The organism is Denitratisoma sp., assembly GCA_032027165.1.
Classification (GTDB): Bacteria; Pseudomonadota; Gammaproteobacteria; order Burkholderiales; family Rhodocyclaceae; genus Desulfobacillus.
This window is the reverse complement of record JAVSMO010000001.1, coordinates 624,859-849,494: the sequence shown is the minus strand read 5'-3', so window position 1 is coordinate 849,494 and position 224,636 is coordinate 624,859. Positions and strand designations below refer to the sequence as shown.

Sequence of the window (224,636 nt, the reverse complement as noted above, 5' to 3'; positions counted from 1 at the left end):
TTGGCGGACAACGGCACCAGCGTGCTGTGCGCGTTGCGCACCGCCGGTTCCTTGCGCCAGGTGTCCTTGGCGGTCGGGTTCATGGGGAAATGCATGAAGCCGTCCTCGCCCTTCTTGACGCTGGCCTGGCGCGAGGTGGCCGGCCGGTTCAGGCGCACCGTGGTGCCGAGCGTGCCGCCCGGCACTTCCAGGCCGCCGACGAGGCAGGCGATCAGGGTGCGCGCCCAGCAGCATTCGTAGCCGCCCCAGCCGTTGGTGACGGTCTTGCCCAGCGCGATGGCCACCGGCCGGAAGGGCAGCGTGACGCCCTCGATCTCGATGGTCTCGCCGATGCGGGCATGGTCGAGGTATTCGTTGGCGATGCGGCGCACCGTGCCGGGGCGGATGTCGCAAAGCTTGTCGGCCCACTCCGGCGTATAGGGCTTCATGTGGGCGACCAGCATGCCGAAGCCGGTCTCGGCGGCGATGCCCCGGTGCTGCCATTCCTCGCCGTCGGCGCCGACTTCCAGCGCATCCAGCGTGAAGCTGCCTTCCAGCGCCGGATCGGTGTCGGGCGTGTCGAAGGGCACGGCGGCGTTGCGCCTGGCGTCCCACAGCAGCGGCTTCTTCGTGGCGGGATCGCGCAGGTAGAAACCGTGCGGCCCGACCAGGTAGGGCGAGCCGGTGTGGTGCTTGAGGAAATCGACGTCGAGGCGCGTGCGCGGCTGCTCGTGCAGCATGACGTGGATGAGGCCGTAGAGGAAGGCCGGGTCGGTCTTCGGCTTGATCGGCACCCATTCCGCCGAGGCGGCGCCGGTGACGGAAATGTGCGGCTCGAGCTGCACGCGCTTCATGCCGCGGGCGCGCGCCTCGCCGTGGCGCCAGGTGCCGGCGACGCCGGCCGAGGCTTCCGAGTTGGCGCCGAAGGACAGCATGTATTCGCAGCTCGGCGTGTCGGCCGAGACGGTGAAGGCGCGGTGCCACAGCTCGCCGTAGAGGTGCTCGGAGTGATAGCACTTGACGCCCTGGCCGCTGCCGAAGCTGAAGTCCACCGGGCCCCAGGCCGAGAGAAAGGCCGGGAAGGTGCCCATGTAGTAGGTCGGCGTGCCGCCGCCGCCGAAGCTGGCCGCCACGCGCGGGTAGCCGACCTCGTCGATAAGCCCCTTGGCGCGGACCTCGTTGAGTTTGCCGGCGACGAGTTCGAAGGCTTCGTCCCAGGAGATCGGCACGAAGCCGGGTTCCTCGTGGCGCCCCTTCTTCGGGTTGGTGCGCTTCATCGGCTGCAGCACCCGGTTCGGGTTGTAGGTCTTCTGGATGATGCCGTAGGCCTTGACGCAGCACTTGCCGGCGCCGGGATGCACGTCGCAGGCGGAGAAGTTCGGCTCGACCTCGGTGGCGACACCGTCCTCGACCTTGACGGTGAGGAGATCGGGGCCCGCCACGCACTGGTAGCAGTACTGCGGCACCTTCCTGACGTTCTTGGCGGCGGCCATGGTCAGGCGGCCCGTCCGGGCATCGTGATACGCCATGTCATGGCCACGGCGTGAAGAATGCTTTTCATCGACTCCTCCTTGGCGCGGCCGCCGCCTCAATGCCGGTCGCCGCGGGATGCTCTTTTTGATGATTCATATTATGGATCATTTTTAATTTTTTTTGTATCGTTTTTGAAGACGAGCCAGTCCTTCGGTTGACGTGGATCAAACCCCCGCCCGAATGGCCGCGAAGCCCCGGCGGCCTGGGGTAAACTGTTGAAAATGGGAAACAAAGAAGCACCGCAGGAAACCTGGGAGGCGATCGAGGCGGCCAGCCGCGGGGAACTCGCCGCCCTGCAACTGGAACGCCTGAAGTGGTCTCTGGCGCACGCCTGGCGGAACGTGGCGCCCCTCCGCCGCAAGTTCGAGCGCGCCGGGGCGCATCCGGACGACCTGAAATCCCTGTCCGACCTGGCGAAATTCCCGTTCGCCACCAAGCAGGACCTGCGCGAGGCCTATCCCTTCGGCCTGTTCGCCGTGCCGCGCGAGCGGATCGCCCGCCTGCACGCCTCGAGCGGCACCACCGGCAGGCCGACGGTCGTCGGGTATACCCGGGCCGACCTCGACCTGTGGGCGAACGTCATGGCGCGCTCGATCTTCGCCGCCGGCGGCCGGCCGGGCGACCTGCTGCACAACACCTACGGCTACGGCCTGTTCACCGGCGGGCTGGGCTTCCATTACGGCGCCGAGCGCCTCGGCTGCACCGTCATCCCGATGTCGGGCGGCCAGACCGAGAAGCAGGTGCAGTTGATCGCCGACTTCAAGCCGAGGATCGTCTGCTGCACGCCCTCCTACCTGCTGACCCTGGCCGACGGCTTCGCCGAGCAGGGCATCGACCCCGCCGCGACCAGCCTGAAGCTGGCGCTGGCCGGCGGCGAGCCGTGCACGCGCGAGATGCGCACCGCCATCGAGGCGCGCCTGAACCTGGACGTCGTCGAGTGCTACGGCCTGTCGGAGATCATCGGCCCGGGCGTGGCGATGGAGTGCCTGGAGACGAAGGACGGCCTGACGATCTGGGAGGACCACTTCTACCCCGAGATCATCGACCCGGCGACGGGCGAGGTGCTGCCCGATGGTGAATTCGGCGAGCTGGTCATCACCTCGCTCACCAAGGAAGCGCTGCCGATGATCCGCTACCGCACGCGCGACCTGACCCGGCTCCTGCCCGGCACGGCGCGGACGATGCGGCGGCTGGACAAGCTGGCCGGCCGCTCGGACGACATGCTGATCATCCGCGGCGTAAACGTCTTCCCGAGCCAGATCGAGGAACTGATCCTGAAGAGCCCCGCCCTCGCCCCGCACTACGTCATCGAGGTGACGCGGCCGCAGCACCTGGACGAGATCGAGGTGCAGGTGGAAATGCAGGCCGAGGCGGCGGGCGAGGACGCCCGGCGGCAGGCCGCCGCCGGGCTGCAGCACCACATCAAGTCCTACATCGGGATTTCCGCCCGCGTACGCGTGGTGCCGGCCGCGAGCATCGAGCGCTCGGTCGGCAAGGCGCGGCGGGTGGTGGACAAGCGGCCGAAGTAGGCCGCCCGCCCCTGGCGCCTCAGGCGCCGGCGGCCTTCGCCTGCTTGGCCTTCAGGCGCTGCGCAGTCTTCTCCAGGCCGACGACGAAGCGGCTGTGCTTGCCGCGCGCCACCTCTTCCACCGCGTCGCGCGCGGAAAACTCGAAGGTGACGGCCGGGCCGTTCACTTCCGTCAGCGTGACGGTGATCTCCACCCACATGCCGAGCAGCGTGGCGCCGACGTGGTCGAACTCGACGCGGGTGCCGACGGAGTCCTTGCCCTCGCCGACGTGCGGCAGGATCAGCTCGCGGCAGGCCACCTCGACGTCGTAGAGCAGGCTCGGCGTGGAATACACGCGCAGGTCCTCGCCCATGAAGCCGATGGTGCGGGGCGTGTCGACGGTGATGCGGACGGTGGCGGTGAGTCCGGGTTTCAGCGTTTCGCTCATATGGATTTCCTCGGTTAAAAGTCAGTCCCGCCGGGACGGCGGCGTTGCAGTGATTCGGCGTTGAGGCGCGCTTCGACATAGCGCACCAGCGCCCTGGTGCCGCGGGCGCAGTTGCGGAAGACGCAGACGCCGCGGTCCATCAGGCCGGCCGTCATGGCGTCGTAGAGCTTGCCGCCGTCGACGATGCCGATCACCGGCTTGTCGTTGCGCTCGACCAGCGCCGGCATCAGGTTGACGGTGCTCTTCGGGCTGGCGATGTCGTGGCCGGGGCGCAGCTTGCTTTCCTCCAGGGCGCACACCGCCGGCGCGGTCGGGTCGAGGCCGACCACCACCGCGTCGATGTTCGGGTCCTGCAGGAATGCCTCGCTGATCTGCAGGTGCGCCTCGTCGTCGGCGCCCGGGTTGATGTCGAGCGGGTTCCTCACCTCGACCAGCTGGTCGAGCTTCTTGGCGACGAGGATCTCCTCGATCTTCTTCACCGTGGCGTCCTCCAGCGCGCCCATCTCCAGGGCGAAGCTGTCGGACTCGATGCTGTCGGCCATGCCGACCGCCTCGAAGCCGGCACCGCTGATGGCACCGATGCGGCGGCCGCCGATCTTCTTGTGCTGCAGCGCGCCGGCGATGTAGAAGAGGTCGTCGAAGGTGTTGAAGTCCTCGGCGACGATGGCGCCGGCGTGGCGCACCACCGATTCGAACAGCGTCAGCCCGCCGGCGATGGACGCGGTGTGGCCCATCACGCCGCCCTGTCCCGGCGCCGTCTTGCCGGACTTGTAGACGACGATCTGCTTGCCGTTGAGCACGGCCTTCCTCACCGCTTTCGCGAACTGCAGGCCGTCGAGGTCCTTGAAGCCCTCGATGTAGATGCCAAGGGTTTCGATGCCGGGCAGTTCGGCGAAATAGCCGAGCATGTCGCCGTGGGTGAGGTCGGTCTGGTTGCCCAGCGCCAGCATGTAGGCCGGGTCCAGCCAGGGATTCTGCGACAGGCGCGTGATCATGAAGGCGCCGCTCTGCGAGAGCATCACCGAGTCGCGCACCGGCTTTTTCTTCGGCTTCGGCAGGCGTTCGAGCGGGATGAACCAGGAGTCGTAGGCGCCGGGATGCGAGACCACGCCGAGGCAGTTGGCGCCAAGGAAGATCGGGCCGCCGCCGGGCTTGCCGTGGGCGGCATTGATGCGCGCCGCCAGGGCGGCGGCCGGCTCGCGGCTCTTCCTGGTTTCGCCCAGGCTGCCGGGGATGAGCATCACCGCCTCCACCGCATCCGACTCGATGATCTCGTCGACCAGCTCGTACACCGCGCTGGCGGCCACCGCGACGATGAGCAGGTCCAGCTTGCCGTCCAGCGCCTTGAGGCCCTCGACGCATTTCACGCCGTCGATCTCGGCCTCGCCCGGCTTGAGGACCAGCAGTTGCTCCTTCGGATAGCCGCTGCCCATCAGGTTGCGCAGGATGATGCGGCCGAAGTTCATGCTGGTGCCGGAGACGCCGATGACGCCGATGCGCTTCGGATGGATCAGCTTGTCGATCTTCTCGACCGGGCGCGGCAGGCGGCCGGGCTGCGGCGCGCCGAAGGCGCATTCCGCGGCGCGCGCGACGATGCCGGCGGCGACCTGGAGCGGATTCAGTTCGAGCGATTGCAGCACGAAGGGCGCATCGGGATTGCCCGGCGCGAAGGCCTTCGCCAGCGCCAGCAGCTGCGCGAAGCAGGCCTTCAGCGCCGCGTCCGGCGCGGCGGCGCCGGCACGGCGCGCGACGGCGGCGAGTTTCTGGTACGCCAGGGTGCGCCGGAACAGGTCGAGGAAGTCCTCGGCGTCGGTCAGCGCCGCGGCGGCATACACGGAGGCGCGGTCGCGGCGGAAATTGCCCTCGTCGAGCTCGGCCTCCAGCCCGCCCAGGCCGGCGCTGAGGACCATGCCGAACTCGCGCGTGTTGTTCAGGCTGATGCGGATATCGACCGCACCGGCCGGCGCGGCGGCATCGAGGGCCAGGCCGAGGCTGCCGAGGAGCGTCTTCACTTCGGCGGCGTCCAGGTTGCCGCGGCCCTGCGCCGCGGCCTTGCGGAACAGCTCCGCCGCAATGGATGTTGATGGGTTGCTCACGTTACCGTCCCCTTAGGTGAATCACGACAAGGACGCGGCAGTGGTGGTTTTTCTATGGGCCGCGACCGGACGGACCACTATATCAGATACAGATTTGATAGAAAATTGTTTAGAGCTGTATCAGTTGATCTCCATCAAGAGAGACCGGTTCCGCCATCCAGCGCATCCGGTCCGATCTGCGCCGCCCGCTCCACGCCGAGCAGCGTCATCGTCACCTCCAGCTCGCGCTTGAGCAGGGCCAGCACCTCGGCGACCCCCTGCTCCCCTTTCGCGGCGAGACCATAGGCCCAGGGCCGGCCGAGCATGACCGCCTTCGCACCCAGCGCAAGCGCCTTGGCGACGTCCTGGCCGCTGCGGATGCCGCCGTCCATCAGGACCTCCAGCCGGTCGCCGACGGCGTCGACCACGCGCGGCAGCACCGAAATGGCGGAGGGCGCGCCGTCGAGCTGGCGGCCGCCATGGTTGGAGACCACCACGCCGCTGGCGCCGATGTCGGCGGCGGCGCGCGCATCGTCGACGTCGAGCACGCCCTTGATGACGATGTTCCCCGGCCACTGCTCGCGCAGCCAGCCGAGGTCATGCCACGTGATGGCGGGATCGAACTGGGCGTCGACCCAGACTTTCATCGCCTCGAGGCTGCGCGCCGAGGGCACGGCCTTGGCCAGGTTGCCGAAGGTGAGCGGCTTGCCGCCGATGGGCACGTCGAGCAGCCAGCCGGCGTGGCGCGCGATCTCCCAGGCCTTCGCCAGCCGGTCGGCAAATCCCGAGCCGCCGGTCATGCCGTTCCTCACGTCGCGGTAGCGCGTGGCGAACACCGGCAGGTCGACGGTGAACACCAGCGTGGTGCAGCCGGCGGCCCGGGCGCGCGCGAGCAGCTCGGCGGCGTAGCCGCGGTCGCGGATGACATAGAGCTGGAACCAGAACGGCGCCGTGCCGGCGGCACTGACTTCCTCGATGGAGCAGATGGAGACGGTGCTGAGGCAGAACGGCACGCCGGCGGCCTTCGCCGCGCGCGCCGCCTGCACCTCGCCGCGTCGGGCGTAGAGGCCGGCGAGGCCGACCGGGCCGAGGATCACCGGCTGGGCGAGCTTCTGGCCGAGGACTGTGGCCGAGGTATCGATCTGGCTCGCGCCGCGCAGGACGCGCTGGTGCAGCCTGAGCGCGTCGAGGTCGCTGCGGTTGGCGGCCAGCGTCAGCTCGTTGTAGGCGCCGCCGTCGATGTAGTCGAAGAAGGGCCGCGGCAGGCGCCGCTGCGCCAGCAGGCGGTAGTCGGAAACGGATGCGGGAACCGTCATGGGAGGCCTCGCGCGGTGAAGACCGCCCGATTATCCCATGGCGGGCGGTCTCAGGCCGGCGTGGCGGTCAGCCTGAGGAACTTCTCGTGCAGCTGCTCCTTGCTCTCGGCATGCTTCGGGTCGGCGACGATGCTGTCGACCGGGCAGACGGCGACGCATTGCGACTCGTCGTAGTGGCCGACGCATTCGGTGCACTTCGCCGCGTCGATGACGTAGATCTCCTCGCCCTGCGAAATGGCGCCGTTGGGGCACTCCGGCTCGCACACGTCGCAGTTGATGCATTCGTCGGTGATCATCAAGGCCATTTTTCTGACTCTCCTTAAGCGATGGTCCAGGTGTCGCCGCTGTTGAACAGCGCGGCGAGGTCGCCCTGCCCGCGGCGGGCGCGGGCGTCGGCATGCAGTTGTTCGTTCAGCTCCTCGTAGCTCGGCTGGCTCACGGCGCGGAAGACGCCGAGCGGCACGGGAAACGCCGGCGTGTCGAACTGCGACAGGAAGAAGGCCAGACCGCTGTGTTCGGCCGCCTCGTCGTGCACGACCAGTTCGGCCTCGGTGACGCCGTTCTCGCCGACGGTGACGACTTCCGGCTCGAGGCCGCGCAGGCGCACGCCCTTGTCCTTGTTCTTGCCGAAGACCAGCGGCTTGCCGTGCTCGAGCAGCAGGCGGGCATCGTCGCGCACGCTCTTGTCGGTGATGGCCTCGTAGGCGCCGTCGTTGAAGACGATGCAGTTCTGGAAGATCTCGACGAAGGCGGTGCCCTTGTGCTCGGCGGCGCGCTTGAGCACCTGCGCCATGTGCGCCTGGTCGGCGTCCACGGTGCGGGCAACGAAGGTGGCGCCGGCGCCCAGTGCCAGAGCCACCGGGCTGAACGGCCGGTCGATGTTGCCGAGCGGCGTGGTCTTGGTCTTCTTGCCCATCTCCGAGGTCGGCGAATACTGGCCCTTGGTCAGGCCGTAGATGCGGTTGTTGAGCAGGATGATCTTCAGGTCGATGTTGCGGCGCATGGCGTGGATGAAGTGGTTGCCGCCGATGGCGAGCGCGTCGCCGTCGCCGGTCACCACCCACACCGAGAGCTCCGGCCGCGCCAGCTTGAGGCCACTGGCGATGGCCGGCGCGCGACCGTGGATGCTGTGCATGCCGTAGGTTTCCATGTAGTAGGGAAACCGGCTGGAGCAGCCGATGCCGGAGATGAAGGCGAAGTTCTCGCGCGGAATGCCGAGCTGCGGCATCAGCTTCTGGATCTGCGCCAGCACGGCGTAGTCGCCGCAGCCGGGGCACCAGCGCACGTCCTGGTTGGATTCGAAGTCCTTCTTGGTCAGGGTTGCCATGTCGTTCATTTCGCCCCCTTCTTGCACAGTTCGACGATGCGGTCGTGGATCTCGGACACCTTGAACGGCTTGCCCTGCACCTTGTTGAGCTGCTCGACGCCGATCAGGTAGCGCTCGCGCAGGATGCGGGCGAGCTGGCCGAGGTTCATCTCCGGCACCAGCACCGTCTTGTAGCGCTTGAGGATGTCGCCGAGGTCTGGCGGCAGCGGATTCAGGTGGCGCAGGTGCACGTGGGCAACCGACAGTCCCTGCGCGGCGGCCTGCTCGCGCGCCTGCACGATGGAGCCGTAGGTGCTGCCCCAGCCGACGATGAGCAGGTCGCCGCCGTCCGGGCCCTCCACCGTGAGCGGCGGAATGTCCTTCGCGATGCCCTCGACCTTGGCGGCGCGCACCTCGACCATGCGCTGGTGGTTCACCGGATCGTGGGAGATGTCGCCGGTGAGGAAGTCCTTCTCCAGGCCGCCGACGCGGTGCTCGAGGCCGGGCGTGCCGGGGCGCACCCAGGCGCGGGCGAGATTGCCGTCGCGGGCGTAGGCCTGGAAGCCCTCGGGGGCGCTGCGGAACTTCACCTCGAGCTTCGGCAGCGAGGCCGGATCGGGGATGCGCCAGGGCTCGGCGGCGTTGCCGATGCCGCCGTCGGAGAGGAAGATCACCGGCGTCATGTACTTCACGGCGAGGCGGAAAGCCTCGATGGCGCAGTCGAAGCAGTCGGCCGGAGAATGGGCGGCGATCACCGGGATCGGGCATTCACCGTTGCGGCCGTACACCGCCTGCAGCAGATCGGATTGCTCGATCTTGGTCGGCAGGCCGGTCGACGGGCCGCCGCGCTGCACGTTCACGATCACCAGCGGCAGCTCGAGCATCACGGCCAGGCCGAGCGCCTCGGTCTTCAGCGCCATGCCGGGGCCCGAGGTGGTGGTCATGCCGAGCACGCCGCCGTAGGCCGCGCCGATCGCCGAGCAGATGCCGGCGATCTCGTCCTCGGCCTGGAAGGTGGCGACGTTGAAGTGCTTCAGCGCCGACAACTCGTGCAGGATGTCGGTGGCCGGGGTGATCGGGTAGGAGCCGAGGAACAGCGGCACGCCGGCAAGCTCAGAGGCGGCGACGAAGCCGAGGGCCGCGGCATGATTGCCGGTCAGGCTGCGGTAGGTGCCCGGTGCGATGTCGGCCGTGCGCACCTTGTAGTTGGTGATGAACATCTCGGTGGCGTCGGCATAGGCGTAGCCGGCGCGCAGCGCCAGCACGTTGGCCTCGGCGATCTCGGGCTTCTTGGCGAACTTGCGCCGGATGTCTTCCTCCTCCTTCTCCAGCGGGCGGCTGTAAAGGGAGAGCATCAGGCCCAGCGCGTAGTAGTTCTTGCAGCGGCCGATCTCTTTCTTCGAGAGCCCGGACGCCTTCAGGGCGTGGGCGGTCAGCTCCGAAATGTCGATCTTGTAGAGACGGTAGTCGCCCAGGCTGCCGTCGTCGAGGGGATTGCTCTTGTAGCCGGCCTTGGCGAGATTGTTGTCGGTGAAGGCGCCGCTGTTGGCGATGATGATGCCGCCGCGCTTGACGTCGGACAGGTTGGTCTTCAGTGCCGCCGGGTTCATGGCCACCAGCACGTCGGGCGCGTCGCCGGAGGTGAACACCTGGCGCGAGGCGAACTGGATCTGGTAGCCGGAGACGCCGAACAGGGTGCCGGTCGGAGCGCGGATCTCGGAGGGATAGTCCGGGTGGGTGGCGAAATCGTGGCCCGCCTTGGCGATGGCCCGCGAGAACTCGTTGCCGGTCAGCTGCATGCCGTCGCCGGAATCCCCGACGAAACGGATGACGACGCTGTCCAGCTCCTCCACCGGGCGGGCTGGCGCGCCCCGCTTTTCCGCTGCTTCTGCCGATGCTGCCGCTGCTGACATGACTCCTCCCGCGACTCGAATGACCGAACTTTACCGCACTTCCCGGCAACATTATAATTTGGCTGCAAACAATTTGTCATCCACCGTTTTTTGACCTGGATCAAATATGTCGCGGATTGCCGGTACTAGACTGTCCGGCATCAAAGGCTAGGAGGCTTTCATGGGCATTCGCGACCTGGTGGGCCGGCTCTGCGGCCGGCTCCACGACACCCCCCAGTACCCGACCCAGGGCGCCACCCTGTTCGTGGACCTGGAACGCCGGGAAACCCGCCGCAAGTACTTGCCGGCCGAGGTGCTGACGCACTTCCTCGGCGGCCGCGGCGCCAACATGTGGCTGCTCTACAACCTGCTGCAGGAGGAGAAGGATGCCCTCGACCCGGAAGTGCCGCTGGTCTTCGGCGCCGGCGTGCTGACCAGCGTGATGCCCTCGGCCACGCGCGGCAACTTCACCAGCAAGTCGCCCGACTCCTACGCCATTCTCGACGCCAACGGCGGCGACTACTTCCCGGCCTTCCTCAAGCGGCACGGTTACGATCATCTGGTCCTGTACGGCAAGGCGGCGCAACTCACGCTGCTGCGCATCGCCCACGAGGAAGCCACCTTCCACGACGCCACGCCCTATGCAGGGCTGAACAACCTCGACACGGCAGCCGCCGTCGAGCGCGACTTCGCCTGCAAGGAGCGCAAGGACATGGCACTCGCCCGCATCACCAGCGCCGGCGAGAACCTGGTGCGCTGCTCCGGCATCATGGGCGGCATCAAGTCGATCTGGGCGCGCGGCGGCGGCGGCGCCAAGATGGGCGCACTCGGCCTCAAGGCCATCATGGTGCACGGCAAGCCGCCCGAGGCGCCCCTGCCGGCCGACGTCAAGGCGCAGAACAAGGCCATCGGCAAGAAGATCACCGGCACCTCTGTGATCAAGAACGCGCTGAAGATGGTCGGCACGCCCTTCCTCTACAAGCCGAGCCGGGTGCTCGGCGCGATGGGCACCAAGAACAACCAGGAGACCACCTGGTACGAGACGCTCGACGCCGACAACTTCGACGTCTACCGCCCCGGCATGGACGGCTGCTTCAAGTGCCCGGTGCACTGCCGCAACCTGAACGACATGACGCCCGAGGGCAAGGGCGGCTGGGGCGCCCACGCCCTGAAGGGCCTGAAGGGCAACGCCAGCTACGACAAGGCGCAGGCCGACGTCGAGCACGAGCGGCAGAAGACCTACAACGGCATCCATGGCGACGGCAAGTTCGACCGCTACGACAAGGGCGACGGCCCGGAGTACGTCACGGTCGGCAAGTTCGGCCCGAACATCGGCATCAGGGAGCCGGAGCACGTCCTGCGCCTGAACAACATCCTCAACGACCTCGGTCTGGACTCGGCCAGCACCGGCAGCGCCATCGCCTGGGCCATGGAGCTCTGGCAGCGCGGCATCATCACCGCCAAGGACACCGGCGGGCTGGACCTCTCCTGGGGCAGCTACGAGACGGTCGAGAAACTCCTGTTCATGACGGCTGCCCGCGAGGGTTTCGGCAACGTCATCGCCGACTCGGCGCGCGCCGTGGACCTCGGCCACTACCCGCGGGAAGCGCTCAAGTACCGCATGGCGGTGAAGGGCCTGTTCCAGTCCGACCCGCACGATTCGCGCATCCTCAAGGCCTTCGCCCTCGGCCTCTCGGTGGCGACGCGCGGCATGGACCACCTGAGGAATCGCGTCACCCTTGAGATCAACGCCCGCATCAACGACGATCCGGCCTTCAAGACCGCCCTCTACGGCGGCGTGGTGGCGGCGCAGCCGAACGCCTACGAGGGCAAGGAATTCGCCGTGAGGAAATGCGAGAACACCTTCGCGGTGGGCGACTCGGTCGGCATGTGCCGCTTCGACACCAAGCTGTTCAACTCCCCCACCCTGCCCGACACGCAGGACTTCGCCGAGCAGGTGAACGCGCTCACCGGCACGAAGCTGGACGACGCGGCCATGGACGAGATCGGCCGCAACGTCACCGGACTCGAGCGCCTGCTCAACTTCCGCCTCGGCCTGCGCGGCAAGGACGACACCCTGCCGCCGCGCTGGTTCGAGGAAGGCAACACCTACGGCCCGTTCAAGGGCGAAAAGGTCGACCGGGAGAAGTTCGAGGCGATGAAGGGCCGCTTCTACGCCCTCACCGGCCTCAACGCCGAGGGCGTGCCGCAGCTCGAGTGGCACGAGAAGCTGGCGCAGGTGACGACCGGCTTTGCCGTGCGCGTGGAACTGCCGAACGACCTGCCCGGCGCGCCGGAGCATGCCATCGTGGTGGACGAGCCGGTGTCGAACGTGGTGGAGTTGCGCCAGACCCTGCGCCGCCGGCTGCCGGAGGCGGCCGACAAGCTCGGCGACCGCAACCTCAACGTGGCCGTGAACGGCGAGATGGTGCTGTCGGGAGAAAAGAGCGTCCCGCTCAGGAACGGCGACCGCGTGACGGTGTTCCCGATGATCGCCGGCGGTTGATGTGCCGCCGTACTGCGGGGACTGACTTTCCCCGCAGTGCCTTTAGAGGATGAACGCCGGCTTCATCTTCACTGGCAGCAGGCAGCCCTTGCGCGCACGGTGCAGGCGGTACTTCCCGACGTCCTTGCCGGCCACCTTGCACGGCACCGTCCTGCCGCCGCGGCCGATGCCCTCGACGACCACTCCGCTGCCGTCGTTCACCGCCACGCCGACCAGTTCCTCCTTGTCTTCGAGGCCCATGACCAGCACGCCGCGTCCGGCGGACTGACTTTTCATCTCGCTCGCGTCGAACATCAGCAGGCGGCCGTTTTCGGACACGGCGGCGATGGTGTTGCCGGCCGCCCTGGCCGGATGCAGCACGCGCTCGCCCGGCTCCAGGCTCATGAAGGACTTGCCGGCCTTCTGCCGCGAAACGAGGTCGCCGACCTTGGCGATGAAGCCGTAGCCGCCGGAATTGGCGAAGAGGTATTGCGCCTCGGGTTCGTCCGAAACCGCCGCGCTGACGCGGCCGCCGGCCTGCAGGTCGATCATGGTGGCGATCGGCACACCGTCGCCGCGCCCGCCGGGAAGATCGGAGACGCGCAGCGAATAGGCGCGGCCGTTCGAGTCGACGACGACCAGCGGCCAGGTGGTGCGCGTCTCGGCGAAAAAGAAGGGATAGTCGCCGGCCTTGTAGGCGATCGCAGTGCGGTCGAGACCGTGGCCGTCGCGGCGGCGCACCCAGCCGTTCTTCGACAGGATCACCGTCACCGGCTCGTCGGGCACCTGAATCTCGGCTGGCACCACCGGCGCCACCGCTTCGATCAGCGTGCGGCGGTCGTCGCCGTACTGCTTGGCGTCCTGCTCGATCTCCTTGAGCAGGAGCCTGGTCATCTCCTTGCGCTCGGAAAGCAGGAGTTTCAGCTTGCCCTGCTCCTCCTTCAGCTCGGCCAGTTCCTTCTCGATCTTGATGCCCTCCAGCCTCGCCAGCTGGCGCAGGCGGATCTCGAGGATGTCCTCGGCCTGGATCTCCGACAGGCCGAACTTCGCCATCAGGTCCGGCTTCGGCTCGTCGGAATTGCGGATGACCTTGATCACCTTGTCGATGCTGAGGAAGGCGATCATGCGGCCGTCGAGGATGTGGAGTCGGCGCTCCACCTCGCCCAGGCGGTGGCGCGAACGCCGTTCGACGGTGTCGTAACGGAAGGCGATCCACTCGGAAACAATCTGGACGAGGTTCTTCTGCTGCGGGCGGCCGTCGCGGCCGAGCATGGTGAAGTTGAGCGATACGTTGGTCTCCAGGCTGGTGTTGGCGAGCAGGATGTTCATCATCTCCTGCACGTCCTGGTTCTTCGACTTCGGCTCGAGGATCAGGCGCACCGGCTCCTTGTCGGTGGACTCGTCGCGCATCGTGTCGAGCACCGAGAGCAGCAACTGCTTGAGGTTCTTCTGCTCCTGCGAGACGTCCTTGCGCCCCTGCTTCGGCTGCGGGTTGGTGAGCGATTCGATCTCGGCGGCGATCTGAGCCGCGGAAACGCCGTGCGGCAGTTCCTGCACAACGATGCGCCACTGGCCGCGAGCGAGATCCTCGATGCGCCAGCGCGCGCGCATGCGCAGGCTGCCGCGCCCGCCGGTGTAGGCGTCCTCGATGTCCTTCGGCTGCGAGATGATCTGGCCGCCGCCGGGAAAGTCCGGCCCCTGCACATGGCCGAGCAGCTCGGCCACCGTCGCCTTCGGGTTGCGGATCAGGTGCACCGCTGCCGACGCCACCTCGCGCAGGTTGTGCGGCGGAATCTCCGTGGCCATGCCGACGGCGATGCCCGAGGCGCCGTTGAGCAGCACCATCGGCAGGCGCGCCGGCAGCAGCACCGGCTCGCGGAAGGCGCCGTCGTAGTTCGGCGCGAAGTCGACGGTGCCGCGGTCGAGCTCGCCGAGCAGCAGCTCGGCGATCGGCGTCAGACGCGCCTCGGTGTAGCGCATCGCCGCGGCGGCGTCGCCGTCACGCGAGCCGAAGTTGCCCTGGCCGTCGATGAGCGGGTAGCGCAGCGAGAAATCCTGCGCCACGCGCACCATGGCGTCGTACACGCTCTGGTCGCCGTGCGGATGGAACTTGCCGATGACGTCGCCGACGACGCGGGCGCTCTTCACCGGCTTGGCGCCAGCGCGCAGCCCCATCTCGTGCATGGCGTAGAGGATGCGCCGCTGCACCGGCTTCTGGCCGTCCTCGACGTGCGGCAGGGCACGGCCGGTGACCACGCTCATGGCATAAGTGAGGTAGGCGCGCTCGGCATAGAGGTCGAGCGGCAGGGCGTCGTCGTGCGGCCCAATCGCTGCCGGTGGCGGCGTAGAAGGTGGCAGATGCGCCGTGCCGCCGGGACTGACTTTCCCCGTTTCAAACAAATCCAGCGTTTCGTCGCCCATCAGACATCCGCCTCCACTTCGTTGCCCTTCTCTTCCATCCAGCCGCGGCGGCCGGCGGACTCGCCCTTGGCCATCAGCAGGGTGAACATCTTTCTCGTCTCCTCCTCGGCGCCCTCGCGCAGCACCACCGGCAGCACGCGCCGCGTGGCCGGGTCCATGGTGGTTTCGCGCAGCTGCTCGGGGTTCATCTCGCCGAGGCCCTTGAAGCGGCCGATTTCGACGGCGTCGGGATTGACGCCCTCCTTCTTCAGGCGGTCGCGGATCGCCTCCAGTTCGCCCTCGTCGAGCGCGTAGAGGCGCTTTGCGGGGCGCTTCTTGCCCGAGGCCGGCACGTCGACGCGGTAGAGCGGCGGCATGGCGATGTAGACGTGGCCGCGCGCGATCAGCCGAGGGAAATGCCGGTAGAACAGCGTCAGCAGCAGGGTCTGGATGTGGGCGCCGTCGACGTCGGCGTCGGACATGATGATGGCCTTGCCGTAGCGCAGGCGGTCGAGCACGGCATCCGGCGCGTCGGCGGGATGCGGATCGACGCCGAGCGCCACGGCGATGTCGTGGATCTCGGCGTTGGCGAAGAGGCGGTCGGCGTCGACCTCGAAGGCATTGAGCACCTTGCCGCGCAGCGGCAGGATGGCCTGGGTCTCCTTGTTGCGCGCCATCTTCGCCGAGCCGCCGGCGGAGTCACCCTCGACGAGGAACAGCTCGTTCTCGGCGATGGTCTCGCTCTCGCAGTCGGAGAGCTTGCCCGGCAGCACGGCGACGCCGGAGGACTTCTTCTTCTCCACCTTCTGCGCCGTGCGCAGGCGCGCCTCGGCCTGCTTGATGGCCAGCTGGGCGATGGCCTTGCCGGCATCGACGTGGTTGTTGAGCCAGATCTCGAGCGGGTCGCGGATCATCGCCGAGACCAGCTTGACCGCCTCGCGCGAGTTGAGCTTCTCCTTCACCTGCCCCTGGAACTGCGGGTCGAGGATGCGCGCGGAGAGGATGAAGCTCATGCGGCCGCAGACGTCCTCCTGCTGCAGCTTGATGCCGCGCGGCAGCAGGGCGTGGTGCTCGATGAAGGACTTCACCGCCTCGAAGGTGCCGGCGCGCAGGCCGGATTCGTGCGTGCCGCCCAGCGCCGTCGGAATCAGGTTGACGTAGGACTCGGCGCAGACCGGCTCGGCGAACCAGCCCAGCGCCCAGGCCGCACCCTCGCCCTCGGCGAAGGATTCGTCGTCGGCGGCCGCATATTTCTCGCCGGTATAGACCGGACACACCGCCTCGACGTCGGCGCCGGCCTCTTCGAGGTAGCCCTGCAGGCCGAGCGGATAGCGCCAGGTCTTGGCGCCCCCGCCCTGCTCGTTCTCCAGCGTCACGGACAACCCTGGCAACAGCACCGCCTTCGAGCGCAGCAGGCGCTCCAGCTCGGCCACCGGCAGCTTGGCCGACTCGAAGTATTTCGCGTCCGGCCAGGCGCGCACGCGCGTGCCGGTCTGGCGGCCGCAGGACTCGCCGACCGTCAGCTCGGAAACCTTCTCGCCGTTCTCTGAAAAGACGACATGGTGCGCCTTGCCGTCTCGCCGCACCTCGACCTCGACACGCGTCGACAGGGCATTGGTGACGGCCACGCCGACGCCGTGCAGGCCGCCGGAGAAGGCATAGGCCGACTGGCCCGACTTCTTGTCGAACTTGCCGCCGGCGTGCAGGCGCGTGAAGGCCAGCACCACCACCGGCACCTGCTCCTCCGGATGCGGTCCGACCGGGATGCCGCGACCGTCGTCGGCCACCGTTACGGAGCCGTCGGTGTGCAGCGTGACGTGAATGTTCTTCGCGAAGCCGGCAAGCGCTTCGTCGGCGGCGTTGTCGATGACCTCCTGGACGATGTGCATCGGCGAGTCGGTTCGGGTGTACATCCCCGGACGCTCGCGCACCGGCTCGAGGCCTTTCAGCACGCGGAAGGAGGATTCGTCGTAGGCGGCGTTATTCTTGCTCATCTCTGCGGTTCGGTTGTTCGAAGCGCGGCATCATGCCGCACAGCCTGGCTCAGGGGATGAGCCAAGCAGGCATTGTATAGGGAGGGAATGGGGTGGACGACGGGACTCGAACCCGCGACAACTGGAATCACAATCCAGGACTCTACCAACTGAGCTACGTCCACCACTGGGAAAGCCAGCGCGCCTTAAACTACGGTATGGCGCGCCCGGCGAGACTCGAACTCACAACCCCCGGCTTAGAAGGCCGGTGCTCTATCCGGTTGAGCTACGGGCGCCTGTCCCGCAGGGATCTCCTGCGGTCATCGATTCACGCCACTGCTGGTCGGGGTGAGAGGATTCGAACCTCCGACATCCTGGTCCCAAACCAGGCGCGCTACCGGGCTGCGCTACACCCCGAAGACGCGGCATTCTACTCGGGCACCCCCCATAGGTCAATCGAATCAAAGTGCTCGGAAGTTTTACTTGCGACCCCCCCGCATTTCTGATATTAAAGCGGCTTTTCCCGCAAATCCGGGTACGGAAAAATGGCTGAAGACATCCTCCACAAGCAGTTCCCGCCCTATGTCGCCAAAAAGGGCGAGGAGTACATGAACAACAAGCAGCTCAAGCACTTCCGCGTCATTCTGGAGTCGCTGAAGGACGAACTGCTGCAGGATATCGAGCGCACGGTGCACACCATGCAGGACGAGGCCACCGTCTTTGCCGACCCCAATGACCGCGCCAGCCAGGAATCCGACATCGCCCTGGAATTGCGCAACCGCGATCGCGAGCGCAAGCTGATCAAGAAGATCGACGAGGCCCTCGGCCGCATCGAGAACGGCGAGTACGGCTACTGCGACTCCTGCGGCGTGGAGATCGGGCTGAAGCGCCTGGAAGCCCGCCCCACCGCCACCCTCTGCATCGACTGCAAGACCCTCGAGGAACTGAGGGAGAAGCAAGTGGCCAAATAAAAGACGGCCGCGGGAAAACAAAAAAGGACGCCGAGGCGTCCTTTTTTGTTGCCCGCGACGCGCTTACTGCTGGGCAGACGCCTCTTCTGCGGCGGCCTTCATGGACAAACGCACACGGCCCTTCTCGTCGGCTTCCAGCACCTTGACACGAACCGCCTGGCCTTCCTTGAGATAGTCGGAGACCTGATTGACGCGCTCGTTGGCGATCTGCGAAATGTGCAGCAGACCGTCCTTGCCCGGCAGGATCTGCACAATGGCGCCGAAGTCGAGCAGGCGCAGCACGGTGCCGTCGTAGACCTTGCCGACTTCCACCTCGGCGGTGATGTCCTCGATGCGCTTCTTCGCCAGGGCACCGGCTTCGGCGCTGACGGAGGCGATGGTCACGGTACCGTCGTCGTTGATGTCGATGACGGTGCCAGTCTCTTCTGTGAGGGCGCGGATCACCGCGCCGCCCTTGCCGATCACGTCGCGGATCTTCTCCGGATTGATTTTCATGGTGATCAGGCGCGGCGCATAGGTGGAGATCTCGCTCGGCGCGTTCATCGACTGCTTCATCAGTCCGAGGATGTGCATGCGGGCCTCGTTGGCCTGCGTCAGGGCGACGTGCATGATTTCCTTGGTGATGCCCTGGATCTTGATGTCCATCTGCAGGGCGGTGACGCCGTTGTCGGTGCCGGCCACCTTGAAGTCCATGTCGCCAAGGTGGTCCTCGTCGCCGAGGATGTCGGTCAGCACGGCGAAGCGGTTGCCTTCCTTGATCAGGCCCATGGCGATGCCGGCCACATGGGCTTTCAAGGGCACGCCGGCATCCATCAGCGCCAGCGAGCCGCCGCAGACGGAGGCCATGGAACTGGAGCCGTTCGACTCGGTGATTTCCGAGACGACGCGCATGGTGTAGCTGAACTCCTCGGGGGACGGCAGCACCGCCAGCAGGGCGCGCTTGGCCAGGCGGCCGTGGCCGATCTCGCGGCGCTTCGGGCTGCCCACGCGGCCCGTCTCTCCGGTGGCGAACGGGGGCATGTTGTAATGGAGCATGAAGCGATCCCTCGATTCGCCCTGCAGGGCATCGATGATCTGCTCGTCGCGGCCGGTGCCCAGCGTGGCCACCACCAGCGCCTGCGTCTCGCCGCGCGTGAACAGGGAGGACCCATGGGTGCGCGGCAGCACGCCGTGGCGGATGGTGATCGGGCGCACGGTGCGTGTGTCGCGGCCGTCGATGCGCGGCTCGCCGTCGAGGATCTGGTTGCGGACGATCTTGGCTTCGAGTTCGAAGATCAGGTTGCCGACCGTCGTCGCGTCGGGCGCGCCCTCGCCGGTGCATAGGGCCTCGATGGTCTTCTTGGTCACTTCGCGGCACTTCACGGTACGCGCCTGCTTGCTGGTGATGCGATAGGCCTCGCGCAGCTCGGCCTCGGCCAGCTGGGAAACCCTGGCGATGAGCGCCTCGTCCTTGGCCGGCGGCTGCCAGTCCCACTCGGGCTTGCCGGCGACTTCCACCAGCTCGTTGATGGCGTTGATGGCGGCCTGCATCTGCTCGTGTCCATACACCACGGCACCAAGCATGACGTCCTCGGAGAGCTCCTGCGCCTCGGATTCGACCATCAGCACGGCAGACGCGGTGCCGGCGACGACGAGGTTGAGCTGACTGTCCTTCAACTGCGAGAGGCTCGGGCACAACACGTACTGGCCATTGATGTAGCCGACGCGTGCGGCGCCGATCGGGCCGTTGAAGGGAATGCCGGAGATGGCCAAGGCAGCGGAAACGCCGATCATGGCGGGAATGTCGGGATCGATCTCGGGGTTGCTCGACAGCACGGTGGCCACCACCTGCACGTCGTTGTAGAGGCCGTCCGGGAAGAGCGGACGGATCGGACGGTCGATCAGACGGGAGGTAAGGATTTCCTTTTCCGAGGGACGACCCTCGCGCTTGAAGAAGCCGCCGGGAATGCGCCCTGCGGCATAGACCTTCTCCATGTAATCGACGGTCAGCGGAAAGAAATCCTGGCCGGGCTTCGGCTCCTTGGCAGCGACGACGGTGGCGAGCACGACGGTCTCGTCCATATTGACCAACACGGCGCCGTGCGCCTGACGCGCGATCTCGCCGGTCTCCAGCGTGACGGTGTGCGCGCCGTAGGGAAAGCTTTTCTTGGTAGCAGTAAGCAAGGGATTATCCTTTCAATCAGCAAGGGGCGGACGCAACCGCCCCAGAAACGACGAAGCCGGCGCGCCCATCCTGGGCGTCGCCGGCGTATCGGGTCATGCCCGCGACAGCGTGGGGCACGTGCAACTCGCCGCGTTACTTGCGCAGGCCGAGGCGCTCGATCAGCGCACGATAGCTGTCGGCATTCGTGCGCTTCAGGTAATCGAGCAGTTTGCGACGCTGGCTCACCATGCGCAGCAGGCCGCGGCGCGAATGGTGATCCTTGACGTGTTCCTTGAAGTGACCGGTCAGGTCGTTGATGCGGTTGGTCAGCAGCGCGATCTGCACCTCGGGCGAGCCGGTGTCGCCTTGCGCACGCTGGAATTCGGCCACGACTTTGGCCTTGTCGGCGGTGGTAAATGCCATTTCGGTTTATCTCTCAAACGCAGTTGAAATCAGGTGCCGCCCCGGTTTGATAGAGCACTGCACCCCATATGGGCTTCATCCAAGCTTCGAATGAAGCCGCGCATTATACCCGCGCTCCTCTTCCGCGGCAATAAAAATCCCCTATTTTTCAAAGACGGATGCCACCAGCCGGGCCGGTGCAACCTGCCCATCCGGCACTGCCCGGCCGAGCCCGAGGAAGTGACCTTCAGCAGCATAGACCCGGCACTGTCCGGCGGGGTAATCCTGCCCCGCCCGCACCACCTGACCGTGGCTGAAGCGCAGGGCTGCGGCTTCATCCAGGTCCAGCCGGGGTAACGCCGCCAGAAGGGCATCCGCCGGTTGCAGAAGGCGTTTGCGGGACTCCGGCGGCAATGCCTCCAATGCCTCTAACGTGATCGCATCCTCCAGCTGCAGGTTGCCGATGCGGGTGCGCCGCAGGGAAACGAGGTGGCCGCCGCAACCGAGCGCATCGCCGATGTCCTGCGCAAGGGTACGCACATAGGTTCCTTTGCTGCAATCCACCTCGAAGTCAACTCGATCTGCATCGAAAGCACACAGATCTAACGCATGAATTGAGACGGCGCGCGGTGCGCGCTCGAGTTCGATTCCTTTGCGCGCATACTCGTAGAGGGGCCGCCCATCGCGCTTGAGGGCGGAATGCATGGGCGGAACCTGCTGGATGTCACCGCGGAAACGGGCCAGGACGGCCTCCACCTGCTCGCGCGTTACGGCCACCGGATGAGTTTCCAGCGCCAAGCCTTCGGCGTCAGCCGTGTCGGTGCGGATGCCGAGCCGGACTGTCGCGGCGTAACGCTTGTCGGCACCGAGCAGTTCTCCGGCGAACTTGGTTGCCTCGCCGAAGCAAATCGGCAGCAGGCCGGTAGCCATCGGATCAAGCGTACCGGTATGACCGGCCTTGGCGGCATTGAGCAGCCATTTGGCCTTCTGCAAGGCGGCGTTTGAAGTCATGCCGGCCGGCTTGTCGAGCAGCAGAACGCCGTCGATCCGATGACGCGGCGGTTTGCGGGGCTGGTTCATGGCGGGAGTGCCTTACCCCTGCGGGATCAGTCTTCGTGCTTGCGGTCGGAGGCGACGGCCTCGTCGATGAGGCGGGACAGGCGGTCTCCCCGCTCTACCGATTCGTCGAAGACGAAATGCAGTTCCGGCAAAGTGTGGATGCGGATGCGGCGGCCCAGTTCCCGCCGCAGGAAGCCGCTGGCGCGGCGCAGGCCGGCATCGATGCCCTGCCGCGCGGACGGATCGGCCAGTGTGGTATAGAAGACCTTGGCGTGGGCGTAATCCGGGGTCAGTTCGACGCCGGTGATGGTCACCAGGCCGACACGGGGGTCCTTAAGCTCCAGCCGGATCAGTTCAGCCAGTTCGCGCTGGACCTGCTCGGCGACACGGCTGCTGCGGGAGAACTCCTTCGGCATGGCCGGTGCTCCTTACAACGTCCGCGCCACTTCCTCGATCTCGAAGACCTCGAGCTGGTCGCCTTCCTGGATGTCGTTATAGTTCTTCAGGGAGAGACCGCACTCGAAGCCGGCCTTGACCTCGCGCACGTCGTCCTTGAAGCGCTTGAGCGAGTCCAATTCTCCGGTCCAGATCACCACGTTGTCGCGCAGGAGGCGCACTTGTGAGCCGCGACGCACCAGGCCATCCAGCACGTAGCACCCGGCAACCGAGCCGACCTTGGAGATGCGGAACACCTGGCGGATCTCCACCAGGCCGATGGCGTTTTCCTTGCGTTCCGGCGAGAGCATGCCGGACATCGCCGCCTTCACCTCGTCCACGGCGTCGTAGATGATGTTGTAGTAGCGGATGTCCACGCCAAGGCTTTCGGCCAGCTTGCGAGACTGGGTGTCGGCGCGGGTGTTGAAGCCGATGATGACTGCCTTCGATGCCGAGGCGAGGTTGACGTCGGATTCGCTGATGCCGCCCACCGCGGCATGAATGATGTTGACCTTGACCTCGTCGGTCGACAGCTTCTGCAGGGCGTGGGCCAGCGCTTCCTGCGAGCCCTGCACGTCGGCCTTGACGATGAGCGGCAGGGTCTTCACCTCGCCCTCGCCCATCTGCTCGAACATGTTCTCAAGCTTGGCCGCCTGCTGCCTGGCCAGCTTGACGTCGCGGAACTTGCCCTGGCGGAACAGAGCGATCTCGCGCGCCTTGCGCTCGTCCGCCAGTGCCATGGCCTCGTCGCCGGCCATCGGCACGTCGGACAAGCCCTGGATTTCCACCGGGATGGACGGCCCAGCCGCATCGATCGGACTGCCGTTTTCGTCGAGCATGGCGCGGACGCGGCCGTACACGGCGCCGGCCAGCACGATATCGCCTCGCTTGAGCGTGCCCGACTGCACCAGGATCGTCGCTACCGGCCCCTTGCCCTTGTCGAGGCGGGATTCGATGATGAGGCCCTTGGCGAGGGCGTCCTTCGGCGCCTTCAGTTCCAGCACCTCGGCCTGCAGCAGCACGTGCTCGAGCAAGTCGTCGATGCCCTCGCCGGTCTTTGCCGACACCGGCACGAAAGGCGAATCGCCGCCGTACTCCTCAGGCACCACGCTCTCGGCAACCAGTTCCTGCTTGACGCGCTCGGGATTGGCTTCAGGTTTGTCGATCTTGTTCACGGCCACCACCAGCGGCACGTTGGCGGCCTTGGCGTGGTGGATGGCTTCCTTGGTCTGCGGCATGACGCCGTCGTCGGCCGCCACCACCAGGATGACCAGGTCGGTGGCCTTGGCGCCGCGGGCACGCATGGCGGTAAACGCCTCGTGGCCCGGCGTATCGAGGAAGGTGACCATGCCGCGGGGCGTCTCGACGTGATAGGCGCCGATGTGCTGCGTGATGCCACCGGCCTCGCCGTGGGCGACGCGCGTCTTGCGGATGTAGTCGAGCAGCGAAGTCTTGCCGTGGTCAACGTGGCCCATGACGGTGACCACGGGCGCGCGCGGCTCCAGTGCGACATCCTTGTGTTCCTGCTGCGCCTCGGCAAGCAGGGCGTCCGGGTCGTCGAGCTTGGCGGCCTTGGCGACATGGCCCATCTCTTCGACGACGATCATTGCCGTCTCCTGGTCGAGCACCTGATTGATGGTCACCATGGAGCCAAGCTTCATCAGAACCTTGATCACCTCGGCGGCCTTGACCGCCATCTTGTGCGCCAGGTCCGCCACGGTGATGGTTTCCGGCACCAGCACCTCACGCACGATCGGCTCGGCCGGCATCTGCGCCTGGGCATGCTCCTCGTGATGCTGGTGGCGGTGGCGACCGCCACCCTTGGCGCCGCGCCAGCCCGAAGCGCCGCCGGTATCGCCGCGGGTCTTGATGGCGCGCTTCTTGGCGGCCTCTTCCTTCCAGGCCGTCGTTGCCTTCTTCTGCTTCTCGTCCTTCTTGTCCGGCTTGCCCGCCGGCTTGTGCAGCGTGCCGGTGGTGCTGGGCGCAGCCGCTTCCTGCGCCTTTGCCTTCTCCGCCTCGGCCGCCGCCTGCTGGGCGGCCTGGCGCTCCTCCGCCTCCTGGCGCGCCTTGACCTCGCGTTCCTGCTTTTCCTTGAGTTCCGCCGCCTGCCGTGCCATCAGCTCCGACTGCTTCTGCGACTCCATTTCGCGCAGCTTGGCCTGCTCGGCATCGACTACCGGTTGCGGCGCAGCGACTTGTGCCGGTGCGGCAGCCTCGGCCGGCTGCGTCTCGTCGCGCTTGACGAAGACACGCTTCTTGCGCACCTCGACCTGAATGGTGCGCGCCTTGCCGGACGCGTCTGATTTCTTGATTTCGGTTGTCTGCTTGCGCGTCAGGGTGATCTTCGATTTGCTCTCCGTCGCACCGTGCGACTTGCGCAGGTAATCGAGCAGTTTCGTCTTGTCGGCGTCCGAGAGCAGATCGGTCTCGCCCTTCTTGCCCACGCCTGCCTTGGCAAGCTGTTCAAGCAGCGAGGCAGCGGGCATTTTCAGCTCGCTGGCAAATTGGCTTACGCTCGTCTGTGCCATGTCGGCTCCTTACTCGAACCAGTGCGCGCGCGCCGTGGTAATCAGATTCCTGGCTCGCTCGTCATCGATGCCTGACAGTTCCACCAGCTCATCGACCGCCAGGTCGGCCAGGTCGTCGCGAGAGCGGACGTTGGCCCGCGCCAGCTTGGCCGCCAGCGGCTTGTCCATGCCCTCCAGGCTGAGCAGGTCGTCGGCAACATTCTCCAGCTGCTCTTCGTCCACGATGGCCTCGGTCAGCAGCACATTGCGGGCACGGTTGCGCAACTCGTTGACGGTGTCCTCGTCAAAGGCTTCGATCTCCAGCATCTCGTTGAGCGGAACGTAGGCGATTTCCTCGATGGTGGAGAAACCCTCCTCGATCAGGATGTTGGCCACCTCTTCGTCCACGTCCAGCTTTTCCATGAAAAGTGCGCGGATCGTGCCGTGCTCCTCCTCGGCCTTCTTCTGCGATTCCTCGACGGTCATCAGGTTGATGGCCCAGCCGGTCAATTCCGAGGCCAGGCGTACGTTCTGACCGCTGCGGCCGATGGCAATGGCAAGGTTGTCCTCGTCCACCACCACGTCCATGCTGTGCTTCTCCTCGTCGACGACGATGCTGCTCACCTCGGCCGGTGCCAGGGCGCCGATGACGAATTGGGCCGGGTCGGCCGACCAGAGGACGATATCCACTCGCTCGCCGGCCAGTTCATTGGTCACTGCCGTGACGCGCGAGCCGCGCATGCCGACGCAGGTGCCGATCGGGTCGACGCGCGGATCGTTCGACTTCACGGCGATTTTGGCGCGAACGCCGGGATCGCGGGCCGCCGACTTGATCTCGAGCAGGCCGTCTTCCATCTCCGGCACTTCCAGCTCGAACAGCTTGATGATGAACTCCGGTGCGGTGCGCGAGAGGATCAGCTGCGGGCCGCGCGCGGCGCGGTCGATCTTCAGCAGAAACGCGCGGACGCGGTCACCGACGCGCAGGTTTTCCTTCGGGATCATCTGGTCGCGAGGCAACACCGCCTCGATGCGGCCGGCCTCTATGATGGCGTTGCCGCGTTCGATGCGCTTCACCGTGCCGGTGACAAGGTGTTCCTTGCGCTCGAGGAAGTCGTTCAGCACCTGTTCGCGCTCAGCGTCGCGGATCTTCTGCAGGATGACTTGTTTTGCGGCCTGGGCGCCGATGCGGCCGAAGTCGATCGGCTCGAGTTGCTCCTCGATGAACTCGTCGAGCTGGATGTCGGGCATCTCCTGCTGCGCTTCCGAGAGGGCAATCTGTGCGTCGGGGTTTTCCACGGCCTCGTCCGGCACGACCTGCCAGCGGCGGAAAGACTCGAACTCACCGCTTTCCTGGTCGATGGCGACGCGCACATCGGCCTCCTCATTGATCCGCTTCTTGGTGGCGGAGGCGAGTGCCGATTCCAGGGCCGCGAAGACGATATCCTTGGCGACGTTCTTCTCTCGTGCCAGGGCATCCACCAGCAGCAGCATCTCTTTGCTCATACCTTCCTCCTGCCAATCCTCTGTCAGAACTTGAATTTCGGCACCAGGCGGGCCTTGTCCACCTGGTCCAGTTCGAATACATGCGTCGTGCCGCCGGACTCCAGCCGCAACCGGCCTTCCTCGACCCCCGCCAGCATGCCGGTGAAGTTGCGCTGGCCGTTGACCGCCAGTCGCAGGCGTATCTGCGCCTCCTGTCCGGTAAAGCGGACGAAGTCAGCCGCCTTCTTCAGTGGCCTGTCGAGGCCCGGCGAGGACACCTCAAGCCGGTCGTAGTCGATGTTCTCGACCGCGAACAGGCGGGTCAGGTGGTTGCTGACCTTGGTGCAATCCTCGATCGCGATCCCCTTCGGCCCGTCGATAAAGACGCGCAACAGCCGGGCACGCGGACTGGTTTCGAAATCCACCAGCTCATAGCCCAAGCCCTCTACCGCCTGCTCGATGACCTTCAGCAATTCCATGCGCGGCGCACAAATAAAAAATGGGCGAAACGCCCATCCCAGCCGTCCCCAAGCCCTTCCGACAGCGACGGAACAGGCCCGGAACCAGAAAACTTGCGAATTATAGCAGAGGAGACCGGCAAGAATCAAATACTTGCCGGTGATACCTCATTTCGGGAGGGTCTTGAGCAGGGTCCGAACTTCTTCTTCGGGCAGTTCGTACGACATGCCGCGCTTCAGGCGCGGCGACAGGGAAACCGGACCGAAGCGCACCCGGATCAGGCGGCTCACCTGCACGCCAATGGCCTCGAACATGCGCCGGACCTCCCGATTGCGGCCTTCGTTGAGGGTGACGTGGTACCAGCGGTTGGTCCCCTCCCCGCCGCGGGACATCAGGGTGTTGAAGTGCGCCTCGCCGTCCTCCAGCTCGATGCCGTCGAGCAACGCCTGCTCCTGTTCGGGCTGCAGTTCGCCGATGACACGTACGGCATATTCTCGCTCGAGTTCATAGCGCGGATGCATAAGACGGTTGGCCAGCTCGCCGCTGCTGGTGAAGATCAGCAGCCCCTCGGTGTTGAAGTCCAGCCGGCCGACGTTCACCCAGCGGCCGCCGCCGATGCGCGGCAGCTTGTCGAAGACGCTGGGGCGGCCTTCCGGGTCATCGCGGGAGACGATCTCCCCTTCCTGTTTGTGGTAGATGAGGACGCGCGGTGTGCGCGGGGCGAACTTCAGGTTCACCGGCCTGCCGTTGACCTTCACGCGATCCTGCGGACCGATGCGCTGGCCAACATGGGCCGGCTTGCCATTGACGCTCACCCGCCCGGCGATGATCCACTCCTCCAGCTCACGCCGCGAACCGAGCCCGGCCTGGGCCAGCATCTTGTGCAGCTTCTGCGGCTCGGCCTCGACGACGTGGCGCATGGGCTGTCCGCGGCGCCCGCCGGAGCGCGTCTTGCCACCATGGGAAATGCGGTTGCCATCGACCTCCTTGTGCTCTCCGTGCGAACGCCTGCCGGACGGCGGTGCCTCGCCCCCACGGGCCGGCTCGGGCCGGCGCAGCGGGCTACGCTTGCGCGGCATCGGCAAGATCCATCACCCGTTCGATTTCGGTGAGCGGCGGCAGCTCGGCGAGGCTGCGCAGGCGCAGGTCGTCGAGGAAGCGCTTGGTCGTAGCGTAGAGCGCCGGACGGCCCGGCGTATCGCGGTGGCCGACGGTGTCGATCCAGCCGCGTCCCTCCAGTATCTTCAGCACGTTGGGCGAGACGGCCACGCCGCGGATGTCTTCGATGTCGCCGCGCGTCACCGGCTGCCGATAGGCGATGATGGCCAGCGTCTCCAGTACGGCACGGGAGTAGCGAGGCGGCTTCTCGTTTTTCAGCCGGTCGAGATAGGGCTGGTATTCCGGCCTGGTCTGGAAGCGCCAGCCGCTGGCCAGCTGCACCAGTTCGATGCCGCGCCCCGACCACTCGGTGCGCAGATCGTTCAGCAGCACGCGCCAGGTATCGTCATCGAATTCATCATCGAACAGCTTCTTCAGGTCGGACAGCGGCAGCGGATCCGACGCGGCCAGCAGCGCGGTTTCCAGGATGCGCTTGTATTCTTCAGGCGTGTACGGTTGGGACGTCGACATCGTTCGGTCCTGTTTCTGATTGGGCCAATTTTACATAGATCGGCGCGAACACCTCGCGCTGGGTGACCTCGACCAGGCGCTCGCGCGTGAGCTCCAGCACGGCTAGAAAGTTGACCACCAGCCCGGCCACGCCGAGCGTCAGGTCGAACAGCTCGGCGAACTCGAGATAGGCGCCGCCCTGCAGTTTGCGCAGGACGATGCTCATGTGCTCGCGCACCGACAGTTCCTCGCGCCGCACCTTGTGGTGCTGCATCACCTTGGCGTGCTTCATCAGCGACAGCCAGGCTACCTGCAGGTCGTGCAGGTTGACGTCGGGCAGGCGCTCGGCGGCCGCGTCGGTGATCCAGATCGACACCCACTGGTAGTCGCGCATCGCCTGCGGCAACGCGTCGATCTTGGCGGCGGCGGCTTTCATCTGCTCGTATTCCAGCAGGCGGCGCACCAGTTCGGCGCGCGGGTCGATCGTCTCCTCTTCCTCGACCTTCTTTGGCCGCGGCAGCAACATGCGCGACTTGATTTCCAGCAGCATGGCCGCCATCAGCAGGTACTCGGCGGCCAGCTCCAGGTTGCGTGTGCGCATTGCCTCAACGTAGACCAGATACTGTGCCGTCAGCGGCGCCATCGGTATGTCGAGGATGTTGATGTTGGCCTTGCGGATCAGGTACAGCAGCAGGTCGAGTGGGCCCTCGAAGGACTCCAGGTACACCTCCAGCGCATCGGGCGGGATGTAGAGGTCCTTCGGCATCTCCGGAAGCGGTTCGCCGTAGAGCTTGGCGACGTGAGCCGGTTCGGGCGTCGGCTGCGCAGTGTCGGACGTGATCGGTTCCATGCGATTCTCAAGCCACGGTATAGGCGCCGGTGCCGATGGCAATCAGGTCGCCGGCATCGTTGTGCAGCTCCATGCGCGTCACCGCCACCTTGTTGCCGGTGCGCAGGATGTAGCCCTTCGCCTCGAACCACTGGCCAAGGCCGGGGCGCAGGTAGTCGACGCGCATGTCGATGGTGCCGATGCGGCCAAAGCGCTGCAGGCGCTCCTCGATCGGCTCATCTCGCAGCTTCTTCTGCAGGCCGAGGAAAGCCGTCAGACCGCCGCAGACGTCGATCACCGATGAGATGACGCCGCCGTGCAGGTTGCCGCGCATGAAGTTGCCGACCAGTTCGGGCCGCATGGCGAAGCGCAGCACCGGGGTTTCGCCGGCGAGCGACACCACGTCCAGGCCGAGCACCTTGTTGAAGGGGATCTTCTCGGCGAAGACCTCGTGGATCGAGGCCAGCAGTTTCGCTTCGGCGTCCTTGGCGTGATGCGGCATGTTCGACCTCAGGTGTAGTTCAGGCCCATGGCCTCGCGCACGTCGCGCATGGTTTCCGCGGCCAGCTTGCGCGCACGCTCGCAGCCGTCGGCGATGATGCTGCGCACCAGGGACGGGTCGTCGATATAGGCCTGGGCACGCTCGTGCATCGGCTCCTGCTCCTTCAGCACGGCATCGATCACCGGGTGCTTGCATTCGATGCAGCCGATGCCGGCGCTGCGGCAGCCCTGCTGTACCCACTGCTTGGTGCCCTCGTCGGAGTACACCAGGTGGAATTGCCAGACCGGGCAGCGCTCCGGTTCGCCGGGATCGGTGCGGCGCACCCTTGCCGGATCGGTCTGCATGGTGCGGATCTTCTTCGTCACCGAGTCGGCGCTCTCGCGCAGGGAAATGGTGTTGTTGTAGGACTTCGACATCTTGTGCCCGTCAAGGCCTGGCATCTTCGCCGCTTCGGTGAGCAGCGCGCCGGGTTCGACGAGGATCATCTTGCTGCTGCCTTCGAGGTAGCCAAACAGCCGCTCGCGGTCGTCCGTCGACAGGTTCTGCGCCTCTTCGAGCAGGGCGCGGCCGCGTTCTCGCGCCTGGTGGTCGCCCTCCTGCTGGAAGCGCGTGCGCAGCTCTTCATACTCCCTGGCGCGCTTGGCGCCGAGCAGCTTCACGGCGGCGCTCGCCTTGACCTCGAAATCCGGCTCGCGGCCGTAGAGGTGGTTGAAGCGGCGCGCAATCTCACGGGAAAACTCGATGTGCGGCACCTGATCTTCGCCCACCGGCACGCGGTTGGCGCGGTAGATCAGGATGTCGGCAGCCTGCAGCAGCGGGTAGCCGAGAAAGCCGTAGGTGGAGAGATCCTTGTGCTCCAGTTTCTCCTGCTGGTCCTTGTAGGTCGGCACGCGCTCGAGCCAGCCAAGCGGCGTCATCATCGACAGCAGGAGGTGGAACTCCGCATGCTCCGGCACGCGCGACTGGATGAACAGCGTGGCCCGGGAGGGATCGACGCCGGCGGCCAGCCAGTCGATGACCATCTCGCGGGTGTTCTCCTCGATGGTGCCCGGCTCGTCGTACGTGGTGGTCAGCGCATGCCAGTCCGCGACGAAGAACAGGCAGGGGTATTCATCCTGCAGCTTGACCCAGTTTTTCAGGACGCCGTGGTAGTGGCCGAGGTGGAGGCGCCCGGTGGGGCGCATGCCGGAAAGGACTCTTTCTGCGTACATTTTGCGTATTGGCTAAAAAATGAAAATCGAATCGAGCAGCCGGAAGAAGAGGCCCAGCAACGGCCCGAGAATCCTGCCGAGTATATCGGTGAACAGCAGCACCAGCAGGATTGCCAAGCCGTACGGCTCCAGCCGGGAGAATTGCCAGGCCAAGCGGTGCGGCAACAGGCTGACGGCGATGCGGCCTCCGTCCAGCGGCGGGATCGGCAGCAGATTGAGAAGCATCAGCACCGCATTGATTTCGATGCCGGCACGCGCATTGCCTGCGAGAAACGCGCCGAGCAATCCCGGCTCCATGGTTGCGGTCGTCTTGAGCAGCGCCGCCCAGCCCACGGCCATCAGCAGGTTGGTGCCCGGTCCCGCCGCCGCCACCCACAGCATGTCCTTTTTCGGATTGCGCAGGCGTGCAAAGTCCACCGGGACCGGCCTGGCCCAGCCGAACAGCATGGCGCTGCCACCGATCAGCTTGCTCGCCACCAGGATCGCACCGGGCACCAGGATCGTGCCGACCGGATCGATATGACGCAGCGGATTCAGGCTGATGCGCCCCGCCAGATAGGCGGTCGGATCTCCGAAATACCGCGCCACGTAGCCATGGGCGGCTTCGTGCAGGGTAATGGCGAGGAGGACCGGAATGGCGTAAATCGCCAGGGTCTGGATGAGGGCGTCCATGTCAAGCCGGCAATTCTACCAGAGGGGCTAGCCCAGCCCGAGGGGTTCCAATGGCCCTCGTCCCGCCCTCACCAGCTCCGCTGCCGCCCCGGTGAGATCGACCACCGTCGTCATTTCCAGTCCGCAGGCGCCCGCCTCGATGATCAGGTCGATGCGTTTCTCCAGGCGGTCGCGGATTTCCTCCGCGTCGTTGAGCGGCGCCTCGTCGCCGGGCAGCATCAGGGTCGACGTCAGCATCGGCTCGTTCAGTTCCTCCAGCAGCGCCAGCGGCACGGCATGATCCGGCACGCGCAGGCCGATGGTCTTGCGTTTGGGATGCAGGAGGCGACGCGGCAATTCCTTGGTGCCCTCAAGGATGAAGGTGTAGCTGCCAGGCGTCGTTGCCTTGAGCAGGCGGAACTGGGCGTTGTCGACCCGCGCGTAGACGGCGATCTCCGACAAGTCGCGACACATCAGGGTGAAATGGTGCCGTTCGTCGACCTCTCGGATGGCGCGGATGCGCGCCACCGCACCGGCGTCGCCGATACGGCAGCCCAGGGAATACGCTGCATCCGTCGGAAACGCCGCGATGCCGCCGGCACGCAGGATCTCGGCGGCCTGACGTATCAGCCTCGGCTGCGGCTGCTCGGGATGGACGGAAAAAAACTGGGCCACGAACGGGTCAGATCAAGTCGCGCCAGATCGGCACGAGGTCGTCCGGCAGCGGCGGCGTCATGCCGAGGTCGGCATAGCTCTCGCCCGGGCCGTGGAAGTCCGAAGCGACCGAGGCCTTGAGGCCGAAGTGGCGTGCCAGGCGGGCGCACTCTTTCACCTCCTCCGGCGTGTGCGCGCCGCAAGCCACCTCGATGCCCTGGCCCCCGCGCTCCTTGAATTCGCCGAGGAAGACACGCAGTTCCTCGCGGCTGACGCGGTAGCGCAGCGGATGCGCCAGCACCGCCACGCCGCCGGCTTCGGTGATCCAGCGCAGCGCATCCTCCAACGAGGCCCACTCGTGCGGCACGTAGCCGGGCTTGCCCTTGGCGAGGTAATGATCGAAGACGCTTTTCACGTCGGGGGAGATCTTCTTCTCGACGAGGAAGCGGGCGAAGTGGGCGCGGCTGATGATGGAGGCTTTCTCGGCGAAGCGCGCCGCACCCTCGTAGGCGCCATGGATGCCGATCCTCTCCAGTTCGGCGGCGATGCGATGGGCGCGTCCGTCGCGTCCATCGCGGATTCCCTTCAGACCTGAGACCAGTTCGGGATGCGCGGGGTTGATGCCCAGTCCGACAACATGGAAGCTGGCATCGTCACGCCAGGACACCGAGATCTCGCTGCCGTCGAGAAAGCGCAGCCCGCGCACCTCGGCGGCGGCGCGCGCCTCGCGCAACCCGGCTATGTCGTCATGGTCGGTCAGCGCCAAAAGCTCGACGCCCCGGTCGGCGGCGCGATACGCCACCTCGGCCGGTGGCAGCAGGCCGTCGGAGACGTTGGAGTGGCAGTGCAGGTCGGCTTTCATGTTCCGATCTTACCCGAGGAAATCCTCCAGAAGCGTCGCCAGTTTCTGCGGCTGGTCATGGTGCAGCATGTGGCCGCTGTCGTCGAGCACCACTTCGCGCAACTCGCGGAAGCTGGCCAGGCGCGCGGCATAGTCCTCGGTCCGGCCGGCGAACTCCTTGTAGAGACCCGAATCGCGCGCCACCACCCACAGCACCGGCGCCGTCACGGCGCGCCAGCAGGCCCTTGCCTCCTCGAAGCGGTAGAGCACCGGGTTGGTCACGCGGTGCCAGGGATCGGCGGCGTAGCCGTAACGCCCATCCGGACGCAGCTGCGAAAAATTCGCGGCCAGGAAATCCGCCTTTGCCTGCGTGAGGCGCGGATTGTCGCGCCTCAGCCTCGCCGCAAACTCGCCGAGGTCGGCATAGTCGCGCAAGGTCGCGCCGGCCTTGTCCTGGTCCAGCCACTTGGCGTAGCGGCCCGGCGCCTGCGCAGGATCGGTCGGATGCAGGCCGAAGCCCTCGAGGATCACCAGCTTTGCCACCCGCGCTGGGCGCACGCCGGCATACAGGCCGACGACGTTGCCACCCATGCTGTGGCCGACCAGGCGCACCGGTTCATCCGGAGAGTAATGGTCGAGCAGCCGCTCGAGGTCCGCGAGGTAGTCGGGAAACCAGTAAGGCTCGTTCAGCCATTGCGACTGGCCGAAGCCGCGCCAGTCGGGCGCGACGACCCGCCACTCGCGCCTCAGTGCATCGACGAGGAACTGAAACGAGGCCGAGCAATCCATCCAGCCGTGCAGCAAAAACAGCTTCGGCGCAGCGGCCGGCCCCCACAGTCGCACATGGCTTTTCAGGCCGCGGATCGTCCGGAATTCGGAAGTGCTTGATTTCATAAGTCGCGAATCATAACCGATGAATCCTTCTTGATTCCGCTGTGGCCGCGGGCTATAGTCGCTGCGCTCGCGCGGGAGAGCGTGGCAAGGCAACAAGGCCACCGCCGAAGGCGCAACACCCGGAACCGCTCAGGCAAAAGGGCTGCGCGAGAGCACGAACACTCTGGAGAGCGATGGGGCAATATGCTACCCATCCACCGAAGGGGCACGCTGCAGACAGCGCAGCAATCTCTCAGGTACAAGGGACAGAGGGGTGAAGCGATATCGCTTCGCCCCTTTTTCATTGCGCGAAAGAACTCGAATAACGCAACCCAAGTACCTGACATGGCCAAACAAACTCCGCTTTACGCAACCCACGTCCGCCTCGGCGGCAAGATGGTCGATTTCGCCGGCTGGGACATGCCGCTGCATTACGGCTCGCAGGTCGAGGAACACCACTTCGTCCGCCGCGATGCCGGCATGTTCGACGTATCGCACATGCTCGCCCTCGACCTCGAGGGCGCCGGCGCCCACGACCTGCTGCACAAGCTGATCGCCAACAACGTCGACAAGCTGACCGTGCCCGGCCGCGCGCTGTATTCCTGCATGCTCAACCCGCAGGGCGGCGTCATCGACGACCTCATCGTCTATTTCTTCCGGCCGGATTTCTACCGCGTCGTGGTCAACGCCGGCACCGCCGACAAGGACCTCGCCTGGATCAGCCAGCATGCCGGCAGCGTCTCGGTGAAGCCGCGCCGCGACCTCGCCATGATCGCCGTGCAGGGGCCGAACGCGCGCACCAAGGCCTGGGCCGCCCTGCCCGGCTCGGAAGCCGCCAGCAGCGGGCTGAAGCCCTTTCACGCCGCCTGGTTCGACGACATCCTGATCGCCCGCACCGGCTACACCGGCGAGGACGGTTTCGAACTGATGATTCCCGTCGAGCGCGCCGCGGCAACCTGGGACGCCCTGCTCGACGCCGGCGTGAAGCCCGCCGGGCTCGGCGCGCGCGACACCCTGCGCCTCGAAGCCGGCATGGCCCTCTACGGCCAGGACATGGATGAGCAGGTCTCGCCGCTCGAGGCGGGGCTGGCGTGGACGGTCGATCTCGACGCACCGCGCAACTTCATCGGAAAGTCAGTCCTGGCGGGACGGCGTCCCGACAAGCAGACCCTTGGCCTGCTGCTCGTCGACAAGGGCGTGCTGCGCGCTCATCAGAAGGTGATCGCGGCGCAGGGCGAGGGCGAGATCACCAGCGGCACCTTCTCGCCGACCATGAACCGCTCCATCGCCCTGGCGCGCCTGCCTGCGGCCGTCGCCGTCGGCGACACGGTCGAGGTGGAGATCCGCGACAAACGCCTGAAGGCGACGGTGGTCAAGCCGCCCTTCGTGCGCAACGGAAAAGTTTTGATTCAAGGCAATTAAACAGGAGAAGAACATGAACGTACCCGCCGACCTGAAATACGCCAAGTCCCACGAATGGGCGCGCCTCGCCGACGACGGCCTCGTCACCGTCGGCATCACCGACCACGCCCAGGAGGCGCTCGGCGACATCGTCTTCCTCGAGCTGCCCGCAGTCGGCCGCAAGGTCGCAGCCGGCGAGGAATGCGCCGTGGTGGAATCGGTGAAAGCCGCCTCCGACATCTACGCGCCGATCGCCGGCGAGGTCGTCGCCGTCAACCAGGCCGCTGCCGACGCGCCGGAATCGGTGAACCAGGATGCCTACGCCGCCTGGCTGTTCAAGCTGAAGCCGGACAACGTCGCCGACCTCGACGGCCTGCTCGACGCCGCCGCCTACGCCAAGGTCGCCGCCGAAGGCTGAGATGGCAACCCGCACTCCGCTTTCCGCGCTCGAGCAGCGCGACGAATTCATCGCCCGCCACATCGGTCCCGATGCCAGCGAGACCGCTACCATGCTGGCCGCCGTCGGCGCCGCCAGTCTCGACGAACTGATCGGCCAGACCGTGCCCGACTCGATCCGCCTCGCCGGGCCGCTCGCCCTGCCCGGCCCGCTGCGCGAGCACGAGGCGCTGGCGAAACTGAAGGCCATCGCCGCCAGGAACATCGTCGGGAAGTCGCTCATCGGCATGGGCTACCACGACACCCTGACGCCCAAGGTGATCCTGAGGAACCTGCTGGAGAATCCCGGCTGGTACACCGCCTACACGCCCTACCAGGCGGAGATCGCCCAGGGCCGCCTGGAGGCGCTGCTCAACTACCAGCAGATGGTGATCGACCTCACCGGCATGGCGCTCGCCAACGCCTCGCTGCTCGACGAGGCCACTGCCGCGGCGGAAGCCATGACCATGGCGCGGCGCGCCTCCAAGTCGAAGTCCAACGCCTTCTTCGTCGACGCCGCCTGCTTCCCGCAGACGCTCGACGTGGTGAGGACGCGCGCCGGCTTCTTCGGCTATGAGCTGATCGTCGGTCCGGCGGCGGACGCCGCCAAGCACGACGTCTTCGGCGCCCTGCTGCAGTACCCGAACGACGCCGGCGAGTGCGTCGACCTCACGGACGTCATCGCCAAACTGAAAGTCAGCGGCTGCGTGACGGCGGTGGCGACAGACCTGATGGCGCTGGTGCTGCTCAAGTCGCCCGGCGCCATGGGCGCCGACATCGCGCTCGGCTCCTCGCAGCGCTTCGGCGTGCCGATGGGCTACGGCGGCCCGCACGCCGCCTTCTTCGCCTGCCGCGACGAGCACAAGCGCGCCGTGCCGGGCCGCATCATCGGGGTCTCGGTGGATGCGCGCGGCAAGCGGGCCCTGCGCATGGCGCTGCAGACGCGCGAGCAGCACATCCGCCGCGAGAAGGCCAACTCCAACATCTGCACCTCGCAGGTGCTGCTCGCCAACATCGCCGGCATGTACGCCGTCTACCACGGCCCGCAGGGCCTGAAGACCATCGCGGGCCGCATCCACCGCCTTACCGGCATCCTCGCCGCCGGGCTGAAGGCGGCGGGGGTGAAGGTGCGGACGCAGCGCTGGTTCGACACGCTGCAGGTCGAGACCAAGGCGGACGTGCCGGGCTTCAACCTGCGCATCGTCTCCGACGGCGTGCGCGGCATTTCACTCAACGAGAAGACCACGCGCGAAGACGTCGCCGCCCTGCTGAAGGCCATCACAGGCAGGGACGCTGACATTGACGCACTCGACGCCCAGGCGGCCGCCGACGATCCGCTCGAAGGCCTCTTGCGCGAGGATGCCATCCTCTCCCACCCGGTGTTCAGCGCGCACCACACCGAGCACGAGATGCTGCGCTACCTGAGGCGCCTGCAGAACAAGGACCTCGCCCTCGACCACTCGATGATCTCGCTCGGCTCCTGCACCATGAAGCTCAACGCCGCCAGCGAGATGATCCCGGTGACCTGGCCGGAGTTCGGCGACCTGCATCCCTTCGCGCCGGCCGATCAGGCCGCCGGCTACGCCGAGATGATCGGGCTGCTCGCCGACTGGCTGAAGGCCGTCACCGGCTTCGACGCCATCTGCATCCAGCCCAACTCCGGCGCACAGGGCGAATATGCCGGCCTCGTCGCCATCCGCCGCTACCAGGCGGCGCAGGGGGAAAGCCACCGAAACATCTGCCTGATCCCGAAATCGGCGCACGGCACGAACCCGGCGACGGCGCAGATGTGCGGCCTGCAGGTGGTGGTGGTGGATTGCGACGAGAATGGCAACGTTGACGTCGCCGACCTGAAGGCGAAGGCCGGGAGCCACGCGGCCAACCTCTCCTGCCTGATGATCACCTACCCGTCCACCCACGGCGTCTTCGAGGAGGCGGTGAAGGAGGTCTGCGCGATCGTGCATCGGCACGGCGGCCAGGTGTACATGGACGGCGCCAACCTCAACGCCCAGGTCGGACTCACCTCGCCTGCCAGCATCGGTGCCGACGTCAGCCACATGAACCTGCACAAGACCTTCGCCATTCCGCACGGCGGCGGCGGGCCGGGCATGGGGCCGATCGGCCTCAAGGCCCACCTCGCGCCCCACGCCCCCGGCCACCTGCTGGCGGCGGACCGCGTGGGCGCGCAAGGGGCCGTCAGTGCGGCACCCTTCGGCTCGGCCTCCATCCTGCCGATCTCCTGGATGTACATCGCCATGCTCGGCGGCCCCGGTCTCAAGTGCGCCACCGAGTACGCCATCCTCAACGCCAACTACGTCGCCGCGTGCCTGAAGGACCACTACCCGGTGCTGTACACGGGAAAGAACGGCCGCGTCGCCCACGAGTGCATCCTCGACATCCGCGCCATCAAGGCGGCGACGGGCATCGCGGAAATCGACATCGCCAAGCGCCTGATGGACTACGGCTTCCACGCGCCGACGGTGAGCTTCCCGGTGGCCGGCACCATCATGGTCGAACCGACCGAGTCGGAATCGAAGGGCGAACTCGACCGCTTCATCGCCGCGCTCATCTCCATCCGCGAGGAAATCCGCAAGGTCGAGAACGGCGCCTGGCCGGCCGACGACAATCCGCTCAAGCGCGCGCCGCACACCCAGGCCGACCTCGCCGACGCCGAATGGAGTCGTCCGTATACGCGCCACGAAGCCGCCTTCCCGCTGCCCTGGGTGGTGGAGAACAAGTTCTGGCCCTCTGTGAACCGCATCGACGACGTGTACGGCGACCGCAACCTGTTCTGCGCCTGCCCGCCCCTGGAGGAATACGACAATGTCCGCTGACACCTTCCTCGTCCTCACCGTCATCGGCGACGACCGGCCCGGCCTGGTCGGCGAGCTCTCCGCCGCCATCGCCGCCCACCAGGGCAACTGGCTGGAGTCCTCGATGTCCCACCTTGCCGGCAAGTTCGCCGGCATCCTCAGGGTGGCCGTGCCCGCCGCGCAGGCGGAAGCGCTGAAGGCCGCGCTCGGCCGCCTCGCCGCCCTCAAGGTGATGACCGAAGCTGCCGCGGAAAAGTCAGCCCCCGCAGGACGGCGCCTGAAGCTTGCCCTGATCGGTCACGACCGCATCGGCATCGTCCGCGAAGTCTCGCAAGTTCTGGCCAAACATGCCGTCAACGTCGAGAAGCTGGAGACGCACACCGCCAGCGCGCCGATGTCGGCGGAGACCCTGTTCCACGCCCAGGCCGAGCTCTTCGCCGGTACCGGCCTCGACGCGCGGATACTGAAAGCCGAACTGGAACGGCTCTCGGACGACCTGATGGTCGACATCACGCTGGACGAAACCATTTAAGGAGGACGCATGGCCCTTTACGCACTGGGCGAGCGCCGGCCCGAACTGCGCGGCGACTGCTGGGTGGCGGAGAACGCCAGCGTGATCGGCTCGGTCGTGATCGAGGACGGCGCCAGCGTCTGGTTCAATGTCGTCGTCCGTGGCGACAACGACCTGATCACCATCGGCGCAGGCAGCAACGTGCAGGACGGCGCCGTGCTGCACACCGACGCCGGCATCCGGCTGACGCTCGGCTCGAGCGTGCTGGTCGGCCACCAGGCCATGCTGCACGGCTGCACGATCGGCGAAGGCACGCTCGTCGGCATCCAGGCCATCATCCTCAACAACGCCGTGATCGGCAAGGAATGCCTGATCGGCGCCGGCGCCCTCATCCCGGAGGGCAAGGTCATCCCCGACCGCTCGCTGGTGATGGGTTCCCCCGGCAAGGTGGTGCGCCAGCTCGACGACCAGGAGGCGGCCATGATCCGCCTTGGTTGCGTTCAATACACCGAGCGCGCCCGCCGCTACAAGCGGGAGTTGCAGCGGCTGCCCGAGTAAGCCAAACTGCGCCCATGACGCCGGCAAGCCGAACCGCATATCTTCTCCTGATGGCAATCCCGGCGGCCTGTCCTGCCGCCCCCGTAGGCGCCCAGGCTCCCAATGCGATACCCGCTTCCGGTAGCGAATCCCGCCAGCCTTCGCGCCTCACCGCTTACCTCAACGGCAAGGACCAGATCGGCGAGATGTACGCCATCGGCCGCCAGTGGGACAAGAAGCTCGGCCTGCAGCAGAACTGCAAGGAGCCCTACAACATCCAGCCGCTCAGCATCTTCCTGCTCAAGCCGATCGACTTTCCCGAAGGCAGGCCGCATCCCGTCAGCGGCAGTTGGCAGCAGCGCTACGTTTTCGAGCGCTGCGGCAAGCGCATGACCTACAACGCCGTCTTCGTCGCCCGCAACGGCGACAAGCCCGAGGCCAGGCCGCACTACCCCGGCACCAGCAACGCCTCGATGCAGCAGATTGGCGACGCCCTGAAGTCCGCCGCCCCCGCCGCCCTGGCGCGACTGGCCAAGCGAAGCAAGGGCTGCAAGGAAGCCGACCTCATCGACACCAAGCTCACCCACGCGCCGCACGAGGTCGGCAAGACCGGTCGCTGGGAGGAGACCTGGACCTTCCGCGGCTGCGGCCACGACGTGGACATCCCCATCTCCTTCACCCCCGACGGCAAGGGCGGCATGCATTACGCCACCAGGGGCACGCCATAGCCACCCGACTGCGCCACCACGCCGGAAAATGCGATTTCAGGGATTCTTCTGCGGCACCTGGACGAAGACCTCGTCCGGCTTGATGTAGCCGAGCTCGTAGCGGGCGCGCTCCTCGATGGCCTCGTAGCCGCTCTTCAGGTCGCGCACCTCGGCGTCGAGGCCGGCATTGCGGGTTTCCAGCTTCTGGTTGGTCTCGCGCTGGGCGGCGAGCTGCCGATCGACCTCCCACACCCTGAGCCAGCCGCCCTTGCCCAGCCACAGCGGATACTGCAGCAGGAGGATGAGGGCGACCAGCACCAGCGTGGGCCAGCGCATTTACGTTGCGATTACTTCCGCAGGTTGTAGAAAGCGTTGCGGCCGGGGTAGCTCACGGTATCGCCGAGATCCTCCTCGATGCGCAGGAGCTGGTTGTATTTGGCGATGCGGTCGGAGCGCGAGAGCGAGCCGGTCTTGATCTGCAGCGCATTGAGGCCCACCGCGATGTCGGCAATGGTGGAATCCTCCGTCTCGCCCGAACGATGCGAGATGACCGAGGTGTAGCCGGAGCGCTTGGCCAGCTCGACGGCGGCGAAGGTCTCGGTGAGCGTGCCGATCTGGTTGATCTTGATGAGGATCGAGTTGGCGATGCCCTGGGCGATACCCTCGCGCAGGATCTTGGTGTTGGTGACGAAGAGGTCGTCGCCGACGATCTGGATCTTGCGGCCCAGACGGTCGGTGAGCAGTTTCCAGCCCTCCCAGTCGCTCTCCGCCATGCCGTCCTCGATGCTGACGATGGGGAACTTGTCGGCCAGCGTCGCCAGGTAATCGACGAACTGGCCGGCGCCCAGCGTGAGCTTTTCGCCGGCGAGCTCGTACTTGCCGTCCTTGTAGAACTCGGAGGCGGCGCAGTCGAGCGCCAGCAGCACGTCCTGCCCGGGCTCGTAGCCGGCGTTGGATACGGCCTCCAGGATCAGGTTGAGGGCCTCCTCGGTGCCGGAAACGTTGGGGGCGAAGCCGCCCTCGTCGCCGACCGAGGTCGGGAAGCCGCGCTTGTCGATGAGCTTCTTCAGGGCATGAAAGACTTCCGCGCCGCAGCGCAGCGCCTCGCGGAAGCTCTGCGCGCCGACCGGCATGATCATGCATTCCTGGATGTCCAGGCTGTTGTTGGCGTGGGCGCCGCCGTTGATGACGTTCATCATCGGCACCGGCATCTGCATCGGGCCCATGCCGCCGAAGTAGCGATAGAGCGGCAGGCCGGCCTCCTCCGCCGCTGCCTTGGCCACCGCCATGGAGACGGCCAGCATGGCGTTGGCGCCGAGGCGAGACTTGTTGTCGGTGCCGTCGAGCTCGATCAGGGTCTTGTCGATGAAGGCCTGCTCCTCGGCGTCGAGGCCGATGATGGCTTCCGATATCTCGGTGTTAACGTTCTCGACGGCCTGCAACACGCCCTTGCCGAGGTAGCGGCCGGCGTCGCCGTCGCGCAGTTCTATCGCCTCGCGCGAGCCGGTGGAGGCGCCCGAGGGCACGGCGGCGCGGCCCATGATGCCCGATTCCAGCAGGACGTCGGCCTCGACGGTGGGGTTGCCGCGCGAGTCCAGTATCTCGCGGGCGACGACATCAACGATTGCACTCATTTTTCTTGCTCCCTCTAAAGACCTTCGACAACAAGCATGTTCATCTGTGCCGCGTCCTGGCGCTGTTCGCGCGCGGCGCGGTATTCCGGCGAATCGTAGAAGCGCTTCGCCTGCTCGACGGATTCGAACTCGAGGATCACCAGGCGCGGCGGTGCCCAGTCGCCCTCGAGGAGATGCGTGGCGCCGCCGCGCACAACGTATTTGCCGCCGTATTGCGACACGGCGGCGCCGGCGAGCGCCTTGTAGCCCTCGTACTGCTCGGGATTCGTCACGGTCGCCTGGGCGATGATGTAGGCCTTGCTCATAGTCCGCTCTCCATGAAGCCGCGCTGCTTCACCAGCGCGTCGATGTCGCGCAGCGTGGCGAGCAGGTCCTGCATCTTCGCCAGCGGCCAGGAATTCGGCCCGTCGGAGAGCGCCTTTTCCGGGTGCGGATGGGTTTCCATGAACAGGCCGGCGACGCCGACGGCCACCGCCGCGCGCGCCAGCACCGGCACGAACTCGCGCTGTCCTCCCGAGGAGGCGCCCTGCCCGCCCGGCAGCTGCACGGAGTGGGTAGCGTCGTAGACCACCGGGCAGCCGGTCTCGCGCAGGATGGCGAGGCTGCGCATGTCGGAAACGAGGTTGTTGTAGCCGAAGGAGGCGCCGCGCTCGCAGACAAGAATCGTATCTGTATTTGCTTCGGCGCCGCCCGCTTTTTCCCTTATTGCCTCTTTCGCCTTGGCGACGACGTGCTGCATGTCGTGCGGGGCGAGGAACTGGCCCTTCTTGATGTTGGCCGGTTTGCCCGAGGCGGCAACGGCCTGGATGAAATCGGTCTGGCGGCAGAGGAAGGCCGGCGTCTGCAGCACGTCAACCACGGCGGCGACGGCGGCGATCTCGGACTGGTCATGCACGTCCGTCAGCACCGGCACGCCGACGGTCTTCTTCACGTCGGCGAGAATCTCCAGGCCCTTCTCCATGCCCAGGCCGCGATAGGACCTGCCCGAGCTGCGGTTGGCCTTGTCGTAGGAGGACTTGAAGATGAAGGGGATGCCCAGCGCGGCGCAGACTTCCTTGAGCCGGCCGGCAACTTCAACGGCCAGTTCGCGCGACTCGATGACGCAGGGGCCGGCGATCAGGAACAGCGGGTGCTGGAGGCCGGCATCGAATCCACAGAGCTTCACGACGCGGCCTGCCGGATCGGCGTCACCGGCGCGCCCTTGCCGCTTTCCTGGTGAGCCAAGGCGGCGCGCACGAAGGCGGTGAACAGCGGGTGCCCGGCGCGCGGCGAAGACGTGAATTCGGGATGGAACTGGCAGCCGATGAACCAGGGGTGGTCGGGCAACTCGACCATCTCGCACAGGCGGCCGTCCTCGGACTTGCCGCTCACCTTGAGGCCGGCCTGCTGCAGGCGGTTCAGGTAGATGTTGTTCACCTCGTAGCGGTGGCGGTGCCGCTCGACGATGGTGTCGGCGCCGTACACCTTGCGCGCCAGCGAATCGGCCGCCAGCGCGCAAGCCTGACCGCCCAGGCGCATGGTGCCGCCAAGGTCGGCGTCGGCGTCGCGCTTCTCCACCCGGCCCTCGCGGTCAAGCCACTCGGTGATGAGGGCGATGACCGGGTGCGGCGTGTCGGGATCGAATTCGGTGCTGTGGGCGCCCTCCATGCCGGCCACATCGCGGGCGAACTCGATGACGGCGAGCTGCATGCCGAGGCAGATGCCCAGATACGGCACCTTGTTCTCGCGGGCGTAGCGGATGGCGGCGATCTTGCCCTCGACGCCGCGCTTGCCGAAGCCGCCCGGCACGAGGATGGCGTCCATGCCGGCCAGCGCATCCGTGCCGTCGCGCTCGATGGCCTCCGAATCGAGGTAGTGGATGGCGATCTTGCTGCGCGTATGGATGCCGGCGTGAATGAGAGCCTCCGACAGCGACTTGTAGGACTCGGTGAGGTCGACGTACTTGCCGACGAAGGCGATGTTCACGCTGCGCTCGGGGTGCTCCAGGGCGTCGATCAGTTTGTTCCACACCGAGAGGTCGGCGGCGCGCGCCAGGATGTTCAGCTTGTGGCAGACGATCTCGTCGAGCATCTGGTCGTGCAGCATGGCCGGGATCTTGTAGATGCTGTCGGAGTCCACCACCGAGATCACCGCCTCGTGCGCGACGTTGGTGAACAGGGCGATCTTGCGCCGCTCGTCGTCTGGCACCGGGCGGTCGGCGCGGCACAGCAGCACGTCGGGCTGGATGCCGATCTCGCGCAGCTCCTTGACGGAGTGCTGCGTCGGCTTGGTTTTCAGCTCGCCGGCGGTGGCGATGTAGGGCAGCAGCGTGAGGTGGATGAAGCAGGTGTTCTGGCGGCCCTCCTCGATGCCCATCTGGCGGATCGCYTCSAGGAAGGGMAGCGACTCRATGTCGCCSACMGTRCCGCCSACCTCGACGATGGCGACGTCGGCGCCCTGGGCGCCGTTCTTGATGTGCAGCTTGATCTCGTCGGTGATGTGCGGGATGACCTGCACGGTGCGGCCGAGGTAGTCGCCGCGGCGCTCCTTCTTGATCACCGACTCGTAGATCTGGCCGGTGGTGAAGTTGTTGCGCTTGCCCATCTTGGCGCGCGTGAAGCGCTCGTAGTGGCCCAGGTCGAGGTCGGTCTCCGCCCCGTCCTCGGTGACGAACACCTCGCCGTGCTGGAACGGGCTCATCGTTCCCGGATCGACGTTGATGTACGGGTCGAGCTTGAGGTGGGTGACCTTGATGCCGCGGGATTCGAGGATGGCGCCGAGCGAGGCGGCGGCGATGCCCTTGCCCAGAGAGGACACGACACCGCCTGTAACGAAGACGTACTTGGTCATTTGCAGGGCATCTGCAGGAAAGCCAAATGATAGCCGAAACTTTCCCGCCGCTCAACGGAAACGGGCGGGATCGCGGAAAAAAACAACTTGAGAAACTACTTGAGGAATTCCCGGCTGATCTCGCGGAATTCGTCGGTCCCGGCCTGCTTCAGCCACTCGAAAGCGACCATCTCGCGGGAGACGATGTGGATGCCGTGGCTGCGCATGCGCGCCAGGGCCAGCTCCTTGTCGGATGGCTTGCGCGAACCGACGGCATCGGCGACGACGAAGACCTCGCGCCCCCGCCCGCGCAGGTCGAGCACGGTCTGCAGCACGCAGACGTGGGACTCGGTGCCGGCCACCACCACCTGGGGCCGGTCGGCGCCCGGCAGGCGCTCCAGGCACTTCGCCGCGACGCAGGAGAAATGCAGCTTCTCGGCGACGCTCCCGGGAGAAGTCAGTCCCCGCAGGACGGCGACGGTGGGGCCGATGCCCTTCGGGTACTGCTCCGAGACCATCACCGGCACGCCGAGGCGCTGCGCCACCTTCACCAGCCAGACGGCGTTGTCGAGCACCGCCTGCCCCTCGTGAATGTGCGGCAGCAGGCGCTCCTGGATGTCCACCACCAGCAGGGCGGACTGGTCGCGCTCGATCAGCATGCCAGCTCCGGGCGGTTGCGGAACCAGTCGAGCGCCTCGGGGTTGGCGAGGGCCTCGATGTTCTTCACCGGCTCGCCATGCACGATGTTGCGCACGGCCAGTTCGACGATCTTGTTGCTCTTGGTGCGCGGGATATCGCCGACCTGGAGGATCTTCGCCGGCACGTGGCGCGGCGTGGTGTTCTCGCGGATGACGTCCTTGATGCGTTTTGCCAGCGCGTCGTCGAGCGTCAGCCCCTCGCGCAGCTTGACGAAGAGCACGACGCGGGTGTCCTTCTCCCAGTCCTGGCCGATGACGAGGGACTCGAGCACCTCCTGCAGTTTCTCGACCTGGCGGTAGATCTCGGCGGTGCCGATGCGCACGCCGCCGGGGTTGAGGGTGGCATCCGAGCGGCCGTAGATGACGAAGCCGCCGTGGGCGGTCTCCTCGATGAAGTCGCCGTGGCACCAGAGGTTGGGATATTTCTCGAAGTAGGCGGCGCGGTATTTCTTGCCGTGCACGTCGTTCCAGAAGCCGATCGGCATCGAGGGGAAGGGCTTGAGGCAGACCAGTTCGCCCTTGGTCCTCCGCACGGGACGGCCTTCCTCGTCGAGGACCTCGACCGCCATGCCGAGGCCACGGCACTGGATCTCGCCGCGCCACACCGGGCCGATCGGGTTGCCAAGGACGAAGCAGGAGATGATGTCGGTGCCGCCGGAAATCGAGGCGAGTTGCACATCGCGCTTGATGCTGGCGTACACGTAGTCGAAGGCCTCCGCCACCAGCGGGCTGCCGGTGGAGAAGATGGCGCGCAGCTTGTCGAGATTGTGCGTCTTCACCGGCGCCAGGTTGATCTTGGCGATGGCATCGATGAACTTGGCCGAAGTGCCGAAGTGCGTCATGCCTTCCGCCTCGGCGTAGTCGAAGAGGATGTTGCCGCGACCGACGAAGGGCGAGCCGTCGTAGAGCAGCAGCGTCGCGCCCGAGGCGAGGCCGGAAATGAGCCAGTTCCACATCATCCAGCCGCAGGTGGTGAAGTAGAAGACGCGGTCGCCCGGCTTCACGTCGCCGTGCAGCTTATGCTCCTTGAGGTGCTGCAGCAGGGTGCCGCCTGCGCTGTGCACGATGCACTTCGGCACGCCGGTGGTGCCGGAGGAATACATGATGTAGAGCGGATGGTCGAAGGGCAGGCGCTCGAAGCGGATATCCTTCGTGGCGGCATGCGGCGCGAGGAACTCCGCCAGCGTCACGCCATGCTTCACGGCGGCGACATCGCCGCTGCCGCCGGCATAGGGCACGACGACGACGCGTTCCAGCGTCGTCAAGCGCCCGGCAATCTCGGCCACCTTGCCGAGACAATCGAGCACCTTGCCGTTGTAATAATAACCGTCGCAGGCGAACAGCACCTTGGGCGCAATCTGGCCGAAGCGGTCGAGCACGCCCTGCACGCCGAAGTCGGGCGAAGCGGAAGAGAAGATGGCGCCGATCGAGGCCGTGGCCAGCATCGTCACCACGGTGGCCGGGATGTTGGGCAGGTAGGCGGCGACGCGGTCGCCCTTGCGCACGCCCATGGCGCGCAGGGCGGCGGCCGTCTGCGCCACGGCGCGGTACAGCTCGGCGTGGCTGGCGCGGCCCTTGACCTTGTCTTCGCCCCAGAAGACGAGCGCGTCGCCGGAATCGTGGCTGCGCAGCAGGTTCTCGGCAAAGTTCAGGCGGGCGTCGGGAAACCATTTCGCGCCCGGCATCTTGTTGGCATCGACCAGGACGCGTTCGCCGCGCTTCTCCGCCACCACGCCGGCGAAATCCCACAGGGTGGTCCAAAATTGCCCGGGATGCGTCACCGACCAGCGGTGCAGCGCCTCGTAGCCTGCGAATTCGGCGCCCCAGCGCCGCGTGGCGGAGCGCATGAAGGCAGTCAGGTTGGCGGCGGCGATGCGCTGCCGCGAGGGCTTCCAGAGGGGCGTTCTCTCGGTCATGTCGTCACGCTTCGGCAAGTCGATTCATCTTTTCGGGCAGCGGGATGGAGCGTCCGCTGGCGGGATTGATCCAGACCATCTTGGCATCGCCGTGGGCATACAGCTTGTCCTCGCCCGCGGGTCGCAGTTCGTAATGCGTCGGCAGGCTGCTGCGTCCCGGCTGGCCGATGAACATGCGCACCTCGACCTGGCCGGGGTAGGTCAGCGGCACCAGGAAAGTGCAACTGGCGTTGACGATCACCGGCCCCTCCTCGGTGTGCTGGCCGGTGGCGTAGCCGAGCGACTCCAGCCATTCGATGCGCGCCTGTTCCATGTAGCGGAAATAGACGGTGTTGTTGACATGGTTCATGGCGTCCATGTCGCCCCAGCGGATGGGCAGGGTCGTGGTGTATATCAGCGTGCGCTTGTGTTCCATCGTTTTCGGGAAATGAGCGGATCAAATCGAATTATAATGGCGCCCGGTCTTCATGGCCTGCACAAGAACAACGATCCCGTCAGAGGCCACGCAATAAAGGAAACAGCATGCAACGCGAATCCATGGAATTCGATGTCGTCCTCGTCGGCGGCGGCCCGGCCGGGCTGGCCGCGGCGATCCGTCTGAAGCAGCTCAACACCGACATCAACGTCTGCCTGATCGAGAAAGGTGCCGAGGTCGGCGCGCACATCCTCTCCGGCGCGGTGATGGACCCGCGCGCACTTGACGAGCTGATCCCCGACTGGAAAGACAAGGGCGCTCCGCTCGACACGCCAGTGTCAGAGGACCGTTTCCTCATTCTTTCCGAGACGGGCGGCTTCAGGGTGCCGAACGCCCTGCTCCCGGGCTGCTTCCTCAATCACGGCAACTACATCGTCAGCCTGGGCAACGTCTGCCGCTGGCTGGCCCAGCAGGCCGAGGCGCTCGGCGTGGAGATCTATCCGGGCTTCGCCGGGGCCGAGGTGCTCTACCATGAGGACGGCTCGGTGAGAGGCGTCGCCACCGGCGACATGGGCGTCGGCCGCGATGGCCAGCCGACGGACGCCTACCAGCCCGGCATGGAACTGCTCGGTAAGTACACCCTCTTTGCCGAGGGCTGCCGCGGCCACCTCGGCAAGCAGCTCGAGGCGAAGTTCGACCTGCGCAAGGGCGCCGACCCGCAGGTCTACGGCATCGGCATCAAGGAGCTGTGGGAGATCCGCCCCGAGAAGCACGTCAAGGGCCTGGTCATGCACACCGGCGGCTGGCCGATGCAGCCGGACACCTATGGCGGCGGCTTCGTCTACCACCTCGAGGGCAACCTGGTCTCGATCGGCTACGTGGTGGGGCTGGCCTACAGCAATCCCTTCCTGTCGCCGTTCGAGGAGTTCCAGCGCTACAAGCTGCACCCCCAGGTAAAGCCCTTCCTCGATGGCGGCAAGCGCATCGCCTACGGCGCGCGCGCCCTCACCGCCGGCGGCCTGCAGGCGCTGCCGAAGCTGATCTTCCCGGGTGGCGCGCTGATCGGCGACGATGCCGGCTTCCTCAACGCCGCGCGCATCAAGGGCTCGCACGCCGCGCTGAAGACCGGCATGCTGGCCGCGGAGGCCCTCGCCGAGGCGCTCGCCGCCGGCCGCAGCGGCGACGAACTGACCGCCTATCCGGAGAAGTTCCGCGAGTCCTGGCTGTTCGAGGAACTGCACCGCACGCGCAACTTCAAGCCGTGGATGAGCAAGGGGCTGTGGCTGGGCTCGCTGATGTTCGGCATCGACCAGCAGGTGTTCCGCGGCAAGGCACCGTGGACGCTGCGCCTCACGGCCGACCACCTGAAGCTGAAGAAGGCGGACGACTGCGCACCGATCGCCTATCCGAAGCCGGACGGCGTCATCACCTTCGACCGCCTCTCATCGGTGTTCCTGTCGAACACCAACCACGAGGAGAACCAGCCCTGCCACCTGCGACTGAAGGACGAGACGGTGCCGATCCGCACCAACCTCGCCCTCTACGACGCGCCCGAGCAGCGCTACTGCCCGGCCGGCGTGTATGAAATCGTGCGCGACGCCGACGGCGCGAACCCCCGACTGCAAATCAACGCGCAGAACTGCGTGCATTGCAAGACCTGCGACATCAAGGACCCGACGCAGAACATCAACTGGGTGGTGCCGCAGGGCGGAGAAGGCCCCGTGTATCCAAACATGTAACGGCTTCGCCGCCATCCAACCCTGAGCGGCGAAGGCCCCGATTACCCGGACACGTGGTCAGACGAGTTGCAGGCTGTTGAGCACGCCATTCACGGCGCGTTCGAAGAGCGGCTCTTCTGTCACGATGCGGGCCATGCCAGTCCTGAACTGGTAGGCCAGTGCCCCCTGCGATATCGACGTCGCCCGCGGCGAACGTGGGTTGGTGAAGAGGTAGATTCCGCGCTGCGGACTGATCCAGGAGAGGCGAGCCCGCACCGCCTCTCCCTCGTGCCGTCTGAATTCCACCCAGTCGCCGCGCCCGAGCGCCGCCACCTGCTGCATATACAGATCAGCCGCAACGACAGCCGACGGATTGGCGCCGACCAGGGCTACTTCCTCGATCTGAACGTCGTTCTCGGTGATGCGCGTAATGAACAGTTCGCCCTCCGGATTGACGCTGTACTGGTCGGCCGGAGATGCCGAAGACGCTACCTCGGCCGGCGCTGGCGCCCCGGTCGCGACCGCAGTAAGCTCCCCGCCATTCAGCCCCGCCTTGACCGCCGCGGAGTGCATCGCCACCAGCTCGTCGAAAAACCGGCTCCGCTTCTCCTGCTGCAGGTTGATCGCGTCAAGCCCGGCATGCAGGGCGCGAAGCAGGCCGGGCAAGGTGTTCACCAGCTGCTTGCGCTCGTCGCTATTGGTCTTTGGTGCGACGCTCCAGATGAGATCGTCAATCATGGAGGTCGCACTCAGATAGGCATGGTGATCCTCGCCGTGGCGGATGTAGAGTTCCTTCAGCACATGCTGCCAGTGATCGAGCAGGAAGCGTTGCACGCCCTGCGGAACGCCGGACGACAGGCGCCGGGACACCGCCTCACCGGCGACGACCCAAGCAATTTCCTCGGTTTCGCGCTTGCGCATCAGCTCCGCCGATCGCCCCGCGATTCCCTCCGCCGCCGCATCGCGTTCTGAAATGACGGCATTGAGCAAATTGAGGGCGTCGGTGAAGACCTGCACATCTCGCTCGAAATCGCCCTGGATGCGCTCGGCAATGAAGGCGATTTCCTGGTAGAGCGGATCATCCTGGTCGACCGTATCGCCCCAGGCCACTGCCGCCCGTGAAATGCCGTCGAGCAACCTGCGCGCAGGATGAGCCTTGCTTGAGAAAAAGGACTTGTCGAGGAGTGCCACCTTCAGCACGGGAATCTGCAGCCGCCCCACCAGCGCCTTGATCACGTCGGGGATCTTGGCGTCGTCGAAGATGAAATCGAACAGCATGGCGACGATGTCGATGGTGATGGCGTCGAGCTGGCCGACGCCCTGGGCCTGGCTGTTCGCCTTGATGCGGTGCAGGGCATTCATCGTGCCGAGCGCCTGGCCAAGGTCGGGCAGGCCGTCCGTGTTCCCCTTCTCGTTTAGAAGCCTGTCCAGACGCTGCATGTCGGTCAGGGAATCGATGAACGCGCTCTTGATGCTCGCCGCCTGCAAGCCCGTCCCACCCGCCGGACCTCCGCTGGCAGGTGCCGGTGCAGCCGCACCAGGCGACAGCCCGGCGGCTTGCACGAGCACGAGATGGTTCAGGGCGCTCAGCAGGTCGCCTCCGACGGCCGTCTCTCCCTGGGGGGGCGCAGCGGGCGATTCCTGCCTGGCTGCAGGCCGGGGAGCCGATGGCGCGTTCACCGGCTTGCGGTAAGCGGAGCGCAGGTCAGGCAGGACGTTCCAGCGCACCATCTCGCTGTTGAGGTCGGCATAGACGGCATGCAGCGCCCTGGAGACGTGCTGCTCGATCTGCCTGAGCAGCACCAGCTTGACCTTCACGCTGCCTTCGATCTCGTCACAGGCACGCTTCAGCGCGTCACAAACCGCCTGCGGGCTGATGGGGTTTTCCTCGTCCTTCAGCTCATTCCGTCCAAGCAGCATGGCGACGCGCTCGCCGAGCAGGGACAGTTCATCCTCGTTCTGCTCGCGCAGGCGGGTCGCCAGTTCCTGCATGGCAATGCTTTCGGCGAGGTCGTCCTCCTCGACCAGGCGCAACTCCTGGGTCGAAACGGAAAGCGCCTTGACGGCGGTGTCCATCCCGCCGCGCATCTTGTGATTGAAGACTTCGACGAAATGGCGCGAAAAGGCGGCTTCCATCTTCGGCCACTTTTCCTTGGCCTTGCCGCGCACCTCGAGATAGAGCTTCTGCATCTCGCGGTCGTAACTGGCTTCTGCCATCTGGAACAGGTCTTCCTCGACATCGGCCAGCATCTCGCGCAGGGATACGGACAGCCGCTTCATGGCCAGTTCCCGGCAATCATTGAGCATGCGGCTTGATTCGGCCGCGCTCAGCTGACGCCGCTCATTCAGATTGACGACATTGCTCAATGCACTCGCAGCCATGCCAGCCTCCATTCACAGCCGTGCCGCGCAACCGCGCGACGACGGGCATTCAGACCGATGCCGAAATGGCAGCGGCCGTCAGGCGAACGTCACCGGGATGGAAGCGCGGGAACAGGTCAGGCGGGGCTGGCGCGGAGGTGCAGTCCGGACAGGTTCGCCCGGCGATGCTTTGACAGAAAGAAAGGCACGACTCATTGTGACCCCTATCCGGCAACTCCGCTGCCATAGAACTTCCCTGCATCGGGAAGTCCCTTAGACCGGTTGTTTTGCGCCCCCAGCTTTCGATGGGTTTGCCCTTATCAGATTCGATGATCCATTTGCCTTGGCGACATCTGGATCGTTTCCTTGAGGCCTTTGAGCCGAAAGACCTCTGGAGCCGCCGTGAAATACTTCACGGCTTTGCGTAATCAATAGCACGCGATAATTCAATGCGCAACTGTCTCAAATGCCCGACAGTATCGCTTCTGGCAGCCTCACCTTAATGATTTCACGTGTTTTTTTCACGATCACCCGAAAAGATGGCGCAGAAAATTTTATCGAGTCTCCCGCTGCCGACGAACTGAATCCCGCGGGCCGCACGGGCCAGTTCAAGTTTGCGTCGCAACATCCGTAGATCACAGGGATGAATCCATCGATATTGCACCCCCTCGAGTGAAGCCGCGTTTCCGATCCCTATTGATCCTGGCCCTCAGCTTACCGATGCTGGCCGCCGGCAGCCTGGTAGGCTGGCTGTCGTTCAGCAACACCGAGCGGGCGGCAAACGACCTGGCCGACAAATACCGCCACGAGGTCATTGGCAATGTCACGGCCGATCTGAACACCCATCTGGCGGGTGTGCGGAGGGTTGTCGAACTGAACGCCCGGCAAGGCTGGGATCTATCGGATTTGAAAGGCTTGCAAAGGCGCCTGTTCAATCAGTTGCTGGCTTTCCAAACGCCTACCCAGATTGCCGTCGGCACGACGGAGCGCGTTTTCGTGGCGGTTGAGCGCCGTCCGGACGACAAGGTCATGCTCAGCCACTCGGACCTATCCACGGGCTATGGCCTCAACACCTACGCCGCAACCCGCCATGGCGAGCCGCACGGCTATAGCGTCAGCGTACCGGACTACGATCCGCGCCAGCAGATCTGGTACAGGCGCGCGGAAAACGCGCCAGGCACGGTTTGGACCGATCCCTTCTATTACTCGGGCGAGAAAACGCTGCAGATCGCCGCGGCGCACCCGGCATTCGATGCCCACGGCGAATTCTCTGCCGTCTATGTCGCTACCATGAACCTGGAGAAGACAAGCCGCCTCCTTCGGGAGTTGTCGCTCGCCAGAGGCGCGCGGGCATTCATCATCGACCGCAAGGGCCTGCTGATCGCCTCGTCCCTGGATGAGCCACTGATTCGAGACGAGAGCTTGTTCGACCGCCTCCCGGCAGTCGAAAGCCGCGACGCCGTCGTCCGCAAAATCGCCGGCCGCATCAGGACAGCCACGGCCTTCCCCCCGGCATCGTTCGAGCGGCAGGAGATGCGCGTCGAAGACGAGAAGGATGTGCATTACGTCGAGGCGCGCCCCTACCGCTTCGACGAGGGAATCGAATGGCTTGTCGTTGTCGCCATCCCGGAATCCGGCCTGATCGGGCACGTGAAGGATGGCAACAGCACCACCATGTTTCTGCTGCTGGCGCTGACGTTGCCCGCACTGGGTCTCGCCATCCTCATTGCGCACTGGATCGACGTGCCGGTCAGCCGCCTGTCGCAGGCCGCCGAGGCGATCGCCTCAGGCCGGTTGGACGAGTCGATCGAAATCACCCAGCCGCGCGAACTTGCTTCGCTGGGGGAATCCTTCAACGCCATGACGGCAAGGCTGCGCGAGAGTTTCGCGGCGCTGGAGCAATCGAAGCAGAAGCTCGAAGAGCGGGTCATCGAGCGGACACGGGAACTCGACGGAAGGAACAGCGCCCTGGTCGAGGAAATCCACCGGCGCGAAGCGGCCGAACACGGCATACGGCGGGAACGCGACTTCACGCGGCGGGTGATCAATTCCCTGCCGGGCATTTTTTTCCTGGTCGACGAGGAAGGGCAGGATGTACTCTGGAACACCAACCTGGAAACCGTCACCGGCTACGACGGCGAGGAACTGGCCAGCCTGAGTCTGTTCAGCCTCTTCGACACGAACAGCCGGATTGCGCTGCGACACAAGCTGCAGGAAGCCTTCACACAGGGCCACGCCGAATGCGAGGCGATCATCGTCGCCAGGGACGGCCGGCGCATCCCCTTCCACATCAAGGGAGAATGCATCGAGATGGATGGCAGTCCCCACGTGATCGGCATGGGTGTCGACATCACCCAGCGCAAGCGCCTTGAGGACGAGTTGCGCCGCCTGGCGACAACCGATGCGCTGACCGGCGTCGCCACGCGCGGCCATTTCCTCGACAGCGCGGAACTCGAGATAGAACGCAGCCACCGCTACCAGCGGCCGCTATCGGTGATGATGCTGGACATCGACCACTTCAAGTCGATCAACGACAGCCACGGGCATGCCGCTGGCGACAAGGCGATTCAGAAGGTCGTCGGCGTCCTCACGCAACTGCTCCGCGGCGAGGACCTAGTGGGACGGCTGGGCGGCGAGGAATTCGGAGTGTTGTTGCCCGAGACCGACGGCGCGCGCGCCGTCATCGTGGCCGAGCGAATTCGCGAGCAGATCGCGGCGCTCCATATCGTCAACGGCGAGCACAGGATATCGCTCACCGTCAGCATTGGCGTTACGGAATACCAGCGCTTCGACACGGGGATCGATGCCTTGCTGCTGAGGGCCGACCTGGCCCTTTATTCAGCCAAGCACGGCGGCCGCAATCGCACCGTCCTCCGCGTCGACGCACAGGAAACGGAAGCGGCGTAGCCTTCCCGCGGACGCCCGTTTTCCTACAGCGCCTCTTCCGGCACGGCCAACGCGCCGGCGCCGCCCTTGACCACTGTGTCGGCCAGGCCGGGTGCCTGGGACAGCAGATGGTCGGCAAAGAAGCGTGCTGTGCTGATTTTCGCCTTGTAGAAACCGGCGTCGCCGACACCTGAGGCAAGCTGCCTTTGCGCCACCAGTGCGGCACGCGCCATCTGCCAGCCGCCGCTGACGATGCCCATCAGGCGCAGGAAGGGCACGGCGCCGACGTGCACCCCCTTGATGTCCTGGGTGAAGTTCGTTGCGACGTGGGTGGCCGCCTCGGCCAGCGCCTGCACGCCGCGCGAGAAGCCAGCATGGATGGCGGCGAATTCCTCGCCCGACTGCTTGGCGAGCTCCGCCTCGACCTGCTTCATGATGCCGATGACGGCCTTGATGGTGGCCCCGCCCTCGCGGGCGATCTTGCGGCCGATGAGGTCGTTGGCCTGGATGCCGGTGGTGCCCTCGTAGATGGTGGTGATGCGGGCGTCGCGCAGGTACTGTGCCGCGCCGGTCTCTTCGATGAAGCCCATGCCGCCGTGGATCTGCACGCCGAGCGAGGCCACCTCGATCCCGACCTCGGTGCTCCAGCCCTTCACCACCGGGATCATGAGGTCGACGAAAGCCTGGTTGCGCTTGCGCTCCTCGGCGTCCGGGTGGCGCGCCGCGGCGTCGTGCGCCGCGGCGACCACGTAAGCCAGCGCGCGCATCGCCTCGGCCTGAGACTTCATCAGCATCAGCATGCGGCGGATGTCGGGGTGGCGGATGATCGGAACCGGGCCCGAACCGTCGGCCAGGTCGCGCCCCTGGATGCGCTCCTTCGCGTATTCCAGAGCGCGCTGGTAGGCGCGGTCGGCGATGGCCACCCCCTCGAGGCCGACGGCGAAGCGGGCGGCGTTCATCATGACGAACATGTACTTGAGGCCCTCGTTCTCCTTGCCGACGAGGTAGCCGACGGCGCCGCCGTTGTCGCCATAGGCCATGACGCAGGTCGGGCTGGCGTGGATGCCGAGCTTGTGCTCGATGGAGACGCAGCGGGCGTCGTTGCGCTTGCCCGGCGTACCGTCGGCGTTGAGGATGAACTTCGGCACGACGAAGAGCGAAATGCCCTTCACCCCCTCGGGCGCGTCCGGCGTACGCGCCAGCACGAGATGGATGATGTTTTCCGTCATGTCGTGCTCACCGTAGGTGATGAAGATCTTCTGGCCGAAGACCTTGTACGTGCCATCGCCCTGCGGCACCGCGCGCGAGCGCACCAGCGCCAGGTCGGAGCCGGCCTGCGGCTCGGTCAGGTTCATGGTGCCGGTCCAACTGCCCTCGATCATCTTCGGCAGGAAGGTGGCCTTCAACTCCGGCGATCCGTTCAGCGTGATCGCCTCGATGGCGCCGGTGGTCAGCAGCGGGCACAGCGAGAAGGCCATATTGGAGGCCTTCCACATTTCCTGCACGGCGGCGACCACCACCTTGGGCATGCCCTGCCCGCCGTATTCCGGTTCGCAGCCGATGCCGTTCCAGCCGTTCTCGACGAACTGCTTGTAAGCCTCCTTGAAGCCCGCCGGCATGGTGACCTTGCTGTCGTGCCACTTGGCCCCTTCGTGGTCGCCGGAGCCGTTGATCGGCGACAGCGCCCCGGCGGCGAACTTGCCGGCCTCCTCGAGGATGGCATCGACGGTATCCGGCGTGGCCTCCTCGTAGCCGGGCAGCTTGCCGACCTGCTCGATGCCGGCCAGTTCGCGCAGGACGAATTGCATGTCGCGCAGGGGGGCGGAATAGGTGCTCATGTTGTTTTCTCCTTCAGGTAGCGATCGTCATCGAACGTGCTCACCCAGGTTGGGAAATACACGACGAAAAGGGTAATAAAGGCTCCGGTCAGCCATGCCTCGGAAAATCCGACGAGCAGGAAATATGGCAGGTAGTCGTCGAGCAGCGTCCGGCTGTCGTAGACCGACGCGGCCCAGAGGGAAGCCGTCGCTGCCAGCGCCGTGACGGCAAGGACAAGGGCCGCGTTGGCGAAGGCCCCGGCAAACAGGTAGACGAAAATATTGCGGGGGAGAAATCGCTCGACCAGGCGCAGGCCGGCCCAGGCCGCGGCGCAGGGCAGCAGCGCTGTCAGGCCGGCATTCAGACCGTAGACCGCCCAGCCGGCCGCGCCATTCATGCTGGTCGCCGCCAGCACCGCCAGCATGCCGAGAAAGGCCAGATGGAAGCCGAACATCAGGGTCAGCGCCGTGGCGCCGAGCAGATGAAGGGTGAGGCCGGGCTTGACTCCGGCCTTCATGCTCCACAGCAGGCTCAGCACGACGATGGCGCCGAACCAGACATGGGAGGAACCTTCGCCATCGATGCGTTTCCAGGGGGCCCTGCGTACGACCCAGAGTGTGACTGGCAGCAGGAGCAGCCAGGCCGCCCATTGCCACGTCTCCGGAAAGAGTCCGTCCGGAAAGTTCATGGCTGTCGTGCCGCGGAATCAGCCCAGTTCGGCCACCAGTTCCGGCACGGCCTGGAACAGGTCGGCCACCAGGCCGTAATCGGCCACCTGGAAGATCGGCGCTTCGGGGTCCTTGTTGATGGCGACGATCACCTTGCTGTCCTTCATGCCGGCCAGGTGCTGAATGGCGCCCGAGATGCCGACGGCGATGTACAGCTCGGGGGCAACGATCTTGCCGGTCTGGCCGACCTGGTAGTCGTTCGGCACGAAGCCGGCGTCGACCGCCGCGCGCGAGGCGCCGAGGGCCGCGCCGAGCTTGTCGGCCAGCGGCTCGAGCACGCTGCGGTAGTTCTCGCCGTTGCCCATGCCGCGGCCGCCGGAGACGATGATCTTGGCAGCACCCAGCTCGGGCCGCGCGCTCTTGGTAAGCTCGCGGCCGACCAGTTTCGAGACGCCGAGGTCGGCGCCCGCCGCTAGCGGTTCGACGGCGGCCGAGCCGCCCTTGCCGCAGGCCTCGAAGGCGGTGCCGCGCACGGTGATGACCTTGACGGCGTCGGCACTCTTCACCGTCGCCAGCGCGTTGCCGGCGTAGATCGGGCGCACGAAGGTGTCGGCGGACTCGACGGCGACGATGTCGGATATCTGCGCAACGTCGAGCAGCGCCGCCACGCGCGGCAGCAGATTCTTGCCGAAGGTAGAGGCCGGCGCCAGAATGTGGGTGTAGCCGGCGGCGTTGGCATGCACCAGCGCGGCCAGGTTCTCCGGCAGTTGGTCGGCGTAGGGGGCGGCGTCGGCGACGCTTACCTTGGCGACGCCGTCCAGTTGCGCGGCTTCCTGCACGGCGGCGGCGCAGCCTTGGCCGGCGACCAGCACATGGATCTCGCCGCCGAGCTTCTTCGCGGCAGTGAGGGTGTTCAGCGTCGCCGCCTTCAGCGTCGCGTTGTCGTGTTCGGCAATGACAAGGATGCTCATCAGATCACCTTCGCTTCATTCTTGAGTTTGTCGACCAGCTGCTTGACGTCGGCCACCTTGGTACCGCCGGCGCGCTTGGGCGGCTCGACCACCTTCAGCGTGGTCAGGCGCGGCGCCACGTCGACGCCGAGGTCGCCCGGCTTCAGGGTGTCGAGCGGCTTCTTCTTGGCCTTCATGATGTTCGGCAGCGTGGCGTAGCGCGGCTCGTTCAGGCGCAGGTCGGTGGTGACCACCGCCGGCAGCTTCAGCTCGACGGTCTCGAGACCGCCGTCGATCTCGCGCGTCACGGTCGCCTTGCCGTCGGCGATGACGACTTTCGAGGCGAAGGTCGCCTGCGGCCAGCCCATCAGGGCAGCGAACATCTGGCCGGTCTGGTTGGCATCGTCGTCGATGGCCTGCTTGCCGAAGATGACGACCTGCGGGCCCTCCTTCGCGGCCACCGCCTTCATCAGCTTGGCCACGGCGAGCGGCTGCAGTTCGACGTCGGTCTCGACCAGGATGGCGCGGTCGGCGCCGATGGCCAGCGCCGTGCGCAGGGTCTCCTGGCAGGCGGCGACGCCGCAGGACACCGCGACCACCTCGGTGGCGATGCCGGCTTCCTTGAGGCGGACGGCTTCCTCGACGGCAATCTCGTCGAAGGGGTTCATCGACATCTTGACGTTGGCGAGGTCCACGCCGGAACCGTCGCCCTTGACGCGTACCTTGACGTTGTAGTCAACCACGCGCTTGACCGGTACGAGGATCTTCAAACCTGTTCTCCTTTGCGTTAGTGCGAACGCCGCGCCCGGCGCGGCCCGCCTCTCCTCCGCCGGATTATGGCACCGCGCCGGGAGGTTTGACACGGCCGGCCGTTGCCGGCAGAATTCCTCCATACGCTACCGTATGGAAAGCGCTATCGTAGCGCAAGCTTCCGGTCTTTTCAATACGCCCGACGACAATGGCCAAACCCGAGCCGAACCGACAGCAGCTGGACCGCGCCGCCTGGATCAAGGCGGCGCTGGACATCCTCGCCGAGAAAGGCCTCGACGGCATCCGTGTCGAGGTGCTGGCCAAGCGCCTGAAGGTCACCAAGGGCAGCTTCTACTGGCACTTCAAGGACCGCCGCGACCTGCTCGACGCCGTGCTCGAGACCTGGAAGGAAGGGCGCATCCGCGACATCCAGAAACAGACGCGCGCCGTGCCCGGCGAGGAACTGCCGCGCGCCTACCACGTCATCGAGGTCTACAGCGCCAACCGCAACCGCAAGGGCATGCACATCGAGATGGCCATGCGCGACTGGGCGCGGCGCGACGCGGCCGCCGCCGCGGTGGTGGAGGAAGTCGACGCCGCCCGCCTGGAATTCGGCCGCCGGGGCTTCGAGGCGCGCGGCATGCCGCCGCGGGAGGCCTCCAGCCGCAGCCTGCTGCTCTACGCCTACGTGTTCGGCCTGAGCCTGATGAGTTGCGGCAAGTTCGATGCCGACATGGGTGAAATGAAGCGCTGGATCGCCGACAGAATAGCGCGCTAGCTAGCGCGTGCCGGTCATCCGCTTGTAGAGCGCGCCCAGCTCGCCGACTATGCCGCGGCGGAAGGCCAGCACGCAGACGACGAAGATCGCGCCCATGATGACGGTAACGAGCGAGCCGACCTTGTCGGCCAGTTCGTTCTGCAGGGTGACGATGGTGGCGGCGCCGACCACCGGACCGAACACCGTGCCCATGCCGCCCAGCAGCGTCATCAGGACCACCTCGCCCGAGGTGTGCCAGTGGGCGTCGGTCAGGGTGGCGAAACGGAACACCAGCGTCTTGGTGGCGCCGGCCAGCCCCGCCAGGCCGGCGGAGAGCACGAAGGCCAGCAGCTTGTACTTGGCCACGTCATAGCCAAGCGAGATGGCACGCGCCTCGTTCTCGCGGATCGCCTTCAGCACCTGCCCGAAGGGCGAATGGATGGTGCGGTGGATCAGCCAGAAGGCGAAGACGAAGATCGCCAGCACGAAGTAGTAGAGGTTGAAGTCGTCGGCAAGGTCGATCACGCCGAGCAGCTTGCCGCGCGGCACGTCCTGCAGCCCGTCCTCGCCGCCGGTAAACGGCGCCTGCAGGAAGAAGAAGTACATCATCTGCGCCAGCGCCAGGGTGATCATGGCGAAATAGATGCCCGAGCGGCGGATGGCCAGGCTGCCGATGACCCAGCCGAGGGCGGCGGCGGCCAGCGCGGCGAAGACCAGGCCGATTTCCGGCGGAAAGCCCCACACCTTGATGCTGTGCCCGGCGACATAGCCGGCGCTGCCGAGGAAGACGGCATGACCGAAGGAGAGCAGCCCAGTATAGCCGATCAGCAGGTTGAAGGCGCAGGCGAACAGGGCGAAGCACAGCACTTTCATCACCAGCACCGGATAGACGACGGCCGGCGCCACCAGCATCAGCGCCAGGAGAATACCGTAGCCGACGAGCTTGCGGTTCACTTCTCCCTCCCGAACAGTCCGGCCGGCCGCACCAGCAGGACGATGGCCATGATGATGAACACCACCGTCGACGATGCCTCCGGATAGAACACCTTGGTCAGTCCCTCGATCACGCCGAGGCCGAGGCCGGTGACGATGGAACCCAGGATGGAGCCCATGCCGCCGATCACCACCACCGCGAACACCACGATGATCAGGTTGGAGCCCATCAGCGGGCTCACCTGCATGGCCGGCGCCGCCAGCACGCCGGCGAAGCCGGCCAGCGCCACGCCGAAGCCGTAGGTCAGCATCACCATCAGCGGGACGTTGATGCCGAAGGCCTGGGTGAGCTGGGGGTTCTCCGTCGCCGCGCGCAGGTAGGCGCCGAGCGGCGTCTTCTCGATGACGAACCAGGTGGCGAAGCACACCAGCAGCGAGGCCAGGATGACCCAGGCGCGGTACTTGGGCAGGAACATGAAGCCGAGGTTGTAGGCGCCGGCGAACTCCTCCGGGATCGAATACGGCAGGCCGGAGACGCCGTAGAGGTCGCGGAACAGGCCCTCGAGGATCAGCGCCAGGCCGAAGGTGAGCAGCAGGCCGTAGAGATGGTCGAGCTTGTACAGCCACTGCAGCATGCTTCGTTCGATGATCACGCCTACGATGCCGACGCCCAGCGGCGCCAGCAGCAGCGACCACCAGTAGCCGATGCCGAAGTAATTGAGGCCCATCCAGGCCAGCATCGCCCCGGCCATGTACAGCGCGCCGTGGGCGAAGTTGATGATGTTGAGCATGCCGAAGATGACGGCCAGCCCCAGGCTCAGCATGGCGTAGAACGAGCCGTTGACCAGGCCCAGCATGAGCTGGCCCATGAAGGCCTGGATGGGGATGCCGAAGATCTCCGACACGCTCGGTGCCTCGGATTACTTTTTCACCAGCGGGCAGCGCGACAGCGACATCGGCTGGAAAGCCTCGTTGGCCGGGATCACCGCCTTGATGTGGTAGTAGTCCCACGGCTCCTTCGACTCGGCCGGCTTCTTCACCTCGACCAGGTACATGTCGTGCTCCATGCGGCCGTCCTCGCGGATCTTGCCGTTCTTGGCGAAGAAGTCGTTGATCGGCGTGGCCTTCATCTTCTTCATCACCGTGGGCGCGTCGTCGGTGCCGGTCGCCTGCACCGCCTTCAGGTAGGTCATCACGGCCGAATAGGTGCCGGCATGCAGCATCGACGGCATCTTCTTGTGCTTGCCGAAGAAGCGGCGGCTCCACTCGCGCGTCTCGTTGTTGAGGTTCCAGTAGAAGCCCTCTGTGAACATCATGCCCTGCGTGGTCGGCAGGCCGAGCGCGTGGATGTCGATGATGGTGGTGAGCAGGCCGACGATGGTCTGGCTCTTGGTCAGGCCGAACTCGTTGGCCGCCTTGATCGAGTTGATGGTGTCGCCGCCGGCATTGGCCAGGCCGACCACCTTCGCCTTCGAGGATTGCGCCTGCAGCAGGAAGGAGGAGAAGTCCGAGGCGTTGAGCGGATGGCGCACCGAGCCGAGCACCTTGCCGCCGGAAGCCTTGACCGCGTTGGTCGTGTCGGCCTCGAGCGAATGGCCGAAGGCATAGTCGGCCGTCAGGAAGAACCAGGTGTCCTTGCCCTGCTTGGTGACGGCCTTGCCCGGGCCGTTGGCCAGGGCATAGGTGTCATACACGTAATGCACCGTATTGGGCGAGCAGTCCTCGTTGGTGAGGCGGGTAGACGCTGCGCCCGTGTCGATGAGGATGCGGTTTTTTTCCTGCGTCACCTTGGAGACGGCCAGTGCCACGGCCGAGTTGAGCACGTCGGTAACCATGTCGACGCCCTGCGTGTCGTACCACTCGCGCACCTTGTTGGAGCCGACGTCGGCCTTGTTCTGGTGGTCGGCGTAGACCAGCTCGATCTTCCAGGACGGCTTGGCCTGCGCCTTGAAGTCCTCGACCGCCATCTGCGCGGCCGTCACCGAACCCTGTCCGCCCAGGTCCGAATACACGCCGGACATGTCGGTGAGGACGCCGATCTTCACCATGTCGCCGGACAGCTTCACCGCCGGCGCCTTCTGGGCAAAAGCCTGGCCTGCCGCCATGGACATCGCTGCGGCGCCGACCAAAGTACCGATCAATTTGCTTTTCATCTCTCTCTCCTCTTCGTTGGTTAAACCCCGAGATACTCGTGCAACAACGCCTGCTTCTCTTCCAGCTCGCCCTTATCGATTTCCGCCACGATGCGCCCGTGCTCGACGATGTACATGCGGTCGGCGAGCGGCGCGGCGAAGCGGAAGTTCTGTTCCACCAGGACGATGGTGAAGCCCTTCTCCTTGAGGCTGCGGATCACCTCGCCCAGCTTCTGCACGATGACCGGCGCCAGTCCCTCCGAAATCTCGTCGAGCAGCAGCAGTCGGGCCCCCGTGCGCAGGATGCGCGCCATGGCTAGCATCTGCTGCTCGCCGCCCGACAGCCGCGAGCCCTGGCTCTTCCGGCGCTCCTCCAGGTTGGGAAACATGCGGTAGATCTCCTCGACCGGCATGCCGCCGCTGCCTACCACGGGCGGCAGCATGAGGTTCTCCTCGGCCGACAGGCTGGCGTAGATGCCGCGCTCCTCCGGGCAATAGCCGACGCCCAAGTGGGCAATGCGGTGGCTCGGCCAGCCGATCACATCGCGGCCGTTCAGCATCACCGAGCCGGTGCGCTTGCCGGTCAGGCCGAGGATGGCTTTCAGCGTCGTCGTGCGTCCGGCGCCGTTGCGGCCGAGCAGGGTCACGCACTCGCCGCGGCTCACGCGGAAATCCATGCCGTGGAGGATGTGCGACTCGCCGTAGAAGGCATGCAGGTCGGTGACGCGAAGATATTCCGTCGCGCTCATCAGTGCGCCGTGCCCATGTAGGCTTCGATCACCGCCGGGTTCTTCGACACCTCGGCATAGGGGCCTTCCGCCAGCACGGCGCCGCGCGCCAGCACGGTGATGGTGTCGGAGATGTCGGCCACCACGCCCATGTTGTGCTCCACCATCAACACGGTGCGGTTGGCCGAGACCTTCTTGATGAGCTGCTTGACGAGATCGACGTCCTCGTGGCCCATGCCCTGGGTCGGCTCGTCGAGGAGCATCAACTCGGGCTCCAGCGCCAGGGTGGTAGCGATTTCCAGCGCACGCTTGCGGCCGTAGGGCAGTTCGACGGTGACCATGCCGGCGAAGGATTCCAGGCCAACCTGCGCGAGCAGTTCCATGGCACGGCCGTTCAGCCCATTCAGGCTCCTGTCGGAGCGCCAGAAATGGAAAGAGGTGCCGAGTTTCCTCTGTAGTGCGATGCGCACGTTCTCCAGCACGGTCAGGTGCGGGAAGACGGCGGAAATCTGGAAGGAGCGGACGATGCCGCGGCGGGCGATCTGCGCCGGCTTCTCGCCGGTAATGTCGATGCCGTTGAAGCTGATCGCGCCGCGCGTCGGCTCGAGGAACTTGGTCAGCAGGTTGAAGCAGGTGGTCTTGCCGGCGCCGTTCGGTCCGATCAGTGCGTGGATGTGCCCGCGCCTGACCTTCAGGCTGACGTCGTTGACGGCGATGAAACCCTTGAATTCCTTGACGAGGTTTCTTGTCTCGAGAATGCAGTCCTCTGCCACTCCACCCTCTGCCCCTGGCAGTTATTTTAGGTCTAAATTCATGATAACCGGATTCGCCCTGCCCGGCTACTTGCCCTTCCATTTCGGCATCGGCTGCTTGGCGATGAAGGCGTCGATGCCGATCTGGGCATCTTCGGCCATCATGTTGCAGGCCATGGTCTCGGCGGCCAACTGGTAGGCGCCGTCCAGCCCCATCTCCATCTGGCGGTAGAAGGCCTGCTTGCCCATCGCCACCGCCGCCGGCGACTTGGCGAGGATCGAATCGGTCAGCTTCTTCACCTCGGCGTCGAACTGGTCGGCCGGCACGACGCGGTTCACCAGGCCGCGCGCGAGCGCCGCCTGCGCGTCCATGAACTCGCCGGTCACCAGCATCTCGAAGGCCTGCTTGCGCGGCAGGTTGCGCGACAGCGGCACCGCCGGCGTGCTGCAGAACAGGCCGAGGTTCACGCCGGAGACGGCGAACTTCACCGTGTCGACCGCCACCGCCAGGTCGCACATGGCGACCAGCTGGCAGCCGGCGGCCACCGCCATGCCGTGCACCCGCGCGATCACCGGCTGCGGCAGCTCGACCAGCTTCATCATCATGCGGCCGCATTTCCTGAACAGCGCCTGCTGGTAGGCCTTGTCGGGATGCGAGCGCATCTCCTTCAGGTCGTGGCCGGCACAGAAAGCCTTGCCGGCCCCCGCCAGCACGACGACGCGCGCCGACGGGTCCTGGGCGATGGCATCCAGCGTCGCGTGCAATTCGTCGATCAGCGCGTCGGAAAGGGAATTGAACTGGCTCGGACGATTCAGCGTGAGCGTGGTGACGCCGTTGTCGTCGTTGCGCAGCAAAAGGGGCTCGTTGGGGGATGTCATGACAGCGCTCATATGCTTCTCCTTAATCGAAGGCCTGCGTCGATTTCGCCTTCTCGCGCAGGATGAATTTCTGGATCTTGCCGGTGGACGTCTTCGGCAGCGGGCAGAACACCACCTTCTTCGGCACCTTGAAGCGCGCCATGCGTTCGCGGCAGAAATCGATGAACTCGGCCTCCGTCGCCTGCGCGCCCTCCTTCAGCTCGATGAAGGCGCAGGGCACCTCGCCCCACTTCGGATCGGGGGTGGCCACCACCGCCGCCGCCAGCACCGCGGGATGGCGGTAGAGCACATCCTCCACCTCCACCGAGGAGATGTTCTCGCCGCCGGAAATGATGACGTCCTTGGAGCGGTCCTTGATCTTGACGTAGCCGTCGCCATGCAGCACGGCGAGGTCGCCGGAATGGTACCAGCCGCCGCGGAAGGCCTCCTCCGTCGCCTGCGGGTTCTTCAGGTAGCCCTTCATGGTGATATTGCCGCGGAACATGATCTCGCCGATGGCCTCGCCGTCGCGCGGCACCGGCTGCATCGTCTCCGGGTCCAGCACCGTGAGGCCTTCCTGCAGGTGGTAGCGCACGCCCTGGCGGCCGTTCAGGCGCACCTGCTCCTCGAGCGGCAGATCGCCCCATTCGGGGTGTCTGGCGCAGACCGAGGCCGGCCCGTAGGTCTCGGTAAGGCCGTAGACGTGTGTGATGTCGAAGCCGATCCGGTTCATGCCCTCGATCATCGAAGCCGGCGGCGGTGCCGCCGCCACCAGGGCGCTGACTTTATGCGCAATGCCCTCGCGCCACTCGGCCGGCGCATTGATCAGCATGGAGTGCACGATTGGCGCACCGCAATAGTGCGTCACCTTGTGTTCGCGGATGGCGTCGAGGATGGCCTTCGCTTCGACGCGGCGCAGGCAGACGCTGGTGCCGGCATTGGCCGCCATGGTCCATGGGAAGCACCAGCCGTTGCAGTGGAACATCGGCAGCGTCCACAGGTACACCGCGTGCGGCGGCATGCCCCAGGAAACGATGTTCGAGACGGCATTGAGGTAGGCGCCGCGATGGTGGTAGACGACGCCTTTCGGGTTGCCGGTGGTGCCGGAGGTGTAGTTGAGCGAAATGGCGTCCCACTCGTCGCCCGGCCCCTGCCAGACGAATTGCGGATCGCCGCCAGCGAGGAATGCCTCGTAGTCGATGCTGCCGACGCGCTCGCCCGGCCCGGCATACTCGGAGTCGTCCACGTCGATCACCAGCATGTCGCGCCCGGCCTGCGCCAGCGCCTTCGCAATCGTCGACGAGAATTCGCGGTCGGTGATCAGCGCCTTCGCCTCGCCGTGGTTGAGCATGAAGGCGATCGCATCGGCATCCAGCCGGGTGTTCAGGGTGTTGAGCACGGCGCCGGCCATCGGCACGCCGAAATGGCATTCCAGCATTTCCGGCGTGTTGGAGAGCATCGCGGCGACGGTGTCGTTCTTGCCGATGCCGCGTGCCGCCAGGGCGGCGGCCAGACGGCGGCAGCGGGCGTAGGTCTCGTCCCAGGCATAGCGTCGCATGCCGTGGATGGCGGAAGTGCGCTGCGGATAGACCGCCGCCGTCCGTTCGATGAACGAGAGCGGCGACAGCGGCGTGTAGTTGGCCGCGTTCTTGTCGAGGCCGATGGTGTAGGGATTCGCCGGCATGATTTCTTTCCGTCTGTCGGGCTGCCGGCCCCCCAGGGCGATCTAGCTGCGGCAGCGCTGGGCGATATTCAATCCCGAGCCCGCCGACCGGTCAAGCCCGCCGAGCCAGTCGTGCAGTTCGGCGGACAACGTCTCGACGGCTCCGGACAGCGCCGCCGCCCCACCGCCCGCATCGGCGCTGGCGGCCGGATGCGACAGGCTGAAGCTGCGCCGCGCCAGGATTTCGCCGCCGGTGGGCGCAACCAGCTGCACCCGCACTTCAAGCACGGCGCGGCTGGCCTTGGCCGAATCGAAGACCTGGGCGAACTCGTCGAGGTCCACGCGCAGGCGGCAGGCGCCGCTCGCCGCGCCGGAAAGCATGCGCTTGCGCAGGGCATGGCCGACCAGTTCCGCCGGCGGCGCCACCCAGCGGCTCTCGGCATAGCTCTGCCGCCGCTGGTTGGCCGCATAAAGGAGGCGGTACTGCATGGCCGAGGAATCCAGCCAGGACACGGCGAAGACGTCGATGCTGCGCAGGCTGGCGACGATGCGGTTGTTCGGCGCCGGCTGCACCGCGCCCAGGTCGTAGCTGGCGACATTCGATACGGACTTGGCACCGCCGCCGCAGCCGGCCAGCAGCGCGACGGAAAGCAGCAGGAGCATTTTTCGCATGTGTGTCCTCATTGCACGGCAAAGCCCGCTTCGCCGGGCCCGGGGCGGCGCGCCTCACGGCCGAATATCAGCATGTTGGGGGATTCCTCGATCTGATCGAGCAGGCGCGACATCTGGCGGGAGCTGACCGACAGCTCCTGCAGGAGGACGTTCAGGCGCGGCAGCGTGGTCTGCGAGATCTCGCCGCCCGACTCGCCCAGCAGGACATCGAGCTTCTTCGACACGCTCTGCATGCTGGCAACGAGCGGCGCCGCATCGCCGCTGACCTTCTCCAGGTTGGCGAGCGTCATGCTCAGCTTCTTCATGTTCTCCTCGTTGAGCGCCTGTTTGAGCGAGGCCATCACCTGCGGCAGGTCCTTCATGCTGCCGGAGAGCCCCGCCGAGGCGGTCTCGACGTTGGCCAGCGTCTGGCTGATGCGCTTGACGTTCTGCTCGGACAGCAGGGCGTTGGTGCGGTCGGCCACCTGTCGCATCTGCACCATCAGGGCGGAAGCGTTCTCGCCCAGGCTGTCCATGAAGTTCGGCTGCAGGGCGATGCGCGGCAGCTCGTCGTCGGTGCCGGTCAGCGGCTCGGGGTTCTCTCCCTTGTCCTCGAGGAGGACGGAGGCGAGGCCGGTGACGCCCTGGTAGTTGAGGCGCGCCGTCGTGCCCTTGGTCACCGGCAGGTCGGCGTTGACGCTGATGGTGATGAGGATGTTGCGCGGATCCTTCGGATCGAGCTCGATATCCTGCACCTTGCCGGCGCGGATGCCGCGAAAGCGCACCTGGGCCTGGGTGTTGAGGCCGCTGACGCTGCCCTTCGTCACCAGAATGTATTCGCTGGTGGCCTCCCGCTGGCCCGACAGCCAGAAGACGGCGAAGGCGCAGGCCAGACCGAGCACCAGTGTGAAGATTCCGGCGGCAAGCGCGTGAGCCCGGCTTTCCATTTTATGCGAGTTCCTCGGAGATGCGGCTCTGCAACGCCCGCTGAGCCCGGTCGCAGCAGAAGAAATTTCTTATGAAGGGGTGATCGACCTTCGTGATCTCGTCGATCGTGCCCAGCGCGAGTATACGCTGTTCGGCCAACACCGCAACGCGGGTGGCCATGCCGGCCAGGGTGTCGAGATCGTGCGTCACCAGCACCACCGTCAGTCCCAGTTGCCGGTGCAGGCTGTTGATCAGGCGCACAAAGGATTCGCTGCGGTCGGGGTCGAGGCCGGCGGTCGGCTCGTCGAGCAGCAGCAGCTCCGGCTCCAGGGAAAGGGCGCGCGCCAGGGCAACGCGCTTGATCATGCCGCCGGAAAGCTCGGAGGGCATCAGCCAGGCATGGCGCGGCAGCAGCTCGACCATCGAGAGCTTGAGCATCACCAGGTCGTGGATCAGCGCCTCGTCGACGACCCCCAGCTCGCGCAGCGGGAAGGCGATGTTCTGGAAGACCGTAAAGGCGGAATACAGCGCGCCATACTGGAACAGCATGCCGAAGCGGCGGCGCAGATTGCGCTCCTGCACCGCATCGCCGGTGAACAGCGGCTCCCCGAAGAGGCGGATCTGCCCCTGGGTCGGATGCAGCAGGCCGATCATCTGCCGCAGCAGCGTGGTCTTGCCGCTACCCGAGCCGCCCACCAGCGCCATCACCTCGCCCTTCTCGATGACGAGGTTGAGGTCGCGGTGCACCCAGTGCTCGCCGAAGCGGGTGGACAGGTGCTCGACTTCGATCACCGGAGTCGTCCCCGCCCTCGGGGCGGGGGATGGGGGGTAGGCTGTCATGTCGGCATGCCGATGCTGCGCGTGGCGATGGCAAAAACGGCGTCGACCAGGATCACGACGGTGATCGAGCTCACCACGGAAGCGGTGGTGTTCGACGACAGGCTTTCCGTGTTCGGCCGCACGCGAAGTCCGAAATGGCAGGCCACCAGCGCAACGAAGATGCCGAAGGTCACGCCCTTGGCCAGCGCAATGTACAGGTTGGCCACCGGCACCACCTTGGGCAGGGTCTCGATGAAGAAGCCGTAGGAGATGTCGAGCTGGAACTGGGCCGAGACCATGCCGCCCATGAGGGCGATGGCGCTGGTCCACAGCACCAGCAGCGGCATCGCCAGCGCCAGCGCGGCGACCTTCGGGAAGACCAGTCGCAGGCTGCGCGAGACGCCCATCGTCGCCAGCGCGTCGATCTCCTCGGTGACGCGCATTACGCCGAGCTGCGCCGTCATGGCCGAGCCGGAGCGTCCCGCCACCAGCACCGCCACCAGCACCGGCCCGAGTTCCCGGATGATGCCCATGCCGAGGATGTTCACGATGAAGATGTCGGCGCCAAAGTTCTTCAACTGCAGCGCCGACAGGTAGGACAGCACGATGCCGATGAGGAAGCCGACCAGCGCCGTGACCGGCATGGCGCGCACGCCGCTCTTGTACAGGTTGGCCGAGGTCTCGCGCCAGGGACCCTCGCGCGGGGCGCGCGCGACGTTGCCGATGTCGAGGATGAGCTGGCCGATCAGGCCGGTGAAATCGGCGATGTGCCGCCACAGGCGCAGGCTGAGGCTGCCGACGGCGACGACCCACTCCCAGGGCAGCTCCGGCTCCGGCCCGGTTTCCTTCAGCTTGCTTGAAGCGTAGAGGCGCGCGAAGACCGGCTCCAGGTCGTCGCGCGTGGCCAGGTTGTCCGGAAAGCGGTGTCCCCAGGCGCGCCAGAGCATCATGGCGCCGACGGAATCCAGCGAGCTGATGTCGCGGATGTCCCAGACGAGGCTGCGGTCCGCCGCCCGCTCAGCCAGCTCCGCGGCCAGGGCGGCATAGCGCGGCGCCAGCGCCATCAGGCGCCATTCGCCCGCCAGGCGCAAGCAGCGCCGGCCTTCGGCATCCGTCTCGAGCGCGATGCTTGTCCCGCTCACCCTGTCCCCCTTGTTGTTGGTTCGAGCCCGTCCGCCTTTTGGCGGCATGACGCGGCATTATGCCGCAGCTTGGGATTTGCCGCGCCCGGCCTTGATCCTGAGTTCCATGCCGAGGCCGGCCCACTGCCGGCCCTCCTCCTCCAGCGCCGCCGCGGACAGCGGCGAGGCGGCCAGCCAGTGCGGATCGACGCCGACGCCGAAGCCCCGCTCGTTGCGCTTCACGCCGATGGCCGGCAGCGGCGCATCGTCGCGCGAACGGTGCAGCAGCACGGCCAGGCGCAGGCTGAAGATCAGCAGCCAGTCGGCACTGTCCGGCATGATCTCCTGCACCCGCTCCAGCTTGCCGCGGTGGGCCAGCACGATGCGCGACAGGCGCGCCTGGTCCATTTTCGAGAAGCCCGGCATGTCGGCATTGGCGAGGATGTAGGCGCTGTGCTTGTGGTAGCTCGAATGCGCCACCGAAATGCCGATTTCGTGCATCAGGGCCGCCCAGTCGAGCACCTGCACATCGGGCTGCTCCTCGGCCGCCGCCTCCGGCAGCATCTGCAGCAGGAAGCCGCGTGCCGTTGCCGCCACCCGTGCCGCCTGGCTGGCGTCGACCTGGTAGCGGCGCATGAACTGCTGCACCGTGGCATTGCGCAGGTCCTGATGGTGGTAGCGGCCAAGCAGGTCGTAGAGCACGCCGAGGCGCAACGCCCCTTCGGAGAAGGTCATGCGCTCAAGACCGAATTCCTTGAACACCGCCAGCATGATGGCCAGCCCGCCCGGCAGCACCGGGATGCGGTCCGGCCGCAGGCCCTGCAAAGTCAGTTTCCCCAGATCGCCGGCATGCAGCAGGTGGGCGCGCAGGCGCTCCAGCCCGTCGCGCGTGATGCCGGCTTCCCCCGCCTGGGATAAGCCGTTCATCTCGAGGATGTCGGCGAGCGCCTTGGCGGTGCCGCTGGAGCCGACCGCCTCCTCCCAGCCGGTCTTCTTGTACTGGCGCACGATGGCCTGCAGCTCCTTGCGCGCCGCCAGCTCCGCCGCCTTCATGCCGGACTTCTCGATGCGGCCGCGCGGGAAATACTGCAGGCTGAAGCCGACGCAGCCCATGTAGAGCGATTCCAGCTCGATCGGCTCGATGTTGCGGCCGATGATGAACTCCGTCGAGCCGCCGCCGATATCGACCACCAGCTGCTGGGTGCGCGGGTTGGGCAGGGAATGGGCGACACCGAGGTAGATCAGGCGCGCCTCCTCGCGACCGGCGATGATCTCGATGGGGAAACCGAGCGCCGCCTCGGCCTGGGCGAGGAACTGCGGGGCGTTCTTCGCCACGCGCAGGGCGTTGGTCGCCACCGCCCGCACGGCGCCGGCATCGAAACCGCGCAGGCGCTCGCCGAAGCGGCGCAGTGCCTCGATGGCGCGCAGCTGAGAGGGGCCGTCGAGGATCTTTTGCGCGGTCAGGCCGGCCGCCAGTCGCACCGGTTCCTTGAGCGAGTCGAGCGGGTAGATCTGGTCGTCCACCACGCGGCCCACCTGCAGACGGAAGCTGTTGGAGCCCAGATCGACGGCGGCGACGAGTTCGTATCCCATCGCCGGATTTTACCCCCTGCCCCCTGTCACAAGGCCGTCACATCCCCGTCATATCCTGCGGCTTGAACATATTAGAAATTCCTGATTCAATGGAAATAATGAACAAGGCATCAAGCGCCAAGCGCTTCCCCGCCGAGCATTTCCTCAACCGGGAACTCTCCCTGCTCGCCTTCAACCGCCGCGTCCTCGGCCAGGCGGCCGATGCCGGCGTGCCTCTGCTCGAGCGCCTGCGCTTCCTGTGCATCGTCTCGAGCAACCTCGACGAGTTCTTCGAGATCCGCGTCGCCGGCCTGAAGGAACAGATCAAGCTCGGCGCCGTCGCCCCCGGCCCCGACGGCCTCACCCCGCACGAGGCCTTCCGCCTCGTCGCCGCCCAGGCCCACGACCTCGTCGAGGAGCAGTACGCCCTGCTCAACGACGCCATGCTGCCGGCGCTGGACAAGCAGGGCATCCGCTTCCTCAAGCGCACCACCTGGAACGAGGCGCAGACGGCGTGGATCCGCGACTACTTCTTCCGCGAAGTGATGCCGGTGCTGACGCCGATCGGCCTCGACCCGGCCCACCCCTTCCCGCGCGTGCTGAACAAGAGCCTGAACTTCGCCATCGAGCTGGCGGGCAAGGATGCCTTCGGCCGCAGCTCCGGCGCGGCCATCGTGCAGGCGCCGCGCGTGCTGCCGCGCGTGATCCGGCTGCCGGAGGCGGTCGCCGGCGCGCCCTGCAGCTTCGTCTTCCTCTCCTCGGTGCTGCACGCCAACGTCGGCGAACTGTTCTCCGGCATGAACGTGCTCGGCTGCTACCAGTTCCGCGTCACGCGCAACAGCGACCTGTGGGTGGACGAGGAGGAGATCAAGAACCTTCGCCTCGCCCTGCAGGGCGAGCTGCCGCAGCGCCACTTCGGCGACGCCGTGCGCCTGGAGGTCGCCGACAGCTGTTCGGAGGTGATGACCGACTTCCTGTTGCAGCAGTTCGCGCTGGGCTACGACGACCTCTACCGCGTGCCGGGCATCGTGAACCTGGTGCGCCTGATGACGGTGCCCGACCTGGTCGACCGCCCCGACCTGAAATACCCGCCCTTCCAGCCCGGCCTGCCCAAGGTGCTGGCCAAGAACTACGACGTCTTTGCCAGCATCCGCAAGCAGGACGTGCTGCTGCACCACCCCTTCCAGTCCTTCAGTCCGGTGGTCGAGTTCCTCGAGCAGGCGGTGGACGACACCGCGGTGGTCGCCATCAAGATGACCGTGTATCGCACCGGCACCGACTCCATCCTCATGGAGCTGCTGATGCGCGCCGCGCGCCAGGGCAAGGAGGTCACGGTGGTGGTCGAGCTGATGGCGCGCTTCGACGAGGAGGCCAACATCAACTGGGCCTCGCGCCTTGAGGAGGTCGGCGCGCACGTGGTCTATGGCGTGTTCGGCTACAAGACCCACGCCAAGATGCTGATGGTGGTGCGGCGCGAGGACGGGGACGAGTTTGGCAAAGGCGGCAGCGCCCTGCGCCGCTACGTGCACCTCGGCACCGGCAACTACCACCCGCGCACCGCCCGGCTGTACACCGACTTCGGCCTGCTCAGCTGCAACGAGGCGCTGTGCGCCGACGTGAACGAGGTCTTCAAGCAGCTCACCGGCCTCGGCAAGGCGAGCAAGCTCAACCACCTGCTGCTGGCGCCGTTCACCCTGCACGAGGCCATGCTGGCCGCCATCCGCAATGAAGCCGCCAACGCCCGCACCGGCAAGCGCGTGCGCATCATCGCCAAGATGAACGCGCTGCTCGAACCGGAGATCATCGAGGCGCTCTACGACGCCTCGCAGGCCGGCGTCACGATCGACCTCATTGTCCGCGGCGCCTGCGCCCTGCGGCCGGGCGTCGAAGGGCTGTCGGACAACATCAGCGTGCGTTCCGTCATCGGCCGCTTCCTCGAGCACACGCGGGTGTTCTACTTCTACGCCGGCGGCGAGCAGAAGATGTACCTCTCCAGCGCCGACTGGATGGAACGCAACTTCTTCCGCCGCATCGAGCTGTGCTTCCCGGTGCTGGAGCCCAAGCTCAAGCGCCGCATCCTCAAGGAAGGCCTGATGCCCTACCTGGCCGACAACAGCCAGGCCTGGGAGATGGACGGTGCGGGCGCGTACCGCCGCCGCAAGTCGCGCAAGAAACGCTTTTCCGCCCAGGAGTCGCTGCTGGCGGAACTGCCGGCCGCGCCGGTCAAGGACTGATGCGCCGGAACAACTAGGCGGAATACGCCGGGACGTGCATCCAGCACCAGCCCTCCGGCCGCTCCATGTCCTTCCAGTAGATCGTCTGCAGATACTCCCAGTCGCCGCGTTTCGAGGCCAGTTCGGCCATCGCGGAAAGATATTCGTCGTACTGGGCAGGCGTCATCGCGACTTCCACGGCCATGTCGTCACGCCAGAAGGCGAGCGGCCGATAGTCGCGCTGCTCGCAGAACTCCAGCGCGCACAGAACATTTCCGCCCAGCGCCTCGCGGCGGACAACCACCGCGTCGGGATGCGCGTCGAACAGCCGGGAGAACCGCTCCAGCCGGTCGTGTATCAGGGATTTCGCGGCGGCCTTGGCGGGCCGCTCGGCAAGCATCGTCGTCATCGTCCGCCTCGTCTAGTCTGCATTCGAGCGCACAGCCTAGGCCGGCAAGATGACGCAATGATGAACGGGCCGCCCCGCCGGGAAAGTCAGTCTGCGTGACACGGCGCCGCGGCAGGCGCGGGGAGCCTACTGTTCCGCCCGGTGCTGCGCGCCGAGGTATTCGCGCGTGCGCATTTCGATCAGGCGGCTGACGGTGCGGTGGAACTCGCCGGACTGCGGACCTTCGCGGTAGAGCTCGGCGGCCTCGCACTCGGCCGTCATGACGAGCTTGACCTTATGGTCGTAGAAGACGTCCACCAGCCAGGTGAAGCGGCGCGCCTCGTTGGCCTGTTCGCGCGTCATGCGCGGCACGCCGGAGAGGAAGACGGTGTGGTAGCGGCGGGCGATCTCGAGGTAGTCGTTCTGCGAGCGCGGCCCCATGCACAGCGTGGCGAAGTCGAACCAGATGACGCCGATGGCGCGGCGCTCGACCGGCAGTTCGCGCTCAAGGATGTTCACCGGCCGCTGGTGGCCCTCGCCGCCGGAGATCTCGCGGAAGGCGGCCTCCATCTTCGCTTCCCCTTCGGCGTCGGCCGGGACGTGGTAGACCTCGACTTTTTCCAGCGCGCGCAAGCGGTAGTCGATGCCGCCGTCGACTTCCAGTACGTCGAGCCGCTCCTTCAGCAGCCGGATGGTGGGCAGGAAGTTGTGCCGCTGCAGGCCGTTCGGGTAGAGCCCGTCGGGCGGGTAGTTCGAGGTCAGGCAGAACACCACGCCGCGCTCGAAGAGGGCCTCCATCAGGCGGCCGAGGATCATGGCGTCGGCGATGTCGGAGACGTGGAACTCGTCGAAGCACATCAGCCGCGTCTCGCGGGCAATGCGCTCGGCGACCTTGAGCAGCGGGTCCGCCTCGTTCTTCAGCGCGCGCAGGCGCTCGTGCACCTCGCGCATGAAGGCGTGGAAGTGCACGCGCCGCTTGCGCTGGTAGGGCACGGTGTCGAAGAAGCAGTCCATCAGCAGGCTCTTGCCGCGCCCGACGCCGCCCCAGAGGTACACGCCGCGCGGAATCGGCGGGTTGATGACGAGTTTGCGCAGTTTGGTGCGGCGCTTGTGCTTGAAGGCGACGAGTTCGTCGTAGAGGCGCTGCAGGCGCTCGGCGGCGGCCTGCTGGGCGTCGTCGGGGATGATGTGGCGCGACTGGAACTGGGCGTCCAGGGCGCGCAGCATGCCTTGCTGGGGAAGACGCGGGGCGTTCATGGTGCGGATTTTAACAGCGAGCCCTCTCCCCCTGCCCCTCACCCGCGCGCGGGAGAGGGGAGGAAGGGGGTCAGAAGTGCAGCGGGCGCTTGTCGACGGACAGGGCGGCCTCGTGCATGACCTCGGACAGCGTCGGATGGGCGTGCACGATGCGGGCGATGTCTTCCGAGCTGGCGTGGAACTCCATGGCGACGACGGCCTCCGAGATCAGTTCGGAGGCGTTGGTGCCGATGATGTGCACGCCGAGGATCTGGTCGGTCTTCGCGTCGGCCAGGATCTTGACGAAGCCGGTGGTGTCGCCCTGCCCCAGCGCGCGGCCGTTGGCGGAAAAGGGGATCTGGCCGGCGCGGTATTCGATGCCGGCGCTCTTCAGCTGCTGTTCGGTCTTGCCGACCCAGGCGATCTCGGGGTGGGTATAGATGACCCAGGGCACGGCGTCGTAGTTGCAGTGCCCGGCCTGGCCGGCGATCAGCTCGGCGACCATGACGCCCTCTTCCATGCCCTTGTGCGCCAGCATCGGGCCGCGCACCACGTCGCCCACCGCCCAGACGTTGGGCAGGTTGCTGCGGCAGTGGTCATCGACGGCGACGCGGCCACGCTCGTCGAGCTGCAGCCCGACCGCCTCGCAGCCGAGGCCGTCGGTATTCGGCGCGCGGCCGACCGAGACGATGAGCTTGTCGCATTCGAGGAGGTGGCTCTCGTCGCCCATCTCGTACTCCACCGCGATGCCCTTCTTGCCGGTGGTCACCTTGCCGATCTTCACGCCAAGGCGGATGTCGAGGCCCTGCTTTTTCGTGAACACCTTCCAGGCTTCCTTGGCGACGGCGCTGTCCGCCGCGGCGAGGAATTCCGGCAGGGCCTCGAGGATGGTGACCTCCGCGCCGAGGCGCTTCCAGACGCTGCCAAGTTCCAGGCCGATGACCCCGGCGCCGATCACGCCGAGGCGCTTCGGCACGGCGTCGAAGGCGAGCGCACCGACATTGTCGCAGACGAGCTTGTTGTCGACGGGGATGCCGTCGAGGTGGCGCGGGCGCGAGCCGGTGGCGACGATGACGTGCTTGGCCGTCACCACTTCGCCGGCGACGTCGACCTCCCAGCCGTCCTCGCCGCCGCCGACGAACCTGCCGTGGCCGGGCAGCAGCGCGACCTTGTTCTTCTTGAACAGGCCCTTGATGCCGCCGGTGAGTTGGGTGACGATGTTGTCCTTGCGCTTGACCATGGTCTTGACGTCGATGCTGACGTCGCCCGTCGTGATGCCGTGCATGACGAAGCCGTGGCGGGCGTTCTCGAAGTGCTCGGAGGACTGCAGCAGCGCCTTGGAGGGAATGCAGCCGACGTTGAGGCAGGTGCCGCCGAGACGCACCTCGCCCTTCGGGTCGTCGTAGGCCTCGGATTCGCAGCAGGCGGTGGAGAAGCCCAGCTGGGCCGCGCGGATGGCGGCGACGTAGCCGCCGGGGCCGCCGCCGATGACGAGCACGTCGAATTGCTTGGCCATGTCAGATCTCCAGCAGCAGGCGCGCCGGGTCCTCCAGCGCGTCCTTCATGGCGACGAGCCCCAGCACCGCCTCGCGGCCGTCGATGATGCGGTGGTCGTAGGACATCGCCAGGTAGTTCATCGGGCGGATGACGATCTGGCCGTTCTCGACGACGGCGCGATCCTTGGTGGCGTGGATGCCGAGGATGGCCGACTGCGGCGGGTTGATGATCGGCGTGGACAGCATCGAGCCGAAGACGCCGCCGTTGGAAATGGAGAAGGTGCCGCCGGTGAGCTCCTCGATGGAGAGTTTGCCGTCCTTCGCCTTGGCGCCGAATTCGGCGATCTTCTTCTCGATCTCGGCCAGCGTCATCTGGTCGGCATCGCGCAGGATCGGCACCACCAGGCCGCGCGGCGAGCCCACGGCGATGCCGATGTCGAAGTAGCCGTGGTAGACGATGTCGTTGCCGTCGATGGAGGCGTTGAGCACCGGGTACTTCTTCAGCGCGGCCACCGCGGCCTTGACGAAGAAGGACATGAAGCCGAGCTTGACGCCGTGCTCCTTCTCGAACTTGTCCTTGTACTTGTTGCGCAGCTCCATCACCGGCGCCATGTTCACCTCGTTGAAGGTGGTGAGGATGGCGGCGGTCGACTGCGACTGCACCAGGCGCTCGGCGATGCGAGCGCGCAGGCGGCTCATCGGCACGCGCTGCTCGGTGCGCTCGCCGACGATGTTGTCGACGTTCACCGGGGCGGCGGGCTGGGCCAGGGCCGGGCGCGCGGGCGCGGCGGACGCCGCCGGGGCGGCCGGGCGCTGGCCGGTTTCGAGCACGTCGGCCTTGGTGACGCGGCCGCCGCGGCCGGAGCCTTCGACGGCGGCGGCATCGAGGCCCTTCTCGGCCATCAGCTTGCGCGCGGCGGGGCCGGCGGGGGCGGCGGCAGCGGGCGCAGAAGTCAGCTTCTGCGGGGCGGCGGCCACCTTGGCGGGCGCCGCAGCGGCAGCGCCGGCAGCGGCTTTCGCTTCCGTATCGAGCTGGGCGATGACTTCGCCGGCGACGACGGTTTCGCCGTTGCCCTTGAGGATCTTCACCAGCACGCCGGCTTCGGGGGCGGGCAGTTCGAGCACGACCTTGTCGGTCTCGATGTCGATGAGGTTCTCGTCGCGGGCGACGGCCTGGCCTTCCTGCTTGTGCCAGGAGACCAGGGTCGCCTCGGCGACGGATTCGGACAGTTGGGGAACTTTGACGTCAATGATCATTGATCTCTCCGATTTTCCTTGTCACTGCTTCGAGCCGAGGGCCTCGTTGATGAGGTCCTTCTGCTGCTCCATGTGCTTCGAGGCATAGCCCACCGCCGGCGAGGACGAGGCCGGCCGCGAGACGACCAGCAGCTCCTGGCCCTTGCGCAGGACGCTCTGCAGGCGGTGCGCCTTGGCGTACCAGGCACCCTGGTTGAGCGGCTCCTCCTGGCACCACACCAGCTCGCGCGCGTTGGCAAAGCGCTTCAGCTCCTCGGCGAAACGGCGGTCGTCGAAGGGATAGAGCTGCTCGACGCGCAGGAAGGCGACGTTGTCGATCTTGCGCTCGCGCCGCGCCGCCAGCAGGTCGAAATACACCTTGCCGGCGCAGGCGACGACGCGCGTCACCTTCTTGGGATCGATCGGGTCGATGTCGCCGATGACGGTATTGAAGGTATCGTTGGCGATGTCCTCGAGCGTCGTGGCTGCCTCCTTGTTCCGAAGCAGCGACTTCGGCGTGAACACGATCAACGGCTTGCGCTGCTTCCTCAGCATCTGCCGGCGCAGCAGGTGGTATACCTGGCCGGCGCTCGACGGCATGCAGACTTCCCAGTTGAATTCGGCGGAGAGCTGCATGTAGCGCTCGACCCGCGCGGACGAGTGCTCCGGGCCCTGGCCCTCGTAGCCGTGCGGCAGCAGCAGCACGAGGCCGCAGCCGCGGCCCCACTTGGCTTCGCCCGAGGAGAGGAACTGGTCGATGACGACCTGGGCGCCGTTGGCGAAGTCGCCGAACTGCGCCTCCCAGACCACCAGCTCGTTGGGGCTGGCGGTGGCAAAGCCGTACTCGAAGGCCAGCACGGCCTCTTCGGAGAGCACCGAGTCGAAGCAGTGGAACCAGCCCTGCTTCTCCTGCAGGTTGGCCAGCGGCCACCAGGTGCCCTCGTCCCACTTCTCGCGGTTCTGGTCGTGCAGCGCGGCGTGGCGGTGGAAGAAGGTGCCGCGGCCGACGTCCTCGCCCGAGATGCGCACGTTGAAGCCGGCGGCGAGCAGCGTGGCGTAGGCGAGGTTCTCCGCCATGCCCCAGTCGACCGGCAGCTTGCCCTGCCCCATCGCCTTGCGGTCGTCGATGATCTTCTGCACGCGCGGATGCAGCGTGAAATTGGCCGGCACGTCGGTGAGGCGGCCGGCGAGGCGCTTGAGCTCCTTCATCGGCACGGTGGTGTCGCACTTCTCCGTGTAGGGCACGTTGACGTGCGGCGTCCAGTCGATGGCGAACTTGCTGTGGTAGTCGGTGATGACCGGATCGATCAGGTGGCGGCCCTCGTCGAGGGCGGCGCGGTAGTCCTTGATTTTCCGTTCGGCATCGCCCGGCGCGATGACGCCCTGCGCCTCCAGCTTGTCGGCATAGAGCTTGCGCGTGCCGGGATGCTGGGCGACCTTCTTGTACATCAGCGGCTGGGTCACCATCGGCTCGTCCTGCTCGTTGTGGCCAAGCTTGCGGAAGCAGACGATGTCGACCACCACGTCCTTGCGGAATTCCTGGCGGAACTCCATGGCGATCTGGGTCACCAGGGCGACGGCCTCGGGATCGTCGCCGTTCACGTGGAAGATCGGCGCCTCGACCATCTTGAAGAGGTCGGTGCAATAGAGCGAGGAGCGGTAGTCGCGCAGGTCGGAGGTGGTGAAGCCGATCTGGTTGTTCACGATCAGGTGCACCGTGCCGCCGGTGCCGTAGCCGCGCGTCTGCGAGAAATTGAGCATCTCCTGGTTGACGCCCTGCCCGGCGACGGCGGCGTCGCCGTGGATGAGCACCGGCAGCGCCTCGGCCTTGCCGTTGGCGCCGCGCCGCACCTGGCGCGCGTAGACCGAGCCGGCGACCACCGGATTGACGATCTCCAGATGCGAGGGGTTGAAGGCCAGCGTGAGGTGCATCGGCCCGCCGGGAGTGGCGACGTCCGAAGAGTAGCCCATGTGGTACTTGACGTCGCCGGCGGAGAGCACGGAGGCCTTCTTGCCCTCGAACTCGGCGAACAGCATGGAGGGCTGCTTGCCGAGGGTATTCACCAGGACGTTGAGGCGGCCGCGGTGGGCCATGCCTATGACCATTTCCTGCACGCCGACGCTGCCGGCGGTACGGATCAGCTGGTCCATCGCCAGGATCAGCGATTCGCCGCCTTCGAGCGAGAAGCGCTTCTGGCCGACGTATTTGGTGTGCAGGTAGCGCTCGAGCGTCTCGGCCTGGGTGATCAGGCGCAGGAAGCGCTTCTTGTCGTCCGCACTGAAGGGAAAGCTCGATCGGATGGTTTCCAGCCTGGCCTGGATCCAGCGCTTCTGCGCCACCTCGGACAGGTACATGTACTCGGCGCCGATGGTGCCGCAGTAGGTCTGGCGCAAGGCTTCGAGAATCTCGCGCAGCGTGGCCTGCTCGGGCGCGGCGGCGAAGCTGCCGGTGGCGAAGGTCTGGCCGAGGTCGGCCTCGGTGAAGCCGTAATGCGCCGGGTCCAGCTCCGGGATCGCCGGCCGTTCGCTGCGCTTGAGCGGGTCGAGCTGGGCCCAGCGGTTGCCGAGAAAGCGGTAGGCGTTGATGAGCTGCAGGACGGCGACCTGCTTCTTGTCGGCGGCGGCGCCGGACGGCGCGGTGCGCAGCGTGCCGAGCTTGGCACGTTGCGCGAATGATGCGACGACCGGAGCGTGGGCGACGTCACGGCCGGCGCCGACGCCGGCGCCGGGCAGGTTCTGCAGGCGGTCGAAATAGTCGCGCCAGACGTCGGTGACGGACGCCGGGTTCTCAAGATAAGACTCGTAGAGCTCCTCGATGAAGGGCGCGTTGGCACCGAAGAGATACGAGTTGCCGAGCATCTGCTTCATTAGGCTCATGCTGTGACCTCGCGGGGGTTGGGGCGGGTGGCTGTTGTCGTCCTCGGGAAACGGCAGGCGGGGAGGAGGATCGCTCCTCCCTGTTCCCTGTATGTCGTGCGATCAGCGCTTGTCCAGGGGCGGCACGTTGCGCTGCTGGGCGCCGGTGAACAACTGGCGCGGGCGGCCGATCTTCTGCTCGGGATCGGAGATCATCTCGTTCCACTGGGCGATCCAGCCGACCGTGCGCGCCAGCGCGAAGATGCCGGTGAACAGCTGCGTCGGGATGCCGAGCGCGCGCTGGACGATGCCGGAGTAGAAATCGACGTTCGGATAGAGCTTCTTCTGCACGAAGTATTCGTCCTCGAGGGCGATCTTCTCCAGGGCGACGGCCAGCTTGAAGAGGCGGTCGTCGTGCAGCCCCAGTTCATTGAGCACTTCATGGCAGGTCTCGCGCATCAGCTTGGCGCGCGGATCGAAGTTCTTGTACACGCGATGGCCGAAGCCCATCAGCTTGAAGGAATCGTTCTTGTCCTTGGCGCGCTTGATGTACTCGCCGACGCGGGAGACATCGCCGATTTCCTCGAGCATCTGCAGACAGGCCTCGTTGGCACCGCCGTGCGCCGGGCCCCACAGACAGGCGATGCCGGCCGAGATGCAGGCGAAGGGGTTGGCGCCGGAGGAGCCCGCCAGGCGCACCGTCGAGGTGGAGGCGTTCTGCTCGTGGTCGGCATGCAGGATGAGGATGCGGTCGAGCGCGCGCACCAGCACCGGGTTCGGCACATAGTCCTCGCACGGGTTGCCGAACATCATGCGCATGAAGTTGGCGGTGTACGAAAGGTCGTTGCGCGGGTACATGAACGGTTCGCCGCGGCCGTACTTGTAGGCCATGGCGACGATGTTCGGCAGCTTGGCGATCAGGCGGTGCGCCGAGATGTCGCGATGGTACTGGTCGGAGATGTCCATCGCGTCGTGGTAGAAGGCGGAGAGAGCGCCGACCACGCCGACCAGCACGGCCATCGGGTGCGCGTCGCGGCGGAAGCCGGAATAGAAGCGGATGAGCTGCTCGTGCACCATCGTGTGGCGCTTGATGATGGTGTCGAACTCGTCCTTCTGCTGCGCGTTCGGCAATTCGCCCTTGAGGATCAGGTAGGCGACCTCGAGGAAGTCGCAGTTCTGCGCCAGCTGCTCGATGGGGTAGCCGCGATAGAGCAGCACGCCGGCGTCGCCGTCGATGTAGGTGATGGCCGACTTGCAGGCGGCGGTGGACATGAAGCCCGGGTCGAAGGTGAACATGCCCGTCTTGGCATAGAGCTGGCGGATGTCGATCGCATCCGGGCCAATCGTTCCGGAGTAGACCGGCAGTTCGATGTTCTTGCCGTCGACCGTAAGCGTAGCGTTGCGTTGAGTGTTCATCTTTGCATCCCCATCAAAAAGTCGGAAAAACTCTCCCGTTCAAACCTGGCGCAGCTTTTCAACCATGCCCTTCAATTGCGGATCGTCCGTCTCCCGCCGACCGCTCACCAAATCCCACAAGTCGTGGTCTTCCATCGCCACCAGTCGTTCCAGCGCCGCTTCGGTGGCGGCATCGACATCGTCGCCGGTGCGGCGCCAGTAGCGCTGGAACATCAGGTCCAGCTCCAGCAGGGCGCGCCGGCAATGCCAGCGCAGGCGGCGCAGCCGCGCCCCGCGTTCCTCGTCCATGCTCAAACGGCGCGCCGCACCATGGCGTCCTTGATCTTGCCGATCGCCCGCGTCGGATTAAGGCCCTTCGGGCAGACGTCGACGCAGTTCATGATGCTGTGGCAGCGGAACAGGCGGTAGGGGTCCTCGAGGTTGTCGAGGCGCTCGCTGGTTGCCTGATCCCTTGTGTCGGCAATGAAGCGGTAGGCCTGCAGCAGGCCGGCCGGGCCGACGAACTTGTCGGGGTTCCACCAGAACGACGGGCAGGAGGTCGAGCAGCAGGCGCACAGGATGCACTCGTACAAGCCGTTCAGCTCCTCGCGCTCCTCCGGCGTCTGCAGCCGCTCGGTCTCCGGCGGCGGGTCGTTGTTGATCAGGTACGGCTTGATCGAGTGGTACTGCTTGAAGAACTGCGTCATGTCCACGATCAGGTCGCGGATGATCGGCAGGCCGGGCAGCGGGCGCAGCACGACGGGCTCGGGCAGGTCCTTCAGTTCGGTCAGGCAGGCCAGGCCGTTGCGGCCGTTGATGTTCAGCGCATCGGAACCGCAGACGCCCTCGCGGCAGGAGCGGCGGAAGGCGATCGAGTCGTCCTTGGCCTTCAGCTTCACCATGGCGTCGAGCAGCTTGCGGTCGGTGGCATCCACCTCGACGGTGATGTCCTGCATGTAGGGCTTGTCGTCCTTGTCCGGATCGTAGCGGTAGATCTTGAACTGCATGGTTCGTGTGGTCATCTTCCGGAACTCCTCAGTACGCGCGCTTCTTCAGTTCGATGGTGTCGACGGTGAGCGGGGTCAGCTTCACCGACTTGTAGTCGAGGCGGTTGCCCTCCTTGAACCACAGGGTGTGCTTGAGCCAGTTCGTGTCGTCGCGGCCGTTCGGGTGCTCCGGCGTGTCCGGCGCGTCGTCGCGGACGTGGGCGCCGCGCGATTCCTTGCGCGCCTCGGCCGAGATCATGGTGGCCACCGCAACCTCGATCAGGTTCTCCAGTTCGAGCGCCTCGATGCGGGCGGTGTTGAAGACCTTGGACTTGTCCTTGATCGCGGTGCGCTGGACGTCCTTCTGCACCTCGAGGATCTTCGAGACGCCCTCCTTCAGCTTGTCGGCGAAGCGGAACACGCCGCAGTGGTTCTGCATGGTGCGCTGCATGGCCAGGCGCGACTCGTGCACGTCGGCGCCGTCCTTCTGCGTGTCGAGGCGGGCGATGCGCGCGAGCGTGCGCTCGATGGCCTCCTCCGGCAGTGCCTTGTGCGCCCTGGTCGATTTCTTCACGTCCTCGACGGCGGTCTCGCCGGCCGACTTGCCGAACACCAGCAGGTCGAGCAGCGAGTTGGTGCCGAGGCGGTTGGCGCCGTGCACCGAGGCGCAGGCGCATTCGCCGGCCGCGTAGAAGCCGGGCACGGCGACGTTCATGCTGGAGCCGCGCGGCGCCACCACCTGGCCGCTGTAGTTGGTCGGGATGCCGCCCATCTGGTAGTGGCAGGTCGGCACCACCGGGATCGGCTCCTTGATCGGGTCGATGCCGGCGAACTGGATGGAGATCTCGCGGATGCCCGGCAGGCGCTGCATGATCACCTTCGGGTCGAGGTGGGTGATGTCGAGCAGCACGAAATCCTTGTTCGGGCCGCAGCCGCGCCCTTCGTTGATCTCGGTGACCATGGCGCGCGAGACGACGTCTCGCGAGGCGAGGTCCTTGGCGTTGGGCGCGTAGCGCTCCATGAAGCGCTCGCCGGCGCTGTTCCTCAGGATGCCGCCCTCGCCGCGCACGCCCTCGGTGATGAGCACGCCGGCGCCGGCGACGCCGGTCGGGTGGAACTGCCAGAACTCCATGTCCTCGAGCGGGATGCCGGCGCGCGCCGCCATGCCGAGGCCGTCGCCGGTGTTGATGAAGGCGTTGGTCGAGGAGTAGTAGATGCGGCCCGCGCCGCCGGTGGCGAAGATGGTGGCCTTGGCCTGGAAGGCGACGATCTCGCCGGTTTCCATCTCCAGGGCGGTGACGCCGAGCACTTCCCCCTCGGCATCGCGGATCAGGTCGAGCGCCATCCACTCGACGAAGAACTGGGTGTTGGCGCGCACGTTGCGCTGGTAGAGCGCATGCAGCATGGCGTGTCCGGTGCGGTCGGCGGCGGCGCAGGAGCGGCGCACCGGCTTCTCGCCGAAGTTCGACATGTGGCCGCCGAAGGGGCGCTGGTAGATCTTGCCGGCGTCGGTGCGGTCGAAGGGCATGCCGTAGTGCTCGAGCTCGATCACCACTTCGTTGGCCTTGCGGCACATGAACTCGATGGCGTCCTGGTCGCCGAGCCAGTCGGAACCCTTGACGGTGTCGTACATGTGCCAGTGCCAGTGGTCTTCCTCGGAGTTGCCGAGCGAAGCGGCCACGCCACCCTGCGCTGCAACGGTGTGCGAACGCGTCGGGAAGACCTTGGTGATGACGGCCGTCTTGAGGCCGGATTCGGAAAGCTGCAGGGCGGCGCGCAGGCCGGCGCCGCCGGCGCCGACGATGACCGCGTCAAAGGTGCGTTTGGTGATCTTCACTTACAGCCTCCAGAGAATCGACACCGCCCAGCCGGTGTAGCCGACGAGGACGAGGAGCGTGAGGACGTGCAGCGCAAGGCGCACGCCGTTCGGCTTGACGTAGTCCATCCAGATATCGCGCACGCCGACCCAGGCGTGGTACATGAGGCTGACGATGAAGAGGAAGGTAAGGAAGCGCACGAAGCCGCCGGCCATGAAGTCGCGCCAGGATTCGTAGGTGATGCGCTCCTGTCCCAGCAGCAGGACGAAGATGAGAATCGTGTAGACCGCCATGACGACGGCGGTGATGCGCTGCGCCAGCCAGTCCTTCAGGCCGTAGTGCGCGCCGACGATGATGTTCTTCACCATAGTTTCACCCCCAGGATCGCGGTCAGCGCCAGGCTGATGACCAGCACGGCCTTCGTGCTGGCGCGGGCCGGCTTGAGATCGGTGCCCATGTCGAGATCGAGCAGCAGGATGCGGATGCCCATGCAGAAATGGTGCAGGAATGCCCAGAGCAGGCCGGTCAGCACCAGCTTGGCGAGGGGGTGGGCAACGACAGACTGGAGCATGGCGAAGCCCAGTGAAGAGTCGAGGCTCAGCTCGAACAGGAAAATCAGGAAAGGCAGCATGAGGAACAATCCCGCCCCGCTGATGCGATGCAATATGGAAGCGATCGCCGGAAGCGGCTGTTTGATAACCCGAAGGTCAAGGTGCTTCGGGCGCTCCTTTTTAATGGATAATTCCGTCATACTTCATTTCCCCCTACGCTGTGCAGCGCAACATAAAGCGCTGCGATACCCCAATAAACCGTTAATTATAGCTTCTCGTCGGGCGTCGTCAGTGGCGTCCCCGCCTCAATTCAACTCGTTCAGGTAATAGTGCTCGGCGGTGGCATACAGGCCGCGCCGCCATTCGACCGGCTTTTCGCCGTAGGTATAGGTCACGCGTTCCACGGAGAGCAGCGGACTGCCCTCGCCGACAGCGAGTTGCTCCGCCGAAGCGCGGTCGGCGGCCACGGCGCGGATACGCTCCTCAGCCCGGATCATGCGCACGCCGAAGCGTGTCTCGAACAGGCTGTAGAGCGAACCCTGGTATTCCTGCAGGACTTCCAGCGACAGCCCCTGGAAAATTTCGCCCGGCAGATAGATTTCGTCGAGTACCACCGGTTTTCCGTTGAACTTGAGCACGCGGCGCACGATGGTGATGGGCGCGCCGGGGGCGATGTCGAGGATGCGGGCGGCTTCCTGTCCGGCCTTGGCGCGCCAGCATTCCAGCGGTACGCTCTGCGGCACGGCGACGCCGCCCTCGTTGGGAACGACGCGGAGAAAACGGAAGAAGGCGCGCGGATCGTTGTGCGAAGCAACATAAGTACCCTTGCCCTGCTTGCGCACGACAAGATTTTCAGCCGCCATCTCGTCGATGGCCTTGCGTACGGTGCCCTGGCTGACATTGAAGCGGATGGCCAACTCGGCCTCGCTGGGAATGACCTCGCCGGGACGCCACTCGCCGGATGCAAGGCCCTGCAGGATCAGGTTCTTGATCTGGCGATAGAGAGGACTGAAGGTCGGGGACACTTGCGCCATGGGTGAATTTCAGCATAAAAAAACCCTAACGTCTATAGTCTCTCTTATGTCTTATATATAACATAAGATACCTATTGACACACTGCAAAAAGGAATCTACCATCGCCCGCATTCCCGGCTGGCGTGCATTTGCATGATTCCGCTGCCCCGCCCGACGGACGAAGCGCCTTTCGAATAACCTGAATCGAGGAGTCACTTCCATGGCCAAAGCCCCCGTTCGTGTCACAGTCACCGGCGCCGCCGGACAAATCGGTTACGCCCTGCTGTTCCGCATCGCCAGCGGCGAAATGCTCGGCAAGGACCAGCCCGTCATCCTGCAGATGCTCGAACTGCCCATGGAGAAGGCCCAGGCCGCGCTGAAGGGCGTCATGATGGAACTGGAAGACTGCGCCTTCCCGCTGCTCGCCGGCATGGTCGGCACCTCCGACCCGATGGTGGCCTTCAAGGACACCGACTACGCCCTGCTGGTCGGCGCCAAGCCGCGCGGCCCCGGCATGGAGCGCAAGGATCTCCTCCTCGAGAACGCCAAGATCTTCATCGAGCAGGGCAAGGCCCTCAACGCCGTCGCCTCGCGCAAGGTGCGCGTGCTGGTGGTCGGCAACCCGGCCAACACCAACGCCTACATCGCCATGAAGTCGGCCCCCGACCTGCCGAAGCAGAACTTCACCGCCATGCTGCGCCTCGACCACAACCGCGCCGTCTCGCAGCTCGCCACGCGCACCGGCAAGGCCGTCACCGACATCGAGAAGATGATCGTCTGGGGCAACCATTCCCCCACCATGTATCCGGACGTCCGCTTCTGCACCGTCGCCGGCCAGGCCGCGCCGCAGGCCATCAACGACGAGGCCTGGTACCGAAACGAGTACATCCCGAAGGTCGGCAAGCGCGGCGCCGCCATCATCGAGGCGCGTGGCGCCTCCTCGGCCGCCTCCGCCGCCAACGCCGCCATCGACCACATGCGCGACTGGGCGCTCGGCACCAGCGGCAAGTGGGTCACCATGGGCATTCCCTCCGACGGCTCCTACGGCATCCCGCAGGACATCGTCTACGGCGTGCCGGTCACCTGCGCCAATGGCGAGTACACCCGCGTCACCGGGCTGGCCATCGACGACTACTCGCGCACCATGATGGACAAGACGCTCGCCGAGCTGAAGGAAGAGCAGGCCGGCGTCGCCAGCATGCTGGGCTGAGCATCCGGACCGGGGTGAACGCAAAGTGAACGCCGCGCTTCACCCCGCCGCCGTTCTCTACCGCGAAGCCAGGCCCTTCCCCGCCCTGCCCGCCTGCGAGCACTATGCCGGCAGCGAGAAGCTGATCGGCAAGGGTCTCGCCCTGCAGCAGGCGCTGGGGCCGGTCTTCGACCTCACCTGCGACTGCGAGGACGGCGCCCCCGCCGGCGCCGAGAAAGCCCATGCCGAGATGGTGGCGCAAGCCATCAACTCCGGCGACAACCGGCACAACCGCGTCGGCGCCCGCATCCACGACATCACCCATCCGCATTGGCGCGACGACCTCGAGATCATCGTCGGCGCAGCCGGTGCGCGTTTGGCCTACGTCACCTTCCCCAAGGTCGGTGGGCGCCAGGATGCGCAGACCATGCTGATGGCGCTCGCCGCCGTCGCCAAGATCAACGGCATCGAGCGGCCGATTCCGGCGCACATTCTGATCGAGACGCACGGCGCCCTGCGCGAAGTACATGAGATCGCCGCCCTGCCCGGCGTCGAGACGCTGGACTTCGGCCTGATGGATTTCGTCAGCGGCCACCACGGCGCGATTCCCGCTTCGGCGATGAAGAGCCCGGGGCAATTCGAGCATCCGCTGGTGGCGCGCGCCAAGTGCGAAATCGCCGCCGCCGCACTCGGCCGCGGCCTGGTGCCCTCGCATAACGTCACGACTGAACTGCACGACACGCAGGAGGTCTACCACGATGCCAGGCGCGCCCGCGAGCAGTTCGGCTACCTGCGCATGTGGAGCATCCATCCGAACCAGGTTCAGCCGATCATTGACGCCATGCGGCCGCAATTCGACGAGGTGAACGAAGCGGTGGCCATCCTGCTCGCCGCGCAAGCCGCCGGCTGGGGGCCGATCCGCCACAACGGCCGCCTGCACGATCGCGCCTCGTACCGCTATTACTGGGAACTGCTGCAGCGCGCCCACACGACTGGCATGGATTTGCCGGCCGGCGCACGACAGCAGTTCTTTTCCGCAACCGCATAAACATTGCCCTTTTAGAGAGGACCCTACCGTGCTAGAAGCCTACCGTGCCCACGTTGCCGAGCGCGCCGCCCTCGGCATCCCGCCGCTGCCCCTCACCGCCAAGCAGACCGGGGAACTGGTCGACCTGCTGAAGAATCCCCCCAAGGGCGAAGAGGCCTTCCTGGTCGACCTCATCACCCACCGCGTGCCGGCCGGCGTGGATGACGCCGCCAAGGTGAAGGCCGTCTTCCTGGCGAAGGTCGCCAAGGGCGAGGAAGCCTGCGCGCTGATCACGCGCGAAAAGGCCACCGAGCTCCTCGGCACCATGCTCGGCGGCTACAACGTCAAGCCGCTGATCGACCTGCTCGACGACGCCGCGGTCGGCGCCGTCGCCGCCAAGGGCCTGAAGGGCACGCTGCTGATGTTCGACTACTTCCACGACGTCGCCGAGAAGGCCAAGAAAGGCAACGCCAACGCCAAGTCGGTGATGCAGTCGTGGGCCGATGCCGAGTGGTTCACCTCTCGCCCGGAAGTGGCGAAGAAGATCTCCGTCACTGTCTTCAAGGTCACCGGCGAGACCAACACCGACGACCTCTCGCCCGCGCCCGACGCCTGGAGCCGCCCCGACATCCCGCTGCACGGCCTGGCCATGCTGAAGAACCCCCGCGAGGGCATCGTGCCGGAGAAACCCGGCGAGCGCGGCCCGATCCAGCTGATCGAAGACCTGAAGAAGAAAGGCCACCCGGTCGCCTACGTCGGCGACGTGGTCGGCACCGGTTCCTCGCGCAAGTCGGCCACCAACTCGGTGATCTGGTGGACCGGCGACGACATCCCCTTCGTGCCGAACAAGCGCTACGGCGGCTTCTGCCTCGGCGGCAAGATCGCGCCGATCTTCTTCAACACCCAGGAGGACGCCGGCGCCTTCCCGATCGAGTGCGATGTCAGCCAGATGAACATGGGCGACGTCGTGGACATCTACCCCTACGAAAAGAAAATCGAAAAGAACGGCCAGGTCATCGCCACCTTCGCCTACAAGTCGGAAGTGCTGCTGGACGAAGTGCGCGCCGGTGGCCGCATCAACCTGATCATCGGCCGCGGCCTCACCGCGCGCGCGCGGGAGGCGCTCGGCCTGCCCGTCAGCACGCTGTTCCGCCTGCCGCAGGCGCCGAAGGACTCCGGCAAGGGCTTCTCGCTGGCACAGAAGATGGTCGGCCGGGCCTGCGGCCTGCCCGAGGGCAAGGGCGTCCGCCCGGGCACCTACTGCGAGCCGAAGATGACCACCGTCGGCTCGCAGGACACCACCGGCCCGATGACGCGCGACGAGCTGAAGGACCTCGCCTGCCTCGGCTTCTCCGCCGACATGGTGATGCAGTCGTTCTGCCACACCGCCGCCTACCCGAAGCTGGTCGACGTGCGCATGCACCGCGAGCTGCCGGGCTTCATCAGCACGCGCGGCGGCGTCGCCCTGCGTCCCGGCGACGGCGTCATCCATTCCTGGCTCAATAGATTGCTGTTGCCCGACACGGTGGGAACCGGCGGCGACTCGCACACCCGCTTCCCGATCGGCATCTCCTTCCCGGCCGGCTCCGGCCTGGTCGCCTTCGCCGCCGCCACTGGCGTCATGCCGCTCGACATGCCGGAATCGGTGCTGGTGCGCTTCAAGGGCAAGCTGCAGCCCGGCGTCACGCTGCGCGACCTGGTGAACGCCATTCCCTACTACGCCATCAAACAGGGCCTGCTCACCGTCGAGAAAAAGGGCAAGAAGAACGTCTTCTCCGGCCGCATCCTCGAGATCGAGGGCCTGCCCGACCTGAAGGTGGAACAGGCCTTCGAATTGTCCGACGCCTCGGCCGAGCGCTCCGCCGCCGGCTGCACGGTGCACCTCGACAAGGCGCCGATCATCGAGTACATGCGCTCGAACATCGTGCTGATGAAGTGGATGATCGCCAACGGCTACCAGGACAAGCGCTCGCTCGAGCGCCGCATCAAGGCCATGGAAGCCTGGATCGCCAACCCGCAGCTGCTGAAGGGCGACGCCGACGCCGAGTACGCCGCGGTGATCGAGATCGATCTCGCCGACGTCAAGGAGCCGCTGGTGGCCTGCCCGAACGACCCGGACGACGTCAAGCCGCTGTCCGAAGTCGCCGGCGACAAGATCGACGAGGTCTTCATCGGCTCGTGCATGACCAACATCGGCCACTTCCGCGCCGCCGGCAAGGTGCTCGACGGCAAGAGCGACATCCCGACCCGCCTGTGGATCGCCCCGCCGACCAAGATGGACGCCATGATCCTCAACGAGGAAGGCTATTACGCCATCCTCGGCAAGAGCGGCGCGCGCATGGAGATGCCCGGCTGCTCGCTGTGCATGGGCAACCAGGCGCAGATCCGCAAGGGTTCGACGGCGATGTCGACCTCGACGCGCAACTTCCCCAACCGCCTCGGCATCGACACACGCGTCTACCTGGGCTCGGCCGAACTGGCGGCGGTCTGCGCGCTGATGGGCAGGATCCCGACGGTGGCCGAGTACCTGGAGCAGGTCAAGGCGGTGAACGCCAAGGCCGCCGACGTGTACCGCTACATGAACTTCGACCAGATCGCCGAGTTCAAGGAAGTCGCGGATACAGTGACGGTGTAAGCCGCCGTCCCGCCGGGACTGACTTTCAGCTCCGGCATGACGGCCGCCCGTGCGGGCATGGGTCTTCTCTGAAGCTTCTTCGCCGCGCACCAAAAAAACAGCCCCGCCATTCGGCGGGGCTGTTCATTTGAGGGCAATTCAGCAGCTTCGGCCGCGCCACTGCTCCGACTGCTTCATGGCCTCCGCATGCCGGGCCTTGACCTTGGCGCGATAGGGAATCTCGTACAGGAGGCAGGCGCCGATGAACACGGCCACACCCGCCAGCGCCTGATTGAATCCCATCGACACCAGCGCCTTGTAGGCCGGATAGGCCAGGCCGACCGAAGCCAGCAGCCAGATCAAACCCAGCAGCTTGCTGCCGGACCCGTCGGAATTCCTGTTGCCACCTGCCATCGCGTTCTCCTTTCCATGCGGAATGCAATACGTGAGGCCATTCATTGCAATCGCCATGCCCGAAATGCAGGCCACTGATTCATATGGGCTAAATAAAAGGCAGCGAAGCCGGCCTTGCCGAAGAGCGCCAGAATCCGACCAGAAACGGCAGCAGCCCGGAATCACTCTCCCTGCTGCAGGGTAACGGAAACTTCGACACTCCTGCCCTGACGCAGCAACGTCAGCCGGATGCGGTCCCCGGCCTTGAATTCATCCAGCCGCGCGGCGAACTTGCCGACGCTGTCGACAGGCTTGCCATCGACGGCGGTGATGATGTCGCCGGGCACGATGCCCTTGCGCGTCATGGTGACGCCCTGCAGCCCGACCGCGGCGGCGGGAGAGCCCTGCTTGACGCGCAGGACCGCCACGCCCTTCACCTCGAGCATGGCCGTCAGGCGCTGGTTGACGCCCTCGTCGAGCTCGATGCCCATGGTCGGGCGACTGTATCTGCCGTGGCGGATGAGCTGCGGCACGACGCGGTTGACGGTGTCCACCGGCACGGCGAAGCCGATGCCGGCACTCGCCCCGCTCGGGCTGTAGATCGCCGTGTTGATGCCGATCAGGCGGCCGGCGGAATCGAGCAGCGGCCCGCCCGAGTTGCCGGGATTGATCGCCGCGTCGGTCTGGATCAGGTGCTCGATGCTGAGGCCGGTGTCGCCCATCAGCGAACGGTCGAGCGCGGAAATGATGCCCTTGGTCAGCGTCCAGTCGAGGCCGAAGGGATTGCCGATGGCGTAGACGCTCTGGCCGACCCGCAGGTCGTGACTGGTGCCGAGCGGCACCGCCGCCGGAAGCCGGCGGCCGGCGCCGATCTTCAGCACGGCGATGTCGTGCGCCGGACTGACGCCGACCAGGCCGGCCTTGTGGTCGCTGCCGTCTGCAAGCTTTACCGTCGCTTCGCTGGCGCCCTGGATGACGTGGAAGTTGGTGACGACATGGCCGGCCTCGTCCCAGATGAAGCCGGAACCGGTGCCGCGCGGCACCGAGAACACGTTGCGTGTCCAGAAGTCGCGCACCTGCTCGCGCGTCGTGATGAAGACCACCGAGTCGCGCGCCTTCTCGAACAGTCCGATGACTGCCTTCTCCTCCGCCGAGAGATCGCCGCGCGGCGCGATCGGGCGCGGCTTGCCGTCCGCTGCGGCGGCGACAGGCGCGAAATGAGCGAAGCAGGCAAACAGCAGGACAATCGCGCAACTCGACATCGTGCCGAATCGTTGAAGATGGGGCATTGCAGGCATTCCTCTTCGTCGCTTGAGGGCAGCATTGTACCGTCGCTGCCACGCCCGGCTCCATCGCCCCCAGGGTTAGGCGGCAACTTCGACCTCTTGCGCGGCACGCGCTGCCTGCGTCCTTCCCTGATAGCCCCAGGCCTCCGCCGGAATCTCTCGCACGATGACGTAACTCGCCGCGTCGAGGCGGCCGAGGATGGCCTCGGCCGCGGCGAAGGCGGCAGCAACGAAGGCCGCCTTCTGCGCCGGCGTGTTCGTTCCCGCAGTGACGTTCGCCTCGAGGAAGAAGCTGCCTTCGCCGGCGACGTTGAGCGACTCGCCGCCTATGGTCCAGTGGCCCGTCGCGACGCATTGCACCACCGCCGCGGTCACCTCGCGCCGCTTGCCGAGGATCTCCACGGTGAGGTCGGTCATGCGCGCGGCGGTCTGCGCCACCTTCTCCGGCAGGCAGGGTGCGGAGAGGCGGATATCGAGGAAGGGCATGTCCCGGTCCTCCTCAGCGCAACAGCGCAGCCGGCAGGGAGGCCAGAGGCGCGTGACGCCAGCGCAGCAACTGCGACAGCAGTCCCTCGGCGCGCCCGCGCGATGCCTGGTCACACTTGCGCGTGACGACCAGCAACGAATCCTTCAGTGCCGACACCACCACTGGGGCGCGATCCTCCGCCAGCCAGCGCTGGCCAGGGCCGAGGATGATGTCCTCGGCGCGGCCGTCGACGGTGATCCACAACTCGCCGGAGCGGCAGGCCAGTTCCCGGCCCTCGATGCAGTCGAGGGCCAGCAGTTCGCCATCGGCCAGTTCGTAGCGGGTCTCTTGCACAATTCTCGCCATGATTTTATCCTCCATGCGTAACATGCATGGGCAAATGCCGTTGCACGTGCTGTCAGGATAGGCATCGACCATGTGATCCGCAAACGAGTAATCCGAATCCAATGCATGAATATTTCTCATGAATAAAGCCAGCCTGCCCTCCCTCGATCCGCTCAAGGGCTTCGAGGCCGCCGCGCGCCATCTGAGTTTCACCAAGGCTGCCGGCGAACTGTTCCTGACCCAGTCGGCGATCAGCCGGCAGATCCAGACGCTGGAGGAGCAGCTCGGCGTCAAGCTGTTCCGCCGCGAGGCGCGGCGCCTGAGCCTGACGCCGGAGGGCGAGGTGCTCGCGCGCGCCGTTGCCGAAACGCTCGAGCGCCTGGCCGAGGTCTGCGCCGGATTGAAGGCCGCGCAGCGGCGCCCGCGCGTGAACGTCTCGGCGGCTGTCGGCATCGCTTCGCTGTGGCTGGTGCCGCGGCTGGCGGCCTTCCAGGAACGGGAGCCGGACGTCGACGTGCGGCTCTCCGCCGACAACCGCATGGTGGACCTCGAGCGCGAGGACATCGACCTCGCCCTGCGCTACATCGCGCCGGAGACGGCGCCGGCCGGCGCCGCCCTGCTCTTCGAGGAGGAAGTGTTTCCCGTCGCCGCGCCGAAACTGGCGGCGAAGCTGCCCGCCGTGCTGCGGGCGGAGGATCTGGCCAAACTGACGCTGCTGGCCTTCGACAACGGACAGAAGGCGCCCTGGTTTGCATGGGAGCCGTGGCTCGTCGGCCTCGGGCTCGCGCATGCCAGGCCCAAGGCGGTGCTGCAGTTCAATCAGTACGATCAGATGATCCGCGCCGCCGAGGACGGCCGCGGCATCGCGCTCGGGCGCGGCCCGCTGGTGGCGAAGCTGATCGCGGCAAAGAAACTGAAGCCCCTGCGCGGCCCGCGCCAGCGCATCGCCGCGCGCGCCTACTTCCTGGTGAGGGCGCAGCGCGCCGTGCGGCCGGAGGTGGACCGCTTTGCCGACTGGCTGCTGGCCGAGGCGAAGAAGACGGAACGCGAAGCGAGCGCTTGAGTTAGGGCCGCGCCAGCCGCCTCAGCACCGCGTCATCGGGACGCTCGTGCGACAGAGCCGTCCACATCCGTTTCGCTTCTTCCGTCGCGCCGGCCTCGCGCAGCTGCGCGGCATACAGCACACGACGGGCAAACGGCGCATCCGCGCCGGGCTTGAGCCGGGCAAGGCGCTCCATCACCCCGGCGGGAGCGACGGAAAACGTCGCCGTGGCGGTCGCCAGCGGCTTGCCCGCCTGCATTGCCTCGACCTTCCAGGTGTAGCCGCTGCCCGGCGCCAGCCTGAGATCGGCCGGCAGCGCCGCTCGCGTCTCGCCGGTCGAGCCGGCCCAGCGCGTGGCGCCATCGGGTGCCATCACCGTCAGGATGTAGCGGCCGGCGCCCGGCACGGCGTTCCAGGCGAATGCCGGCATGTCCGTGATCACGGTGGTGTCCACAGGCGAAACCAGCCAGGACTCCTCCTCCAGGATCTCGCCCAATCCCGGGCGGCCAAGACCGACTTCCTTCATCACAACGGCGGCCTGCGCCACCCGGCTAGGCACCACCCGCACCGCAGGAAGATTCGCGACCGGCAGGGAAAGCACCTCGACCGCCTTGCCTCCTGCGCCCTCGATGCCCTCGGCGGTGACGACATATCTGCCGCCGTCCTTGAGCAGGAATTCCCGCCCGTTCTTCAGATGCACCAGCGCGACCCGCGCACCGGCCGCAACCGCCAGGCGCGCGCCTTCCGGAATCTCCGCCAGCGTGTTCACGGCGCCCTGTCCTTCGACCTCCGCCCTGCCGACCACCTCGGTCACCAGCAGTCCGGCGGATGCGGCGCGCGCCATCAATGCCAGCGCCACCGCAGCCCACCACCTCATGCCTGCTTTTCCTTGCCGCATCGTCCGATGCCCCTCGTATTCCTTCAGGAGAATTTCAGCCACGCCCTCGCCGTGCCGACCACCCGCCAGCCGTCGGGTGCCGCCTCGAGGAGCACATACGTGCCCGCATCGTAGAACGCCTCCTGGTTGATATAGGTGTAGGCGACGACGAGCAGTGCGCGCCGCCCCGCCTTGTCGAACCCGACGCGGGACACTCTCAGGATCTCCAGTTCTCCGCCCAGGCGTGAAGGTTTCCAATCCTTCACCGCCATGGGCGGCCGCACGAGTGCGGCAGACAACTCGTCCTGCAGTGCCCGCTTCCGGTTGAAATCCTCGACCAGCCCGGCATCGACCTGCAGGCCCAGCCTGGCCAGGTAGCTCACCTTGCCGGCATCCAAAGGCTCCACGGCGATGGTGGCACGGCCGACGGCGCGGGCAGGCGCCGCCACGTCGAACAGCCGGTTCGCATCCCCGAGCACCGTATTGTAGATCTCGTACTCCTCGCGTCCGGGCCTGTCTTTCAGGCACTCTCGCTCGCAGTCGGCCTGCGTCTCGAAAGGCACGACGCCGCCGCACCCCCCGTAAAAGAATTCACGGCATTGCCCGTGGGCGGCATCGAAGAAGAAGTGGGAGAAACGTCCTTTGCACTGCCCCGACTCGGGCTTGAGGCCGCATCGATCTTCGGCGCCTAGGGCAGACAGGGAAGCAAGTGCCAGCAGGCACGCAAACTGGCGAAACCTGGATTTGACCATCGCGGCACCCGCCCGTACAGGCAGGTTCTCCTTCTGTAAATTGCAAGAGCCGGTATTATTCCGCACCGGCGTCCCGGATGGTGGGACGTCCGGATGAAAACCGCAGCCCCGGCGACCCCCTCATGAAAATTGCCCCCTCCTCGGCCAGCGCACTGACCTGGCTCTCAATCATTCTCCTGATTGCCGGCGGCAGCATCGGCTCGCCGGCCGGAAGGCTGTTCTGTCTGGTCCTGGCGGGGCTGCTTGCGGCCATCCCCTGCGCCTTCGCCACCGGAAAGAGAAGGCTCTTCGCCGGCTTCGTCCTCGGCATCGCCGTCGTCGCCGGCTATGTCAGCTACGCCGAAGGCGATGCCTCCTACGAAGCGTATCTACGGCAGCAGCGATAACGCAGCCTCGATTTCGTCGAGCGCCCCGGCCTTTTCCGCGCTGCGCTGCCCGTCCCGCAGCCGCAGCCATGCCTTCAAGGCCTGGGTTTCCTCGCGCGACAGCTTTTTCGCCGAGGCGATCATGGCGCCGCGCTTGTCGGGGCGTCCCCACCAGGCGATGGCAGATTCCTGCCAGTTCGCGACATGCGATTCCTTTGCATCGGGAAATCGGGAAGGAACCCGCAACAGCTCGACCATCGCCTCGGGCGTGCCGGCGATGATGCGGTTGTGGACCATGGACATTCCGGACGGCCGTCCGGAGAAAAACGCATCTGCGCCGTCCTTGCAGCCGACCAGCGGCAGCGCCATGGCCACAACAATCGGCAAATAGCGGCGATGCATGCTACGGGATGTGCAGGTAGCGACCGTCGGCCTTTCCTCTCGGGCAGGCTTCGGGAAACTACTTCCTGACGGGCGTGGCCTTGGGTTTCCTGCCCGGGATGGCCGGGGGAATATAGCCGGATACCCGGCAAAGCATGGCTTCGATTTCCTTGCCGTTCTTGAAGCGGATCGAACGGCATACGATGACATCCCCGCGCGCAGACAAGTGGGACACCGCCTGGCGCACGTTCTCAAGCGACATTCCGGTTGACGCGGCGATCTCCCAGTCGAGCTGTTCGCCGTGACGCTTAAGACATTCCAGGATTCCATTCATCGGAAAATCTCCTTATTCCGCAAGGGTATCGCGACCGATTACAGCGCCTTCAGGTTGACGGCGGCAACCTTGCCGTTTTTGCCGGTCTCGACTTCAAACGACAGTCGCTGGTTCTCGGCAAGTGTCGCCAGACCGGCGCGTTCGACCGCCGAGATGTGCACGAAGACATCCTTGGAACCGTCCTGGGGCGTGATGAAGCCGAAGCCTTTGGCGGGGTTGAAAAACTTGACGGTACCTGTGATAGCCATGATATTCCTGTATTGAATCAATGAGTAAAGCCACTCGCGATATTGCGCGCAGCATCAAATGACCCATCGGAGAAAATCGCAGAAGCCCCCGGGACGGGAGCCGATAGAGCTTGCCAGGAACCACTCGACCGCCCAATTTTGGACGCTATGGCCCGGAATGACAAGCTTTTTCTTCAGGTCGCAACCAATGGCCGGGCGATGCGGATTCAGCCGGCGCGCCGCCCATCCTCGATCGCCTTCCTCCGCCAGACCCAGACATAGTGGGCACCGGAGATGAGAACCGACGCAAACAGCAGGATGAAGAGCGGCATCAGCCAGACCTCGGCATCGACCACCTGCCCCGCCTGCGCCATGGCCAGGGCGAGGACGCCGAACTCGAGGAAGGTGTTGGCCTTCGACAGGCGCGTCGGCGCCATCTCGATGTGTCCGACGACGAAGCGGTAAGCCACCGCGCCGGCAACGATGATGGCGTCGCGCATGACGATCACCACCGCCAGCCAGATCGGCAGCATGCCCTGCGCCGACAGCAGGATGGCAACGATCATCATGGTCATCTTGTCGGCGATCGGGTCGAGCACGGCGCCGAGCTGCGACATCTGGTTGAGCCGCCGGGCGAGGAAGCCGTCGAGCCAATCGCCGATAGCCGCAGCCATGAAGACGGCGAAGGCAAGCTTGTAGTCGTGGTCGAGCAGGAGGAAGGCCACCACCGGGATCAGCAGCACGCGGGCGATGGTGATGAGGTTGGGCAGGGTGAACATGACGGGGCAATGATGCACCGGGATAACCCTACAGGCAACGATGATACGATGGCGGCTTCGACCTGGAGAAGGAAATGACCGCCACCGCTCCCCGCCTGCGCCTCGGCATCCCCAAGGGCAGCCTGCAGGACACAACACAGAAGCTGTTCCAGCGCGCCGGCTTCGACCTGCGCATTTCCGGCCGCTCCTACTACCCGGACATCGACGATCCGGAAATCGAATGCATCCTCATCCGTCCGCAGGAGATGGCGCGCTACGTCGAGCAGGGCGTGCTCGACTGCGCCATCACCGGCTTGGACTGGATGCTGGAGACCGGCGCCGACGTCGAGGAACTGGCCGACCTGCGCGCGCCCTGGCCCAACTACGGCACGGTGCGCTGGGTGATGGCCTCCAAGGAAGGCTCGCCCTTCGACAGCGTCAAGGACCTCGAGGGCCGCCACATCGCCACCGAGGCGGTCGGCATGACGAAGCGCTTCCTCGCCGAGCACGGCGTGACTGCGAGCGTGGAATTCTCCTGGGGCGCCACCGAGGTGAAGCCGCCGATCCTCGCCGACGCCATCGTGGACGTCTCCGAGACCGGCTCCTCGCTGCGCGCCAACCAGCTGCGCGTGATGCACGTCGTGCTGGAGAGCACGCCGCGCTTCATCGCCAACCGCGCGGCGGCGCGGGACGCCTGGAAGCGCGCCAAGATCGACCGCATGCTGATGTTGCTGAAGGGCGCCATCGCCGCCGCCACGCGCGTACTGCTGGCGATGAACGTGCCGAAGGACCGCGTCGACGCCGTGCTCCAGATCCTGCCGGCGCTGGCCACGCCGACGGTATCCACGCTGTCCGATCCCGCCTGGGTGGACCTCAGCACGGTGGTTGCCGAGAAGCAGGTGCGCGAGCTGATCCCGAAGCTCTACGCGGCCGGCGCGCGCGGCATCATCGAGCTGCCGATCAACAAGATCATCGAATAACAAGTGGCACAGGGAGAAAACGGTGTTCGGCAAGCTGTTCAAACTGTTCGGCGGCGGGAGCCAGGCAGGCGCGCCGGTGGAGGTGCCTTCGGATTTCGATCGCCTCAACGAGCTTGCGCCGCTCAAGGCGAAAGCACCCGATCTGGCGGCGGACAGACGCAGCTTCGTCTGTCGCGAAGCGGTCCTCGACCGGCAGGAAAAGATCGCCGGCTACGAGTTCTCCCTGCCTGAGCGCCTGCAGTCTCGCCTGCATGAGAAAAGCCAGCTGCTGCACCGCATCTACGACGACGCGCTGCTGCGGAATATCGCGCTGCACGACATCCAGAACCTGCTCGGCAACCGCATCGCCTTCGTGCACCTCTCCCCGGCTTCGCTCCTCAATCCGCTGATCGACCGGCTGTCCCCAGCCAACACGGTGCTGGTCCTCGACAGCGGCGACACTCCGGAGTTGCCGGCGGACCTGGCCGGGGCGCTGGCAAGGCAAAGGCAGCGCGGCGCCAGGATCGGCTGGCTCCTGCGTGCGCCGCAGACGCCCGTCTCCCCGCTCATGGCCGACGCCGACATGCTGCAGGTCGACGCCCTCGCCTTCGACGGACTGCAGATCCGCAGCGTCATGCGCGATCTCTCCGGGATGCGCACGGCCGGGCTGCCAAAGGCCGCCTTCATCGCCCGCAACCTGCTGACCTTCGACGACTTCAACCTCTGCTTCAACGGCGGCTTCGACTACTTCCAGGGGCCCTTCGTCACCAGCCGGGAAAACTGGCGGGCGCCGAAGAGCGACGTCGACCGCCTGCACTTCATCACGCTGCTCAACCTGGTGCGCCAGGGGGCGGAGTACGACGTCATCGCCGACCACATGCGCCAGGAGCCGGTCATGACCTTCAAGCTCCTGCGCTACCTCAACTCGCCCCTGCTCGGCCTGCAGCAGAAGATCGCGTCGGTCTCGCAGGCGCTGCTCATCATCGGCCGCGACAAGTTCTACCGCTGGCTGTCCCTGCTGCTGTTCAGCGTGCGCGACCAGGGCTACCGGGAACGCATCCTCGCCGAACAGGCCCTGACGCGCGGCCGCTTCCTCGAAAGCCTGTCCGGCCAGGGCGCCATACCGCCCGTGGCCAACGACCTGTTCCTGCTCGGCCTGTTTTCCCTGCTCGACGTGCTGCTCGGCCAGCCGCTGGCCGAGATCGTCGCCCGCGTCCAGCTGCCCGAACCGGTGCGGGACGCCCTGCTCGGGCAACCCTCGGCCTGGCGCGACACCCTTGAACTGGCGATGGCCTACGAGAGCAACGACGAGGCGCGGCTGGGCGAGGCCGCCGCCCGCTGCGGGATCGATGCCGGCCAGGTGACCGAGGCCGCCCTTGAGGCGCTGGGCTGGACGCGGGAAATCACCTCGATGGAGGAGAGCGAGGCCGGCTGATTAAGGCTGCCTTAAGGCGCGGCGCCCAGGATTGCCTGCGACATCTTTCGCAGGAGAAAAGCATGGCCCTGAAAAACGACAGCAGCCGCTACGGCACCGTCTCGCGCGTCCTGCACTGGGGCATCGCCGCCCTGGTCATCGCGATCATCGTCTTCGTCGAACTGCACGAGTTCTTCCCGAAGGACAGCAGCGAACGCAAGGGACTGATGATGCTGCACATCCAGATCGGCATGCTGCTGTTCGGCCTGGCCGCGCTGCGCCTGGCCTGGCGCGCGGCGAATCCGCCGCCGGCGATCGCCCCGGCGCCGCAGGCCTGGGAAGCCCGCCTGGCGGCCCTGATGCACGTGGCGCTCTACGCCTCGATGCTGGCCCTGCCGGTGCTCGGCGTCGCCATGGCGCAGGCCGGCGGCAAGCCGCTCGCCTTTCTCGGCACGCCGCTGCCGGTGTTCCTGGCCGAGAACAAGGCCCTCGGCAAGACGCTCAAGGAGGCGCACGAGGTCGTCGGCAACATCGCGATCGGGCTGATCGCCTTCCACGCCGTCGCCGCCTTCTGGCACCACTTCGTCAAGGGCGACAACACGCTGGCGCGCATGCTGCCGGATTGGCTCGCAGGCGTGCGCCCGGCTGCGCGATAATGGCGGCCTCGCCATTGCCGCCGCGCACGCTCGAATGCCCGAAAGAAGCTTTGGACCGATCCGCCTGATTCCCGGCGCCAACAAGGGCCGCTACCCGCATTCGAATTCCGTCTACGTCGAGGGCGCCGGCATCCTGATCGATGCCGGCGCCGACGAGGCGCGCTACCGGGAGCTGCTGGCCGGGCCCGGCGTGAAGGAGGTCTGGCTGTCGCACTGGCACGAGGACCACCTCACCTACCTCGACCTGTTCGACGGCCTGCCGCTGCGGCAGATGGCGGTCGAGGCCGAGCCGCTCGCCGACCTGGAGGCCTTCCTCGACTGGTACGGCATCGGCAAGGAGGAATACCGCGATTACTGGCGCCGTATCCTGCCGACTGACTTTCATTTCAAGCCGCGCAAGGCGACGAAATACTTCGCGCCCGGCGAGGTCATCGACCTCGGTACGTGCACTGCCGAGGCGATCCACGCCCCCGGCCACACGCCGGGCTTCACCGCCTTCTTTTTCCGCGAGCCGGAAGTGCTGTATCTCGGCGACTACGACCTGACGCGCTTCGGCCCCTGGTACGGCGACCGCGACGGCTCCATCGACGACACCATCGCCTCGGTGCGCCGACTGCAGCAGGTGCCGGCGAAGGCTTGGCTGACCAGCCACGAGGATGGCTGCTTCGAGGGGGACATCGCGGCGGCCTGCGACGCCTACCTTGCCGTCATCGACGAGCGCGAGGCCAAGCTGCTGGATTTTCTTTCCGCGCCGCGCACGCTGGAGGACATCGTCGCCGCCTGCATCGTCTACCGCAAGCCGCGCGAGCCGAAGGCCTTCTTCGAGTGGGGCGAAGGCGCCATCATGGGCAAGCACCTGGAGCGGCTGATGCAGCGCGGCACGGTCGCGCTGGAAGGCGGCCGCTACCGGCGGCTGTAGCTCGGCCCGAAGGCCGAGCTGCTAGCCGAGGACCGAGAGGCCCGAGGCGGCGGTGTTGTTGCCGTCGTTGTTGGCACCGGCGGTGGTGGTGGAGCCCTGGACGACGCCGTAGGCTTGCATCAGCCGCACGACCTGCAGCATCATCTCCACGTTCCGGTTGTCCGCTGCGGCGCTGCGGACGGCCGCAGCGGGATCGGCGGCATTGCCCCGCGCGAAGGCCCGCGCCTCCCTCACGCTGACCCGTCCGTCGCCGTTGGCATCCGCCCGGTCGAAATTGCTGACGAGGTTCGACAACTGGCCGGTCAGCTCGTCCCGGGTGAAGCCCGCATCGGCCGGCGGCCGCGGCAGGGCGTCCTCGCCGTGCAGGCGCAGGCGCATGTAATGCTGGTCGAGCTGGTCGGCCAGTCGGTTGATCGAACCCGAGAACTCGCTCTGCGTGAGCTTGCCGTCCCCGTCGGCATCGAGCTTCGAGAAGAGCCGATCGGAGCTGCCCGTGGCGTCCGCCCTGATCCTGTCGAAGGCCGACTGCAGGTCGGCGCTGCCGATCTCGCCCCGGCCCAACTCGTCCAGCTTGGCAAACAGCTTGTCCGCCGCCTGCTGCGGCTGCGCCGCCTGCGCCGGCTCGGACGGGCTGAACGCCCGTGCAATCGACACCACCGATGAGATGAGCCCGATAATTGCGCCAATCGCCATGATCCGTCCTCCTGCCTGATGTTCGCGCCCGATCGTGGGCATGCGAAGCTTTCACAGCAAGATCCCGGCCAGCATCGCTGGCGCATTGATTTTCAAGCAGAAAGAAAAACGGCGGGGGCGGACGGCCTGCAAGGCTTGCCGCCCGTCGCAAGCCGCCGGCGGCAAATCCTGCCGCCGCCCCCTGCGAAAGTCAGTCCCGGCGGGACGGCGCGGACGCGCCTCGAAGCCTAGGCCACATCCACCCGGTTGCGTCCGCCATGCTTGGCGGCATACAGCGCCTCGTCGGCGCGGCCGATCAGGCGATCCATCGATTCCTTGCCGTCGAACTGGCTGACGCCGACGCTGATCGTCACGGGAATCGCCAGCTTGTCCGCGGCGACGGGCGATGCGGCGACGGCCTGGCGCAGGTCCTCGGCGATGCGGCGCGCCTCGTCGAGCTCGCAGCCCTTGAGCAGGAGCAGGAACTCCTCGCCGCCCCAGCGCACGGCGAGGTCGGAGGCGCGCAGCCGCCGCTGCAGCACCTGGGCCACGGCCTCCAGCACCGCATCCCCCGCCAGGTGGCCATGGCGGTCGTTGATCTCCTTGAAGCGGTCGATGTCGGCCAGCAGCACGGCGATCGGCCTCGGCTCGCGGCGATGCTCGGCCAGCAGCTTGACGGCGAGGATGGCGAAGGCGTGGCGGTTGAGCAGTCCCGTCAGCTTGTCGGTCGAGGCCATCTCCTCGAGGCGGCTCTGATAGCGGGCCAGGGCGAGATGGGTGAGGAACACCACCACCAGCGTCACCGCCAGGCTGATGGACAGGTTGACGAACAGCGTGCGGCGGATGCCGGCCAGGGCGGCCGACTCGTTCTGCTCGACGAAGAGGTACCACTTCAGCTCCGGCAGGTAGTTGAAGTGCAGGATGTGGCTGTCGCCGCCGGCCTCGAACTGGCGCGAGCCGCGCGGTTCTCGCAGGATGCCGTCGATGAGCGGCCCGAGGCCGGGCGCGGCATGCAGGTCGGCGCCCCGGCCGGCGCGGCCGGCGCCGAGCTGGACGACGCGCCCCTGCGCATCGACGAAATAGATGGTGCGCCGGAAGCGCTCCTGGTATTCGGCGATGAGCCGGCTGACGGCATCGACCGTCAGGCCGATGCCGGTGGCGCCTAGGTAGTCGCCCTTGAAGTCGAAGACGCGGTAGTTGATGAAGATGGTCAGGGCGTCGGCGTTCGCCATGTCCGGATCGACGTTGATCTCGTAGTCCTCCTTCATCCCGCGCACGCGGTAGTACCAGGCGTCGCGCGGCTCGTCGGGCCGGACCCGCTTGAGGACGCCCTCTCCGGTGTAGTAGAGGCCGCTCTTCTCCGAGACGAAGAAGCTGCTGAAGGCGCCGTAGCGGCGCCGCACCTCCATCAGGTAGCGCGACATCTCGCCGACATTCCTCTCGCCGCGCAGCACCCAGTCGCGCAGGAAGGTGTCGTGCGCCATGGTCGAAGAGATCAGCACCGGCCGCACCAGATCCTTCTGGATCTCCGAATAGATGTTGCTCGAGGTGAGCGGCAGGTCCTGCTCGATGATGGCGTCGCGGATGGCCTCCTTCGAGACGAAGTAGCCGATCAGGGTGGTAGTGAAGAAACCGGCGAACAGCAGCAGCGCCAGCAGCGCCAGCAAGCTGCGGCGGTCGAATATGCGTGGATGAGCCATGGCGGAATTTTAAGCCATCCCGGTCCGGCCTGCCGTCTCGGCGAAGCGGCCTCAGGCGTACTCGAGCAGCAGGTCCTTGGCGTTCACCGCCTCGCCCGGCTTGACGTGGATGGCGGCCACCACGCCGTCGCGCTCGGCGGCCAGCATGGACTCCATCTTCATCGCCTCGATCGACACCAGCGGGTCGCCCTTGGCCACCTTCTGCCCGGCCTGCACGGCAACGGTGACCACCGTGCCGGGCATCGGCGCGCCGACGTGGCGCGCGTTGCCTTCCTCGGCGCGCGGATGCTGCTTCAGCGCCGCCATGCCGGCCTTGGCGATGCGCGCGGTGCGCGGCTGGCCGTTCAGCTCGAAGGCGACCTTGACGTGGCCCTCCTCGTCCGGCCCGCTCATGCCCTGCTGGCTGACGATGAGGGTCTTGCCGCGGTCGATCTCGACGGCGATCTCCTCGCGCTCGCGCAGGCCGTAGAAGAAGGCGGGGGTGGGCAGCACCGAGACGTCGCCGAAGTGGCTGCGGTGCGCGGCGTAGTCCTTGAACACCTTCGGGTACATGAGGTAGGAGGCGAGGTCGGTGTCGCTCACCTTGCGGTTCACCGCCGCCTCCGCCTCGGCGCGCTTGGCCTCGAGGTCCACCGCCGGCAGGAAGTCGCCGGCGCGGCCCGGCAGCGGCTTCTCGCCGCGCAGCACCTTCTTCTGCAGTTCGGCCGGGAAGCCGTCGGGCGGGTAGCCCAATTCACCCTTCATCAGCGAGACCACCGACTCGGGGAAGGCGACCTCGCGATCGGGGTCTTTCACCTGTTCGGGCGTCAGGTCGTTGGCGACCATGAACAGCGCCATGTCGCCGACCACCTTGGAGGTCGGCGTCACCTTGACGATGTCGCCGAACAGCAGGTTCACCTCGGCGTAGGCCTTCGACACCTCGGCCCAACGGTGCTCGAGGCCCATGGCGCGGGCCTGTTCGCGCAGGTTGGTGTACTGGCCGCCGGGCATTTCGTGGCGGTAGACGTCGGCGGTGCCGGAACGGATGTCCGCCTCGAAGGGCGCGTAGCTGCGGCGCACGCCCTCCCAGTAGAGCGAGATCGCCTGCATGGCGTCGAGGTCCACGCCGGGGTCGCGCGGCGCGCCCTGCAAGGCCGCGGCGATCGAGCCGAGGTTGGGCTGCGAGGTGAGCCCGCTCATGGCATCGAGTGCGCCGTCGACGGCGTCGACGCCCGCGTCCACCGCCGCCAGCACGCTCGCCGCGCTGATGCCGCTGGTGTCGTGGGTGTGGAAGTGGATGGGCAGGCCGACCTCCTGCTTGAGGGCCCGCACCAGCTCGCGCGCCGCGCGCGGGCGGCAGACGCCGGCCATGTCCTTGATGCCGAGGATGTGGGCGCCGGCCTTTTCCAGCTGCTTGGCCAGGCCGACGTAGTACTTCAGGTCGTACTTCGGCCGCGCCGGGTCGAAGAGGTCGCCGGTGTAGCAGATCGCCGCCTCGCACAGGGCGCCGCTCTCGCGCACCGCGTCCATCGCCACGCGCATGTTGTCCACCCAGTTGAGCGAGTCGAAGACGCGGAAGACGTCCACGCCCTCCTTGGCCGCCTGCTGCACGAAGTAGCGCACGACGTTGTCGGAATAGTTGGTGTAGCCGACCGCATTCGAGGCGCGCAGCAGCATCTGGAACAGCACGTTGGGAATCGCCGCGCGCAATTGCGCCAGGCGCGCCCAGGGGTCCTCCTTGAGGAAGCGCAGCGCCACGTCGAAGGTCGCCCCGCCCCAGCACTCCAGCGAAAACAGGTCCGGCAGCATGCGCGCGTAGTGCGGCGCGATCTCCAGCATGTCGTGCGTGCGCATGCGCGTGGCGAAGAGCGACTGGTGGGCGTCGCGCATCGTCGTGTCGGTGAGCAGCACGCGCGATTCGTTCTTCATCCACTCGGCGAACTTCTCCGGGCCCATCTGCTTGAGGCGGTCGCGCGTGCCGGGCGGCGGCGCCTGCGTCAGGTCGCAGCGCGGCTTGAGGGGTTTCGACAAGGGCAGATGCGGCAAGGCCCGGCCCTTCATCTCCGGATTGCCGTTCACCGCCACCTCGCCGAGGAACTTCAGCAGCTTGCTGCCGCGGTCGCGCCGGCGCTGGAAGGTGAACAGCTCCGGCGTGGTGTCGATGAAGCGCGTGGTGCACTCGCCCGAGCGGAACAGCGGATGGTCGATGACGTTCTCGAGGAACTGCAGGTTGCTCGCCACGCCGCGGATGCGGAACTCGCGCAGCGCCCGGTCCATGCGGGCGATGGCCTCGTCGGGCGTGTGGCCCCAGGCCGTCACCTTCACCAGCAGCGAGTCGTAGTACGGCGTGATCACCGCGCCGCCGTAGGCCGTGCCGCCGTCCAGGCGCAGGCCGAAGCCGGCCGCACTGCGGTACACGCTGATGCGGCCGTAGTCGGGCGTGAAGCCGTTCTCCGGGTCCTCGGTGGTGACGCGGCACTGCAGGGCATGGCCGTGCAGTTTTATGTCTTCCTGGCGCGGCACGTAGGCATCGGCGTCACCGATCCGCGCACCCTCGGAGATGCGGATCTGCGCCTTGACGATGTCGACCCCGGTCACCTCCTCGGTGACGGTATGCTCGACCTGGATGCGCGGGTTCACCTCGATGAAGTAGAAATCGTTGGTGTCGGCATCCATGAGGAACTCGACGGTGCCGGCGTGGGTGTAGTGCGCGGCGCGGGCGAGCTTGAGGGCGGCGGCGCACAGCTCTGCGCGGCGCGACTCCTCCAGGTAGGGCGCCGGCGCGCGTTCCACCACTTTCTGGTTGCGCCGCTGCACCGAGCAGTCGCGCTCGTAGGCGTGCACCAGGTTGCCGTGGGTGTCGCCGATCACCTGCACCTCGACGTGGCGCGCGCGGCGCACCAGCTTCTCGAGATAGACCTCGTCGTTGCCGAAGGCGGCCTTGGCCTCGCGCCGGGCGACCTCCATTGCCGGGCCGAGGTCGGCCTCGGTCTCCACCACCCGCATGCCGCGCCCGCCGCCGCCCCAGCTCGCCTTGAGCATGAGGGGATAGCCGACCGCCGCCGCCAGTTTCTGCGCGCCGGGGAGGTCCTGCGGCAGCGCGCCGGTCGCCGGCACCACCGGCACGCCGGCCTTCTCCGCCAGTTCGCGCGCCGACACCTTGTTGCCGAGCAGGCGCATCACTTCCGGCTTCGGGCCGATGAAGACGATGCCGGCCGCGGCACACGCCTCGGCGAAGTCCGGGTTCTCGGAAAGAAAGCCGTAGCCGGGGTGAATGGCGTCGACATGGGCTTCCTTGGCGACGCGGATGATGTCGTCGATGTCGAGGTAGGCCTGGATCGGCTTCTTGCCGGTGCCGACCAGATAGGATTCGTCCGCCTTGAAGCGGTGCAGCGCGAAGCGGTCCTCGTTCGAATAGATGGCCACCGTGCGGATGCCCATTTCCGAGGCCGCGCGCATGACGCGGATGGCGATTTCGCTGCGGTTGGCGACGAGGAGGCTGCGGATTTTCTTCATGGCTAAACTAAGACGACGGGCGAAAAAAACGGGCCGGCGGCCCGTATCGCGTGCGAGTCTATCCCATCAAGGCACACCGCAGCATTCAGGGTTTTTATGTATTCCCAAAGACCGATTTAAGCATGACCGCCCAGGCCGCGCGGAAAGCCCCGACCGTGTCGCGCCCGGCCCAGGTCTCGCGCCAAGCCGCCACCTTCTGCCCGACCGGCACGATCTCCTCCAGGACCGGCACGCCGAAGGCTTCCGCCACGATGCGGCCGTGCAGGCTGCTGCCGGCGAAACCCGCGCTCGCGGCGATCAGGGCGCAGGTGTCCCAGATGTCGAGGGATTCGAACAGCCGCGCACCGGGCAGCCGCGCCGCCGCCCGCCGATAGACCTCGAGATCGTCGTGCCAGGGCGCGGCGCCGGCGCGGAAGAAGACGATGCCCCGGCCCGCCGCTTCCCGCGCCAGCCCGCCGACGACGCATGCCAGCGTGGCGTCGTCGCCGAGCGAAGCGGCGAACTGCACGGCCAGATAGCCCCGCGGAAAAGCCGCGCGCAGGATGGCGGCTTCTCCAGCCTCCGCCCGCGCGCGGATGCGCGCGCCGAACAACTCCGCCGTCAGCACCGCCGGGTCTGGCATCGGCGTCGCCGCAATGCCGGCGGCGGACAGATGCGCCAAAGTCAGGCGGTCGCGCACGCCGACCCAGGCCGCCGCGCGCAGCTTGCCCAGCACCTCCCCGCGCAAGGCTGGATCGCGCCGGTCGAGATCGACGCCGCCGACGCCGAGGAAGATCCGCGCGCCGTCTCGCGGGGACTGACTTTTTCCCAGGCAGTAGGGGGCGTAGTCCCACAGTCCGAGGGTGCGCCGCGCCCAGTCGAAACGCTGCGGCCTGCCGTCGTACTGCGCGATCACGCCCGGCGCCTGCTCCGGCGGCAGCAGCATCACCGCCGCCTCCCAGGCGTCGCAGGCGAACAACTCGCCGCCGGCGTGGATCACCGGTGCATCGGGAAACTCGCGCAACACCTCGCCGATGGCGCGCACGCGGTGGCCGCCGAACGGCGTCAGGTCGCGCGCCGCCAGCCCGGCGACGACGACTCCGCGCGGCGCCAGCAACGCTTCGGCGAGGTGCGGGAACAGCAGGTCGCCGAGGTTGTGGCGGTCGCAGGCGCCGAAGAGGATGAGCAGGTCGGCGGGAGGGGGCGGGGACATGGCAGGAGGGATTCTATAGAATGAACGGCGGCTCGCTCATGCCGGAGCCTTTCCGGCAACAACAATGCAACTCGACATCCGCACCCTGACGTTCACGCTGCAGCTGTTCGCGCTGGTCTTCGCCGTCGGCATGTTCCTGGTGCAGCGCGGCCAGCCGGCCATGCGCGGCCTGCGCTGGTGGGCGGCGGCCTATGCCGCGGCCGGCCTCGGCTTCCTGCTGCTGGCGCTGCGCGGGGCCATCCCGGATTTCCTCTCGGTCGTCGTCGCCAGCGCCCTGCTGCTGGCGTCCCTGTGCTTTTTCCGCGAGGGCGCCGTCCGCTTCCGCCGCCTGCCGCGCCGCCTGCCCTGGCTCGGCGCAGCGCTGCTGGTACTGCTCGTGCCGACCCTGCTGTACTACCTCTACGTCGTACCGAGCGTGACGAACCGGATCATTGCGGTGACGCTCATCAATGCGGTTCCGGCCGCCCTGACGGCCTGGCTGCTGGCGAAGGACGTGCCGAGCCGCCTGCGGCCCTCGCACTGGTTCACCGCCGCCGCCTTCGGCCAGATGGTGATCGTCTCGGCCGTGCGCGTCGCCCACACCCTGAACCATCCCCCCGACAACCTCATGACGGCCGGCCCGGTGCATGCCTTGTACCTGCTGTCCGTCCTGCTCCTGATGGTGATGTCCATCTTCGGCTGCATCTGGATGCTCACCATGCACCAGGAGATCGAGCTGGAGCGCCAGGCGCGGACCGACCCGCTGACCGGAGCGATGAACCGCCTGGCCCTGGCGGAAAGCATCGCCCGCGAAATGGCGCGCGCGCAGCGCAACAATCGTTCATTGTCGCTGCTGATGTTCGACCTCGATTTCTTCAAGCAATTGAACGACCGGCTCGGCCACCAAGCCGGCGATGCGGCGCTGAAGAACGTCGCCGCCGCCACGCATCGCCATCTGCGCGCCAGCGACCTGCTGGCGCGCTACGGCGGCGAGGAGTTCGTCGCCGTCCTGCCGGACACCGACAAGGCCCGCGCCATCGAAACCGCCGAGCGCCTGCGCCAGGAAATCGAATCGCTGGGCATTCCCTGCGGAAACGGTGCGGCGCTGACCGCCAGCTACGGCGCCGCCACCTATCCTGCCGACGGCGACGATTTCGACAGCCTGGTCGCCAGCGCCGACGCCGCGCTCTACAACGCCAAGCAGGCCGGCCGCAACCGCGTCGTCGCAGCCTGAGCGCTCAATACGCCAGCGGCGGCAGGCCGTGTTTTCGCCGCGCCCGGTTGCAGGCGTCCGAGCCGGGCTCCAATTCCTGGCAGGGCCCCGGCCGGCGTTCATAGATTCCGCATCGCACCGAGCGGCCGATCTCACCCTCGAGCGCCACGCAGCGCGGCGGAAAGTCGTCGCTGCCGCGCATCCGCACCAGGTTCGCCGTCAGCGGAAAAGTCAGTCCTGCCGGCACGGCGCCGCCCGGCGCGGTGTCGAGGTCGAGGCGGTGGAAGTCGACGCGGTAGGCGGCGCAGCAGGCGCCGCAGGCGGTGCAGGGGTTCGTCATCGGTCGGGACTATAATTCAAAATCAAGCCCGATCAATCCGCACCGCCATGCCATCCGCCCGCATTTGCCGATCCTTCTCCCTTGCCCTGCTGGCGGCGTTCGCCCTGTGCGGCGCGGCGCTCGCCCAGGACACGGATCAATTCGGCCTGCCGAAGCAGCCGGAGATTCCCGATCATGTCGAATCGGCGGAGCCGCCGAAAGACATTGCCGAGTCCGGCGCCGAGGCGGTGACGGCGACCCTGCCGGCCAAGAACGAGTGGACCAGTTCCGGCGTGCGCCTGCGCAAGGGCGTCAAGTACCGCATCACCGCCAGCGGCGAATGGCACATGGGCGGCTTCTGCCAACGCTCCGGCCCGAGCGGGGTGGGATCGAACACGCCGCTGTGCTTCTCCTTCATCCCGCCCTTCATCCTGCCGCAGCACCAGATCGGCACCCTGCTCGGCAAGATCGGCCAGGACGGACGGCCTTTCGCCATCGGCGAATCGCTCGAGTTCGAGGCCGAGCGCGACGGTACCCTCTACCTGCGCAGCAACGACCCGAAGGGCCTCACCAACGACAATTCCGGCACCGTCACGGCGAAGGTCGCCCTCGCCGCGCCGCCGGCGCCTCCTGCCCCTCCCATAGCCGCGGCACCCCCGGCATCCGCTCGCCAGAACGGCGCGGCGGCGCCCGCCGCGCCCCTGCCGCCCCTGTCTTCGGCCAGCACCCAGCACTGGGCGGTGGTGATCGGCGTCTCGGCCTATGCCGACAGCCGCATCCCCGCCCTGCGCTATGCCGCCAAGGACGCCCGCGCCCTGCACGACTGGCTGGTGTCGCCGACGGGCGGCCGCTATGCGCCCTCGCGCGTGAAGCTGCTGCTCGACCGCGACGCCACCGCCGCCGCCATCAAGGAGGCGCTGTACACCTGGCTGCGCCAGACCATCGAGGAGGACGTGGTGGTGATCTACTTCGCCGGCCACGGTTCGCCGGACTCGCCCGACACGCCGCAGAACCTCTACCTGCTGCCCTACGACACGCGCTACGACGCCATCGCGTCGACGGGCTTTCCGATGTGGGACGTGGAGACGGCACTGAAGCGCTTCATCAAGGCGCGGCGCGTGGTGGTGCTGGCCGACGCCTGCCATTCCGGCGGCGTCGGCGCCACCTTCGACGTGGCGCGGCGTGCGCTGGGCGACGTCCAGCCCAACCGCATCTCCTCGGGTTTGCAGAACCTCGCCAGCGTCGGCGCCGGCATCGCCGTGATCTCCGCCTCGGACGATCGCCAGCTCTCGGCCGAGAGCGCCAAGTTCGGCGGCGGCCACGGCGTGTTCACGCATTACCTTCTGGAAGGCCTCAAGGGCGAGGCGGACTACAACCGGGACAGCCGCGTCACCCTCGGCGAGCTGATCCCCTACCTCTCAGAGCACGTGCGCCGCGAGACCCTCAACGCGCAGAGCCCGACGGTGGCCGGCCGCTTCGACCCTGCCCTCTCGCTCGGCCGCTAGGACGCGGCCGATTTCCATCACGTCGTTCGTCTCGCGCACGCGGCGCCAGAGCGCTTCCGCCCCTGCGTAGTTCCGCCGCAGCAGGCCGAGCCACTGCTTGAGCCGACCCGGGGCATGGCGCGGCGCCACCTTCGCTTGCACCTGCGTCCAGAAGTCGGCGAGAACCGGCTGCAATTCGCGCCAGTCGGATGCGTCCGGTTGCTCCGGGCGCAGGCCGCGAATTCGCCCGGCGAGAAACGGATCGGCCACCGCGCCGCGGCCGAGCATGACGTCTTCGCAGCCGGTCGCGGCGCGGATGGCGCGCCAGCCGGCGACGTCCCATACCTCGCCGTTGGCGATCACCGGCAGCGCCACCGCCTCGCGGATGCGCGCCACCCACTCCCAGCGCACCTGCGGCCGGTAGCCGTCGGCCCTGGTGCGGGCATGCACCACCAGCTCCTGCGCGCCGCCGGCTTCCAGCGCCCGCGCGCAGTCGAGGGCGAGCGCCGTGTCGTCGTTGCCGAGGCGCATCTTGGCGCTGACAGTCAGTCCCGGCGGCACGGCGGACCGCACCGCAGCGGCGATGCGGTGGAGCAGCTCCGGCTCGTCGAGCAGCGCCGCGCCGCCGCGATGGCGGTTCACCAGCGGCGCCGGGCAGCCGAAGTTGAGGTCGATGCCGGCCGGCGCGAGTTCGGCCAGGCGCGCCGCGTTCTCGGCGAGGCAGGCGGGGTCGGAGCCCATCAGCTGCACCCGCACCGGCGTGCCGGCGGCGGTGCGTGCACCTTCGAGCAGCTCCGGGCTGACGCGGGTGAAGCACTTCCTCGGCAGCAGGGTGCCGGTGACGCGCACGAACTCGGTGACGCACCAGTCGTAGCGCCCGGCGCGCGTCAGCACGCCGCGCAGGATCTCGTCGGCGAGGCCCTCCATGGGGGCGAGGATGAGGCGGGACATGGGGTTTGCCCCCTCCCCGCCGGGGAGAGGGCCAAGGTGACAATCAGGCGTAGGTGAAGAAGCCCTTGCCTGTCTTGCGGCCGAGGTAGCCGGCCTCGACCATCTCGACCAGCAGCGGTGCTGGACGGTACTTCGGGTCCTTGAAGCCCTCGAACAGCACGTTCATCACCGCCAGCTGCACGTCGAGGCCGATCAAGTCGCACAGGGCGAGCGGGCCGATCGGGTGGTTGGCGCCGAGCTTCATCGCCTCGTCGATCTGGGCGGCGGTGGCGAGCCCCTCGCCCAGCGCGAAGATCGCCTCGTTGATCATCGGGCAGAGCATGCGGTTCACCACGAAGCCCGGGCTGTTCCTCACCTGCACCGGCGTCTTGCCGACGGCTTTCGAGACTTCCTCGACCGCCGCGTAGGTGGCGTCCGAGGTCTGCAGGCCGCGGATCAGCTCGACCAGCGCCATCAGCGGCACCGGGTTGAAGAAGTGCATGCCGATCACCTTGTCGGCGCGCTTCGTCGACGCCGCGAGCCTGGTGATGGAGATCGACGAGGTATTGCTGGCGATGACGGCGTCGGCCTTCGCCAGCTCGTCGAGCTGTTTGAAGATCTTCAGCTTCAGCTCGAGGTTCTCGGTGGCGGCCTCGATGATGAGGTCCGCATCCTTCAGGGCGGCGAGATCCGTCGCCGTCTTGATGCGGCCCAGCGCCGCGGCCTTCTGCTCCGCCGTCATCTTCTCCTTCTTGATGAGGCGGTCGTAGCTGCCGGAGATGGTATTCATGGCGCGGTCGAGCGCGGCCTGCGCCACGTCGCTCATGACCACGTCGAAGCCCGCCTGGGCGAAAGCCTGGGCGATGCCGTTGCCCATGGTGCCGGCGCCGACGACGCCGATTTTCCTGAAAGCCATATTCATCCTCTCGAAGTTCGCGGCGGCGTCTCCCGGCGCCCCGCACAGCCCGCTAGTGTACCGGAGTCGGGCGGGGATTTTGTCGTCGCGATTACACCGTGCGCCGTGCCGTCGCGTAAAATCGCGATTCACGCCTGCCGCCCCCATGAACAACGACGACCTCCTCCGCCGCAGCCTCGACGCCGTCTGGCACCCGTGCACCCAGATGAAGCTGCACGAGACCCTGCCGCTCACGCCGATCCGCCGCGCGCAGGGACCCTGGCTGGAGGACATGGACGGCCACCGCTTCCTCGACGCCATCAGCTCCTGGTGGACGAACCTGTTCGGCCACGCCAACCCGCGCATCACGGCAGCGCTGCGCGAACAGCTCGACACGCTCGACCACGTCATGCTGGCCGGCTTCACCCACGAGCCGGTGGTGGCGCTCTCCGAGAAGCTCTCGGCGCTGACCGGCCACGAACTGGGCCATTGCTTCTACGCCTCCGACGGCGCCTCGGCCGTCGAGATTGCCCTGAAGATGAGCTTCCACTTCTGGCGCAACACGGGACAGCCCGGCAAGAACCGCTTCCTCAGCCTCGCCGGCAGCTACCACGGCGAGACGCTCGGCGCCCTGGCGGTGACCGACGTCGCCCTCTTCCGCGACGCCTACGCGCCGCTGCTGCGCGCCTGCGACACCGTGCCCAGTCCCGACGGGCGCCTCGCCGGCGAAGGACAGACGCCGCGCGACGCGGCGGTAGCGGCGGCCGTCGCGCTGGAAGCCTACCTCGCCGAGAACCACGCCGAAGTCGCAGCCCTCATCGTCGAGCCGCTGGTGCAGTGCGCCACCGGCATGGCCATGCACGACCCGGAATACCTGCGCCGTGCCCGCAACCTGTGCGATCACTACGGCGTGCACCTCATCGCCGACGAGATCGCCGTCGGCTGCGGCCGCAGCGGCAGCTTCTTTGCGCACGAGCAGGCGGAGATCGCGCCGGACTTCCTCTGCCTGTCGAAGGGCATCACCGGCGGCACCCTGCCGCTCTCGGTGGTGCTGACGACGGACGCCGTCTATGCCGCCTTCTGGGACGACAGCACGGCGCGCGGCTTCCTGCATTCGCACTCCTACACCGGCAACCCGCTCGCCTGCCGCGCCGCGCTGGCGACACTGTCCATCTTCGAGGAGGACGGGGTCATCGACGCCAACCGCCGCCTCGCCGCGCAGATCGACGCGGCGGCGGCGGCGCTCGCCGCCGATCCGCGCCTGCGCCACTTCCGCCACACCGGCATGATCTGGGCCTTCGACGCACAGACCGACGATCCCCTTTTCGCGCGGCGCTTCCACCAGGCAGCGATGGAACGCGGACTGCTGCTGCGCCCGCTCGGCAACACGGTGTACTTCATGCCGCCCTACATCCTCGGCAGCGAGGAGATCGACTTGCTGATTTCCGGAACGATTGGCGCACTCGACGCCGTATTGCCGTGACTGACTTTACGGACGAACTCGCCGCGCTCGACGCGCAGGCGCTGCGGCGTCGGCGGCGCGTCGTCGATTCGCCCTGCGCGCCCGAACTGGTCGTCGACGGCCGGCCGATGCTGGCCTTCTGCAGCAACGACTACCTCGGCCTGGCCGGCGACCCGGCGCTCGCCGCGGCGGCGCAGGAAGGCGCGCGCCGCTACGGCCTCGGTTCGGGCGCCTCGCCGTTGGTCTGCGGCCACCAGGCGCCGCACGCGGCCCTCGAGAAACGCCTCGCCGAATTCTGCGGCTTCGAGCGGGCGCTGCTGTTCTCCACCGGCTACCTCGCCAACCTCGGCACGCTGCCGGCCCTCGTCGGCCGCGGCGACGCGATCTTTTCCGACCGCCTCAACCACGCCTCGCTGATCGACGCCGCGCGATTGAGCCGCGCCGAACTGAACGTCTATCCGCACTGCGACCTCTCGGCGCTCGGCGCCGCGCTGGCCGCCTCGCGGGCGAAGCGCAAGCTGATCGTCACCGACGCGGTGTTCAGCATGGACGGCGATCTCGCCCCCCTGCCGGAGATTCTTGAACTGGCCGAGCGCCACCAGGCCTGGCTGCTGGTGGACGACGCCCACGGCTTCGGCCTGCTCGGCCCGCAGGGGCGCGGGTCGGCGGCGCATTTCAATCTCGCCTCGCCGCGCCTGCTCGTCATGGGCACGCTGGGCAAGGCGGCCGGCGGCGCCGGCGCCTTCGTCGCCGGAGCGGAAAACGCCGTCGAGTGGATCCTGCAGAAGGCGCGCACCTACATCTTCAGCACCGCCGAGCCGGCGCTCATCGCCCATGCCCTGCTGACGGCCATCGACCTCATCGAGGAGGGCGACGCGCGCCGCGCCAATCTCGCCGCCCGCATCGCCCAGCTGCGCGAGTCCTTCAAGCCGAAGCGCTGGACCCTGCTGCCCTCGGACACGGCGATCCAGCCGCTGGTGATCGGCGGCAATGCCGAGACCATGGACGTGGCCGCGAAACTCTGGGAGCGCGGCCTCTGGGTGCCGGGCATCCGCCCGCCCACCGTGCCGGCCGGTTCGGCGCGGCTGCGCATCACGCTCTCCGCCGCCCACACCGGGGCGCAGGTGGCGCGGCTGGTCGAGGCATTGATGGAACTGGAATGAGCCGCGCCTATTTCCTCACCGGCACCGACACCGGAGTCGGCAAGACGCTGATCGCCGCGGCGCTGCTGCGCGCCGCCGCCGCGCAGGGATTGCGCGCGCTGGGCATGAAGCCGGTGGCGGCCGGCGGCGCCGAGGACGTCGACGCCCTGGTCGCCGCAAGCAGCGTCGCCGCGCCGCGCGAGTGCGTCAATCCCTACCTGCTCGCCGAGCCGCTGTCGCCGCACCTGGCCGCGCGACGCGACGGCCTCACGATCGACCTCGAAGTCATCGCGCGCCGCTTCGGCGAGCTGCGGGGGCGGGCGGACTTTCTCGTCGTCGAGGGCGCCGGCGGCTTCCGCGTGCCCCTCAGCGACACGCAGGACGGCGCCGACCTCGCCGCGCGGCTCGGCCTGCCGGTGATCCTGGTGGTGGGCCTGCGGCTGGGCTGCCTCAACCACGCGCTGCTGACCGCGGAAGCCATCCGCGCGCGCGGCCTGCGCCTGGCCGGCTGGATCGCCAACCTGGTCGACCCGGCGATGGCCTGCGTCGAGGAGAACGTCGATACGCTGCGGACGCGGCTGGCCGCGCCGCTGCTGGGCTTCGTGCCGCACCAAGCGAAGCCCGATGCGGCGCGGGTGGCGGAACTGCTCAGGCTTCCCGATTAAAGCGCCGCCAGCACGCGGTCGAGGCGGCTGCGCACTTCGTTCGCCAGTTCGGCGATCTCCGGCTTGTCCACCATCTGCAGGATGGCGATGGGGTCCATGAACTCGACGTGGGTCTTGCCGGCGGCGTCATCGCGCACGACGACGTTGCAGGGCAGCAGCAGGCCGATCGAGGCCTCGGCGCCGATGGCGCGGTTGGCGAGGGCCGGGTTGCAGGCGCCGAGGATCCTGTAGGCCGGCATGTCGACGCCGATCTTCTTCTTCATCGTGGCGGCGACGTCGATCTCCGTCAGCACGCCGAAGCCTTCCTTGCCCAGCGCTTCGGTCACTTTCGCGATCGCCGCGTCGTAGCCGTAATCCACGGCCTTGCCGAATCCGTACTTGCTCATGGGGGTCTCCTGTAAGTCGGGTCGGCAGAAGTTACAATGCCGCTCCTGCAGAGTCAAAACGATTCCTTCGATACGACCATGACAGAGAAAATCGGCGCGGCAGTCATCGGCGCGGGGGTGGTCGGCCTCGCCTGCGCGCGGGCGCTGGCCCGGCGCGGCATCGAGACCGTCATCCTCGAGGCCAACACGGCGATCGGCATGGAGACCAGTTCGCGCAACAGCGAGGTCATCCACGCCGGCATCTACTACCCGGCAGGCTCGCTCAAGGCGCGCCTGTGCGTGGCCGGCAACCGCCAACTCTACGAATTCTGCGCCGCGCACCACGTCGCCCACCGCCGCTGCGGCAAGCTGATCGTCGCCACCGACGCCGGCCAAGAGGAAAAGCTGGCCGCCCTGCAAAGTCAGGCGCTGCAGAACGGCGTGACGGACCTGCAGCCGCTCGCCGCCGGCCGCCTCGCCGCCCTGGAGCCGCAACTCAGGGCCACGGCCGCCCTGCTCTCGCCCTCCACCGGCATCGTCGACAGCCACGGCCTGATGCTGGCCCTGCTCGGCGAGGCCGAGGCGCACGGCGCGGCGCTGGCCCTGAAGAGTCCGCTCACGCGCGGCGAGGCGCGCGGCGACGGCTTCCTGCTGGAGGTGGGCGGCGAGGACCCGATGCGGCTGGCGGCCGGCATCGTCATCAACTCGGCGGGCCTGCATGCGCCGCGGGTCGCCGCCTCGCTCGCCGGCCTCGATGCGCGCCACGTGCCGACGCCGCGCTACGCCCGTGGCAACTACTACGCGCTGGCCGGCCGCGCGCCTTTCACGCATCTCGTCTACCCCCTGCCCGAGCCGGGCGGCCTCGGAGTGCACCTGACGCTGGACCTCGGCGGCCAGGCGCGCTTCGGCCCCGACGTGGAATGGGTGAACGAAATCGACTACACGGTCGATCCGCGCCGCGCCGATGCCTTCTACGCCGAGGTGCGCAAGTACTGGCCGGCCCTGCCGGACGGCGCCCTGCAGCCGGCCTACGCCGGCATCCGGCCGAAGCTCGGCGGGCCGGAGGCGCCGGCGGCGGACTTCGTCATCCAGTCGGAAGCGACGCACGGCGTGCCGGGCCTCGTGAATCTCTTCGGCATCGAATCGCCGGGACTGACTTCGTGCCTGGCGCTGGCCGAGCACGTCTGCGGAGAGCTGGGGCTCTGATGTTGCGCCTGGTGCTCGACACCAACGTCGTGCTCGACCTGCTGCATTTCGACGACCCGGCCGTGGCGCCGATCCGCCGCGCCCTGCTGGCGGGCAAGGCGGCCTGCGTCGGCAACGCCGCCTGCCGCGACGAGCTGGCTCACGTGCTGAGCTACCCTCAGTTCAAAATCTCCGAGCATGAAGCCCGCCGCATCCTCGACGAATACATTGCGCTGGCGCCGGACGGCGAGGCCGACAACGCAGCCCTGCCGCAGCTGCCGCCCTGCCGCGACCCCGACGACCAGAAGTTCCTCGAGCTGGCCCAGGCGGCAAAGGCCGACCTCCTCGTCACCAAGGACAAGGCGCTGCTGGCATTGGCGAAGAAGTCGGGGCGTTTCGGATTTCGCATCGCCGCCCCGGCCGGGGCGGCGATCATTCTGGAGGGGAATTAGACGGGCATCTTGTCGAGCAGGACGGACGTCGCCGGCAGCCACTTGTCGCCGACCAGCACGTCGATCTTCTCGAAGGGAATGGCCAGGTTCGGGCTCAGCCGGTTGGTCGGACTCACGGCGTCGTCGACGCCGAAATAGACCACGCCGGAAGACTGGTTGCGCTCGTCCACGATGCGCGTCACTTCCGCGAAAAGCGCATTGCGCGCCGGAATGCGCAGGATCACCGTATCGGCGCCATTCGGTTGCGGCACCCGGGTCTGGCACTCGAGTCGATACACGGCACGGCTCGCCGGCAATTGCTTGCGCACCGTTTCCAGCATTTTCTGGGGATAATCGTGGGGCGGCCCGAACTGCCGCTCCAGCCGCAATACCGGCTCCTTCGACTTCAGCAAACGCGAGAGCGTCTCAGCCCGGTAAACGTAACCTGCCATGCTTGCAACCCTCTGTTGGCCGTCCGCCGTTGCGCCGCGCCTTGCCCTTGCGGGTCTCGGCACGGCGTCATTTATTTGAGTTGGACTTTAACATTCATCACAGAATCAACCCAGGCACTTATTCACATTTGGGCACAAAAAGTCCGCCCATGAGGGGAATGCGTTCCGTTTTTCCGCACTTATGACGTCCGCTCTCGACATTCTCAACGAAACCTTCGGCTACCCCGCCTTCCGCGGCCAGCAGGCGGAGATCATCGAACGGGTCGCCGCCGGCGGCGACGCCCTGGTGCTGATGCCCACCGGCGGCGGCAAGTCGCTCTGCTACCAGATCCCGGCCCTGCTGCGGCCGGGCACGGCCATCGTCGTCTCGCCGCTGATCGCGTTGATGCAGGACCAGGTGGCGGCCTTGCGGGAAGCCGGCGTGCGCGCCGCCTGCATCCATTCCGGGCAGGACGCCATCGAGTCGGATAGCGCCGAACGCGACTTCGCCAGCGGCCAGCTCGATCTGGTATACGTCTCGCCGGAGCGGCTGCTGTCGCCCTATTTCACCTACCTGCTCAGCCAGGCCGAGCGCCACGGCCTCGCCCTTTTCGCCATCGACGAGGCGCATTGCGTCTCGCAGTGGGGCCACGACTTCCGCCCCGAGTACCTCAAGCTCGGCTTCCTGCACGAGCGCTGGCCGGACGTGCCGCGCATCGCGCTGACGGCCACCGCCGACGAGACGACGCGCAAGGAGATCGTCGCCAACCTGCAGCTCGGCGATGCGCGCATCTTCATCGCCAGCTTCGACCGGCCCAACATCCGCTACCAGATCGTCGAAAAGGCCAACGCCCGCGCCCAGCTGCTGGCCTTCCTGCGCGCCGAGCACGCCGGCGAGGCCGGCATCGTCTATTGCCTCTCCAGGCGCAAGGTCGAAGAGACCGCCGCCTTCCTCTGCGAAGAGGGCATCCGCGCCCTGCCCTACCACGCCGGCATGGATTCGCCCGACCGCGAGCGCAACCAGACGGCCTTCCTGCGCGAGGACGGCGTGACGATGGTGGCGACCATCGCCTTCGGCATGGGCATCGACAAGCCCGACGTGCGCTTCGTCGCCCACCTCGACCTGCCGAAGAGCATTGAAGGCTACTACCAGGAAACCGGACGCGCCGGGCGCGACGGCCTGCCCGCCGACGCCTGGATGGCCTACGGCCTCGCCGACGTCGTGCAGCAGCGGCGCATGATCCTGGAGTCGCCGGCCGACGAGCGCCACAAGCGCGTCGCCAGCGCCAAGCTCGACGCCCTGCTCGGCCTGTGCGAGACCACCGCCTGCCGCCGCCAGCGGCTGCTCGCCTATTTCGGCGAGGACAGCGGGCCCTGCGGCAACTGCGACACCTGCCTCGATCCGCCGCAGACCTGGGACGGCACCGAGGCGGTGAGGAAGGCCTTGTCCTGCGTCTACCGCACCGGCCAGCGCTTCGGCGCCGGCCACGTCATCGACGTGCTGATGGGGCGCGACGACGAGCGCGTGCGCCAGTGGGGGCACGACAGGCTGTCGACCTACGGCATCGGCGCCGACATTCCCGAGAAGGAATGGCGCGGCATCTTCCGCCAGATGGTGGCGCTCGGCCTGCTCGCCGTCGACCACGCCCATGGTTCGCTGGTCCTCACTGCCGCCAGCCGACCGGTGCTGAAGGGCGGGCAGGAAGTGCCGCTGCGCCGCGCGCCGGAGAAGAAGAAGGCCGCGACGACGAAGAGCCGCAGGATCGACGCCGATCTGTCCGCCGAGGAACATGCGCTGTGGGAACGCCTGCGCGCCTGGCGCGCCGCGACGGCAAAGGAACACGGCGTGCCCGCCTACGTCATCCTGCACGACGCCACGCTGCTGGAGCTCCTGCGCCAGCGGCCGCGCTCCCTCGACGCGATGCGCCACGTCAGCGGCATCGGCGCGCGCAAGCTGGAGAATTTCGGGGAGGCGCTGCTCGAACTGCTGGCGGCGGCGTAGACTGCCGCGAAACGGGAGGGGAGCCGGACCGATGAGCGACAGACTGCAGCAGCGCCGCGACGCCTGGAACGCCTCGCGCTTCCGGCCGGGGGAAACCGGCGGCCTCTACGAAAGCTACTTCCTGCGCGCCAACCATCCGGACAAGCCGCTCGCCTTCTGGATCCGCTACACCGTGTTCTGCCCGCAGGGCCGCCCGCAGGAGGCGCAGGGCGAACTGTGGGCGATCTGGTTCGACGGAGAGTCAAACAAGGTCACCGCCGTCAAGGAGTCGCTGCCCATCGCCGACTGCCGCTTCGCGCCGGACCGGCTCGAGGTGCGCATCGGCGACGCGACGCTGGGGGAAGGAAACCTCGAAGGCCGCGCCGCCTCGGCCGACCACGCCGTATCGTGGCGGCTGACTTTTGCCGGCGGCGATGCACCGCTCCTGCTGCTGCCCGAAGCGATGTACCCCGGCGGCTTTCCCAAGGCCAAGGCGCTGGTGGCGCGACCGAATGCCGCCTTCACCGGCGCGCTGGAAGTGGACGGCCGCGAGATCGCCCTCTCCGGCTGGCGCGGCAGCCAGAACCACAACTGGGGCAGCCGCCACACCGACCGCTATGTCTGGGGCCAGGTCGCCGGCTTCGACAACGCGCCGGAGGCCTTCCTCGAATGCGCGACGGCGCAGGTGCGCATCGGGCCGCTGTGGACGCCGAAGCTGACGCTGCTCGTGCTGCGCGACGGCGAGGAGGAGATTGCCCTGAACGGTCTCTGGCAGGCGGCGCGGGCGCACGGCGACTATGATTTCTTCCGCTGGACGCTGGACTCGCGCGGGCCGCAGGCGCGCCTGCACGGCCGCATCGAGGCGCCTGCCTCCGCCTTCGTCGGGCTTAATTACCTCAACCCGCCGGGCGGGGCGAAGACCTGCCTCAACACCAAGCTCGCGTCGGCGGCATTCACCCTGGAGCGCCCGGGACGCCCTGCAAAGAGCTTCGTCACGCGCTCGCGCGCCGCCTTCGAGATCCTCACCGACCGCAAGGACCACGGCGTAGGCATAGCGGCATAAGAAAAAACGCTGGCGCAACGTCCGCGGGTCTGTATAATGCGTCTTGTGCAATGCAGCAATCGGTGCGCCTCTAGCCTGTAGTTCCTGTGCAGGCTCATGTTCCCAAAGACTGTATTCCACAGACAGTCTCCGTCCTCGATCTCTCCCGCCCTTCCCTTCCGAACGGCATGAGTTGTTGCCGGTGATATCGCGTCGCCGGGTTTGCGTTCCCGGATTGCGACGCCCATTCATACTTCGAAAGGAAAGAGCCATGGCTTTTGCCCAGCTCGGTTTGAACCCGCTTGTCGTCAAGGCCGTCGAGGCCAGCGGCTACACTGAACCCACCGCCGTGCAGATGCAGGCGATCCCCGCCGCGCTGGAAGGCACGGACCTGCTCGTCTCCTCGCAGACCGGCAGCGGCAAGACGGCGGCCTTCATGCTGCCCTGCCTGCACCGCCTCGACCAGCCCTCGGCCCTGCCCGGCCGCGGCCCGCGCATCCTGGTGCTGACGCCGACGCGCGAGCTGGCGCAGCAGGTGACCAAGGCCGCCGACACCTACGGCAAGTTCCTCAAGCGCCTGCGCGTCGTCGCCGTCGTCGGCGGCGCCCCCTTCCACGTCCAGGCCAAGCTGCTGTCGCAGCCGGTCGACGTCGTCGTCGCCACGCCGGGCCGCCTGATCGACCACATCGAGCGCGGCCGCATCGACTTCTCGCGCCTGGAGACGCTGATCCTCGACGAGGCCGACCGCATGCTCGACATGGGCTTCATCGACGACATCGAGGCGATCATCGCGCGCACGCCGGCCACCCGCCAGACGCTGCTCTTCTCGGCCACGCTGGAAGGCGTCGTCGGCCGCCTCGCCCAGCGCGTGACGAAGAACGCCCGCCGCATCGAGATCGAGACCGCGCCGGAACTCAAGGCGAAGATCGAGCAGCGCATCCATTTCGCCGACGACTTCTCGCACAAGTCGCGCCTGCTCGACCACCTGCTGCGCGACGTCGATCTCTCGCAGGCGGTGGTGTTCACCTCGACCAAGAAGTCCGCCGACGACCTCGCCGTGCAGCTGCGCGGCGAGGGCTTCGCCGCCGAGGCGCTGCACGGCGACATGAGCCAGCGCGACCGCAACCGCACCCTGCAGGCCCTGCGCCAGGGCCGCACCCGCGTGCTGGTGGCCACCGACGTCGCCGCGCGCGGCATCGACGTGCCGGGCATCAGCCACGTCATCAACTTCGACCTGCCGCGCCAGGCCGAGGACTATGTGCACCGCATCGGCCGCACCGGCCGCGCCGGCCGCGAGGGCATCGCCATCAGCCTCGCCGCGCATTTCGAGAAGCGGCAGATCCGCGACATCGAACGCTACACCGCGCAATCCATCCGCGTCGGCGTCATCCCCGGCCTCGAGCCGAAGTCGCGCCCGGCGCGACCCGAGGGCTTCGCCGACAAACGCCGTCCCTCCGCGCCGCGCCCCGCGGGCGGCTATGGCAAGGGCAATGGCGGCGGCTACGGCGCCAAGAGCGGCTTCGGCGATCGCAAGGCGGGGTTCGGCGACCGGAAAGCCGCCTACGGCGAAAAACAGTCTGCCTTCGGTGAAAAATCGGGCTACGGCCACCGCGAGGGCGGGCGGCCGGGCAACGACAAGCGCAGCGCGCCGTCGGGCGCCAAGCGCCGCGCCTACGGCGGCTACTGACCTGCATGCCCGCCCCCGGACGGGGGCGGGCGCGGTTACCAGTGGCCGCGCTGGCGGCCCAGGCGCAGCAATCCCGCCGAGATCACGCCGAGCAGGACGACGCCGAGCGCATGCCTGACGGCGATCGGCCCGAAGCCGAACACGTCAGGAATCGACCAGTTCCAGGCCATCCGCAGCAGCAGGGCGACGCCGAGCAGCAGCGCCAGTCCCGTCAGCAGCACGCCGAGCATATTTCCGTATCGCCGCATCATCCACCCCCTCTCTCTGTTGCAAGCTCACACACGCGAACCGGCGCGCGCTTCCTGCCGGTTCAGCCCCGACTCCATCGCATTCAGGGTTTTCAGGGTCACCTTCAGGTCTGACCCCGGAATCCGCTTTGCCAGCTCGGCCAGCAGCCGCGCCTCGCGCCGGCGCGCCGCCTCGTTGGCCTTCAGGCCCGCCGCGCTCAGGCGCACCAGCGGCGAGCGCAGGTGGTCCGGGTTGTCGAGGCACTCGGCCAGACCGGCCTCCAACAGGCCGTTCACGACCACCTGGATGTGCTGGCGGCTGACCCCCTGCTCCCTTGCCACCTGCGGCACCGTGCGCGGGCCGCGCTCGTGCAGGAGCTCCATCACCGCCCGCATGCTGGCAGTGATGCCGAGCTCGGCGTCGGCGCGTCCGGCCGTCCCGGCGAGGACGTGAAACAGCCGCCGCACGGCCAGGATCGCCTGGCGCAGCGGCTGGCCGCCGGCCTCCGCCACGGGAGATTTTTCCCTCATGCCGGCCATTTGACATGTATGTTGTCATGTTGTCAAGTTTGTTGTCGTTTTTGCCCGCCTGGCCCCGCTCGCCCTCCGGCGGCATAGCGGGTAGAATTCGCCTCCCGAAAGCAAGGAACCGCCATGAAAAGAAGCCGCTTCGCCCGCCGGGGCGCCCTCAACCGCGACGCCGAGCAGATCGCCCGGCTGGCCACGGGCCTGGCCGCCTCGGCCAGCCGCGTCGAGGACGCGTATTGGGAAAGCCGCCTCGACTCGGCGGTCGACAAGCTGCTGCGCACCGGCAACGAGGACACCCTCAACCTGGCCCTCGACCACCTGTTCGGCGCCAACGGCCGCGCCTACGATGCGCTGGCCGACCTGATCGAGTCGCGCGCCGAGGGCGGCGTGCTCGGCACGGGCGGCAACGAGTTCGACGTGGCGATGTTCGCCGCCCCGCTGCTGGCCTGGTCGCGGTTCATCATCCCCTCCGGCCCCCTGCCCGCCGGCACGCTCGCCGCGGCGCGCACCCAGCTGCAGGCGCACGTGCTGGCGGCCGGCACCAAGCTCGCCCTGGCAGACTTCCTCTACAGCCCGGACCAGCTGCCGCGCGGCTTCGTCGAGACGTACCGGCTGGCCAACCAGCTTGCCAAGGCGGCGGCCGACAACAAGGACGCGCGCATCGACCCGCGCCAGCTGCCGGAGACGACGCGCTTCATCTCCGACACGCGCTATCTGATCGGCGCCGTCGTCGCGCCGCGCGGCCAGGCGCTGTTCCGCTGGCAGGAAGAAGACGCCTCGCGAGAGCAGGCGGCGACGCAATGGAGCGCCCAGGGCGGCAGTTCGCTGCAGCCGCTGTTTACCGGCTGCGCACTCGAACCGCTGCTGCCGGACGTCTATCACGCCGCCTGCCGCAACGCCGACCAGGGCCTGCGCACCTACTCGCTGCGCGCGGCGGCGGCCTTCCTGCAGACGGTGCTCAACGTCAAACCGCAGTCACTGCGCGCGGTGGTGGCGCCTTTCCATGAAGAAAGGCTGGAGGAGTACCGCATCGGCTTCACCCTCGCCGATTCGAGCGAAGTGGTGCACGGCGTGGTGTGGCCCCTGCTCGGGGCCGAGGACGAGTCGACCGACTGCGTCGGCCAGATCGAGGCGGTGCTGGAGGACGTCGGCGTCGGCAACGTGGTCGTGCTCGACCAGCGCTTCCCCGTGGAATTCTGCGACGATTGCGGCATGCCGATGTACCCGACGCCGGAGGGCGAGACTTCCCACGCCGAATTGCCCGAGGACCTGCCGCAGGCGCCGGCGCACCTGCACTGATTATTTGCCGGCCATCTCCCGGCCGAGCTTCCTGACCATCTGCCGCTCGTAGACCCGCGGCGCCAGCCGCGACACCCACCACGACAGCCGCGAGACGCGGTCGGGCAGCAGCAGGCGCCGCTCGGCCTGCGCCGCACGGAAGATCTTCTCCGCCATGGCTTTGGGCGTCGCGCGGCGGCCGACGACGGACTGGGCGTGGCGCACCGGCCCGCCATCGCCGGCCAGCGCGTTCTTCTCGATGCCGGTGCTGATGAAGGACGGACAGACCAGCAGCACCTTCACGCCGTGCGGCTCGACCTCCGTGCGCAGGCTGTCGAAGAAGCCGTGCAGCGCGTGCTTGCTCGCCGCGTAGCCGGTGCGCGCGACCAGCGGGGCGAAGCCGGCCACGCTGGAGATGGCGACCACCAGGCCGCGCCGCGCCACCAGGTCCTCCAGCGCGGCATGCGTGCAGTGCAGCGCGCCGAAAAAATTGACTTCCATGACTCGGCGGATCACCGCCGGTTCGGTGTGCGCGAAGGCGCTGCGGTGGGTGATGCCGGCGTTGTTCACCAGCACGTCGACGCCGCCGAAGGCGCGCCGCGCCTCGGCCATCGCCCGCAGGCAATCCTCCCCGCTCGACACGTCGCAGGCGATGCGGACAACCTCGGTGCCTTCCGGAAAAGTCAGTCCCTCCAGCACGGCGGCATCGCGGTCGAGCGCGACGATGCGCGCGCCGGCGGCGGCGAAGCGCAGGCAGAGCGCGCGGCCCAGCCCGCCGGCGGCGCCGGTGACCGCCACCGTCCGCCCGGCAAAGTCACGCGCCATGGCGGTGCGACTTGAGATAGAGATCGAACACCTGCGCCGAGCTGAGCCGCGGCACGTAGCCGAACTCGTTCTTCAGCCGCGTGTTGTCGAGCACCGGCCGGTAGCGCAGGAAATCCAGCTGCTCGGGGCCGTACTGCGTCAGGCCGAGCGCCTTCAGCACGCGGAGGGCCAGCCGCAGCAGGCCGGGCGGCAGCACCAGGCAGCGCTTGCCCAGCCTCGCGGCGATCTCGCGGAGGGTCAGCACGCCGTCGCCGGCGACGTTGTAGATGCCCGTCCTGTCCGTTTCGATGGCCTGCAGCAGGCAGCCGACGACGTCCTGGTCCCAGATGAAGACGAAAGGACTGTCCGAGCCGCGGATGGCAAGCAGGCGCGGCTTCTCGAAAAGATCGGTGATCTGGTTCCTCACCGTCTCGCCGAGAATGGTGCCGATGCGGAACACCACCTGCTTGAGTTCTGGATGCTCCACGCGCCAGCGCGCCAGCATCTCTTCCACCAGGCGCTTGTGCCAGGAATAGGCGAAGGCCCGGTTGCCGCGCAGCGGGCAGTCCTCGGTCAGCCAGGCCGGGTTGTCGGCGTGGTAGCCGTAGGCGGCGCCGCTCGAGCTGACGACGATCTTTTTCACGCCGGTGGTGGTGCAGGCGATGAGCACGTTCTCCGTGCCCTCGACATCCACCGAATACTCGAATGCGCGGTTGCTGTCCCTGCCCGGCGTGACGATCGAGGCGAGATGCACGACGACATCCACCTTGCACTGGTCGAACAGCTCCATCAGCGCCGGCGAGCGCACGTCGGCCTGCACGTAATCGATGCCGGGCAGGCGCCGCTCCGGCGGCACCGCGCGCACGTCCGCCGCCACCACGCGGCTGACTGTTATCCGACCGGCCGCCAGTGCGGCGACGAGCTGCGAGCCGAGGTAGCCGCCGGCGCCGGTGACGAGGACGCTCGGTCCGCTCATGCGGCCGGACCGGGGTCGCGCCGCGACCAGAGCGTCGCCACGGTGAGGCCCGAGATGATGTGCCAGATGCCCCACCAGGCGGTGACGATGGCCATGCCGCCGAGGCCGTCGAAGAAATTGAAGATGAGGATCAGGCCGAGGGCGGAGTTCTGGATGCCGACCTCGATGGAGACGGCGCGGCGGTCGCGCTCGGGCAGGCCGGCCGCCTTCGCGGCAATGTAGCCGGTGGACAGGGCCAGGGCGTTGTGCAGGAACACCGCGAACACCACGAAGCCGACGAAATCCAGGAAATAGCGCCAATTCGCCGCCAGCGCGCCGATGACGAAGAGGCCGAAGACGGCAAGCGAGAAGATCTTCACCGGCTTGTGCGCCTTCTCGACGAATCCCGGGTAGCGGTGTCCGGTCCACATGCCCGCGGCCATCGGCAGACCGAGCAGCAGGAACACCGCCAGCAGCATGTCCAGGGGATCGAGCGCGACGATCCTGAGGATGGCATTCGTCTCCGGGTTCAGGCCGCCCCACAGCGACAGGTTGAGGGGCGTCATGACGATCGCCACCGCCGTCGAGATCGCCGTCATGGTGATCGACAGGGCGGTGTTGCCCCGGGCGTAGTGGGCAAGGAAGTTGGAGATGTTGCCGCCGGGGCAGGCGGCCACCAGCATCATCCCCAGCGCGATGCTGGGCGCGGGCCGGATCGCCAGCACCAGCAGGAAGGTGAAGGCCGGCAGCAGGATGAACTGGCCGGCCAGGCCGATCAGCACCGGCTTGGGCGTGACCAGCACGGCCTTGAAGTCGGACACCTTGAGGTCGAGCGCCACGCCGAACATCACCAAGCCGATGATGAAGTTCAATACCCACAGCGATTGTGGATTGAAGTTCAGCCGGACCAGATCCATTTCATTCATGATGCGGCCTCCCGTCCGTCAGCCCTTCGGCTCCTCGTGCATCTTCTTGAAGTGGATCAGTCCCGGCGCCCACATGTGCTTGACCGGATCGACGTCGACATGCACCACCGCGCACTTGCCCGACTGGAGCGCCCGCTGCAGCGCCGGCTTGAGTTCCTTCGGGTCGGAAACGCGCTCGCCATGGGCGCCCATCGCCTGGCCGAGCTTGTCGAATTCGATCTCGCCGAGGTCGGCCTTGATGGTCTCGTCCGGATCGAGGTGCTTGAAGAGCATGGTCTTGAACGGCCGCAGCATGAACTGCTGGTTCATCTTGACCATGCCCCACTGCTTGTCGCACAGCACGATGTAGATCACCTGCGCCTTGTTGCGCACCGCCGTCTCGACTTCCTGCGCATGGAAGCCCATGGCGCCGTCGCCGATGATACAGCACACCGGCTTGCCCGGCCGCGCCAGCGCCGCCGCCACCGCCTGCGAGGTGCCGGCGCCGAGCATGCCGAACTTGAAGGTCGAGATCACCGTGTTCGGCACCGTCACGTGATGGTAGAACATGGCCCAGATGGTGGCGTTGCCGCCGTCGGCCACCAGTACCGAATCCGCCGGGAACACTTCGCGGCAGGCGGCGCCGATGTGCGCCGGGTGCATCGGCACCGCCATGTCGGCGAGCGCCTTGTCCCAGCCGGCGCGCTCTTCCTGCATGATTTTGCCGTAGCCGGCGACGCGGGCGCGGCGGCCGTCGAGCCGCATCTCGCCCTGGCGCCGCTCCAGCTCGTCGCCGAGCAGTTCGAGGAAGCGCTTCGCGTCGGCGAGGATGGCGAGGTCGGCCGGCTTGTTCAGGCCCAGCATGTCGCCGTCGATGTCCACCTGGATGGTTTTCTGTTCCGACGGATGGCGCCAGTAGGGCGGCTTGCCCCACCAGTCGGTCTCGCCCACGCGCGTGCCGATGACCAGCGCCACGTCGGCCTCGTTGCGCACGGTGTGGTTGAGCTTGACGTGCGGCATGGTGATGGCCAGCGGCGAGGTCTCATCCACCAGGCCGCGCGCCGCCCAGCTGGTCGTCACCGGCGCATGCAGCAGCTCCGCCACGCGGCGCAGCGCGTCATAGGCGCCGGCGTGGATGATGCCGCTGCCGGCATGGATCATCGGCGCTTCGGCGGCGATCAGCATCTGCGCCGCGCGCGCCACCTGCTCGGCCGTCGGCGTCACGGGGTCCATGTGGCGGTACTGGTGCGGCGCCCAAAAGGCAAACGCGGCCACGTCGGCCTTCACCTTGCCGTTCATGATGGTTTCCGGCACGTCGACATGCACCACGCCGGGCCGCCCTTCGTAGCTCTTGCGCAGCGCCTTCCGCACCAGCTCCGGCACGCGGTCGAACGACGACACGGCCGAACTCCACTTGGCGATCCTGCCGATGACGCCGCTCTGGTCGAAGCACTGGTAGGCGCCGCCGCGGTCCGGATACATGATGCTCGGCCGGCGCGCGCTGGTGATCGCCAGCACGCGGTTGCCGTCGGCCTGCTCGACCACCAGCCCGGGCAGGAGATTGGCCACGCCCGGCCCGTTGCTGGCCATGCACACGCCGAGCCTGCCCGTCAGGCGCGCGTAGGTGCCCGCCATGTGCGCGGCGCAGGTCTCGTGGCGCGGCGTGACGATCTCGATGCCGAGCCGGTGCAGCGCCGAATAGAAGCCGAAATAGGTGCCGTCGATGATGCCGAACACCTTCTCGACGCCTTCCTTCTGCAACATGCGGGCGATCACCTCGCCGCCGCTGATTTCCGCCATTTTTTATCTCCTCACATGCAGTTCTTGTACTTGTCGAGCAACCGCACCGGCTTTCTCAGCGCATCGCGGCGGAACGGGTCGCCCAGTTCGCGCGTCACCATCATCTCCAGCACGGTGGTCTTGCCGTCCTTCTGCGCCGCGCAGGCCGCGGCGAGCGCCGGCCCGGCGTCGGAAAGCTTCTCGACGACGACGCCCTCCGCTCCCATGGCGCGCGCGATTGAAGCGAAGCTCGGGTTCTCCAGGTTGGAGCCGACGAAGCGATTGCCGTAGAAGTCCACCTGGTTCTTCTTCTCGGCGCCCCATTGCCGGTTGTGGAACACCACCGCCGTGACCGGAATCTTCTCGCGCACGCAGGTGAGCAGCTCGCCGAAGCTCATGCCCCAGGCGCCGTCGCCGACATAGGCCACGGCCGGACGCTCCGGCGCGGCGAGCTTGGCGCCGATGATCGCCGGGAAGGCATAGCCGCAATTGCCAAAGCTCATCGCGGCGAACAAGCTTCTGGGTTTGTCGAAGCGCAGGTAGCTGTTCGCCACCGAGCAGATGTTGCCGATGTCGGTGGACACCATGGCGTCGGCGGGCATCGCTTTTTCGAGTTCGCGCAGCATCTGGCGCGGATGCATGGCCGGGCTGTCCTTCGCCACGTCCAGGCTCCACGGGTCGCGCTCCTGCGGCCAGGCGTCGAGCTCGGCCTCCCATTCGGCTTTTTCTTTCGCGATCCCGGCCTGGCGCTGCGCCCGATTCGCATCGCACGCCAGTTCGCGCGACTGCAGCCGCGCGAACAATGCCCCGGCGGCGGCCTTGGCGTCGGCGCACAGGCCGACGGAGATCTTCTTCACCAGGCCGAGCATCTTCGCGTCGGCGTCGACCTGGATGATCTTCGCGCCCTTCGGCCAGTAGTCGAGTCCGTGCTGCGGCAGCGTGCCGAAGGGGCCGAGGCGCGTGCCCAGCGCCAGCACCACGTCGGCGCGGGCGATCAGCTTCATGCCGGCCTTCGAACCCTGGTAGCCGAGCGGTCCGCACCACAAGGGATGCGCCGCCGGGAAGGCGTCGTTGTGCAGGTAGCTCGTCACCACCGGCGCGCCGAGCAGTTCGGCGAGTTTCACGCAGGCCTCCACGCCGTCGGCCATCACCACGCCGCCGCCGGAAACGATTACCGGAAATTTCGCGCCGGCGAGCAGCGCCGCCGCCTCGTCGAGGCTCTGTTCGCCGCCGGCGCCGCGCTCGATGCGGACCGGCGCGGCGATGTCGTAGTCGGCCTCGCCGTAGAAATGGTCGCGCGGGATGTTGAGCTGCGTCGGCCCCATCTCCAGCATGGCGCGGTCGAAACAGCGCGCGGCCAGCTCGGCCATGCGCTGCGGGCCGCTGACGTGGGCCTGGAATTTCGTGATCTTCGAGAAGAGCGGCAGCTGGTCGGTTTCCTGGAAGCCGCCCAGGCCCATCGTCGTGCTGCCGGTCTCCGGCGTGATCACCACCAACGGGCTGTGCGCCCAGTAGGCGGCGGCCACCGCCGTGACGAAGTTGGTGACGCCCGGCCCGTTCTGCGCGATGCAGACGCCGTGGCGCCCCGAGACGCGCGCGTAGCCGTCGGCCATGTGCGCCGCACCCTGCTCGTGCACCGTCGGAATGAAGCGGATGCCAGCCGCCGGAAAGAGGTCCAGCGCGTCCATGTAGGCCGAGCCGACGATGCCGAAGACATCGCGCACGCCCTGTGCCACCAACGTTTCCACCAGCGCCTCGCTCGGCGTCATGCGCCGGGCTGAAGAACCGATCTGGCTGCCTGCCATACCCCCTCCTTGGTCTTGTTGTTCGAGAATCATTGCACAACGCCATTTTTATGGCAATAATGAGACTTTGCGTTTCATTAAATAAAAATATGTCCGATATTGACGACCCGCAGCACGCCTCGGCCACCTTGCGCGCCATCGCCATCCTGGAAGCCATCGCCGGTGCCGACGGGCCGCTCGGGCTGGTCGAACTCATGCAGTCGACCGGGCTGCCGAAGCCGACCGTGCACCGCATCGTCAGCCTGCTGGAAGACGCCGCGCTGCTGGTGCGCGAGGCCGAAGGCAAGCGCTATGCGCCCGGCCCGCGCCTCGCCTCGCTGGCGCTATCCGCGCTCACCCATACCGCCTGGCGCGCACCGCGCCACGCCATCCTCAAGGCGCTGGTCGACGAGATCGGCGAGACCTGCAACTTGACGCTGCTCGACGGCACCGAGGTGGTCTATCTCGACCGCGTCGAGGCGGCCTGGCCGCTGCGCCTGCATTTCCAGACCGGCTCGCGCGTGCCGGCGCACTGCAGCGCCAGCGGCAAGCTGCTGCTGGCGCTGCTGCCGGCGCGCGAGCGGCGCCGCATCCTCGACACCCTGCCCTACTCGTTTCACACCGCCAACACCATCACCCGGCGACGCGACCTGGAAGAGGCGCTGAAGAAGATCCGCCGCGAGCGCCTGAGCACCGACAACGAGGAATACCTCGACGGCACGGTGTGCGTCGCCGTGCCGGTGGAAAGCCAGTCACGCCGGGTGCCGGCGGCGCTGGCCGTACATGCGCCGATCACGCGCATGACGCTCGACCAGGCCCTGCAGTGCGTGCCGGCACTGCGGCGGGCGGCGGCCCGGCTGGCCGACTCCTTTCCGGAATAGCGCAAGACCATTCCTTGCGTCCGATCAAGCCCGGCGCCTTTTCCGCGGGCATAGAATAGGCGCGGGATTGACAACAAAAGGGACGATATGGGACGCGTACAGGACAAGGTGGCGCTCGTCACCGGGGCCGCGCAGGGCATCGGCCGCGCCACGGCGCTGCTGCTGGCGCGCGAGGGCGCCGCGGTGGCGGTGGCCGACGTGAACGCGAAGGACGCCGAGGCCGTTGCCGAGCAGATCCGCGCCGGCGGCGGCAGGGCCCGCGCGTGGGCGCTCGATGTATCGAAGGAAGCCGAGGTCGCCGCCGTGATCGCCGAAGTCGGCAAGGAATTCGGCCGCATCGACATCCTGGTGAACAACGCCGGCATCTCCGGCGCCAACGGCACCGCCGAGGAAATCACCGAGGCCGACTGGGATCTGGTGATGAACACCAACGCCAAGGGCACTTTCTTCTGCACCAAGCACGCCGTGCCCCTGATGCGCCGCGCCGGCGGCGGCAGCATCGTCAACCTCTCCTCGGTCTACGGCATCGTCGGCTCGCACAACGTCGCCGCCTACCACGCCTCGAAGGGGGCCATCCGCATCATGAGCAAGACCGACGCGCTGGCCTTCGCCGAGGATCGCATCCGCGTCAACTCCGTGCATCCCGGCTTCATCTGGACGCCCATGCTGGAGGCCGGCGCCCAGGTGCCCGGCGTCGCGCCGGAAGCGGTGCATGCCGCCATGGCCAAGCTGCACCCGCTCGGCACGCTGGGCGAACCGGACGACGTCGCCCACGGCATCCTCTATCTCGCCTCCGACGAGGCCAAGTTCGTCACCGGCAGCGAACTGGTGATCGATGGCGGCTACACGGCGCGCTAGCGAAACCCGGTCCAATCCCCCTGCGTCCGCTTGATCGCATTGGCATGTTGCTGGTAAATTGATTGGCCAGTCAGCAATAACAATAAACAAGCCCTCCGCAGAAGGGGGTCGGAAAGGCCGGGACCCCGCCTAGTTGTTCCAATTCGGCAGTCATCCGGGTATCCCGGGACCATGCGTTGCGGGAAGGGGGAGGATTCATGTCGGACGGCGATGGGAATGCGATCGATCCGGCGCAGGCGGCCGTCTGGAAGGCCCTCGAGCGCCGCGATGCGATCCTGCAGGCGGTGAGCTATGCTGCCGAGCGCTTCCTCGGCAGCGAGCCGCTCGAAGCCGTGCTCACGGACGTGCTCGAACGCCTCGGCAAGGCGGCGGAGACGAGCGGCGCCACCGTGCTCGAGTTCGTCGACGATGCCGAACAGGGCGCCCGCCTGGTGCCGCGCTACTCGTGGACCGCCGCCGGCGTCGAGTCGGTCTTCGAGTACGCTGGAGAGGGATTCGCCTACGCCGGCTCGGATTTCGAACATTTGTACATGCGCCTCGAATCGGGCAGGCCGGTCGTGGCGCACAGCGAAGACATTCCCCCCGGCCTGCGATCCCAACTGCCGGGCGAGATCCGCGCCCTGGCCGTTCTGCCGATCTTCGCCGAGAGGCAGCTCGTCGGCGCCATCGCCGTGTCCCAGCGCGGGCGGCAGCGCGACTGGGCCGAGTCCGAACTCGGCGCGCTGAAGACGGCGGCAACCGTGATCGGCGCCGCCCTCGAGCGCAACCGGACGCGGCGCGCGGTGCGCAAGCGCGACGAGTTGCTGCGACTGATCGTCGACAACGCGCCCCTCATGGTCGCCTACTTCGACAGGGACATGCGCTGCCGCTTCGCCAACCGGCGCTATGCGGACTTCTTCGGCTACCAAAGCCGCAACGTCGTCGGCAAGACCCTCGAGGAAATCATCGGCCCCGATGCCTTTCGCCACGCCCAAGCCTATTGGCAGCACGCCTATGCTGGCGAACAGGCCGTCTTCGAGCGCCCCCACGCCGGCCCGGACGGATCGATCCAGCACCTGGAGGTCCGCGCCGTGCCCCACCATACCGAATCCGGCGAGGTGCTCGGCTGCTATGCGATCCTGACCGACATCACGGAACGGCGGCGAAGCGAGGCCGCCCTGCGGCAGGCGCACGACCATCTGGAGGAAAAGGTGCGCGAACGCACCGCGGAGCTGGCCGTGCTGAACCGGGAACTCGAGGCATACAGCTATTCGGTTTCCCACGACCTGCGCGCGCCGCTGCGCGCCATCGACGGTTTCTCGCACCTGCTGGCGGAAAGGCTGGCAGACCGGCTCGATGCGGAATCCTCGGAATATCTCGGCAGGGTGCGCACCGCCGTCCAGCGCATGTCCGGCCTGATCGACGATCTCCTGGAACTGGGACGCGTCTCGCGCAAGGAAATCGAGCGGCAGGAAGTCAATCTCTCGCAGTGTGCCCGGGAAATCATCGAGGATCTGGCCGCCCGGCACGACGCACGCCGGGTCGAATGCGCGATCGAGGAGGGCATCCGCGCCTTGGGCGATCCTCAGCTGCTGCGCACGGCGCTGCAGAACCTGCTCGAGAACGCCTGGAAGTACACCTCGAAAACGGCCGCTGCACGCATCGAATTCTCCGCCACGCGCACCCCGGCCGGCAGGCTGACCTATCGGGTCAGCGACAATGGGGCCGGGTTCGACATGAGCTATGCGGAGAAGCTGTTCCAGCCCTTCCAGCGCCTGCACAATCCGCGCGAATTCGAAGGCAGCGGCATCGGCCTCGCCACCGTCGCCCGCATCGTTCGCCGACATGGCGGCGACATCGGCGCCGACGGCGAGGTGGACCGCGGCGCGACATTCTGGTTCTCCCTGCCGGCCGGATGAACCGGCCGGTCGTTACGGCCTGCCGCTGCGCAGCCGTTCCCTTGCCGCCAGCTCGGCCCGGTCGCCGCTGCCGTTGAGCAGCCGCTGCAGCACCGGCTCGCTGGCGCGGGAATGGCCGGCGACGAGCAGGCGGATCTGCGCCGAACCGTCCGAGGCCAGAACGTCCAGCGCGGTCGGCGGCGCATTGCGGTTGCGCGCCACCGCCAGGCGCACGCTTTCCACCCGGTCGAAGGCGAGGCGGCTGAGCGCCTCGTCGCTCTGCCGCAACGATTCCGCCGCCGCTTCGCGCACGGCCGGATGCCGGTCTCCGGCCATCCTTTCCAGCAGTTCCTGCGGCAGGTCGCCGCGACGGGCCAGGGCGGCCCGCACTTCCGGCACGGGGTCGCGCAGCAGCAGCGCAAAGCCTTCCGCGTTGAGCGCGCCGCGCTCGGCGGCGGCGCGGCGCGCGACGGCATCGGCCGCCTTCAGATCGCCCGCCGATCGCAGCGGGGTGCACGCCACGCCCGGCGGACAGCTGCCTTCGCGTGCGGCCGGCGAATCGGCCTGCTCCTGCAGGATGCGCTGCACGCCGCTGCTCTCGGCGTAATGCAGCAGCCCGGCCGCCAGGAAAGTCAGTCCCACCACTACGGCGTGCGCATTCGTGCCGAGGCCCAGCATCCGGCCCAGGCTCGCCCGCAGCAGCCAGAAGGCCAGTTGCGCCGCGGTAAAGGCGGCGATGAAATAGATCGGCAGCACGGCCAGCAGGCGCCCGCCGATGTCGCCGCCTGCGACGCCGAGCACGAGGACGACGTTGGCCAGGCCGATCGTGGCGGCGACGGCCAGCGAGGCGACGATGCTGGCCGCGAGGGGCCAGGCGTCGCGCTTGCTGTCCTGAGAGGATGGCGGGGAGGTCATGGGAGCATAGGCATTATACTTTTCGTTCCATGAGCACTCCCGACAGCGATTCCGGCCTGCGCACCGTCGCCCTGCTCTGTGCGGCCGAGGTGCTCAGCATGACGGGCTTCTCCACCTATCCGGCCCTGCTCGCCCCACTGCGCGAGGCCTGGGGCATGAGCGGCGCCGAGGCCGGCTTCATCGGCGGCGTCTTCTTCGCCGGCTACATGGCGGCGGTGCCGCTGCTCTCCGCCCTCACCGACCGCGTCGACGCCCGGCGCGTGTATTTTTTCTCGACCCTGCTCGCCGTCGCCGGCACCCTCGGCTTCGGCCTTTTCGCGCAGGGCGTGGCGAGCGGCGCCCTGTTCCAGGCCATCGCCGGGGCCGGGCTGGCCGGCACCTACATGCCGGGCCTGAAGGCCCTCACCGACCGCGTCGGCGGTCCATTGCAGGGCCGCTTCATCGCCTTCTACACCTCGACCTTCGGCATCGGCGCCAGCGTTTCCCTCCTCCTCGCCGGCGTCATCGAGCCGGCACTCGACTGGCGCTGGGCCTTCATCCTCTGCGGCGCCGGGCCGCTGGCGGCGGGGCTGCTGGTGCTGCGCGCGCTCGCGCCGATGGCGCCGGAGCCCCACCACCCTGCCCATGCCCCCGCGGCGCTGCTCGATCCGCGGCCGGTGCTGCGCGACCGCGCCGTGCTCGGCTACGTGCTGGGCTACGCGGCGCACTGCTGGGAACTGTTCGGCCTGCGCTCCTGGCTGGTGGCCTTCATCGCCTTCGCCTATGCCCTTTCTCCGCACGCGGACATTCCGTGGGGGCCGGCGGCGGCCGCGGCGGCCATCAACCTGCTCGGCATCCCGGCCAGCATCCTCGGCAACGAGATCGCGGCCCGCGTCGGCCGGCGCCGCTATATTGTCGCCGTGATGGCCTGCTCGGCCGTGCTGGCCTGGGCGGCCGGATTCTCCGCCGCCGTATCATGGTGGCTGACTTTATCCCTGCTGGCCCTGCACTTCGTCGCCGTCATGGGCGATTCGGCCGCGCTCACCGCCGGCCTGGTGGCGGCGACACCGGCCGGGAAACGCGGAGCGGCGATGGCGGTCTACTCGTTTCTGGGCTTCGGCGCCGGCTTCCTCGGTCCGCTCGTCTTCGGCATGGTTCTCGACGGCATGGGCGGCAAGGACGACGCGGCGGCCTGGGGCTTCGCCTTCGGCAGCCTCGGCCTCGCCTGCGCCTGCGGCCCGCTGGCGGTCTGGTTCACCAACAGAAAGGACAACAAAACATGAAAACCGACAAGGAATGGCGCGAGCAACTCACCTCCGAGCAGTACCGCATCGCCCGCGAGAAAGGCACCGAGCGCGCCTTCACCGGCGAATACTGGGATTGCCACGACCCGGGCGTCTATCGCTGCGTGTGCTGCGGCGCCGAACTCTTCGGCTCGGCGCACAAGTACGACTCGGGCAGCGGCTGGCCCAGCTTCTGGCAGCCGCTCGATCCGGCCAGCATCGCCACCGCCGAGGACGGCAGCCATTTCATGCGCCGCACCGAGGCGCTGTGCAGCCGCTGCGGCGCCCACCTCGGCCACGTCTTCCCCGACGGCCCGGCGCCCACGGGCCTGCGCTACTGCATCAACTCGGCCTCGCTGAAGCTGGAACGCAAGGAATGAGCGCCGGAAAGGTATAATCGCCGCCCATGAAGTTCCTCTTCGACCTTTTCCCGGTCATCCTGTTTTTCATCGCCTTCAAGGTTTCCGGCATCTACGTCGCAACGGGGGTGGCCATTGCCGCCACCTTCGCGCAGATCGGCTGGCTGCTGGCGCGCGGCCGCAAGGTCGACACCATGCTGTGGGTGAGCCTGGCCATCATCGTGCTGTTCGGCGGCGCCACCCTGTGGCTGCAGGACGAGACCTTCATCAAGTGGAAGCCGACCGTGCTCTACTGGCTGTTCGGCGCCGTGCTGGCGGGCGCCACGCTGGTCTTCCGCAGGAACCTCATCCGCAAGCTGATGGAGGAGCAGATCGCCCTGCCCGAGCGGGTGTGGGGCCGATTGAACGCCAGCTGGATCGGCTTCTTCGCCTTCATGGGTGCGGCCAACCTGTTCGTCGCCTACAGCTTTCCCACCGAAACCTGGGTGAACTTCAAGCTGTTCGGCGGCATGGGCCTGATGCTCGCCTTCGTCGTCGGCCAGAGCCTGTTGCTGGCGAAATACATCGAGGAGGAAAAGAAGTAATGCTCTACGCCATCATCGGCGATGACGTACCCGGCAGCCTGCAAAAGCGCCTCGCCGCGCGCCCGGCCCACCTCGAACGGCTGAAGGAACTGCAGGACGCCGGCCGCCTGCTGCTGGCCGGCCCCTGCCCGGCCATCGACGCGCCCGACCCCGGCCCGGCCGGCTTCGCCGGCAGCCTGATCGTCGCCGAGTTCGATTCGCTCGCCGAGGCGCAGGCCTGGGCGGCGGCCGACCCTTACGCCATCGAGGGCGTCTTCGCCAGCACCACGGTGCGGCCGTTCAGGAAGGTCTTCCCGGCATGAGCACCCTGGACGCCATGCGCGAGAAACTGGCTGCGCTCGATCCGCAGCGGCTGGAAATCCTCGACGACAGCGCGAAGCATGCCGGCCATGCCGGCGCCAAGAGCGGCGGCGGCCACTACCGCCTGAGCATCGTCTCGCCGCGCTTTGCCGGCTGCGGCACGATGCAGCGTCATCGCTTGATTTACGAGGCTTTAGGCCCCATGATGCGCGGGGAAATCCATGCCCTCAGCATCAAGGCCCTGGCGCCTGACGAAACCGATTAACCCAACACAAGGAAAACACATGAAACGCACCCTCCCCCGCCTGACCGCCGTACTTGTAACGGGCCTGCTCCTGCAAGCGCCGCTGCATGCACAGGACGCCAAGCCCGCGCCCAAGGCTTCCAAGCCGGGCGCCGTCGCCACCGTCAACGGCGTCGCCATTCCGGCCGCCCGCGCCGAGGCGCTGCTGCAATCGCAGCTGAACCAGGGCCAGCAGGATTCCGAGCAGTTGCGCACGGCCATCCGCAACGACCTGATCAATCGCGAAATGCTGTCCCAGGCGGCGAAGAAGAAGGGCTTCGACAAGAAGCCCGAGGTGAACGCGCAGTTCGAACTGGCCCGCCAGGGCATCCTGGTGAATGCCTACCTGCAGGATTTCGTCGCCACCCATCCGGTCAAGGACGAGACGGTCAAGGGCGAGTACGACAACATCGTCAAGGCGATGGGCGACAAGGAATACAAGGCGCGCCACATCCTGCTGGAGAAGGAGGACGAGGCCAAGGGCATCGTCGCCCGCCTGCAGAAAGGCGAGAAATTCGAGGAACTGGCCAAGCAGTCGAAGGATCCGGGCAACAAGGACCGCGGCGGCGACCTCGGCTGGAGCCATCCCGCCGGCTACGTCAAGCCGTTTGCCGATGCGCTGGTCAAGCTGGAGAAGGGCAAGTTCTCCGCGGCGCCGGTGAAGACCGAATTCGGCTGGCACGTCATCCAGCTCGACGACATCCGCGACCTCAAGCACCCGCCGCTGGACGAAGTGAAGCCGCAGATCCAGCAGCGCCTGCAGCAGCAGGCCCTCGAGAAGCACATCGCGGAGCTGCGCGCCAAGACCAAGGTGGAGTAAGCCGGACCCTGCTCATAGGAATCGGCGCCCATGGCGCCGATTTTTTTGACTTCATGCAAACGCAAGCCGACCATCCGCCGCTGCCGCAGGGCTTCCAACTGGACGGTTACCGCATCGAGCGGCAGCTCTCCCAGGGCGGTTTTTCCATCGTCTACCTCGCCCGCGACGAGGACGGCAGGCATGTCGTCATCAAGGAATACCTGCCCGCCGGGCTGGCGCGGCGCGGCGCCGATGCCGCCAACGTGGCGGTCGACGCCGAGCACCAGGCGGCGTTCAACAGCGGTCTGAAATGCTTCTTCGACGAGGGCCGCATCCTCGCCGGCATCGACCACCCCAACGTGGTGCATGTGAAGAACTTCTTCCGCACCAACGGCACGGCCTACCTGGTGATGCGCTACGAACGCGGCAGCACGCTCAAGGAGCACGTGCGCCAGATGACGGAAGGCGGCATCCCCGTCGGCGAGGAGTTCCTGCGCAACGTCTTCGCGCGCGTGCTCTCCGGCCTGCGCGAGGTGCACGCGCACAAGCTGCTGCACCTCGACATCAAGCCGGCCAACATCTACGTGCGCAGCGACGGCCATCCGGTCCTGCTCGACTTCGGCGCCGCGCGCCTGGGGCTCGGCCCCGGCGCCGGCACGCATGCCGTGCTCACGCCCGGCTTCGCCGCGCCGGAGCAGCAGGGCTCGGGCGAGCCGCTCGGGCCGTGGACGGACATCTACTCGGTCGGCGCCTCCCTCTACGACTGCCTGGCCGGCACGGCACCGCAGCCGGCCGACCTGCGCCTCATGCGCGACGAGCTGGAACCCGCCCAGCAGCGCTGGGGCAAGCGCTATTCGCCGCAGCTCCTCGAACTGATCGACTGGTGCCTGAAGCTGCCCGTCGACCAGCGACCGCAAAGCGTGTTCGCCCTGCAGAAGGTGCTCAGCGGCGAACAGCTCGACCTGGTCGACCCGTCCTGGTTCGACGTCCCGCCGGCCCCGCCCAAAGGCGAATAGCGGCGGATGCGACGTTTTGTCGCATCCCCCTGTCGCAGCCGCTCGGTTAGGATGGCCGCAGACAAGGTGATTCGGGGAGATACGCCATGAACCAGCCGCAAGCCACAACGCAAACCAGCCAGAACCAGCCGGAGATGGCCGCCCTGCTGCTGGGTGCCGGCTTCGCTCTTGCCTCGCTGATCCTGCTGCCCGCCGTCGCCCAGCGCATCGGCATGGGTTCCAGCCTGACCATCGCCCTGCGCGGCGCGCTGATGCGGGCGGCCAATCGTCTCTGAACGCGGCGCTCCGCCTTTGATTTGGCGCGCTTGCCGGCGCGCGGTTTTTCTGTAAGCTCGAGGATGCGGCATACAGCCCATCCGAACATGCGCAAGTTTCACGCCTTTATCGCTTCCATCTCCGTCGCGCTCCTCTTCGCGGCGTATCTCGCAGGATGCTCCGACCGAGGCACGCCGCCGCCCGGCACCCCGACGGGCGGCGACTTCGTGCTGCGCTCGGCCGACGGCCCGGTGGATACCAGGGCGCTGCGCGGCAAGGTGCTGCTCATCTACTTCGGCTACACGCACTGCCCCGACGTCTGCCCGGCCTCGCTCGCCGCCGGCGCGCAGGCCCTCAACACGCTGTCGGCCGAGGAGCGGGCAAAGCTCCGGCTCATCATGGTCTCGGTCGATCCGGAACGCGACACGCCGGCGCGCCTGAAGGAGTACGCCGCCTATTTCCATCCGGAGATGATCGGCGTCACCGGCACGCCGGAGGAGATCGCCGCCGTCGCCAAATCTTTCGGCGCCGGCTACATCCGCCAGCCGGAGCGGCCCGACGGCAGCTATGCGGTCGACCACACCACGCGCACCTACGTGGTGGCGCCCGACGGCAAGCTCGCCGTATCCCTCGAACTGAACACGCCGGCGGAAAAATACCTGGAAACCGTACGCGGGCTGCTGCGATGAGACCGCGCCCCTCCAGCCTCGCCTTCGTCGTGCTCGGCCTGGCCGCAGCCGGCTTCGCGTCGACCTTCCTCGACGCCGCTCTGCAGCGCGACCGCGGCACGGCGCAAATCGCCGAACGCGCCGCGCTGGCACAGCGTCTCGGCCTCACCGACCTCGCGCTGTTCACCGAGGCCCGCTACACCCGCCACCCCTCGCAGGCCGACCTGCATTCGGCCTTCCAGGACCATCCGGTGGCGCTGGAGCATTTCCCCACCGGCTCGCTGCTGCCGCCGCCCGCCTCGCTCGTCTCGCATCATGAACGCCTGGATCGAAAAGCAGCGGCACCTGATTGACTTCACGCTGGCTTCGCTGGCCCGGCGGCGGACGAAGAACCTCGGCCTGCTGCTGGTCTACGCGCTGCTGGTGTTCGTGCTCGCCTCGGTGGCGTTGTATACGCACGCGCTGCGCCAGGAGGCGGCACAGGTGCTGAAGCACTCGCCGGAAGTCATCCTGCAGCGCATGGTGGCCGGCCGCCACGACCTGATCCCGCCCGGCTACATCGAGAAGATCGGCCGCATTCGCGGCGTGCAGACCATCGAGGGCCGCCTGTGGGGCTACTACTACGACCCGGTGGTGAAGGCCAACTACACCTTCATGGCGCCCTCCGCCGAGGCGGTGCGTCCGGGCACGCTGGTCGTCGGCCCGGCGGTGGCGCGCTCGCGCGGCCTCGCCCCCGGCAACACCATCTCCTTCCGCGCCTATTCGGGCAAGCTGTTCTCGTTCACCGTCGCCGGCGCGCTGCCGCACGCCTCCGAGCTGGTCTCCGCCGACCTGGTGCTGATGAGCGAGGCGGACTTCCGCGCCTTCTTCGAATACCCCGCCGGCCACCATACCGACATCGCCCTCTCCGTGGCCAACCCGCTCGAGGTGCGTACCGTCGCCGCCAAGCTCGCCGCCGCCCTGCCCGATTCGCGGCCGATCCTGCGCGAGGAAGTGCTGCGCACCTACGCCTCGATCTTCGACTGGCGCGAAGGCATCGTGCTGGCGCTGCTCTCCGCGGCAATCTTCGCTTTCGCCATACTCGCCTGGGAGAAAGCTTCCGGCCTCTCCGCCGAGGAGAAGCGCGAGATCGGCATCCTCAAGGCCATCGGCTGGGAGACCGGCGACGTCATCAAGATGAAGTTGTGGGAGGGCGGCCTCATTTCTCTTACCGCCTTCCTGGTCGGCTTCATCGCCGCCTACCTCCAGGTGTTCCGCTTCGGCGCGCCGCTGTTCGAGCCGGTGCTGAAGGGCTGGGCGGTGCTCTACCCGCGCTTCGAACTGGTGCCGGCGATCGACGGCCTGCAGGTGGCGACGCTGTTCTTCTTCACCGTGTTCCCCTACATGGCGGCGGTGCTGGTGCCGATCTGGCGCGCGGCCATCACCGACCCGGATTCGGCCATGCGGTCATGATCGAGCTCAAGCAAATCCGCAAGGCCTTCAACCAGGGCCAGCCCAACGAATACTGGGCGCTGAACGGCATCGACCTGACCATCGAGGCGCGGAAGGTCACGGCCTTCCGCGGCCCGAGCGGCTCGGGCAAGACCACGCTGCTCACCATCGTCGGCTGCCTGGCGCGCCCCACCAGCGGCCGCGTGCGCCTGGCCGAGGATGACATCTCCGGCCTGCCCGAGCGCTTCCTCACCGACATCCGCCGCAGCACCTTCGGCTTCGTCTTCCAGCAGTTCAACCTGATCAAGGGCCTCTCCGCCCTCGACAACGTGATGCTGCCGGCCTTCCCGACCGGCCGGCCGCACCGCGAGTTGCGCGAACATTCCGAGGCGCTGCTCGATCGCCTGAAGCTCGCCCACCGGCGCGAGGCCCGCGTCGAATGGCTCTCCGGCGGCGAGCAGCAGCGCGTCGCCATCGCCCGCGCCCTGGTGAACGATCCGAAAGTGCTGATCGCCGACGAGCCCACCGCCAACCTCGACACGGCGCTGTCGCGCGAGTTCATGGGCATCCTCGAGGGCCTCAACGCCGAGGGGCGCACGGTGATCGTCACCAGCCACGATCCGCTGGTGGTGGAGTCCGCCGCCGTGCATCGCGTGGTGTCGATGCGCGACGGGCGGCTGACGGAGGACTGAGATGCTGTTCCAGCCCGCCATCATCGCGCTGCTGCTGGCTTCCGGCGTGGCGGTGGCCATGCTGGCCTCCGCCGCGCCCTTCGCCGTGCAGGTGGTCCGCCAGTGGGACATCGCCAGCGGCTCCGAACGCCAATTGCAGCTCGAGCGGCGCACCTACCTCTTCTCGACGCTGGCCGCCTTCGTCATGGCGGTGCAGCTGGTCGCCCTGCTGCTCTTCGTCTTCAACGCCGACCGCATGTCGGTGATGTTCGTCGGCGCCATGTGCGCGGTGGGCACGCTCAACGTCAACGCCTGGGGCTTTCCGGCGCTGATCGCCCAGATGGCGGTGTTCTTCCTCGCCGCGTCCTGGCTGGCGGTGAACCACGTCGACACCCGCGCGCCGGACTACCCGCTGGTGCGCATCAAGTACGCCCTGCTGCTGATCCTGCTGCCGGCGCTGGCGCTGGCCTTCGGCCTGCAGCTGAAATACTTCCTCAACCTGCGCGCCGACGTCATCACCTCCTGCTGCGGCAGCCTGTTCTCGGGCGATGCCAAAGGCCTCGCCGCCGAGGTCGCCGCGCTGAAGCCGGCGCCGGCCATGCTGCTGTTCTACGGCGCCATCGCCGTGTCAACGGGACTGACTTTCCGTCACGCGCGAACGGGCCGCGGCGGTTACGCGGCCGCGGCGGCCTCCGCCGCCGCCTTCGCCGCCACGCTGATCGGCGTGCTCTCCTTCGTCTCGCTCTACATCTACGAGCATCCCAACCACCACTGCCCGTTCTGCATCCTCAAGCCGGAATACGGCCACCAGGGCTACTGGGTCTACGTGCCGCTGTTCGCCGCCACCGCCGCCGGCCTGGGCGTCGGCGCGCTGCAACCGTTTCGCCGCATCGAAAGCCTGCGCCGGATCGTGCCGGCGGTGTCGGCGCGTATGGCGGGCATTGCCGCATTCGGCTATCTTCTCGTCGCCGCCGTCGCCACGTATTTCGTGCTGCACTCCAACCTGATCCTCATCGAGCATTGACATGCGACTCCTGCTCCTCGCCTGCCTCGCCCTGCTGGCCGCCTGCGGCGGCGAACCGGCCGCCAAGCTGAACCTCGGCGATGCCGCGCCCGCCTTCCGCACCCAGCGACTCGACGGCGGCACTGTGGATTTCCCGGCAGCGGCCTCGGGACGGCCGCTGGTGATCCGCTTCTGGGCCGACTGGTGCAGGTACTGCGAACCGGAGATGAAGGCCATCGAGGTCGTCTACCGGCGCCACAAGGACAAGGGGCTGGAGGTCTTCGCGGTGAATGCCGGACAGGACCAGCCCGCAGTCGCCGCCTTCATCAAAAAACTCGGCGTCACCTATCCGGTCCTGCTGGACGAAAGCGCGTCGATCGCGAAACGCTATGGCGTGGTGGGCCTGCCGACCACCTACTTCGTCGACGCGAAAGGCGTGGTGCGCGGCAAGGTGATCGGCGAGGCGGACGAGGCGGTCTTCGAGCGGCATGCGCTGGAACTCTTGAAATGACGGACCCTGACCGCCCCTGCGACCTGTGCAGCCTGCCGGTGGGGGTCAAGCCCTTCACGCTGGCCGTGCCCGGGAAAACCCTGGAATTCTGCTGCGAAGGCTGCAAGGGAATCTACGAAATGTTGCACGAGATCAAAGAATCCCCGGATAAACCGGAGGAGCATTAAACCGATTGTCTTAATGGGAGAGTAGCCATGATGATGGAAGAACAAGCCCGCCACATGATGGGCGGCATGATGAGCAGCCCGATGACCCAGGGCGCCATGATGGCGGCCACCGGCTTCGCCGCCGGTCGCGGCCTGATCGGCGGGGTGCTGCTGCGCAATCCGCTGCTGCTGATCGGCGCCGGCCTGGTTGCCGGCTATCTGGTGCACAAGTACGAGAAGGAAATCGTCCTCGCCGCCTCCAAGGCCATGGGCATGGGCAAGGACTTCGCCCTGCAGCAGAAGGAGCACCTCTCCGACCTCGTCGCCGAGGCCCAGGAGCAGGAAGCCCAGCCGGCCCAGGCCGAAACGCCGCCGTCTCCCCAGGCCTGACTTTTTCCGAGGCAACCATGTCCCACGCCGAAGAGTGGGCGCGGAGCATCGTCGTGCGCCACCGCGAGCCGGGCCACCTGCGCTTGCAGCTGCCGACCGGGTTGTGCGAAGGTCCGCGCGCCGACGCGCTGGAAGCCGGCCTGGTCGGCACCGCAGGCATCTACCGCGCCACGCTGTATCGCGCCGTGCGCAAGTTCTCGTTGCGCTACGACCCGCACCAGGTCAACGAACGCGACGTGGTGCTGGCCCTGCGCGCGCAACTCGACCGCCTGCCCGGCCCGCTCGTCCAGGCGCTCAAGCCGGCGGGTGAGCAGCTCGGCCAATCGCTGCACGCAGCGAAGGACAGGATCGGCGAGAGCGCCCGCCGCAAGCTCGCGCAATTCCGCCTCGCCTTGTTGAAGCTGCGCCAGGCCCAGCCGAAGGAAGGCACACTCGCCGCCCGCCTTCAGCCGGTCCTCGCCAACGCCCTCACCGAGAAGGCCGTCATCAACTTCCTCAACGACCTGCTCGCCTTCTACCTGATCAAGGTGCACTGGGAGCTGATCACCAAGCGCTGGATGCGCAACCCGGTCGCCCACGCCGACGCCTGGCTGGCGGTCTTCTACCTGATGTACCTGCTGGTGCGCTACCGGAAGACGAACAAGTGAAGCACTGTCAGGTTGTCCATCGCCTCAGCCGCCGCATCCGCCTCGTCGCACCCTCGCTCGTCCGGCAGGCGGAGCGCGGCTACCTGCTGGAGATCCTGCTGCGCAAGCACGCTGCCGTGAAGGACGTGCGCGTCGTGCCGGACATCGGCTCGGTGACGCTGCATTACGATCCCGCGCAGCTGGCGGAGGAACGCCTGCTGGCGGTGGCGGATGCGGTAATCGGCAACCTCGCCGAAGCGCCGCCGCCGCGGCCGCCGGAGGCCGCGCCGATCGGCGACGGCCCGCAGGTGGAGTGTTCCGTGGCCGTCGAAGGCATGACCTGCGCCTCCTGCGCCCTGCTCATCGAGATGCACCTGCAACGCGACCCGCAGGTCGCCGCCGCCAGCGTGAACTTCGCCGCCGGCACCGCGACGGTGCAGGGACGGCTCACGCGCGAGGCGCTCTCCGCCCGCGTCGCCCGGCTCGGCTACGTGCCGCGGCCGATGGACACCCTGGCGCAGCGGCGCCTATTGGTCGAGCGCGAGCGCATGCGCCTGTCCGAGTCGAAGCGGCGCTTCGTCCAGGCCGCCTGGCTGACGGCGCCGGTGATGGTCACCGGCATGCTCATGCACCGCTCGCCGGTGCTGCGCCTGGTCGAACTGGCGTTGTCGACCGTCGTGGTGTTCGGCAGCGGCGGCGACATCTTCCGTAAGGCCTGGATGCTGGCCAGGCAGCGCGAGGCGAACATGGACACGCTCATCGCGCTCGGCGCCGGCGCCGCCTGGATCTACAGCCTGCCCGGCGTCCTGCGCCGCCACCACCACGTCTACTTCGAGTCGGCCGCCGGCATCGTCACCTTCGTCCTGCTCGGCCGCTTCCTCGAGGAGCGCGCCAAGGGACGCGCCAGCGAGGCGATCCGCAAGCTCATCGAACTGCAGCCGGAAACCGCCGTGCGCATCGCCGGCGGCGTCGAGGAGGTCGTGCCGATCGACGAGGTGCGGATCGGCGACCTGCTGCGCGTGCGCCCGGGCGACCGCGTGCCCATCGACGGCGTCGTCGAGGACGGCCGCTCGGCGGTGGACGAATCCCTCGTCACCGGCGAATCGATCCCGGTGGCCAAGGCACCGGGCGACGCGGTGATCGGCGGCTGCATCAACGGCACCGGCAGCTTCACGCTGCGCGCCACCGCCGTGAACGGCGAAACCGTGCTCTCCGGCATCGTGAAGATGGTCGACCATGCCCAGTCGGCCAAGCTGCCGGTGCAGAAGCTCGCCGACCGCATTTCCGCCCGCTTCGTGCCGGCCGTCGGCGCCGTGGCGGGACTGACTTTCGCCGGCTGGCTGCTGGCCGGCCACCCGGCGGCGCGCGCGCTGTCGCACGCCGTCGCCGTACTGCTTATCGCATGCCCCTGCGCGCTCGGGCTGGCCACGCCCACCGCCATCATGGTCGGCACCGGCCAGGCGGCGCGGCGCGGCATCTACATCCGCAACGGCGAGGCGCTGGAAACCTCGAGCAAGCTCACCACCCTGGTCTTCGACAAGACCGGCACCATCACCGAGGGCAAGCCGGTGGTGACGGATTTCCTCGCCGCCGAAAGCGAGGACGAGGACCTGCTCGCCACGCTGATCGCCTCGGCGGAAGCGCCCTCGGAGCACTTCCTCGGCCAGGCGCTCGCCGCCTGGGCACGCGAGCGCGGCGCGAAGACCCGAGCGGCGAAGGACTTCAATGCCAAACCGGGGCGCGGCGTGCAAGCCTTCGTCTCCGGCAAGACCGTCCGCATCGGCAATGCGGCGCTGCTCGAGGAGGCCGGCATCGACACCGGCGAATTCGCCGCACAGGCAGAGGCCTGGTCGGGCGAAGGCAAGACGCCGGTGTTCGTGGCGATCGGCAATCGCTGCGCGGCGCTCCTCGCCGTCGCCGACCGGCCGCGCGAAGGCGCGAGGGAAGCCATCGCGCTGCTGCACCGCCTGGGCCTGACCACCGTCATGGCCACCGGCGACCTCGAGGCGACGGCACAGTACATCGCGAAGCAGGTCGGCATCGACCAGGTGGTGGCACGCGCCACGCCGGCCGACAAGCTGGAACTGGTGCGCCGCTTCCAGGCCGAGGGCCGCAAAGTCGGCATGGCCGGCGACGGCATCAACGACGCGCCGGCGCTGGCGGCGGCCGACGTCGGCTTCGCCATCGGCAGCGGCGCCGACATCGCGCTGGAATCGGCCGACATCACCCTGGTCGGCGGCGACATCGCGCGCGTCGCCTCCGGCATCGAACTCTCCCGCCGCACCATGAGCGTGATCCGCCAGAACCTCTTCTGGGCACTCGGCTACAACACCGTGGCCATCCCCTTCGCCGCCGCCGGCCGCCTCAACCCGATGATCGCCTCGGCGGCGATGGCCATGAGTTCGGTCTCGGTGCTGAGCAATTCCCTGCGCCTGCAGAAATAAGTGGATCACTCGCACCACCAGGCCGTCGTCGAGTTCTCCTACGCCCTGGCCTTCATGACCGGGCTCCTCGGCAGCGGCCACTGCCTCGGCATGTGCGGCGGGCTGGTGTCGGCCTTCTTCATGAAGCTGCAGGCGCGCGGGCCGTGGCCCTACCTCACCTACCACGCCGGCCGCATCGCGGTGTATGCCGTCGTCGGCCTGATCGCCGCGCTGCTGGGGGCGGTGCTCGTCTCGACCGGCCGCATCGGCCTCGCCCAAGGCGTGCTGCAGATCGTCGCCGGGGCCATCGTCATCCTGCTCGGCCTCGATCTGCTCGGCATCTCGCCGATCCGCAATATCTACGGCTTCGCGCCGGTGGCCTGGCTGCGGAAACAGTTCATGACCGCCGCGCAGAAAGGGCCGATCGTCGGCGCCCTCATCGGCGGCGCCATCAACGGCCTGATGCCCTGCTCGATGACCATGGCGATGGCGGTGCAGGCCACCACCGCGCCCTCGCCGCCCGAGGGCATGCTGCTGATGCTGGCCTTCGGCGCCGGGACGCTGCCCTCGATGCTCTCCGCCTCATTCCTCTTCGGCAAGCTCGGCCCGCGCCTGCGCGGCTGGCTGCTCAAGGGCGCCGCGCTGTTCGTCATCGCGCTGGGCGTGTCGACGCTGTGGCAGGGCCTCCGCTACTTTCTCGTGATGGTGAAACTTGTCGGCTGACTGCGGCGTTTTGCCGCAGGCAATGTTCATTCGCAAAGCCTAATATTGCATTGCAAGATTGCTCATTGGGAGAATGAAATGAAACGCCGCGACATGCTGAAACTCTCGCTGGCGGCCACCGCCGCCGGCATCGCCACTTCCACCCACGCCCAGCAGGCCTGCCCCACCGACGGCACGCCGGCGCAGTTCGTGCCGAAGAAGCCGGCCGACGCCAAGCCGCTGGAAAACGAATTCGGCAAGTACCTGCAATGCCCCTACTGCGGCATGAACCGCAGCGAACACCATCGCGCGCGCATGCTGGTGCAGTACAGCGACGACCTGGTCGACGGCGTCTGCTCCATCCACTGCCTCGGCCTGAGCCTCGGCGTGAACATCGACCGCGAGCCGAAAATGATCTGGGGGCCCGATTACGGCTCCGCCGCCGAGCCGCGTCCGCTGCTGCCGGTCGAGCAACTGACCTACCTCATCGGCGCCGACCTGAAGCACGCCATGACCAAGCGCAGCAAGCACTCCTTCGCGTCGAAGGAGGTTGCCGGGCAGTTCCGCCAGAAACACGGCGGCGAGTTCGGCGACTTCAACGAGGCGCTCAAGCAGTCCTATCTCGACATGGCGGCCGACGTCGCGCAGATTCGCAGGAACCGCGAGGAGCGCCGCAAGAAGATGATGGAACAGAAGCACGGATGAGGCGCCTCCTCGCCGCACTGCTGCTCGCCGTCTGGGCCGGGTTCGCGCCGGCCCAGGGCGTCGTCAAGCCCGGGGCGAAGGACCTCTGCCCGGTGTGCGGCATGCTGGTGTCGAAGTATCCGAACTGGGCGGCCGTCGTGCAGTACAAGGACGGCCACGCGCATTTCTTCGACGGCGCCAAGGACCTCTTCAAATACCTGCACGACCTGGCGAAATATGCGCCGGGCCACCGCCGCGAGGACGTCGCGGTCATCCAGGTGACGGATTTCTATTCGCTGACGCGCATCGATGCGCAGAAGGCCTTCTTCGTCATCGGCTCCGACGTGCTCGGCCCGATGGGCCACGAGCTGGTGCCGCTCGCCACGCGGGCGGACGCCGAGGACTTCCTCAAGGACCACAAGGGCAAGCGCATCCTCGGCTTCGCCGAGGTGACGCGCGAGCTGCCTTTCAAACTCGACGACGGTAAGTTCTAGACCCTAGCCCAGCCACTTGCGCGCATTGCGGAACATGCGCAGCCACGGCCCGTCCTCGCCCCAACCCTCCGGATGCCAGGACATCTGCACCGTGCGGAAGATGCGCTCGGGGTGCGGCATCATGATGGTGAAGCGGCCGTCGGCGGTGGTGAGGCCGGCGATGCCGTCGGGCGAGCCGTTGGGGTTGAAGGGGTAGGTCGCCGCGACGCGGCCGTGATTGTCGACGTAGCGCAGCGCGACGATCGCGTTTTCCTGTTTCCCGTGCATTGCGAAATCGGCGCGGCCCTCTCCGTGCGAGACGACGATGGGCAGGCGGCTGCCGGCCATGCCGTCGAGGAACAGCGAGGGGTTGCGCGGCACCTCGACCATGACGAAGCGCGCCTCGAACTGCTCGCTGCGGTTGCGCGCGAAGCGCGGCCAGTGCTCCGCGCCGGGGATGATCTCCGCCAGGTGGCTCATCATCTGGCAGCCGTTGCAGACGCCCAGGGCGAAGGTGTCGCTGCGCGCGAAGAAGGCCTCGAACTCCGCGCGCAGGGCATCGCTGAAGAGGATCGACTTGGCCCAGCCCTGGCCGGCGCCAAGCACGTCGCCGTAGGAGAAGCCGCCGCAGGCGACCAGTCCGGAAAAGTCAGCCAGCGCGACACGGCGCGACTGCAGGTCGCTCATGTGCACGTCGAAGGCGGCGAAGCCGGCGCGGTCGAAGGCGGCGGCCATTTCCACCTGGCCGTTTACGCCCTGTTCCCGAAGGATGGCAATCTTCGGTCGCACGCCTTTCGCGATCATCGGCGCGGCGATATCCTCCGCCGGGTCGAACGTCAGTGTCGATGACAGGCCGGGATCGGCCGCGTCGAGCAGCGCATCGAACTCCTCCTGCGCGCATTGCGCGTCGTCGCGCAACCGCGCAATCTGGAAGCTGGTCTCGGCCCAGGCGCGCTGCAGGTCGACGCGCTTTTCCTTCAGCAGCGGCTTGGCATTGCGCCAGACGCGGATCTCGTCGGCCGTGTTGAGTTCGCCGACGGTGTGGCTGCAGGCGGCGAGGCCGTGGGCACGCAGCACCTGCATGACTTTCGATCGGTCGTCGCGGCGGATCTGCAGCAGCGTGCCCAACTCCTCGGCGAATAGCGCACCCAACAGGCGGTCGCGGAAGCGGCCGCTCGCCAGTTCCGGCTTGCGCTCCAGCCCGTCTGCGTCGTTCATCAGCGGGTCGTAGCACAGCGTGTCGAGGTTGAGCGAAACGCCGCAATGCCCGGCGAAGGCCATCTCGCAGGCGGCGGCGAAGAGGCCGCCGTCGGAACGGTCATGATAGGCGAGCAGCAGGCTCGCCGCATTGAGTTCCTGGATGGCGGCGAAGAAGCCACGCAACAAGGCGGCATCGGCGTCCGGCGCATGCTCGCCCGTCGTGCCGTAGGCCTGGGCAAAGGCGGAGCCGCCGAGGCGGTGCTTGCCCTGGCCGAGGTCGACCAGCACGAGATCGGTGTCGCCGGCATCGGTGCGCAGCTGCGGCGTCAGCGTGCGGCGCACGTCGGCGCAGGCGGCGAAGGCGGAGATGATGAGCGAGAGCGGCGCCGTGACCTGTTTTTTCTGGCCGGCCTCCTCCCACGCGGTCTTCATCGACAATGAATCCTTGCCGACGGGAATGCTGATGCCCAGCGCCGGACAGAACTCGAGGCCGACGGCCTTGACGGTATCGAACAGCGCGGCGTCCTCGCCAGGATGGCCGGCCGCCGCCATCCAGTTGGCGGAGAGCTTGATGCGGCCGATGTCGCCGATCAGCGCGGCGGCGATATTGGTCACCGCCTCGCCCACCGCCATGCGGCCCGAGGCCGGCGCGTCGATCAGCGCCAGCGGTGTCTTCTCGCCCATGGCGAAGGCCTCGCCGAGCGTGCCCTGGTAGGCCAGCGTGGTGACGGCGCAGTCGGCCACCGGCACCTGCCACGGCCCGACCATCTGGTCGCGCGCCGTCATGCCGCCGACGGTGCGGTCGCCGATGCTGATGAGGAAATGCTTGGCGGCGACGCCGGGCATGCGCAGCACGCGGTAGGCGGCGTCCTTCAGGTCGATCTCAGCGACGTCGAGGGGCGGCAGATGGCGCGCCTTGCGCACCACATTGCGCGTCATCTTCGGCGGCTTGCCGAGCAGGACTTCCATGTCCATGTCGACGGCGTCGTTGCCGAAGTGGCTGTCGCTCACCACCAGGCGGCCGTCGGCCGTCGCCTCGCCGAGCACGGCGAAGGGGCAGCGCTCGCGTTCGCAGATGGCGCGGAAGGCGTCGAGATGTTCGGGCGCGATGGCCAGCACGTAGCGCTCCTGCGCCTCGTTGCACCAGATTTCGCGCGGCGACATGCCGGGCTCCTCGATCTGCACGCGGCGCAGCTCGAAGTGCGCGCCGCAGCCGGCGCCGTGCGCCAGTTCCGGCAGGGCGTTGGAGAGGCCGCCGGCGCCGACGTCGTGGATGGAAAGGATCGGGTTGGCGTCCTTCAACTGCCAGCAGCGGTCGATGACTTCCTGGGCGCGGCGCTGGATCTCCGGATTGCCGCGCTGCACCGAGGCGAAGTCGAGGTCGGCGGTGTTGGCACCCGTGGTCATCGAGGACGCCGCGCCGCCGCCCAGGCCGATCAGCATGCCGGGGCCGCCGAGCTGGATGAGCAGCGCGCCGGCGGCGAACTCGATCTTGTGCGAATCGCGCGCGGCGATGTTGCCGACGCCGCCGGCGATCATGATCGGCTTGTGATAGCCGCGCACTTCCCCCGCCACCTCCTGCTCGAAGGTCCTGAAATAACCGGCGAGGTTGGGCCGGCCGAATTCGTTGTTGAAGGCGGCGGCGCCGATCGGCCCCTCGATCATGATGTCGAGCGCCGAGGCGATGCGCTCGGGCTTGCCGTAGGCCTGTTCCCACGGCTGGGCATAGCCGGGAATGTTCAGGTTCGACACCGAGAAGCCGCACAGGCCGGCCTTCGGTTTCGAGCCGCGGCCGGTGGCGCCCTCGTCGCGGATCTCGCCGCCGGAGCCGGTGGCCGCGCCGGGGAAGGGCGAGATGGCGGTCGGGTGGTTGTGCGTCTCGACCTTGGCGAGGTAGTGCGTCAGCTCTTCCGAATAGGCGTAGGCGCCGCCGGCGTCGGGATGGAAGCGCGCGGCCGTCGCACCCTCGAGCACGGCGGCGTTGTCGGAGTACGCCACCACCGTGCCGTGGGGACTGACTTTGTGCGACTCGCGGATCATGCCGAAGAGGGAATGCGGCTGCGCCTGGCCGTCGATCACCCACTCGGCGTTGAAGATCTTGTGGCGGCAGTGCTCGGAGTTCGCCTGGGCGAACATCATCAGTTCGACGTCGGTCGGGTTGCGCCCCGCCTTCGTGAAGGCGTCGACCAGGTAGTCGATCTCGTCCTCGGACAGCGCCAGGCCCATCTCTCCGTTGGCGGCGACCAACGCGGCGCGACCTTTGCCAACCACATCCACCGTCGCCAGCGGCTGCGGCGCGTAGTGGCGGAACAGGGCTTCGGCGGCATCCACCGAATCGAGCACCGATTCGGTCATGCGGTCGTGCAGAACCGGCAGCGCGGCGGCCAGGTCGCCCTTGGCGTCGACATGGAAGGCGGTGCCGCGCTCGATGCGGGTGACGGCAGCGAAGCCGCATTGCCGCGCGATCTCGGTCGCCTTCGACGACCAGGGCGAGATGGTGCCCAGGCGCGGCGTCACCAACTTCAGCATGCCGGCCGATTCCTTGCCGGCCGGATGCGCGCCGAGCAGGTCCTTCAACCGTTCCAGGTCGGCCGCCGCCAGCGGCGCATTCAGTTCGACGAAATACCAGTGCTCGGCGGCGAGGGCCTTCAGCTTGGGCAGGACGGCCTGGACGTTGCGGGTGAGGCGGGCAAGGCGGGTGGCGGAGAAGGCGGCGGCGCCGCGCAGCTTGAGGACTTCGGACATGTCGGAAATGAAGCCGGTAAAGCGCGATTATACCCGAGCCGACACCTTGAATTTGCCCTCCATCGCCCCCAGAATCCAAGGACAGCCAAGGAAATACGACCGCCATGACATCCCACGCCATCGACGTCACCGAAAGCAACTTCATGCAGGAAGTCATCGAGGCTTCCCGCCGCACGCCCGTCCTCGTGGATTTCTGGGCACCCTGGTGCGGCCCCTGCCGCAGCCTCGGCCCGATCCTGGAGAAGCTCGCCGCCGAATACCAGGGCCGCTTCCGCCTGGCCAAGGTGAATTCCGACGAGAATCAGGCGCTCGCCGCGCAGTTCGGCGTGCGCGGCATCCCCAACGTGAAGGCCGTGGTGAATGGCCAGATCGTCAACGAGTTCACCGGCGCCCTGCCCGAGTCGGCGGTGCGCGAGTTCATCGACGCCCTGCTGCCCTCGCCCGCCGAGCCGCTGCGCCAGCAGGCGCTGGCGGCCCACGCGCGCGGCGAAACCGACGCCACGCGCAAGCTGCTGCTCGAGGCCATCCGCCTCGACCCCAAGCACGAGCAGGCGCGCCTCGACCTGATCGGCATCCTGATCGACGCCGGCGACCACGCCGAGGCGCAGCGCCTGCTCGACGAGATCATGGACGCCGGCAAGGACCGCGCCCGCATCGACAGCCTCGCCGCGCGCCTGGCGCTGGCAGGGAATGCGGCGGGCGGCGCCGACGAGGAGGCCCTGCGCGCGCGCATCGCCGCCGACGCCGGCGATCTGGCGGCGCGGCTGGAACTGGCCAGGATGCTGGCGGCGAAGCAGGACTTCCGCGGCGCGCTGGAGGAACTTCTGGAGATCGTGCGGCGCGACCGCAGCTTCGGCGATGACGTCGGCCGCAAGACCATGCTGCAAATCTTCAACCTTCTCGGGTCCGACAGCGATCTGGTGCGCGAATACCGCGGCGCGCTGTCGCGCGCCATCAATCGCTAGAAAAGTCAGTCTCCCCGGCACGGCGGCTTGCCTTTCGCCGCGCATTTCTGCATAGTGCGCGGCTCGCAGTTTTCAGTTTCCGAAATGCTTCCCGCCATCGAACACCGCATCGCCGAAGAGCTCGGCGCCCGCACGCAGCAGGTGGCCGCTGCCATCGCCCTGCTCGACGAGGGCGCCACCGTCCCCTTCATCGCCCGCTATCGCAAGGAGGCCACCGGCGGCCTCGACGACACGCAGTTGCGCACCCTGGCCGAGCGCCTGATTTACCTGCGCGAGCTGGAGGAGCGCCGCACCGCCGTCCTCGCCTCCGTCGCCGAGCAGGGCAAGCTCACGCCAGAGCTGCAGCACGACATCGAGCACGCCGACACCAAGCAGCGCCTGGAAGATCTCTACCTGCCCTACAAGCCGAAGCGCCGCACCAAGGCGCAGATCGCGCTGGAAGCCGGCCTCGGCCCGCTCGCCGAGGCGCTGCTGGCCGACCCGCTGCTGGCGCCGGAGGCGGAAGCCCTCAAGTACGTCGACGCCGGGAAGGAGGTGGCAGACGTGAAGGCCGCCCTCGAGGGCGCGCGGCACGTCCTCATGGAACGGTTTGCCGAGGACGCCGGCCTGCTCGCCGCCCTGCGCGAGCACGTCGCCGCCCACGGCGTGCTGGTCTCGGCCGTCATCGACGGCAAGCAGGAGGAAGGCGCCAAGTTCCGCGACTGGTTCGCCTTCAGCGAGCCGGTCGGCGCCATTCCCTCGCACCGCGCGCTGGCCCTGTTCCGCGGCCGCAACGAGGGCTTCCTGCGCCTGTCGCTCAAGCTCGACGAGGAACTGGCGGAACACCGAGTCCCCGGCCCGAACGCCTGCGAGCGCATGATCGCCGCGCGCTTCGGCCTGCGCGACGAGGGGCGCCCCGGCGACAAGTGGCTGCTGGAGACGGTGCGCTGGACCTGGATGGTCAAGCTGTCGCTGCATTTCGAGCTGGAGTTCATGGGCGCGCTGCGCGAGCGCGCCGAGGAGGAGGCGATCCGCGTCTTCGCCCGCAACCTGCACGACCTGCTGCTCGCCGCCCCGGCCGGCCCGCGCACGGTGATCGGCCTCGATCCGGGCCTGCGCACCGGCGTCAAGGTGGCGGTGGTCGACCGCACCGGCAAGCTGCTCGACACCGCGACGATCTATCCGCACGCGCCGCGCAACGACTGGGACGGTTCGCTGCATACGCTGGCGCAACTCGCGCGCAAGCACGGCGCCGAGCTGGTCAGCATCGGCAACGGCACCGCCTCGCGCGAGACCGACAAGCTGGCCGCCGACCTGATGCAGCGCCACCCCGAGCTGAAGCTCACCAAGGCCGTCGTCTCCGAGGCCGGTGCCTCGGTGTATTCCGCCTCGGAACTGGCGGCAAAGGAATTCCCCGAGCTCGACGTCTCCCTGCGCGGCGCCGTCTCCATCGCCCGCCGCCTGCAGGACCCGCTCGCCGAGCTGGTGAAGATCGACCCGAAATCCATCGGCGTCGGCCAGTACCAGCACGACGTCAACCAGACCAAGCTGGCGCGCCAGCTGGATGCCGTGGTGGAGGACTGCGTGAACAGCGTCGGCGTCGACGTGAACACCGCCTCGGCGCCGCTGCTCGCGCGCATCTCCGGCCTCAACGCAACGCTGGCCGCGAACATCGTCGCCCACCGCGACGCCCACGGCGCCTTCCGCAGCCGCGAGACGCTGAAGGCAGTGCCGCGCCTCGGCGAGAAGACCTTCGAGCAGGCCGCCGGCTTCCTGCGCATCATGAACGGCGACAACCCGCTCGATGCCTCGGCGGTGCATCCCGAGACCTATCCGGTGGTCGAGCGCATCCTTGCCGACGCGAAGAAGGGCGTGAAGGAAATCGTCGGCGACGGCCGCTTCCTCAAGGGCCTGCAGCCGGAGAAATACACTGACGACCGCTTCGGCCTGCCGACGGTCCGCGACATCCTGCGCGAACTGGAGAAACCCGGCCGCGACCCGCGCCCGGAATTCCGCACCGCCGCCTTCCGCGAAGGCATCGAGTCGCTCAAGGACCTGCAGCCCGGCATGCTGCTCGAAGGCGTGGTGACCAACGTCACCAATTTCGGCGCCTTCGTCGACATCGGCGTGCACCAGGACGGCCTGGTGCACATCTCGGCGCTGTCGAACAGATTCGTCAAGGACCCGCGCGAGGTGGTGAAGGCCGGCGACGTCGTCAAGGTGAAGGTCCTGGAAGTCGACGAGAAGCGCCGGCGCATCGCGCTGACCATGCGGCCCTCGGACGACGCGCCGCGCGGCGACGTACGGAAGGCCGAGCGTGCCGCGCCGGCACGTCCGCCCAGGCCCGCGCCGCGGCCGCATGGCGCCATGGCCGACGCACTGTCGCGGGCGCTGAAGAAATGAACGCCTGATGGCCACGCCCATCCAGATCAGCGAAGAAGCCGGGGTGCGCTACCTGCACTTCGGCTCGGACTGGATCCAGGGCGCCATGCGCATCGCCCGGCCGTGGGCGCTGGAACTCGACTACACGCGCGAGATGATGGCCGCGCTGCTGCTGCGGCCGGAGCCGGACTGGCCGCGCAAGGCGCTGCTGATCGGCCTCGGCGCCGCCTCGCTGACGAAGTTCCTCTATCGCCACCGCCCGAAGGCGAAGCTGACGGTGGTGGAGATCGAACCGGCGGTGGTGGCGGCGGCGCACCAGTTCTTCAGGCTGCCGGAAGACCCCAGGCGCCTGAAGATCGAGATCGCCGACGGCGTCGAGTGGCTGGCGGCCAGCGACCAGACATTCGACCTGATCCTGGTCGACGGTTTCGACGCCGATGCCCGTGCCGGCGGGCTCGACACGCTGCCCTTCTACCGTGCCTGCCGGGCGCACCTGGGCGACGCCGGCCTGCTGTCGGTCAATCTCCTCGGCCGCAACCGCGGCTTCAAGGCCAGCGTCGAGCGCGTCAGGAAAGCCTTCGACGACCGCGCCATGGTGTTTCCTTCCTGCGACCACGGCAATGCCATCGTCTTCGCCGCCGCCGGCGAGCCGGTCCGCACGACGCTGTCCGAACTGAGCCTGCTGACCCTGGCGCTGAGGCAACAGACCGGCCTCAACCTGCTGCCGACCCTGGCGCGCCTGGCACAGTGGCAGACCTGCCCGGGCGGGCACCTGGTGCTCTAGAAACGAGAACGGGCGGATCGCTCCGCCCGTTGTTGCATCGGTGCGGTTCGACCGTCTTATTCCTTGGCTTTGCCCTTGGTCTTGGTCTTGGTCTTCGTCTTGGTTTTGCCTTTGGCCTGGGCCTTGCCCTTCGTCGCATCGGCCGGCTTGTCGGCGGACGCCGGGGTGGCGGGCGTGGCGGCCGTCGCCGGGGTCGCAGGCGTCGCAGCCTGTCCGCCCTTGGCCGGCGCCGCGGGAGCCGCCGGCGTGGCCGGGGTTGCCGGAGTCGCCTGGGCGAACGCCAACGAGGTGGCGGCAGCGAAGGCAGTGGCCACGGCGAGAGAAATCAGTTTGCGCATTTTGTTTCCTTTCCTTTGGGTGTGGAGGGCAAGGGACATCCCTTGATCCCCGGACAGCGGTTGTCTCTCTGTCTGTTCCCTTAACGCCGCCTCTTCCCGGCAGGTTGACGCGGCGCTTGCAGTATCATGGGCGACCAGGGGAAATCGGGACATGACAACCGTTTACGGCATCAGGAACTGCGACACCATGAAGAAGGCCTTCGCCTGGCTCGACGGCCGCGGCATCGCCTACGACTTCCATGACTACAAAAAGCTCGGCGCCGATGCCGCCCTGCTGAAAAGATGGGCGGCACAGGCCGGCTGGGAGAAGCTGATCAACACGCGCGGCCCCAGCTTCCGCAAGCTGCCGCCGGAGAAGCAGGCGAACCTCACCGAGAAGAAGGCCTTCGCGCTGATGCTGGAGAATCCGAGCATGATCCGGCGGCCGATCGTCGAAACCGGCAGGACGCTGCTGATCGGCTTCGACGCCGACGAATTCGCAAAAAAGCTGAAGTGAGCTCGGATTTCGTCGCCCGCTTCCTCCTCGAGGAACTCGACATCCGCGGCGCCTTCGTGCGCCTGGGCGAGTCCTGGCGCAGCCTGCAGGCGGGACGCGGCTACGCAGAAACGGTTCGCGACCTGCTCGGCGAGATGACGGCGACGGCCGTGCTCGTCGCCGGCAACCTGAAGCAGCCCGGCCGGCTCACTTTCCAGCTGCAGGGCCACGGTCCGGTCCGCATGCTGGTGATCGACTGCACCGCCGAGCTGCATCTGCGCGGCATGGCGAAGGCCGAAGCCGAAGTCGCGCGGGCGCCCGTCTCGCGGCTGTTCGGCGACGGGCGGCTGTCCCTGATCCTGCAGAACGAGGCGGCACGCGAGCCCTGGCAGAGCCTGGTGCCCGTTGCCGGCGACAGCATCGCGGCGGTCTTCGAGCACTACCTCGCCCAGTCCGAGCAGCAGCCGGCGCGGTTCTGGCTCGCGGCCGGCGAAGCGTACGCCTGCGGCCTTTTCCTGCAGAAGCTGCCCGGTGCCGATGCGAAGGATCCCGACGGCTGGGCGCGCGTCGAACAGCTCGCCGCGACCGTGACGCCGCAGGAAATGCAGGCGCTGCCGATGGAAACCCTGCTCGGCCGGCTGTTTCCGGAGGAATCGCTGCGCCTGTTCCAGCCGAAGCCGGTCGTCTACGACTGTCCGGAGGACCGCGACAAGGTGAGCGAGATGCTGCGCTCGCTCGGCCGCGCCGAAATCGAATCGATCCTCGCCGAGCAGGGAGAGATCGTGGTGCGCGACGACATCTGCAACCGCGAATACCGCTTCGACGCCGGCGACCTCGACGCGCTCTTCCCGCACGACACGATGCAAAAAAGGACGCTGCATTGAACAGGCGAGACCTTGCCCAGGGCTCGCTGCTGATGTGCGCCGTGGTGCTGATCTGGGGCGCCTTCCTGCCCGTCAGCAAGATCGTGCTGGCCGTCATCGACCCGTACTGGCTGACGCTGCTGCGCTACGGCGTCGCGGCGGCCTGCTTCCTTGCCACGCTGGCCTGGATCGAGGGACGCCGCGCATTGTCGTTCGACGGGCAGGCGGCGAAGGCCTGGGCCTACGGCACTGCCGGCTTCGCCGGCTTCAGCCTGTTCGTATACGAGGGCCTGCGCCTGACGCGGCCCGAGCATGGCGCCATGATCCTCGCCCTCGGTCCGGTCAACATCGTGCTCTGGCAGTGGCTGCGCACGCGCCACCGCCCGCATGCGGCCACGCTGACCTGCATCGCCGTCGCCATCCTCGGCGAGGCACTGGTGGTCAGCCAGGGCGAATTCACCCGACTCTACAGCGGCGGCAGCGCGCTGGGCAACGGCCTCACCTACGTCGCTTCCTGGTGCTGGATCGCCTTCACGCTCGGCGCGCAGCAGTTCCCGCGCTGGTCGCCGGTGCGCTACACCGCGCTCTCCGCCGCCCTCGGCTGGCTGACCATCCTGCTCGCCGCCGCCGTGGCGACGGGCAGCGGCCACAGCCAGCCGCCGCCCGCCGAGGGCCTGCGCGAGAGGCTCTGGGCGCTGCTGTTCATCGTCTTCGTCGTCTCCTTCGGCGCGGTGCTGCTGTGGAACATGGCGGTGGCGAAGCTCGGCCCCCTGAACGCCTCGCTGTTCGCCAACTTCGCGCCGGTGGTGACCTTCCTCATCACCGTCTGGCAGGGCCATGCGCTGCTGCCGGCGGAGATCGCCGGCGCGGCGCTGGTGGTCGGCGCGCTGATCGCCAACAACCTGGTCAACCGCCGCCTCGCCAGGCAGGCGGAAGCCTTGCTGGCCTCCACGACGACGGCATTGCGGTAGCATTGCGCCATGGAGCACCTCATTTCCCGGCCCATCTACGACGCCGCCGCCATCCGCGACATCGAGTCGCGCCACGCCGGCGCCGAACCGCCGCTGATGGAACGCGCCGGCAGCGCCGCCGTGTCGCAGACACTGACTTTGCTCGGCCAGAGCGGCCTGCCGCCGCTCATCGTCTGCGGACCGGGCAACAACGGCGGCGACGGCTTCGTCCTCGCCCGCCTGCTGCGCAGCCGCGGCATCGAACCTGCCGTCGTCTTCGTCGGCGACGAAACGAAACTGCCGGCCGATGCGCGGCTGGCGTTCGACCGTTTCCGCGACGAGGGCGGCGCCACCCTGCCAGACATCCCGCAGCGCGCCTTTGCGCTGGCGGTGGATGCCCTCTTCGGCATCGGCCTGCAGCGACCGATCGAGGGCGCCTACGCCGCGCTCGTCGGGCGCATCAACGGCCTCGGCTGCCCGGTGCTCGCCCTCGACGTCCCGAGCGGCCTCTGCGCCGACACGGGGCGCGTGCTGGGCTGCGCCGTCCGCGCCGACGCCACGGCCACCTTCATCGCCCTCAAGCCGGGGCTGCTCACGCTGGACGGGCCGGACCATTGCGGCGCGATCAGCGTCTGCGACCTCGGCCTCGCGGCGGAAAGCGATCTGCCGCCGCGCGGGCGCACGGTGACGCCGGCGCTGTTCGCGTCGCACCTGAAGCCGCGGCCGAAGAACAGCCACAAGGGCATGATGGGCGGCGTCGGCATCCTCGGCGGCGCGCCCGGCATGGCGGGCGCCGCCCTGCTCGCCGGCCGCGCCGCGCTGAAGCTGGGCGCAGGCCGCGTCTTCGTCGGCCTGCTCGACGACCTTGCCCCGGCGGTCGACACCGGCCAGCCGGAACTGATGCTGCGCCGGCCGCAGGACATCCTCGCCGCCGGCCTCGCCACGGGGCTGGCGGCCGGTCCCGGCCTCGGCCAGGGCAAGGCGGCGCTCCATCTGCTCCGGCAGGCGGTGGCCACGCCGCTGCCGCTCCTGCTCGACGCCGACGCGCTGAACCTGCTGGCAGCGCATCCGGTGCTGACGGAACAGGTGCGCCGGCGCAGCGCGCCGACCCTCGTCACGCCGCATCCCCTCGAAGCGGCGCGCCTGCTCGGCGGCGACGCCGCCGCGGTGCAGGCCGACCGCGTGCGTGCCGCGTGCGCCCTGGCGGACAAGCTGAACGCGGTGACGGTGCTGAAAGGCTGCGGCAGCGTGATCGCCGCGCCGGACGGCCATTGGTTCATCAACGCCAGCGGCAACCCCGGCATGGCCAGCGCCGGCATGGGCGACGTGCTCAGCGGCCTTGCCGCGACGCTGCTCGCGCAGGGCTGGGAAGCGGACCTCGCCGCGCTCTGCGCCGTGCACCTGCACGGCCTGGCGGCCGATCTGCTGGTCGGCGGCGGCATCGGCCCGGCCGGCCTCACCGCCGGCGAGACCATCGACGCCGCGCGGCATATCTTCAATGCCTGGCTCCGTTCGGGCCGGAACGGAAACTGAGATGGCGCTTCCCTCTCCCGCGCAGCATCCGCTGCGCGGCATCCTCCTGTTCATGCTGGCGCTGATGCTGTTCGCCCTGCTGGATGCCACCTCCAAGCACCTGACGGCCGCCTTCGCCGTGCCGCTGCTGGTGTGGGCGCGCTACACCCTGCATTTCGCCATCATGCTGGTTTTCGTCGCACCCTCGATGCGGCTCCGGCTGGTGAGGACCGACAACCTCGCCTTGCAGGTCGTGCGCGCGCTCGCGCTGGTGGGGACGACCGGCTTCGCCATGATGGCCTTCCGCAGCATGCCGCTGGCCGAGGCGACGGCGGTGCTGTTCCTCTCCCCGCTGCTGGTGACGCTGCTGGCCGGCCCCTTTCTCGGCGAGCGCATCGGCGCCGGCCGCTGGGCGGCAGTGGTCGTCGGCTTCGCCGGCGTGATCCTGATCGCCCGGCCCGGCGGCGCGCTCACAATGGCGGGCGTCCTGTGGGCATTGGCCGGTGCCGCCTGCTATGCCGCCTACCAGCTCCTGACACGGCGCCTGAGCCATGCCGAGCACCCCCTGACGCTGCTCTTCTACACGGCGCTGGTCGGCACGGCGGTCATGAGCCTCGCGCTGCCCTGGTTCTGGTTCGAGTTCTCGCCCAGCCCGCAGCAATGGCTGCAGATCGCCTCCCTGGGTTTCTACGGCGGCGTCGGGCATTTCATCCTGATCCGCGCCTTCCGCCTGGCGCCGGCCTCGACGCTGACGCCCTTCGGCTATACGCAGCTGATCTGGGCGGGCCTGCTCGGCTGGCTGGTGTTCGGCCACATCCCCGACGCCCTGTCGGCGGCCGGCATGGCGGTCATCGCCGCCAGCGGGCTGTGGCTGGCCCTGGGGGAGCGGCGCAGGCCGGCTCAAGCCGACGCCGCGGGATAGGGATACAGCATGTTGAGGGCGACGCTCTGCCCGCCCGGCTGGACGATGCGCACGTGCTCGCGGCGGAATTCGCGGGCTTGGTGAAGGCCGCAGGAGTGGGCGATCATGTCGATCTCCCTGTTCATGTTGCGGCAGTAATGGGCGACGCGCTGCGCCTTGTCCTCCACGACGAGGCCGCGCTGCAGTCGCGGGTTGTGCGTGGCGACGCCGGTCGGACAGGTGTTGGCGTGGCAGCGCAATGCCTGGATGCAGCCCAGCGCGAACATGAAGCCGCGCGCGGTGTTCACGAAGTCGGCGCCGGCGGCGAGCGCCCAGGCGGCGCGCGCCGAGGTCACCAGCTTGCCGGCGGCGATGACGCGCACGCGGTCGCGCAGGCCGGTCTCGATCAGCGCATCCACCACCCGCGGCAGGGCCTCGTCGATGGACAGCGCCATGTGGTCGGCCAGCGCCTGCGGCGCCGCGCCCGAGCCGCCCTCGCCGCCGTCGACGGCGATGAAGTCCGGCGCATAGGCAGCCCCGCGCCGCGCCACCGCCTCGCACAGCTCGCGCATGAAGTTCCAGCCGCCGATGGCCGTCTTCACGCCGACCGGCTTGCCGGTCGCCTCGCGCACCCGCGCCACCATGTCGAGCAGTTCGTCGGCATTGGCGACGTCGCGGTGGCGGTTCGGGCTGAGAGAATCCGCGCCGACCGGAATGCCGCGGATCGCCGCGATCTCCTCCGTCACCTTGGCGCCGAGCAGGACGCCGCCCTTGCCCGGCTTGGCGCCCTGAGAGAGCTTGATCTCGAAGGCGCGCACGTTCTCGTGCGCGGCCAGCTCGCGCAGCCGCTGCAGCGACAGCTTGCCGTCGGCGTCGCGCACGCCGTACTTGGCGGTGCCGATCTGCATGATGACGTCGCAGCCGCCCTCGAGGTGGTAGGGCGACAGGCCGCCCTCGCCGGTGTCCATCCAGCAGCCGGCCGCCGCTGCGCCGCGCGACAGCGCCCGCACGGCCGGCTTCGAGATGGCGCCGTAGCTCATGCCGCTGATATTCACCACCGAGCGCGCCAGGAAGGGCCGCTCGCACCAGCCTTCGCCGATGGCCAGCGGCGGCGTCGGCAGCTGGTCTTCCTCGAGCACGGCGAAGGGCGCGTTGACGAACACCAGCGCCCCCGGCTCGCGCAGGTTGTAGGTGGAACCGAAGCCGATCACGCCGCCCTCGTTCTTCGCCAGGCGGTAGACCCAGGCGCGGGTGGAGCGATTGAAAGGCATCTCCTCGCGGTCGCCGGTGAAGAAGTACTGGCGGAAGTATTCGCCCAGCTGCTCGAAGAAGTAGCGCAGGCGGCCGATGATCGGGTAGTTGCGCAGGACGGTGTGCTTCTTCTGCGTGATGTCCTTGACGTACCAGAACACCAGGGCGAGGAACAGGATGATGGCCAGCAGCGTGCCGGCACTGACGGAAAGAACGCTGACGAGGCCCGACATGGCGCTTCCCTCCGGATGTTAGAATCGGCCTCAATCATAGGGCATTCGCCATGGAATTAGCAGCCCGCCTTCCCGAAGAGATCGAACGCAACGTTGCCGCCGCGCTGGCCGAGGACATCGGCAGCGGCGACCTGACCGCCCTGCTCACGCCCGCCGGCCAGCCGGCGCGCGGCATCGTCGTCAGCCGCGAGGAGGCCGTCCTCTGCGGCGCCGGCTGGTTCGACGCCTGCTTCCGCAAGCTGGACGCGCAAGCCCGCATCCGCTGGCACGCCGTCGACGGCGCGCGCATCCACGCCGGCCAGATGCTCTGCGAGATCGAGGCCGACACGCGGGCGCTGCTCACCGCCGAGCGGCCGGCACTGAATTTCCTGCAATTGCTCTCCGGCACCGCCACCGTCACGCGCAAATACGTGGACGCCGTCTCCGGCACGCGGGCGAAGATCGTCGACACGCGCAAGACCCTGCCCGGCCTGCGCCTGGCGCAGAAGTACGCCGTGCGCTGCGGCGGCGGCAGCAACCACCGCCTCGGCCTCTACGACGGCATCCTCATCAAGGAAAACCACATCATGGCCGCCGGCGGCGTGGCGCCGGCGCTGGCGCAGGCGCAGGCTCTGGCGCCGGAAGGCGTGTTCATCCAGATCGAGGTGGAAAACCTGGAGCAGCTCGGCGAGGCGCTGGCCGCCGGGGCGAAGATGATCCTGCTCGACAACATGGACCTGGCGCAGATGCGCAAGGCCGTCGCCGTGACGGCGGGCCGCGCGGTGCTGGAAGCCTCGGGCGGGGTGGATCTGTCGAAAGTGCGGGCGATCGCCGAAACCGGCGTGGACCGCATCTCCATCGGCGGACTGACCAAGGACGTGCGGGCGATCGACCTGTCCCTGCGCCACGTCGAAAGGCCATCCGGCTTGCCTGGACAGGGTTAAACAGGTATAAATCAGCGATAGTCAGTCGCCGCCGAACGGCGGCTCGGACAGAACCAGGGAGCTTTAGATGCTGTTCATCCTCTACTACGTCGTCGCCATCACCGTCCTGATCCTGCACTTCACCGGTTTTCTCGCGCGCCACAACCTGGAATGGCTGATCCTGGTCCTGGCCGTGACGGTCTTCCCGGCCGTCATCTACCTGTAGCGAACTCCCCGCGCGGGCGGCCGCCCGCGCTCAGGCCCGGGCGGCAATAAAGGCCTTCACCGCCCCGGCATCCGCCTCCATCACCTCGACCCGCTGCGGCAGGGCCTCGATGCCCTCCAGTTCGCGCGGCCGGCCCGGCTCGCGGCCGAGCGCCTCGCGAATGGTCTCGGCGAACTTCACCGGCTGCGCCGTCTCCAGCACCACCATCGGCACGCCGGTTTCGCGGTGCGCCAGCGCCACCTTGAGGCCGTCGGCGGTGTGCGGGTCGATCATCACGCCGTATTTCCCGAAGGTGTCACGGATCGTCGCCAGGCGGTCGGCGTGGCTGCTGGTACCGGAGGCGAAGCGGAATTCCGGCAGACGGGCGTGGTACGGCGTGCCGCGCAGGTCGAAGCTGCCGCCCGCGTCCACTTTCGCCCACCATTCCCGCACCACCGCTGCGTCGCGCCCGGCCAGGTCGAAAGCGAAGCGCTCGAAATTGGAGGCCTTGGAGATGTCCATCGAGGGGCTCGAGGTGACGCGCGTCTCGGCCGTCGCGCGCGGCCGGTAGACGCCGGTGCGGAAGAATTCGTCGAGCACGTCGTTCTCGTTGGTGGCCAGCACCAGCTTCGCGACCGGCAGGCCTATCATGCGGGCGACGTGGCCGGCGCAGATGTTGCCGAAGTTGCCCGAGGGCACGGCAAAGGCGACTTCCTCGTCGTTCGAGCGGGTGGCCTCGAAGTAGCCCTTGAAGTAGTACACGATCTGCGCCGCGACACGTGCCCAGTTGATCGAGTTCACTGCGCCGATCTTGTATTTCGCCTTGAAGCCGGCGTCGTTGGAGGCGGCCTTCACGATGTCCTGGCAGTCGTCGAACATGCCGCGGATGGCGATGTTGAAGATATTGGCATCCGGCAGCGAATACATCTGCGCCCGCTGGAAGTCGCTCATCAGGCCGTGCGGCGAGAGCATGAAGACCTTGACGCCGCGCTTTCCGCGCATGGCGTACTCGGCCGCCGAACCGGTGTCGCCCGAGGTGGCGCCTAGAATGTTGATCGTCTCGCCGCGCTTTTCCAGCACGTACTCGAACAGGTTGCCGAGCAACTGCATGGCCATGTCCTTGAAGGCCAGCGTCGGCCCGTTCGACAGCTCCAGCAGGTGCAGTCCCGGCTCCAGCGTGGTGAGCGGCGTGATGTCCGCCGCGTCGCGCCCCGGTCGGCACCAGCGGTAGGTCTGCGCCGTGTACGTGCGGTCGACCAGCGTCTTCAGGTCGCAGGCCGGGATGTCGGTGATGAATTTTTCCAGCACGCGCAGTGCCAGCGCGTGGTAGGGCAGCGCGCGCCATTCGTCCAGCTCGGCGCGCGAGACCTGCGGATAGGCCTCCGGCAGGTAAAGCCCGCCGTCGGGCGCCAGGCCGCCGAGGAGGATGTCGCAGAATTCCCGGGCGGGGGATTGCCCGCGGGTCGAGACGTACTTCATCAGTTCAGCTCTTCCAGCCGCAGGCGCACCACCTTGCCCTTCACCACCGGCAGCGCCTCGATGCGGGCGACGGCGGCCTCCATGTTCTTCTCGCGCGTGAGGTGGGTGAGCATGATGATGTCGGTCTGCTCCTCGCCTTCGGCCGGCTCGCGCTGGATCATGGCGTCGATGGAGATCTGCTGGTCGGCGAGGATGCGCGTGATGTCGGCGAGTACGCCGGGGCGGTCCTCGACGCGCATGCGGAAATAGTAGGAGGTCTCCACCTCGCCCATCGCCAGCACCGGGATCGCCTTCACGGCGTCGGGCTGGAAGGCGAGGTGCGGCACGCGGTGCTCGGGGTCGGCGGTGTGCATGCGCGTGACGTCCACCAGGTCGGCGATGACGGCGCTGGCGGTCGGCTCGGCGCCGGCGCCCTTGCCGTAGTAGAGCGTGGCGCCGACGGCGTCGCCCTTCACCAGCACGGCGTTCATGGCGCCCTCGACGTTGGCGATCAGGCGCTTCGACGGGATCAGCGTCGGGTGCACGCGCAGTTCGACGCCGTCCGGCTTGCGCTTGGTGATGCCGAGCAGCTTGATGCGGTAGCCGAGCTGCTCGGCGTAGCGGATGTCCTCGGCCTGCAGCTTCGTGATGCCCTCGATATGGCACTTGTCGAACTGCATCGGGATGCCGAAGGCGATGGCCGACATGATGGTGAGCTTGTGCGCGGCGTCCACGCCCTCGACGTCGAAGGTCGGGTCGGCCTCGGCGTAGCCGAGGCGCTGCGCCTCCCTCAGCACCGTCTCGAAGGGCAGGCCCTTGTCGCGCATCTCCGAGAGGATGAAGTTGGTGGTGCCGTTGATGATGCCGGCGATCCACTCGATGCGGTTGGCGGTGAGGCCCTCGCGCAGCGCCTTGATGATGGGAATGCCGCCGGCCACCGCCGCCTCGAAGGCGACCATCACGCCCTGCTTCTGCGCGGCGGCGAAGATCTCGTTGCCGTGGGTGGCGAGCAGCGCCTTGTTGGCGGTGACGACGTGCTTGCCGTTCTCGATGGCCTTTAATACGAGTTCCTTCGCCACGCCATAGCCGCCGATCAGTTCGACGACGATGTCGACTTCCGGGTCGGCGACGACGGCGAAGGCGTCGTCGGTGAGGCGGCAGGCGCCGCCGGTGACCTGCTTCGCCAGTTCGAGGTTCTTGTCGGCGACGACGGAGATGCGGATCGGCCGGCCGGCGCGGCGCGTGATCTCCTCCTGGTTGCGCTGGAGGACGGTGAAGGTGCCGCCGCCGACGGTGCCGATGCCGAGCAGGCCTACGTTGATGGGTTTCATATGTTTTGCCGAAAAAGAAAAGTCAGTCGCGGCGGGACGGCGTCCGCGCGGGTCGCCGTTCCGCCGGGTTCATGTGCCGTGGCGCTTGCGGTAGTGCTCGAGGAAGCGCGCGATGCGGCCGATGGCTTCCCGCAGGTCGTCGACATTGGGCAGGAAGACGACGCGGAAGTGGTCGGGGTTCGGCCAGTTGAAGCCGCTGCCCTGCACCAGCAGCACCTTCTCCTCGAGCAGCAGCTCGAGGATGAACTGCTGGTCGTCGGCGATCGGGTACAGCTTCGGATCGAGCCGCGGGAACAGGTAGAGGGCTGCATTGGGTTTGTAGCAGCTGACGCCGGGAATCTGCGTGAGCAGTTCCCAGGCGAGGTCGCGCTGTTTCGACAGGCGCCCGCCCGGCGCGACCAGCTCGACGATGCTCTGGTAGCCGCCGAGCGCCGTCTGGATGGCGTACTGGCCCGGCACGTTGGAGCACAACCGCATCGAGGCCAGCATGTCGAGGCCCTCGATGTAGTCGCGCGCGTGGCGCCTCTCGCCGGAGACCACCATCCATCCGGCGCGGTAGCCGCAGGCGCGGTAGTTCTTCGACAGGCCGTTGAAGGTGACGAACAGCAGGTCGTCGGCGAGGGAGGCGATCGAAGTATGCGTGGCGCCGTCATAGAGCACCTTGTCGTAGATCTCGTCGGCGAAGATGATGAGCTGGTGCTGGCGGGCGATCTCGATGATCTCGCGCAGCAGGGCGTCCGGATACAGCGCGCCGGTCGGGTTGTTCGGGTTGATCAGCACGATGGCGCGGGTCGACGGGCCGATCTTGCCGCGAATGTCGGCGAGGTCCGGCAGCCAGCCGGCGCCCTCGTCGCAGAGGTAGTGCCGCGGCGTGCCGCCGGAGAGGCTCACCGCCGCCGTCCACAGCGGGTAGTCGGGCGCCGGCAGCAGCACCTCGTCGCCGTTGTTGAGCAGGGCCTGCATGGCCATGACGATCAGCTCGGAAACGCCGTTGCCGATGTAGATGTCGTCGATGCCGACGCCGCCGATCCGCTTCTCCTGGCAGTAGTGCATGATCGCCTTGCGCGCGGCGAAGAGGCCCTTCGAGTCGGAATAGCCGGAGGCCTCGCGCAGGTTGTGGATGACGTCGACGACGATCTCTTCCGGCGCCTCGAAGCCGAACGGCGCCGGGTTGCCGATGTTCAGCTTGATGATGCGGTGGCCTTCCTCCTCCATCTGGCGGGCGCGCGCCAGCACCGGTCCGCGGATGTCGTAGCAGACGTTGGCGAGCTTGGTCGATTTGAGTACCGGTTGCATGGCAATTCCCCGAATATGGCAGTGCAGCATCAAGGCTATAATGTTACCCGACTTCCAGACAAATCAGTGTGCTAGCACCGCTTCATGAAACTGCACCTCGACAACCCTAGCAGCCGCAACCTGGTCACCGGCTACGGTGCGGGCTATGTCGCCATCAACCACCGGCATTACGAAGCCGGCCTGATCCTGCTGCCCGACCGCATCGTCGAATCCTGGGGCACCGGCGGCTTCGAGGCGCTGGCGGAGCAGGATTTCGAGGTGATCCGTACGCTGGGGCCGGAGATTCTCCTGCTCGGCACCGGCAACCGCCAGCGCTTCCCCGCGCCCGGCCTGCTGCGCCCGCTGATCGAGGCGCGGATCGGCTACGAGGTGATGGACCTGCCCGCCGCCTGCCGCACTTTCAACATCCTGATGGCGGAAGGCCGGCAAGTGGCCGCCGCCCTGCTCATCGAATCCACTCCATCGTGAAACTTGCCCTGAAAATCGATGCCGCCACCTTCCGCGGCAGCCTGGTTGGCGTGCCGCAGCTGGTCGAGGCCCTGCGCAGCGCCGAAGCGCAGGCGAGCTTTTTCTTCAACCTCGGTCCGGATCACAGCGGCCGACAGCTGGGCGCACTGCTGGCGGCCTCCCGCCGCGGCGCCTCGGCCACGAGCCGCTACGGGCTGGCAACCCTCCTTTACGGCACGCTGCTGCCCGCCCCCGACATCGGCCGCCGTTGCGCGGGCATCCTGCGCGGCGTGCGCGATGCCGGCTTCGACGCCGGCGTGATGGGCTGGGACGGCGCCGCCTGGCAGCGAAGCGCCGAAACGGCCGCCCCCGGCTGGACTGAGCGCCAGATGCAGCGCGCGATTGCGCGCTACGAGAAGATTTTCGGCGAAGCGCCGAGGTTCCATGGTGCCGCCGGCTGGCAGATGAACCGGCATGCCCTGCGCCTGACCCAGCGCCTGGGGTTCGGCTTCGCCTCCGACACGCGCGGCACCCACCCCTACATTCCGGTCTGGGATGGCGAAGTCGTCCTCTGTCCGCAGCTGCCGACCACCCTGCCGGCCCTGGACGAGCTGCTGGACCGCGACGGCTGCAGCGTCGACACGGTACACGAGCGCCTGCTGGCGCTCACCGCCGAGGCGCCGTCGACCGGCCATGTCTTCACCCTGCGGGCCGAACTGGAAGGCCAGCGGCTGCTGCCGGTCTTCGTCAAGCTGCTGGAAGGATGGAAGGCCCAGGGCTACGAACTGGTCTCCCTGGGCGGCCTGCTCGAATCGATCGACGCCAGCCGCCTGCCGCGACATGAGGTGGTGCGCGGCACGGTGGCGGGCCGCGCCGGCAGCCTGATGCTGCAGGGGCCGGAATTCCTGGCAGCGGCGTAACGAAACCGTAATCCGGCGCGCTTGCGCGCGCGACGGATTTCATCAACAATGCAGGCGCTCATGCCAGACAAGCCCGTACCCGATTTCACCCTGCCGTCGACAGGCGACCAGATCTTCTCCCTGTCCCAGGCGCGCGGCACACCCCTCGTCCTGTATTTCTATCCGAAAGACAACACGCCGGGCTGCACCACCGAGGCCGGCGAGTTCCGCGACCTGCACGCGCAGTTCCGCAAGGCCGGCTGCGCAGTCTTCGGCATCTCGCGCGACAGCCTCAAGTCGCACGAGGGCTTCAAGGCCAGGCTGAAGCTGCCCTTCGAGCTGCTCTCCGACAGCGAGGAAAAGGCCTGCACGCTGTTCGGCGTCATCAAACAGAAGGTGCTCTACGGCAAGCCGGTGCGCGGCATCGAGCGCAGCACCTTCCTCATCGACGGCGACGGCGTGCTGCGGCGCGAGTGGCGCGGCGTCAAGGCGCCGGGACACGCCGCCGAAGTCCTCGAATCCGTGAAATCCCTCAAGAGAGATCAATGAACGCCAAGAAACACCCCGCCACCAAGCTGTTCGTCCTCGACACCAACGTCCTCATGCACGACCCGACCAGCCTGTTCCGCTTCGAGGAACATGACGTCTTCGTGCCGATGATGACCCTCGAGGAGCTCGACAACAACAAGAAGGGCATGTCGGAAGTGGCGCGCAACGCCCGCCAGGCCAGCCGCATGCTGGACGGCATCGTCGGCGGCTTCGAGGACCGCATCGAGAAGGGCATCCCGCTCGAGGATCCGTCCAGCGGACTGGCCACCGGCCGCCTCTTCATGCAGACCGAGCCGATCAACGGCACCCTGCCGGCGACCCTGCCCACCGCCAAGGCCGACAACCAGATCATCGGCGTGATGATGCATCTGATCGACAAGCATCCGAAGCGCTCGGTGATCCTGGTCTCCAAGGACATCAACATGCGCATCAAGGCCCGCGCCCTCGGCCTGGATGCGCAGGACTACTACAACGACAAGGTGCTGGAGGACACCGACCTCCTGTACACCGGCACGCGCGAGATGACGGCCGACTTCTGGGAGGCCAACGGCAAGGACATGGARTCCTGGAAGCAGGAGGGCCACACGCTCTACCGCATCAAGGGKCCGGTCTGCSCSGAYCTGCTCATCAACGARTTCCTCTGGCAGGACGGCGAGCGYCCCTTCCAGGCCATCGTGCGCGARAAGAGCGGCAAGTCCGCCGTGCTGGAAACGCTGAAGGACTACAGCCACCAGAAGAACAACGTCTGGGGCATCATGGCGCGCAACCGCGAGCAGAAYTTCGCCCTCAACCTGCTGATGGACCCGGAGGTCGACTTCATCACCCTGCTCGGCCAGGCCGGCACCGGCAAGACCCTGCTGACGCTGGCCGCGGGCCTGACGCAGACGCTGGAAACCAAGCTCTACAGCGAGATCATCTTCACCCGCGTCACCGTCCCGGTCGGCGAGGACATCGGCTTCCTGCCCGGCACCGAGGAGGAGAAGATGACGCCCTGGATGGGCGCGCTGGAGGACAATCTCGACGTGCTCAACAAGCCTTCCGAGGACGGCGGCGAGTGGGGCCGCGCCGCCACGCGCGACCTGATCCGCTCGCGCATCAAGGTGAAGTCGCTCAACTTCATGCGCGGCCGCACCTTCCTCAACAAGTACCTGGTCATCGACGAGGCGCAGAACCTGACGCCGAAGCAGATGAAGACGCTGATCACCCGCGCCGGCCCCGGCACCAAGGTGGTCTGCCTCGGCAACATCGCCCAGATCGACACGCCTTATCTCACCGAGGGCAGTTCGGGCCTGACCTATGTGGTGGACCGCTTCAAGGGCTGGCCGCACAGCGGCCACGTCACGCTGATGCGCGGCGAACGCTCGCGTCTGGCCGACCACGCGGCTGAGGTGTTGTAGGTCGGGCTTCGGCCCGACCATGTCGCCTGATCGACCGCCGCCGCCGGCCTGGAGGCCGACCTACATCAGTCCCGCCCGCGCCCGCCGCCGCGCGGACCATGGTCCCGGTCGATGTTGCGCTGCGGCCGGTCGCGATCGCGGCCACGGATTTCGCGTTCCTGCGGACGCATCTCCAGCTGCCCGTCGCGGCGCTGGCGCCGGTCCTCGGCACCGGCAGAACGCCGTTCCCGCTCATCGCGCTGCTGCAGGCCGCGTTCCTGCTGGCGCCTCTGCTGGCCGTCCTGCTGCTGCTTCCTGCGCTCATCGCGCTGCTTCAGGCGCTGCGCATCCTGTTCCCGCTTGCGTTCCTGCACCGCCTTTTGCCGATCGGCCTTCTGCTTGTCCAACTGAACCTTCTTCTCCTGCAGGACCTTGCGGCGGTCGTCACGGCGCTGGTCGATCACCTTGCGCACGGCTTCGTGCCGCGCGGCAATGACCGCTTCATGCCGCGTCGCCTTGAAAAAGGCCGGCACCTGGGGCAGGATGCGCGGCACCGGCCGCCCCCTCAAGGGCGCGAAGCCTGCCTGGTTGGGCTTCACGTCGATGCTGCCGTGCCGGGTCTGGATATAGCTGCCGCCGACATTGACCTTGTCGTAGCTGCCCGGGTCGCCTTCCTTGGCCCCCTCGGGGATGACCAGCGGTTCGTGGTCGGTGCCGCGCACGCCGATGGTGGCGGTAGGGGTGCGCACCTGGTAGCTGCGCGGATTGTACTTGCCGATCCAGCCGGTCACCGAGCGAAAGGTGCCCTGCAACAGGCTGAAGACGCCCTTGTCCTTGTCGTCGCCCTCCGCCCGGTAGGCGGCGATGCTCATCTTCGTGTTTGGGCGCACGGCAATGAAGCCGCCGTCCTCCATGCTGACGTGCAATTCGCCGTCCTGGCCGGTGGCGATGCTCTCACCCTCGAAGACCGTGCTGCCGACGGCAACGCGGCGCGACTGCCTGGCGCGGTCGGTGACCGTCACGTCGCCTTCGACAAGTTCGACTTTGCCGGCGAGATTGCTTGACGCGGACGTCGACGGGCCTTGGGCATAAGCGCCCAGGCAGGCAAACAACATGCAGCAGGCAAGCAGCAGGCGGCGCATGACGGACCCTCCCCGTTTGTCAGGGAGTTTAACGGCCGGCCGGCCGGTTGGGTTGAATCGGCTAGTAGGATCCCTGCGCCGCGAAGTTCTCGAAGCGGGTGTACTCGCCGAGGAAGGTGACGCGCACCGTGCCGATGGGGCCGTTCCTCTGCTTGAGGATGTTGATCTCGGCCGAGCCCTTGTCCGGCGAATCGGGGTTGTACACCTCGTCGCGGTAGATGGCGATGATGACGTCGGCGTCCTGTTCGATGGCGCCGGATTCGCGCAGGTCGGACATCACCGGGCGCTTGTTCGGCCGCGATTCGACGTTGCGCGAGAGCTGCGAGAGCGCCACCACCGGCACGTGCAGTTCCTTGGCCAGGGCCTTCACCGAGCGCGAGATCTCGGAGATCTCCGTGGCGCGGTTCTCGCCGTCGCGCACCGAGGACATCAGCTGCAGGTAATCGATGACGATCAGGCCGAGCTTGCCGCACTGGCGGTAGAGGCGGCGGGCGCGGGCACGCAGCTCGGTGGAATTCAGGGCCGGCGTCTCGTCGATGTGGATCGGCGCCTCGTGCAGCTTGCCCAGCGCGAAGGTCATGCGCTGCCACTCGTCGTCGTTGAGCCGGCCGGTGCGCACGCGGTGCTGGTCGAGCCGGCCGACCGAGGACAGGAAGCGCATGGCGAGCTGCGTGCCCGGCATTTCCATCGAGAAGATCGCCACCGGCAGCTTGGACTCCAGGGCGACGTGCTCGGCGATGTTGAGGGCGAAGGCGGTCTTGCCCATCGAGGGCCGGCCGGCGACGATGACCATGTCGCCGGGCTGGAAGCCCGAGGTCTTCATGTCGAGGTCGTGGAAGCCGGTCGGGATGCCGGTGATGTCCGAGGGATGCTCGCGGTCGTAGAGTTCCTGGATGCGGTCGACCACCTGGCCCAGCAGCGGCTGGATGGCGGTGAAGCCCTCCGTCGTGCGCGAGCCGGCGTCCTTGATCTCGAAGACCTTCGACTCGGCCTCGTCGAGCAGGGCCTTGGCCTCGCGGCCGGCGGGATTCAGGGCGCTGGCTGCGATCTCGTCGCCCACCGCCACCAGCTTGCGCAGGATCGCCCGCTCGCGGACGATCTCGGCGTAGCGCTTGATGTTGGCGGCCGACGGCGTGTTGTTGGCGATCTCGCCGAGGTAGGCCATGCCGCCGGCCTGTTCCGCTTCCGCGGCCTTTTCCAGCGACTCGTATACCGTCACCACGTCGGCCGGGCGGGCGGCCTCGATCAGGCGGGCGATATGGCGGAAGATGCGGCGGTGGTCGTCGCGGTAGAAGTCCGCCTCGGAGACCTGGTCGGCGATGCGGTCCCAGGCGGCATTGTCGAGCATCAGGCCGCCCAGCAGCGACTGCTCGGCCTCGATCGAATGGGGCGGCAGCTTGAGCGCCGCGAGTTGCGGATCGCCGGATTGCTGGGAGTTGAATGCGCGTGCCTGGGCCATGGGATCGATGTGCGGTTAGGTGGGCCAGTTTACCCGCGCAATCCGGCCGTGGCGAGTGGATAAGCGGTGGATAAGCCTTGAAAGCCGGTGGATAAGCTGTGGAGAGGCGGTGGGCAAACTGTGGGCAATCGGGTGCCGCAGGCTTGGGCTATCATGTTACTTGTCCCACCCAACTGTCCTTTCATCGGAGAATCGCTCATGCGCGGCACTTTCTGGCCCATCGTCCTCATCGTCGTCGGCGGCCTCCTCCTGCTCTCCAACCTGGGCATCCTGCCGCTGGGCGAACTGAAGGCCCTGCTCGCCAAGTGGTGGCCGCTGATCCTGATCCTCATCGGCGTCGTCTCACTGCTGAAAAAAGGCCGTTAAGGAATTGCCATGAATCGCCGCCTTGCCCTGCAGCGCCTGTCGGCCCTCTCTGCCGCTTCGCTGCTCCCCTGGAACCGCCTCGCCTTCGGCTCGACCGCCTCGACCCTGAACGCCCTGCCCCGGGTGGCCCTGGTGATCGGCAACAGCCGCTACAAGGAAGCGGCGCTCAAGAACCCCGCCAACGACGCGGCGGCCATCGGCGACAACCTGAAGAAGATGGGATTTTCCGTCATCTCGCAGCTCGACACCGGCAAGGCCGCCATGGAAAACGCCATCCGCAGCTACAGCGAGCAGCTGGCGAAGAGCAAGGGCGTCGGCCTGTTCTACTTCGCCGGCCACGGCCTGCAGGTGAGCTGGCGCAACTTCCTCGTGCCGGTGGATGCCAGCCTCGACCGCGTCGACGACATCCCGGCGCAAACCGTCGACCTGGCGGCCCTGCTCGGCGGCATCGGAAAGGCCGGCAACCCCATGAACATCGTCATCCTGGATGCCTGCCGCGACAACCCCTTCGGCGGCACCCTGAAATCCGGCAAGGGCCTCAGCCAGATGGACGCCCCCATCGGCACCCTGCTCGCCTACGCCACGGCGCCGGGCAACGTCGCCTCGGACGGCGGCGGCAGCAACGGCCTGTACACCGAGAACCTGCTGCGCGAGATCCATACGCCGGAAGCCAAGATCGAGGACATCTTCAAGCGCGTGCGCCTGGCGGTGCGGCGCGCCTCGCAGGGCCAGCAAGTCCCCTGGGAGAGCACTTCGCTCGAGGAGGATTTCTATTTCCTGCCGCCGGCCAGCTTGAAGAAGCTGTCCGAGGAAGAGCTCGCACGCCAGTTCGCCGAGGAAGCCGCCATTTGGGAGAGAGTCCAGCAGGCCGGCCAGATCGCCGCCGTCGAGGATTACCTGCGCCGCTACCCGAGCGGCCATTTCTCCGAGCTCGCCGCCGTGCGCCTCGACCGCATGCTGGCGAAGCAGGGCGAGAAGAAAGTCAGTCTCGTCAACACGGCGGCCAACCCCTTCACCAAGGGCACCGGCGTCATCGACCTCGGCTACCGCGTCGGCGACCGCTACGTCTACCGTTCCCTCGACCTGCTGACCAAGGTCGAGAACCGCAAGCTCGTCAGCACCGTCAGCGAGGTCGCCGAGGACAAGGTGATCTACAACAACGGCGCCCTCGTCACCGACCTGCTCGGCAACCTCATCAAGCGTCCGGACGGGGCGAGTTTCGGCCCCAGCCAGATGTTCATCAGCGAATACCACCTGGGCAAGAAATGGAGCACGCGATACGCGATCAACTTCGCCAAAGGGGGACAGGACACCGTCGAACTCGACCTGAAGGTCGTCGCGCGGGAAACCATCACCGTGCCTGCCGGCACCTTCGATTGCTTCCGCATCGAGGCCAACGGCTGGGTGCTCGGCATATCGCAGCAGACCGAATGGAAGTTCTGGGTGGCGCCGGACAAGGTGAACCGCTTCATTGCCATGGAGGCCTGGTGGCGCATGCGCGGACGCATCGTGCGCTCGGACCGCCAGGAACTCGTGTCCTACACCCGCGCTTCCTGAATGGCATGTCCAAATTTCTTTACGTATCGATCCTCACCCTGCTGCCGGCGCTGCAGGCCCGCGCCGATTTCCCGGATCCGGCGTCGCTCAGGACAAGCGCCGCGCTGACGCCGGACCTCGTCTTCCCGACCGAGGCCTCGACTTTCGGCTTTTTCAGCACGCCGCAGATGGCGCTGTACAGGCCGGAGGGCCCCGGCCCCTTCCCGGCACTGGTGCTGCATCACCAGTGCGGCGGCCTGCGCAACGAACGCTGGCAGAACCGCTCGATGCTGGACTGGGCGAAGGAGGCCGTCGCCCGCGGCTACGTCGCCCTGCTCATCGACACCCTCGGCCCGCGCGGCGCGCAAACGCTGTGCTACGGTCCGCAGAACAACGTCACCTTCGCCACCGGCGTGAAGGATTCCCTGCAGGCCGCCGAGCACCTGCGCAGGTTCGATTTCGTCGACAAGCGCCGCATCGCCCAGGCCGGCTATTCCTGGGGCGCCATGGTCGGCGTGCTGGCGAGCAGCAGGCTGTGGGGCGAGGCGCTCGCGCCCGGGGAGCGTTTCGCCGCCGTGGTGTCCTTCTATCCGGGCTGCTTCACCATCCGGCCGAAGACGGCGCCCGCCTTCGAAATCGTCCGTCCGGACATCGACCGGCCGCTGCTGGTGCTGATGGGGGCGGACGACAGCGAGACGCCGCCGGCCGACTGCCTCTCGCGGCTGGAACCGCTCAAGGCGCAGGGCGCGCCCGTCGAGTGGCATGTCTATCCGGCCACCACCCACTGCTGGGACTGCGCCAACCTGCACAATTTCTCGAAGACCGATGCGCGCGGCAACCGCGTCACCTATCGCTACGACGCCGACGTCACCGCCGATTCCGCGAGGCGCATGTTCGAATTCCTCGACGGGGCGATGCCGGCTAGAAAATGAGCCGCAGCAATTCGGCGCCCGCACGCGTGGCGCCCGCCAGCCCCAGGGCCACGCCCACCGACAGCGCCACCGAGAAGAAGGCCTCGCGCCGGCCGAGCGTCTTCAGCATCACGGCGAAGGTCGACACGCAGGGGATGTAGAAGGTCAGGAACACCAGGAAGGTCAGGATCTGCACCCAATCCAGAAGCGGCGATATCTCCAGCGTGCCGAGGGCCTGGTACACCATCAGCAGCGACAGCTCCTTCCGCAGGATGCCGAACAGGATCGGCACGCCGAGCGCCGCCGGCAAGCCCAGCCACCACGCCGTCACCGGCGTCAGCGCCGCATTGATGGCGTCGTCGGCGCCGAAATGCGCCAGCAGCGCCAGCACCACGCTGCCGGCAACGAGGAGCGGCGTGACGATGGTGAGGATGTCGCTGGTGCGCGCCCAGGTGTTGGCGAGCAGCGCCCGCCATGCCGGCAGTCTGTAGGGCGGAATTTCCAGCACCATGCCGCGCACGTCCTCCGGATAGCGCCGGCCGAGCAGCTTGCCGAGCACCGCCACCGTCAGCATGGCCAGGGCGAAGACGGCGAACACGCCGAGGCCGCCCAGGTATTTTCCGCCCAGCGCCAGCACGATGGCCGAGCGCGCCGAGCAGGGCACGAAGGTGATCAGCAGCGAGGCGACGATGCGCTCGCGGCCGCGCGCCGTCGCGGCCACCGCCGAGATGGCCGGCACGTTGCAGCCGAGCCCGATGAGGAAGGGAACCGCCACGCCGCCGTGCAGGCCGATCGAATGGAAGCCGCGATCCACCACGAAGGCGACGCGGTGCATGATGCCCGACTCCTCCAGCGCCACCAGCAGCAGCACCAGCGGCAGCATGTAGGGCACGACGATGCCGACCATCCCGACCAGCGCGTCGGCGACTGCGCGGCCGACGACGCCGGTCGTGCTGTCGGGCTGCCACTGCCCGACCCATTCGGCCAGCCGCGCGGAAGTCAGTCCGTCCAGCACGGCGCTCACCTCGAACACCATGAACAGCACCAGCGCGAACACCGCCAGGCTGCCGACCAGGCCCCAGCGCGGATGCAGGAACAGCTCGTCGAGCCAGCGCTTCCAGCGCTCGCTGTCCTCCGGTGCGCCCAGCCGCGTCACCGCCTCGTACAGCAGCGCCGCGCGATGGTGCCGGTCGGCATGCAACTCGTCGGAGAGCGGGCGCGGCAGCGTCTGCTGGGCGGCCGCGCGCGCCGCCGTCACCTCCGGCACCACATCGGGGAAATGCTCGGCCAGCTCGCGCAGGAACCAGTCGTCGTTCTCCGCCAGCTGCATCAGCAGCAGCGGGCGCGGCACGCGGAAGGCTTCGTCGATCTCCGGTCGCGCCAGGATGGCGTTGAGCGGCTTCAGGCTTTCGCGGATGTGTTCGCTGCAATGCTGGGCCAGCGGGCAGACTTTCTCGCGCGCCGCCGCCAGCGCTGCTGCGAACAGCTCGGTCAGCCCCATGCCCATGTGCGCCACCGTCGCCACCACCGGCACGCCGAGCCGCTCCGACAATGCCTTGGCGTTGACATAGATGCCCTTGTCGCGCGCCTCGTCCATGCGATTGAGCGCGATCACCAGCGGCCGGCCGAGCAGCGACAGCTCCAGGCTGAGTTCGAGGTCGCGTTCCAGGGAAGCCGCATCGACCACCTGCACCAGCACGTCCGGCGCACGGAAGGCTGCCGTCGGCTGCTGCGGCTCATGGCGGGCGATCACCGGCCAGCGGTCGCCCCACAGGAGGACCATCAGCACCTGCCGGTCGGCCTCGCGCAGGCGGTGCAGGGTCTCGATCGGCGGCAGGTCGACCAGCGAGATTTCCTCGAGGCCGATGCCGACCAGGCATTCCTCGTAGGCCGACTCGCCGGCCAGCCGGGCGTGGCTCGGCGCCGCGCTGGAGGCGGCCTGGAAGATGGTGCTCTTGCCGGACTGCTGGCGGCCGACCAGCGCGACGCGCGGCCGCCGCTCGCCGCGCAGGAGCGGCGTATGGAGCGGGATGCGGCCCGCGCCGGGCGATGCATTCATTTCATCTGTTCATCCCGCGCGAAACGCGCGGAACGCGGGCAATGGGACTGCCCGGAATTATGAGGCCTTCCGTGCCGGGGCGCATCCTCCCGCGGACTCAGGCGGAGGGCGGCTCCTGCCCGGCCAGCGTGAAACGGAAGGTCGCGCCCCGCTCCGGCTCGGCGTCCGCCCAGATGCGGCCGTCGTGGAGCCCTATGATGCGGGCCACGATGGCTAGGCCGATGCCGGTCCCCTCGAAATCCTCGGCGCGGTGCAGGCGCTGGAAGGCGCCGAACAGGCGGTTGGCGTAGCGCGGATCGAAGCCGGCGCCGTTGTCGCGGACATGGATGACGCGCCGGCCGGACTCCTCGCGCCAGCCGAAGCCGATCTGCGCCGTTTCCCGCCGGGCGGTGAACTTCCAGGCATTGCCGAGCAGGTTCTCCAGAACGATGCGCAGCAGCTGCGGATCGCCGCGCACGACGACGCCCTCCTCGATCCGGGCGTCCAGCTTGCGCTCCGGCGCATGATCCGCGAGCTCGCCCAGCACCTCGCCCGCCAGCCCGCTCAGGTCCACCCGTTCGAATGAAATCTCGCTGCGCCCGATCTGCGACAGGCGCAGCAGGTCGTCTATGAGGTCGCCCATGCGCAGGCTCGACTTGATGATGCGATCGAGGCTGTCCCGCGCCTGGGCGTCATGACAGCCGTCGCAGCGCTCCTTCAGCAGCCTGGCGAAGCCGTTGATGCTGCGCACCGGCGCCCGCAGGTCGTGGGACACCGAATAGCTGAACGACTCGAGATCGCGGGTGCGCTCCTGCACGCGGCGCTCGAGGCTGGCGTTGAGGCGGAGGATCTCCTCCTCGGCCCGCTTGCGCTCGGTGATGTCCTCCTTCACCACGATGAAATGCGTAATCGCCCCTTCCTCGCTCCTCAGCGGCGAAATCCGCGTCGCCTCCCAGAAGAGCTCGCCGTTCTTCTTGCGGTTCTCCAGTTCGCCGCGCCATTCCAGGCCGCGCAACAGGGTCGACCACATGTCTTCGTAAACCTCGGGTGGCGTCGTGCCGGACTTGAGTATCCTCGGATTCCGGCCCACCGCCTCGCGCCGGGAATAGCCGGTGATTTCGGTGAACTTCGGATTGACGTACTCGATCGTGCCGTCGCGGTCGGTGATGACCACGGTGGCCGGGCTGTGCTCCACCGCCTGCGACAGCTTGAGCAGGGCCTTCTCGGCGTTGCGGATCTCCTCGAGGTCGCGGGCGCTCTGCCGGATGTGCCGTTCCGTTTTCTCGGCCATCTGGTCGAAGGCCTCGGCCAGCTGGCCGATCTCGTCGTGCGACCTGAACCGCGTGCGCGCATCGTAGTGGCCGGCAGCGAAGCGCAGGCTCGCCTCGGCCAGCTGCCGCAAGGGCGCCACCAGCCGCTTGCGGATGACGATGAAGCCGGCCGCTATGAGCAGGAAATCGAACAGCGCCAGGATGACGAGGCTCCGGACCGCCCGCGCCTCGGACAGGTCGACGTGCGCGACCAGCTTGCCGACGATGTCGTTGGTCATCGCCAGTATGGCCGCCGCATCGGCGTAGAGATGCTCGAACTCCCGCGCGGCACCTTCTCCGAGTTCCCGCTTTCGCAGGATGGCGGCGGCATCCGTCCGGTAGTCGGCCCACGCAGCATGCACCGACTCGGCCAGCGGCATGATCCCGGCCGGCAGCCGGTCGATCTCGAAGCCGTCGACGCTGCCGCCGCGACCGAGCGTGTCCAGCACGTGCTCGAAACGCCGGAAATAGCCGTCGAGGGCCTGGCGATCCGCCGTCAGGCCGACGGCGAGCCGCAGCAATTCGGCCTGGGCGGCCTGGCTCAGGTAGCGCAGGCTGCCGGCCAGGTTGATCGTGGCGGCGATGCCCTCCCGCTCCTTCAGCAGGGTGCGGACGACCAGGCCGTTCGCCGCCACCACCAGCAGGATCAGCCCGAAGAAAATGGCGAACTTTTTGCTGATGGTAGGGCGAAGCAGCCGGCGCGGCAATGTCATCTCTGGCATGGGCTCGCTCCCCACGCGAGTTTCGCGCGCCACACGTTTCGATCGGCGCAGCCGTGCGCAACCGCCATCGCAGTCTCCGTCGTTTTCAATGCCGGATCCGGCAAGCAGGCCTGTCCGCCACAGGCGAACGATCCCGATATTTTGGGCAACTTCTCGGCCCGGAAGAGCAGTCGCCCACGAGAACAAGGCAGCCGACTGCTGAAGAGACGGTCGCATTCAGAAGTGGGATAACGGACTTTCCCGAGGTTTCTGAAGACCAGAATTACGAGGGCAAAGTTATAGGGAGGAGCGTGGTGCAGCCTTGATCAAAATCAAAGGTTGACTGCGTTTATCAACAATTATTTTCAATGTCTTGCAGTCGGTGCAAAGATGCGCCCCGGCATCAGCTCGAGGTTGTACGCAGGTAAGCGGAACGGGCTACGACTGCGCACGCACAGGTTCGCTGCGGGCGAGCTTCAGGGCGAGCAGGAAGCTCAAGGCGATCACGGCAACAAAGGCGAGGCCGAAGGCGAGTTCCTTGCCGTCTGACCAGGCGCCGACTTCCGGCGAAGCGTAGCGGGCGAAGCCGAACCCGGCGACCAGCAGCGACAGCCCGCCCACCGCCAGCCCCATGACGCGCGAGGCGATGCAGGCGAGGCGGTCGGCGCGGCGGATCAGGCGCGCGATCCAGAGTCCGTTCACGCCGTCCATCAGCATCATGCCGAGCATGAAGATCAGCCCCAAAGTCAGTGCGTGCGACACGCCGCCGAACTGCGTGCCGGTCAGGGCGAACAGCGTCGCCTGGCTCATGGTGTCGAAGGACAGCGCGAACAGCGCGCCGACGGCGGCGATGAGCAGCGGGTTGCCGGTGCGCTGCAGACGGCCGAGGAAACGCCCCTTCAATCCCACCGGCTGCACCACCTGGTCCGGCTGCGCGGAGAGCACGGCGACCAGATTCAGGCTGCCGAGCAGCGCGAGGAAGGTGATGGAAATCCAGGCGCCGAGGTCTTCCATCCACTCCGGCACGGCCCAGCTGTGCGCCAAGGTGCCGACGACCAGCGCGATGGCGACGACGATGGCACCGTGGCCGAGCGAGAACAGGAAGCCGCAGTAGCGCGCCAGGCGCGTGTTGCGGCGGGCGTTGAAGCGGGTCAGGCCGTCGATGGTGGCGAGGTGATCGGCATCCAGGCCATGCTTCACGCCCAGCATGAATACCAGGAACATCAGCGCCAGCCAGTCGTTCGGTAGGGATTCCATGACTTCAGTCTGCCGGTTCGTATGAAGAAATTATAGTTTTTCCTAACAGGATTCGTGCCAGCCCGTCGTTTGAATATCGCCTTGTTTCGCAAGATGTTTTACGGGCCGGCCGAAAACTGTCGCAAAGGACGCTGCCGGTATGAAGCTTTATGGGAAAGCGCCTAACCGGCCAGCGGCAAAGTCAGTGTCAGCACGGCGCCGCCTTCCGGATGGTTGGAGGCCTTCAACTGGCCGCGGTGCCGCTCGACGATGCCGTAGCTGATCGACAGGCCCAGCCCGGTGCCCTTGCCGACCGGCTTGGTGGTGAAGAAGGGATCGAAGACGTGGCCGAGGCTGTCATCCCTGAAACCCGGCCCGTTGTCGCGGAAGGTGAGCACCACGCTGCGGGCGCGCGGCTCGGCGCGGATATCCAGCCGGGCATCGGGCTGGTGCTCCGTACTGTCGATCGCGTTCTGCACCAGGTTCACCAGCACCTGCTGCATCTGGCCGGATGATCCCGAGACGGGAATCTCCTTCGGCACGTCGAGGCTGACCTTGATTTTCGATCCCGAGGCCTTCGCCACCCAGTGCACCGAGCGCTCCAGCACCTCGGCCAGGTTGAAGGTTTCCTCCTCGCCGCGGTCCTGCGCCGAGAAGCGCTTCAGGCCGGCGACGATGTCGCGCGTGCGCTCGGCGCCCTCGATGGTGCCGTCGATGAGCGGCTTCATGTCCTCCATCAGGCGGTCGATGCGCAGGCTCTTGCGCAGCTCGGCCACCTCTGCCGCCGGCCGGCCGGCGTGGATGGCGGCGAGGTATTCCTGCATGCGACTGCCGTAGCGCTGCAGGGCATAGACGTTGCCGAGGACGAAACTGATCGGGTTGTTCAGTTCGTGCGCGACGCCGGCGACCAGGCGGCCGAGCGAGGCCATCTTCTCGGAATGGATGAGCTGCTGCTGGGCGAGCTTGAGGTCCTCGTGCGCCTGGCGCAGCTGGTCGTAGGCGCGGCGCAGGTCGCCCACCGGGCGGCCGGTCATCACCATGCCGACGAACTTGCCGACCGGCGACAGGCGCGGCGTGCAGTTCACCGCCACCGGCATTTCCGGCGCGTAGCGGCACTTGAAGTGCAGCTCGCAGTCCTGGATGCGCTCGCTGTGCAGGTCGCGCAGGAAGCGGCGCGCCTGCTCGCGCGAGGCGTCGTCGGCGAAGAGGTCGATCAGCGGCGTGCCGCGCAGCTCGGCCTCGCTTTTTCCCACCAGGTCGGCGAGCGCCTGGTTCACCTCCTGGATGACGCCGTGGCGGTCGCACACCACCAGCACGTCGGACATCGAGGTAAGCACGCTGAAGATGAACTTCTGCGTCTCCTCGAGCTTGGCGTTCTTCTCCTCCAGCGCCACCTCGTACTGCAGGAGGTCGGAGTACACCTCGTCCATCTTGCGGATGACGTCGATCCAGACGTCCTCGCCGACGCCCTCAGGCGGGCGGTCGAGCACGTGCGCCGGCAGGGTCGGCAGGTAGACCTGCGTTTCCTGCGCCGGCTTGGGATCGGGCCGCTTCGGCATGGTCAGCTCTTCGGCCGGCTGTGCACGTGGTAGGGGTGGTCCGGCCCGTGGTGGTGGCCGTGATGGTGCTTGCGGCCGGCGTTGACGTCGGCGGGAATCAGGTTGAGCGCGCCGTGGCGCACGCCGCGCTCGGCCGTCACGGAATCGGCGAAGGCGCGCACCGCCGCAGTCGGCCCGCGCAGGATCACCGTCTCGAGGCAGTTGTCGTGGTCGAGGTGGGCATGCATGGTCGACACGGTGAGGTCGTGGTGGTCGTGGCTCTGCGCGGTGAGCCGCTCGGCGAGGTCGCGTTCGTGGTGGTTGTAGACGTAGGAGAGCGCGGCGATGCAGTCGGGCGCCTCCTCGCGGGCGAGGCGGCTCGCCTCCAGCTTCTCGCGCAGGATGTCGCGCACCGCCTCCGAGCGGTTGCTGTAGCCGCGCTCGCGGATCAACCGGTCGAATTCCTTGGCCAGCTTCTCGTCGAGCGAGATGGTGAAGCGTTCCATGGCCTCTCCTCAAGGCAAGCGGCCGGCCGCGCCGGCGCCAACCCCGCCTATGTTACAGCCTGTGAGGCCTACCAGTAATTCTCGAAGGCCATCTGGCCGGCGACGCCGCGGCGGCCGGTCTGCAGGCCGCGCGCGGAGAGCTGGCCGCGCAGTTCGCGCGCCATCTCGGGGTTGCCGCAGACCATAACGCGCGCGTCCTCGCGCGTCAGCGGCACGCCGGCCGCCGCCTCGAGGCGGCCGTCGCCAAGGAGTTGCGGAATGCGCGCCGAAAACGCGGCCGTGCCGGGCTCGCGCGTGACGACGGGAATGTGGCGCAGCTTCGCCCGGGCGCCGGCGAACAATTCTTCGCCGGGCAGCGCCAGGATGCCGTCACGGTAGGCCAGCTCGGCCTCGCGCCGCACGCTGTGCACCACGATCAGGCGCTCGAAGTCCTGCCAGACCTGCGGCTCGCGCAGGATGGAGACGAAGGGGCCGAGGCCGCTGCCGCTGGCCAGCAGCCACAGTTCCCGGCCCGGCGCCAGCTGATCGAGGGTGAGGAAGCCGTAGCTGGCCTTCTCGACGAGCACGGTATCGCCCGCGGCGAGCCTTTCCAGGCGCGCGGAAAAGGCGCCGCCCGGCACCAGCACGGCGAGGAACTCGAGATGCTCGTCGTAGGCCGCCGAGACGACGGAGAAGGGCCGCCACACCGCTCCGCCCTCGCCCTCCAGCCCCAGCCGGGCGTAGTGCCCCGGCGTGAAGCGGAAGCCTTTATGGCGCGTCAGGCGGATGGAGAGCAGCGTCGGCGTCCAGCGGCGGATCGACAGCACGCGCTCCGCCGTCCATTTCGCGCCGCCGGGCGGCGGCAGTGCTGCCGGGGGGCGGCGCAGGCCCGCTTCGACGATGACGCCCATCTCCGTGCTCCCTTCGCTGGCGGTTAATGATGTATATCGTTTACATCTTCAATATAGCGCCGTTGCGGACGATAAGCAATATATTATCTACATCTTTTACGGCACGCCCCTACTCGCGGCGCAGTTCGTCGCGCTTTTCCTTGACGCGTCCCCAGCGCTCCGCCTCCGGCAGGGCGTCCTTCTTCTCGACGATGGCCGGCCACAGGGCGGCCAGCTCGGCGTTGAGGGCGATGTACTCCTGCATGCCGTCGGGCACCTCCTCCTCCGCGTAGATGGCGTCGACCGGGCATTCCGGCACGCACAGCGTGCAGTCGATGCACTCGTTCGGGTCGATGACCAGGAAATTCGGCCCCTCGCGGAAGGCGTCGACGGGGCAGACGTCGACGCAGTCGGTGTGCTTGCACTGGATGCAGGCTTCGGTGACGACGTAGGTCATGGCGGGTTTCCTTTCACGCGGCGGCGCCGGCCGGATGCAGCGTCACCTTGGCCACTACCGGGCAATCGCCGCCGGGCGCGCAGGGCTCCGCCGCCTTCTTCACGGCGATGGCCGACCAGCGCTTGCGGGTCGGTGCGTCGACGGCACCGAGGTTGGCCGCCGTCGGCGGGATCGGCTTGCCTTCGGCGAGCAGCTTCTCGGCGCGGCGCAAGCCGAGCAGCGCCGCGCCCATGGCGCCGTTCAACTGGCCGAGCCCGTTCGGCGCGATGTTGAACTTGCCCTTCAGGTTGTCCTCGAGCGCCTTGATCATCGCCGCGTTGTGCGTCATGCCGCCGGTCAGCATGTAGCCGGCTTCGAGGCCGACGCGGCGCATCAGCTGCACGGCGCGACCGCCCAGCGCCACCATGGCGCCCATCATGATGTCTTCCGCCGGCACGCCGTTGGCGAGGTGGTTGATGACCTCGGATTCGGCGAACACCGCGCAGACGCTGCTGACTTCCACGGGCTTGGTCGCGCGCAGCGCGTAGGGGCCGATGTCGGCGGTGGTGAGGCCGAGGTAGCGCGCCGTCTTCTCGAGGAAGGCGCCGGTGCCGGCGGCGCACTTGTCGTTGAGGCGGAAGGCGCGCACGCGGCCGTCGCCGTCCACGCGGACGGCCTTGATGTCCTGGCCGCCGATGTCGAGGAGGGTGCGCGTGTCGGGGAAGAGATGCGCCGCCGCATGGGCGTGGGCGGTGAGCTCGGTCACCTGGGTGTGGCGAAAGGCCACCGTGTGGCGGCCGTAGCCGGTCGCCGCGACGTAGGTGACGTCCTCGCGGGCGACGCCGGCATTCTTCAGCAGTTCCTCGAAGACGCCCTCGGAGGCCTGGTTGAGCTTGAAGCCGGTGCGGCGCACCGCCTGGCCGACGACCTTGCGCTCGCCGTCGATCAGGATGGCCTTGGAATAGGTGGATCCGATGTCGATGCCTGCAACGTACATGATCAAGCCTCCTCTGCCATGGCGAGGGCGGGCTGCGCCGCTGCGCCGAACATGCGGTCGTGGGAAAACAGCGCGGCGCCCAGCGCGCCGCAGAAATGCGCGTCCTGGCTGACGTTGATGCGCATGCCGATCAACTCCTCGATCAGCCTGACCATCGCCACGTTGCGGCTGACGCCGCCGGTGAAGGTCACTTCCGGCTCGATGCCGACGCGCCGCGCCAGCGACACGCAGCGGCTGGCGATGGCCTGGTGCACGCCCATCAGCACGTCCTCGGAAGGAATGCCCTTGGCGAGGTGGCTGATGATCTCCGACTCGGCGAACACCGTGCAGGTCGTCGTGATGCGCACCGGGTTGGTCGATTTCATCGCCAGCGGGCCCAGCTCGGCGAGGGGCATCTCGAGGGCGTAGGAGGCGGCGCCGAGGAAGCGCCCGGTGCCGGCGGCGCACTTGTCGTTCATGGTGAAGTCCTCGACCTTGCCGTCGGCGCCGACGCGGATCGCCTTGGTGTCCTGGCCGCCGATGTCGATCACCGTGCGCGTCATCGGGAACAGCGAGACCGCGCCGCGCGCGTGGCAGCTGATCTCCGTCACCTGCTCGCGGCCGAAGGTCACCTTGTAGCGGCCGTAGCCTGTGCCGGCCACCCAGACGACGTCGCCCTCGGCGATGCCGGCGTTGTCGAGCGCGGCGCGGAAGGCGTCCTGCGCCACCGTCACCATGCTGGTCTCCATGTCGAGCAGCGCGCGCCCGACGATGGCCTTGTTCTCGTCGACGATGATCGCCTTGGTCTGCGTCGATCCGACGTCCACTCCTGCAACGTATTTCATGTGTGTTCTCCTTTCAGGCCGTCGCCACGGTCTTGCGGGCCAGGGGCGCGCCGCCGCCGCGCTGGTGCAGCGCTTCGAAGAAGGCGTCGACGCGGTTCTTGATCTGCGCGTCCGACCAGTAGCGCGGATCGATCAGGTCGGATTCGATGTAGAGGGTCGGCACGTCGAGACGCTTGTTGATGAACTCGCGCGTGTCGGCCATGCCGGACGAGACGAAGCGGCAGCTCTTGATGCCGTGGAAGACGACGCCGTCCACTTCGTAGTCCTTGATCTGCTGGGCCAGGCGCTCGTGGGCGAAGAACTGGTTGGACAGGCCGCGCTGCGCCGCCAGCGCCGTCACCTCGGCCAGGCTCTCGAGCGGGCGCGAGGTGTCGTAGCGCAGCTCGGTGGCGTCCATGCCGCCGGCGGCGAAGGTGAGGTAGTCGGAATAGGCGAAGACGCCGCCCCAGGTCTCGAACAGCTCGACCAGCCGGCGCATCGAGACGTAGCACGGCGTGCCGGAGAAGAGCAGGCGGAAGCGCTCCTCGGCCACGCGGCCCTCGCCGCGGCCGACCTTGGCCTTGAGGTGCTCTTCGAGCCGGCGCATGAACTCCACGCCCTCCTCGGTGCCGCGATGCACGTTCATGATGCCGATGTAGGTGAGGCCGTCCAGCATGGCGTTGAAGGGCGCCGGGCACTGGCGGTTGAGCGCCATGACGTTGTTCCAGTGGTCGACCATCTTGTTCACGCGGGCTTCCACCTCGGCCAGCTTGTCCATGTCGAAGCGCTTGCCGGTGATGCGCTCGCACTGGGCGATCAGTTCCTGGAACTGCGCCTCGACCCAGCGCGCGTCGGCGGCGTGCTGGGCGTCGCCCGGGCGCACCTGCCAGCCGGCGGCGCGCTGGCCGGGCAGGTCGAGCACGAAGGTCGGCGTCTTCAGCCAGCGTTCCCAGATCTCGGCCCACTTGATGAAGGTGCCGCACATGTTCGAGGCGACGGCCAGGCTGGCCTTCGGGATGCGGCCGGCCGGGTGCTCGTTCTCCTTGAGGATGAGGCCGACGTCGGCCTTGACGTAGGAGCAGACGTCGGGCGACATGCCGTAGTCCTCGGACAGGCGGATGTATTCCTCGGACGCCTTGCGCACGCCGGTCTGCAGCGAGTTGATCTCGGGGAAGACCAGCTCGAAGTCGAAGGCGCGCAGGATCTCGACGGCGTTGCCCATGACGAAGACGTTGGCGACGGCGGCGTTGCGCGCGTTGGCCGTCTCCAGCTGGGCGTACCATTCCTTGATCAGGCGCTGACCCTCGGCGCGGGGATCGAAGTCGTCGGCGGCCGCCGGGGCGGGATGCTGCAGGGTTGCGGTGCTCATGTCTCTCTCCTTTTCTTATGCGAGTGCGAACAGCAGGGATTCGGCGAAGGTCTCCACCTGCATGGACATCTGCTCGAACGAGGTCATCTTCTCCTCGAACTCGAGCACCAGGTAGGGGATGTTCTCGGCGTCGAGGTGCTTGGACCAGGCCAGCTGCTCGTCGAGGCCGGGCTCGCAGAACTTCGCCGCGGTGAGGATGGCGGCGTCGGCCTTCGATTTGCGCAGCATGTCCATCAGGTAGTCTTCCTTCATCTTGCGCGCGTCGTGCTGCACCGGGCTGGCGTCGGAGCGCTCGACGTAGCTCTCGGCCAGCGCCCAGATCGGGTCGCCCGTCTCCGGCACGTCCGCGGTGAGCCAGCGCAGGCCGACGAGGATGTCGTCGTCCACCACGTAGCAGGTCTCGTCGATGGCCTCCAGCATCTCCAGGGGCGGCTGCTCGCAGAAGCCGCCGACGAAGACCACGCGCGGCTTGTCCTGCGCCGGCAGGCTGCGGTGGCGGATGGCGTCCAGCGCCCGCGCCAGCAGCGCGTTGTGCTCCTCGCAGGGCATGCGCGTGCGGGCGCGCAGCAGCAGGTAGGACTCGGTGCAGCTCACCTTCCACGGCTCGTCGCGGCGGATGCGGTAGAGCTCGCGCAGCAGGCGGCGGTTGGCGTTGTAGCTGCGGATGCTGTTGCGCAGCGCCTCGTCGTCGATGGCGCGGCCGGTCTTCTTCTCGAGGTCGGCGCGCAGGCGCTGGTACTCGGCGGCGATGTAGCGCGCCGCGCCCGGCGTGTTCACGTTCTGCGGCAGGTAGAGGATCTGCGCCAGCTGGTCCGGCAGGTTGCGCGACCAGATGCCGGCGAGGTGCTTGGCGGCGTCGCAGATCGGATGGGTGACGAAGCCCGTCATGCCCTGCAGGGTGCCGTTGAGGCCCAGCTCGGTGGTCGAGCGGCAGATCGAGCAGACGAAGGAACCCATGCGCGCATCGGCATGCTTCATCTCCAGCTTGTTGCCGCCGCCGAGAATGTTCACCGGCAGCAGGCCGGCGGCGTGGGCGATCTCTTCGGGGAAATACACCGGGAAGTGGCCGAGGGTGCCGCTGAAGCCCTCGGGCAGTTCGTCCTGGCTGGGGATGGCGGTTTCGCGGGCCGCGGCGTTGCAGCGTTCTAGGACGTTGCTGAGTTCGATCTCGTGATCGTAGGGAACGGGTGCATTCATAGCTCGCCTCCTTGGGTGAGTGAGAAATGTATTTTTATGCATAATTTACATTTCTCATGAACTATGAAGCATTGATTTGCATCAATTCATGATGTTTTTACCCGTTTAATAACATTATTATGCTCATTGTAATGTTTTTAAGCATTTTAATGCACTGTGCAAACCATGCATGGGTCGAAGGAGCGCACGACATGCTGGACGGCGACATTCCCTTCCCCTGCCGGCGTGCCGACCAGGGATTGTTCGAGCGGGCCGGGTGTACCGTCCGAATCGCGCGGCGAGAAATTCCAGGTGGTGGGCGAAATGATCTGGTAGTTGGCGATGCGCCCGTCGGCAACCGACAGCCAATGGCCGAGGCTGCCGCGCGCCGCCTCGACCAGGCCGGCGCCGGAAGCCTCGGACGGCAGCTCGCCCTGCGTGCAGAAGGGCTCGCCGGGCGCCAGCTGCTGCACCCATTTTTCCATCTCGGGCAGGATCACGGCGATCTCCAGCAGGCGGGCGACGACGCGGCTCTTCACGTTGCCGCCGCCGTGCTCGACGAGGTCGCGTGCCAGCGGGTGGCCGTTCACGACCTGGCGCGCCAGCGCGCCGGTCTCCATCGGCAGGCCGGCCAGGCGCGGCGCCTTGCACCAGGTGTAGCCGGCCGCCTTCTCGTCCTGCGGCCGCGTGACGCCCTGCGCCGGATGACGCATCTCGCCCTCCAGCCAGGCGTGGCTGATGTCTTCGGCGATGGCCTGCGCGTCGAGAGCATGCAGTTTCCCGTCCCAGACGCCGCTGCGCAGGAACTGACTTTCCGCTTGCGGATAGTTGCCGTAGCTGATGAAGCGGCCGACGCCGCGGCCGAGCCGTTCCAGCACGAGGTCGTCGGCGATCCCGAGGAAGGCGCCGAAGTCGCCGCGCGGCTTGTCCGCCGCCCAGCGCGCCAGCGCCGCCGCGGAATCGAGCGCGGCGACCGACTCCAGCGCGTCGTTGAACAGAACGGTTTCCAGGTGCCGGCGGAAGTCGCGCAGCAGGCCGAACAGGCGGATCTTCTCCGAGGCCTCCAGCGCGCGCGCCACGCCGCCGGGCTGGATCGCCAGGCTGTGCGGCCATTTGCCGGCCAACGTGCCCAGCGCGGCGAGGAAGGCCGTGCGCGCCGGCATGATGTCCGCCGCGGCCGCGCCGCGCACGGCGCGGAAGCGCTCCGCCGCACGCGCGTGCCAGTCGCGGCCGGCGTACTCGGCGCGCGCGAAATCCGGCATGAAGAACAGGTAGAAGTGCGTGAAGTGATCGGCGACGTTCTCGACGGCATGCGCGAGGTTTCTCGTGATGCGGCCGTTCGGCGCGGGAGCGAGGCCCATGGCGTCGGCCAGCGCAGATGCGGCGGCCATCGACTGCGACACCGAGCAGATGCCGCAGATGCGCGGGGCGAACATCAGCGCATCCATCGGGTGCTTGCCGCGCAGGATCTGCTCGAAGCCGCGGTAGAGCGGCGAGCCGGCCCAGGCCTCGGCGACGACGCCGTCCTTCACCTCCAGCGTCACCTCGAGGTCGCCCTCGACGCGGTTGAAGGGGCCGACAACGATTCTGGTCACTTCAGTCCCGTTTTCTTGACGGCGGGCACCACCACCTGGTGGTCCGCCACGGCGTTGTCGCGCACGCGCTTCGGCGTCGCCGATTTCGACAGCGCGGCGAGCGCGACGAACCAGGCCTTGGGCATGTCGGTGGGCAGGCCGATGGGAATGCCGGCCAGCTTCGGCGTCTCGTGGAAGGGATGGCCCGGCTCCTCGAAGCCCGGCTCGGTGCAGGAGATGCAGGGCGCGCCGCCGCGCGCGCAGGAGCCGTTGCCGTTCCACAGGCGGATGTTGCAGTCGGCGTGCGCCTGCGTGCCCTTGCAGCCCAGGTTCTCCATCAGGCAGCCGAGGTCGGAGGGCTTGTGCGCGCTGGCCTTGAACTCGTAGTACTCGTTGCGCGTGCAGCCGTGGTGCACCAGGTGGTCGGCGAAGAAGCGCGGCCGGTTGAAGCTGTCCAGATCCTTCCCGCCGAATGCGCCCAGCGCCAGCGCCGTCAGCGTCTCGGTGACCCAGTCCGGGTGGCAGGGGCAGCCGGCGATGTTGATGACGGGCAGGCCGCCGCGGCTCTTCCAGTTGGCGCCGAGCAGGCCGCCGGGCTGGTCGCCCTCGTACTGCAGGCCGCAGGCGTCGGTGACGTTCTCGCCCGCCGCGGCGACGCCGCCCCAGGCGGCGCAGCTGCCGACGGCCAGGGTGTAGCGCGCGGCCTGCGCGATCTCCTTCACCCAATCCATCATCGGCCGGCCGCTGCCGGCATGGCGATGGAAGCCGCCGCTGCCGCGCGGCCCGCGCAGCAGCGCGCCCTCGACGCACAGCGCATCGACGGCCAGCTCGCCGGCGGCGCAGCGCTCGAGGATGCGCGTCGCTTCCTCGCCGCTCTCCTCGGACAGGCTCGGATGCCAGAGGATGCGCACGCCCACCGCCTCGAGCGCGGCCGTCGGCTCGCGCGCGCCCGAGCAGAGCAGCGACATCGTGCAGCCGCCGCAACCGGCCGATTGCAGCCAGAGCAGGTTGAATGAAGCCGGCATCGAAAACGGTTCCGTACGCTCGTTCATGGGGCCGAGCTTGCCGTGGAATGCCCAGGCAGGCAAGCGGCCCGGTCAAAAGCATTCCAAGTTCCATGCCAGCAACGACCTGATTGGATTACAAGGGCTTGCGGGACTTTCCCGGCGCGCGGGCGGACGCCGCGCGGACGAAATGCAATCCGCATCGGAAGGCGCCGTTGCATGCCGCCGGGGCGCGTAGGATACTGCCGCCTCGCCCATGGAGACCCGCATGAGTTATCTCGTCCTCGGCCTGCTGCTGTTCCTCGGTACCCACTCCATCCGCATCGTCGCCGACGGCTGGCGCACGGCGCAGGTCGGCCGCCTCGGCCTGAACCGCTGGAAGGGACTGTACTCGCTGGTCTCGGCCCTCGGCCTCGGCCTGGTCGTCTGGGGCTACGGCCTGGCGCGGGCCGAGCCGGTGGCGCTGTGGGCGCCGCCCGCGTGGACGCGCCATCTCGCCGCGCTGCTGACCCTGCCCGCCTTCATCCTGATCGCCGCCGCCTACGTGCCGGGCAGCCGCATCAAGGCAGCCCTCGGCCACCCGATGCTGGCGGGGGTGAAGGTGTGGGCCGTCGCCCACCTGCTGTCGAACGGCAACCTCGCCGACGCCCTGCTGTTCGGCGCCTTCCTGCTCTGGGCGGTGATCGACTTCCGTTCGGCGCGGCAGCGCGATCGTGCGGCGGGCGTCAGCTACCGGGCGGGAACCGCGTCACGCGACGGCATGGTGATCGCCGCCGGCGCCGGCGCCTGGGCGCTGTTCGCCGGCTTCCTGCACCTCTGGCTGATCGGCGTGCGGCCGTATTAGAACGCCGACCCTGCTGTTATAATTCGCACCGTCCTCTTGCCGCCTGCCCCACCGGCCGGCGGCTTTTGTTTTCTCAAAGCCGAACATGAACGCCCCGACCTTCCCCGCCGACCTGCTGCGCGACGTGCAGAGGCGGCGCACCTTCGCCATCATCTCCCACCCCGACGCCGGCAAGACGACGCTGACGGAAAAGCTGCTGCTCTTCGGCGGCGCCATCCAGATGGCCGGCACGGTGAAGGCGCGGAAAAGCGCGCGCCACGCCACCTCCGACTGGATGGAAGTCGAGAAGCAGCGCGGCATTTCGGTCACCAGTTCGGTGATGCAGTTCGACTACGGCGGCCACACCATCAACCTGCTCGACACGCCGGGCCACCAGGACTTCTCCGAGGACACCTACCGCGTGCTCACCGCCGTCGACGCCGCGGTGATGGTGGTCGACGCCGCCAAGGGCGTGGAAGCGCAGACCATCAAGCTGCTCGAAGTCTGCCGCCTTCGCAACACGCCGATCATCACCTTCGTGAACAAGATGGACCGCGAGGTGCGCGAGCCGATGGCGCTGATCGAGGAGATCGAGTCGGTGCTGAAGATCGACTGCGCGCCGATCAGCTGGCCGCTCGGCATGGGCAAGACCTTCCGCGGCGTCTGGCACCTGCTGCACGAGCAGCTGATGCGCTTCAAGCCGGGCGAGGAGCACGCCGGCGGCGAGACCGAACTGATCGAGGGCCTCGCCAACCCGAAGCTCGACGAACTCTTCCCGCTCGAGATCGGCCAACTGCGCGACGACGTCGAGCTGATCCAGGGCGCCAGCCACCCCTTCGACATCACCGCCTTCCTCGCGGGGCAGCAGACGCCGGTGTTCTTCGGCTCCGGCATCAACAACTTCGGCGTGCGCGAGATCCTGCAGGCGCTGGTCGAGTGGGCGCCGCCGCCGCAGCCGCGCGACGGCGGCACGCGCCTGGTGCAGCCGGCCGAAGCGCCGTTCACCGGCTTCGTCTTCAAGATCCAGGCCAACATGGACCCGAAGCACCGCGACCGCATCGCCTTCTTCCGCGTCTGCTCGGGCCGCTACACGCCGGGGATGAAAGTCAGTCACCGCAGGACGGCAAAGGAGATGAAGCTCGCCAACGCGCTGACCTTCATGGCCAACGAACGCGTGGCGAGCGAGGACGCGGTGGCCGGCGACATCATCGGCATCCACAACCACGGCCAGCTGCAGATCGGCGACACGCTGACGGAAGGCGAGGCGCTCGGCTTCAAGGGCATCCCCTACTTCGCGCCGGAACTCTTCCGCGTCGCGCGGCCGCGCGACCCCTTCAAGTCGAAGCAGCTGGAAAAGGGCCTGCAGGAACTGGGCGAGGAAGGCGCCATCCAGGTGTTCCAGGCGGCGGTCGGCAACAACCTGCTGCTCGGCGCCGTCGGCGTGCTGCAGTTCGAGATCGTCGCCCAGCGGCTGGCCACCGAGTACAAGGTCGACGCCCTCTACGACGCCGCCAGCATCTCGACGGCGCGCTGGCTCACCTACCCCGACGAAGCGACGCGCCGCGACTTCGAGCGCGAGCAGGCCGCCGCGCTCGCCAGCGACGTCGACGGCAACCCGGTCTTCCTCGCCACCAACAAGTACAACCTGCAGGTCACCCAGGAGCGCTGGCCCAAGGTCGGCTTCCACACCACCCGCGAGCACGGGCAGCGCGTGGCGCATTCGTAGGAAAAGTCAGTCCCGGGGATACGGCGCGCCGGCCGGGATGGCGCGTTCGTCCGTCAATCAGCATTCGGACCGTACCCACCGTTTACGCCTTTTTTACGCCGTCTGTAGGACACTGCCGCCATAACGATTCGGCACAGGCGTTCAACGATGAACTTCAAGGTGTCTCCGTGGTGGCAGCAATGGCGTTACCCCCTGGCGGCCGCGCTCTGCATCGCCACGATGCTGGTGTTGCTGCCCCTGCGGGAACGGCTCGATGTCGCCAACGTCGACATGCTGTTCCTGCTCGCCGTGTTCGTCGTTGCCGTCCGCTTCGGGCGCGGGCCGGCGGTATTGGCGGCGTTTCTCAGCGTCGCCCTGTTCGACTTCTTCTTCGTTCCGCCCTACCTCTCCTTCGCCGTCGCCGACGCCCAGTACCTGATCACCTTCGCCGTGATGCTGGCCATCGGCCTGATCACCTCCCACCTGGTCGCCCGCCTCGCCGAGCGCACCGAGGCGGCGCAGGCCAGCGAGCGCGAAACGCGGCAGCTCTACGAACTGGCGCGGGAGCTGGGCACCGCCCTGAGCATCGAGCAGGTGGACGAAATCATCGGCCGCTTTCACGCGCATCTCGACCTGACGGCCACCTTGCTGATCGCCGAGCCCGGGCACGCGCAGGGCCCGCTGCGCCCCTGCGGACCCAGGCACCTTGCCCCCCTCGAACTGAATTTCGCCCTTTCGGCGTATCAACGCAATGCGATCGTCGAGACCGACTCCCTGGCGGGCACCGGCATCGCCATCCTGTTCCTGCCCCTGTCCGCCGCCTCCGCCTCGAATCGCGCCCTGGGCGTCCTCGCCTCGGGTCCCCGCACTGACGACCTGGAAAAAGTGCGCGGCCATCGCCCCTTGCTGGAAGCGGCGGCCTCCCTGGTTGCCATCACCCTCGAGCGGCTGCATTACGCCGAAGTCGCCCGGCGCGGCGAGGTGCAGATTTCCGCCGAACGGCTGCGCAACTCCATACTGGCCTCGCTCTCGCACGATCTGCGCACGCCGCTGACCAGCCTGATCGGGCTGGCCGACACGCTCGCACAAGGACGTTCGCCTTCCGGCGCGGCGACGGCCGAAACCGCCGGCATCATCCGCGACCAGGCCCGGGCCATGCACCATATGCTCTCCAACATGCTGGAAATGGCACGCCTGCAGGCGGGGAATGTCTCCCTCAAGCCGGAGTGGCAGCCCTTCGAGGAAGTCGTCGGTTCCAGCACCCGGCTGCTGGCCCATTTACTGGCAGGCCGCCCCCTGTCCATCCGGCTGCCCGGGGATCTGCCGCTGGTCCGCTTCGACGCCGTGCTCATCGAACGCGTGCTCTGCAACCTGCTGGAGAACGCCGCCAAGTATTCCCCGGAGGGCTCGCCGATCGGCATCGCCGCCTGCGTCAAGGAGGGCATGCTGGAAGTCTCGGTCGACAACGACGGCCCGGGCTTCCCGCCGGACCGCATCGAAGCGGTCTTCGACCCGTTCGTGCGCGGCCACGCCGAGACGCCGATATCCGGCACGGGGCTTGGGCTGGCCATCAGCAAGGCCATCGTCCACGCCCATGGCGGCACCATCGAGGCCGCGAACCGGCCCGGCGGCGCCTGCGTGCGCTTTGCCCTGCCGCTGGGCACGCCACCCGTGATGGACGAGGAGGCGCCTGAATGAATGAGATCGCCGGAAGGGTCGTCGTCGTCGAGGACGAGAGCCAGATACGGCGCTTCGTCTGCGATGCGCTGCGGCGCGAAGGCTGCACCGCCGTCGAGTCCGCCACGGCACGCCAGGGCCTGGATGCCGCCGCTGCCGGCAAGCCCGACCTGGTCATCCTCGATCTCGGCCTGCCCGACATGGGCGGGCTGGAATTCATCGGCGCCCTGCGCGCCTGGTCGAAGGTGCCGATCCTCATCCTCTCCGCCCGCGCCGCCGAAGAAGACAAGGTCGCGGCGCTCGATGCCGGCGCGGACGACTACCTGACCAAGCCTTTCGGCGTCGGCGAACTGCTGGCCAGGGTGCGCGCCCTGCTGCGGCGGCACGCCCTGGAGGAGGACGCCACGCCGCTGCGCCGCTTCGGCGAGGTCGAAGTCGACCTGTCGCGGCGCCAGGTGCGCCGCAACGACGCGGACGTCCATCTGACCCAGATCGAATACCGCCTGCTGGCGGTGCTGCTGGCCAACGAGGGCAAGGTGATGACGCATCGCCACTTGATGCGCGAGGTCTGGGGCCCCGGCCACGCCGAACTGGGGCATTACCTGCGCATCTACGTCGGCCGCCTGCGCCAGAAACTCGAAGACGATCCCGCCCGGCCCCGGCATTTCCTCACCGAAACCGGGGTCGGCTACCGCTTTCAATCCTGATCCACGAGGCAAGCATCTTGTCCGCAAGCACCGTCAAGGAACGCACCGCCGCTCTCTCGCTGGCCGCCCTGGGGGTGGTCTATGGCGACATCGGCACCAGCCCCCTGTATGCCATGAAGGAAATCTTCGGCGGAGCGCACCACCCGGTTCCGATCACGCCGGAGAACGTGCTGGGCCTGCTCTCGCTGATCTTCTGGTCGCTGATGGCGGTGGTCAGCCTCAAGTACGTGCTGTTCATCATGCGCGCCGACAACAAGGGCGAGGGCGGCATCATGGCCCTGATGGCGCTGGCCCTGCACCCGATGAAAAAGGACGCCTGGCAGCGCCGCGCCATCGTCGTGCTCGGCCTGTTCGGCGCCGCACTCTTTTACGGCGACGGCGTCATCACGCCGGCCATCTCGGTGCTGTCGGCGGTCGAGGGCCTGGAGGTCGCCACTCCGGCGCTGAAGCCCTACGTGCTGCCGCTGTCGCTCGTCATCCTCGTCGCGCTCTTCGCGGTGCAGCGCCACGGCACGGCCGCGGTGGGCAGGCTCTTCGGTCCGGTCATGGTGCTCTGGTTCCTGACGCTCGGCACGCTCGGCGCGGTCAGCATCGCCCGCGACCCGGCCATCCTGCAGGCCCTCGGTCCCTGGCATGCGCTGCGCTTCTTCGAGGCCAATCCGGTGCTCGGCTTCTTCTCGCTCGGCGCCGCGGTGCTGGTGCTGACCGGCGCCGAGGCCCTCTATGCGGACATGGGCCACTTCGGCCGCCGGCCGATCCAGCTGGCCTGGTTCGGCCTGGTGCTGCCGGCGCTGCTGCTCAACTACTTCGGCCAGGGCGCCCTGCTGCTGCGCAACCCGGAGGCGGTCGCCAACCCGTTCTACCTGCTGGCGCCGGACTGGCTGCTGTATCCGATGGTGGGCCTGGCGACGGCCGCCACGGTGATCGCCTCGCAGGCGGTGATCTCGGGCGCCTTCTCGATCACGCAGCAGGCCATCCAGCTCGGCTTCTCGCCGCGCATGGACATCAGCCACACCTCCGACCGCCAGATCGGCCAGATCTACCTGGCCGGCATCAACTGGACGCTGCTGGTCGCGGTGGTCGCGCTGGTGGTGGGTTTCGGCAGTTCCTCGAACCTCGCCGCCGCCTACGGCATCGCCGTCACCGGCACGATGTTCATCACCGACCTGCTGGCCTTCGTGGTGGCCCGCTATGTCTGGGGCTGGCCGTTCTGGCGCGCCTTCCTCGGCGCCCTGCCCTTCGCCGTCATCGACCTGATGTACTTCTCCGCCAACTCGATCAAGATCGCCGACGGCGGCTGGTTCCCGCTGGTCTTCGGCCTCGGCGTCTATCTGCTCCTGTCGACCTGGAAGCGCGGCCGCGAACTGCTCAACGCGCGGCTGGCTGCGGATGCCATGGACACCCGCAGCTTCGTCAAGGGCATCGACGAGGTGCCGCGCATACCGGGGACGGCGGTGTTCCTCTCCCCCAACCCGGAGAACGTGCCGCAGGCCATGCTGCACAGCCTGAAGCATTACAAGGCGCTGCACGAGCGAGTGGTGCTGCTGTCGGTGAACGTCATCGACGCGCCGCGCTGCATCGAGTCCCGCCGCGTCACGGTGGAACGGCTGCCCGGCAACTTCTGGCTGGTCAAGGTGTTCTACGGCTTCATGGAACAGCCCAGGCTGCCGGAAGCGCTGGAGTGGTGCGCCGACGACGGCCTCGACATCGATCCGATGGACACTTCCTACTTCCTCGGCCGGGAAACGCTGATCCCGCGGTTCGATTCCGAAATGAGCCTCTGGCGCGGCAAGATCTTCGTCGGCATGTTCCGCAACGCCGGCAGCGCCGCCGGCTTCTTCGGATTACCGGCCAACCGCGTCGTCGAATTGGGAACCCAGGTCGTGTTGTAACGGGAGGATCGTTAGCGTCAGGAGGCGCCGTTCTTCCGCTCCAACCCATACCGCGTCAGCTTCGCCCGCAGCCCCACGCGCGACAGCCCCAGCTCATCCGCCACGCGCGTCTTGTTCCAGCGGTGTCGCACCATCGCCTCCTTCAGCACGCGCGCTTCGAGCATTTCGAGGCGGTCCTTGAGCGAGCCGTTGATGCCGGAGAGCATGCGCAGCTCGGGCTCCTCCTCGATGCTGGCGGCCTGCACGACGCGGCCGTTGAGGTATTCGGCGCCTAGCCAGTCGGAATCGCTGAGCGCCAGCATGCGGTGGATCTCGTTCTGCAGCTCGCGCACGTTGCCCGGCCAGCGGTAGGCGGTGAGGCAGTCCATCGCCTCCTGCGTGAAGCCCTTCACCGGCTTGCTGAGCGCAAGCTTGGCCTTGTCCAGCACCTGCTGCGAGATGAAGGGGATGTCCATCGGCCGCGCGCGCAGCGCCGGCACGTGCAGCGTCATGGTCGACAGGCGGTAGTAGAGGTCCTGGCGGAAGCGGCCCTGGCGCACGTCCTCCTCGAGGTCGCGGTTGGTGGCGGAGACGACGCGCACGTCCACCGAGATGGTCTTGGTGCCGCCGACCGGACGGATCTCGCCCTCCTGCAGCACGCGCAGCAGCTTCACCTGGAAGGCCGGCGAGGTCTCGCCGATCTCGTCGAGGAAGATGGTGCCGCCGTCGGCCTGCTGGAAGAGGCCGATGCGGTCCTCGTAGGCGCCGGTGAACGAGCCGCGCTTGTGGCCGAAGAGTTCCGATTCGAGCAGGGTGTCGGGCAGCGCGCCGCAGTTCTCGACGACGAAGGCCTTGTCGGCGCGGCCGCTGCGGTAGTGCATGGCGCGCGCCAGCAGCTCCTTGCCGGTGCCGGACTCTCCGGTGATGAGCACGGAAATGTCATAGGGCGCGATGCGCTCGACCAGGCGGCAGAGGTCGTTCATCGGGCTGTCCGGCGCGCGCACCAGGCGGTCGGTGTCGAAGGCGCGCTTGACCTGCGCGCGCTTGGCGTCGACGCGGCTGCGCGCCACCGGGCCGGCGGTGCGCAGCTCGATATTGAGGCGCTGGTTCTCCTCCTGCAGGCGGTGCAGCTCGGCCGCCGCGCGCACGGTGAGCAGCAGCGACTCGGGCTGCCAGGGCTTGAGCAGGTACTGGTAGATGCCGGCCTCGTTGATGCCGGAGATGATGTCCTCGGTCTCGGTGTAGCCGGAGACGATGATGCGCACCGTGTCGGGCCAGCGGCTGCGCGCCTCCTTCAGCGTCTGCACGCCGGAGATGCCGGGCATGCGCTGGTCGCAGAGGATGACGTCGACCGGCTCGCGCTCGAGCAGGGCCAGCGCCTGCTCGCCGCTGGAGGCGGTGAGCACCTCGAACTCCTCCTCGAGCGTGCGGCGCAGGGTCTCCTGCGAGCGGATTTCGTCGTCGACCACCAGGATTGTGGGTAGTGTTGCCATCGTCTTCTCCTTGACTGCCTGTGTGGGAGCGGCCTGCTGGCCGCAAAATCCCCCGGCCCTTCGGGCCACCCCCTTTTTCAAAGGGGGTTATCGATGCCTCTATGCCGCCCTCGTTTTCAATACCGCCTGTTTCTGCCACATGTTCTGCCGGTGCCGCGCCAGGTGCAGCGGCGTCCACGCGTGCGGCACGCGATGCACGAAGTGGTAGCGCGCGACGTGGTAACTCGGGTCGAAGCCGTAGAAGTTGAGCTTCATGCGCGCAAGCTCTTCGGCGCGGTGCGCTTCGAGCGGCTTCACCGCCTCGTCGCGGGCGCGGGCGGCGCGCTTGGCTTCGATGAGTTGCGCCAGGTCGGGCCGCGCCGCGAGTTCGATGGCCTGCCGCCGCACCTGCGCGGCGAAGGCCGGCACGTCTGTACCGAAGCAGGCGTCGATGAGGCCCTGCGCCACGGCCTGCTTCGCGCCGATGGGCAGGCGGTGCTGCGTGATGGCATGTGCCCGCTCCCAGCCGACGCGGCGCGGCAGGAGGTAGGTCCAGTACTCCGAACCGTAGAGATTGCCCATGCCCTTGTAGTGCGGGTTGAGGATGGCGCCCTCGCGCGCGACGACGCGGTCGGAAGTCAGCGCCAGGAAGACGCCGCCGGCGCCGGCGTTGCCCTGCATCGCGGCGACGACGTAGTGGCTGCCGCAGTCGAGGATGGCGCGGCAGAGGTCGTCCATGGCGTTGATGTTGGCCCAGGATTCGTCGGCCGGGCTCTCCGCCGCCTCGATGGTGTTGAGATGGATGCCGTTCGACCAGAAGTCCGGCCCGCCCATGAGCACGATGACTTTCGTGTCGCCCTGCGTGGCTTCGAGGAAGGCGTCGCGCAGGCGCAGGCAGTCCGCCGTCGACATGGCGCCGTTGTAGAAATCGAAGTGCAGGAAGCCGACGCCGGCTTCCTCTTCGTAGGCAATGTCCTGCCAGGTGGAGGGATCGCGTGAGGGAAGCACGGGCAGCGCGGACTCGGGCACGCCGGCCGCTTCGGGTAAAGCAAGTACCGCCGGCAGCTTGAAGGTGGGCTGGTCGGACTTGCGTTTGGCGTGGGTGAGCCATACCGCGCCGTCGACCGTGGCGCGGCACAGCGCGCCCTGGCGCTGCGCGATGATCGCGCCGGGCTGGGCGCCGCGCAGCGTGCCCTCGGCGTGGCCATTGAACAGCCAGCAGTCGACGCCATTGATGCGGTCAGCGAGGCCGGGGAAGCTGTCCGCGGCGCGCAGTTTCCTCAGCACCGTCGCCGTGTCGTCGCGCGTCCAGTCGACACGGCGGTTGTCCTGCTTCATGAGCGGGCGCTCGGTGCCCCGCACTTCAGGGTTCGCATAGTCGAGCGGCACCGGCTTGAAGTTGCCTTGTTCGAACTTCTCCACCGCCTCCAGCACGGCGGCGGTGGAGGCTTCGGTCACCTCGTTGCGGTAGAGGCTGCTCTTGCGCGCCGCGCGCATGGGGAAGGTGCGCGTCGCCCAGATGTCGCCGCCGTCCATCACGGCGTTGGCCTGCAGCACGGTGACGCCCCACTCCGTTTCATTGTTCATGATCGCCCAGTCCAGCGCCGAGGGGCCGCGGTCGCCGACAATGCCCGGATGCACCACCAGGCAAACCCGCTCGCGCCACACCGCCTCGGGAATCGCCCGCTTGAGGAAGGGGGCGATGACGAGGTCCGGCTGGAACAGCGCCACCGCCTCGACGGCGACGTTGTCGTTGATGTCGAACTCGATGGAAACCTCGTGGCCGCGCTGCGTCAGCTCGACGTACAGGCGCTGGGCGAGGCTGTTGAAGCTGTGGGCGAGGAAGAGGATTTTCATCAACAGATCCTCGGCAGCTGTTCGCCGGTCAGCCAGTCGACGATGCGCTTGCCGCCGAAGCCGGTCTCCATCTGCACGAAATGGTGCGGGTCTTCGTGCACCGAGCCGATGATCGCCGCTTCCGCGCCAAGGGGGTGGGCGCGCATCGTCGCGAGCAATGTATCGGCATGCTCCGGCGCGCAGATGCAGATCAGCTTGCCCTCGTTGGCGACGTAGAGCGGATCGAGGCCGAGGAATTCGCAGGCGGCCTCGACCTCCTGCCGCACCGGGATGGCTTCCTCGCGCAGCATCATGCCGACGCCGGACTGGCGGGCGATCTCGTTGAGCGTGGTGGCGAGGCCGCCGCGCGTCGGATCGCGCATGGCATGGATGTCCGGCACCGCCTCGACCATGCGCGCGACGAGGTCGTGCAGGGCAGCCGTATCCGATTCGATGCTGGTCTCGAAGCCGAGGCTCTCGCGGCTCGACATGATCGCCACGCCGTGGTCACCCAGGGTGCCGGAGACGAGGATGGCGTCGCCCGGCCGCGCCCGGTCGCCGGAGATGTTCACGCCCTCCGGCACCACGCCGACGCCGGTGGTGGTGATGAAGACGCCGTCGCCCTTGCCCTGCTCCACCACTTTCGTGTCGCCCGTCACGATGGGCACGCCGGCTTCGCACGCCGCGTGCGCCATCGATTCGACGATGCGCTTCAGGTCCGCCAGCGGGAAGCCCTCCTCGAGGATGAAGCTGGCTGACAGATACAGGGGCTTCGCGCCGGACATGGCGACGTCATTCACCGTGCCGTGCACCGACAGGCAGCCGATGTCGCCGCCGGGGAAGAACAGCGGCGAGACGACGTGCGAATCCGTCGCCATCACCATGCGCCCGCTTTGCACCGCAAAGCAGGCCTGGTCGTTGGCCGCGCGCAGCCAGTCGTTGTCGAAGGCGGCGAGGAACAGCTCCTCGATCAGTTGCGCCATCGCCCGTCCGCCGCTGCCGTGGGTCATGTCCACGCGGCCGTGCTTGAAATCGACGGGACGGATGTAGCCTTTTCTGACGTTGTTCATGAGGTCACCGCGTCCTTGTAGCGGCCGTAGGTGTAGTGCGCCGCGCAGGCGCCTTCGGAGCTCACCATGCAGGAGCCCATCGGGTTCTCCGGCGTGCACACCGTGCCGAACAACTTGCAGTCCTGCGGACGCTTGAGGCCGCGCAGGATCGCGCCGCACTCGCAGGCCTTGTTGTCGGCCACCGACTTGTATTCGATGCCGAAGCGGCGCTCGGCGTCCCAGGCCGCGTACTTCGCCTTGATGCGCAGCGCGCTGTAGGGCACTTCGTTGAGGCCGCGCCATTCGAAGCTCTTTCTCAGCTCGAACACCTCGGCCACCAGGTTCTGCGCCTTGACGTTGCCCTCGCGCGTGACGGCGCGGGAGAACTCGTTCTCCACCTCGGCGCGCCCCTCGTTCAATTGCCGCACCAGCATGAGGATGGCCTGCATGACGTCGAGCGGCTCGAAGCCGGCGATCACCACCGGCTTCTCGTATTCCTCGGCGAAATGCTCGTAGGGCTGGCTGCCGATCACCGTCGACACGTGGGCCGGGCCGATGAAGGCGTCGAGCGGCACCGTGCCGTGCAGCCTGACTTCCGGCGACTCGAGGATGTTGGCGATGGCCGAGGGCGTCAGCACGTGGTTGCAGAACACGGTGAAATTCTTCAGGCCGAGCTTTTCCGCCTGCACGATGGCCACCGCCGTCGGCGGCGTGGTGGTCTCGAAGCCGATGGCGAAGAACACCACTTCGCGCTCCGGGTGGTCCTGCGCCAGCTTCAGCGCGTCGGCGCTGGAATACACCATGCGCACGTCTGCGCCGCGCGCTTTGGCCTTCAGCAGCGAGAGCCCGCCGGAGGCCGGCACGCGCAGGCAATCGCCGTAGGTGGCGAGGATGACGCCGCGGTTGAGCGCGAGATCGATGGCGTTGTCGATGCGGCCGATGGGCAGCACGCAGACCGGGCAGCCGGGGCCGTGGATGAGGCGGATGTTGTCCGGCAGCAGGTCGGAGAGGCCGTAGCGCGAGATGGCGTGCGTGTGGCCGCCGCAGAACTCCATGATGTGGTAGCTGCGGTCGGCGCGCGTCTCGGCAGCGATGGCCGCCGCGATGACGCGCGCAGTCTTGCCGTCGCGGAATTCGTTGATGTACTTCACGCTGGCGCAGCTCCGAGGTTTTCGCCGAGCTCGGCGAAAAGGGCCAGCGTCTTCTCGGCCTCCTCCGGGTCGAGCTTCTGGATGGCGTAGCCGACGTGCAGGATGACGTAGTCTCCGACGGCGATGCCGTCGACCAGCGCCAGCGATATCTCCTTGCGCACGCCGCCGACGTCGACCATCGCCTGGTCGCCTTCGCGCAGTTCAACCACCTTCACCGGTATTGCGAGGCACATATCTCACTCCGTAGGTCGGGCTTCAGCCCGACAATTTCCGTCAATCAACCGCTGCTGTCGGCCTGAAGGCCGACCTACATCTGCATCGCCACCCAGGCCTGGCCGAGGCTTAGGCCGCCGTCGTTGGGCGGCGCCTGCCGCGCTTCCAGCGCTTCGAATCCATTGGCTTCCAGCCGGCGCCGCACGCCTTCGCTGAGTATCCGGTTGAGGAAGCAGCCGCCGCCGAGGGCGACGCGCGCAATGCCGCTTTCCTGGGCGGCGCGCTGCACCCACGCAGCCAGCGCCTCGGCCAGCGTGGCGTGGAACAGCGCGGCAGCGAAGCCGGCGTCGCGCTCGTCGGCCAGCCGCGCCAGCAGCGGCAGCAGGTCGAGCGTGCCGTCCGCGCCGAGGACGAAGCCGTCGCGCATCGGCTCCACCGCGCCGTGTTGCGCAGCCTGACTTTCGTAGAGCATCGCCGCCTGGCTCTCGAACGCGGCGACCTCGCGCACGCCGGCCAGCCCCGCCGCGGCATCGAAGAGCCGGCCGCAGCTCGAGGTGGGCGGCGTGTGCGCGTTGCCGCCGAGCATCATGGCGACGGCGCCGGCGGCGCGCTGCTGCGGGAATCTTTCCCTGATCTCGCTGCCGCGCCCGAGCGCGAAGAGCGCCGCCGCGGCCATGCGCCAGGGTTCGCGCGCCGCCTTGTCGCCGCCCGGCAGCGCCAGTTCGCGCAGGTGACCGAGGCGGGCGAAGCGCTCGTTGTCCACCTGCAGCAGCTCGCCGCCCCAGCTTCCCTTGTCGGTGCCCATGCCGACGCCGTCAAGCGCCAGGCCGAGCAGCGGCCCCGTGATGCGATGTTCAGCCGCCACCGCTGCGATGTGGGCGTGATGGTGCTGCACGGCGACGGCCTTCAGGCCGCGGCTGCGCGCGAAATCCGCGGCAAAGCGCGTACTGTGGAAGTCCGGGTGCAGGTCGTGGGCGACGAGTTCCGGCTCGATCTCCAGCAGGTCCATCATGCGCTGCGCCGTCTCCTCCAGCGCGCGGCAGGTCGGCGCGTTGTCGAGATCGCCGATGTGCTGCGAGAGAAAGGCCTCGTCGCCGCGCGTGAGGCAGATCGTGTTCTTGAGGAAGCCGCCGGTGGCGAGGACGGAGGGGCCGGCTTTGGCGAGTTTGATCGCCTGCGGGGTGAAGCCGCGCGCGCGGCGGATGAACTGGGCTGCGCGCACGACGCTGTCGTCCACCCGCGCGACGATCTCGCGGTCGTGCAGGAGGTAGGCGTCGGCGATGCCTTTCAATCGTTCCAGCGCCTCGGCGTCGTCGCGCACGATGGGCTCGCCGCCGGGGTTGGCGCTGGTCATGACCAAAGTCAGTCGCTGCGGAACGGCGAGCCATTCCGTGCCGGCCGGCCGGCCGGCCGCCTCGTGGAAAAGCAGGAACTGGATCGGCGTGCACGGCAGCAGGACGCCGAGTTCGCCCAGCCCCGGCGCAACGCCCGGCAGCGCCGCGTCGCAGCCTTCACGTTTCTCGAGCAGCGCCACCGGCCGCTCGCGCGACGCGAGCAGCACGCGCTCGGCCTCGCTCACCTCGGCGTAGGGCGTGACGGATTCGGCATTCGCGAACATCACGGCGAAGGGCTTCTCCTCGCGGTTCTTGCGTTCGCGCAGGCGCGCCACCGCTTCAGCATTGGTCGCGTCGCAGGCGAGGTGGTAGCCGCCGAGGCCCTTGATGGCAATAATCTCGCCGTGCTGCAGGCGCGCCAGGGTTTCGGCGATCGGGTCTGCCGCCGCGATCGGATCGCCCGCCGCGTCGCGCAACGCGAGACGCGGGCCGCATTGGGGGCAGGCGTTCGGTTGGGCATGGAAGCGGCGGTCGGCCGGGTCGTCGTACTCGCGACGGCAGGCCGGGCACATGGCGAAGGCCGCCATGCTGGTGTGCGGGCGGTCGTAGGGCAGGCGCCGAGTCACGGTGTAGCGCGGGCCGCAGTGCGTGCAGTTGATGAAGGCGTGGCGCCAGCGGCGGCTGGCGGGATCGAACAGCTCGGCGAGGCAGTCCGGGCAGGTGGAAGTGTCGGGCGTCACTGCGGTGTTCGCCGTGCCGTGGCGACTGACTTTTATTTCGAAGCCTTGCGCGTCAGTTAGCGGGGCGTCCTCGGCTTTCACCGAGGTGACGCTGGCCAACGGCGGCGCTTCGGCCTCGATCCGCGCGATGAAATCCTCAATCGCCGCCACGGTGCCCTGCGCCTCGATGTCCACGCCCTCGCCGTCGTTGCGCACCCAGCCGGCAAGGTTCAACTCCTGCGCCAGGCGATAGACGAAGGGCCGGAAGCCGACGCCCTGCACCTGTCCGCGCACGCGGATGCGGCGGCAGACGGTGGATTGGGCGCGGGCGGCGACGGACATGTCAGTTCTTCGCGGAGGCCACGCCCTGCTCCAGCCAGGCGAGCCAGCCGTCCATGCCTTCGCCGCTCTTCGCCGAGACCTGCAGCACCTCGATCTTCGGGTTCACGCGACGCGCGTACTCGACGCACTTGGCGACGTCGAAGGAGAGGTGCGGCAGCAGGTCCGTCTTGGTCAGTAGCATGAGGTCGCTCGCCGCGAACATGTTCGGGTACTTGAGCGGCTTGTCCTCGCCCTCGGTGACGGAGAGGATAACCACCTTGTGCGCCTCGCCGAGGTCGAACTCCGCCGGACAGACCAGGTTGCCGACGTTCTCGATGAGCAGCAGGCCGCCTTCCTTCAGGTCGAGCCGCTCGAAGGCGTGGCCGACCATGTGCGCGTCGAGATGGCAGCCCTTGCCGGTGTTCACCTGGATGGCCTGGGCGCCGGTGGCGCGGATGCGCTCGGCGTCGTTGCTGGTCTGCTGGTCGCCCTCGATCACCGCCAGCGGATGGCGGCCGGCCAGCCGCTTGATGGACTCGACCAGCAGCGTGGTCTTGCCCGAGCCGGGGCTGGAAACGAGGTTGATGGCGAACAGGCCGCGTTCCTTCCATTCCTTGCGGTTGGCGCTGGCGTAGCCGTTGTTCTTGGCGAGGATGTCCTGCTCGATCTGCACCATGCGGCCGGGCGTGAGCCCCGGCGCGTGGGCATGTTCGTGGCCGTGATGGTGATGCCGCGGCGCGTAGCTGAGGCCGCCCGGCGCATGCGGATGCGTGTGCGCATGCCCGCCGTCGTGGTGGTGGGCATGGCTATGCACCGTGCCGTCTTCGTGGCGATGCTCGTGTTCGTGATCGCCCTCTATTTTCGTTTCGCCCTGGCCGCAGCCGCAGACTGTGCACATGGTTCCTCCGATTACTCGACTTCCAATTCCTTGACGCGCATCTCCGCGCCGCCCTGCACCTGCAGCTGGTAGCCGCCGCAGCGCGGACAGGGGTCGTAGCGTTCCGCCACCGGCACCGACGCGCTGCATTGCATGCACCAGCTGGTGCCCGGCACGGCGACGATCTCCAGCGCCGCGCCGTCGGCGACGCTGCCGCGCGTCACCGCGTCGAAGCAGAAGCGCATCGCCTCCGTCTCGACGCCGGACAGCGCGCCGATCTCCAGCCACACCGTCTTCACGCGCGCGAAGCCGGACTTCGCCGCCTGCTCCTCGATGATGGCGAGCACGCCTTCCGCCAGGCTCATCTCATGCATGCCTGACTCTCAGATCGTAGGCCACGCACGGGTCCAGCGCATGCGCCAGCAGCGCCGCCGCCTGCCGCACCTCGGCCTCGTTGCGCGCCGGGATGCCGGCGAGGCCGCGCACAAAGGCGCCCTGCGGGTGGAAATTCCATTCCGTCGGCGCCACGATGCGGTAGCGCGCCACCTGTCCGCCGTCCACCAGGGTCCAGTGGATCAATACGCCGCGCGCCGTCTCCACCGCCGCCAGGCCGGCGCCGCTGCCGGCCTGCGCCACGCGCAGCCACGGCGCGTCGTTGACGCCATGGCTGAGATCCCGCATGCGCCCGGCCAGCCGCGCCAGTTCCTGCAGGCGCGCGAACAGCCGCAGTCCCGCGCTGCGGCCGCGGCCGGCCAGCATGGCGGCCACCGCCGGCGCCCGGGCCTCGCGCGCCAGCGCCCCGCTTTCGGCCGGCGCGCCGCCCAGGACCGGCGCCGCGGCAAAGCCGTCGGACGCTTCGATCGCCGAGGCGATCCCGTCGGCCAGCGCCGCCGCGGAAGGCAGCGTCAGGAGGGCGGGCTCGTCCTTTCCCTTCCGCACCGGCGCGGCATCGCGCAGGAGCGCCAGCAACGGTGCGGCCAGCCCCCGGCCACGCTCGAGCCAGGCGGCGATGTCCTCTTCACCGGCCATTTCCAGGAAGCGCGCCGGCGTCATGCCGAGCAGCTCGCTCTCGAGGAAGTCCGCCAGGTCGCCCGCCAGCACGCGCCAGGCGCGCAGATCGCGCAGGTCGCCCGCTTCCGCCCACCAGGCCGTGCCGGAGGCGGCACGCTGGCGCAGATCGTCGAAGCGCCGGTGCATGACGACGAAGCGGGCGCTGCGCGCCGGCTCGCCGAGCAGCACCGGCAAGTCGATGAGGAAACGCCAGAGATGTTCCTGCGCGCACTCCGCCGCCACCACGAGTTCGCGCAGGCGGTCGACCGCGGCGGACATCGGCCGGCCGGCCGCCGCTTCCAGCGCGGCGGCCGCGGCCACGGTCTGGGCCCGTCCGCAGATGCTGAAGAGAAGCGGCACGCTGGCCACGGCCTGGGCAGCCGGTTTCCCTTCCAGCACCCGGCAGGCCAGGACGGGGCGCGACGAATTCACCGTCGCGCCGGTAATCTGCTTGCCATCCCAGGCGACTTCGAACTCCAGCTTGCCTTCCACGATCATGCGCTTTCCATTTCGCAAAGCTCCATGGATAACAAGAAGCATGCCGGCGACACAAGCGCATCTTGTCTTTTAACTACAAGATGTTACGCGCTAGCACAAGGACATATTCCGGCCTGTCCTGCCAAACCGGACAAGCAACTGGAAAGATACTAACCGGCAGAGGAATTTGCGCTCGTTGACCTGGATCAGCCAAAGCGCTGCCATTCGCCGGAAAGCAGGGATTCGACAAAGCCGGTGGCGGACGCCAGGTGCCTCCCTGCCTCCGCGCTGAGCGGCTCGCCCAGTTCGAAGGAATGGCCGCGGATCGTCAGCAGCCAGGCCGGCGGCGGGGCGCGGCCGGTCACCTGGCGGAACACCGCCAGCAGCGCCTCCGGCTTCATGGCATGGGTGGTATAGCCGAAATCCCGCGCCGGCTGCAGGCGGTCGAAGGCATGCGGCGGCACGCAGGACACGCTGGCATCGACGAAGAGCACGCGGTCGCGGCCCTCGAGGTCGAGGGCATGCTCGGGCTGCAACTGGAAGTCGGTGAGCAGATCCACTGCGCCCCATTCCGGATGGCCGGGCTGCGCCGCCGCGATGCGCTCGAGCAGCGCCGGCCCCAGCGCATCGTCGCCGCGGGACGGATTGCCCCAGGCGAACAGCAGCGTGCTCATGCGCCCAGGGTGAAGAAGAACGTCGCGCCCTGGCCGGCCACGCTCTCCGCCCAGACGCGTCCGCCGTGCCGCTCGACGATGCGCTTGACGACGGCCAGGCCGATGCCGGTGCCGGCGAAATCCTCCGCCCGGTGCAGGCGCTGGAAGACGCCGAACAGCTTGCCGGCATGCTCCCCGTCGAAGCCGACGCCGTTGTCGCGCACGAAATAGATGCGCCGGCCCTCCTCGTCGCGGCAGCCGATCTCGATGCGCGGATGCGCCTGCCCGGCCGAGAATTTCAGGGCATTGCCGATCAGGTTGATCCACGCCTGCCGGATCATGACGGGGTCGCAGCTTGCCTTGCCCAGGTCGCCCACCACGATCTCGGCGTCCGGATACGGCTCTGCCAGCTCGGCCACGACGCCGCGCGCCAGCGGCGTCATCAGGACCTCCTTGACGATGAAGTCGCTGCGCCCGAGACGGGTGAAGTCGAGCATGTCGTCGATCAGTTCGCCCATGCGCACGGCGCCGACCTTGATGCGCTCCAGCAGCTCGCGGCTCTCGGGGCTGAGCGTCTTCTCGTCCTCCTCCAGCACCGAGGCGTAGCCGTTGATGGCCCGCAACGGCGTGCGCAGGTCGTGCGAGATCGAATAGGAAAACGACTCCAGCTCCTTGTAGGCGCGCTGCAGCTCGGCGGTGCGCTCGTTCACCTTCGCCTCCAGCGCGGCGGCGAAGTCGCGCATGGTTTCCTCGGTCCGCTTGCGCTCGGTGATGTCCAGGTGCGTGCCGACGGCGCGCAGCGGCGCTCCCCTGGCGTCGCGCCCGATGACCCGGCCGCGGTCCAGCACCCAGACCCAGGCGCCGCTCTTCGCCTTCATGCGGTGCTCGGTCTCGTAGAAAGGCGTGCGGCCTTCCAGATGCGCATCGAGCACCTCGCGCACGCGCGGCATGTCGTCCGGATGAACCAGCCGCCCCCAGGAGCTGACGTGCGGCTCGATCTCGTCCAGCCGGTAGCCGATCATCTGCGCCCAGCGCTCGTTGAAGATCACCCTGCCGCTCGGAATGTGCCAGTCCCACAGGCCGAGGTCGGCCCCGTGCAGGGCCAGCTTCAGCCGCTCCTCCCGCTCGGCAAGCTCGTCCACCATGCGGTCATGCTCGCGCCGGCGCTGGCGCAGCACCCTGCCGACCGCGCCGATGCCGAGCATGCCGATCAGCCACAAGCCGCCATGCGACAGTCCGAGACCCCGCAACTCTTCGTCGTACTGGTTCCGATAGGGTTCCAGCGGCACGCTGACGCCGATGCCGCCGCGCACCTCGCCGACGCGCGTGTAGCCAAGGACGGCATGGCACTTGATGCAGCCCTCCTCCATGAGCATCACCTGGATGTAGCGCAGATAGGGCTTGCCGCCGATCTCGCCGACGGCCCACGCCTCCTGCCGCTCGCCGCGCACGAAGGCCTCCAGCTGGACGCGTTCCCACTCGTCCGGTGCATTGCCCGGATTGAGGTATTTCAGTCCGGTGATGCGGCCGCGGACGCCGTAGGTTTCGGCATATTCGTCCATCATCTGCCGCAGCATGGAGGCCGGGTTGAGCAGGGTCAGCCGCTGGCCGTCCGCCGTGACCACGTCCCGCTGGGGGATGTGCGACAGGAACGCCACTGGCTTCTGCTTCTCGGTGATGGGAACGTAGACCCCGCCGTGCGTCGTCGCCCAGCGGCGGATGGTGATGTCCTTGTTGAAGTTGGCCTGGGCCTCGCTGCGCGCCAGCTCCAGCATCTGTTCGCGCTCGCTGTAGACAGTCCAGGCGAGCGAGGCCAGGATCGTCAGCGTCCAGCCGACGATGACCAGGGCGAGCAGGGGAAAAGACTTCCTTGCCATGGGCGGATTCCCGGCGGGCCGCCGTTCAGGCTCCGTCCCGGCGCAGGCTGCCGATCGTCTCCCCGCCGGCGTCCACCAGCGTCAGTTCCAGCGGCATTTTCCCCAGCGCGTGCGTGGCGCAGGAGAGGCAGGGATCGAAGGCGCGGATCGCCACCTCGATGTGGTTGAGCAGTCCTTCGGTGAGCGTGCGCCCGTCGAGGTGCTGGCGCGCCACCTGGCGCACCGCCTCGTTCATCGCCTGGTTGTTGTGGGTGGTCGACACGATCAGGTTGGCGCTGACGATCTGGTCGTCCTCGTTGACGCGGTAGTGGTGGATCAGCGTGCCGCGCGGCGCCTCGATGACCCCGACGCCGCGCAGCTGCGGTTCGCCGCGCACGACGAGGTCGCCGCCGGAGAGGTCGTTGTCGAGCAGCAGCTCCTTGATGCCCTCGGCCGCGTGCAGCATCTCGATCATGCGCGCCCAATGGTAGCCGAGCGGCGCCGACAGCGCCGCGCCGCCGTCGAAGGCCTTGAAGGCGAGGCGCTCGGCCTCGGCCAGCTCGGTCGGGATGAAGTCGCACTGCGCCACCCGCGCCAGCGGACCGACGCGGTACCAGCCGGCCTCGCTGCCCTGCGCGACGATGAAGGGAAACTTCATGTAGGACCAGGGCTTCACCTCCTCGTGGATCAGCTCGTAGTAGCTCTGGTAGTCGGCATGGTCGAAGAGCGTGGCGCCGGCGGCATCGGTGGCGCGCAGGCCGCCGTGGTAAAGGTCGAGGGCGCCGTCGGCGCGCACCAGGCCGAGCCGGTTCGACTCGAAGCGGCCGAAGGATTCATAGAGTTTCGCGTGGTCGGCGAACAGCTTCTGGATGATGCCCACCGCCTCGCGGCTCCACTCGACGATGGTGTCGATCTCGCCGAGCAGGCCGGCGCGCTCGGCGCGGCTCAGGTTCTTGTTCACCCCGCCCGGCACCGAGCCGGTGCCATGCACCCGCTTGCCGGCGGTGTGGCGGATGATCTCCTGGCCGTACTTGCGCAGCAGCACGCCCTTCTTCGCCACCTCCGGCGCGACGGCGGCGACGCCGACGATGTTGCGCTTCGCCACGTCGGCGTCGAAGCCGAACAGCAGGTCGGGCGAGGCGAGGTGGAAGAAGTGCAGCGCATGCGACTGCAGGATCTGGCCAAGGTGCATCAGGCGGCGCATCTTCTCTGCGGTGGGCGTCAGCTGCTTCGCGCCGACGATGATGTCCAGCGCCTTCGACGCCGCCAGGTGGTGCGACACCGGGCAGATGCCGCACAGGCGCTGCACCAGCACCGGCACTTCCCAGTAGGGCCGCCCCTGGATGAACTTCTCGAAGCCGCGGAACTCGACGATGTGCAGCCGCACCTGGTGCACGCGGTCCTCGGCGTCGAGCAGGAGCGTCACCTTGCCGTGGCCCTCGACGCGGGACACCGGTTCGATGACGACCCGCCTCAGGTTCTCGGGATGGGCGGCGGTTTCGAGGGTGTCCATGTCAGTCGTAGTGCAGCATGTCGTAGTCGAGCTTCGGCTCGCGGCCGGCGGCGAGGTCGGTGAGGAACTTCCAGATGGCGTCGGCCGGCGGCGGGCAGCCGGGCAGGAAGTAGTCGATGCGCACCACCTCGTTGATCGGGTGCACCCTGTCGAAGGGCAGCGGCAGCTCGGGGTCGTTGGGGATCTGGCCCTTCTCCAGGCCGATGCCGTAGTGGTACACCTCCTGGAAGCAGTCCCACAGGTCGACGTTGTTGCGCAGGGCCGGGATGCCGCCGGTGATGGCGCAGGCGCCCATTGCCACCAGGATGCGGCAGTTCCTGCGGAATTCCTTCAGCACGTGCACGTTCTCGGCGTTGCAGACGCCGCCCTCGACGATGCCGATGTCGCAGGGCCCGCAGTGCTTGATGTCGGTGATCGGCGAGCGGTCGAACTCGACCGCCTTGACCAGCTCGAACAGCTTCTCGTCGATGTCGAGCAGCGACATGTGGCAGCCGAAGCAGCCGGCCAGCGAGCAGGTGGCGACTTTCAGCTTGGTCATTTTTTGGGCCGCTCCATGCCCGCCACCGGCACTTCGGCGATGTCGTGGTGGTCGTAGAGCCGTTGGCCGATCGGCACCGTGAAGCCGTGCCGCTTGCGGATGATGGCGCCGGTCGGGCACACCTCGGCGGCGCGGTCGGTCACCGACATGTCGGTGTCGGCCAGGCGCCCGCTCGCCGAGTTGACGATCAGGCGTGCCTTGATGCCGCGGCCGCCGATGCCGAAGACGTTCTTGCCATCCACGTCGCGGCTGGCGCGCACGCACAGCTCGCAAAGGATGCAGCGGTTGCGCTCCAGCAGCACGTCCGGATGCGAGGCGTCGACGTCGCGCGCCGGATAGAAGTGCGTGAAATGCGGCGTCAGCATGCCGAGATGGTAGGCCACCGCCTGCAGCTGGCAGTTGCCGCTCTTCTCGCAGGACGGGCAGATGTGGTTGCCCTCGACGAAGAGCATCTGCGTCAGCGCGCGCCGGTCGGCGTTGAGCGCCTCGGTCTCGCTCTCCACCTTCATGCCCTCCGCCGCGCGGTTGGTGCAGGCGGCGCCGAGCCGCCCGCCGATGTTCACCGTGCACAGCTTGCAGGAGCCGTGCGGCTTGAACTCGGGATGGTGGCACAGGTGAGGGATGTAGACGCCCGCCGCGGCGGCCGCCTCCATGATGGTCTCGCCCTCCTCGAAGGGGATGACCTTGCCGTCGAGGGTGAAGGTTTTAGTCATCGGCCAGGTGCGCCCACTCGTCGTCGCGGCCGGTAATCAGACGCGCGGTCTGCAATGCGCCGTCGAGGTCGAAGGCCGGCTCGAAGTCGAGCCGCTTCAGGCGCTTCTCGTAAGCGTCGGGGAACTTCTCCATCGTCTGCACCACCGGGTTGGCCGCCGTGTGGCCGAGGCCGCAGTGCGCCGTGCCGCGCAGGACGTGCATGATGTGCTTCATCTCGTTCATGTCGTAGGCCGAGCCCTTGCCCGCCGCCAGCTTGTCCATGATGTTGCGCAACAGCGAGGTGCCGACGCGGCACGGCGTGCAGAAGCCGCAGCTCTCGTGGGCGAAGAAGTGCGTGAAGTTGCGCGCCACCTCGAACATGTCGCGTTCGCGCGAGAAGACCATGAAGGCGCCCGCCGTGGCGAGGTCCTCGAAGGCGATGCGGCGGTCGAACTCGCGGAAGGAAATGCAGGTGCCGGACGGTCCGGAGACCTGCACGGCGTGGGCGTCCTCGGCGCCGCAGTCGATGAGGATCTGCCGCACCGTGACGCCGAAGGGGTATTCGTAGGCGCCCGGCCGCTTGCAGTCGCCGGAAATGGAGATCAGCTTGCTGCCCGCCGACTGCGGCGTGCCCAGGGCGGCGAACCAGGCGCCGCCGCGCTCGGCGATCTTCGCCGCGCAGGCGAAGGTCTCGACGTTGTTCACCACCGTCGGCTGGTTGCGGTAGCCGCAGCGGTCCGGGAAGGGCGGGCGGTTGCGCGGCTTGCCGGGCTTGCCCTCGAGCGACTCGATCAGCGCCGACTCCTCGCCGCAGATGTAGGCGCCGGCGCCGAGGTGGATCTCGATGTCGAAGTCGAAGCCTTGCTCGCCGAGGATGTTCTGCCCCAGCAGGCCGGCCTCCCGCCGCCTCGCCAGGACTGACTTTAGTTTTTCCAGCAGGTTCCTGTACTCGCCGCGCAGGTAGAGCAGGCCCAGCCGCGCGCCGATGACGCGGGCGCACACCGTCATGCCCTCGAACACCAGGTCGGCATGGCTGGCGAGCAGGACGCGGTCCTTGAAGGTGCCCGGCTCGCCCTCGTCGGCGTTGCACACCACGTAGTGCGCTTCGCCCTCGGCCTTGCGGCAGCTCGCCCACTTGGTCGCCGTCTTGAAGCCGGCGCCGCCGCGGCCGCGCAGGTTGGATGCATCGATCTCAGCCAGCGTCGCCTCGGCGCCGCGCGCCAGCGCCGCCTTCAAGGCCGCGCCCGGCACGAACGCCTCGCCGGTGAGCGGACCGGGCTTGCACAGGTTGTCGGGAACCTCGAACAGCATCGGCGGCCACTCGGCGAGCGGCTTGCGCGCGCGGATCAGCTCGGCGACGAGGTCGAGGCGCGCCTTGTCGAGCGAGGGGATGGCGTAGCCGTTCACCAGCATCGCCGGCGCCTGGTCGGCCAGCCCGATGTCGGCGGTGTCGTCGACATACACCAGGCCGTCCTCGGAGAGCTTGCGCGGCTCCAGCCACAGGCGCTCGCAGAAATACTGCTTGAGCGCCTCCTTGCCGGCCATCCTGTCGATGATGTTGTCCGAGAAAAGGATCTCGTAGGCACCGTGCGATTCGGCGTGGAAGAAGGCGTAGAAGCTCGCCGTCGACTCGATGCGCACGCGCGGCACGTCGAGCAGCTTCGCCAATTGGTCGAGCGTGTCGGACGGGATCGTGCCGCAGGATTCCTGCACCTCGCGCAGGATCTGCACCAGGTTGGCGGGATCGCGGTGCCAGCGGGCGACGATTCCTGGCAGGTCGCAGACGTCTTGGGCGGGCATGTTCCGGCGGGCGACTGGATGTTCCATTCAAATTACTTGCATTTAACCGCGACGGATTGACGCAGGTCAATCATCCTTTCGAGCGGTGCGAAAATGGGCGGCGGATGCCGGATGGATGCCCTTCCGATATCATTGCCGTGGCTGCCGGCGCGCCCGGCAGCCACCACGCTACGGGTTTTCCTGACAACCTCACGCAAAGGAAACAGCCATGCCCAGAACCGCCCGCTTCCTCGCCCCCTTGCTCCTCTCCGCCCTGCTCGCCGGACCCGCGCTGGCCGCGGATGCCGCCGCCGAGAAAGACCCGCTGCGCGCCGTGCTGCTGGAAAGCAAGGAGAAGAACCGCGGCGTCGCCATCCACGCCAACGGCGTCAGCATCAACGCCGTCGTCGTCTCGGTGGACGAGCGCTACGTCGTCGCGCGCAGCCAGCAGTCGAGCCGCATCGTCATCCGCCTCGACCGTATCGACGGCGTCTCGGCCTTCTTCTGAGCGCCGCCGTGAAGAAGCGCGCCCTGCCGCTCGGCCGCGTCTACGGCCTGCTCGAGCCGGGCCCGGTGCTGCTGGTCACCACCGCCCGCAAGGGCCGCGCCAACGTCATGGCGCAGTCCTGGCACTGCATGATGGAGTTCGAGCCGCCGCTGGTGGGCTGCCTGATCAGCGGCCGCAACCACAGCTTCGACGCCCTGACGGCGACGAAGGAATGCGTGCTCAACATCCCGACGGCGAAACTGCTGGACGAGGTGGTCGGCATCGGCACCTGCTCCGGCCGCAAGGTCGACAAGTTCGCCAAATTCGGCCTCACGCCGCGGCCGGCTTCGCAGGTCGGCGCGCCGCTCATCGAGGAGTGCTACGCCAGCCTGGAGTGCAAGGTGGTCGACACGCGCCTGATGAACCGCTACAACTTCTTCGTGCTGGAAGTGGTGAAGGCCTGGATCGATCCGAAGGAAAAGGACCCGCGCACCCTGCATCACCGCGGCGGCGGGCGCTTCATGGTGGCTGGCCGGACCATCCGCACCACCTCGCGGATCAAGTAGCACCGCCGGGGAGAGCCGCACGGGAATGCGCCGCGGCCGTCAGCATGCGCCCGCTGCGCAGGAGGATCCAGAACACGGCCAGCGGCAGGATCAGGGTCTGCAGCAGGAAGACGACGATGAGGCGGATGGCGTGCTCGACGGTCCTGTCGATGGTGTCGCCGAGCTGCTTGATGTGCCTGTCGAGCTGCCACCACTTCTTGTCGGCGGCGCCCTCGGCTGGGGCGAGCGCGCCGATGGCCTGCGAGGCCTGTTCGATGCCCTGCTGGCCGGCGGCGTACTGTGCCTGCATGAAGCCGCGATAGACGACGTCGCTCGCCATGCCGGCCGCCGGCACGATGAAGCGCACCAGCAGCAGCGCCACCAGCACGCGCGTGAGCAGCGACGGCGGCCGCCTTCTCTGCCAATACGGCCAGGCCCAGGCGAGGGCGACCAGCGTCAGCGCCAGCGACATGCCCCAGTGCACGCCCATCTCGATCAGCAGCAGTTGCACGCCGAAGGCGACGCTCGCCATGAGCATGAGGTCGGAGAAGCGCTCGACCAGGTCGTTCAACGGGTCGAGCATCTGGCCGGGCGTGAGGGTGACGCCGACGCCGAGCGGCTGCACGGAGAGCTCGGTGCCCTGGACGACGGAGATGACGGCATTCAGCGCCCGCGCGGTGGCGAAGCTCGCCACCGCGCGCTTGAAGCCGGCCTGCGCCTGGGCGCCGGCCAGGTCGTCGAGCGGCCTGAGCCAGGCGCAGGCCACGGCGACGGCCAGCAGCGCCAGCAGCAGATTGCGCCGCAGCGCTTCCATCCCGACGGAACCCTGTTCGTCCATCTCGCCGCCCCCCTTTTCCGTTGCGCGTTCCGGCACTTTACAGCAGACGGCGGCGGCTATACTGCGCGCTGGCGACGACAAGGACTGTGCATGTCACACGGCAACTGGTACGAACGCAACGTGCTGCCCTGGCTCATCGATTTCGCCTGCGGCATGAAGTCGGTCAGCCAGCAGCGGATGAAGGTGATTCCGCAGGCGCAGGGCCGCGTGCTGGAGATCGGCATCGGCACCGGGCTGAACCTGCCCTTCTACGACACCGGCCGCGTGCGCGAGCTCGTCGGCGTCGAGCCGTCGCTGCGCATGCACCGCCTGATGCTGAAGCGCAGCCGCGCGGCGCGGCTGCCGGTGGAGATCGTCGGCATCACCGCGGAAAGGCTGCCGCTGGCGGACGCCGTCTTCGACACGGTGGTCAGCACCTACACGCTGTGCACCATTCCCGATCCCGTTGCGGCGCTGCGCGAGGTGCGGCGCGTGCTGGCGCCCGGCGGCCGCCTGCTGTTCTCCGAGCACGGCCGCGCGCCGGACGAGAACGTGCGGAAGTGGCAGGGCCGCATTCAGCCCTTCTGGAGCCCGCTCGCCGGCGGCTGCAGGCTGGATCGCGACATCCCGGCCATCCTGAAGGAAGCCGGCTTCGAGCCGCAGGTGCAGTCGATGTACATCCCCGGCCCGCGCATCGTCTCCTACCACTACTGGGGCGAGGCGATTGCCGTCTAGCTGCGCCTGAAGACCGAGCCGAGGAATTCGCGCTTGCTCATCGGCCGCTCGAGGGCGGCCTGCTTCGGGTCGTCGAAGGCTGCCTTGTTTGGCGCTTGCGGCGCGGCCGCGGCGGGTTCGCTCTGCAGGGCTTCGAGCGCGGCCAGGGCGACCTCGCGTGCGCCGGCCTGGTCGGCGAACTGCGCCATGGGCGAGAACAGCGAGCAGGACTGGAACTCGCCGACCTCGGGCTCGTCGCTGCCGAGGAAGGCGAAATCGCCGGAGGGAAACTTGCGGAACAGGCGCAGGCCCGGCGCCACGCTCTGCCAGGATTCGGCCGCGCCCGGCACCAGCACCAGGTTCATGAACCAGGGCGTGACGACGATGCCGAGCCAGTGGTCCTGCCGGCGCGCGAAGCCGACGGCCTCGACGGAGAGCGCCGGGTTGAGGATGGGCACGTCGGCCATGGTCTCCGCCTGGATGCGGCGGAAGGCGGCTTCGAGCAGGCGCGAGGGATCTTCGGCGTGGGTGCGGAGCGTGCTACCAGGCGCGGACATCGGGGGATTCTTGCGCGAAGACTTCTTCCATCAGCGCCAGGGCCTCGCGGGCGCGCTCGGCGTCGACGCGCTCGTAGGCGAACTGGCCGTGCTGGATGAGCACGTAGTCGCCGACGGAGACCTCCTCGTGCATGAGAATGAGGCTGACCTTGCGCTGTTCTCCCGCCGTGTCGACCACGGCCATCAGGTCGTCGATCTCGAGGACGCGCGAGGGAATCGCCAAACACATGTCAATGCGCCTCGGCGGTTGCCCTGCGCGGCGTGAGAGGGATGCCGCGCGCGGCCAGCTGCGCCACGGCGGCGGCGACCATCTGCGGCACCTTCGCGGCGACGGTCGGCGTGAGCTCGGTGCCGAGTTCCAGGCTGAGCGGCTCGCAGCCGATCAGGACCAGGTCCTTCGGCGGGTCGCCGGCGAATTCGAGGCTCGCCAGCACGTCGCAGATGCTGACCTGGTGCGGCGAGAGCTTGCTGCGGAAAAACACCGGCACTTCCTTGCCGGTGAGGGTGATCACGGTGCCGGGCGCGCGCTTCGCCTTGACGGCATCGAGCACCACGAGCAGGTCGACGCCGGAGAGCGGGTCGAGCAGTTCCATGCCGGCGGTGCCGCCGTCGATGACTTCGATGCCCGCCGGCACCTCGTAGGCCGCGCGCAGCGCCTCGGCCGCGTGCACGCCGACGCCCTCGTCGCTGAGGATGGTGTTGCCGATGCCGAGGATGACGGTTCTCAAGCGTGCTCCGAAAAAAATGCGGGGGCGGACTCGCGCCCGCCCCCGAAGTGTAGCAGTCCGCGGACGCAGCGGGCCTGCCTGGCTGAACTCACTTGGCGTTCACGGTGATGGCGCTGCCGTTCTCGGTGTCGGTGACGTGGAT

The 224,636-nt window shown here is 67.5% G+C and carries 213 protein-coding genes, 3 tRNA genes and 2 riboswitches (2 of these 218 only partly in view); of the genes, 83 read left to right on the top strand and 133 right to left on the bottom strand.

What is annotated here, in order from left to right; all coding sequences use genetic code 11:
* A protein-coding gene (locus ROZ00_04080) for a molybdopterin-dependent oxidoreductase (protein ID MDT3735387.1) crosses the window boundary here: on the bottom strand, window positions 1-1,508 show its 5' portion. It extends 1,252 nt beyond the left edge of the window; only the first 1,508 of its 2,760 coding nucleotides appear in the window; the start codon lies at window positions 1,506-1,508; its stop codon lies off the left edge, out of view.
* Window positions 1,509-1,733: 225 nt separating this feature from the next.
* On the opposite strand from ROZ00_04080, the gene paaK reads away from it, so the two are divergent.
* The gene (gene paaK / locus ROZ00_04075; GenBank protein MDT3735386.1) at window positions 1,734-3,041 is read left to right on the top strand and encodes a phenylacetate--CoA ligase PaaK; all 1,308 of its coding nucleotides are present in this window, start codon (window positions 1,734-1,736) and stop codon (window positions 3,039-3,041) included.
* Between the two features lie 19 nt (window positions 3,042-3,060).
* Here paaK and ROZ00_04070 read toward each other — a convergent pair whose 3' ends face one another.
* The 6 genes from ROZ00_04070 to ROZ00_04045 form a co-directional block, all read right to left on the bottom strand.
* The gene (locus ROZ00_04070) at window positions 3,061-3,468 is read right to left on the bottom strand and encodes a hypothetical protein (GenBank protein MDT3735385.1); all 408 of its coding nucleotides are present in this window, start codon (window positions 3,466-3,468) and stop codon (window positions 3,061-3,063) included.
* Window positions 3,469-3,482: 14 nt separating this feature from the next.
* Complete coding sequence (locus ROZ00_04065) at window positions 3,483-5,564, bottom strand: CoA-binding protein (GenBank protein ID MDT3735384.1); 2,082 nt, start codon at window positions 5,562-5,564, stop codon at window positions 3,483-3,485.
* 134 nt (window positions 5,565-5,698) lie between these two features.
* Window positions 5,699-6,859, bottom strand: a complete 1,161-nt coding sequence (locus ROZ00_04060; GenBank protein ID MDT3735383.1) for an L-lactate dehydrogenase — start codon at window positions 6,857-6,859, stop codon at window positions 5,699-5,701.
* A gap of 50 nt (window positions 6,860-6,909) precedes the next feature.
* A complete protein-coding gene (locus tag ROZ00_04055; protein ID MDT3735382.1) occupies window positions 6,910-7,164 on the bottom strand; it encodes a YfhL family 4Fe-4S dicluster ferredoxin in 255 nt (84 codons plus the stop codon).
* Window positions 7,165-7,178: 14 nt separating this feature from the next.
* On the bottom strand, window positions 7,179-8,195 hold the full coding sequence (locus tag ROZ00_04050) for a 2-oxoacid:ferredoxin oxidoreductase subunit beta (GenBank protein ID MDT3735381.1): 1,017 nt from the start codon (window positions 8,193-8,195) through the stop codon (window positions 7,179-7,181).
* On the bottom strand, window positions 8,192-10,078 hold the full coding sequence (locus ROZ00_04045) for a 2-oxoacid:acceptor oxidoreductase subunit alpha (protein ID MDT3735380.1): 1,887 nt from the start codon (window positions 10,076-10,078) through the stop codon (window positions 8,192-8,194). Before ROZ00_04045 ends, ROZ00_04050 begins: the two co-directional genes overlap by 4 nt.
* 160 nt (window positions 10,079-10,238) lie before the next feature.
* Between ROZ00_04045 and ROZ00_04040 the strand changes: the two genes are divergently transcribed.
* Window positions 10,239-12,563, top strand: coding sequence for an aldehyde ferredoxin oxidoreductase C-terminal domain-containing protein (locus ROZ00_04040; protein ID MDT3735379.1), 2,325 nt, complete (start codon window positions 10,239-10,241; stop codon window positions 12,561-12,563).
* Between the two features lie 42 nt (window positions 12,564-12,605).
* Here the strand turns inward: ROZ00_04040 and parC are convergent, their stop codons facing one another.
* The 5 genes from parC to ROZ00_04015 all read right to left on the bottom strand — a co-directional run bounded on the left by parC (window position 12,606) and on the right by ROZ00_04015 (window position 17,332).
* Window positions 12,606-14,963, bottom strand: coding sequence for a DNA topoisomerase IV subunit A (gene parC / locus ROZ00_04035; GenBank protein MDT3735378.1), 2,358 nt, complete (start codon window positions 14,961-14,963; stop codon window positions 12,606-12,608).
* On the bottom strand, window positions 14,963-16,936 hold the full coding sequence (locus ROZ00_04030) for a DNA topoisomerase IV subunit B (protein ID MDT3735377.1): 1,974 nt from the start codon (window positions 16,934-16,936) through the stop codon (window positions 14,963-14,965). The genes parC and ROZ00_04030 overlap by 1 nt, the downstream gene beginning before the upstream one ends.
* Before the next feature lie 88 nt (window positions 16,937-17,024).
* Window positions 17,025-17,100, bottom strand: a tRNA-His gene (locus ROZ00_04025).
* A gap of 34 nt (window positions 17,101-17,134) precedes the next feature.
* Window positions 17,135-17,211, bottom strand: a tRNA-Arg gene (locus tag ROZ00_04020).
* A 44-nt stretch (window positions 17,212-17,255) separates the two neighbouring features.
* Window positions 17,256-17,332 (bottom strand) — tRNA-Pro (locus ROZ00_04015).
* A 128-nt stretch (window positions 17,333-17,460) separates the two neighbouring features.
* On the opposite strand from ROZ00_04015, the gene dksA reads away from it, so the two are divergent.
* A complete protein-coding gene (gene dksA, locus ROZ00_04010) occupies window positions 17,461-17,886 on the top strand; it encodes an RNA polymerase-binding protein DksA (GenBank protein MDT3735376.1) in 426 nt (141 codons plus the stop codon).
* Between the two features lie 63 nt (window positions 17,887-17,949).
* Here dksA and pnp read toward each other — a convergent pair whose 3' ends face one another.
* The 16 genes from pnp to ROZ00_03930 form a co-directional block, all read right to left on the bottom strand.
* Window positions 17,950-20,049 (bottom strand): polyribonucleotide nucleotidyltransferase, encoded by a 2,100-nt coding sequence (gene pnp / locus ROZ00_04005; GenBank protein ID MDT3735375.1) that lies wholly within the window; start codon window positions 20,047-20,049, stop codon window positions 17,950-17,952.
* A gap of 133 nt (window positions 20,050-20,182) precedes the next feature.
* Window positions 20,183-20,452 (bottom strand): 30S ribosomal protein S15, encoded by a 270-nt coding sequence (gene rpsO, locus ROZ00_04000; protein MDT3735374.1) that lies wholly within the window; start codon window positions 20,450-20,452, stop codon window positions 20,183-20,185.
* Between the two features lie 141 nt (window positions 20,453-20,593).
* Window positions 20,594-21,511, bottom strand: coding sequence for a tRNA pseudouridine(55) synthase TruB (gene truB / locus ROZ00_03995; GenBank protein ID MDT3735373.1), 918 nt, complete (start codon window positions 21,509-21,511; stop codon window positions 20,594-20,596).
* A gap of 26 nt (window positions 21,512-21,537) precedes the next feature.
* Window positions 21,538-21,906, bottom strand: coding sequence for a 30S ribosome-binding factor RbfA (rbfA, locus tag ROZ00_03990; GenBank protein ID MDT3735372.1), 369 nt, complete (start codon window positions 21,904-21,906; stop codon window positions 21,538-21,540).
* Between the two features lie 12 nt (window positions 21,907-21,918).
* A complete protein-coding gene (infB, locus tag ROZ00_03985) occupies window positions 21,919-24,453 on the bottom strand; it encodes a translation initiation factor IF-2 (protein ID MDT3735371.1) in 2,535 nt (844 codons plus the stop codon).
* Window positions 24,454-24,462: 9 nt separating this feature from the next.
* Window positions 24,463-25,935, bottom strand: a complete 1,473-nt coding sequence (gene nusA / locus ROZ00_03980) for a transcription termination factor NusA (protein MDT3735370.1) — start codon at window positions 25,933-25,935, stop codon at window positions 24,463-24,465.
* A gap of 23 nt (window positions 25,936-25,958) precedes the next feature.
* Window positions 25,959-26,393 (bottom strand): ribosome maturation factor RimP, encoded by a 435-nt coding sequence (rimP, locus tag ROZ00_03975; GenBank protein MDT3735369.1) that lies wholly within the window; start codon window positions 26,391-26,393, stop codon window positions 25,959-25,961.
* Between the two features lie 147 nt (window positions 26,394-26,540).
* Window positions 26,541-27,452: a pseudouridine synthase gene (locus tag ROZ00_03970; GenBank protein ID MDT3735368.1), complete on the bottom strand. Its 912-nt coding sequence runs from the start codon at window positions 27,450-27,452 to the stop codon at window positions 26,541-26,543.
* Window positions 27,436-28,002 carry an SMC-Scp complex subunit ScpB gene (gene scpB, locus ROZ00_03965; protein ID MDT3735367.1) on the bottom strand — a complete coding sequence of 189 codons (567 nt, stop codon included), beginning with the start codon at window positions 28,000-28,002 and terminating at the stop codon, window positions 27,436-27,438. The genes ROZ00_03970 and scpB overlap by 17 nt, the downstream gene beginning before the upstream one ends.
* Window positions 27,974-28,831, bottom strand: a complete 858-nt coding sequence (locus ROZ00_03960; GenBank protein ID MDT3735366.1) for a ScpA family protein — start codon at window positions 28,829-28,831, stop codon at window positions 27,974-27,976. Before ROZ00_03960 ends, scpB begins: the two co-directional genes overlap by 29 nt.
* A 7-nt stretch (window positions 28,832-28,838) precedes the next feature.
* Window positions 28,839-29,312, bottom strand: a complete 474-nt coding sequence (locus tag ROZ00_03955) for a thioesterase family protein (protein MDT3735365.1) — start codon at window positions 29,310-29,312, stop codon at window positions 28,839-28,841.
* A gap of 8 nt (window positions 29,313-29,320) precedes the next feature.
* The gene (locus tag ROZ00_03950; GenBank protein ID MDT3735364.1) at window positions 29,321-30,523 is read right to left on the bottom strand and encodes a tryptophan--tRNA ligase; all 1,203 of its coding nucleotides are present in this window, start codon (window positions 30,521-30,523) and stop codon (window positions 29,321-29,323) included.
* Between the two features lie 12 nt (window positions 30,524-30,535).
* Window positions 30,536-31,195 (bottom strand): site-2 protease family protein, encoded by a 660-nt coding sequence (locus ROZ00_03945; protein MDT3735363.1) that lies wholly within the window; start codon window positions 31,193-31,195, stop codon window positions 30,536-30,538.
* A 27-nt stretch (window positions 31,196-31,222) separates the two neighbouring features.
* Window positions 31,223-31,849: an L-threonylcarbamoyladenylate synthase gene (locus ROZ00_03940; GenBank protein MDT3735362.1), complete on the bottom strand. Its 627-nt coding sequence runs from the start codon at window positions 31,847-31,849 to the stop codon at window positions 31,223-31,225.
* A gap of 7 nt (window positions 31,850-31,856) precedes the next feature.
* Window positions 31,857-32,690: a 3',5'-nucleoside bisphosphate phosphatase gene (locus ROZ00_03935; protein MDT3735361.1), complete on the bottom strand. Its 834-nt coding sequence runs from the start codon at window positions 32,688-32,690 to the stop codon at window positions 31,857-31,859.
* A gap of 9 nt (window positions 32,691-32,699) precedes the next feature.
* On the bottom strand, window positions 32,700-33,563 hold the full coding sequence (locus ROZ00_03930) for an alpha/beta hydrolase (GenBank protein MDT3735360.1): 864 nt from the start codon (window positions 33,561-33,563) through the stop codon (window positions 32,700-32,702).
* Window positions 33,564-33,625: 62 nt separating this feature from the next.
* A riboswitch (glycine riboswitch) is annotated at window positions 33,626-33,718 on the top strand.
* Between the two features lie 169 nt (window positions 33,719-33,887).
* Between ROZ00_03930 and gcvT the strand changes: the two genes are divergently transcribed.
* Genes gcvT through ROZ00_03900 form a run of 6 tightly spaced genes read left to right on the top strand, consistent with a single transcriptional unit; the run spans window position 33,888 to window position 39,967 of the window.
* Complete coding sequence (gcvT, locus tag ROZ00_03925) at window positions 33,888-34,964, top strand: glycine cleavage system aminomethyltransferase GcvT (GenBank protein ID MDT3735359.1); 1,077 nt, start codon at window positions 33,888-33,890, stop codon at window positions 34,962-34,964.
* 13 nt (window positions 34,965-34,977) lie between these two features.
* Window positions 34,978-35,361, top strand: coding sequence for a glycine cleavage system protein GcvH (gcvH, locus tag ROZ00_03920; GenBank protein ID MDT3735358.1), 384 nt, complete (start codon window positions 34,978-34,980; stop codon window positions 35,359-35,361).
* Window position 35,362: 1 nt separating this feature from the next.
* Window positions 35,363-38,212 carry an aminomethyl-transferring glycine dehydrogenase gene (gene gcvP / locus ROZ00_03915; protein MDT3735357.1) on the top strand — a complete coding sequence of 950 codons (2,850 nt, stop codon included), beginning with the start codon at window positions 35,363-35,365 and terminating at the stop codon, window positions 38,210-38,212.
* Window positions 38,202-38,723, top strand: coding sequence for an ACT domain-containing protein (locus ROZ00_03910; protein ID MDT3735356.1), 522 nt, complete (start codon window positions 38,202-38,204; stop codon window positions 38,721-38,723). The genes gcvP and ROZ00_03910 overlap by 11 nt, the downstream gene beginning before the upstream one ends.
* A 9-nt stretch (window positions 38,724-38,732) precedes the next feature.
* The gene (locus tag ROZ00_03905; GenBank protein MDT3735355.1) at window positions 38,733-39,260 is read left to right on the top strand and encodes a gamma carbonic anhydrase family protein; all 528 of its coding nucleotides are present in this window, start codon (window positions 38,733-38,735) and stop codon (window positions 39,258-39,260) included.
* Between the two features lie 50 nt (window positions 39,261-39,310).
* Window positions 39,311-39,967, top strand: a complete 657-nt coding sequence (locus ROZ00_03900) for a hypothetical protein (protein ID MDT3735354.1) — start codon at window positions 39,311-39,313, stop codon at window positions 39,965-39,967.
* 36 nt (window positions 39,968-40,003) lie between these two features.
* Here ROZ00_03900 and ftsB read toward each other — a convergent pair whose 3' ends face one another.
* From ftsB to ROZ00_03860, 8 genes are all read right to left on the bottom strand, one after another.
* Window positions 40,004-40,282, bottom strand: coding sequence for a cell division protein FtsB (gene ftsB / locus ROZ00_03895; protein MDT3735353.1), 279 nt, complete (start codon window positions 40,280-40,282; stop codon window positions 40,004-40,006).
* An 11-nt stretch (window positions 40,283-40,293) separates the two neighbouring features.
* Window positions 40,294-41,580 (bottom strand): phosphopyruvate hydratase, encoded by a 1,287-nt coding sequence (gene eno / locus ROZ00_03890; protein ID MDT3735352.1) that lies wholly within the window; start codon window positions 41,578-41,580, stop codon window positions 40,294-40,296.
* Window positions 41,581-41,594: 14 nt separating this feature from the next.
* On the bottom strand, window positions 41,595-41,885 hold the full coding sequence (locus tag ROZ00_03885; GenBank protein ID MDT3735351.1) for a DUF1330 domain-containing protein: 291 nt from the start codon (window positions 41,883-41,885) through the stop codon (window positions 41,595-41,597).
* The gene (gene kdsA, locus ROZ00_03880; GenBank protein ID MDT3735350.1) at window positions 41,882-42,745 is read right to left on the bottom strand and encodes a 3-deoxy-8-phosphooctulonate synthase; all 864 of its coding nucleotides are present in this window, start codon (window positions 42,743-42,745) and stop codon (window positions 41,882-41,884) included. Before kdsA ends, ROZ00_03885 begins: the two co-directional genes overlap by 4 nt.
* Complete coding sequence (locus ROZ00_03875; protein ID MDT3735349.1) at window positions 42,742-44,409, bottom strand: CTP synthase; 1,668 nt, start codon at window positions 44,407-44,409, stop codon at window positions 42,742-42,744. The genes kdsA and ROZ00_03875 overlap by 4 nt, the downstream gene beginning before the upstream one ends.
* A gap of 95 nt (window positions 44,410-44,504) precedes the next feature.
* Window positions 44,505-45,047, bottom strand: coding sequence for a hydrolase (locus ROZ00_03870; GenBank protein MDT3735348.1), 543 nt, complete (start codon window positions 45,045-45,047; stop codon window positions 44,505-44,507).
* The gene (locus ROZ00_03865; GenBank protein MDT3735347.1) at window positions 45,041-47,002 is read right to left on the bottom strand and encodes an acetoacetate--CoA ligase; all 1,962 of its coding nucleotides are present in this window, start codon (window positions 47,000-47,002) and stop codon (window positions 45,041-45,043) included. The genes ROZ00_03870 and ROZ00_03865 overlap by 7 nt, the downstream gene beginning before the upstream one ends.
* A gap of 4 nt (window positions 47,003-47,006) precedes the next feature.
* A complete protein-coding gene (locus ROZ00_03860) occupies window positions 47,007-47,417 on the bottom strand; it encodes an acyl-CoA thioesterase (GenBank protein ID MDT3735346.1) in 411 nt (136 codons plus the stop codon).
* Between the two features lie 107 nt (window positions 47,418-47,524).
* Here ROZ00_03860 and ROZ00_03855 point away from each other — a divergent pair, with 107 nt between their 5' ends.
* Entirely contained in the window at window positions 47,525-49,156 is a 1,632-nt protein-coding gene (locus ROZ00_03855) for an electron transfer flavoprotein-ubiquinone oxidoreductase (GenBank protein MDT3735345.1), read from the top strand.
* Between the two features lie 57 nt (window positions 49,157-49,213).
* Here ROZ00_03855 and ROZ00_03850 read toward each other — a convergent pair whose 3' ends face one another.
* A complete protein-coding gene (locus ROZ00_03850; GenBank protein ID MDT3735344.1) occupies window positions 49,214-51,517 on the bottom strand; it encodes a DUF1631 domain-containing protein in 2,304 nt (767 codons plus the stop codon).
* Window positions 51,518-51,723: 206 nt separating this feature from the next.
* A riboswitch (cyclic di-GMP riboswitch) is annotated at window positions 51,724-51,822 on the bottom strand.
* A gap of 140 nt (window positions 51,823-51,962) precedes the next feature.
* Here ROZ00_03850 and ROZ00_03845 point away from each other — a divergent pair.
* Window positions 51,963-52,130 (top strand): hypothetical protein, encoded by a 168-nt coding sequence (locus tag ROZ00_03845; GenBank protein ID MDT3735343.1) that lies wholly within the window; start codon window positions 51,963-51,965, stop codon window positions 52,128-52,130.
* A 62-nt stretch (window positions 52,131-52,192) separates the two neighbouring features.
* Window positions 52,193-54,403, top strand: coding sequence for a diguanylate cyclase (locus tag ROZ00_03840; protein ID MDT3735342.1), 2,211 nt, complete (start codon window positions 52,193-52,195; stop codon window positions 54,401-54,403).
* A 23-nt stretch (window positions 54,404-54,426) separates the two neighbouring features.
* Here the strand turns inward: ROZ00_03840 and ROZ00_03835 are convergent, their stop codons facing one another.
* The 4 genes from ROZ00_03835 to ROZ00_03820 are packed head-to-tail and all read right to left on the bottom strand — an operon-like array spanning window position 54,427 to window position 58,588.
* The gene (locus ROZ00_03835; protein ID MDT3735341.1) at window positions 54,427-56,220 is read right to left on the bottom strand and encodes an acyl-CoA dehydrogenase; all 1,794 of its coding nucleotides are present in this window, start codon (window positions 56,218-56,220) and stop codon (window positions 54,427-54,429) included.
* Window positions 56,217-56,888 (bottom strand): energy-coupling factor ABC transporter permease, encoded by a 672-nt coding sequence (locus tag ROZ00_03830; GenBank protein MDT3735340.1) that lies wholly within the window; start codon window positions 56,886-56,888, stop codon window positions 56,217-56,219. Before ROZ00_03830 ends, ROZ00_03835 begins: the two co-directional genes overlap by 4 nt.
* A gap of 18 nt (window positions 56,889-56,906) precedes the next feature.
* Entirely contained in the window at window positions 56,907-57,839 is a 933-nt protein-coding gene (locus tag ROZ00_03825) for an FAD-binding protein (GenBank protein ID MDT3735339.1), read from the bottom strand.
* Window positions 57,839-58,588, bottom strand: a complete 750-nt coding sequence (locus tag ROZ00_03820; GenBank protein MDT3735338.1) for an electron transfer flavoprotein subunit beta/FixA family protein — start codon at window positions 58,586-58,588, stop codon at window positions 57,839-57,841. Before ROZ00_03820 ends, ROZ00_03825 begins: the two co-directional genes overlap by 1 nt.
* Before the next feature lie 188 nt (window positions 58,589-58,776).
* Here ROZ00_03820 and ROZ00_03815 point away from each other — a divergent pair, with 188 nt between their 5' ends.
* Window positions 58,777-59,346, top strand: a complete 570-nt coding sequence (locus tag ROZ00_03815) for a TetR/AcrR family transcriptional regulator (GenBank protein MDT3735337.1) — start codon at window positions 58,777-58,779, stop codon at window positions 59,344-59,346.
* Here ROZ00_03815 and ROZ00_03810 read toward each other — a convergent pair whose 3' ends face one another.
* From ROZ00_03810 to ppx, 12 genes are all read right to left on the bottom strand, one after another.
* Window positions 59,347-60,279 (bottom strand): branched-chain amino acid ABC transporter permease, encoded by a 933-nt coding sequence (locus tag ROZ00_03810; protein ID MDT3735336.1) that lies wholly within the window; start codon window positions 60,277-60,279, stop codon window positions 59,347-59,349.
* Window positions 60,276-61,163, bottom strand: coding sequence for a branched-chain amino acid ABC transporter permease (locus tag ROZ00_03805; GenBank protein MDT3735335.1), 888 nt, complete (start codon window positions 61,161-61,163; stop codon window positions 60,276-60,278). The genes ROZ00_03810 and ROZ00_03805 overlap by 4 nt, the downstream gene beginning before the upstream one ends.
* 15 nt (window positions 61,164-61,178) lie before the next feature.
* Window positions 61,179-62,411, bottom strand: coding sequence for an ABC transporter substrate-binding protein (locus tag ROZ00_03800; GenBank protein MDT3735334.1), 1,233 nt, complete (start codon window positions 62,409-62,411; stop codon window positions 61,179-61,181).
* Between the two features lie 20 nt (window positions 62,412-62,431).
* Entirely contained in the window at window positions 62,432-63,139 is a 708-nt protein-coding gene (locus ROZ00_03795; protein MDT3735333.1) for an ABC transporter ATP-binding protein, read from the bottom strand.
* Complete coding sequence (locus tag ROZ00_03790; protein ID MDT3735332.1) at window positions 63,139-63,891, bottom strand: ABC transporter ATP-binding protein; 753 nt, start codon at window positions 63,889-63,891, stop codon at window positions 63,139-63,141. The genes ROZ00_03795 and ROZ00_03790 overlap by 1 nt, the downstream gene beginning before the upstream one ends.
* A 66-nt stretch (window positions 63,892-63,957) precedes the next feature.
* On the bottom strand, window positions 63,958-64,761 hold the full coding sequence (locus tag ROZ00_03785) for an enoyl-CoA hydratase (protein MDT3735331.1): 804 nt from the start codon (window positions 64,759-64,761) through the stop codon (window positions 63,958-63,960).
* A 10-nt stretch (window positions 64,762-64,771) separates the two neighbouring features.
* Window positions 64,772-66,412, bottom strand: coding sequence for an acyl-CoA synthetase (locus ROZ00_03780; protein MDT3735330.1), 1,641 nt, complete (start codon window positions 66,410-66,412; stop codon window positions 64,772-64,774).
* A gap of 42 nt (window positions 66,413-66,454) precedes the next feature.
* Window positions 66,455-67,063 carry an ABC-type transport auxiliary lipoprotein family protein gene (locus ROZ00_03775; GenBank protein ID MDT3735329.1) on the bottom strand — a complete coding sequence of 203 codons (609 nt, stop codon included), beginning with the start codon at window positions 67,061-67,063 and terminating at the stop codon, window positions 66,455-66,457.
* 8 nt (window positions 67,064-67,071) lie between these two features.
* Entirely contained in the window at window positions 67,072-67,989 is a 918-nt protein-coding gene (locus tag ROZ00_03770) for an MlaD family protein (protein MDT3735328.1), read from the bottom strand.
* A 1-nt stretch (window position 67,990) separates the two neighbouring features.
* Window positions 67,991-68,809, bottom strand: coding sequence for an ATP-binding cassette domain-containing protein (locus ROZ00_03765; protein ID MDT3735327.1), 819 nt, complete (start codon window positions 68,807-68,809; stop codon window positions 67,991-67,993).
* Entirely contained in the window at window positions 68,806-69,930 is a 1,125-nt protein-coding gene (locus tag ROZ00_03760; GenBank protein ID MDT3735326.1) for an ABC transporter permease, read from the bottom strand. Before ROZ00_03760 ends, ROZ00_03765 begins: the two co-directional genes overlap by 4 nt.
* Before the next feature lie 57 nt (window positions 69,931-69,987).
* Window positions 69,988-71,502: an exopolyphosphatase gene (gene ppx / locus ROZ00_03755; GenBank protein MDT3735325.1), complete on the bottom strand. Its 1,515-nt coding sequence runs from the start codon at window positions 71,500-71,502 to the stop codon at window positions 69,988-69,990.
* A gap of 98 nt (window positions 71,503-71,600) precedes the next feature.
* Between ppx and ppk1 the strand changes: the two genes are divergently transcribed.
* Window positions 71,601-73,715, top strand: coding sequence for a polyphosphate kinase 1 (gene ppk1, locus ROZ00_03750; protein ID MDT3735324.1), 2,115 nt, complete (start codon window positions 71,601-71,603; stop codon window positions 73,713-73,715).
* A gap of 13 nt (window positions 73,716-73,728) precedes the next feature.
* On the opposite strand, the gene ROZ00_03745 is transcribed toward ppk1, so the two are convergent.
* From ROZ00_03745 to ROZ00_03690, 12 genes are all read right to left on the bottom strand, one after another.
* Entirely contained in the window at window positions 73,729-74,103 is a 375-nt protein-coding gene (locus tag ROZ00_03745) for a hypothetical protein (protein ID MDT3735323.1), read from the bottom strand.
* A gap of 126 nt (window positions 74,104-74,229) precedes the next feature.
* Window positions 74,230-75,309: a cell division protein ZapE gene (gene zapE / locus ROZ00_03740; protein ID MDT3735322.1), complete on the bottom strand. Its 1,080-nt coding sequence runs from the start codon at window positions 75,307-75,309 to the stop codon at window positions 74,230-74,232.
* Between the two features lie 100 nt (window positions 75,310-75,409).
* Window positions 75,410-76,834 carry a dihydrolipoyl dehydrogenase gene (lpdA, locus tag ROZ00_03735; GenBank protein MDT3735321.1) on the bottom strand — a complete coding sequence of 475 codons (1,425 nt, stop codon included), beginning with the start codon at window positions 76,832-76,834 and terminating at the stop codon, window positions 75,410-75,412.
* Window position 76,835: 1 nt separating this feature from the next.
* On the bottom strand, window positions 76,836-78,071 hold the full coding sequence (odhB, locus tag ROZ00_03730) for a 2-oxoglutarate dehydrogenase complex dihydrolipoyllysine-residue succinyltransferase (protein ID MDT3735320.1): 1,236 nt from the start codon (window positions 78,069-78,071) through the stop codon (window positions 76,836-76,838).
* A 21-nt stretch (window positions 78,072-78,092) separates the two neighbouring features.
* Window positions 78,093-80,918 carry a 2-oxoglutarate dehydrogenase E1 component gene (locus ROZ00_03725; protein MDT3735319.1) on the bottom strand — a complete coding sequence of 942 codons (2,826 nt, stop codon included), beginning with the start codon at window positions 80,916-80,918 and terminating at the stop codon, window positions 78,093-78,095.
* 111 nt (window positions 80,919-81,029) lie between these two features.
* Window positions 81,030-82,322 carry a citrate synthase gene (gltA, locus tag ROZ00_03720; protein MDT3735318.1) on the bottom strand — a complete coding sequence of 431 codons (1,293 nt, stop codon included), beginning with the start codon at window positions 82,320-82,322 and terminating at the stop codon, window positions 81,030-81,032.
* Window positions 82,323-82,361: 39 nt separating this feature from the next.
* Window positions 82,362-82,610, bottom strand: coding sequence for a succinate dehydrogenase assembly factor 2 (locus ROZ00_03715; GenBank protein MDT3735317.1), 249 nt, complete (start codon window positions 82,608-82,610; stop codon window positions 82,362-82,364).
* A gap of 2 nt (window positions 82,611-82,612) precedes the next feature.
* Window positions 82,613-83,323 (bottom strand): succinate dehydrogenase iron-sulfur subunit, encoded by a 711-nt coding sequence (locus tag ROZ00_03710; protein MDT3735316.1) that lies wholly within the window; start codon window positions 83,321-83,323, stop codon window positions 82,613-82,615.
* Window positions 83,324-83,336: 13 nt separating this feature from the next.
* A complete protein-coding gene (gene sdhA, locus ROZ00_03705) occupies window positions 83,337-85,124 on the bottom strand; it encodes a succinate dehydrogenase flavoprotein subunit (GenBank protein ID MDT3735315.1) in 1,788 nt (595 codons plus the stop codon).
* The gene (sdhD, locus tag ROZ00_03700; protein MDT3735314.1) at window positions 85,125-85,472 is read right to left on the bottom strand and encodes a succinate dehydrogenase, hydrophobic membrane anchor protein; all 348 of its coding nucleotides are present in this window, start codon (window positions 85,470-85,472) and stop codon (window positions 85,125-85,127) included. It abuts the gene before it with no gap.
* Window positions 85,466-85,855, bottom strand: a complete 390-nt coding sequence (gene sdhC / locus ROZ00_03695; protein MDT3735313.1) for a succinate dehydrogenase, cytochrome b556 subunit — start codon at window positions 85,853-85,855, stop codon at window positions 85,466-85,468. Before sdhC ends, sdhD begins: the two co-directional genes overlap by 7 nt.
* A gap of 105 nt (window positions 85,856-85,960) precedes the next feature.
* A complete protein-coding gene (locus ROZ00_03690) occupies window positions 85,961-86,689 on the bottom strand; it encodes a GntR family transcriptional regulator (GenBank protein ID MDT3735312.1) in 729 nt (242 codons plus the stop codon).
* Window positions 86,690-86,889: 200 nt separating this feature from the next.
* On the opposite strand from ROZ00_03690, the gene ROZ00_03685 reads away from it, so the two are divergent.
* The 3 genes from ROZ00_03685 to acnB are packed head-to-tail and all read left to right on the top strand — an operon-like array spanning window position 86,890 to window position 91,520.
* Window positions 86,890-87,879, top strand: coding sequence for a malate dehydrogenase (locus ROZ00_03685; GenBank protein ID MDT3735311.1), 990 nt, complete (start codon window positions 86,890-86,892; stop codon window positions 87,877-87,879).
* 25 nt (window positions 87,880-87,904) lie between these two features.
* On the top strand, window positions 87,905-88,906 hold the full coding sequence (locus tag ROZ00_03680; protein MDT3735310.1) for an aldolase/citrate lyase family protein: 1,002 nt from the start codon (window positions 87,905-87,907) through the stop codon (window positions 88,904-88,906).
* Between the two features lie 28 nt (window positions 88,907-88,934).
* A complete protein-coding gene (gene acnB, locus ROZ00_03675; GenBank protein ID MDT3735309.1) occupies window positions 88,935-91,520 on the top strand; it encodes a bifunctional aconitate hydratase 2/2-methylisocitrate dehydratase in 2,586 nt (861 codons plus the stop codon).
* 138 nt (window positions 91,521-91,658) lie between these two features.
* Here acnB and ROZ00_03670 read toward each other — a convergent pair whose 3' ends face one another.
* The 4 genes from ROZ00_03670 to ROZ00_03655 form a co-directional block, all read right to left on the bottom strand.
* The gene (locus ROZ00_03670) at window positions 91,659-91,913 is read right to left on the bottom strand and encodes a hypothetical protein (protein MDT3735308.1); all 255 of its coding nucleotides are present in this window, start codon (window positions 91,911-91,913) and stop codon (window positions 91,659-91,661) included.
* Window positions 91,914-92,074: 161 nt separating this feature from the next.
* Window positions 92,075-93,181, bottom strand: a complete 1,107-nt coding sequence (locus ROZ00_03665; GenBank protein MDT3735307.1) for a trypsin-like peptidase domain-containing protein — start codon at window positions 93,179-93,181, stop codon at window positions 92,075-92,077.
* Window positions 93,182-93,256: 75 nt separating this feature from the next.
* Window positions 93,257-93,664 carry a tautomerase family protein gene (locus ROZ00_03660; GenBank protein ID MDT3735306.1) on the bottom strand — a complete coding sequence of 136 codons (408 nt, stop codon included), beginning with the start codon at window positions 93,662-93,664 and terminating at the stop codon, window positions 93,257-93,259.
* Between the two features lie 13 nt (window positions 93,665-93,677).
* Window positions 93,678-94,010 carry a DUF2917 domain-containing protein gene (locus tag ROZ00_03655; protein ID MDT3735305.1) on the bottom strand — a complete coding sequence of 111 codons (333 nt, stop codon included), beginning with the start codon at window positions 94,008-94,010 and terminating at the stop codon, window positions 93,678-93,680.
* 118 nt (window positions 94,011-94,128) lie between these two features.
* Between ROZ00_03655 and ROZ00_03650 the strand changes: the two genes are divergently transcribed.
* Window positions 94,129-95,052 (top strand): LysR substrate-binding domain-containing protein, encoded by a 924-nt coding sequence (locus ROZ00_03650; protein MDT3735304.1) that lies wholly within the window; start codon window positions 94,129-94,131, stop codon window positions 95,050-95,052.
* A gap of 1 nt (window position 95,053) precedes the next feature.
* Here ROZ00_03650 and ROZ00_03645 read toward each other — a convergent pair whose 3' ends face one another.
* Together ROZ00_03645 and ROZ00_03640 are read right to left on the bottom strand one after the other, a co-directional pair.
* Window positions 95,054-95,908 carry a hypothetical protein gene (locus ROZ00_03645; GenBank protein ID MDT3735303.1) on the bottom strand — a complete coding sequence of 285 codons (855 nt, stop codon included), beginning with the start codon at window positions 95,906-95,908 and terminating at the stop codon, window positions 95,054-95,056.
* 44 nt (window positions 95,909-95,952) lie between these two features.
* Entirely contained in the window at window positions 95,953-96,660 is a 708-nt protein-coding gene (locus ROZ00_03640; GenBank protein MDT3735302.1) for a BPTI/Kunitz domain-containing protein, read from the bottom strand.
* 122 nt (window positions 96,661-96,782) lie between these two features.
* On the opposite strand from ROZ00_03640, the gene ROZ00_03635 reads away from it, so the two are divergent.
* A complete protein-coding gene (locus tag ROZ00_03635) occupies window positions 96,783-97,046 on the top strand; it encodes a hypothetical protein (protein ID MDT3735301.1) in 264 nt (87 codons plus the stop codon).
* Here ROZ00_03635 and ROZ00_03630 read toward each other — a convergent pair.
* From ROZ00_03630 to ROZ00_03615, 4 genes are all read right to left on the bottom strand, one after another.
* Entirely contained in the window at window positions 97,029-97,427 is a 399-nt protein-coding gene (locus ROZ00_03630; GenBank protein ID MDT3735300.1) for a hypothetical protein, read from the bottom strand. The genes ROZ00_03635 and ROZ00_03630 overlap by 18 nt on opposite strands.
* Before the next feature lie 58 nt (window positions 97,428-97,485).
* Window positions 97,486-97,740, bottom strand: a complete 255-nt coding sequence (locus ROZ00_03625) for an ArsR family transcriptional regulator (GenBank protein ID MDT3735299.1) — start codon at window positions 97,738-97,740, stop codon at window positions 97,486-97,488.
* 38 nt (window positions 97,741-97,778) lie between these two features.
* Window positions 97,779-97,991: a cold-shock protein gene (locus ROZ00_03620; protein MDT3735298.1), complete on the bottom strand. Its 213-nt coding sequence runs from the start codon at window positions 97,989-97,991 to the stop codon at window positions 97,779-97,781.
* A 203-nt stretch (window positions 97,992-98,194) separates the two neighbouring features.
* Complete coding sequence (locus ROZ00_03615) at window positions 98,195-98,746, bottom strand: CDP-alcohol phosphatidyltransferase family protein (GenBank protein MDT3735297.1); 552 nt, start codon at window positions 98,744-98,746, stop codon at window positions 98,195-98,197.
* A 74-nt stretch (window positions 98,747-98,820) separates the two neighbouring features.
* Here ROZ00_03615 and hisG point away from each other — a divergent pair, with 74 nt between their 5' ends.
* The 4 genes from hisG to ROZ00_03595 all read left to right on the top strand — a co-directional run bounded on the left by hisG (window position 98,821) and on the right by ROZ00_03595 (window position 102,673).
* Complete coding sequence (gene hisG, locus ROZ00_03610) at window positions 98,821-99,705, top strand: ATP phosphoribosyltransferase (protein ID MDT3735296.1); 885 nt, start codon at window positions 98,821-98,823, stop codon at window positions 99,703-99,705.
* Window positions 99,706-99,727: 22 nt separating this feature from the next.
* Window positions 99,728-101,119 carry an HDOD domain-containing protein gene (locus ROZ00_03605; GenBank protein ID MDT3735295.1) on the top strand — a complete coding sequence of 464 codons (1,392 nt, stop codon included), beginning with the start codon at window positions 99,728-99,730 and terminating at the stop codon, window positions 101,117-101,119.
* A 62-nt stretch (window positions 101,120-101,181) separates the two neighbouring features.
* Window positions 101,182-101,754 carry a cytochrome b gene (locus ROZ00_03600; protein MDT3735294.1) on the top strand — a complete coding sequence of 191 codons (573 nt, stop codon included), beginning with the start codon at window positions 101,182-101,184 and terminating at the stop codon, window positions 101,752-101,754.
* Between the two features lie 34 nt (window positions 101,755-101,788).
* Entirely contained in the window at window positions 101,789-102,673 is an 885-nt protein-coding gene (locus ROZ00_03595; GenBank protein MDT3735293.1) for an MBL fold metallo-hydrolase, read from the top strand.
* 21 nt (window positions 102,674-102,694) lie between these two features.
* Here ROZ00_03595 and ROZ00_03590 read toward each other — a convergent pair whose 3' ends face one another.
* From ROZ00_03590 to ROZ00_03575, 4 genes are all read right to left on the bottom strand, one after another.
* A complete protein-coding gene (locus ROZ00_03590; protein ID MDT3735292.1) occupies window positions 102,695-103,366 on the bottom strand; it encodes an EF-hand domain-containing protein in 672 nt (223 codons plus the stop codon).
* Between the two features lie 227 nt (window positions 103,367-103,593).
* Window positions 103,594-105,045, bottom strand: a complete 1,452-nt coding sequence (locus ROZ00_03585; GenBank protein MDT3735291.1) for a sensor domain-containing diguanylate cyclase — start codon at window positions 105,043-105,045, stop codon at window positions 103,594-103,596.
* A 51-nt stretch (window positions 105,046-105,096) separates the two neighbouring features.
* Window positions 105,097-108,540 (bottom strand): pyruvate carboxylase, encoded by a 3,444-nt coding sequence (locus tag ROZ00_03580; GenBank protein ID MDT3735290.1) that lies wholly within the window; start codon window positions 108,538-108,540, stop codon window positions 105,097-105,099.
* 94 nt (window positions 108,541-108,634) lie between these two features.
* Window positions 108,635-109,732 carry a polysaccharide pyruvyl transferase family protein gene (locus ROZ00_03575; protein MDT3735289.1) on the bottom strand — a complete coding sequence of 366 codons (1,098 nt, stop codon included), beginning with the start codon at window positions 109,730-109,732 and terminating at the stop codon, window positions 108,635-108,637.
* A gap of 64 nt (window positions 109,733-109,796) precedes the next feature.
* Here ROZ00_03575 and ROZ00_03570 point away from each other — a divergent pair, with 64 nt between their 5' ends.
* Window positions 109,797-110,945 carry a GGDEF domain-containing protein gene (locus ROZ00_03570; protein ID MDT3735288.1) on the top strand — a complete coding sequence of 383 codons (1,149 nt, stop codon included), beginning with the start codon at window positions 109,797-109,799 and terminating at the stop codon, window positions 110,943-110,945.
* A 4-nt stretch (window positions 110,946-110,949) separates the two neighbouring features.
* On the opposite strand, the gene ROZ00_03565 is transcribed toward ROZ00_03570, so the two are convergent.
* Complete coding sequence (locus ROZ00_03565; protein ID MDT3735287.1) at window positions 110,950-111,264, bottom strand: YkgJ family cysteine cluster protein; 315 nt, start codon at window positions 111,262-111,264, stop codon at window positions 110,950-110,952.
* A gap of 47 nt (window positions 111,265-111,311) precedes the next feature.
* Between ROZ00_03565 and ROZ00_03560 the strand changes: the two genes are divergently transcribed.
* Window positions 111,312-112,748, top strand: a complete 1,437-nt coding sequence (locus ROZ00_03560; protein ID MDT3735286.1) for a caspase family protein — start codon at window positions 111,312-111,314, stop codon at window positions 112,746-112,748.
* On the opposite strand, the gene ROZ00_03555 is transcribed toward ROZ00_03560, so the two are convergent.
* Window positions 112,662-113,678, bottom strand: a complete 1,017-nt coding sequence (locus ROZ00_03555) for a tRNA-dihydrouridine synthase (GenBank protein ID MDT3735285.1) — start codon at window positions 113,676-113,678, stop codon at window positions 112,662-112,664. The two genes, ROZ00_03560 and ROZ00_03555, sit on opposite strands and share 87 nt — an antisense overlap.
* 43 nt (window positions 113,679-113,721) lie before the next feature.
* Window positions 113,722-114,573, bottom strand: a complete 852-nt coding sequence (locus ROZ00_03550) for a 3-hydroxybutyryl-CoA dehydrogenase (protein MDT3735284.1) — start codon at window positions 114,571-114,573, stop codon at window positions 113,722-113,724.
* A 145-nt stretch (window positions 114,574-114,718) separates the two neighbouring features.
* Between ROZ00_03550 and ROZ00_03545 the strand changes: the two genes are divergently transcribed.
* Genes ROZ00_03545 through bioD form a run of 3 tightly spaced genes read left to right on the top strand, consistent with a single transcriptional unit; the run spans window position 114,719 to window position 117,821 of the window.
* Window positions 114,719-116,035, top strand: a complete 1,317-nt coding sequence (locus ROZ00_03545) for an adenosylmethionine--8-amino-7-oxononanoate transaminase (protein ID MDT3735283.1) — start codon at window positions 114,719-114,721, stop codon at window positions 116,033-116,035.
* Window positions 116,026-117,177 (top strand): 8-amino-7-oxononanoate synthase, encoded by a 1,152-nt coding sequence (gene bioF, locus ROZ00_03540; protein ID MDT3735282.1) that lies wholly within the window; start codon window positions 116,026-116,028, stop codon window positions 117,175-117,177. The genes ROZ00_03545 and bioF overlap by 10 nt, the downstream gene beginning before the upstream one ends.
* Entirely contained in the window at window positions 117,174-117,821 is a 648-nt protein-coding gene (gene bioD, locus ROZ00_03535) for a dethiobiotin synthase (GenBank protein ID MDT3735281.1), read from the top strand. The genes bioF and bioD overlap by 4 nt, the downstream gene beginning before the upstream one ends.
* On the opposite strand, the gene ROZ00_03530 is transcribed toward bioD, so the two are convergent.
* Window positions 117,818-118,207, bottom strand: coding sequence for a DUF302 domain-containing protein (locus ROZ00_03530; protein ID MDT3735280.1), 390 nt, complete (start codon window positions 118,205-118,207; stop codon window positions 117,818-117,820). The two genes, bioD and ROZ00_03530, sit on opposite strands and share 4 nt — an antisense overlap.
* Before the next feature lie 78 nt (window positions 118,208-118,285).
* Between ROZ00_03530 and ROZ00_03525 the strand changes: the two genes are divergently transcribed.
* A complete protein-coding gene (locus ROZ00_03525) occupies window positions 118,286-119,392 on the top strand; it encodes an NAD(P)/FAD-dependent oxidoreductase (GenBank protein ID MDT3735279.1) in 1,107 nt (368 codons plus the stop codon).
* A complete protein-coding gene (locus tag ROZ00_03520; protein MDT3735278.1) occupies window positions 119,392-119,823 on the top strand; it encodes a putative toxin-antitoxin system toxin component, PIN family in 432 nt (143 codons plus the stop codon). Before ROZ00_03525 ends, ROZ00_03520 begins: the two co-directional genes overlap by 1 nt.
* On the opposite strand, the gene ROZ00_03515 is transcribed toward ROZ00_03520, so the two are convergent.
* Window positions 119,820-120,254, bottom strand: a complete 435-nt coding sequence (locus ROZ00_03515) for a hypothetical protein (protein ID MDT3735277.1) — start codon at window positions 120,252-120,254, stop codon at window positions 119,820-119,822. The genes ROZ00_03520 and ROZ00_03515 overlap by 4 nt on opposite strands.
* Before the next feature lie 181 nt (window positions 120,255-120,435).
* Between ROZ00_03515 and recQ the strand changes: the two genes are divergently transcribed.
* The 3 genes from recQ (at window position 120,436) to ROZ00_03500 (ending at window position 124,943) form a co-directional block, all read left to right on the top strand.
* The gene (recQ, locus tag ROZ00_03510; protein ID MDT3735276.1) at window positions 120,436-122,235 is read left to right on the top strand and encodes a DNA helicase RecQ; all 1,800 of its coding nucleotides are present in this window, start codon (window positions 120,436-120,438) and stop codon (window positions 122,233-122,235) included.
* A gap of 31 nt (window positions 122,236-122,266) precedes the next feature.
* On the top strand, window positions 122,267-123,277 hold the full coding sequence (locus ROZ00_03505; protein MDT3735275.1) for a hypothetical protein: 1,011 nt from the start codon (window positions 122,267-122,269) through the stop codon (window positions 123,275-123,277).
* Window positions 123,278-123,527: 250 nt separating this feature from the next.
* Complete coding sequence (locus ROZ00_03500) at window positions 123,528-124,943, top strand: DEAD/DEAH box helicase (protein ID MDT3735274.1); 1,416 nt, start codon at window positions 123,528-123,530, stop codon at window positions 124,941-124,943.
* Window positions 124,944-124,978: 35 nt separating this feature from the next.
* On the opposite strand, the gene ROZ00_03495 is transcribed toward ROZ00_03500, so the two are convergent.
* Both ROZ00_03495 and ROZ00_03490 read right to left on the bottom strand, forming a co-directional pair.
* A complete protein-coding gene (locus ROZ00_03495) occupies window positions 124,979-125,194 on the bottom strand; it encodes a hypothetical protein (protein ID MDT3735273.1) in 216 nt (71 codons plus the stop codon).
* 24 nt (window positions 125,195-125,218) lie between these two features.
* The gene (locus ROZ00_03490; GenBank protein ID MDT3735272.1) at window positions 125,219-125,701 is read right to left on the bottom strand and encodes a MarR family transcriptional regulator; all 483 of its coding nucleotides are present in this window, start codon (window positions 125,699-125,701) and stop codon (window positions 125,219-125,221) included.
* A gap of 123 nt (window positions 125,702-125,824) precedes the next feature.
* On the opposite strand from ROZ00_03490, the gene ROZ00_03485 reads away from it, so the two are divergent.
* On the top strand, window positions 125,825-126,997 hold the full coding sequence (locus ROZ00_03485) for a DUF2863 family protein (protein MDT3735271.1): 1,173 nt from the start codon (window positions 125,825-125,827) through the stop codon (window positions 126,995-126,997).
* Here ROZ00_03485 and ROZ00_03480 read toward each other — a convergent pair whose 3' ends face one another.
* Genes ROZ00_03480 through xsc form a run of 5 tightly spaced genes read right to left on the bottom strand, consistent with a single transcriptional unit; the run spans window position 126,998 to window position 133,224 of the window.
* A complete protein-coding gene (locus ROZ00_03480; GenBank protein ID MDT3735270.1) occupies window positions 126,998-127,801 on the bottom strand; it encodes an SDR family oxidoreductase in 804 nt (267 codons plus the stop codon).
* A complete protein-coding gene (locus tag ROZ00_03475) occupies window positions 127,791-128,756 on the bottom strand; it encodes an SDR family oxidoreductase (protein MDT3735269.1) in 966 nt (321 codons plus the stop codon). Before ROZ00_03475 ends, ROZ00_03480 begins: the two co-directional genes overlap by 11 nt.
* Entirely contained in the window at window positions 128,753-129,661 is a 909-nt protein-coding gene (locus ROZ00_03470; protein ID MDT3735268.1) for a bile acid:sodium symporter family protein, read from the bottom strand. Before ROZ00_03470 ends, ROZ00_03475 begins: the two co-directional genes overlap by 4 nt.
* An 18-nt stretch (window positions 129,662-129,679) precedes the next feature.
* A complete protein-coding gene (locus ROZ00_03465; GenBank protein MDT3735267.1) occupies window positions 129,680-131,440 on the bottom strand; it encodes a thiamine pyrophosphate-binding protein in 1,761 nt (586 codons plus the stop codon).
* Window positions 131,441-131,451: 11 nt separating this feature from the next.
* Window positions 131,452-133,224: a sulfoacetaldehyde acetyltransferase gene (xsc, locus tag ROZ00_03460; protein MDT3735266.1), complete on the bottom strand. Its 1,773-nt coding sequence runs from the start codon at window positions 133,222-133,224 to the stop codon at window positions 131,452-131,454.
* Window positions 133,225-133,313: 89 nt separating this feature from the next.
* Between xsc and ROZ00_03455 the strand changes: the two genes are divergently transcribed.
* From ROZ00_03455 to ROZ00_03445, 3 genes are all read left to right on the top strand, one after another.
* Complete coding sequence (locus ROZ00_03455) at window positions 133,314-134,084, top strand: IclR family transcriptional regulator (GenBank protein ID MDT3735265.1); 771 nt, start codon at window positions 133,314-133,316, stop codon at window positions 134,082-134,084.
* An 87-nt stretch (window positions 134,085-134,171) separates the two neighbouring features.
* Window positions 134,172-134,942: an SDR family NAD(P)-dependent oxidoreductase gene (locus tag ROZ00_03450; protein ID MDT3735264.1), complete on the top strand. Its 771-nt coding sequence runs from the start codon at window positions 134,172-134,174 to the stop codon at window positions 134,940-134,942.
* A gap of 197 nt (window positions 134,943-135,139) precedes the next feature.
* On the top strand, window positions 135,140-136,840 hold the full coding sequence (locus tag ROZ00_03445) for a PAS domain-containing protein (GenBank protein MDT3735263.1): 1,701 nt from the start codon (window positions 135,140-135,142) through the stop codon (window positions 136,838-136,840).
* Between the two features lie 12 nt (window positions 136,841-136,852).
* Here ROZ00_03445 and ROZ00_03440 read toward each other — a convergent pair whose 3' ends face one another.
* Window positions 136,853-137,734, bottom strand: a complete 882-nt coding sequence (locus ROZ00_03440; protein MDT3735262.1) for a hypothetical protein — start codon at window positions 137,732-137,734, stop codon at window positions 136,853-136,855.
* 29 nt (window positions 137,735-137,763) lie between these two features.
* Between ROZ00_03440 and ROZ00_03435 the strand changes: the two genes are divergently transcribed.
* The 21 genes from ROZ00_03435 to ROZ00_03335 all read left to right on the top strand — a co-directional run bounded on the left by ROZ00_03435 (window position 137,764) and on the right by ROZ00_03335 (window position 152,341).
* Entirely contained in the window at window positions 137,764-138,996 is a 1,233-nt protein-coding gene (locus tag ROZ00_03435; GenBank protein MDT3735261.1) for an MFS transporter, read from the top strand.
* Window positions 138,993-139,376, top strand: a complete 384-nt coding sequence (gene msrB / locus ROZ00_03430; protein ID MDT3735260.1) for a peptide-methionine (R)-S-oxide reductase MsrB — start codon at window positions 138,993-138,995, stop codon at window positions 139,374-139,376. Before ROZ00_03435 ends, msrB begins: the two co-directional genes overlap by 4 nt.
* A 26-nt stretch (window positions 139,377-139,402) precedes the next feature.
* Entirely contained in the window at window positions 139,403-139,939 is a 537-nt protein-coding gene (locus ROZ00_03425; protein MDT3735259.1) for a septation protein A, read from the top strand.
* A complete protein-coding gene (locus ROZ00_03420) occupies window positions 139,939-140,241 on the top strand; it encodes a YciI family protein (GenBank protein ID MDT3735258.1) in 303 nt (100 codons plus the stop codon). The genes ROZ00_03425 and ROZ00_03420 overlap by 1 nt, the downstream gene beginning before the upstream one ends.
* Complete coding sequence (locus tag ROZ00_03415) at window positions 140,238-140,504, top strand: BolA family protein (protein ID MDT3735257.1); 267 nt, start codon at window positions 140,238-140,240, stop codon at window positions 140,502-140,504. Before ROZ00_03420 ends, ROZ00_03415 begins: the two co-directional genes overlap by 4 nt.
* Window positions 140,505-140,523: 19 nt before the next feature.
* Window positions 140,524-141,342, top strand: coding sequence for a peptidylprolyl isomerase (locus ROZ00_03410; GenBank protein MDT3735256.1), 819 nt, complete (start codon window positions 140,524-140,526; stop codon window positions 141,340-141,342).
* Between the two features lie 53 nt (window positions 141,343-141,395).
* On the top strand, window positions 141,396-142,337 hold the full coding sequence (locus ROZ00_03405; GenBank protein ID MDT3735255.1) for a serine/threonine-protein kinase: 942 nt from the start codon (window positions 141,396-141,398) through the stop codon (window positions 142,335-142,337).
* A gap of 86 nt (window positions 142,338-142,423) precedes the next feature.
* Window positions 142,424-142,612, top strand: coding sequence for a hypothetical protein (locus tag ROZ00_03400; protein ID MDT3735254.1), 189 nt, complete (start codon window positions 142,424-142,426; stop codon window positions 142,610-142,612).
* Window positions 142,613-142,699: 87 nt separating this feature from the next.
* Window positions 142,700-143,281 carry an SCO family protein gene (locus ROZ00_03395; GenBank protein ID MDT3735253.1) on the top strand — a complete coding sequence of 194 codons (582 nt, stop codon included), beginning with the start codon at window positions 142,700-142,702 and terminating at the stop codon, window positions 143,279-143,281.
* Window positions 143,278-143,613, top strand: coding sequence for a hypothetical protein (locus tag ROZ00_03390; GenBank protein MDT3735252.1), 336 nt, complete (start codon window positions 143,278-143,280; stop codon window positions 143,611-143,613). The genes ROZ00_03395 and ROZ00_03390 overlap by 4 nt, the downstream gene beginning before the upstream one ends.
* Entirely contained in the window at window positions 143,576-144,712 is a 1,137-nt protein-coding gene (locus ROZ00_03385; GenBank protein MDT3735251.1) for an FtsX-like permease family protein, read from the top strand. The genes ROZ00_03390 and ROZ00_03385 overlap by 38 nt, the downstream gene beginning before the upstream one ends.
* Window positions 144,709-145,383, top strand: a complete 675-nt coding sequence (locus ROZ00_03380) for an ABC transporter ATP-binding protein (GenBank protein MDT3735250.1) — start codon at window positions 144,709-144,711, stop codon at window positions 145,381-145,383. Before ROZ00_03385 ends, ROZ00_03380 begins: the two co-directional genes overlap by 4 nt.
* Before the next feature lies 1 nt (window position 145,384).
* Window positions 145,385-146,386, top strand: coding sequence for a hypothetical protein (locus ROZ00_03375; protein ID MDT3735249.1), 1,002 nt, complete (start codon window positions 145,385-145,387; stop codon window positions 146,384-146,386).
* Between the two features lies 1 nt (window position 146,387).
* A complete protein-coding gene (locus ROZ00_03370; GenBank protein ID MDT3735248.1) occupies window positions 146,388-146,876 on the top strand; it encodes a TlpA disulfide reductase family protein in 489 nt (162 codons plus the stop codon).
* A complete protein-coding gene (locus ROZ00_03365) occupies window positions 146,873-147,043 on the top strand; it encodes a heavy metal translocating P-type ATPase metal-binding domain-containing protein (protein MDT3735247.1) in 171 nt (56 codons plus the stop codon). Before ROZ00_03370 ends, ROZ00_03365 begins: the two co-directional genes overlap by 4 nt.
* Before the next feature lie 27 nt (window positions 147,044-147,070).
* Entirely contained in the window at window positions 147,071-147,412 is a 342-nt protein-coding gene (locus ROZ00_03360) for a hypothetical protein (protein ID MDT3735246.1), read from the top strand.
* A 17-nt stretch (window positions 147,413-147,429) separates the two neighbouring features.
* A complete protein-coding gene (locus tag ROZ00_03355) occupies window positions 147,430-148,059 on the top strand; it encodes a hypothetical protein (GenBank protein ID MDT3735245.1) in 630 nt (209 codons plus the stop codon).
* A complete protein-coding gene (locus tag ROZ00_03350; protein MDT3735244.1) occupies window positions 148,056-150,482 on the top strand; it encodes a heavy metal translocating P-type ATPase in 2,427 nt (808 codons plus the stop codon). Before ROZ00_03355 ends, ROZ00_03350 begins: the two co-directional genes overlap by 4 nt.
* The gene (locus ROZ00_03345) at window positions 150,483-151,184 is read left to right on the top strand and encodes a sulfite exporter TauE/SafE family protein (GenBank protein MDT3735243.1); all 702 of its coding nucleotides are present in this window, start codon (window positions 150,483-150,485) and stop codon (window positions 151,182-151,184) included.
* A 78-nt stretch (window positions 151,185-151,262) separates the two neighbouring features.
* The gene (locus ROZ00_03340; GenBank protein ID MDT3735242.1) at window positions 151,263-151,868 is read left to right on the top strand and encodes a nitrous oxide reductase accessory protein NosL; all 606 of its coding nucleotides are present in this window, start codon (window positions 151,263-151,265) and stop codon (window positions 151,866-151,868) included.
* A complete protein-coding gene (locus ROZ00_03335) occupies window positions 151,865-152,341 on the top strand; it encodes a nitrous oxide reductase accessory protein NosL (protein ID MDT3735241.1) in 477 nt (158 codons plus the stop codon). Before ROZ00_03340 ends, ROZ00_03335 begins: the two co-directional genes overlap by 4 nt.
* 3 nt (window positions 152,342-152,344) lie before the next feature.
* Here the strand turns inward: ROZ00_03335 and purL are convergent, their stop codons facing one another.
* Window positions 152,345-156,265, bottom strand: a complete 3,921-nt coding sequence (gene purL, locus ROZ00_03330) for a phosphoribosylformylglycinamidine synthase (protein ID MDT3735240.1) — start codon at window positions 156,263-156,265, stop codon at window positions 152,345-152,347.
* A 104-nt stretch (window positions 156,266-156,369) separates the two neighbouring features.
* Here purL and ROZ00_03325 point away from each other — a divergent pair, with 104 nt between their 5' ends.
* From ROZ00_03325 to ROZ00_03315, 3 genes are all read left to right on the top strand, one after another.
* Window positions 156,370-157,230, top strand: coding sequence for a co-chaperone YbbN (locus tag ROZ00_03325; protein ID MDT3735239.1), 861 nt, complete (start codon window positions 156,370-156,372; stop codon window positions 157,228-157,230).
* Between the two features lie 84 nt (window positions 157,231-157,314).
* Window positions 157,315-159,612 carry a Tex family protein gene (locus ROZ00_03320; protein MDT3735238.1) on the top strand — a complete coding sequence of 766 codons (2,298 nt, stop codon included), beginning with the start codon at window positions 157,315-157,317 and terminating at the stop codon, window positions 159,610-159,612.
* 7 nt (window positions 159,613-159,619) lie between these two features.
* A complete protein-coding gene (locus tag ROZ00_03315; GenBank protein MDT3735237.1) occupies window positions 159,620-160,375 on the top strand; it encodes a fused MFS/spermidine synthase in 756 nt (251 codons plus the stop codon).
* Between the two features lie 56 nt (window positions 160,376-160,431).
* Here ROZ00_03315 and ROZ00_03310 read toward each other — a convergent pair whose 3' ends face one another.
* Complete coding sequence (locus ROZ00_03310) at window positions 160,432-160,713, bottom strand: hypothetical protein (GenBank protein MDT3735236.1); 282 nt, start codon at window positions 160,711-160,713, stop codon at window positions 160,432-160,434.
* 151 nt (window positions 160,714-160,864) lie between these two features.
* Between ROZ00_03310 and ROZ00_03305 the strand changes: the two genes are divergently transcribed.
* From ROZ00_03305 to ROZ00_03285, 5 genes are read left to right on the top strand one after another with little or no spacing between them, the layout of a single operon-like run.
* The gene (locus tag ROZ00_03305; protein MDT3735235.1) at window positions 160,865-161,209 is read left to right on the top strand and encodes an arsenate reductase; all 345 of its coding nucleotides are present in this window, start codon (window positions 160,865-160,867) and stop codon (window positions 161,207-161,209) included.
* The gene (locus tag ROZ00_03300; protein ID MDT3735234.1) at window positions 161,206-162,072 is read left to right on the top strand and encodes an Hsp33 family molecular chaperone HslO; all 867 of its coding nucleotides are present in this window, start codon (window positions 161,206-161,208) and stop codon (window positions 162,070-162,072) included. The genes ROZ00_03305 and ROZ00_03300 overlap by 4 nt, the downstream gene beginning before the upstream one ends.
* Entirely contained in the window at window positions 162,069-163,022 is a 954-nt protein-coding gene (locus tag ROZ00_03295) for a DMT family transporter (GenBank protein MDT3735233.1), read from the top strand. Before ROZ00_03300 ends, ROZ00_03295 begins: the two co-directional genes overlap by 4 nt.
* Before the next feature lie 9 nt (window positions 163,023-163,031).
* The gene (locus ROZ00_03290) at window positions 163,032-164,534 is read left to right on the top strand and encodes an NAD(P)H-hydrate dehydratase (GenBank protein MDT3735232.1); all 1,503 of its coding nucleotides are present in this window, start codon (window positions 163,032-163,034) and stop codon (window positions 164,532-164,534) included.
* A 1-nt stretch (window position 164,535) separates the two neighbouring features.
* Complete coding sequence (locus ROZ00_03285) at window positions 164,536-165,435, top strand: DMT family transporter (GenBank protein ID MDT3735231.1); 900 nt, start codon at window positions 164,536-164,538, stop codon at window positions 165,433-165,435.
* Here the strand turns inward: ROZ00_03285 and ROZ00_03280 are convergent.
* Window positions 165,414-166,898 (bottom strand): FMN-binding glutamate synthase family protein, encoded by a 1,485-nt coding sequence (locus tag ROZ00_03280; GenBank protein MDT3735230.1) that lies wholly within the window; start codon window positions 166,896-166,898, stop codon window positions 165,414-165,416. The genes ROZ00_03285 and ROZ00_03280 overlap by 22 nt on opposite strands.
* A 50-nt stretch (window positions 166,899-166,948) precedes the next feature.
* On the opposite strand from ROZ00_03280, the gene nadC reads away from it, so the two are divergent.
* Window positions 166,949-167,821, top strand: coding sequence for a carboxylating nicotinate-nucleotide diphosphorylase (gene nadC, locus ROZ00_03275; GenBank protein ID MDT3735229.1), 873 nt, complete (start codon window positions 166,949-166,951; stop codon window positions 167,819-167,821).
* 67 nt (window positions 167,822-167,888) lie between these two features.
* Complete coding sequence (locus ROZ00_03270; protein MDT3735228.1) at window positions 167,889-168,026, top strand: hypothetical protein; 138 nt, start codon at window positions 167,889-167,891, stop codon at window positions 168,024-168,026.
* Window positions 168,027-168,056: 30 nt separating this feature from the next.
* Here the strand turns inward: ROZ00_03270 and thrC are convergent, their stop codons facing one another.
* The 3 genes from thrC to ROZ00_03255 all read right to left on the bottom strand — a co-directional run bounded on the left by thrC (window position 168,057) and on the right by ROZ00_03255 (window position 172,090).
* On the bottom strand, window positions 168,057-169,484 hold the full coding sequence (gene thrC, locus ROZ00_03265; GenBank protein ID MDT3735227.1) for a threonine synthase: 1,428 nt from the start codon (window positions 169,482-169,484) through the stop codon (window positions 168,057-168,059).
* Entirely contained in the window at window positions 169,484-170,794 is a 1,311-nt protein-coding gene (locus tag ROZ00_03260; GenBank protein MDT3735226.1) for a homoserine dehydrogenase, read from the bottom strand. Before ROZ00_03260 ends, thrC begins: the two co-directional genes overlap by 1 nt.
* Before the next feature lie 69 nt (window positions 170,795-170,863).
* The gene (locus ROZ00_03255) at window positions 170,864-172,090 is read right to left on the bottom strand and encodes a pyridoxal phosphate-dependent aminotransferase (protein MDT3735225.1); all 1,227 of its coding nucleotides are present in this window, start codon (window positions 172,088-172,090) and stop codon (window positions 170,864-170,866) included.
* A gap of 84 nt (window positions 172,091-172,174) precedes the next feature.
* Between ROZ00_03255 and ROZ00_03250 the strand changes: the two genes are divergently transcribed.
* Genes ROZ00_03250 through ROZ00_03235 form a run of 4 tightly spaced genes read left to right on the top strand, consistent with a single transcriptional unit; the run spans window position 172,175 to window position 175,382 of the window.
* On the top strand, window positions 172,175-172,558 hold the full coding sequence (locus ROZ00_03250; protein MDT3735224.1) for an Mth938-like domain-containing protein: 384 nt from the start codon (window positions 172,175-172,177) through the stop codon (window positions 172,556-172,558).
* The gene (locus ROZ00_03245) at window positions 172,555-173,457 is read left to right on the top strand and encodes a 4-deoxy-4-formamido-L-arabinose-phosphoundecaprenol deformylase (GenBank protein MDT3735223.1); all 903 of its coding nucleotides are present in this window, start codon (window positions 172,555-172,557) and stop codon (window positions 173,455-173,457) included. Before ROZ00_03250 ends, ROZ00_03245 begins: the two co-directional genes overlap by 4 nt.
* Window positions 173,458-173,517: 60 nt before the next feature.
* Window positions 173,518-173,985, top strand: a complete 468-nt coding sequence (locus ROZ00_03240; GenBank protein MDT3735222.1) for a peroxiredoxin — start codon at window positions 173,518-173,520, stop codon at window positions 173,983-173,985.
* Window positions 173,982-175,382: a PhoH family protein gene (locus ROZ00_03235; GenBank protein MDT3735221.1), complete on the top strand. Its 1,401-nt coding sequence runs from the start codon at window positions 173,982-173,984 to the stop codon at window positions 175,380-175,382. Before ROZ00_03240 ends, ROZ00_03235 begins: the two co-directional genes overlap by 4 nt.
* A 65-nt stretch (window positions 175,383-175,447) precedes the next feature.
* On the opposite strand, the gene ROZ00_03230 is transcribed toward ROZ00_03235, so the two are convergent.
* Together ROZ00_03230 and dnaB are read right to left on the bottom strand one after the other, a co-directional pair.
* The gene (locus ROZ00_03230) at window positions 175,448-176,503 is read right to left on the bottom strand and encodes a FecR domain-containing protein (GenBank protein ID MDT3735220.1); all 1,056 of its coding nucleotides are present in this window, start codon (window positions 176,501-176,503) and stop codon (window positions 175,448-175,450) included.
* A gap of 61 nt (window positions 176,504-176,564) precedes the next feature.
* A complete protein-coding gene (gene dnaB, locus ROZ00_03225) occupies window positions 176,565-177,962 on the bottom strand; it encodes a replicative DNA helicase (protein MDT3735219.1) in 1,398 nt (465 codons plus the stop codon).
* A gap of 198 nt (window positions 177,963-178,160) precedes the next feature.
* Between dnaB and ROZ00_03220 the strand changes: the two genes are divergently transcribed.
* The 3 genes from ROZ00_03220 to ROZ00_03210 are packed head-to-tail and all read left to right on the top strand — an operon-like array spanning window position 178,161 to window position 180,796.
* Complete coding sequence (locus ROZ00_03220) at window positions 178,161-178,328, top strand: DUF5668 domain-containing protein (protein MDT3735218.1); 168 nt, start codon at window positions 178,161-178,163, stop codon at window positions 178,326-178,328.
* A 9-nt stretch (window positions 178,329-178,337) separates the two neighbouring features.
* Complete coding sequence (locus tag ROZ00_03215) at window positions 178,338-179,885, top strand: caspase family protein (GenBank protein ID MDT3735217.1); 1,548 nt, start codon at window positions 178,338-178,340, stop codon at window positions 179,883-179,885.
* A 5-nt stretch (window positions 179,886-179,890) separates the two neighbouring features.
* Window positions 179,891-180,796: a dienelactone hydrolase family protein gene (locus ROZ00_03210; protein ID MDT3735216.1), complete on the top strand. Its 906-nt coding sequence runs from the start codon at window positions 179,891-179,893 to the stop codon at window positions 180,794-180,796.
* On the opposite strand, the gene ROZ00_03205 is transcribed toward ROZ00_03210, so the two are convergent.
* The 13 genes from ROZ00_03205 to ROZ00_03145 all read right to left on the bottom strand — a co-directional run bounded on the left by ROZ00_03205 (window position 180,786) and on the right by ROZ00_03145 (window position 196,380).
* The gene (locus ROZ00_03205) at window positions 180,786-182,834 is read right to left on the bottom strand and encodes a ferrous iron transporter B (GenBank protein MDT3735215.1); all 2,049 of its coding nucleotides are present in this window, start codon (window positions 182,832-182,834) and stop codon (window positions 180,786-180,788) included. The two genes, ROZ00_03210 and ROZ00_03205, sit on opposite strands and share 11 nt — an antisense overlap.
* Before the next feature lie 97 nt (window positions 182,835-182,931).
* Complete coding sequence (locus tag ROZ00_03200) at window positions 182,932-184,845, bottom strand: PAS domain S-box protein (GenBank protein MDT3735214.1); 1,914 nt, start codon at window positions 184,843-184,845, stop codon at window positions 182,932-182,934.
* Window positions 184,846-185,262: 417 nt separating this feature from the next.
* Window positions 185,263-186,081: a nickel transporter gene (locus ROZ00_03195; GenBank protein MDT3735213.1), complete on the bottom strand. Its 819-nt coding sequence runs from the start codon at window positions 186,079-186,081 to the stop codon at window positions 185,263-185,265.
* Window positions 186,082-186,242: 161 nt separating this feature from the next.
* The gene (locus ROZ00_03190; protein ID MDT3735212.1) at window positions 186,243-187,619 is read right to left on the bottom strand and encodes an ATP-binding protein; all 1,377 of its coding nucleotides are present in this window, start codon (window positions 187,617-187,619) and stop codon (window positions 186,243-186,245) included.
* Window positions 187,620-187,621: 2 nt separating this feature from the next.
* The gene (nikR, locus tag ROZ00_03185) at window positions 187,622-188,104 is read right to left on the bottom strand and encodes a nickel-responsive transcriptional regulator NikR (GenBank protein ID MDT3735211.1); all 483 of its coding nucleotides are present in this window, start codon (window positions 188,102-188,104) and stop codon (window positions 187,622-187,624) included.
* A gap of 68 nt (window positions 188,105-188,172) precedes the next feature.
* On the bottom strand, window positions 188,173-188,994 hold the full coding sequence (locus ROZ00_03180; GenBank protein ID MDT3735210.1) for a ferredoxin--NADP reductase: 822 nt from the start codon (window positions 188,992-188,994) through the stop codon (window positions 188,173-188,175).
* Window positions 188,995-189,103: 109 nt separating this feature from the next.
* The gene (locus tag ROZ00_03175; GenBank protein ID MDT3735209.1) at window positions 189,104-189,430 is read right to left on the bottom strand and encodes a ferredoxin family protein; all 327 of its coding nucleotides are present in this window, start codon (window positions 189,428-189,430) and stop codon (window positions 189,104-189,106) included.
* Between the two features lie 13 nt (window positions 189,431-189,443).
* Window positions 189,444-190,406 carry an acyl-CoA dehydratase activase gene (locus ROZ00_03170; GenBank protein ID MDT3735208.1) on the bottom strand — a complete coding sequence of 321 codons (963 nt, stop codon included), beginning with the start codon at window positions 190,404-190,406 and terminating at the stop codon, window positions 189,444-189,446.
* Window positions 190,407-190,408: 2 nt separating this feature from the next.
* Entirely contained in the window at window positions 190,409-191,230 is an 822-nt protein-coding gene (locus tag ROZ00_03165; protein ID MDT3735207.1) for an acyl-CoA dehydratase activase, read from the bottom strand.
* 13 nt (window positions 191,231-191,243) lie between these two features.
* A complete protein-coding gene (locus ROZ00_03160) occupies window positions 191,244-192,578 on the bottom strand; it encodes a 2-hydroxyacyl-CoA dehydratase family protein (GenBank protein ID MDT3735206.1) in 1,335 nt (444 codons plus the stop codon).
* A 15-nt stretch (window positions 192,579-192,593) separates the two neighbouring features.
* Complete coding sequence (locus tag ROZ00_03155; GenBank protein ID MDT3735205.1) at window positions 192,594-193,775, bottom strand: 2-hydroxyacyl-CoA dehydratase; 1,182 nt, start codon at window positions 193,773-193,775, stop codon at window positions 192,594-192,596.
* 146 nt (window positions 193,776-193,921) lie between these two features.
* Window positions 193,922-195,349 (bottom strand): nickel-dependent hydrogenase large subunit, encoded by a 1,428-nt coding sequence (locus tag ROZ00_03150; protein MDT3735204.1) that lies wholly within the window; start codon window positions 195,347-195,349, stop codon window positions 193,922-193,924.
* Window positions 195,346-196,380 (bottom strand): HupU protein, encoded by a 1,035-nt coding sequence (locus tag ROZ00_03145; protein ID MDT3735203.1) that lies wholly within the window; start codon window positions 196,378-196,380, stop codon window positions 195,346-195,348. The genes ROZ00_03150 and ROZ00_03145 overlap by 4 nt, the downstream gene beginning before the upstream one ends.
* 220 nt (window positions 196,381-196,600) lie before the next feature.
* Here ROZ00_03145 and ROZ00_03140 point away from each other — a divergent pair, with 220 nt between their 5' ends.
* From ROZ00_03140 to ROZ00_03120, 5 genes are all read left to right on the top strand, one after another.
* A complete protein-coding gene (locus ROZ00_03140; protein MDT3735202.1) occupies window positions 196,601-197,176 on the top strand; it encodes an NnrU family protein in 576 nt (191 codons plus the stop codon).
* Window positions 197,177-197,261: 85 nt separating this feature from the next.
* Window positions 197,262-198,881 (top strand): peptide chain release factor 3, encoded by a 1,620-nt coding sequence (locus ROZ00_03135; GenBank protein ID MDT3735201.1) that lies wholly within the window; start codon window positions 197,262-197,264, stop codon window positions 198,879-198,881.
* 147 nt (window positions 198,882-199,028) lie between these two features.
* The gene (locus ROZ00_03130; protein ID MDT3735200.1) at window positions 199,029-200,558 is read left to right on the top strand and encodes a DUF4118 domain-containing protein; all 1,530 of its coding nucleotides are present in this window, start codon (window positions 199,029-199,031) and stop codon (window positions 200,556-200,558) included.
* Window positions 200,555-201,244, top strand: a complete 690-nt coding sequence (locus tag ROZ00_03125; protein ID MDT3735199.1) for a response regulator — start codon at window positions 200,555-200,557, stop codon at window positions 201,242-201,244. The genes ROZ00_03130 and ROZ00_03125 overlap by 4 nt, the downstream gene beginning before the upstream one ends.
* 17 nt (window positions 201,245-201,261) lie before the next feature.
* Window positions 201,262-203,136 (top strand): potassium transporter Kup, encoded by a 1,875-nt coding sequence (locus ROZ00_03120; protein MDT3735198.1) that lies wholly within the window; start codon window positions 201,262-201,264, stop codon window positions 203,134-203,136.
* A 17-nt stretch (window positions 203,137-203,153) separates the two neighbouring features.
* Here the strand turns inward: ROZ00_03120 and ROZ00_03115 are convergent, their stop codons facing one another.
* From ROZ00_03115 to ROZ00_03045, 15 genes are all read right to left on the bottom strand, one after another.
* A complete protein-coding gene (locus ROZ00_03115) occupies window positions 203,154-204,608 on the bottom strand; it encodes a sigma-54 dependent transcriptional regulator (GenBank protein ID MDT3735197.1) in 1,455 nt (484 codons plus the stop codon).
* Window positions 204,609-204,707: 99 nt separating this feature from the next.
* Window positions 204,708-206,444, bottom strand: coding sequence for a hydrogenase maturation protein (locus tag ROZ00_03110; protein ID MDT3735196.1), 1,737 nt, complete (start codon window positions 206,442-206,444; stop codon window positions 204,708-204,710).
* The gene (gene hypE / locus ROZ00_03105; protein ID MDT3735195.1) at window positions 206,444-207,493 is read right to left on the bottom strand and encodes a hydrogenase expression/formation protein HypE; all 1,050 of its coding nucleotides are present in this window, start codon (window positions 207,491-207,493) and stop codon (window positions 206,444-206,446) included. The genes ROZ00_03110 and hypE overlap by 1 nt, the downstream gene beginning before the upstream one ends.
* Window positions 207,490-208,623: a hydrogenase formation protein HypD gene (gene hypD, locus ROZ00_03100; protein MDT3735194.1), complete on the bottom strand. Its 1,134-nt coding sequence runs from the start codon at window positions 208,621-208,623 to the stop codon at window positions 207,490-207,492. Before hypD ends, hypE begins: the two co-directional genes overlap by 4 nt.
* On the bottom strand, window positions 208,620-208,856 hold the full coding sequence (locus tag ROZ00_03095) for a HypC/HybG/HupF family hydrogenase formation chaperone (protein ID MDT3735193.1): 237 nt from the start codon (window positions 208,854-208,856) through the stop codon (window positions 208,620-208,622). Before ROZ00_03095 ends, hypD begins: the two co-directional genes overlap by 4 nt.
* 74 nt (window positions 208,857-208,930) lie before the next feature.
* Window positions 208,931-211,231: a carbamoyltransferase HypF gene (hypF, locus tag ROZ00_03090; protein ID MDT3735192.1), complete on the bottom strand. Its 2,301-nt coding sequence runs from the start codon at window positions 211,229-211,231 to the stop codon at window positions 208,931-208,933.
* Window position 211,232: 1 nt separating this feature from the next.
* Complete coding sequence (hypB, locus tag ROZ00_03085; GenBank protein MDT3735191.1) at window positions 211,233-212,108, bottom strand: hydrogenase nickel incorporation protein HypB; 876 nt, start codon at window positions 212,106-212,108, stop codon at window positions 211,233-211,235.
* A gap of 11 nt (window positions 212,109-212,119) precedes the next feature.
* Window positions 212,120-212,461, bottom strand: a complete 342-nt coding sequence (gene hypA / locus ROZ00_03080) for a hydrogenase maturation nickel metallochaperone HypA (protein MDT3735190.1) — start codon at window positions 212,459-212,461, stop codon at window positions 212,120-212,122.
* Window positions 212,454-213,635, bottom strand: a complete 1,182-nt coding sequence (locus ROZ00_03075; protein MDT3735189.1) for a nickel-dependent hydrogenase large subunit — start codon at window positions 213,633-213,635, stop codon at window positions 212,454-212,456. Before ROZ00_03075 ends, hypA begins: the two co-directional genes overlap by 8 nt.
* A gap of 185 nt (window positions 213,636-213,820) precedes the next feature.
* Window positions 213,821-214,288, bottom strand: a complete 468-nt coding sequence (locus ROZ00_03070; GenBank protein MDT3735188.1) for a hydrogenase maturation protease — start codon at window positions 214,286-214,288, stop codon at window positions 213,821-213,823.
* Complete coding sequence (locus ROZ00_03065) at window positions 214,285-216,144, bottom strand: PAS domain-containing protein (protein MDT3735187.1); 1,860 nt, start codon at window positions 216,142-216,144, stop codon at window positions 214,285-214,287. Before ROZ00_03065 ends, ROZ00_03070 begins: the two co-directional genes overlap by 4 nt.
* A 25-nt stretch (window positions 216,145-216,169) precedes the next feature.
* Window positions 216,170-217,636 (bottom strand): Ni/Fe hydrogenase subunit alpha, encoded by a 1,467-nt coding sequence (locus ROZ00_03060; GenBank protein ID MDT3735186.1) that lies wholly within the window; start codon window positions 217,634-217,636, stop codon window positions 216,170-216,172.
* 1 nt (window position 217,637) lies between these two features.
* Window positions 217,638-218,174 carry an NADP oxidoreductase gene (locus tag ROZ00_03055; GenBank protein MDT3735185.1) on the bottom strand — a complete coding sequence of 179 codons (537 nt, stop codon included), beginning with the start codon at window positions 218,172-218,174 and terminating at the stop codon, window positions 217,638-217,640.
* Window positions 218,171-218,887, bottom strand: coding sequence for a 2Fe-2S iron-sulfur cluster-binding protein (locus tag ROZ00_03050; protein MDT3735184.1), 717 nt, complete (start codon window positions 218,885-218,887; stop codon window positions 218,171-218,173). Before ROZ00_03050 ends, ROZ00_03055 begins: the two co-directional genes overlap by 4 nt.
* Window positions 218,880-220,667, bottom strand: coding sequence for an NADH-ubiquinone oxidoreductase-F iron-sulfur binding region domain-containing protein (locus ROZ00_03045; GenBank protein ID MDT3735183.1), 1,788 nt, complete (start codon window positions 220,665-220,667; stop codon window positions 218,880-218,882). Before ROZ00_03045 ends, ROZ00_03050 begins: the two co-directional genes overlap by 8 nt.
* 208 nt (window positions 220,668-220,875) lie before the next feature.
* On the opposite strand from ROZ00_03045, the gene ROZ00_03040 reads away from it, so the two are divergent.
* On the top strand, window positions 220,876-221,154 hold the full coding sequence (locus ROZ00_03040; protein ID MDT3735182.1) for a hypothetical protein: 279 nt from the start codon (window positions 220,876-220,878) through the stop codon (window positions 221,152-221,154).
* A gap of 8 nt (window positions 221,155-221,162) precedes the next feature.
* Entirely contained in the window at window positions 221,163-221,699 is a 537-nt protein-coding gene (locus ROZ00_03035; GenBank protein MDT3735181.1) for a flavin reductase family protein, read from the top strand.
* Here the strand turns inward: ROZ00_03035 and ROZ00_03030 are convergent.
* On the bottom strand, window positions 221,692-222,516 hold the full coding sequence (locus ROZ00_03030) for a hypothetical protein (protein ID MDT3735180.1): 825 nt from the start codon (window positions 222,514-222,516) through the stop codon (window positions 221,692-221,694). The genes ROZ00_03035 and ROZ00_03030 overlap by 8 nt on opposite strands.
* Before the next feature lie 90 nt (window positions 222,517-222,606).
* Between ROZ00_03030 and ROZ00_03025 the strand changes: the two genes are divergently transcribed.
* Window positions 222,607-223,230 (top strand): methyltransferase domain-containing protein, encoded by a 624-nt coding sequence (locus tag ROZ00_03025; protein MDT3735179.1) that lies wholly within the window; start codon window positions 222,607-222,609, stop codon window positions 223,228-223,230.
* Here the strand turns inward: ROZ00_03025 and hybE are convergent.
* From hybE to ROZ00_03005, 4 genes are all read right to left on the bottom strand, one after another.
* Entirely contained in the window at window positions 223,227-223,766 is a 540-nt protein-coding gene (gene hybE, locus ROZ00_03020; GenBank protein MDT3735178.1) for a [NiFe]-hydrogenase assembly chaperone HybE, read from the bottom strand. The two genes, ROZ00_03025 and hybE, sit on opposite strands and share 4 nt — an antisense overlap.
* On the bottom strand, window positions 223,750-223,995 hold the full coding sequence (locus tag ROZ00_03015; GenBank protein ID MDT3735177.1) for a HypC/HybG/HupF family hydrogenase formation chaperone: 246 nt from the start codon (window positions 223,993-223,995) through the stop codon (window positions 223,750-223,752). Before ROZ00_03015 ends, hybE begins: the two co-directional genes overlap by 17 nt.
* Before the next feature lies 1 nt (window position 223,996).
* Complete coding sequence (locus ROZ00_03010; GenBank protein MDT3735176.1) at window positions 223,997-224,494, bottom strand: HyaD/HybD family hydrogenase maturation endopeptidase; 498 nt, start codon at window positions 224,492-224,494, stop codon at window positions 223,997-223,999.
* Between the two features lie 88 nt (window positions 224,495-224,582).
* Window positions 224,583-224,636 carry the final stretch of a nickel-dependent hydrogenase large subunit gene (locus ROZ00_03005; GenBank protein MDT3735175.1) on the bottom strand. Its footprint extends 1,647 nt past the window's final position, so only the last 54 of its 1,701 coding nucleotides appear in the window; its start codon lies off the right edge, out of view; the stop codon is at window positions 224,583-224,585.

Bases quoted from the DNA above. Each gene is read 5' to 3' on its own strand.
- paaK (MDT3735386.1), top strand. From the start codon at position 1,734: ATGGGAAACAAAGAAGCACCGCAGGAAACCTGGGAGGCGATCGAGGCG.
- ROZ00_04070 (MDT3735385.1), bottom strand. From the start codon at position 3,468: ATGAGCGAAACGCTGAAACCCGGACTCACCGCCACCGTCCGCATCACC.
- ROZ00_04060 (MDT3735383.1), bottom strand. From the start codon at position 6,859: ATGACGGTTCCCGCATCCGTTTCCGACTACCGCCTGCTGGCGCAGCGG.
- ROZ00_04055 (MDT3735382.1), bottom strand. From the start codon at position 7,164: ATGGCCTTGATGATCACCGACGAATGCATCAACTGCGACGTGTGCGAG.
- ROZ00_04050 (MDT3735381.1), bottom strand. From the start codon at position 8,195: ATGAACGACATGGCAACCCTGACCAAGAAGGACTTCGAATCCAACCAG.
- ROZ00_04045 (MDT3735380.1), bottom strand. From the start codon at position 10,078: ATGTCAGCAGCGGCAGCATCGGCAGAAGCAGCGGAAAAGCGGGGCGCG.
- ROZ00_04040 (MDT3735379.1), top strand. From the start codon at position 10,239: ATGGGCATTCGCGACCTGGTGGGCCGGCTCTGCGGCCGGCTCCACGAC.
- parC (MDT3735378.1), bottom strand. From the start codon at position 14,963: ATGGGCGACGAAACGCTGGATTTGTTTGAAACGGGGAAAGTCAGTCCC.
- ROZ00_04030 (MDT3735377.1), bottom strand. From the start codon at position 16,936: ATGAGCAAGAATAACGCCGCCTACGACGAATCCTCCTTCCGCGTGCTG.
- dksA (MDT3735376.1), top strand. From the start codon at position 17,461: ATGGCTGAAGACATCCTCCACAAGCAGTTCCCGCCCTATGTCGCCAAA.
- rpsO (MDT3735374.1), bottom strand. From the start codon at position 20,452: ATGGCATTTACCACCGCCGACAAGGCCAAAGTCGTGGCCGAATTCCAG.
- truB (MDT3735373.1), bottom strand. From the start codon at position 21,511: ATGAACCAGCCCCGCAAACCGCCGCGTCATCGGATCGACGGCGTTCTG.
- rbfA (MDT3735372.1), bottom strand. From the start codon at position 21,906: ATGCCGAAGGAGTTCTCCCGCAGCAGCCGTGTCGCCGAGCAGGTCCAG.
- infB (MDT3735371.1), bottom strand. From the start codon at position 24,453: ATGGCACAGACGAGCGTAAGCCAATTTGCCAGCGAGCTGAAAATGCCC.
- nusA (MDT3735370.1), bottom strand. From the start codon at position 25,935: ATGAGCAAAGAGATGCTGCTGCTGGTGGATGCCCTGGCACGAGAGAAG.
- rimP (MDT3735369.1), bottom strand. From the start codon at position 26,393: ATGGAATTGCTGAAGGTCATCGAGCAGGCGGTAGAGGGCTTGGGCTAT.
- ROZ00_03970 (MDT3735368.1), bottom strand. From the start codon at position 27,452: ATGCCGCGCAAGCGTAGCCCGCTGCGCCGGCCCGAGCCGGCCCGTGGG.
- scpB (MDT3735367.1), bottom strand. From the start codon at position 28,002: ATGTCGACGTCCCAACCGTACACGCCTGAAGAATACAAGCGCATCCTG.
- ROZ00_03960 (MDT3735366.1), bottom strand. From the start codon at position 28,831: ATGGAACCGATCACGTCCGACACTGCGCAGCCGACGCCCGAACCGGCT.
- ROZ00_03955 (MDT3735365.1), bottom strand. From the start codon at position 29,312: ATGCCGCATCACGCCAAGGACGCCGAAGCGAAACTGCTGGCCTCGATC.
- ROZ00_03950 (MDT3735364.1), bottom strand. From the start codon at position 30,523: ATGTACGCAGAAAGAGTCCTTTCCGGCATGCGCCCCACCGGGCGCCTC.
- ROZ00_03945 (MDT3735363.1), bottom strand. From the start codon at position 31,195: ATGGACGCCCTCATCCAGACCCTGGCGATTTACGCCATTCCGGTCCTC.
- ROZ00_03935 (MDT3735361.1), bottom strand. From the start codon at position 32,690: ATGAAAGCCGACCTGCACTGCCACTCCAACGTCTCCGACGGCCTGCTG.
- ROZ00_03930 (MDT3735360.1), bottom strand. From the start codon at position 33,563: ATGAAATCAAGCACTTCCGAATTCCGGACGATCCGCGGCCTGAAAAGC.
- gcvT (MDT3735359.1), top strand. From the start codon at position 33,888: ATGGCCAAACAAACTCCGCTTTACGCAACCCACGTCCGCCTCGGCGGC.
- gcvH (MDT3735358.1), top strand. From the start codon at position 34,978: ATGAACGTACCCGCCGACCTGAAATACGCCAAGTCCCACGAATGGGCG.
- gcvP (MDT3735357.1), top strand. From the start codon at position 35,363: ATGGCAACCCGCACTCCGCTTTCCGCGCTCGAGCAGCGCGACGAATTC.
- ROZ00_03910 (MDT3735356.1), top strand. From the start codon at position 38,202: ATGTCCGCTGACACCTTCCTCGTCCTCACCGTCATCGGCGACGACCGG.
- ROZ00_03905 (MDT3735355.1), top strand. From the start codon at position 38,733: ATGGCCCTTTACGCACTGGGCGAGCGCCGGCCCGAACTGCGCGGCGAC.
- ROZ00_03900 (MDT3735354.1), top strand. From the start codon at position 39,311: ATGGCAATCCCGGCGGCCTGTCCTGCCGCCCCCGTAGGCGCCCAGGCT.
- ftsB (MDT3735353.1), bottom strand. From the start codon at position 40,282: ATGCGCTGGCCCACGCTGGTGCTGGTCGCCCTCATCCTCCTGCTGCAG.
- eno (MDT3735352.1), bottom strand. From the start codon at position 41,580: ATGAGTGCAATCGTTGATGTCGTCGCCCGCGAGATACTGGACTCGCGC.
- ROZ00_03885 (MDT3735351.1), bottom strand. From the start codon at position 41,885: ATGAGCAAGGCCTACATCATCGCCCAGGCGACCGTGACGAATCCCGAG.
- ROZ00_03870 (MDT3735348.1), bottom strand. From the start codon at position 45,047: ATGCTGATCGAGCGCGACCAGTCCGCCCTGCTGGTGGTGGACATCCAG.
- ROZ00_03865 (MDT3735347.1), bottom strand. From the start codon at position 47,002: ATGACCGAGAGAACGCCCCTCTGGAAGCCCTCGCGGCAGCGCATCGCC.
- ROZ00_03860 (MDT3735346.1), bottom strand. From the start codon at position 47,417: ATGGAACACAAGCGCACGCTGATATACACCACGACCCTGCCCATCCGC.
- ROZ00_03855 (MDT3735345.1), top strand. From the start codon at position 47,525: ATGCAACGCGAATCCATGGAATTCGATGTCGTCCTCGTCGGCGGCGGC.
- ROZ00_03850 (MDT3735344.1), bottom strand. From the start codon at position 51,517: ATGGCTGCGAGTGCATTGAGCAATGTCGTCAATCTGAATGAGCGGCGT.
- ROZ00_03845 (MDT3735343.1), top strand. From the start codon at position 51,963: ATGCCCGACAGTATCGCTTCTGGCAGCCTCACCTTAATGATTTCACGT.
- ROZ00_03835 (MDT3735341.1), bottom strand. From the start codon at position 56,220: ATGAGCACCTATTCCGCCCCCCTGCGCGACATGCAATTCGTCCTGCGC.
- ROZ00_03830 (MDT3735340.1), bottom strand. From the start codon at position 56,888: ATGAACTTTCCGGACGGACTCTTTCCGGAGACGTGGCAATGGGCGGCC.
- ROZ00_03825 (MDT3735339.1), bottom strand. From the start codon at position 57,839: ATGAGCATCCTTGTCATTGCCGAACACGACAACGCGACGCTGAAGGCG.
- ROZ00_03815 (MDT3735337.1), top strand. From the start codon at position 58,777: ATGGCCAAACCCGAGCCGAACCGACAGCAGCTGGACCGCGCCGCCTGG.
- ROZ00_03800 (MDT3735334.1), bottom strand. From the start codon at position 62,411: ATGAAAAGCAAATTGATCGGTACTTTGGTCGGCGCCGCAGCGATGTCC.
- ROZ00_03795 (MDT3735333.1), bottom strand. From the start codon at position 63,139: ATGAGCGCGACGGAATATCTTCGCGTCACCGACCTGCATGCCTTCTAC.
- ROZ00_03785 (MDT3735331.1), bottom strand. From the start codon at position 64,761: ATGAGCGCTGTCATGACATCCCCCAACGAGCCCCTTTTGCTGCGCAAC.
- ROZ00_03780 (MDT3735330.1), bottom strand. From the start codon at position 66,412: ATGCCGGCGAATCCCTACACCATCGGCCTCGACAAGAACGCGGCCAAC.
- ROZ00_03775 (MDT3735329.1), bottom strand. From the start codon at position 67,063: ATGCGAAAAATGCTCCTGCTGCTTTCCGTCGCGCTGCTGGCCGGCTGC.
- ROZ00_03770 (MDT3735328.1), bottom strand. From the start codon at position 67,989: ATGGAAAGCCGGGCTCACGCGCTTGCCGCCGGAATCTTCACACTGGTG.
- ROZ00_03765 (MDT3735327.1), bottom strand. From the start codon at position 68,809: ATGACAGCCTACCCCCCATCCCCCGCCCCGAGGGCGGGGACGACTCCG.
- ppx (MDT3735325.1), bottom strand. From the start codon at position 71,502: ATGGGATACGAACTCGTCGCCGCCGTCGATCTGGGCTCCAACAGCTTC.
- ppk1 (MDT3735324.1), top strand. From the start codon at position 71,601: ATGAACAAGGCATCAAGCGCCAAGCGCTTCCCCGCCGAGCATTTCCTC.
- ROZ00_03745 (MDT3735323.1), bottom strand. From the start codon at position 74,103: ATGACGACGATGCTTGCCGAGCGGCCCGCCAAGGCCGCCGCGAAATCC.
- zapE (MDT3735322.1), bottom strand. From the start codon at position 75,309: ATGCTGCGCGCCCTGGACGCCCAGTTCCAGTCGCGCCACATCATCCCC.
- lpdA (MDT3735321.1), bottom strand. From the start codon at position 76,834: ATGGCCAAGCAATTCGACGTGCTCGTCATCGGCGGCGGCCCCGGCGGC.
- odhB (MDT3735320.1), bottom strand. From the start codon at position 78,071: ATGATCATTGACGTCAAAGTTCCCCAACTGTCCGAATCCGTCGCCGAG.
- ROZ00_03725 (MDT3735319.1), bottom strand. From the start codon at position 80,918: ATGAAGCAGATGCTCGGCAACTCGTATCTCTTCGGTGCCAACGCGCCC.
- gltA (MDT3735318.1), bottom strand. From the start codon at position 82,322: ATGAACACTCAACGCAACGCTACGCTTACGGTCGACGGCAAGAACATC.
- ROZ00_03715 (MDT3735317.1), bottom strand. From the start codon at position 82,610: ATGGACGAGGAACGCGGGGCGCGGCTGCGCCGCCTGCGCTGGCATTGC.
- ROZ00_03710 (MDT3735316.1), bottom strand. From the start codon at position 83,323: ATGACCACACGAACCATGCAGTTCAAGATCTACCGCTACGATCCGGAC.
- sdhD (MDT3735314.1), bottom strand. From the start codon at position 85,472: ATGGTGAAGAACATCATCGTCGGCGCGCACTACGGCCTGAAGGACTGG.
- sdhC (MDT3735313.1), bottom strand. From the start codon at position 85,855: ATGACGGAATTATCCATTAAAAAGGAGCGCCCGAAGCACCTTGACCTT.
- ROZ00_03690 (MDT3735312.1), bottom strand. From the start codon at position 86,689: ATGGCGCAAGTGTCCCCGACCTTCAGTCCTCTCTATCGCCAGATCAAG.
- ROZ00_03685 (MDT3735311.1), top strand. From the start codon at position 86,890: ATGGCCAAAGCCCCCGTTCGTGTCACAGTCACCGGCGCCGCCGGACAA.
- ROZ00_03670 (MDT3735308.1), bottom strand. From the start codon at position 91,913: ATGGCAGGTGGCAACAGGAATTCCGACGGGTCCGGCAGCAAGCTGCTG.
- ROZ00_03665 (MDT3735307.1), bottom strand. From the start codon at position 93,181: ATGCCCCATCTTCAACGATTCGGCACGATGTCGAGTTGCGCGATTGTC.
- ROZ00_03660 (MDT3735306.1), bottom strand. From the start codon at position 93,664: ATGCCCTTCCTCGATATCCGCCTCTCCGCACCCTGCCTGCCGGAGAAG.
- ROZ00_03655 (MDT3735305.1), bottom strand. From the start codon at position 94,010: ATGGCGAGAATTGTGCAAGAGACCCGCTACGAACTGGCCGATGGCGAA.
- ROZ00_03650 (MDT3735304.1), top strand. From the start codon at position 94,129: ATGAATAAAGCCAGCCTGCCCTCCCTCGATCCGCTCAAGGGCTTCGAG.
- ROZ00_03645 (MDT3735303.1), bottom strand. From the start codon at position 95,908: ATGAGGTGGTGGGCTGCGGTGGCGCTGGCATTGATGGCGCGCGCCGCA.
- ROZ00_03640 (MDT3735302.1), bottom strand. From the start codon at position 96,660: ATGGTCAAATCCAGGTTTCGCCAGTTTGCGTGCCTGCTGGCACTTGCT.
- ROZ00_03635 (MDT3735301.1), top strand. From the start codon at position 96,783: ATGAAAATTGCCCCCTCCTCGGCCAGCGCACTGACCTGGCTCTCAATC.
- ROZ00_03630 (MDT3735300.1), bottom strand. From the start codon at position 97,427: ATGCATCGCCGCTATTTGCCGATTGTTGTGGCCATGGCGCTGCCGCTG.
- ROZ00_03625 (MDT3735299.1), bottom strand. From the start codon at position 97,740: ATGAATGGAATCCTGGAATGTCTTAAGCGTCACGGCGAACAGCTCGAC.
- ROZ00_03615 (MDT3735297.1), bottom strand. From the start codon at position 98,746: ATGTTCACCCTGCCCAACCTCATCACCATCGCCCGCGTGCTGCTGATC.
- hisG (MDT3735296.1), top strand. From the start codon at position 98,821: ATGACCGCCACCGCTCCCCGCCTGCGCCTCGGCATCCCCAAGGGCAGC.
- ROZ00_03600 (MDT3735294.1), top strand. From the start codon at position 101,182: ATGGCCCTGAAAAACGACAGCAGCCGCTACGGCACCGTCTCGCGCGTC.
- ROZ00_03595 (MDT3735293.1), top strand. From the start codon at position 101,789: ATGCCCGAAAGAAGCTTTGGACCGATCCGCCTGATTCCCGGCGCCAAC.
- ROZ00_03590 (MDT3735292.1), bottom strand. From the start codon at position 103,366: ATGGCGATTGGCGCAATTATCGGGCTCATCTCATCGGTGGTGTCGATT.
- ROZ00_03585 (MDT3735291.1), bottom strand. From the start codon at position 105,045: ATGGCTCATCCACGCATATTCGACCGCCGCAGCTTGCTGGCGCTGCTG.
- ROZ00_03580 (MDT3735290.1), bottom strand. From the start codon at position 108,540: ATGAAGAAAATCCGCAGCCTCCTCGTCGCCAACCGCAGCGAAATCGCC.
- ROZ00_03575 (MDT3735289.1), bottom strand. From the start codon at position 109,732: ATGTCCCCGCCCCCTCCCGCCGACCTGCTCATCCTCTTCGGCGCCTGC.
- ROZ00_03570 (MDT3735288.1), top strand. From the start codon at position 109,797: ATGCAACTCGACATCCGCACCCTGACGTTCACGCTGCAGCTGTTCGCG.
- ROZ00_03565 (MDT3735287.1), bottom strand. From the start codon at position 111,264: ATGACGAACCCCTGCACCGCCTGCGGCGCCTGCTGCGCCGCCTACCGC.
- ROZ00_03560 (MDT3735286.1), top strand. From the start codon at position 111,312: ATGCCATCCGCCCGCATTTGCCGATCCTTCTCCCTTGCCCTGCTGGCG.
- ROZ00_03555 (MDT3735285.1), bottom strand. From the start codon at position 113,678: ATGTCCCGCCTCATCCTCGCCCCCATGGAGGGCCTCGCCGACGAGATC.
- ROZ00_03550 (MDT3735284.1), bottom strand. From the start codon at position 114,573: ATGGCTTTCAGGAAAATCGGCGTCGTCGGCGCCGGCACCATGGGCAAC.
- ROZ00_03545 (MDT3735283.1), top strand. From the start codon at position 114,719: ATGAACAACGACGACCTCCTCCGCCGCAGCCTCGACGCCGTCTGGCAC.
- bioD (MDT3735281.1), top strand. From the start codon at position 117,174: ATGAGCCGCGCCTATTTCCTCACCGGCACCGACACCGGAGTCGGCAAG.
- ROZ00_03530 (MDT3735280.1), bottom strand. From the start codon at position 118,207: ATGAGCAAGTACGGATTCGGCAAGGCCGTGGATTACGGCTACGACGCG.
- ROZ00_03525 (MDT3735279.1), top strand. From the start codon at position 118,286: ATGACAGAGAAAATCGGCGCGGCAGTCATCGGCGCGGGGGTGGTCGGC.
- ROZ00_03520 (MDT3735278.1), top strand. From the start codon at position 119,392: ATGTTGCGCCTGGTGCTCGACACCAACGTCGTGCTCGACCTGCTGCAT.
- ROZ00_03515 (MDT3735277.1), bottom strand. From the start codon at position 120,254: ATGGCAGGTTACGTTTACCGGGCTGAGACGCTCTCGCGTTTGCTGAAG.
- recQ (MDT3735276.1), top strand. From the start codon at position 120,436: ATGACGTCCGCTCTCGACATTCTCAACGAAACCTTCGGCTACCCCGCC.
- ROZ00_03505 (MDT3735275.1), top strand. From the start codon at position 122,267: ATGAGCGACAGACTGCAGCAGCGCCGCGACGCCTGGAACGCCTCGCGC.
- ROZ00_03500 (MDT3735274.1), top strand. From the start codon at position 123,528: ATGGCTTTTGCCCAGCTCGGTTTGAACCCGCTTGTCGTCAAGGCCGTC.
- ROZ00_03495 (MDT3735273.1), bottom strand. From the start codon at position 125,194: ATGATGCGGCGATACGGAAATATGCTCGGCGTGCTGCTGACGGGACTG.
- ROZ00_03490 (MDT3735272.1), bottom strand. From the start codon at position 125,701: ATGAGGGAAAAATCTCCCGTGGCGGAGGCCGGCGGCCAGCCGCTGCGC.
- ROZ00_03485 (MDT3735271.1), top strand. From the start codon at position 125,825: ATGAAAAGAAGCCGCTTCGCCCGCCGGGGCGCCCTCAACCGCGACGCC.
- ROZ00_03480 (MDT3735270.1), bottom strand. From the start codon at position 127,801: ATGGCGCGTGACTTTGCCGGGCGGACGGTGGCGGTCACCGGCGCCGCC.
- ROZ00_03475 (MDT3735269.1), bottom strand. From the start codon at position 128,756: ATGAGCGGACCGAGCGTCCTCGTCACCGGCGCCGGCGGCTACCTCGGC.
- ROZ00_03470 (MDT3735268.1), bottom strand. From the start codon at position 129,661: ATGAATGAAATGGATCTGGTCCGGCTGAACTTCAATCCACAATCGCTG.
- ROZ00_03465 (MDT3735267.1), bottom strand. From the start codon at position 131,440: ATGGCGGAAATCAGCGGCGGCGAGGTGATCGCCCGCATGTTGCAGAAG.
- xsc (MDT3735266.1), bottom strand. From the start codon at position 133,224: ATGGCAGGCAGCCAGATCGGTTCTTCAGCCCGGCGCATGACGCCGAGC.
- ROZ00_03455 (MDT3735265.1), top strand. From the start codon at position 133,314: ATGTCCGATATTGACGACCCGCAGCACGCCTCGGCCACCTTGCGCGCC.
- ROZ00_03450 (MDT3735264.1), top strand. From the start codon at position 134,172: ATGGGACGCGTACAGGACAAGGTGGCGCTCGTCACCGGGGCCGCGCAG.
- ROZ00_03445 (MDT3735263.1), top strand. From the start codon at position 135,140: ATGTCGGACGGCGATGGGAATGCGATCGATCCGGCGCAGGCGGCCGTC.
- ROZ00_03440 (MDT3735262.1), bottom strand. From the start codon at position 137,734: ATGACCTCCCCGCCATCCTCTCAGGACAGCAAGCGCGACGCCTGGCCC.
- ROZ00_03435 (MDT3735261.1), top strand. From the start codon at position 137,764: ATGAGCACTCCCGACAGCGATTCCGGCCTGCGCACCGTCGCCCTGCTC.
- msrB (MDT3735260.1), top strand. From the start codon at position 138,993: ATGAAAACCGACAAGGAATGGCGCGAGCAACTCACCTCCGAGCAGTAC.
- ROZ00_03425 (MDT3735259.1), top strand. From the start codon at position 139,403: ATGAAGTTCCTCTTCGACCTTTTCCCGGTCATCCTGTTTTTCATCGCC.
- ROZ00_03420 (MDT3735258.1), top strand. From the start codon at position 139,939: ATGCTCTACGCCATCATCGGCGATGACGTACCCGGCAGCCTGCAAAAG.
- ROZ00_03415 (MDT3735257.1), top strand. From the start codon at position 140,238: ATGAGCACCCTGGACGCCATGCGCGAGAAACTGGCTGCGCTCGATCCG.
- ROZ00_03410 (MDT3735256.1), top strand. From the start codon at position 140,524: ATGAAACGCACCCTCCCCCGCCTGACCGCCGTACTTGTAACGGGCCTG.
- ROZ00_03405 (MDT3735255.1), top strand. From the start codon at position 141,396: ATGCAAACGCAAGCCGACCATCCGCCGCTGCCGCAGGGCTTCCAACTG.
- ROZ00_03400 (MDT3735254.1), top strand. From the start codon at position 142,424: ATGAACCAGCCGCAAGCCACAACGCAAACCAGCCAGAACCAGCCGGAG.
- ROZ00_03395 (MDT3735253.1), top strand. From the start codon at position 142,700: ATGCGCAAGTTTCACGCCTTTATCGCTTCCATCTCCGTCGCGCTCCTC.
- ROZ00_03390 (MDT3735252.1), top strand. From the start codon at position 143,278: ATGAGACCGCGCCCCTCCAGCCTCGCCTTCGTCGTGCTCGGCCTGGCC.
- ROZ00_03385 (MDT3735251.1), top strand. From the start codon at position 143,576: ATGAACGCCTGGATCGAAAAGCAGCGGCACCTGATTGACTTCACGCTG.
- ROZ00_03380 (MDT3735250.1), top strand. From the start codon at position 144,709: ATGATCGAGCTCAAGCAAATCCGCAAGGCCTTCAACCAGGGCCAGCCC.
- ROZ00_03375 (MDT3735249.1), top strand. From the start codon at position 145,385: ATGCTGTTCCAGCCCGCCATCATCGCGCTGCTGCTGGCTTCCGGCGTG.
- ROZ00_03370 (MDT3735248.1), top strand. From the start codon at position 146,388: ATGCGACTCCTGCTCCTCGCCTGCCTCGCCCTGCTGGCCGCCTGCGGC.
- ROZ00_03365 (MDT3735247.1), top strand. From the start codon at position 146,873: ATGACGGACCCTGACCGCCCCTGCGACCTGTGCAGCCTGCCGGTGGGG.
- ROZ00_03360 (MDT3735246.1), top strand. From the start codon at position 147,071: ATGATGATGGAAGAACAAGCCCGCCACATGATGGGCGGCATGATGAGC.
- ROZ00_03355 (MDT3735245.1), top strand. From the start codon at position 147,430: ATGTCCCACGCCGAAGAGTGGGCGCGGAGCATCGTCGTGCGCCACCGC.
- ROZ00_03340 (MDT3735242.1), top strand. From the start codon at position 151,263: ATGAAACGCCGCGACATGCTGAAACTCTCGCTGGCGGCCACCGCCGCC.
- ROZ00_03335 (MDT3735241.1), top strand. From the start codon at position 151,865: ATGAGGCGCCTCCTCGCCGCACTGCTGCTCGCCGTCTGGGCCGGGTTC.
- purL (MDT3735240.1), bottom strand. From the start codon at position 156,265: ATGTCCGAAGTCCTCAAGCTGCGCGGCGCCGCCGCCTTCTCCGCCACC.
- ROZ00_03325 (MDT3735239.1), top strand. From the start codon at position 156,370: ATGACATCCCACGCCATCGACGTCACCGAAAGCAACTTCATGCAGGAA.
- ROZ00_03320 (MDT3735238.1), top strand. From the start codon at position 157,315: ATGCTTCCCGCCATCGAACACCGCATCGCCGAAGAGCTCGGCGCCCGC.
- ROZ00_03315 (MDT3735237.1), top strand. From the start codon at position 159,620: ATGGCCACGCCCATCCAGATCAGCGAAGAAGCCGGGGTGCGCTACCTG.
- ROZ00_03310 (MDT3735236.1), bottom strand. From the start codon at position 160,713: ATGCGCAAACTGATTTCTCTCGCCGTGGCCACTGCCTTCGCTGCCGCC.
- ROZ00_03305 (MDT3735235.1), top strand. From the start codon at position 160,865: ATGACAACCGTTTACGGCATCAGGAACTGCGACACCATGAAGAAGGCC.
- ROZ00_03290 (MDT3735232.1), top strand. From the start codon at position 163,032: ATGGAGCACCTCATTTCCCGGCCCATCTACGACGCCGCCGCCATCCGC.
- ROZ00_03285 (MDT3735231.1), top strand. From the start codon at position 164,536: ATGGCGCTTCCCTCTCCCGCGCAGCATCCGCTGCGCGGCATCCTCCTG.
- ROZ00_03280 (MDT3735230.1), bottom strand. From the start codon at position 166,898: ATGTCGGGCCTCGTCAGCGTTCTTTCCGTCAGTGCCGGCACGCTGCTG.
- nadC (MDT3735229.1), top strand. From the start codon at position 166,949: ATGGAATTAGCAGCCCGCCTTCCCGAAGAGATCGAACGCAACGTTGCC.
- ROZ00_03270 (MDT3735228.1), top strand. From the start codon at position 167,889: ATGCTGTTCATCCTCTACTACGTCGTCGCCATCACCGTCCTGATCCTG.
- thrC (MDT3735227.1), bottom strand. From the start codon at position 169,484: ATGAAGTACGTCTCGACCCGCGGGCAATCCCCCGCCCGGGAATTCTGC.
- ROZ00_03260 (MDT3735226.1), bottom strand. From the start codon at position 170,794: ATGAAACCCATCAACGTAGGCCTGCTCGGCATCGGCACCGTCGGCGGC.
- ROZ00_03255 (MDT3735225.1), bottom strand. From the start codon at position 172,090: ATGCAACCGGTACTCAAATCGACCAAGCTCGCCAACGTCTGCTACGAC.
- ROZ00_03250 (MDT3735224.1), top strand. From the start codon at position 172,175: ATGAAACTGCACCTCGACAACCCTAGCAGCCGCAACCTGGTCACCGGC.
- ROZ00_03240 (MDT3735222.1), top strand. From the start codon at position 173,518: ATGCCAGACAAGCCCGTACCCGATTTCACCCTGCCGTCGACAGGCGAC.
- ROZ00_03230 (MDT3735220.1), bottom strand. From the start codon at position 176,503: ATGCGCCGCCTGCTGCTTGCCTGCTGCATGTTGTTTGCCTGCCTGGGC.
- dnaB (MDT3735219.1), bottom strand. From the start codon at position 177,962: ATGGCCCAGGCACGCGCATTCAACTCCCAGCAATCCGGCGATCCGCAA.
- ROZ00_03220 (MDT3735218.1), top strand. From the start codon at position 178,161: ATGCGCGGCACTTTCTGGCCCATCGTCCTCATCGTCGTCGGCGGCCTC.
- ROZ00_03215 (MDT3735217.1), top strand. From the start codon at position 178,338: ATGAATCGCCGCCTTGCCCTGCAGCGCCTGTCGGCCCTCTCTGCCGCT.
- ROZ00_03210 (MDT3735216.1), top strand. From the start codon at position 179,891: ATGTCCAAATTTCTTTACGTATCGATCCTCACCCTGCTGCCGGCGCTG.
- ROZ00_03205 (MDT3735215.1), bottom strand. From the start codon at position 182,834: ATGAATGCATCGCCCGGCGCGGGCCGCATCCCGCTCCATACGCCGCTC.
- ROZ00_03200 (MDT3735214.1), bottom strand. From the start codon at position 184,845: ATGCCAGAGATGACATTGCCGCGCCGGCTGCTTCGCCCTACCATCAGC.
- ROZ00_03195 (MDT3735213.1), bottom strand. From the start codon at position 186,081: ATGGAATCCCTACCGAACGACTGGCTGGCGCTGATGTTCCTGGTATTC.
- ROZ00_03190 (MDT3735212.1), bottom strand. From the start codon at position 187,619: ATGCCGAAGCGGCCCGATCCCAAGCCGGCGCAGGAAACGCAGGTCTAC.
- nikR (MDT3735211.1), bottom strand. From the start codon at position 188,104: ATGGAACGCTTCACCATCTCGCTCGACGAGAAGCTGGCCAAGGAATTC.
- ROZ00_03180 (MDT3735210.1), bottom strand. From the start codon at position 188,994: ATGGGCGTCATCGTCGAAGCGGGCCTGCGCCGCCCCCCGGCAGCACTG.
- ROZ00_03175 (MDT3735209.1), bottom strand. From the start codon at position 189,430: ATGACCTACGTCGTCACCGAAGCCTGCATCCAGTGCAAGCACACCGAC.
- ROZ00_03170 (MDT3735208.1), bottom strand. From the start codon at position 190,406: ATGTACGTTGCAGGCATCGACATCGGATCCACCTATTCCAAGGCCATC.
- ROZ00_03165 (MDT3735207.1), bottom strand. From the start codon at position 191,230: ATGAAATACGTTGCAGGAGTGGACGTCGGATCGACGCAGACCAAGGCG.
- ROZ00_03160 (MDT3735206.1), bottom strand. From the start codon at position 192,578: ATGAGCACCGCAACCCTGCAGCATCCCGCCCCGGCGGCCGCCGACGAC.
- ROZ00_03155 (MDT3735205.1), bottom strand. From the start codon at position 193,775: ATGAATGCACCCGTTCCCTACGATCACGAGATCGAACTCAGCAACGTC.
- ROZ00_03145 (MDT3735203.1), bottom strand. From the start codon at position 196,380: ATGAACGAGCGTACGGAACCGTTTTCGATGCCGGCTTCATTCAACCTG.
- ROZ00_03140 (MDT3735202.1), top strand. From the start codon at position 196,601: ATGAGTTATCTCGTCCTCGGCCTGCTGCTGTTCCTCGGTACCCACTCC.
- ROZ00_03135 (MDT3735201.1), top strand. From the start codon at position 197,262: ATGAACGCCCCGACCTTCCCCGCCGACCTGCTGCGCGACGTGCAGAGG.
- ROZ00_03130 (MDT3735200.1), top strand. From the start codon at position 199,029: ATGAACTTCAAGGTGTCTCCGTGGTGGCAGCAATGGCGTTACCCCCTG.
- ROZ00_03125 (MDT3735199.1), top strand. From the start codon at position 200,555: ATGAATGAGATCGCCGGAAGGGTCGTCGTCGTCGAGGACGAGAGCCAG.
- ROZ00_03115 (MDT3735197.1), bottom strand. From the start codon at position 204,608: ATGGCAACACTACCCACAATCCTGGTGGTCGACGACGAAATCCGCTCG.
- ROZ00_03110 (MDT3735196.1), bottom strand. From the start codon at position 206,444: ATGAAAATCCTCTTCCTCGCCCACAGCTTCAACAGCCTCGCCCAGCGC.
- hypE (MDT3735195.1), bottom strand. From the start codon at position 207,493: ATGAACAACGTCAGAAAAGGCTACATCCGTCCCGTCGATTTCAAGCAC.
- ROZ00_03095 (MDT3735193.1), bottom strand. From the start codon at position 208,856: ATGTGCCTCGCAATACCGGTGAAGGTGGTTGAACTGCGCGAAGGCGAC.
- hypF (MDT3735192.1), bottom strand. From the start codon at position 211,231: ATGTCCGTCGCCGCCCGCGCCCAATCCACCGTCTGCCGCCGCATCCGC.
- hypB (MDT3735191.1), bottom strand. From the start codon at position 212,108: ATGTGCACAGTCTGCGGCTGCGGCCAGGGCGAAACGAAAATAGAGGGC.
- hypA (MDT3735190.1), bottom strand. From the start codon at position 212,461: ATGCATGAGATGAGCCTGGCGGAAGGCGTGCTCGCCATCATCGAGGAG.
- ROZ00_03075 (MDT3735189.1), bottom strand. From the start codon at position 213,635: ATGATCGTGGAAGGCAAGCTGGAGTTCGAAGTCGCCTGGGATGGCAAG.
- ROZ00_03070 (MDT3735188.1), bottom strand. From the start codon at position 214,288: ATGAGCACGCTGCTGTTCGCCTGGGGCAATCCGTCCCGCGGCGACGAT.
- ROZ00_03065 (MDT3735187.1), bottom strand. From the start codon at position 216,144: ATGGCAAGGAAGTCTTTTCCCCTGCTCGCCCTGGTCATCGTCGGCTGG.
- ROZ00_03060 (MDT3735186.1), bottom strand. From the start codon at position 217,636: ATGGACACCCTCGAAACCGCCGCCCATCCCGAGAACCTGAGGCGGGTC.
- ROZ00_03055 (MDT3735185.1), bottom strand. From the start codon at position 218,174: ATGACCAAGCTGAAAGTCGCCACCTGCTCGCTGGCCGGCTGCTTCGGC.
- ROZ00_03050 (MDT3735184.1), bottom strand. From the start codon at position 218,887: ATGACTAAAACCTTCACCCTCGACGGCAAGGTCATCCCCTTCGAGGAG.
- ROZ00_03045 (MDT3735183.1), bottom strand. From the start codon at position 220,667: ATGCCCGCCCAAGACGTCTGCGACCTGCCAGGAATCGTCGCCCGCTGG.
- ROZ00_03040 (MDT3735182.1), top strand. From the start codon at position 220,876: ATGCCCAGAACCGCCCGCTTCCTCGCCCCCTTGCTCCTCTCCGCCCTG.
- ROZ00_03030 (MDT3735180.1), bottom strand. From the start codon at position 222,516: ATGGACGAACAGGGTTCCGTCGGGATGGAAGCGCTGCGGCGCAATCTG.
- ROZ00_03025 (MDT3735179.1), top strand. From the start codon at position 222,607: ATGTCACACGGCAACTGGTACGAACGCAACGTGCTGCCCTGGCTCATC.
- hybE (MDT3735178.1), bottom strand. From the start codon at position 223,766: ATGTCCGCGCCTGGTAGCACGCTCCGCACCCACGCCGAAGATCCCTCG.
- ROZ00_03015 (MDT3735177.1), bottom strand. From the start codon at position 223,995: ATGTGTTTGGCGATTCCCTCGCGCGTCCTCGAGATCGACGACCTGATG.